Origin of the sequence: Vogesella mureinivorans, assembly GCF_007644035.1 — a bacterium.
GTDB classification, from domain to species: Bacteria; Pseudomonadota; Gammaproteobacteria; order Burkholderiales; family Chromobacteriaceae; genus Vogesella; species Vogesella mureinivorans.
In genome coordinates, this window is sequence record NZ_VMTV02000577.1 from 169,509 (window position 1) to 351,427 (window position 181,919).

The 181,919-nt window shown below is 60.6% G+C and carries 183 protein-coding genes and 7 tRNA genes (1 of these 190 only partly in view); 142 read left to right on the forward strand and 48 right to left on the reverse strand.

Annotated features, from left to right (window positions below; all coding sequences use genetic code 11):
* The 7 genes from murG to lpxC form a co-directional block, all read left to right on the forward strand.
* Positions 1-430: the 3' end of an undecaprenyldiphospho-muramoylpentapeptide beta-N-acetylglucosaminyltransferase gene (murG, locus tag FLQ44_RS15405; RefSeq protein WP_147695123.1), read on the forward strand. It extends 665 nt beyond the left edge of the window; 430 of the gene's 1,095 nt are visible here — the last part of the coding sequence; its start codon lies off the left edge, out of view; its stop codon occupies positions 428-430.
* 40 nt (positions 431-470) lie between these two features.
* Positions 471-1,865 carry a UDP-N-acetylmuramate--L-alanine ligase gene (gene murC, locus FLQ44_RS15410; RefSeq protein WP_147695124.1) on the forward strand — a complete coding sequence of 465 codons (1,395 nt, stop codon included), beginning with the start codon at positions 471-473 and terminating at the stop codon, positions 1,863-1,865.
* Between the two features lie 43 nt (positions 1,866-1,908).
* A complete protein-coding gene (locus FLQ44_RS15415) occupies positions 1,909-2,820 on the forward strand; it encodes a D-alanine--D-alanine ligase (RefSeq protein ID WP_147695125.1) in 912 nt (303 codons plus the stop codon).
* The gene (locus FLQ44_RS15420) at positions 2,810-3,538 is read left to right on the forward strand and encodes a cell division protein FtsQ/DivIB (protein ID WP_147695126.1); all 729 of its coding nucleotides are present in this window, start codon (positions 2,810-2,812) and stop codon (positions 3,536-3,538) included. The genes FLQ44_RS15415 and FLQ44_RS15420 overlap by 11 nt, the downstream gene beginning before the upstream one ends.
* 15 nt (positions 3,539-3,553) lie before the next feature.
* The gene (gene ftsA / locus FLQ44_RS15425) at positions 3,554-4,789 is read left to right on the forward strand and encodes a cell division protein FtsA (protein WP_147688128.1); all 1,236 of its coding nucleotides are present in this window, start codon (positions 3,554-3,556) and stop codon (positions 4,787-4,789) included.
* A 51-nt stretch (positions 4,790-4,840) separates the two neighbouring features.
* Positions 4,841-6,025 carry a cell division protein FtsZ gene (gene ftsZ / locus FLQ44_RS15430; RefSeq protein WP_147695127.1) on the forward strand — a complete coding sequence of 395 codons (1,185 nt, stop codon included), beginning with the start codon at positions 4,841-4,843 and terminating at the stop codon, positions 6,023-6,025.
* Between the two features lie 97 nt (positions 6,026-6,122).
* Complete coding sequence (gene lpxC / locus FLQ44_RS15435) at positions 6,123-7,034, forward strand: UDP-3-O-acyl-N-acetylglucosamine deacetylase (RefSeq protein ID WP_170253003.1); 912 nt, start codon at positions 6,123-6,125, stop codon at positions 7,032-7,034.
* A gap of 50 nt (positions 7,035-7,084) precedes the next feature.
* Here the strand turns inward: lpxC and FLQ44_RS15440 are convergent, their stop codons facing one another.
* The gene (locus FLQ44_RS15440) at positions 7,085-7,627 is read right to left on the reverse strand and encodes a CNP1-like family protein (RefSeq protein ID WP_147695129.1); all 543 of its coding nucleotides are present in this window, start codon (positions 7,625-7,627) and stop codon (positions 7,085-7,087) included.
* On the reverse strand, positions 7,624-8,397 hold the full coding sequence (locus FLQ44_RS15445) for an NRDE family protein (protein ID WP_147695130.1): 774 nt from the start codon (positions 8,395-8,397) through the stop codon (positions 7,624-7,626). Before FLQ44_RS15445 ends, FLQ44_RS15440 begins: the two co-directional genes overlap by 4 nt.
* A gap of 80 nt (positions 8,398-8,477) precedes the next feature.
* Here FLQ44_RS15445 and FLQ44_RS15450 point away from each other — a divergent pair, with 80 nt between their 5' ends.
* From FLQ44_RS15450 to oppF, 7 genes are all read left to right on the forward strand, one after another.
* Positions 8,478-8,708 (forward strand): sulfurtransferase TusA family protein, encoded by a 231-nt coding sequence (locus FLQ44_RS15450; protein WP_147695131.1) that lies wholly within the window; start codon positions 8,478-8,480, stop codon positions 8,706-8,708.
* Between the two features lie 59 nt (positions 8,709-8,767).
* Positions 8,768-9,799, forward strand: coding sequence for a dihydroorotase (pyrC, locus tag FLQ44_RS15455; protein ID WP_147695132.1), 1,032 nt, complete (start codon positions 8,768-8,770; stop codon positions 9,797-9,799).
* A 226-nt stretch (positions 9,800-10,025) separates the two neighbouring features.
* Positions 10,026-11,642, forward strand: coding sequence for a peptide ABC transporter substrate-binding protein (locus FLQ44_RS15460; protein ID WP_240801301.1), 1,617 nt, complete (start codon positions 10,026-10,028; stop codon positions 11,640-11,642).
* A gap of 171 nt (positions 11,643-11,813) precedes the next feature.
* Positions 11,814-12,734 carry an oligopeptide ABC transporter permease OppB gene (oppB, locus tag FLQ44_RS15465; protein ID WP_147695133.1) on the forward strand — a complete coding sequence of 307 codons (921 nt, stop codon included), beginning with the start codon at positions 11,814-11,816 and terminating at the stop codon, positions 12,732-12,734.
* A 40-nt stretch (positions 12,735-12,774) separates the two neighbouring features.
* Positions 12,775-13,692: an ABC transporter permease subunit gene (locus FLQ44_RS15470; protein WP_147695134.1), complete on the forward strand. Its 918-nt coding sequence runs from the start codon at positions 12,775-12,777 to the stop codon at positions 13,690-13,692.
* Between the two features lie 10 nt (positions 13,693-13,702).
* Positions 13,703-14,695, forward strand: coding sequence for an oligopeptide/dipeptide ABC transporter ATP-binding protein (locus tag FLQ44_RS15475; RefSeq protein WP_147695135.1), 993 nt, complete (start codon positions 13,703-13,705; stop codon positions 14,693-14,695).
* Entirely contained in the window at positions 14,688-15,674 is a 987-nt protein-coding gene (gene oppF, locus FLQ44_RS15480) for a murein tripeptide/oligopeptide ABC transporter ATP binding protein OppF (protein ID WP_147695136.1), read from the forward strand. Before FLQ44_RS15475 ends, oppF begins: the two co-directional genes overlap by 8 nt.
* A 265-nt stretch (positions 15,675-15,939) precedes the next feature.
* Here the strand turns inward: oppF and secA are convergent, their stop codons facing one another.
* On the reverse strand, positions 15,940-18,642 hold the full coding sequence (secA, locus tag FLQ44_RS15485) for a preprotein translocase subunit SecA (protein ID WP_147695137.1): 2,703 nt from the start codon (positions 18,640-18,642) through the stop codon (positions 15,940-15,942).
* Positions 18,643-18,899: 257 nt separating this feature from the next.
* On the opposite strand from secA, the gene FLQ44_RS15490 reads away from it, so the two are divergent.
* The 4 genes from FLQ44_RS15490 to FLQ44_RS15505 all read left to right on the forward strand — a co-directional run bounded on the left by FLQ44_RS15490 (position 18,900) and on the right by FLQ44_RS15505 (position 24,810).
* Positions 18,900-20,915 (forward strand): alkaline phosphatase D family protein, encoded by a 2,016-nt coding sequence (locus FLQ44_RS15490; RefSeq protein WP_147695138.1) that lies wholly within the window; start codon positions 18,900-18,902, stop codon positions 20,913-20,915.
* Positions 20,916-21,030: 115 nt separating this feature from the next.
* A complete protein-coding gene (locus tag FLQ44_RS15495; RefSeq protein ID WP_147695139.1) occupies positions 21,031-21,471 on the forward strand; it encodes a DciA family protein in 441 nt (146 codons plus the stop codon).
* Between the two features lie 172 nt (positions 21,472-21,643).
* The gene (locus FLQ44_RS15500; RefSeq protein ID WP_147695140.1) at positions 21,644-22,930 is read left to right on the forward strand and encodes a DUF3422 family protein; all 1,287 of its coding nucleotides are present in this window, start codon (positions 21,644-21,646) and stop codon (positions 22,928-22,930) included.
* Between the two features lie 251 nt (positions 22,931-23,181).
* On the forward strand, positions 23,182-24,810 hold the full coding sequence (locus tag FLQ44_RS15505) for a methyl-accepting chemotaxis protein (protein WP_206208912.1): 1,629 nt from the start codon (positions 23,182-23,184) through the stop codon (positions 24,808-24,810).
* 133 nt (positions 24,811-24,943) lie between these two features.
* Here the strand turns inward: FLQ44_RS15505 and FLQ44_RS15510 are convergent, their stop codons facing one another.
* Positions 24,944-26,842 (reverse strand): propionate--CoA ligase, encoded by a 1,899-nt coding sequence (locus tag FLQ44_RS15510; protein WP_147695141.1) that lies wholly within the window; start codon positions 26,840-26,842, stop codon positions 24,944-24,946.
* Positions 26,843-27,107: 265 nt separating this feature from the next.
* Here FLQ44_RS15510 and FLQ44_RS15515 point away from each other — a divergent pair, with 265 nt between their 5' ends.
* The 3 genes from FLQ44_RS15515 to FLQ44_RS15525 all read left to right on the forward strand — a co-directional run bounded on the left by FLQ44_RS15515 (position 27,108) and on the right by FLQ44_RS15525 (position 31,286).
* On the forward strand, positions 27,108-28,367 hold the full coding sequence (locus tag FLQ44_RS15515) for a glutamate-5-semialdehyde dehydrogenase (RefSeq protein WP_147695142.1): 1,260 nt from the start codon (positions 27,108-27,110) through the stop codon (positions 28,365-28,367).
* 166 nt (positions 28,368-28,533) lie between these two features.
* Positions 28,534-29,751 (forward strand): GGDEF domain-containing protein, encoded by a 1,218-nt coding sequence (locus FLQ44_RS15520; RefSeq protein ID WP_147695143.1) that lies wholly within the window; start codon positions 28,534-28,536, stop codon positions 29,749-29,751.
* Positions 29,752-29,930: 179 nt separating this feature from the next.
* Positions 29,931-31,286 (forward strand): glutamine synthetase family protein, encoded by a 1,356-nt coding sequence (locus FLQ44_RS15525; RefSeq protein WP_147695144.1) that lies wholly within the window; start codon positions 29,931-29,933, stop codon positions 31,284-31,286.
* 59 nt (positions 31,287-31,345) lie between these two features.
* On the opposite strand, the gene FLQ44_RS15530 is transcribed toward FLQ44_RS15525, so the two are convergent.
* A complete protein-coding gene (locus FLQ44_RS15530) occupies positions 31,346-31,642 on the reverse strand; it encodes a hypothetical protein (protein WP_147695145.1) in 297 nt (98 codons plus the stop codon).
* 186 nt (positions 31,643-31,828) lie between these two features.
* Here FLQ44_RS15530 and FLQ44_RS15535 point away from each other — a divergent pair, with 186 nt between their 5' ends.
* Positions 31,829-32,311: a universal stress protein gene (locus tag FLQ44_RS15535; protein ID WP_147695146.1), complete on the forward strand. Its 483-nt coding sequence runs from the start codon at positions 31,829-31,831 to the stop codon at positions 32,309-32,311.
* 46 nt (positions 32,312-32,357) lie between these two features.
* Here the strand turns inward: FLQ44_RS15535 and FLQ44_RS15540 are convergent, their stop codons facing one another.
* On the reverse strand, positions 32,358-33,119 hold the full coding sequence (locus tag FLQ44_RS15540) for a TlyA family RNA methyltransferase (RefSeq protein WP_147695147.1): 762 nt from the start codon (positions 33,117-33,119) through the stop codon (positions 32,358-32,360).
* A 152-nt stretch (positions 33,120-33,271) separates the two neighbouring features.
* Here FLQ44_RS15540 and FLQ44_RS15545 point away from each other — a divergent pair, with 152 nt between their 5' ends.
* From FLQ44_RS15545 to FLQ44_RS15555, 3 genes are all read left to right on the forward strand, one after another.
* Positions 33,272-33,907, forward strand: a complete 636-nt coding sequence (locus tag FLQ44_RS15545) for a YceH family protein (RefSeq protein WP_147695148.1) — start codon at positions 33,272-33,274, stop codon at positions 33,905-33,907.
* A gap of 36 nt (positions 33,908-33,943) precedes the next feature.
* On the forward strand, positions 33,944-34,492 hold the full coding sequence (locus FLQ44_RS15550; RefSeq protein WP_147695149.1) for a YfaZ family outer membrane protein: 549 nt from the start codon (positions 33,944-33,946) through the stop codon (positions 34,490-34,492).
* A 145-nt stretch (positions 34,493-34,637) separates the two neighbouring features.
* A complete protein-coding gene (locus tag FLQ44_RS15555) occupies positions 34,638-35,375 on the forward strand; it encodes a pseudouridine synthase (RefSeq protein WP_147695150.1) in 738 nt (245 codons plus the stop codon).
* A 62-nt stretch (positions 35,376-35,437) separates the two neighbouring features.
* On the opposite strand, the gene FLQ44_RS15560 is transcribed toward FLQ44_RS15555, so the two are convergent.
* Together FLQ44_RS15560 and FLQ44_RS15565 are read right to left on the reverse strand one after the other, a co-directional pair.
* Positions 35,438-35,818 carry a cupin domain-containing protein gene (locus FLQ44_RS15560; protein WP_147695151.1) on the reverse strand — a complete coding sequence of 127 codons (381 nt, stop codon included), beginning with the start codon at positions 35,816-35,818 and terminating at the stop codon, positions 35,438-35,440.
* 128 nt (positions 35,819-35,946) lie between these two features.
* Positions 35,947-37,827 (reverse strand): MFS transporter, encoded by a 1,881-nt coding sequence (locus FLQ44_RS15565; RefSeq protein ID WP_147695152.1) that lies wholly within the window; start codon positions 37,825-37,827, stop codon positions 35,947-35,949.
* Between the two features lie 140 nt (positions 37,828-37,967).
* On the opposite strand from FLQ44_RS15565, the gene FLQ44_RS15570 reads away from it, so the two are divergent.
* On the forward strand, positions 37,968-39,356 hold the full coding sequence (locus FLQ44_RS15570; RefSeq protein WP_147695153.1) for a nicotinate phosphoribosyltransferase: 1,389 nt from the start codon (positions 37,968-37,970) through the stop codon (positions 39,354-39,356).
* Positions 39,353-39,706, forward strand: coding sequence for a nuclear transport factor 2 family protein (locus FLQ44_RS15575; RefSeq protein ID WP_147688100.1), 354 nt, complete (start codon positions 39,353-39,355; stop codon positions 39,704-39,706). The genes FLQ44_RS15570 and FLQ44_RS15575 overlap by 4 nt, the downstream gene beginning before the upstream one ends.
* 57 nt (positions 39,707-39,763) lie before the next feature.
* Here FLQ44_RS15575 and FLQ44_RS15580 read toward each other — a convergent pair whose 3' ends face one another.
* The 4 genes from FLQ44_RS15580 to FLQ44_RS25355 all read right to left on the reverse strand — a co-directional run bounded on the left by FLQ44_RS15580 (position 39,764) and on the right by FLQ44_RS25355 (position 41,736).
* Positions 39,764-40,378 carry a VC0807 family protein gene (locus FLQ44_RS15580; protein ID WP_147695154.1) on the reverse strand — a complete coding sequence of 205 codons (615 nt, stop codon included), beginning with the start codon at positions 40,376-40,378 and terminating at the stop codon, positions 39,764-39,766.
* Entirely contained in the window at positions 40,368-40,907 is a 540-nt protein-coding gene (locus FLQ44_RS15585; protein ID WP_170252994.1) for a cysteine hydrolase family protein, read from the reverse strand. The genes FLQ44_RS15580 and FLQ44_RS15585 overlap by 11 nt, the downstream gene beginning before the upstream one ends.
* Positions 40,908-40,956: 49 nt before the next feature.
* Positions 40,957-41,256, reverse strand: a complete 300-nt coding sequence (locus FLQ44_RS25350) for a transporter substrate-binding domain-containing protein (RefSeq protein ID WP_206208913.1) — start codon at positions 41,254-41,256, stop codon at positions 40,957-40,959.
* Positions 41,257-41,328: 72 nt separating this feature from the next.
* On the reverse strand, positions 41,329-41,736 hold the full coding sequence (locus FLQ44_RS25355; RefSeq protein WP_147695157.1) for a substrate-binding periplasmic protein: 408 nt from the start codon (positions 41,734-41,736) through the stop codon (positions 41,329-41,331).
* Positions 41,737-42,090: 354 nt separating this feature from the next.
* On the opposite strand from FLQ44_RS25355, the gene FLQ44_RS15600 reads away from it, so the two are divergent.
* Positions 42,091-42,873, forward strand: a complete 783-nt coding sequence (locus FLQ44_RS15600; protein WP_147695158.1) for an EAL domain-containing protein — start codon at positions 42,091-42,093, stop codon at positions 42,871-42,873.
* A gap of 67 nt (positions 42,874-42,940) precedes the next feature.
* Here FLQ44_RS15600 and FLQ44_RS15605 read toward each other — a convergent pair whose 3' ends face one another.
* The 5 genes from FLQ44_RS15605 to FLQ44_RS15625 all read right to left on the reverse strand — a co-directional run bounded on the left by FLQ44_RS15605 (position 42,941) and on the right by FLQ44_RS15625 (position 52,581).
* Positions 42,941-43,414, reverse strand: coding sequence for a GyrI-like domain-containing protein (locus tag FLQ44_RS15605; RefSeq protein ID WP_147695159.1), 474 nt, complete (start codon positions 43,412-43,414; stop codon positions 42,941-42,943).
* 560 nt (positions 43,415-43,974) lie between these two features.
* Complete coding sequence (locus FLQ44_RS15610; protein ID WP_147695160.1) at positions 43,975-47,820, reverse strand: DUF3683 domain-containing protein; 3,846 nt, start codon at positions 47,818-47,820, stop codon at positions 43,975-43,977.
* A gap of 249 nt (positions 47,821-48,069) precedes the next feature.
* Complete coding sequence (gene pdxA, locus FLQ44_RS15615; protein ID WP_147695161.1) at positions 48,070-49,056, reverse strand: 4-hydroxythreonine-4-phosphate dehydrogenase PdxA; 987 nt, start codon at positions 49,054-49,056, stop codon at positions 48,070-48,072.
* Between the two features lie 61 nt (positions 49,057-49,117).
* Positions 49,118-50,395, reverse strand: coding sequence for a peptidylprolyl isomerase (locus tag FLQ44_RS15620; protein WP_147695162.1), 1,278 nt, complete (start codon positions 50,393-50,395; stop codon positions 49,118-49,120).
* Positions 50,395-52,581 (reverse strand): LPS-assembly protein LptD, encoded by a 2,187-nt coding sequence (locus tag FLQ44_RS15625; RefSeq protein ID WP_147695163.1) that lies wholly within the window; start codon positions 52,579-52,581, stop codon positions 50,395-50,397. Before FLQ44_RS15625 ends, FLQ44_RS15620 begins: the two co-directional genes overlap by 1 nt.
* 86 nt (positions 52,582-52,667) lie before the next feature.
* Between FLQ44_RS15625 and amgK the strand changes: the two genes are divergently transcribed.
* The 13 genes from amgK to FLQ44_RS15690 all read left to right on the forward strand — a co-directional run bounded on the left by amgK (position 52,668) and on the right by FLQ44_RS15690 (position 64,166).
* On the forward strand, positions 52,668-53,714 hold the full coding sequence (gene amgK / locus FLQ44_RS15630) for an N-acetylmuramate/N-acetylglucosamine kinase AmgK (protein WP_147695164.1): 1,047 nt from the start codon (positions 52,668-52,670) through the stop codon (positions 53,712-53,714).
* Positions 53,715-53,717: 3 nt separating this feature from the next.
* Positions 53,718-54,419 (forward strand): N-acetylmuramate alpha-1-phosphate uridylyltransferase MurU, encoded by a 702-nt coding sequence (gene murU / locus FLQ44_RS15635; protein WP_147695165.1) that lies wholly within the window; start codon positions 53,718-53,720, stop codon positions 54,417-54,419.
* Positions 54,416-54,946, forward strand: a complete 531-nt coding sequence (ruvC, locus tag FLQ44_RS15640; protein WP_147695166.1) for a crossover junction endodeoxyribonuclease RuvC — start codon at positions 54,416-54,418, stop codon at positions 54,944-54,946. Before murU ends, ruvC begins: the two co-directional genes overlap by 4 nt.
* Before the next feature lie 209 nt (positions 54,947-55,155).
* Positions 55,156-55,584, forward strand: coding sequence for a DUF4395 family protein (locus tag FLQ44_RS15645; RefSeq protein ID WP_170252995.1), 429 nt, complete (start codon positions 55,156-55,158; stop codon positions 55,582-55,584).
* A 156-nt stretch (positions 55,585-55,740) separates the two neighbouring features.
* Positions 55,741-56,661 carry a prenyltransferase gene (locus FLQ44_RS15650; protein WP_147695168.1) on the forward strand — a complete coding sequence of 307 codons (921 nt, stop codon included), beginning with the start codon at positions 55,741-55,743 and terminating at the stop codon, positions 56,659-56,661.
* 10 nt (positions 56,662-56,671) lie between these two features.
* Positions 56,672-57,265 carry a Holliday junction branch migration protein RuvA gene (gene ruvA, locus FLQ44_RS15655; RefSeq protein WP_147695169.1) on the forward strand — a complete coding sequence of 198 codons (594 nt, stop codon included), beginning with the start codon at positions 56,672-56,674 and terminating at the stop codon, positions 57,263-57,265.
* Positions 57,266-57,541: 276 nt separating this feature from the next.
* Positions 57,542-58,288, forward strand: coding sequence for an SDR family oxidoreductase (locus FLQ44_RS15660; RefSeq protein WP_147695170.1), 747 nt, complete (start codon positions 57,542-57,544; stop codon positions 58,286-58,288).
* Positions 58,289-58,318: 30 nt separating this feature from the next.
* A complete protein-coding gene (locus FLQ44_RS15665) occupies positions 58,319-59,098 on the forward strand; it encodes an NYN domain-containing protein (RefSeq protein WP_147695171.1) in 780 nt (259 codons plus the stop codon).
* Positions 59,099-59,174: 76 nt separating this feature from the next.
* On the forward strand, positions 59,175-60,233 hold the full coding sequence (locus FLQ44_RS15670; RefSeq protein WP_170252996.1) for a tetratricopeptide repeat protein: 1,059 nt from the start codon (positions 59,175-59,177) through the stop codon (positions 60,231-60,233).
* 127 nt (positions 60,234-60,360) lie between these two features.
* The gene (gene ruvB, locus FLQ44_RS15675) at positions 60,361-61,395 is read left to right on the forward strand and encodes a Holliday junction branch migration DNA helicase RuvB (protein ID WP_147695173.1); all 1,035 of its coding nucleotides are present in this window, start codon (positions 60,361-60,363) and stop codon (positions 61,393-61,395) included.
* Positions 61,396-61,397: 2 nt separating this feature from the next.
* Positions 61,398-62,120, forward strand: a complete 723-nt coding sequence (locus FLQ44_RS15680; protein ID WP_147695174.1) for a glutamine amidotransferase — start codon at positions 61,398-61,400, stop codon at positions 62,118-62,120.
* Between the two features lie 43 nt (positions 62,121-62,163).
* Entirely contained in the window at positions 62,164-62,580 is a 417-nt protein-coding gene (locus FLQ44_RS15685; protein WP_147688080.1) for a hypothetical protein, read from the forward strand.
* Between the two features lie 62 nt (positions 62,581-62,642).
* Positions 62,643-64,166 (forward strand): cryptochrome/photolyase family protein, encoded by a 1,524-nt coding sequence (locus FLQ44_RS15690; RefSeq protein WP_147695175.1) that lies wholly within the window; start codon positions 62,643-62,645, stop codon positions 64,164-64,166.
* Positions 64,167-64,242: 76 nt separating this feature from the next.
* Here the strand turns inward: FLQ44_RS15690 and proB are convergent, their stop codons facing one another.
* The 3 genes from proB to bioA all read right to left on the reverse strand — a co-directional run bounded on the left by proB (position 64,243) and on the right by bioA (position 68,469).
* Positions 64,243-65,361: a glutamate 5-kinase gene (gene proB / locus FLQ44_RS15695; RefSeq protein WP_147695176.1), complete on the reverse strand. Its 1,119-nt coding sequence runs from the start codon at positions 65,359-65,361 to the stop codon at positions 64,243-64,245.
* Positions 65,362-65,431: 70 nt separating this feature from the next.
* Positions 65,432-66,994 carry a cyclic-di-GMP receptor FimW-related protein gene (locus FLQ44_RS15700; protein ID WP_147695177.1) on the reverse strand — a complete coding sequence of 521 codons (1,563 nt, stop codon included), beginning with the start codon at positions 66,992-66,994 and terminating at the stop codon, positions 65,432-65,434.
* Between the two features lie 119 nt (positions 66,995-67,113).
* Complete coding sequence (gene bioA, locus FLQ44_RS15705) at positions 67,114-68,469, reverse strand: adenosylmethionine--8-amino-7-oxononanoate transaminase (RefSeq protein WP_147695178.1); 1,356 nt, start codon at positions 68,467-68,469, stop codon at positions 67,114-67,116.
* A 245-nt stretch (positions 68,470-68,714) separates the two neighbouring features.
* Here bioA and FLQ44_RS24630 point away from each other — a divergent pair, with 245 nt between their 5' ends.
* From FLQ44_RS24630 to FLQ44_RS15725, 3 genes are read left to right on the forward strand one after another with little or no spacing between them, the layout of a single operon-like run.
* Entirely contained in the window at positions 68,715-69,149 is a 435-nt protein-coding gene (locus FLQ44_RS24630) for a pilin (protein WP_147695179.1), read from the forward strand.
* A gap of 53 nt (positions 69,150-69,202) precedes the next feature.
* Entirely contained in the window at positions 69,203-69,625 is a 423-nt protein-coding gene (locus tag FLQ44_RS15715; protein WP_147695180.1) for a pilin, read from the forward strand.
* A gap of 56 nt (positions 69,626-69,681) precedes the next feature.
* On the forward strand, positions 69,682-71,493 hold the full coding sequence (locus tag FLQ44_RS15725) for a PglL family O-oligosaccharyltransferase (RefSeq protein WP_170252997.1): 1,812 nt from the start codon (positions 69,682-69,684) through the stop codon (positions 71,491-71,493).
* A gap of 45 nt (positions 71,494-71,538) precedes the next feature.
* On the opposite strand, the gene FLQ44_RS24435 is transcribed toward FLQ44_RS15725, so the two are convergent.
* Positions 71,539-71,778 carry a hypothetical protein gene (locus FLQ44_RS24435; protein ID WP_240801302.1) on the reverse strand — a complete coding sequence of 80 codons (240 nt, stop codon included), beginning with the start codon at positions 71,776-71,778 and terminating at the stop codon, positions 71,539-71,541.
* Between FLQ44_RS24435 and FLQ44_RS15730 the strand changes: the two genes are divergently transcribed.
* Entirely contained in the window at positions 71,777-73,324 is a 1,548-nt protein-coding gene (locus FLQ44_RS15730; protein WP_240801303.1) for a PglL family O-oligosaccharyltransferase, read from the forward strand. The genes FLQ44_RS24435 and FLQ44_RS15730 overlap by 2 nt on opposite strands.
* A gap of 93 nt (positions 73,325-73,417) precedes the next feature.
* On the opposite strand, the gene rpoH is transcribed toward FLQ44_RS15730, so the two are convergent.
* From rpoH to ftsY, 4 genes are all read right to left on the reverse strand, one after another.
* A complete protein-coding gene (rpoH, locus tag FLQ44_RS15735; protein WP_147695184.1) occupies positions 73,418-74,278 on the reverse strand; it encodes an RNA polymerase sigma factor RpoH in 861 nt (286 codons plus the stop codon).
* A 112-nt stretch (positions 74,279-74,390) separates the two neighbouring features.
* Positions 74,391-75,302, reverse strand: a complete 912-nt coding sequence (ftsX, locus tag FLQ44_RS15740) for a permease-like cell division protein FtsX (RefSeq protein ID WP_147695185.1) — start codon at positions 75,300-75,302, stop codon at positions 74,391-74,393.
* A complete protein-coding gene (ftsE, locus tag FLQ44_RS15745; protein ID WP_017507393.1) occupies positions 75,299-75,952 on the reverse strand; it encodes a cell division ATP-binding protein FtsE in 654 nt (217 codons plus the stop codon). The genes ftsX and ftsE overlap by 4 nt, the downstream gene beginning before the upstream one ends.
* 44 nt (positions 75,953-75,996) lie before the next feature.
* Positions 75,997-77,070 (reverse strand): signal recognition particle-docking protein FtsY, encoded by a 1,074-nt coding sequence (gene ftsY / locus FLQ44_RS15750; RefSeq protein ID WP_147695186.1) that lies wholly within the window; start codon positions 77,068-77,070, stop codon positions 75,997-75,999.
* A 197-nt stretch (positions 77,071-77,267) separates the two neighbouring features.
* On the opposite strand from ftsY, the gene rsmD reads away from it, so the two are divergent.
* The 50 genes from rsmD (at position 77,268) to rplQ (ending at position 110,319) form a co-directional block, all read left to right on the forward strand.
* On the forward strand, positions 77,268-77,819 hold the full coding sequence (gene rsmD / locus FLQ44_RS15755) for a 16S rRNA (guanine(966)-N(2))-methyltransferase RsmD (RefSeq protein WP_147695187.1): 552 nt from the start codon (positions 77,268-77,270) through the stop codon (positions 77,817-77,819).
* Positions 77,820-77,896: 77 nt separating this feature from the next.
* Positions 77,897-78,148: a YfhL family 4Fe-4S dicluster ferredoxin gene (locus FLQ44_RS15760; RefSeq protein ID WP_017507390.1), complete on the forward strand. Its 252-nt coding sequence runs from the start codon at positions 77,897-77,899 to the stop codon at positions 78,146-78,148.
* A gap of 125 nt (positions 78,149-78,273) precedes the next feature.
* Positions 78,274-78,358, forward strand: a tRNA-Tyr gene (locus tag FLQ44_RS15765).
* 48 nt (positions 78,359-78,406) lie between these two features.
* Positions 78,407-78,480: transfer RNA gene (locus FLQ44_RS15770), tRNA-Gly, on the forward strand.
* 25 nt (positions 78,481-78,505) lie between these two features.
* Positions 78,506-78,580, forward strand: a tRNA-Thr gene (locus FLQ44_RS15775).
* A 41-nt stretch (positions 78,581-78,621) separates the two neighbouring features.
* Positions 78,622-79,812 (forward strand): elongation factor Tu, encoded by a 1,191-nt coding sequence (gene tuf / locus FLQ44_RS15780; protein ID WP_147695188.1) that lies wholly within the window; start codon positions 78,622-78,624, stop codon positions 79,810-79,812.
* A 10-nt stretch (positions 79,813-79,822) separates the two neighbouring features.
* Positions 79,823-79,898: transfer RNA gene (locus tag FLQ44_RS15785), tRNA-Trp, on the forward strand.
* A gap of 63 nt (positions 79,899-79,961) precedes the next feature.
* Complete coding sequence (gene secE, locus FLQ44_RS15790; RefSeq protein ID WP_206208914.1) at positions 79,962-80,315, forward strand: preprotein translocase subunit SecE; 354 nt, start codon at positions 79,962-79,964, stop codon at positions 80,313-80,315.
* A gap of 2 nt (positions 80,316-80,317) precedes the next feature.
* On the forward strand, positions 80,318-80,851 hold the full coding sequence (gene nusG / locus FLQ44_RS15795; RefSeq protein WP_026107682.1) for a transcription termination/antitermination protein NusG: 534 nt from the start codon (positions 80,318-80,320) through the stop codon (positions 80,849-80,851).
* Between the two features lie 96 nt (positions 80,852-80,947).
* Positions 80,948-81,379 (forward strand): 50S ribosomal protein L11, encoded by a 432-nt coding sequence (gene rplK, locus FLQ44_RS15800; RefSeq protein WP_017507387.1) that lies wholly within the window; start codon positions 80,948-80,950, stop codon positions 81,377-81,379.
* Positions 81,380-82,075 (forward strand): 50S ribosomal protein L1, encoded by a 696-nt coding sequence (gene rplA, locus FLQ44_RS15805; RefSeq protein WP_147695189.1) that lies wholly within the window; start codon positions 81,380-81,382, stop codon positions 82,073-82,075.
* 20 nt (positions 82,076-82,095) lie between these two features.
* A tRNA-Thr gene (locus tag FLQ44_RS15810) sits at positions 82,096-82,170 on the forward strand.
* 121 nt (positions 82,171-82,291) lie between these two features.
* Positions 82,292-82,366, forward strand: a tRNA-Thr gene (locus FLQ44_RS15815).
* Between the two features lie 83 nt (positions 82,367-82,449).
* A complete protein-coding gene (gene rplJ / locus FLQ44_RS15820; protein ID WP_147695190.1) occupies positions 82,450-82,947 on the forward strand; it encodes a 50S ribosomal protein L10 in 498 nt (165 codons plus the stop codon).
* Positions 82,948-82,983: 36 nt separating this feature from the next.
* The gene (gene rplL, locus FLQ44_RS15825; protein ID WP_147695191.1) at positions 82,984-83,352 is read left to right on the forward strand and encodes a 50S ribosomal protein L7/L12; all 369 of its coding nucleotides are present in this window, start codon (positions 82,984-82,986) and stop codon (positions 83,350-83,352) included.
* Between the two features lie 152 nt (positions 83,353-83,504).
* Entirely contained in the window at positions 83,505-87,680 is a 4,176-nt protein-coding gene (gene rpoB / locus FLQ44_RS15830; protein ID WP_147695192.1) for a DNA-directed RNA polymerase subunit beta, read from the forward strand.
* Between the two features lie 59 nt (positions 87,681-87,739).
* Positions 87,740-91,933 (forward strand): DNA-directed RNA polymerase subunit beta', encoded by a 4,194-nt coding sequence (gene rpoC, locus FLQ44_RS15835; protein WP_147695193.1) that lies wholly within the window; start codon positions 87,740-87,742, stop codon positions 91,931-91,933.
* Between the two features lie 152 nt (positions 91,934-92,085).
* Positions 92,086-92,457 (forward strand): 30S ribosomal protein S12, encoded by a 372-nt coding sequence (rpsL, locus tag FLQ44_RS15840; protein ID WP_017507381.1) that lies wholly within the window; start codon positions 92,086-92,088, stop codon positions 92,455-92,457.
* Between the two features lie 100 nt (positions 92,458-92,557).
* A complete protein-coding gene (gene rpsG / locus FLQ44_RS15845; protein WP_147695194.1) occupies positions 92,558-93,028 on the forward strand; it encodes a 30S ribosomal protein S7 in 471 nt (156 codons plus the stop codon).
* 27 nt (positions 93,029-93,055) lie between these two features.
* Positions 93,056-95,155: an elongation factor G gene (fusA, locus tag FLQ44_RS15850; RefSeq protein ID WP_147695195.1), complete on the forward strand. Its 2,100-nt coding sequence runs from the start codon at positions 93,056-93,058 to the stop codon at positions 95,153-95,155.
* Between the two features lie 74 nt (positions 95,156-95,229).
* Positions 95,230-96,420, forward strand: a complete 1,191-nt coding sequence (gene tuf / locus FLQ44_RS15855; protein ID WP_147695188.1) for an elongation factor Tu — start codon at positions 95,230-95,232, stop codon at positions 96,418-96,420.
* Positions 96,421-96,440: 20 nt separating this feature from the next.
* Positions 96,441-96,752, forward strand: coding sequence for a 30S ribosomal protein S10 (gene rpsJ, locus FLQ44_RS15860; protein ID WP_017507377.1), 312 nt, complete (start codon positions 96,441-96,443; stop codon positions 96,750-96,752).
* Positions 96,753-96,895: 143 nt separating this feature from the next.
* The gene (gene rplC / locus FLQ44_RS15865) at positions 96,896-97,540 is read left to right on the forward strand and encodes a 50S ribosomal protein L3 (protein ID WP_020480219.1); all 645 of its coding nucleotides are present in this window, start codon (positions 96,896-96,898) and stop codon (positions 97,538-97,540) included.
* Positions 97,540-98,160 (forward strand): 50S ribosomal protein L4, encoded by a 621-nt coding sequence (gene rplD, locus FLQ44_RS15870; protein ID WP_017507375.1) that lies wholly within the window; start codon positions 97,540-97,542, stop codon positions 98,158-98,160. The genes rplC and rplD overlap by 1 nt, the downstream gene beginning before the upstream one ends.
* The gene (gene rplW, locus FLQ44_RS15875) at positions 98,157-98,465 is read left to right on the forward strand and encodes a 50S ribosomal protein L23 (protein ID WP_017507374.1); all 309 of its coding nucleotides are present in this window, start codon (positions 98,157-98,159) and stop codon (positions 98,463-98,465) included. The genes rplD and rplW overlap by 4 nt, the downstream gene beginning before the upstream one ends.
* An 11-nt stretch (positions 98,466-98,476) precedes the next feature.
* Entirely contained in the window at positions 98,477-99,304 is an 828-nt protein-coding gene (gene rplB / locus FLQ44_RS15880; RefSeq protein WP_017507373.1) for a 50S ribosomal protein L2, read from the forward strand.
* Positions 99,305-99,318: 14 nt separating this feature from the next.
* Positions 99,319-99,597 (forward strand): 30S ribosomal protein S19, encoded by a 279-nt coding sequence (rpsS, locus tag FLQ44_RS15885; RefSeq protein ID WP_017507372.1) that lies wholly within the window; start codon positions 99,319-99,321, stop codon positions 99,595-99,597.
* 9 nt (positions 99,598-99,606) lie between these two features.
* Positions 99,607-99,936, forward strand: a complete 330-nt coding sequence (rplV, locus tag FLQ44_RS15890; protein ID WP_017507371.1) for a 50S ribosomal protein L22 — start codon at positions 99,607-99,609, stop codon at positions 99,934-99,936.
* Positions 99,937-99,946: 10 nt separating this feature from the next.
* The gene (rpsC, locus tag FLQ44_RS15895; protein WP_017507370.1) at positions 99,947-100,651 is read left to right on the forward strand and encodes a 30S ribosomal protein S3; all 705 of its coding nucleotides are present in this window, start codon (positions 99,947-99,949) and stop codon (positions 100,649-100,651) included.
* The gene (gene rplP, locus FLQ44_RS15900; protein WP_017507369.1) at positions 100,635-101,051 is read left to right on the forward strand and encodes a 50S ribosomal protein L16; all 417 of its coding nucleotides are present in this window, start codon (positions 100,635-100,637) and stop codon (positions 101,049-101,051) included. The genes rpsC and rplP overlap by 17 nt, the downstream gene beginning before the upstream one ends.
* Entirely contained in the window at positions 101,051-101,239 is a 189-nt protein-coding gene (rpmC, locus tag FLQ44_RS15905; protein WP_017507368.1) for a 50S ribosomal protein L29, read from the forward strand. Before rplP ends, rpmC begins: the two co-directional genes overlap by 1 nt.
* 1 nt (position 101,240) lies before the next feature.
* Positions 101,241-101,504 carry a 30S ribosomal protein S17 gene (gene rpsQ / locus FLQ44_RS15910; protein WP_017507367.1) on the forward strand — a complete coding sequence of 88 codons (264 nt, stop codon included), beginning with the start codon at positions 101,241-101,243 and terminating at the stop codon, positions 101,502-101,504.
* Between the two features lie 170 nt (positions 101,505-101,674).
* Positions 101,675-102,043, forward strand: coding sequence for a 50S ribosomal protein L14 (rplN, locus tag FLQ44_RS15915; RefSeq protein WP_017507366.1), 369 nt, complete (start codon positions 101,675-101,677; stop codon positions 102,041-102,043).
* An 11-nt stretch (positions 102,044-102,054) separates the two neighbouring features.
* A complete protein-coding gene (gene rplX / locus FLQ44_RS15920; protein WP_017507365.1) occupies positions 102,055-102,369 on the forward strand; it encodes a 50S ribosomal protein L24 in 315 nt (104 codons plus the stop codon).
* 9 nt (positions 102,370-102,378) lie between these two features.
* Positions 102,379-102,918, forward strand: a complete 540-nt coding sequence (rplE, locus tag FLQ44_RS15925; RefSeq protein WP_017507364.1) for a 50S ribosomal protein L5 — start codon at positions 102,379-102,381, stop codon at positions 102,916-102,918.
* Between the two features lie 4 nt (positions 102,919-102,922).
* Positions 102,923-103,228: a 30S ribosomal protein S14 gene (gene rpsN, locus FLQ44_RS15930; protein ID WP_026107680.1), complete on the forward strand. Its 306-nt coding sequence runs from the start codon at positions 102,923-102,925 to the stop codon at positions 103,226-103,228.
* Positions 103,229-103,241: 13 nt separating this feature from the next.
* Positions 103,242-103,637: a 30S ribosomal protein S8 gene (gene rpsH / locus FLQ44_RS15935; protein WP_026107679.1), complete on the forward strand. Its 396-nt coding sequence runs from the start codon at positions 103,242-103,244 to the stop codon at positions 103,635-103,637.
* Between the two features lie 12 nt (positions 103,638-103,649).
* Positions 103,650-104,183 (forward strand): 50S ribosomal protein L6, encoded by a 534-nt coding sequence (gene rplF, locus FLQ44_RS15940; protein WP_017507361.1) that lies wholly within the window; start codon positions 103,650-103,652, stop codon positions 104,181-104,183.
* Between the two features lie 13 nt (positions 104,184-104,196).
* Positions 104,197-104,550 (forward strand): 50S ribosomal protein L18, encoded by a 354-nt coding sequence (rplR, locus tag FLQ44_RS15945; protein ID WP_017507360.1) that lies wholly within the window; start codon positions 104,197-104,199, stop codon positions 104,548-104,550.
* Between the two features lie 12 nt (positions 104,551-104,562).
* Complete coding sequence (rpsE, locus tag FLQ44_RS15950; RefSeq protein ID WP_147686569.1) at positions 104,563-105,081, forward strand: 30S ribosomal protein S5; 519 nt, start codon at positions 104,563-104,565, stop codon at positions 105,079-105,081.
* A complete protein-coding gene (rpmD, locus tag FLQ44_RS15955; RefSeq protein WP_017507358.1) occupies positions 105,074-105,259 on the forward strand; it encodes a 50S ribosomal protein L30 in 186 nt (61 codons plus the stop codon). The genes rpsE and rpmD overlap by 8 nt, the downstream gene beginning before the upstream one ends.
* 3 nt (positions 105,260-105,262) lie before the next feature.
* Positions 105,263-105,697, forward strand: a complete 435-nt coding sequence (gene rplO / locus FLQ44_RS15960) for a 50S ribosomal protein L15 (RefSeq protein ID WP_147686571.1) — start codon at positions 105,263-105,265, stop codon at positions 105,695-105,697.
* A 10-nt stretch (positions 105,698-105,707) separates the two neighbouring features.
* Positions 105,708-107,024 (forward strand): preprotein translocase subunit SecY, encoded by a 1,317-nt coding sequence (gene secY, locus FLQ44_RS15965; RefSeq protein WP_147695196.1) that lies wholly within the window; start codon positions 105,708-105,710, stop codon positions 107,022-107,024.
* Positions 107,025-107,044: 20 nt separating this feature from the next.
* Positions 107,045-107,263, forward strand: a complete 219-nt coding sequence (gene infA / locus FLQ44_RS15970) for a translation initiation factor IF-1 (protein ID WP_017507355.1) — start codon at positions 107,045-107,047, stop codon at positions 107,261-107,263.
* 35 nt (positions 107,264-107,298) lie between these two features.
* Positions 107,299-107,412: a 50S ribosomal protein L36 gene (gene rpmJ, locus FLQ44_RS15975; RefSeq protein WP_011137711.1), complete on the forward strand. Its 114-nt coding sequence runs from the start codon at positions 107,299-107,301 to the stop codon at positions 107,410-107,412.
* A gap of 68 nt (positions 107,413-107,480) precedes the next feature.
* Positions 107,481-107,843 carry a 30S ribosomal protein S13 gene (gene rpsM / locus FLQ44_RS15980; protein ID WP_017507354.1) on the forward strand — a complete coding sequence of 121 codons (363 nt, stop codon included), beginning with the start codon at positions 107,481-107,483 and terminating at the stop codon, positions 107,841-107,843.
* Positions 107,844-107,861: 18 nt separating this feature from the next.
* Positions 107,862-108,257: a 30S ribosomal protein S11 gene (gene rpsK, locus FLQ44_RS15985; protein WP_017507353.1), complete on the forward strand. Its 396-nt coding sequence runs from the start codon at positions 107,862-107,864 to the stop codon at positions 108,255-108,257.
* 18 nt (positions 108,258-108,275) lie between these two features.
* Positions 108,276-108,896 carry a 30S ribosomal protein S4 gene (gene rpsD / locus FLQ44_RS15990; protein ID WP_147686575.1) on the forward strand — a complete coding sequence of 207 codons (621 nt, stop codon included), beginning with the start codon at positions 108,276-108,278 and terminating at the stop codon, positions 108,894-108,896.
* 23 nt (positions 108,897-108,919) lie between these two features.
* Positions 108,920-109,903, forward strand: a complete 984-nt coding sequence (locus FLQ44_RS15995) for a DNA-directed RNA polymerase subunit alpha (protein WP_026107678.1) — start codon at positions 108,920-108,922, stop codon at positions 109,901-109,903.
* 23 nt (positions 109,904-109,926) lie between these two features.
* Positions 109,927-110,319, forward strand: coding sequence for a 50S ribosomal protein L17 (rplQ, locus tag FLQ44_RS16000; protein ID WP_147695197.1), 393 nt, complete (start codon positions 109,927-109,929; stop codon positions 110,317-110,319).
* Between the two features lie 44 nt (positions 110,320-110,363).
* On the opposite strand, the gene FLQ44_RS16005 is transcribed toward rplQ, so the two are convergent.
* The gene (locus FLQ44_RS16005) at positions 110,364-111,758 is read right to left on the reverse strand and encodes an aminotransferase-like domain-containing protein (protein WP_147695198.1); all 1,395 of its coding nucleotides are present in this window, start codon (positions 111,756-111,758) and stop codon (positions 110,364-110,366) included.
* 125 nt (positions 111,759-111,883) lie between these two features.
* Here FLQ44_RS16005 and aptA point away from each other — a divergent pair, with 125 nt between their 5' ends.
* The 3 genes from aptA to FLQ44_RS16020 all read left to right on the forward strand — a co-directional run bounded on the left by aptA (position 111,884) and on the right by FLQ44_RS16020 (position 116,568).
* On the forward strand, positions 111,884-113,200 hold the full coding sequence (aptA, locus tag FLQ44_RS16010; protein ID WP_026107675.1) for an omega-aminotransferase AptA: 1,317 nt from the start codon (positions 111,884-111,886) through the stop codon (positions 113,198-113,200).
* 66 nt (positions 113,201-113,266) lie between these two features.
* Positions 113,267-114,754, forward strand: coding sequence for a CoA-acylating methylmalonate-semialdehyde dehydrogenase (locus FLQ44_RS16015; protein ID WP_147695199.1), 1,488 nt, complete (start codon positions 113,267-113,269; stop codon positions 114,752-114,754).
* A gap of 173 nt (positions 114,755-114,927) precedes the next feature.
* Positions 114,928-116,568 (forward strand): methyl-accepting chemotaxis protein, encoded by a 1,641-nt coding sequence (locus tag FLQ44_RS16020; RefSeq protein ID WP_147695200.1) that lies wholly within the window; start codon positions 114,928-114,930, stop codon positions 116,566-116,568.
* Positions 116,569-116,764: 196 nt separating this feature from the next.
* Here the strand turns inward: FLQ44_RS16020 and FLQ44_RS16025 are convergent, their stop codons facing one another.
* The 8 genes from FLQ44_RS16025 to FLQ44_RS16060 form a co-directional block, all read right to left on the reverse strand.
* A complete protein-coding gene (locus FLQ44_RS16025; RefSeq protein ID WP_147695201.1) occupies positions 116,765-117,061 on the reverse strand; it encodes a putative quinol monooxygenase in 297 nt (98 codons plus the stop codon).
* A gap of 180 nt (positions 117,062-117,241) precedes the next feature.
* Positions 117,242-118,768 (reverse strand): apolipoprotein N-acyltransferase, encoded by a 1,527-nt coding sequence (lnt, locus tag FLQ44_RS16030; protein WP_147695202.1) that lies wholly within the window; start codon positions 118,766-118,768, stop codon positions 117,242-117,244.
* Between the two features lies 1 nt (position 118,769).
* Complete coding sequence (locus tag FLQ44_RS16035; RefSeq protein ID WP_147695203.1) at positions 118,770-119,606, reverse strand: CorC family transporter; 837 nt, start codon at positions 119,604-119,606, stop codon at positions 118,770-118,772.
* 8 nt (positions 119,607-119,614) lie between these two features.
* Entirely contained in the window at positions 119,615-120,124 is a 510-nt protein-coding gene (gene ybeY / locus FLQ44_RS16040; RefSeq protein WP_147686585.1) for an rRNA maturation RNase YbeY, read from the reverse strand.
* Positions 120,105-121,073 (reverse strand): PhoH family protein, encoded by a 969-nt coding sequence (locus tag FLQ44_RS16045; protein WP_147695204.1) that lies wholly within the window; start codon positions 121,071-121,073, stop codon positions 120,105-120,107. The genes ybeY and FLQ44_RS16045 overlap by 20 nt, the downstream gene beginning before the upstream one ends.
* The gene (locus FLQ44_RS16050; protein WP_147695205.1) at positions 121,070-121,417 is read right to left on the reverse strand and encodes a hypothetical protein; all 348 of its coding nucleotides are present in this window, start codon (positions 121,415-121,417) and stop codon (positions 121,070-121,072) included. The genes FLQ44_RS16045 and FLQ44_RS16050 overlap by 4 nt, the downstream gene beginning before the upstream one ends.
* Before the next feature lie 47 nt (positions 121,418-121,464).
* Positions 121,465-122,799 carry a tRNA (N6-isopentenyl adenosine(37)-C2)-methylthiotransferase MiaB gene (gene miaB, locus FLQ44_RS16055; RefSeq protein ID WP_147695206.1) on the reverse strand — a complete coding sequence of 445 codons (1,335 nt, stop codon included), beginning with the start codon at positions 122,797-122,799 and terminating at the stop codon, positions 121,465-121,467.
* A gap of 94 nt (positions 122,800-122,893) precedes the next feature.
* Positions 122,894-124,087, reverse strand: a complete 1,194-nt coding sequence (locus tag FLQ44_RS16060) for a cation:proton antiporter domain-containing protein (RefSeq protein WP_147695207.1) — start codon at positions 124,085-124,087, stop codon at positions 122,894-122,896.
* 264 nt (positions 124,088-124,351) lie between these two features.
* Between FLQ44_RS16060 and FLQ44_RS16065 the strand changes: the two genes are divergently transcribed.
* The 25 genes from FLQ44_RS16065 (at position 124,352) to FLQ44_RS16185 (ending at position 149,317) form a co-directional block, all read left to right on the forward strand.
* Complete coding sequence (locus FLQ44_RS16065) at positions 124,352-124,582, forward strand: DUF2061 domain-containing protein (protein WP_147695208.1); 231 nt, start codon at positions 124,352-124,354, stop codon at positions 124,580-124,582.
* Between the two features lie 116 nt (positions 124,583-124,698).
* The gene (locus tag FLQ44_RS16070) at positions 124,699-126,771 is read left to right on the forward strand and encodes an acyltransferase family protein (RefSeq protein ID WP_170252998.1); all 2,073 of its coding nucleotides are present in this window, start codon (positions 124,699-124,701) and stop codon (positions 126,769-126,771) included.
* Between the two features lie 424 nt (positions 126,772-127,195).
* Positions 127,196-128,086: a ribokinase gene (locus FLQ44_RS16075; RefSeq protein ID WP_147695210.1), complete on the forward strand. Its 891-nt coding sequence runs from the start codon at positions 127,196-127,198 to the stop codon at positions 128,084-128,086.
* Positions 128,083-128,481, forward strand: coding sequence for a D-ribose pyranase (gene rbsD / locus FLQ44_RS16080; protein WP_147695211.1), 399 nt, complete (start codon positions 128,083-128,085; stop codon positions 128,479-128,481). The genes FLQ44_RS16075 and rbsD overlap by 4 nt, the downstream gene beginning before the upstream one ends.
* Before the next feature lie 9 nt (positions 128,482-128,490).
* Positions 128,491-129,999 (forward strand): sugar ABC transporter ATP-binding protein, encoded by a 1,509-nt coding sequence (locus FLQ44_RS16085; RefSeq protein ID WP_147695212.1) that lies wholly within the window; start codon positions 128,491-128,493, stop codon positions 129,997-129,999.
* A 4-nt stretch (positions 130,000-130,003) separates the two neighbouring features.
* Positions 130,004-130,942 (forward strand): ABC transporter permease, encoded by a 939-nt coding sequence (locus FLQ44_RS16090; RefSeq protein WP_147695213.1) that lies wholly within the window; start codon positions 130,004-130,006, stop codon positions 130,940-130,942.
* Between the two features lie 65 nt (positions 130,943-131,007).
* Entirely contained in the window at positions 131,008-131,940 is a 933-nt protein-coding gene (gene rbsB, locus FLQ44_RS16095) for a ribose ABC transporter substrate-binding protein RbsB (RefSeq protein ID WP_147686607.1), read from the forward strand.
* Between the two features lie 114 nt (positions 131,941-132,054).
* The gene (locus tag FLQ44_RS16100) at positions 132,055-133,065 is read left to right on the forward strand and encodes a LacI family DNA-binding transcriptional regulator (RefSeq protein WP_147695214.1); all 1,011 of its coding nucleotides are present in this window, start codon (positions 132,055-132,057) and stop codon (positions 133,063-133,065) included.
* 50 nt (positions 133,066-133,115) lie between these two features.
* Positions 133,116-135,269, forward strand: coding sequence for a UvrD-helicase domain-containing protein (locus FLQ44_RS16105; protein WP_147695215.1), 2,154 nt, complete (start codon positions 133,116-133,118; stop codon positions 135,267-135,269).
* 30 nt (positions 135,270-135,299) lie between these two features.
* Positions 135,300-137,006, forward strand: coding sequence for a tetratricopeptide repeat protein (locus FLQ44_RS16110; protein WP_147695216.1), 1,707 nt, complete (start codon positions 135,300-135,302; stop codon positions 137,004-137,006).
* Positions 137,007-137,026: 20 nt separating this feature from the next.
* Positions 137,027-138,310 (forward strand): hypothetical protein, encoded by a 1,284-nt coding sequence (locus FLQ44_RS16115; RefSeq protein ID WP_147695217.1) that lies wholly within the window; start codon positions 137,027-137,029, stop codon positions 138,308-138,310.
* A gap of 57 nt (positions 138,311-138,367) precedes the next feature.
* Positions 138,368-138,547, forward strand: a complete 180-nt coding sequence (locus tag FLQ44_RS16120) for a DUF3460 family protein (protein ID WP_147695218.1) — start codon at positions 138,368-138,370, stop codon at positions 138,545-138,547.
* A 214-nt stretch (positions 138,548-138,761) separates the two neighbouring features.
* Positions 138,762-139,427 (forward strand): class I SAM-dependent methyltransferase, encoded by a 666-nt coding sequence (locus FLQ44_RS16125; RefSeq protein ID WP_147695219.1) that lies wholly within the window; start codon positions 138,762-138,764, stop codon positions 139,425-139,427.
* A gap of 105 nt (positions 139,428-139,532) precedes the next feature.
* Entirely contained in the window at positions 139,533-139,940 is a 408-nt protein-coding gene (locus FLQ44_RS16130) for a biopolymer transporter ExbD (RefSeq protein WP_147686619.1), read from the forward strand.
* Positions 139,940-140,800 carry a cell envelope integrity protein TolA gene (tolA, locus tag FLQ44_RS23750; RefSeq protein WP_170252999.1) on the forward strand — a complete coding sequence of 287 codons (861 nt, stop codon included), beginning with the start codon at positions 139,940-139,942 and terminating at the stop codon, positions 140,798-140,800. The genes FLQ44_RS16130 and tolA overlap by 1 nt, the downstream gene beginning before the upstream one ends.
* 4 nt (positions 140,801-140,804) lie before the next feature.
* Positions 140,805-142,094 carry a Tol-Pal system beta propeller repeat protein TolB gene (gene tolB / locus FLQ44_RS16140; protein ID WP_240801304.1) on the forward strand — a complete coding sequence of 430 codons (1,290 nt, stop codon included), beginning with the start codon at positions 140,805-140,807 and terminating at the stop codon, positions 142,092-142,094.
* A 100-nt stretch (positions 142,095-142,194) separates the two neighbouring features.
* Positions 142,195-142,740 (forward strand): OmpA family protein, encoded by a 546-nt coding sequence (locus tag FLQ44_RS16145; protein WP_147695220.1) that lies wholly within the window; start codon positions 142,195-142,197, stop codon positions 142,738-142,740.
* A gap of 85 nt (positions 142,741-142,825) precedes the next feature.
* A complete protein-coding gene (locus tag FLQ44_RS16150) occupies positions 142,826-143,596 on the forward strand; it encodes a YbgF trimerization domain-containing protein (RefSeq protein ID WP_147695221.1) in 771 nt (256 codons plus the stop codon).
* 165 nt (positions 143,597-143,761) lie between these two features.
* On the forward strand, positions 143,762-144,250 hold the full coding sequence (purE, locus tag FLQ44_RS16155; RefSeq protein ID WP_147695222.1) for a 5-(carboxyamino)imidazole ribonucleotide mutase: 489 nt from the start codon (positions 143,762-143,764) through the stop codon (positions 144,248-144,250).
* Positions 144,250-145,380 carry a 5-(carboxyamino)imidazole ribonucleotide synthase gene (locus FLQ44_RS16160; protein WP_147695223.1) on the forward strand — a complete coding sequence of 377 codons (1,131 nt, stop codon included), beginning with the start codon at positions 144,250-144,252 and terminating at the stop codon, positions 145,378-145,380. The genes purE and FLQ44_RS16160 overlap by 1 nt, the downstream gene beginning before the upstream one ends.
* A 54-nt stretch (positions 145,381-145,434) precedes the next feature.
* Positions 145,435-146,301 (forward strand): phosphoribosylaminoimidazolesuccinocarboxamide synthase, encoded by an 867-nt coding sequence (locus tag FLQ44_RS16165; RefSeq protein ID WP_147695224.1) that lies wholly within the window; start codon positions 145,435-145,437, stop codon positions 146,299-146,301.
* A 116-nt stretch (positions 146,302-146,417) separates the two neighbouring features.
* Complete coding sequence (locus tag FLQ44_RS16170) at positions 146,418-146,999, forward strand: GNAT family N-acetyltransferase (RefSeq protein WP_147695225.1); 582 nt, start codon at positions 146,418-146,420, stop codon at positions 146,997-146,999.
* Positions 147,000-147,126: 127 nt separating this feature from the next.
* The gene (locus tag FLQ44_RS16175; RefSeq protein ID WP_147695226.1) at positions 147,127-148,059 is read left to right on the forward strand and encodes a sodium-dependent bicarbonate transport family permease; all 933 of its coding nucleotides are present in this window, start codon (positions 147,127-147,129) and stop codon (positions 148,057-148,059) included.
* An 11-nt stretch (positions 148,060-148,070) separates the two neighbouring features.
* Positions 148,071-148,373 carry a P-II family nitrogen regulator gene (locus FLQ44_RS16180; protein WP_147695227.1) on the forward strand — a complete coding sequence of 101 codons (303 nt, stop codon included), beginning with the start codon at positions 148,071-148,073 and terminating at the stop codon, positions 148,371-148,373.
* Between the two features lie 29 nt (positions 148,374-148,402).
* The gene (locus tag FLQ44_RS16185) at positions 148,403-149,317 is read left to right on the forward strand and encodes an alpha/beta fold hydrolase (RefSeq protein ID WP_147695228.1); all 915 of its coding nucleotides are present in this window, start codon (positions 148,403-148,405) and stop codon (positions 149,315-149,317) included.
* A gap of 67 nt (positions 149,318-149,384) precedes the next feature.
* On the opposite strand, the gene FLQ44_RS16190 is transcribed toward FLQ44_RS16185, so the two are convergent.
* On the reverse strand, positions 149,385-149,942 hold the full coding sequence (locus FLQ44_RS16190; RefSeq protein ID WP_147695229.1) for a carbonic anhydrase: 558 nt from the start codon (positions 149,940-149,942) through the stop codon (positions 149,385-149,387).
* Between the two features lie 207 nt (positions 149,943-150,149).
* On the opposite strand from FLQ44_RS16190, the gene FLQ44_RS16195 reads away from it, so the two are divergent.
* From FLQ44_RS16195 to FLQ44_RS16205, 3 genes are all read left to right on the forward strand, one after another.
* The gene (locus FLQ44_RS16195) at positions 150,150-152,171 is read left to right on the forward strand and encodes an NADPH-dependent 2,4-dienoyl-CoA reductase (RefSeq protein ID WP_147695230.1); all 2,022 of its coding nucleotides are present in this window, start codon (positions 150,150-150,152) and stop codon (positions 152,169-152,171) included.
* Positions 152,172-152,513: 342 nt separating this feature from the next.
* Complete coding sequence (locus tag FLQ44_RS16200) at positions 152,514-153,338, forward strand: phosphate/phosphite/phosphonate ABC transporter substrate-binding protein (RefSeq protein ID WP_147695231.1); 825 nt, start codon at positions 152,514-152,516, stop codon at positions 153,336-153,338.
* Positions 153,338-156,469: an EAL domain-containing protein gene (locus tag FLQ44_RS16205; RefSeq protein WP_147695232.1), complete on the forward strand. Its 3,132-nt coding sequence runs from the start codon at positions 153,338-153,340 to the stop codon at positions 156,467-156,469. Before FLQ44_RS16200 ends, FLQ44_RS16205 begins: the two co-directional genes overlap by 1 nt.
* Here FLQ44_RS16205 and FLQ44_RS16210 read toward each other — a convergent pair.
* Positions 156,464-156,952, reverse strand: a complete 489-nt coding sequence (locus FLQ44_RS16210; protein WP_147695233.1) for a TlpA family protein disulfide reductase — start codon at positions 156,950-156,952, stop codon at positions 156,464-156,466. The genes FLQ44_RS16205 and FLQ44_RS16210 overlap by 6 nt on opposite strands.
* 122 nt (positions 156,953-157,074) lie before the next feature.
* On the opposite strand from FLQ44_RS16210, the gene FLQ44_RS16215 reads away from it, so the two are divergent.
* The 5 genes from FLQ44_RS16215 to FLQ44_RS16235 all read left to right on the forward strand — a co-directional run bounded on the left by FLQ44_RS16215 (position 157,075) and on the right by FLQ44_RS16235 (position 162,017).
* Positions 157,075-158,019 carry a carbohydrate kinase family protein gene (locus FLQ44_RS16215; RefSeq protein ID WP_147686651.1) on the forward strand — a complete coding sequence of 315 codons (945 nt, stop codon included), beginning with the start codon at positions 157,075-157,077 and terminating at the stop codon, positions 158,017-158,019.
* Between the two features lie 283 nt (positions 158,020-158,302).
* On the forward strand, positions 158,303-159,586 hold the full coding sequence (gshA, locus tag FLQ44_RS16220; RefSeq protein ID WP_147695234.1) for a glutamate--cysteine ligase: 1,284 nt from the start codon (positions 158,303-158,305) through the stop codon (positions 159,584-159,586).
* A 33-nt stretch (positions 159,587-159,619) separates the two neighbouring features.
* Positions 159,620-160,573, forward strand: a complete 954-nt coding sequence (gene gshB, locus FLQ44_RS16225) for a glutathione synthase (protein WP_147695235.1) — start codon at positions 159,620-159,622, stop codon at positions 160,571-160,573.
* On the forward strand, positions 160,573-161,631 hold the full coding sequence (locus FLQ44_RS16230; protein ID WP_147695236.1) for an FAD:protein FMN transferase: 1,059 nt from the start codon (positions 160,573-160,575) through the stop codon (positions 161,629-161,631). The genes gshB and FLQ44_RS16230 overlap by 1 nt, the downstream gene beginning before the upstream one ends.
* A 2-nt stretch (positions 161,632-161,633) precedes the next feature.
* Entirely contained in the window at positions 161,634-162,017 is a 384-nt protein-coding gene (locus FLQ44_RS16235) for a diacylglycerol kinase (RefSeq protein ID WP_147695237.1), read from the forward strand.
* 66 nt (positions 162,018-162,083) lie between these two features.
* Here FLQ44_RS16235 and FLQ44_RS24635 read toward each other — a convergent pair whose 3' ends face one another.
* The 6 genes from FLQ44_RS24635 to FLQ44_RS16265 all read right to left on the reverse strand — a co-directional run bounded on the left by FLQ44_RS24635 (position 162,084) and on the right by FLQ44_RS16265 (position 169,232).
* On the reverse strand, positions 162,084-163,430 hold the full coding sequence (locus tag FLQ44_RS24635; protein WP_147695238.1) for a methyl-accepting chemotaxis protein: 1,347 nt from the start codon (positions 163,428-163,430) through the stop codon (positions 162,084-162,086).
* A 128-nt stretch (positions 163,431-163,558) separates the two neighbouring features.
* On the reverse strand, positions 163,559-163,933 hold the full coding sequence (locus tag FLQ44_RS16245) for a hypothetical protein (protein WP_147695239.1): 375 nt from the start codon (positions 163,931-163,933) through the stop codon (positions 163,559-163,561).
* Between the two features lie 279 nt (positions 163,934-164,212).
* Positions 164,213-166,507 carry a type I DNA topoisomerase gene (topA, locus tag FLQ44_RS16250; RefSeq protein WP_147695240.1) on the reverse strand — a complete coding sequence of 765 codons (2,295 nt, stop codon included), beginning with the start codon at positions 166,505-166,507 and terminating at the stop codon, positions 164,213-164,215.
* A gap of 134 nt (positions 166,508-166,641) precedes the next feature.
* Positions 166,642-167,100 (reverse strand): Smg family protein, encoded by a 459-nt coding sequence (locus FLQ44_RS16255; protein ID WP_147686669.1) that lies wholly within the window; start codon positions 167,098-167,100, stop codon positions 166,642-166,644.
* A gap of 30 nt (positions 167,101-167,130) precedes the next feature.
* Positions 167,131-168,222, reverse strand: coding sequence for a DNA-processing protein DprA (gene dprA, locus FLQ44_RS16260; RefSeq protein ID WP_147695241.1), 1,092 nt, complete (start codon positions 168,220-168,222; stop codon positions 167,131-167,133).
* A complete protein-coding gene (locus FLQ44_RS16265) occupies positions 168,219-169,232 on the reverse strand; it encodes a LysM peptidoglycan-binding domain-containing protein (protein WP_147695242.1) in 1,014 nt (337 codons plus the stop codon). The genes dprA and FLQ44_RS16265 overlap by 4 nt, the downstream gene beginning before the upstream one ends.
* Before the next feature lie 107 nt (positions 169,233-169,339).
* On the opposite strand from FLQ44_RS16265, the gene def reads away from it, so the two are divergent.
* The 8 genes from def to FLQ44_RS16305 all read left to right on the forward strand — a co-directional run bounded on the left by def (position 169,340) and on the right by FLQ44_RS16305 (position 177,882).
* The gene (gene def / locus FLQ44_RS16270; protein ID WP_147695243.1) at positions 169,340-169,843 is read left to right on the forward strand and encodes a peptide deformylase; all 504 of its coding nucleotides are present in this window, start codon (positions 169,340-169,342) and stop codon (positions 169,841-169,843) included.
* Between the two features lie 100 nt (positions 169,844-169,943).
* The gene (gene fmt / locus FLQ44_RS16275) at positions 169,944-170,864 is read left to right on the forward strand and encodes a methionyl-tRNA formyltransferase (protein ID WP_147695244.1); all 921 of its coding nucleotides are present in this window, start codon (positions 169,944-169,946) and stop codon (positions 170,862-170,864) included.
* 54 nt (positions 170,865-170,918) lie between these two features.
* Positions 170,919-171,776 carry a zinc metalloprotease HtpX gene (gene htpX / locus FLQ44_RS16280; RefSeq protein WP_147695245.1) on the forward strand — a complete coding sequence of 286 codons (858 nt, stop codon included), beginning with the start codon at positions 170,919-170,921 and terminating at the stop codon, positions 171,774-171,776.
* A gap of 85 nt (positions 171,777-171,861) precedes the next feature.
* Positions 171,862-173,112 carry a 16S rRNA (cytosine(967)-C(5))-methyltransferase RsmB gene (gene rsmB / locus FLQ44_RS16285; RefSeq protein ID WP_147695246.1) on the forward strand — a complete coding sequence of 417 codons (1,251 nt, stop codon included), beginning with the start codon at positions 171,862-171,864 and terminating at the stop codon, positions 173,110-173,112.
* Between the two features lie 22 nt (positions 173,113-173,134).
* Positions 173,135-173,680, forward strand: a complete 546-nt coding sequence (locus FLQ44_RS16290) for a DUF4390 domain-containing protein (protein ID WP_240801305.1) — start codon at positions 173,135-173,137, stop codon at positions 173,678-173,680.
* Entirely contained in the window at positions 173,680-175,791 is a 2,112-nt protein-coding gene (locus tag FLQ44_RS16295) for a sensor histidine kinase (protein WP_147695248.1), read from the forward strand. The genes FLQ44_RS16290 and FLQ44_RS16295 overlap by 1 nt, the downstream gene beginning before the upstream one ends.
* Complete coding sequence (locus FLQ44_RS16300) at positions 175,791-177,059, forward strand: sigma-54-dependent transcriptional regulator (RefSeq protein WP_017507290.1); 1,269 nt, start codon at positions 175,791-175,793, stop codon at positions 177,057-177,059. Before FLQ44_RS16295 ends, FLQ44_RS16300 begins: the two co-directional genes overlap by 1 nt.
* A 61-nt stretch (positions 177,060-177,120) precedes the next feature.
* Complete coding sequence (locus FLQ44_RS16305; RefSeq protein ID WP_147695249.1) at positions 177,121-177,882, forward strand: HesA/MoeB/ThiF family protein; 762 nt, start codon at positions 177,121-177,123, stop codon at positions 177,880-177,882.
* 59 nt (positions 177,883-177,941) lie between these two features.
* On the opposite strand, the gene FLQ44_RS16310 is transcribed toward FLQ44_RS16305, so the two are convergent.
* From FLQ44_RS16310 to FLQ44_RS16330, 5 genes are read right to left on the reverse strand one after another with little or no spacing between them, the layout of a single operon-like run.
* Complete coding sequence (locus FLQ44_RS16310; protein ID WP_147695250.1) at positions 177,942-178,430, reverse strand: TlpA family protein disulfide reductase; 489 nt, start codon at positions 178,428-178,430, stop codon at positions 177,942-177,944.
* Between the two features lie 46 nt (positions 178,431-178,476).
* Positions 178,477-178,887, reverse strand: a complete 411-nt coding sequence (locus FLQ44_RS16315) for an acyl-CoA thioesterase (RefSeq protein WP_147695251.1) — start codon at positions 178,885-178,887, stop codon at positions 178,477-178,479.
* A gap of 60 nt (positions 178,888-178,947) precedes the next feature.
* Positions 178,948-179,316, reverse strand: a complete 369-nt coding sequence (locus FLQ44_RS16320; protein ID WP_147686694.1) for a VacJ — start codon at positions 179,314-179,316, stop codon at positions 178,948-178,950.
* 28 nt (positions 179,317-179,344) lie between these two features.
* Positions 179,345-180,070, reverse strand: a complete 726-nt coding sequence (locus FLQ44_RS16325) for an energy transducer TonB (protein ID WP_170253000.1) — start codon at positions 180,068-180,070, stop codon at positions 179,345-179,347.
* Between the two features lie 40 nt (positions 180,071-180,110).
* On the reverse strand, positions 180,111-180,575 hold the full coding sequence (locus tag FLQ44_RS16330; RefSeq protein WP_017507284.1) for a Dps family protein: 465 nt from the start codon (positions 180,573-180,575) through the stop codon (positions 180,111-180,113).
* A gap of 65 nt (positions 180,576-180,640) precedes the next feature.
* Here FLQ44_RS16330 and FLQ44_RS16335 point away from each other — a divergent pair, with 65 nt between their 5' ends.
* Positions 180,641-180,937: a DUF167 domain-containing protein gene (locus tag FLQ44_RS16335; protein ID WP_147695253.1), complete on the forward strand. Its 297-nt coding sequence runs from the start codon at positions 180,641-180,643 to the stop codon at positions 180,935-180,937.
* Here the strand turns inward: FLQ44_RS16335 and FLQ44_RS16340 are convergent.
* Positions 180,934-181,395, reverse strand: coding sequence for an FxsA family protein (locus FLQ44_RS16340; protein ID WP_147686703.1), 462 nt, complete (start codon positions 181,393-181,395; stop codon positions 180,934-180,936). The genes FLQ44_RS16335 and FLQ44_RS16340 overlap by 4 nt on opposite strands.
* Before the next feature lie 15 nt (positions 181,396-181,410).
* On the opposite strand from FLQ44_RS16340, the gene cutA reads away from it, so the two are divergent.
* Together cutA and FLQ44_RS16350 are read left to right on the forward strand one after the other, a co-directional pair.
* Positions 181,411-181,731, forward strand: coding sequence for a divalent-cation tolerance protein CutA (gene cutA / locus FLQ44_RS16345; RefSeq protein WP_147695254.1), 321 nt, complete (start codon positions 181,411-181,413; stop codon positions 181,729-181,731).
* A 112-nt stretch (positions 181,732-181,843) separates the two neighbouring features.
* Positions 181,844-181,919 (forward strand) — tRNA-Lys (locus tag FLQ44_RS16350).

Here is a 181,919-nt window from a genome sequence, read left to right on the forward strand (position 1 = left end):
CGGTGACAAGAATTTTGCCGCAGTGCAGGCAGCGTATGAAGCGGCCGGGCTGCAAGTTGGCCGCGATGTGACGCTGCTGCCGTTTATCGATGACATGCCGGCGCGCCTGGCGGCTTGCGACGTGATTGTGTGCCGGGCTGGCGCCATTACCATCAGCGAGCTGTGCGCAGCGGGTGTGGCCAGCGTACTGGTGCCACTGGTGGTGAGCACTACCTCGCACCAGCGTGATAACGCGGCCTGGATGGCGGCAGCACAGGCAGCCATCCATGTACCGCAACAAGACATGAGCCCGCCACAGCTGGCAGCACTGCTGGGCGGTTTGCAGCGCAGCCAGCTACAACAGCTGGCCGAGCGTGCCAAGGGGCTGGCCAAGCCCGGTGCGGCCCGTGCCGTCGCCGATTTGTGCCAGGCACTGGCTGATCAGGATTAAGTAACTGCCGCCGTGTGGCGGGCAGTGGGTGAGAAGAACGATGAAACATAGAGTCAAACACATTCATTTTGTCGGTATCGGCGGCGTCGGCATGTGCGGCATTGCCGAGGTGTTGCTGAACCTGGGCTACACCGTGTCCGGCTCCGACATGGCCGACAACACGGCGACCAAACGCCTGGCCGAGCAAGGCGCGCATATCTACTTTGGCCACGACGCTACCTATATCAAGGGCGCCGATGTGGTGGTGACGTCTACGGCGGTAAAAGCCGATAACCCGGAAGTACGCGAAGCACAGGCGCACCATATTCCGGTGATCCCGCGCGCCATGATGCTGGCCGAGCTGATGCGCTTCAAACAGGGCATCGCCATTGCCGGCACCCACGGCAAAACCACCACCACCAGCCTGACCGCTTCGGTGCTGGGTGCCGCGGGCCTGGACCCTACCTTCGTGATTGGCGGCAAGCTGACCGCTGCCGGCACCAACGCCCGCCTGGGTAGCGGTGAGTATCTGGTGGCCGAAGCCGACGAATCGGACGCGTCTTTCCTGTACCTGCAGCCGGTGATGTCGGTGGTGACCAATATCGACGCCGACCACATGGACACCTACGACCACAGCTTCGACAAGCTCAAGCAGGCCTTTGTGGATTTCATCCACCACCTGCCGTTTTATGGCCGTGCGGTGCTGTGCGTAGACGACGAACACGTGCGCAGCATTGTGCCGCAGCTGAAAAAGCCGGTAACCACCTACGGCCTGGACGACAGCGCCGACGTGTATGCGGCCAACCTGGTAGCCGATGCTGGCCAGATGCACTTTGACGTGGTGGTGAAGGCAGAAGGCCTGCGCTTCCCGGTCACCCTGAATATGCCTGGCCGCCATAACGTACTGAACGCACTGGCCGCGACCGTGATCGGCCTGGAGTGCGGTGCCGAGATCGACGCCATCCAGAAAGGCCTGGCCGAGTTTGCCGGTGTGGGCCGCCGCTTCCAGCGTTACGGCGAGCTGCCGGCCAAGGATGGTGGCAGCTACACCCTGATCGACGACTACGGCCACCACCCGGTGGAAATGGCCGCCACGTTGGCCGCAGTGCGGGGTGCCTTCCCCGAGAAGCGCCTGGTGCTGGCCTTCCAGCCGCACCGCTACAGCCGCACCCGCGACCTGTTTGAAGACTTTGTGAAAGTGCTGGGCCGCGTGGATGCCCTGCTGCTGGCCGAAGTGTACGCCGCCGGCGAAGCACCGATTGTGGCCGCCGATGGCCGCGCCCTGGCGCGTGCCGTGCGCGTAGGCGGCAAGGTAGAGCCGCTGTTCGTGGAACAGATTACCGATATGCAGCAAGCCATTACCGATATGGCGCGTGATGGCGACGTGGTGATCACCATGGGTGCCGGGTCGATTGGTGGTATCCCCGCCAAACTGGTAGCGGCCGCCAAGGCCTGACAGATAGCATTCCGCGCCCACGCGGTGCGGTAGTGAGGACAGCATGAAGCAGTTTGGCAAAGTAGCAGTCATGATGGGCGGTACCTCCGCCGAGCGCGAGGTCTCGCTGATGAGTGGCAACGGTGTGTTGGCCGCCCTGCAAAGCAAGGGTGTGGATGCGCATGCGTTCGACCCGGCAGAGAAACCGCTGTCGGCGCTGAAAGAAGAGGGCTTCGCCCGCGTATTCAACATCCTGCACGGCCCGTTTGGCGAAGACGGCACCCTGCAGGGCGCGCTGGAAGCGCTGGGCATGCCGTACACCGGCTGCGGCGTGATGGCATCGGCCATCTGCATGGACAAATGGCGTACCAAACTGCTGTGGAAAGGCGCGGGCCTGCCGATTCCGGCGTTTGAACTGCTGAACGACGATAGCGATTTCGACGCCATCGAACAGCAGCTGGGCCTGCCGATCTTTGTGAAGCCGTCTACCGAAGGCTCCAGCATCGGCGTGACCAAGGTGAAAACCCACGGTGGCTTGAAAGCCGCCTACGAAGAAGCACGCCAGTACGACAGCATCGTGATTGCCGAGCAGTTTATCGGTGGTGGCGAGTACACCTGTGCCGTGATCGACGGCCAGGCCTACCCCACCATCAAGATCGAGCCGGCTACCGAGTACTACGACTACCAGGCCAAGTATTTCCGTGACGACACGGTATACCGCTGCCCTAGCGGCCTGCCGGCCGACGTGGAAGCGCGCGCGCGCGAGCTGGCGCTGCAGGCGTTCAAGGTGCTGGGTTGCCAGGGCTGGGCGCGGATTGATTTCCTGATGGACGAACAGGATGGCATCTATCTGCTGGAAGCCAATACCAACCCCGGCATGACCAGCCACAGCCTGGTACCAATGGCGGCGCGGGCCGAAGGCCTGAGCTACGAGGACCTGTGCGTCAAGGTGCTGGCAGCCGCTCATGTGGGATAACCATGCGGTATTGCGGGCAGTGGCCAACCTGCTGCTGACCGCCTCGTTATTGATGTTGTTGTATGCCGGGGGCTACTGGCTGACACACTCGCCCTTGTTCCCGGTAAAGCGGATTCACATTGCTGGCCAGGTGGCCAAGGTGACGCCGGTGCAGTTGAAGTACATCGCGCAAAACGAACTGACCGGCACGTTTTTTACGCTGGACATCAACAAAACGCGCCATGCCTTTGAAAAGCTGCCCTGGGTAAACCAGGTGCAGGTAAGGCGTGCCTGGCCAGACCGGCTGGATATTACGGTCAGCGAGCATGTTGCGCTGGCGCGCTGGGGGGACCAGGGGCTGATCAGTACCACCGGGCGCTGGTTTGATGCTGCCAGTGACCAGCCGCTGCCGGTGATGTACGGCCCGGCAGCGAGTGAAAAAGAAATGATGCAGGCACTGCAGGAGTTCCGGCAGCGTTTGCAGCCCGCCCGCTTGCAGCCAGTGCGTTTATGGCTGTCCGAGCGCAGGGCGTGGCGAATGGAACTGGACAACGGTGTAACGCTGGAACTGGGGCGTGGCCCGGTGGCTGAGCGGTTGACGCGTTTTGTCGACCACTGGTCACACAGCCTGGCCACGCTGCCATACCGCATTACGTATGTGGATTTGCGTTATCCCAATGGATTCGCTGTGCGGATGCCCGATTACAAGGCACCGCCTACGGCAACAAACAAGCTTTAAGCGTTGGAGCGACAGGTGAGCAAACCTAAGGAAAGCAAAAACATGCTGGTGGGCCTGGATATCGGCACCTCGAAGATCGTCGCGATCGTCGCCGAAGTGCTGGAAGAAGGCCAGATCAACATCGTGGGCATGGGTCAAGTGCCCTCGCGCGGTCTGAAGCGCGGCATGGTGGTGAATATCGAATCCACGGTGCAGGCCATCCAGCGGGCGCTGGAAGAGGCCGAGCTGATGGCCGACTGCAAGATCAACGAGGTGTTTACCGGCATCGCCGGTAGCCACATCAAGGGTGTGAACTCGCACGGCATGGTGGCCATCAAGGACCGTGAAGTGACGCAGATGGATATCGACCGCGTGATCGAAACCGCGCGTGCGGTGTCGATCCCGCCCGATCACCAGGTGCTGCACATCCTTACCCAGGAATACAGCATCGACGGCCAGGAAGGCGTGCGCGAGCCGCTGGGCATGAGCGGTGTACGCCTGGAAGCCAAGGTACACATTGTGACCGGTGCCATTTCTGCGGCGCAAAACGTCGCCAAGTGCGTACGCCGCTGCGGCCTGGAAGTGTCTGACCTGGTGCTGCAGCCGATGGCCAGCGCCAGTGCCGTGCTGAGCGAAGACGAAAAAGAACTGGGCGTGTGCCTGATCGATATTGGTGGTGGTACCACGGATATCGCCGTGTACATCAACGGCGCTATCCGCCATACCGCGGTGATCCCCATTGCCGGCGACCAGATCACCAACGATATCGCCATGGCGCTGCGTACCCCGACCAAAGAAGCCGAGGACATCAAGATCCAGCACGGTGTGGCACTGGTCGGGTTGGCCGACGCCGCCCAGATGATCGAGGTGCCGGGCGTAGGTGAGCGCGGCCCGCGCCAGATGTCGCGCGCGACGCTGGCCGAGGTGATCGAGCCGCGTGTGGAAGAGCTGTTCCAGCTGGTGCAGCAAGAGCTGCGCCGCAGTGGTTTTGAAGAAATGTCTACCGGTATCGTCATTACCGGTGGCGCCAGCCTGATGCCCGGCATGGTGGAGTTGGCCGAAGAGGTCTTCCACCTGCCCGTGCGCATCGGTGTACCCAAGTATGTAGGTGGCTTGTCCGAGGTAGTCAAAAACCCGCGCTTCTCTACAGGTGTCGGTTTGCTGCTGTACGGCAAGGACCAGATGCATCCTCGCGTTGGCCAGAAAAGCGAAAGCGCCGGTGTGGGGCAAGTGTTCCAGCGTATGAAGGCTTGGTTTGCCGGTAACTTTTAAGGCAAAACGGAATATTCCGACAATAGCTCATCTTTTTACAGGAGAGGAAAAATGAGCGGCATGGTATTCGAAGTAATGCAGGAGACTGCTACCGAGGCAGTCATCAAGGTGATCGGTGTGGGCGGTGGCGGCTGCAACGCCATCGACAACATGATCAGTAACCAGGTGCAAGGCGTGGAATTCATCTGCGCCAACACGGATGCCCAAGCGCTGAAACGCAACAAGGCACCGCAGAAACTGCAGCTGGGCAACAATCTGACCAAAGGCCTGGGCGCCGGTGCCAACCCTGATACCGGCCGCAATGCCGCCCTGGAAGACCGCGAACGCATCGCCGAGATGCTGCGCGGTGCCAACATGGTCTTTGTGACTGCCGGCATGGGTGGCGGTACCGGTACCGGCGCGGCGCCAGTGGTGGCCGAGGTGGCCAAAGAACTGGGCATCCTGACCGTAGGTGTGGTGACCCGCCCGTTCGAACACGAAGGCAAGCGCCTGCGTGTGGCCAACGACGGTATCGACTTGCTGAAAAAGCACGTGGATTCGCTGATCGTGATCCCGAACGAAAAACTGATGGCCGTACTGGGCGAAGACGTCACCATGCGTGAAGCCTTCCGTGCTGCCGACGATGTGCTCAAAGGCGCGGTAGCCGGTATTTCCGAAGTGATTACCTGCCCGGGTCTGATCAACGTCGACTTTGCCGACGTGCGTGCGGTCATGAGCGAAATGGGCCTGGCCATGATGGGTTCGGCCTTTGCCTCGGGTATCGACCGCGCCCGCGTGGCCGCCGAGCAAGCTGTTGCCAGCCCGCTGCTGGACAACATCACGCTGGAAGGCGCACGTGGCGTGCTGGTGAACATTTCTACCGCGCCAGGCTGCCTGAAAATGAGCGAATACCGCGAGATCATGGGCATCATCCGTCAGTACGCAGACGAAGACGCACAGGTCAAATTCGGTACAGCCGAAGTGGAAGACATGCCGGAAGACACCATCCGCGTGACCTTGATCGCAACTGGCCTGGGTCAAAAACCAGTCAGCAACCGCGACGAGCGCCCGGACTACATCAAGATCGTGAAAACCGGTACCGATAATGTCGCCATGGAAATGGATTTCAACGGCCTGGATACGCCTGCGGTAATACGCAATCGTGGCCGTCGTGCGCCGATTTCCACCGATTTTTCGGACCCGGAAGTAAGCGAGTCTTACGATATTCCGGCGTTTTTGCGCAAGCAGGCTGACTGATAGCGTAGGGCAATTAATTGCTGGTTGGTAATCAATTAGCCGCATGGCGCGGCTATGCTAAACTGTCAGCAATCGATATGTCCGAAAGCCCGTCATGATCTTGCAACGCACGCTGAAACAGGCTATCAGCGCCACTGGCGTTGGGCTGCATTCCGGCGAGCGGGTCAAACTGACCCTGCACCCGGCTGCACCTGATACCGGTATTGTGTTCCGCCGCACCGACCTGCCCACGCAGGACGAGGTGGCGGTACGGCCTGCGCTCGTGAACGACACGCGCCTCTCCTCGACACTGGTCACCGAGACCGGTGTGCGTGTCGGCACGATCGAACACCTGATGTCCGCTTTTGCAGGGCTGGGCATCGATAATGTGATTGTGGATGTGACCGGTGCCGAAATGCCCATCATGGATGGCTCGTCGGCACCGTTCATTTTCCTGCTGCAAACGGCGGGGATTGAGGAGCAATCTGCGGCCAAAAAATTTATCCGCGTGAAGCAAACGGTAGAGGTGGTAGAGGGCGACAAGTGGGTAAAGCTGGCGCCGTACGACGGTTTTAGCGTGCAGCTATCTATCGAGTTCAACCACCCGGCGTTCAACCGTGCCCCGCAGACGGTGAGCGTGGACTTTGCCAGCCATTCCTATATCGAAGAGATCAGCCGGGCACGGACTTTCGGCTTCATGCACGAAGTAGAGTACATGCGTAGCCACGGCCTGGGCCGGGGTGGCAACCTGAACAACGCCATCGTGATCGATGACGAATATGTGCTGAACCCGGAGGGCCTGCGCTTTCCGGACGAGTTTGTCCGCCACAAGATTCTCGATGCCATCGGTGACCTGTACATCGTTGGGCACCCGCTTATCGCGGCATTCAGTGGCCATAAATCCGGCCATGCCATGAACAATAAACTGTTACGCGTGATGCTGGCGAACCCCGACGCGTGGGAATTCGTCACCTTTGATAATCCGGAAGACGCGCCGGGCAGCTTTCACCGGCTGCCAGAGTTGGCCTGATGTCGTAACATGAAAAAACCGTGCCGAAGCACGGTTTTTTTGTTTGGCACTTACTTGCGGATAGGTTCTATTTTGGTGGGCCCGGCCATGGTGCTGGCCTTTGCCAGGTTGCCGCTCAATTCTGCGGCATTGAGCGGTGGCGTGTTGTCCGGGCAAAGTGCCTGCACGACGGTTTTCATGGCCAGATTGTTGCGGTCCAGCTTGCGCCACTCCTTGCGCATGGATTCAATCCAGCGTTTATTGACGCTGTCACCATAGGCATAGCTGCGCTGGGTGCGCTCGCCGCAATGCACGCCTTCGTGGCTGATGTTCTCGATGCCACCACTACTTAGCTGTAGCAGGGTAAAGCGTACGGTACGGTCTTCGGCCAACAGCAGGGTTTTGCTATCGATGAACAATTGCCCCTTTAGCGTAGCTGGCTTCTCCAGTTCTACCCAGTCCATTCCCCCGTAAGCGGGCAATGGTAGCAATTGTTCTTGCCATGGGCCTTCATCGATGTAGTTATGCTTGCGCTCGCGGCCCTTGCCGGAAAGATCAGCGTGAGCCAGGTTGGCCGCACATAGCAGGCCTAGCATGATAAGACGGGTTTTCACGGTATTTTCCTGATTTGTCCAATACGAAGCTGGTGGCGGCGGCGTCCGCTTTCGCGCCCGCCCATGCCGTAGCTTACCTCGGTAAAACTGACATCGCCGCGCGCCGAAACGTTCATGATGCTGCTGCAGCGTGTGCCATAGTCGCGGCCAACGATAAAGACCGGCGACAGCATTTTTTCCAGCGCCGAACCGACGCCGGTATTGGGTAGCTGTTCCGGTGGTGCCTGCTCCGGGTTCATCAGCCACGGCAGCACGTCGGCATCGGCAGGCGGGCGTTTCAGCGTAGCCAGCTGGCTGCGCAGCTGCTCGCTCTTATACCAGCGCGTGTCCATGTCTGCGTTAGACAAGACGTGGATGCCTGGTGCTACGCGGTTCAGAACCTTGGTGCGACTGTTGAAGTGCAGCAGGTCGCCTACCTGGCCAAACATCAGGTTGAACGCCCCGAATTCGCTGCCGTGCTGTTTCAGCCATTGCCCGAAATCCAGCGCACTGTCGTCCCCGCTAATAAAACGCTGCACCAGCTCGCCACGCGAGCGCGCCGCCTTGGCTGGCCGCCCGTCGCGGATATGGGTCACTGCGGCAAAGCGGCCGCGGGTGTCGATGGCCATCCAGCTGCCGCCGGCTTGTACATCGCGGCCACCCAGTATTTGCGGGTAGTCCGGCCAGAAATCCAGCGGCAGGGCGGGGCGGGCGTAGTATTCGTCACGGTTGGCCAGCAGGCACAATGGCCCCAGTGCGGGGGTCTTGTAGGCAAAAGCAATAATGCACATGTGCTGTTCTTGGGCATTTGGCCCAAGGCCCTTAAAATAACGTTTTGATTGTAACCGCTATACGCCTGGAGGATGAGTGTATGCAGCCAGATATCGCGCTGGATCTGTCCGGTTTGAATTGCCCCCTGCCTATCCTGCGCGCCAAGAAAGCCCTGGCGACCATGGACAGCGGCAAAGTGCTGTCGGTGCTGGCCACCGACCCCGGCGCCCCGAAGGATTTTGAAGCTTTCTGCCGCCAGACCGGCAATGTGCTGCTGGAATCGCTGGTGCAGCCAGACGGCCGTTTTGCGCTATTGATTCGCCGTAAATGACAAACAGGCGCCCTGGGTGGCGCCTTTTCTTTATCTTGCTGATTGCATAAGGTCAAACAATGAAACTCACCATTACCCGCCCCGATGACTGGCACCTGCATGTACGCGATGGCGAAGCGCTGGCTGCCGTGCTGCCGGATACCTGCCGCCAGATGGGCCGCGCCATCATCATGCCCAACCTGAAACCGCCGGTGACCACGGTAGCGTTGGCCGCAGCCTACCGCGACCGCATTCTGGCGGCGCGCCCGGCCGGCAGTACTTTCGAGCCGCTGATGACGATGTACCTGACCGAGACCACCACGGCCGAAGAAGTGCGCCTGGCCAAGGCTAGCGGTTTTGTACACGGCATCAAGCTGTACCCGGCAGGCGCCACTACCAACTCGGATGCGGGGGTGCGCGATGTGAACAATGCCATGGCCGCGCTGGAAGCCATGGCCGAGGTAGGCATGCCGCTGCTGGTGCACGGTGAAGTCACCGACCCGGCCATCGACGTGTTCGACCGCGAAGCGGTGTTCATCGATACCGTGTTCGAGCCGCTGCTCAAGCGCCTGCCCACGCTGCGCGTGGTGTTCGAGCACATCACCACCCGCCAGGCTGCCGAGTACGTGGCAGCCGCCGGTGACAATATCGCCGCCACCATTACCGCCCACCACCTGCTGATGAACCGTAATGCGCTGTTTACCGGCGGTATTCGCCCGCACCATTACTGTCTGCCAGTGTTAAAGCGTGAAACGCACCGCCAGGCCCTGGTAGCGGCCGCCACCAGTGGCAGCAAAAAGTTTTTCCTGGGTACCGATAGTGCCCCGCACGCCCGCCACACCAAGGAAAGCGACTGTGGCTGCGCGGGCATGTACACCGCCAACGCCGCTATCGAGCTGTACGCCGAGGCCTTTGATGCGGCCGGCGCACTGGACAAGCTGGAAGCCTTCGCCAGTTTCAACGGACCTGATTTTTATCAACTGCCGCGCAACACCGACACCCTAAGCTTGGTACGCGAAGCATGGCAGGTACCGGCTACCTTGTCTTATGGAAATGACGTGCTTGTCCCCCTGCGCGCAGGGGAGTATGTGCAATGGCGATGCGTACCATGAGTAATGCTCATGTAACTAGTCCAAAATTGCTTAGCTCAAAGGAATAAGTGCAAGAAATGCTACGCATTGCAAGCAATGTGACGCTGAAGTGACGATTCGGGGCTTGTAGTAGCCATGTGTGCTGTGCATAATTGCCTCGCCTTTGCGTACTGTATACACACAGTTTGTTTTTCTCGGGTGGCCCGCATCAAGACGGGCCACCTCTGTTCAAGGAGAGCAGGAGAATATGAAAAAGAATATGTCTTTCAGCGTGTTGGCCGCATCTGTCGTGCTGGCCATGGGTGCTAATGCTGCCTTTGCTGCTAAAGTGCCAGCCGGTGTACAACTGGCTGCCAAACAAGAGCTGACTCGTAACAACGGCTCCGAGCCGGAGTCCCTGGACCCGGCCCTGGCCGAGTCGGTAGGTGCCAACAATATTGCCCGTGATCTGTTCGAAGCGCTGACCGCTGCCGACAACGATGGCCGTATCGTGCCGGGCCTGGCCGAATCCTGGAAACAGACCGACCCGACTACCTGGGTATTCACGCTGCGCAAGAACGCCAAGTGGTCTGATGGCGTGCAAGTGACTGCCGACGACGTGGTATATGGCATTCGCCGTTTCCTGGACCCGAAAACTGCCTCCCCGTACGCTTCCACTTACGGCGCCTTCCTGCTGAACGGTGTTGAAGCCGCCGAAGGTAAAAAAGCGCTGACCGACATTGGCATCAAAGCCATCAACAAGCTCACCGTAGAAGTGAAGACCCCTTACCCGGTAGCGTTCCTGCCGGAAGTCATGTCCAACAACCAGCTGGGCCCCGCGCCGCGTCATGCTATCGAAAAGCACGGCAAAGACTGGACCAAGCCGGGCAAACTGGTGGGCAACGGTGCGTTTGTGCTGAAAGACTGGGCAGTTAACAGCAAGATCGTTATCGAGAAAAACCCGCAGTACTGGGACGCCAAGGCCGTGGTGCTGAGCAAAGTCACCTACCTGCCGATCGAAGATGGTTTTGCTGACGTAAAACTGTACCAATCCGGCGAGAACGACTGGGTGTACCAGCTGCCCCCAGGCACCTACGAAAAATACAAGGCCGAGCTGCCTAAGGATGTACGCAACTCGCCTATGCTGGGCCTGCGTTACTACAGCCTGAACGCCAAAGACCCGGTGATGAAAGACAAGCGCGTTCGTCAGGCGCTGTCCATGGTGATCGACCGTGACATCCTGGCCGCCAAGATCACTGCCGACGGCCAGCTGCCAGCCTACAGCGTGGTGGTGAAGGGTACTGCCGGTGCCGATGCCACCACCTACGACTGGGCCAAATGGCCGATGGCACAGCGCGTGGCCGAAGCCAAGAAACTGTTGGCCGCCGCAGGCCTGCAGGCTGGCAGCAAGATCAAGTTCACCTACAACACCAGTGAATACCACAAGAAAATGGCGATTTTTGCCGCTTCCGAGTGGAAAACCAAGCTGGGCCTGAACACCGAGCTGGAAAACATGGAGTTCAAGGTACTGCTGAAAAAGCGTCACGATGGTGAATACCAGATCGCCCGTAACGGCTGGGTAGCTGACTACAACGACGCCACTACCTTCCTGACCCTGGTGCAGTGTGGTTCCGACCAGAACGACAACGGCAACTGCAACCCGAAAGCAGAAGAGTTGATCAAGCAGGGTAACCAGGCGAAAGACGCAGCCAAGCGCAAGCAGCTGCTGACCCAGGCGACCAAGATGATCATGGACGACTACCCGATCATCCCGCTGCTGTCCTACACCACGCCACGACTGGTGAAACCTTATGTGGGCGGCTATACCGGCAAGAACTCGCTGGACCGCTACCGCAACAAGGACCTGTACATCATCAAGCACTAAGTTGATGTCGCCAGCCTGAAGGATTTTCCTTCGTAACGAAGACCGGGTGCATCCTCTACAGGGTCACCCGGTCTGATTTGGAAGTGGTAGTTGCCGCATGCCTCGAGCAATAGCACAGGGGGCGACCCTGCCTGTGCGTGCCGTATGCTGCTACCGACCTGGAGTACTCCCATGTGGTCTTACGCTTTTCGACGCGTATTGATGACGATCCCCACCCTGTTGCTCGTCATCACTGTCTGTTATCTGATGTTGCACGCCACCCCGGGTGGCCCGTTTGATTCCGAACGCAAAATTTCTGCTGCTGTCATGGCCAACCTGCAGGCCAAATATCATCTGGACCTGCCGCTGTGGCAGCAATACCTGTACTACCTCAAGAGCCTGCTGCAAGGCGATCTTGGCGCCTCTTTCCGTTACGCGGACTGGAGCGTGAACGATCTGGTGGCCAATGCGCTGCCGATTTCCGCCCTGATCGGCGGTACCGCGCTGCTGCTGTCGGTGGTGATCGGTATCGTGCTGGGTACCATTGCCGCGCTGCGCCAGAACAGCCTGGTTGATTACTTCGTGATGCTGATCGGTAACCTGGGTAGTGCCTTCCCCTCGTTTGTGATCGGCCCGGTACTGATTCTGGTGTTTGCCATCTGGCTGGCCTGGCTGCCGGCGGGCGGCTGGAACGACTACAAGATCCATTACATGGTGCTGCCTATCGCGCTGCTGACCTTCATCAACGTGTCCACCATTGGCCGTGTGATGCGTGGCAGCCTGATTGAAGTGATGAACTCCAACTTCATCCGTACGGCCAAGGCCAAAGGCCTGCCAATGCGAACCATCGTGATGCGTCATGCGCTGAAACCTGCCCTGATGCCCGTGATTTCCGTGGTAGGCCCGATTGCCATTTCCACCATTACCGGTGCCGTGGTAACCGAGTCGGTATTTTCGCTGCCGGGGCTGGGCAAGCTGATTATCAACGGTGCGTCCAACCGCGATTACACCCTGGTACTGGGCCTGGTGGTACTGGTAACCGTGGTGGCGGTGCTGATCAACCTGCTGGTTGACCTGTGTTATGCATTGCTTGACCCGAAGATCCGCTACTAAGCGCGGTCTTGGATACGTCTACCAGCGAGGATAGTCATACATGTTTTCCCGAAGCAAACAAAGCGATCTGGCCGGGGCCATCGAGGCCAACATCAATGCGGCCGCTATTGAAGGTCGCAGCCCGTGGCGCGATGCCCGCGAGCGTTTTTTCCGTAACAAGGCTGCGGTTGTCAGCCTTGTCATCCTCACCATCATTGCATTCGCCTGTATTTTTGGCCCCATGGTGCTGCCGTACTCGTACGAAGACACCGACTGGAACGCCATGAGCCTGCCGCCCGGCATGGAAGGTGCGCACTATTTCGGTACCGACGAACTGGGGCGTGACTTGCTGGTGCGCTGCCTGATCGGTGGCCGCATCTCCTTGATGGTGGGCCTGCTGGCGACCATCGCCTCGGTGACCATCGGCATCGTATGGGGCGCCACCGCCGGCTTCATGGGCGGTAAGGTCGATACCATCATGATGCGTATCGTGGACATGATGTACGCCGTGCCTTACCTGCTGATCGCCATCCTGATGGTGACCCTGCTGGGCCGCGAGTTCTACCTGGTGGTGCTGACCATTACCGTGTTCTCGTGGATGGACATGGCGCGCGTGGTACGCGGCCAGACGCTGTCTATCAAGTCCAAGGAATTTGTCGAAGCCGCGCACGCTATCGGTGTGTCCACCCCCAACATCATCTTCCGTCACATTGTGCCCAACCTGCTGGGTATCGTGGTGATCTACACCACCGTTACCGTGCCAGGCGTGATTCTGACCGAGTCGGTGTTGTCCTTCCTGGGTCTGGGCGTACAAGAGCCGATGACCAGCTGGGGTGTGCTGATCGAAGACGGTACCGGCGTGATGGAAACCACGCCGTGGATCCTGCTGTTCCCGGCTGCCATGCTGTCCATCACCCTGTACTGTGCCAACTATATCGGTGACGGCCTGCGCGACGCGCTGGACCCGAAAGACCGCTAAGGAATACGCCATGAGCCTTTTGAAAGTTAATAATCTTGGCGTGCAGTTCCAGACACCGGACGGCATGGTCAATGCAGTAAACGGTGTCAGTTTCGAGCTGGATGCCGGCCAGACGCTGGGTATTGTCGGCGAGTCCGGCTCTGGCAAGAGCCAGTCGGTACTGGCCATGATGGGCCTGCTGGCCAAGAACGGCCGCCCCACTGGCGAAGCCTTGTACAAAGGCCAGAACCTGCTGACCATGAGCCCGAAACAGCTCAACGGTATTCGCGGCGACCGTATCTCCATGATCTTCCAGGATCCGATGACCTCGCTGAACCCCTACCTGACGGTAGAGCGCCAGATGACCGAGGTGCTGGAGCTGCACAAGGGCATGACCCGCAAGCAGGCCAAGAAGCGCGCCATCGAGCTGCTGGAAGCGGTACGCATCCCCGAGGCCGCCCGCCGTATCGATATGTACCCGCACGAGTTCTCCGGCGGTATGCGCCAGCGTGTGATGATCGCCATGGCCCTGCTGTGCGAGCCGGAAGTGCTGATCGCCGACGAACCCACCACCGCGCTGGACGTGACCGTGCAGGCGCAGATTCTTACCCTGCTGAAAGAGCTGCAGCGTGACTTTGGCACCGCCATCGTGATGATTACCCACGATCTGGGCGTGGTCGCCGGCCTGTGCGAAAAAGTGATGGTGATGTACGGTGGCCGCGTCATGGAATACGGCACCGCCAACGACATTTTCTATCAGCCGTCCCACCCTTACACCATCGGCCTGCTGGGCGCGCTGCCGCGCCTGGATCACGACGGCGATGCGCTGGTCAGCATTCCGGGCAACCCGCCAAACATGGCGAACATGCCTAAAGGCTGTCCGTTTACCGAGCGTTGTGCCCATGCCTCGGCACAGTGCGCAGACGTACTGCCTGGCCTGCTGCCATCTGCGGCCAACCCGGCCGTATTGCGTGCTTGCCACAAGCCAGTGGCTGAACTGAAACTGGAGCTGAGCCATGGCTGAGAAGAAACTGCTGCTATCGGTGCGCGATGTCAAAGTGCACTTCAAGGTAAAAGGGAATAACGACTGGCCGTGGACAGCAAAACGGACGCTCAAAGCGGTAGACGGTGTCAGCTTCGACCTGTACGAAGGTGAAACCCTGGGCGTGGTGGGCGAGTCCGGTTGCGGCAAGTCCACGCTGAGCCGCGCCATTCTCAACCTGATTCCCGCCACCGACGGCGAAATCCTGTGGATGGGCAAAGACCTGCGCAAGGGCAGCGATAAAGACTGGCTGCATGTCCGCAAGGATATCCAGATGATCTTCCAGGACCCGCTGGCCTCGCTGAACCCGCGCATGACCATTGCCCAGATCATTGGCGAGCCGCTGCGCGTACACCGCCCGGAGCTGTCGCCGGATGACATCATGAAGCGCGTACGCGCCATGATGGTGAAGGTGGGCCTGCGCGAGCAGATGATCAACCGCTACCCGCACGAGTTCTCCGGCGGCCAGTGCCAGCGTATCGGTATTGCCCGCGCGCTGATTCTGGAGCCCAAGCTGATTATCTGCGACGAGCCGGTATCGGCGCTGGACGTGTCCATTCAGGCGCAGATCATCAATCTGCTGAAAGAACTACAGCGCGAGATGGGCCTGTCGCTGATCTTCATCGCGCACGATCTGGCGGTAGTGAAGCATATCTCCGACCGCATCCTGGTGATGTACCTGGGCCGCGAGATGGAGCTGGCCGAGAAGTACGCGCTGTACGACAAGCCGGCCCACCCGTATACCCAGGCCTTGCTGTCGGCCATTCCTATCCCCGACCCGAAGCTGGAGCGTAACAAGACGATCCAGATCCTGCAGGGCGATTTGCCTAGCCCGATCAACCCGCCATCCGGCTGCGTGTTCCGTACCCGCTGCCCGAAAGCGGTAGATCGCTGCGCGAAAGAAGAGATCAAGCTGCACGCGGTTACCGCCGCCACGCAGACCTCCTGCTTGCTGGTATAAGCGCCCAAGTTGGCCGCATGCGGCCAACCCAGGTGCCAAGAAAGCCCGGACATGTCCGGGCTTTTTCTTATTCAATAACCAGGTTGCCGCTTCACGTGTTTGTGTGGTCTGGTTTTGTTGGTGCCCGCTAGCCCGGTGCGTTGTCTGTGGCCTGAAGCACGGTCTTGGGCAGGGCTTCCTTACGTTTATTGCTGTGCTGGCTGCGGCGGGCCGGCATAAAAAAACCGGCGCACGGGGCGCCGGTTTTTGCAGGGCAGGGTAGCGATCAGGCCAGCTTGCCGTGGCACTGCTTGTAACGTTGGCCGCTGCCGCATGGGCAAGGGTCGTTGCGGCCAACGCGCAGGCCTTGCGAGGCCAGGGCTTCCGGCGAGAACGGGTTGCCTTCGGTGGCGCTTGGCGCGTCGTCGTGGTGCATTTCCATGCCTGCCACTTCGTGCGGGGCCACGGCTTCCATGTCCTCTTCACTGCGTACCTGTACGGTCATCAGCACGCTGACCACACCACGCTTCACACGCTCCAGCATGTCGGAGAACAGCTCGAACGCCTCGCGTTTGTACTCCTGCTTCGGGTTCTTCTGTGCGTAGCCGCGCAGATGGATACCCTGGCGCAGGTGGTCCATGGCTGCCAGGTGTTCACGCCAGTTGTTGTCCAGCATCTGCAGTACCAGGCCGTGCTCGAACTGGCGCATGGATTCTTCGTTGGCCAGGGCCACTTTTTCGGCGTAGCTGGCCGCGGCCAGGTCCAGAATGCGCTGCTTGATATCGGGGATATCCAGCGACTGCTCGGCCTGCATCCACTGGGCTACCGGGGCGTGCAGCTGGAATTCGCTTTCCAGTGTGCGCTCCAGGCCCGGCAGGTCCCACTGTTCTTCCATGGAGTCCGGCGGCATGTGCAGGTCTACCACGTCGCTCAGTACGCCTTCGCGCATGTGGGTGATGATGGCGGCCACGTCCTGGTCTTCCAGGATTTCGTTACGCTGCTGGTAGATCACTTTACGCTGGTCGTTGGCCACATCATCGTATTCCAGCAGCTGTTTGCGGATGTCGAAGTTACGGCCTTCTACCTTGCGCTGGGCGTTTTCGATGGAACGCGATACCCATGGGTGCTCGATGGCTTCGCCATCCGGCATTTTCAGCTTGTCCATGATCATGGCCACGCGGTCGCCGGCAAAAATGCGCAGCAGCGGGTCTTCCAGGCTCAGGTAGAAGCGGCTGGCGCCGGCGTCACCCTGGCGGCCGGAGCGGCCACGCAGCTGGTTGTCGATACGGCGCGATTCGTGGCGCTCGGTACCAATGATGTACAGGCCGCCGGCGGCCAGTACGGCGTCGTGGCGGATCTGCCATTCGGCACGGATGGTGGCGATGCGGCTGTCTTTTTCGGCGTCGCTCAGGCTGTCGTCGGTCTGGATGGCCTTGATTTCCGGCTCCGGGTTACCACCCAGCACGATATCGGTACCCCGGCCGGCCATGTTGGTGGCTACGGTCACGATGCCGGGGCGGCCGGCTTGTACCACGATCTCGGCTTCACGCGCGTGTTCCTTGGCGTTCAGCACATTGTGGGCGATGTTGGCCTGGGTCAGCAGCTGCGATACCAGCTCGGAGTTTTCGATGCTGGTGGTACCCACCAGCACAGGTTGGCCGCGGCTGACGCAGTCATGGATATCGCTGATGATGGCGTTGTATTTCTCGCGCGCCGAGCGGTAGATCTTGTCCTGATGGTCCTGACGGATCATCGGGCGGTTGGTCGGGATGACCACGGTTTCCAGCGCGTAGATGTTCTGGAACTCGTAGGCCTCGGTATCGGCGGTACCGGTCATGCCGGCCAGCTTGCCGTACAGGCGGAAGTAGTTCTGGAAGGTAATGGACGCCAGGGTCTGGTTTTCGCGGTTGACCTGTACGCCTTCTTTGGCTTCCACGGCCTGGTGCAGGCCGTCGGACCAGCGGCGGCCGGCCATCAGGCGGCCGGTGAATTCGTCCACGATCACCACTTCGCCTTCCTGTACCACGTAGTGCTGGTCCAGGTGGAACAGGGCGTGGGCTTTCAGCGCGGCGTTCAGGTGGTGCATCAGGGTAATGTTGGCCGCAGAGTACAGGCTATCGCCTTCGCCCAGCAGGCCCATCTGGGTGAGGATGGCTTCGGCGTGCTCGTGGCCGGCTTCGGACAGCAGCACGCTGTGGGCTTTTTCATCTACCCAGTAATCGCCTTCGCTGTCTTCGGCTTCCTGCTTTTTCAGCAGTGGTGGTACGGCGTTCATGGCGCGGTACATGTCCACGTTGTCTTCGGCCGGGCCGGAGATGATCAGCGGGGTACGCGCTTCGTCGATCAGGATGGAGTCCACCTCGTCCACTACGGCAAAGTTCAGCTCGCGCTGCACTTTCTCGTGCAGGCTGAACACCATGTTGTCGCGCAGGTAGTCGAAGCCGAATTCGTTGTTGGTGCCGTAGGTGATGTCGCAGCCGTAGGCCATTTTTTTATGGTCGTGCTGCATTTGCGACAGGTTCACGCCAACGGTCAGGCCCAGGAAGTTGTACAGCTTTTGCATGATGCCGGCGTCGCGGCTGGCCAGGTAGTCGTTCACGGTAATCACGTGCACGCCCTTGCCGGCGATGGCGTTCAGGTACACCGGCAGGGTGCCCACCAGGGTTTTGCCCTCGCCGGTACGCATTTCGGCAATCTTGCCGTGGTGCAGCACCATGCCGCCAATCAGCTGTACGTCGAAGTGGCGCATGTTCAGCACACGGCGCGAGGCTTCGCGGCACACAGCAAACGCTTCGGGCAGCAGGGCATCCAGGCTTTCGCCTTTGGCGTGACGCTCTTTGAATTCGGTGGTTTTGGCCGCCAGCTGCTCGTCCGACAGTGCCTTCATGGCGTCTTCCATACCGTTAATACGGTTGGCGACCTGGCGATATTGCTTGAGCAGTCGTTCATTGCGGCTGCCGAATACTTTCTTGAGAAGCGTCGAAATCATCGTGTGGACATCCAGCGGCCAGCGGGCCGATAAAAATGGCTAAAAGTGTAGCACAGGCAAACCTTCTTTTAATGGGGGCATTGCTGACCGGTATCAAGTGCCTGTGCATTGGAACAGTGTTGAAGCCTGATTTGCCTTGTTAGGCTATTTGCTCTAAACAAACGTATGAGCGTAAACGCCGTGTCATGCAGCAAGGTTAGCCTGTTTGGCATTGCCCTGTTGTAACGACAGATAACAAGACTCACGAGGAGAAACACATGGATCGCAGACAATTCCTGAAAGCGGGCAGTTTCCTGACTGCCTCTGCCGCTACGCTGGGGCTAACGGGCTGTTTTGGTAGTGGTGGCGGGGGCAGCGAGCCTGAGCGCAGCTATACCTTCCCGCAGGGCGTGGCCTCGGGCGACCCGCAGCCGGCTAGCCTGGTGCTGTGGACACGCCTGGGCGATGCGGTAGCCGACACCCCGGTTACCATCGAAATCGCCACCAGCCAAAGCTTTGCCAGCATTCTGCACAGTGTCACCGTGACCGCCCAGGCGCAGTGGGACTACACCGTGCGCCATAAAGTGACCGCACTGCAGCCGGGCACCACGTATTACTACCGCTTCCGCGCGGGCAGCAGCGTGAGCCAGGTTGGCCGCAGCAAGACGGCACCGGCTGCCGGTACGCCGGTGTCGCAGCTGAAATTTGCCTTTATCTCGTGCCAGGACTGGAGCGTGAACCATTGGGCGGCGTTTGACGAGCTGCTGCAGCAGGACCTGGATTTTGTCGTGCACCTGGGTGACTACATTTACGAAACCGTGGGCGCGGCCTTCCAGACCGGCAAGGTGGAAAGCCGCCACAGCCAGATCAAGCTGCCGGACGGCATCAAGCGCAGCGATGGCGCCACCTACGCCAACACGCTGGCCGATTACCGCACCCTGTACAAAACCTACCGCAGCGACAGCCGCCTGCAGGCGCTGCACGCGGCGTTTCCCATTATTGCGGTATGGGACGACCACGAATTCAGCGACGACGCCTGGCAAGACCGCCAGAACTACGCTACCGGCGAAGACGCTGCCAAAGTGACCAGCCGCCGCCGCGATGCCAACCAGGCCTGGTTTGAGTACATGCCGGCCGATGTGAGCCTGGATGCGGCCAACCCGTCGTTCCAGAACATCCAGATCTACCGCCAGTTCAGCTTTGGCAACCTGGCCACGCTGGTGATGACCGACCAGCGCCTGTACCGCGCCGACCACGTTATCCCCGAGCTGGGTGCCGGCAGCGAGATCGGCAGCCGCTACTTTGTGCCCAAATCCACGCTGGCCGCGGTAGAAGGGCAGAAGATGAGCGCGGCCAGTGGCAGCCTGGACCCAGTGTCCATTCTGGGCAGCACCCAGCGCCAGTGGTGGAAAGACCAGATGAGCGCGGCCAACACCACCTGGAAGCTATGGGGTAACGAAGTGTCGCTGCTGCGCATGCAGGTAGACGGTACCCAGGCCGTGGCTGGCCTGATGGTGCAAGGGCTGATTGCGGCTAACGCTGGCCTGGCCGCGCTGCAAAACCAGCTGATGAACGCCCTGGTGGCCGACCTCACCACCGCTGCCGCTGCGGTACCCAGTGCCAGCAAGGCCACGCAGGCACCCGCGCCCAGCTACGCCGGTACCAAAGCGCTGTTTGCCAATCTGGGCATCAGCAACGCCGCATTCGACGCCGGTATCAAACCGCAGCTAGACGCCGCACTGCCTGCCGCACAGTTCTTTGATGTGTTCCTGCTGAATGCCGACCAATGGGATGGCTACAACGCCGAGCGCAAGGCGCTGATGAAGCATCTGAAAGACAATGCCATCGGCAATGTGGTGGCGCTCACGGGTGACATCCACGCCTTCTTTGCCGGTAGCGTGATGGACGACTACGACGCCGCCAGCCCGTTACCGGTGATGGTGGACCTGGTCACCGCCGGTATCTCCAGTAACTCTTTCTATAGCTATTTCGAGAGCGTGGTAGACAGCAGCGCCAGCTTCGGCAAAACCAAGCCGCTGATCTACACCGAGCAAAACGGCGTGCGCACCAATACCTTCAATAGCACACTGACTACCTTTAACCCGTGGCTGAAAGTGGCCAACACCGACGCCCAAGGCTATGCGCTGGTCACGCTCACGCCCGCCAAGCTCAGCTGCGCTTTTCATACCCTGAAAACCCTCAGCGCAGGCGTGGCCCCGGCGCAGCCCGCCACACGCAGTACCACCCAGCTGGAGGTGGTGGCCGGTAGCCCGTCGGTAACGGTCCTGCCTTAAGCGATCAGCTACGCGCCTGGCCGCCACCCCGCCTGGGCTGGCGGTCTTTTTTCGGCCATCACCGCCGGGCAGATGGGCTACACTCTGCATCCATGCTTTTATTTGCCCTTTTGCCATGAGCAGCCAGCCACTTAGCCAGTTCAGCAAACGCGACGCCCGCCTGGCCGACCTGACCGCCGCCGCCCACGCCATCTTGCAGCTGGACCGCGCCTTCAAGCGCCTGCTGCCCGGCATGCTGGGCCAGCACTGCCAGGTAGCCTGCTTTCGTGATGGCGAGCTGGTGGTGTACGCGCACAACAGCACGGTCGCCGCCCGCCTGCGCATGCTGGGCAATAGCGTAGTGGCACCGCTGACCCGCCAGGGCTACCCGGTGCAGACCCTGCGCGTGAAGGTGCTGCCCACCCCGCCCAAACCCGTACGCAGCAAATCATTCCAGCTGTCCGATGCCGGGCTGGACGCCTTTGCCCGCGCGGCCGGCGAGATCCGCAACCCGGTAGTGAAAGAAGCGCTGGGCAAGCTGCTGCGCCATCATCGCGGTAGCGAGAACGAACGCTAGCCGCGCCTGCGGCCAACCCTCGCGTAGCCAGCCTGTCATGCTGGCGTGATCCTTGCATGGTAAAGCCTTGGGCAGCGCCGCATTGTGTGGCCTGGCTAGCCCGCCAGCGTGGCAGCAGGTAAGCTGCCTTGCAGAAGCCGCAGAGCTTCGCAATCAGGGATTCCACAAACAGATGATCACGCTCAATACGCACCCTCTTCGCCGCAGCCTGAACGACGAGGCGCACGCGCGCCCGCCGATCGCCATACCGTCACCGGCGCGGCTGACCACACTCACCCTCTTTTTCGACGAAGCCGAAGCGCCGCAGCGCAGCGCCTTGCAGGATTTGCTGCAGCGCATGGGCCTGCCGCAGCTGGACGACGGCCAGATGCACTACACCGGCGTGGCCGGTGACCTCACCATCCGCTGGGCCTTGCATACCGAATTTGCCCGCTACACCTTTGTGCTGGGTGGCGATTTTGTCGAGCCATTCGAGCGCACCGCGCTGGACCGCCTGCCGGCAGACTGGCTGGGCAGCCTGCCGGGCGCGGTGATGGTGGCCATGCATGCCGTGCTGCTGCCGGCCTCGCAAGAAGCCCCCGCGCCGGAGATTGCCCAGCGCTGGTTTGGCGGCCAGGAGCTGATTGGCGCCGAAATCGGCGATGGCAACGGTGTGGCCTATACCGACCTGCGCCTGCACCCCGACCCGCGGCTGGCAGAAGGCTTTAGCCGCTACGTGGTGATCGACCGTGCCATGGGCCCCTCGCAGTCTGGCCGCATGATGCAGCGCCTGTTCGAAATGGAAACCTACCGCCTGCTGGCGCTGCTGGCGCTGCCCGAGGCCAAACGGCAGATGCGCGAGCTGGACCGCCTGGGTACCCGGCTGCGCAGCGTCACCCTGCACATGGCGCAGCAAAGCGCGCACGACGCCGCCATGCTGGAGGAGCTCACCGACCTGTCCGCGCAGGGCGAGCAGCTGATTGCGCAAAGCCAGTACCGCTTTGCCGCTGCCCGTGCCTACTACAAGCTGGTGGCACGGCGTATTGCCGAGCTGCGCGAAACGCGGCTATCCGGCCTGCAGCCGTTTTATGAATTCATGGAACGCCGCCTGGCCCCCGCCATGGAAACCTGTGAAACCGCTGCGCAGCGGCAAGAACGGCTGATGGCGCGCCTGCAGCGCAGCACAGCGCTGCTGCGTACGCGGGTAGAGGTGGTGCACGAGGCGCAAAACCGTGCCCTGCTCGCCAGTATGGACCGGCGTGCCGAGCTGCAACTGAGGCTGCAGGAAACGGTAGAAGGCCTGTCTGTTGGTGTACTTACCTATTACGCCGTGGGGCTGCTGGGCTATCTGTTCAAAGCGGGCAAGGCCGCAGGCCTGCACCTGAACACCGAGCTGCTGACCGGTCTGGCTATTCCCGCCGTGGCCATGCTGGTGTGGCTGGGCATGCGTCGCGTAAAAAAGACATTGCAACACGGCTAGGCAAATACTGGCACCAAGGGGCGGGCATGGCGTAGTTAGCGTGTGCCGGCCCCTTTGTTTTTGGCATGGCACGCTCAGCCCAGCGCAATAGCGGGTGCAATCTGCCCGTGGCGCCCACCTACCGGCTGACGCAGGCGGCGACAGGCCGTTTATAGAAGTTGGCCGCAGATCAAACACCGGCCTGATAGCACAAGCGCTGCCAGGCAAAAACCCTCACAATAGCCGCGTTAATCTTCTTGCAAGCCTCGCCGATGTCTATTTCTTCCTCACGCAAATTGCGCCCGCTGCTGATCAGCTTTGTTGTGGTCACTGTCCTGCTGGCCATTGCCCAGACCGTCATGGTGACGATTGGCCTGAACAAGATCATGGCCAACAGCCGCTACGAGCACCAGATAGCCGATGGCCTGGCTGACCGCATGGCCGACCTGCGTTTCCATGTGGTGCAGATTCAGCAGTTTCTCACCGACTCCAGTGCTACCGGTGAGCGCGACGGTTTTGGCGATGCGAAGGAACACTACCAGGTAGCCGTCAGCAAGCTGGACGAGATCAAGCAGCTGGATGCAGCTTACGCGGAGGATGCCCAGGCTACCCGGCAGCTGCTGGATACCTTTTATCAGGTAGGCCAGCAGATGGCAGAGACTTACATCACCCAGGGGCGTGAGGCGGGTAATGTCATGATGAAAGCCCCCGGTACCGGCTTTGACGAGCGAGCCGAGGCACTGACTAAAAAACTGGACGGCTTGCATGGCCGGGTAGAGCAGAACCTGCAGCAGGTCGTGAGCGATAGCGAAGCACAGATCGCCTCGGCGCAAACCAGTTTGCTGCTCAGTAGTGCCTTGCTGATTCTGCTGGTCACCGCGGGCGGGGTGCTGCAGTACCGCCGCGTGTTCCGCAGCCTGGGTGGCGAGCCGGTAGAGGCCATGCGCCAGACACGCTATATCGCCGCGGGTGACCTGAGCCATGCGCTGCAGGTGCCGGCCGGGCGCGAAAACAGCCTGATGGGTGCGTTGTCGGATATGCAGGACAAGCTGCGTGACATCACCGGCCGTATTCGCGACCTGGCCAGCCAGATACACGGCAATGCGGGCGATCTGTCGCGTTCGGCACACAATGTACAGCATGCCTCGCATGCCCAAAGTGAAGCCTCGCGCGCGATAGCCGTATCGGTAGAAGAGGTCTTGCAGAGCATCAGCCAGCTGGCCGACCAGATTCGCCACGTAGAGCAAGAGGCGCACCACGCCGATGCGGCTGTGAACCAGTGTGCCGGCCTGATACGCCAGTCGGCAGACGATATCCGCGGCATTGCCGGCCATATTTCCGGTGCTGCGGGAGCACTGGATGGCCTGAGTACGCAAACCCGTACCATCGCCAGTATTACCCAGACGATTCACGATATTGCCGACCAAACCAATTTGCTGGCACTGAATGCGGCGATCGAAGCCGCCCGTGCCGGCGAAAGCGGCCGCGGTTTTGCCGTGGTGGCAGACGAGGTACGCAAGCTGGCCGAACGAACCAGCCAGGCCACGGTGGATATCAGCCGCCAGATCGACAACCTCAGCCATGGCATGCACGAAGTGGTGGGTACCATGCAGGACAGCGTCAGGGCCACGCAAGGCGGTGTGGAGCAAAGCCGGCTGGCGAGCGAGGCGATTGAAGGGATTCGTGATAATGCGGCCAACATCAGCCGCCATATCGAATCGGTCGCGCTGGCGCTGGGCGAACAGCAGCTGGCGGTACGCGATATTGCCCAGCGTGCCGAAGTGATCTCGTCCATGACTGAAACCAACCAGGGCACGGTAGACCAGACCGCTGCAGCAGCGGGCCAGCTTAGCGTACACGCGCAGGACCTGAGTGCCGTGGTAGCAACCTTCAAGATGTAAACCGGCGGGCTATGCCACCCATGCAAAACCCCGGCTGCGGCCGGGGTTTTGCATGGGTGGCCGCAAAAAAAACTCCCCCTGCCTCGATACAGGGGGAGCCAAGGGGAGCCGGCGGCCTGGGCCGCCCTTGCTATTACTGCTGGATGATCTGGCGGATTTGTTCGATACCTGCCGGGTCGTCCAGGGTAGTGAGGTCGCCCGGGTCGCGGCTTTCGGCCAGCGCCTGGATGGCGCGGCGCAGCACCTTGCCGGAGCGGGTTTTCGGCAGCTGGTTCACAAAGTACACCCGCGCCGGGTTGGCAATGGCACCCAGCTGGGCGGCCACCCGGGTGATGACTTCTTTTTCCAGCGCGGCCCGGCTGGCCGGGTCGTCCAGGATGGCCGGGTTTTTCACCACGGCAAAGGCCTTGGGCACCTGGCCTTTCAGGCTGTCTTCCACGCCCACCACGGCTACTTCGGCAATGGCACTGTGGCTGCTGACCGCTTCCTCGATTTCGCGCGTGCCCAGGCGGTGGCCGGCGACGTTGATCACGTCGTCGGTGCGGCCAAGGATAGTGTAGTAGCCGTCTTCATCCTGGATGCCCCAGTCGAAGCTGGAGTACACCAGTTTGTCCTTGAACAGGCTGAAGTAGGTGTCTACAAAGCGCTGGTCCTGCCCCCATACCGTGCTCATGCAGCCTGGCGGTAGCGGCGGTATCACGCCGATCACGCCTTTCTCGCCGGGGCCAACCTCTGCGCCGGTGCTTTCGTTGAACAGCTTCACGTTGAAGCCGTACACCGGCAGGCCGGGGCTGCCGAATTTCACCTCTTTTTTCTCTACGCCGTTGCACAGGGTCAGCATGGGCCAGCCGGTTTCGGTTTGCCAGTAGTTGTCCAGCACCGGGATGCCCAGCTCGCCGGCAATCCAGCTGGCGGTCGGCTCGTCCAGTGGCTCGCCGGCCAGAAACAGCGCGCGCAGGCTGGACAGGTCGTGTTTGTGCAGCCACGCCGGGTCTTGTTTTTTCAGCACACGGATGGCAGTGGGGGCAGAAAACATCACGCTGACGCGGTATTTCTCCACCAGCTGCCACCAGATACCGGCGTCGGGGCGGATAGGCAGGCCCTCGTATACCAGCGTTGTCATGCCGTTGATCAGCGGGCCGTACACGATGTAGGAGTGGCCTACCACCCAGCCGATGTCGGAGGTAGAAAAGTAGCACTCGCCCGGCTTGCCGCCATAGATGTATTCCATGCTGGCGGCCAGCGCCACGGCGTAGCCACCGGTGTCACGCTGCACGCCCTTGGGTTTGCCGGTGGTGCCGGAGGTATACAGGATGTAGCTGGGGTGGCTGGATTCCACCCACGTCACCTCGGCACGGTCGTGCAGGTGCGCTTCGCGCAGGCTGGCATAGTCCAGGTCGCGGCCCGGTTTCATCATGGGGGCCTCGGCCAGGCCGCGGTTCACCACAATCACCTTACCGGGCGCGCTGGCGCCGGCATAGCCCAGCGCCTCGTCCACCAGCGGTTTGTAGGGAATCACCTTGCCGCCGCGCATGCCAGCGTCGGCCGTCACCAGCACGGTGGGGCTGGCGTCTTCGATACGGGTGGCCAGGCTGGCCGGGGCAAAGCCGCCGAATACCACCGAGTGCACCGCACCCAGCCGCACGGTGGCCAGCATGGCAAAGATGGCTTCGGGGATCATGGGCATGTAGATCAGTACGCGGTCGCCTTTCGCCACGCCCTGCGCCTGCAGGATGGCGGCAAAGCGGGCCACTTCTTCATGCAGCTCGCGGAAGGTGTAGCCGGTTTCGATGCCGGTTTCGCTGGACACATAGGCCAGCGCGGTTTGCTCGGCGCGCTCTGCCAGGTGGCGGTCTACCGCGTTGTAACAGAGGTTGGTCAGGCCACCGACAAACCATTCGCGAAACGGTGGCTTATCGTACGCCAGTACTTTATCGAATGGCTGGTGCCAGTGGATGCGGCTGGCTTCCCTTCCCCAGAACGTTTCGGGCTCGTTGATGGACTGCTGATAAAACGCCTGGTACGGGGTCATGCCGGTCTCCTGAAGGTCTTGTGCATCTGTCAAGCGGTTGCTTGTCGGACAAAATAAGGAGTAAGCACGATAGTGGTCAATCGTGCGGTGCGGTATCTGCCGGGTGTTTGCTTAACAGCGTTGTATAAATACCGATAAAACCAAGGCTTGCCATAAAGTGGAACCGTCGTAGTACCGGTAGGGTTTGATATGAACACTGGCCGAATCCCCCTGCTTTGGATTACTCTGAAAGCTAGGGACACCACATGTATTTCAGGACAAGACCATGGACGTTAAGCACTATATGAATGTCGTCGGCCAGGCCGCCCGCAAGGCAAGCCGAGCCATCGCCCGCGCCGATACCAACCAGAAGAATAAAGCACTGCACGCGATGGCCGATGCCATCGAGCGCGACCTGGAGCGCCTGGTAACGGCTAATATGCTGGACCTGGAGGCTGCGCGCAAAAACGGCCTGGAAGAGGCCATGATCGACCGCCTGACCCTGTCGGAAAAAACCGTGCACGGCATGGCAGAAGGCCTGCGCCAGATTGCCACGCTACCCGACCCGGTAGGCGAAATGGGCGAATTCAGCTACCGCCCGTCCGGTATCCAGCTGGGCAAGATGCGGGTACCACTGGGCGTGATCGGCATCATCTACGAAGCGCGCCCTAACGTGACTGCCGACGCCGCCGGCCTGTGCCTGAAGTCGGGTAATGCGGTGATTCTGCGTGGCGGCTCGGAAGCGTTCCACAGCAACCAGGCCATTGCCGCCTGCGTGCACGAGGGCCTGCGTGTGGCCGGCCTGCCGCAGCACGTAGTACAGGTGCTGGAAACCACCGACCGCGCCGCCGTGGGCGAGCTGATTACCCAAACCGAGTTTGTGGATGTGATTGTGCCACGTGGTGGCAAGGGCCTGATCGAGCGCATCACCCGCGATGCCCGCGTGCCGGTGATCAAACACCTGGACGGTAACTGCCACGTGTATATCGATGACACGGCCAACCCGGAAAAGGCTTTCAATATTGCGCTGAATGCCAAAACCCACCGCTACGGTACCTGTAACACCATGGAAACCCTGCTGGTGCACACCGCCTTTGCCGAGTTCATCCTGCCAAGGTTGGCCGCAGCGTACTGGGAAAAGGGTGTAGAGCTGCGTGGTTGCGAACGCACACGCGGCATTCTGGGTGACAAGGTCGTACCGGCTACCGCCAATGACTGGGGCACCGAATACCTGGCACCGATTCTGGCCATCAAGGTGGTGGGCGGTATCGACGATGCCATCGAGCACATCAACCATTACGGTAGCCATCATACCGACGCTATCGTGACCGATGACTATGCCCGTTCGCGCCAGTTCCTGCGCGAGGTGGATTCGGCCAGCGTGATGGTGAATGCCAGCACCCGCTTTGCAGATGGTTTCGAGTACGGTCTGGGCGCCGAAATCGGCATCTCTACCGACAAGATCCATGCCCGTGGCCCGGTAGGGCTGCACGGCCTGACCAGCCAGAAGTGGATCGTGCTGGGCGACGGCCAGGTACGTGGCTAGCCACGTCGCGCCATGATGCAGGCAAGGGGCGGCCAGCGCAGCCGCCCTGGCACGACAAAGTACCCGCGCCTAGCGTAAGCGCAGGCCCGCCCGCCATGGCCGGGCCCTGGCTGTGCCGCGTATCGTGGCTGGCGGATGCCGGCCCGTTTTGCACAAGGGGGTCAGCATGTCTGCGAAAGTCCAGGTGGACGACCACCTGCTTGCCGATGCGGTGCTTGGCGAGCGCATCCGGCTGGTTGCCAGGCGTAGCTTTGTGGCCAGCCTGTCTACACCGGTGGCTGCGGCGCTCTTGCTGTATCTGAGCCATGCCGAGCACCTGGCAGATGTACAGCCGCTGTACGTCTGGAGCGTGCTGATTACCCTGATCGTCATCGTCAATCTGGCCTGCTGTCTGCCCCAGGCACTGGCCGAGGCGCAGCCAGCCAACAAGCAGCGCTGGGTGCACCTTCACCTGGGTTCCAAATGCCTGCTGGGGCTGGGCTGGGGGGCGAGCGTCTGGTTCCTGATGCCCATTGCCACGCCGGTATTCGGCATGATGCTGTACATCATCCTCAGCGGTATCTGCGCCATGGTGGTACTGGTGCACTCGATGTTCTGGACATCGGTCGTGACCTTTCTGCTGGGCATCTACTTGCCCGTCTTGTTGTACGCCGTATTTCACCCGCAACCACTGGACGTGTATGTCGCCATTGCCGGTGCCCTGTACGCCTTGCTGTTGATTGTCTACAGCGGCGTGGTGAACCGCCAGCTGGTGCGGGGTGTCCGTGCAGCCTTGCAGGCTCGGATGCTTACCGACGCGCTGCTGGATGCCAATACGCGGGCAGAGCAGTCGCTCATTGCCCTGCAAGCAGAGCACACCCGCTTACAGGCTGCCCTGGGCACCATTCGCAGCATGGCTCACCAGGATGAGCTGACCCAGCTGCCCAACCGGCGGGCCGCGATTGCCGCACTGAACGACTATCTGGCGAAATGGGAAAGCGGGCAAGAGATCTGCAGCCTGATCATGCTGGATATCGACTACTTCAAAATGATCAATGACTCTTATGGCCACGATACCGGTGACGAAGTATTGGTCGCCATGGCGCGCCGGCTGGAAGCACAGCTGCGGCCAAACGACCTGCTGGCACGCTTTGGTGGCGAAGAGTTCATCATCCTGTTGCCCGGTACACGGCTGCAAGAGGCGGCGGTGCTGGCAAGGCGGCTGTGTGCGGTGCTGGCGGCCAGCCCGCTGCTACCCGACCCCTTTTCCCTGGCTGTCACCGCTTCATTTGGCGTGACCCAGCTCAAAGAAGGCGACACCCTGCACGACTGGCTATGCCGCGCCGACCAGGCTATGTATGAGTCCAAACGCCTGGGCCGCAATCAGTGCTCGGCTTTGCAGTAAAGCCGGGCAGGGCATCACTGTGGCGTGGATACCCGGTCAGGCTGTACTTTGGGCTTAATTTTTTAAACAGTTCTGCTGGGCGGAACAATGTGCTTGATTGCGGAATAGCTGCGTGCATACTGCCTGCATAGCGCGCCTGCCAGCCACCCTGGCCAGGTCCATAACAGGAGAGATGCCGTATGTCCCACCCCGTACCGCACGCCGAGCAGGCGCAATGGCTAAGCCAGCTGGGTATTCGTGATGTCGAGCTGGCTTTTGCCGACGTTACCGGCTTTGCCCGCGGCAAAACCTTGCCACGACAGGCTTTCATCGATGGCCAACAGCTGCGCATTGCGCGTGCCGTTGCGATACAGAGCTGCATAGGCGAGTTCCCCGATTACCGTTTCTATGGCGAACAAGACCCCGATGTCACCCTGCTGCCCGACATGGCCACCCTGCGCCAGCTGCCCTGGGCCAGCACGCCGCGGGCGCTGGTGCTGTGTGACTGTGTCGATCACGACGGCAGCCTGTCGCCGCTTGCGCCGCGCACGGTGTTGAAACAAGTGCTACAGCGCTACGCCGCCCATGGCTGGGCGCCGGTGGTGGCGCCCGAGCTGGAGTTTTATCTGTTTGCGGCCAACCCTGATAGCGATGCGCCGTTTCAGCCACCGGCCTTGCGCAGTGGCCGGCGCGAGCGCGGCTTCGACTCGTTCAGCTTCAGCACCCTGAACGACCTGGAAGCGTTTTTTGACGATGTCTACCGTGGCTGCGAGATGCTGGGTATCGCCACCGATACCTGGGTGCATGAGATGGGCCCCAGCCAGTTCGAGATCAACCTCAAGCACGGCGATGCGCTGGCGCTGGCCGACCAGACCTTTCTGTTCAAGACCCTGCTGAAAGAAACCGGCAACAAGCACGGCCTGAATGTGGTGTGCATGGCCAAGCCGCTGGCGGGTGAGCCGGGTAGCTCCATGCACCTGCACCAAAGCGTGGTGGGCCGCGACGGCCGCAATATTTTCAGCCTGCCCGATGGCAGCGAAAGCCCGCTGTTTTATGGCTTCATTGCCGGCATGCAGCGCTATCTGGCCGAGCTGATGCCCTTGTATTGCCCCAGCCCCAATTCCTACCGCCGCTTTGTCAAAAACCTGGCGGCGCCAGTGAACCTGAGCTGGGGGGTGGATAACCGCTCGGTAGGTTTGCGCGTACCGTTGTCGGCGCCGCAGGCACGCCGTGTGGAAAACCGTTTGCCCGGTTGCGACGCCAACCCCTACCTGTCGCTGGCCGCCAGCCTGGGCGCAGGTCTGCTGGGGATGGAGCAAAACCTGCAGCCCGCCCCGGCGGTAAGCGGTAATGTGTTTTTGCAGCCGGACAGCGGCGATACGCTGCCACGTACGCTCGATGCCGCACTGGATCGCATGCAGCAAGGCGAGGCGGCCAGGCAGCTGTTTGGCACGGCATTCAGCCAGGCTTATGTGGCGGTGAAAGAGGTAGAGCTGGCCAGCTTCCACAATGAAATCACCGCCTGGGAACGCCGCTATCTGGGCGTGCTGGCTTGATGGCAGCCATGCAAAATGCCCCGCGATGCGGGGCATTTTCATGCGGGGTGGGTGGCAGGCTAGCGTTCTTTGGCCAGCAGCTCGATGATCTCGCTGCGCGTGTAGCCGGTCAGGTTGCACTGCGCTTCCACAATCCACAGCTCTACCTGCTGGCGGTCGCCCTGGGCGGCGCGCAGCAGCTTGCCGTAGGCCTCGCCAGTCATGTGGCTGGTGGGCGTCAGTACACGGCACTGGGTGTGGGCGGCGTACAGGGTGCGGCTGGGGGGATTGTTTTTCTGTTTTTTGCCCTGGCGGTAAAAATACCAGACCAGCCCGGCAAAAAGAAAACAGACGACAAGAATGAAGAGTCCCAGCACATCAGCCTCCGTTAGATAAACTGCCTGCCATGATAATTGAATTGCTCCAGGTTGATTATTAGTAGAAGTACTAAATCGAAAGCATTTGCACCAGATCAAGCAAGGTCGAAGCAGTCATAGGGTGCTGCCGCGCCGGTGTAGCACAATCTGGATAAACATCAGACACCCACTGCTAAGGAGAGTTTCATGTACAAACACCTCGCAATTGCACTGGATGGCAGCCATAACGCCCGCCCTGCACTGGTCGAAGCCGTACGTATTGCCGCGGCGGCCAATAGCCATCTTTCGCTGGTGCATGTGATCTGCCTGCACGATTTTGCCGTAGAAAGTGCGGGCTTGCTGGATACGCAAGCATTGTACGACGAGGCCAGAAAGCAAGGACAGTGTGTGCTGGACGAGGCGGCGACTTATGCACGCCAGCATGGCGTAAAAGACATCAGCCAGCAGCTGCTGGAAGCGCCGCAGGGTAGCGAGGCGGCCACCGGGCAGCTGGTAGACTTTGCGGCAGAAGCGGGGGCCGACCTGCTGGTGATCGGTACCCACGGCCATCGTGGCTGGCGCCACCTGCTGCTGGGCAGTTTTGCCGAGTCGGTACTGCGCAAGAGCACCTTGCCCCTGCTGGTGGTGCGTAACCCGGAAGACGACAGCGCAGCGCCAAGCGCAGGCTAAGGTTGGCCGCAGCGTGTGCCTGCGGCGGCTACGGCATAAGGTAAAGCTAGCGGCGGCGCGCCAGGATGAAAAACTCGTGGTTGCCGTCGCCCCCCTTGATGGGGCTATCAAACCAGCCCAGCTTGTCAAAGCCCAGCTCGGCCACGCAGCGGCTGATCTTGTCTTCCACGCCGGCATACAGCGAGGCATCGCGCACGATACCGCCGTGGCCCAGGCCCTCGCGCCCCACCTCGAACTGCGGTTTTACCAGGCTGAGCAAATAGCCGCCCGGGCGGATCAGCGGCAGCGCGGAAGGGTAGATCAGCGCCACCGAAATAAACGATACGTCGCACACCATCAGGTCGAAGGCTTCGCCATCGTTGGCCGCCAGCAGGGCGGCGTGGTCCAGCGCACGGGCATTCACCCCTTCAAAGTAGCGCACGCGCGCGTCGCTGCGCAGCCGTGCGGCCAACTGGTCGTGCCCGACATCCACCCCCACCACACGGCATACGCCAGCCTGCAGCAGGCAGTCGCTAAAGCCGCCAGTGGATTGCCCCACGTCCAGCGCACGCCAGCCCTGGATATCGTGCAGGCCGGCCGCCGCCAGCGCGCCGGCCATTTTCAGCCCGCCACGCGATACATAGCGGTCGGCTTCGTCCGGCACGATATGGAATACGGCATCGTCCGGCAGCTTCTGGCTGGCCTTGCCGATCACGCGCGTGCCTGCGGCCTCTGCCACGCTCACGCGGCCAGCTTCGATCAACTGCTGTGCTGCCGTACGCGACGGGGCCAGGCCCTGTTCTACCAAGAGAAGATCCACGCGCTTCATTGCTGCCCCCTGCTGCCAGTACAAAACCGCGCAAGGGTGCGCAATCTGCCCTGTACTGTCAAGGCAGGCTTGGCCGTACGCGGTAGCAGTGCGATGATGCATTCATTTATTGCTATTTCAACCCCCGCATTTCACCCCTGACAGGTGCCGGCATGGACAATCTGATTTTGCATCCGCACACCGTGCGCGTATTGGGCGCACTGATCGAAAAACAGGCGCTCACCCCCGACAGCTACCCGCTCACCCTGAATGCCCTGCAGTCTGCCTGCAACCAGCTCACCAGCCGCGACCCGGTACTGAGCCTGAGCGAGGCGGATATCAGCAGCGCGCTGGACGAGCTGATGGCGCAAAAGCTGGTGGCCGAGCGCATACCGGCAGGCAGCCGCGTGGCCAAGTACGAACACCGGCTGAGCTACGCCTGGAATATCGAGGGGGCCAGGTTGGCCGCACTGGGCCTGCTGCTGCTGCGTGGCGCCCAGACCAGCGCCGAGCTGCGCACCCGTGCTGGCCGTGTTTACAGTTTTTCCAGCGTGGACGAAGTGGAAACCGCGCTGGCGGCGCTGGCAGACAAGTACCCGCCACTGGTAGAAAAACTGCCGCGCCAGCCTGGCGAGCGCGAAGCCCGCTGGGTTCACTTGCTACACCCGCCAGCGCAGGCGCAGTCCAACCCGGCAAGCGCTGTGTCTGACGAGCCCGCCTTGCAGGAAAGGGTGGCCCAGCTGGAAGCGCAGCTGGCCACCATGTTGCAGCGCATCGAAGCGCTGGAGGCACAGCAGCCGAGCGCGTAATATGGCGGCGCTCTTCATGATTAACGGATAACGATAATGACACGTTACACCCTGTTGGCCGCCTTGCTGGCCATGCCCTTTGCCGCCCACGCTGGCGACACCACCCTTGCTGCCGGTAGCGAATACCGCTTTGTGACCCGCATGCCTACCGGCCTGGGCCCTGGCCTGGCGCTGGACTATGTCAAATCGGATAACAAGGACAAACTGGGCGACAAGCCCAGCTTTGGCGCTGCAGGCATCATGGTAGGCCTGCCGGTACCGATGCTGCTGCGCGTCGATGTGGGCGGCAAGCTGGTGTACCTGGAAGCCAATGGCCAGGCTACCGCCGCCATGGCCGGCGGCCGACTCACCGTGGACTTGCCCATGAGTACCGAGGCCTTTGTGCATGGCTTCTACGCTGGCGCCGGTGCCAGCAGCGGCACGGTAAAAGAAGTGATCGACACCATGGCAGGCGTGCGCTGGAGCCCGTTGAAAATGGTGGGTATCGAGGTAGGCTACCGCATGGTAGAAGTAAAGCGTGAAGATGGCCGCCGCAACATCAAGCTGGCTGACGGCGCGTATGCCGGTGTGTCGGCAGCGTTCTGATCAGCCAGCATGACCAGGCTGACAACCCCCCCGGGTATACCGAGGGGGTTTTTTGCGGCTGCTTTGGCTGCGGGTACGGTATTGCCCACCGCGCCAGCGGCAAAAGCAGCGATAATCCCCGCTTGAATGTTTAGAGGTATGCGCCATGAGCGACGACAACACCATCCGCCTGTCCAAACGCATGACCGAGCTGGGTTTATGCTCCCGCCGCGAAGCGGACGAATTCATCGAGCAGGGGCTAGTAAAAGTAGATGGCGTGGTAGTCAACGTGCTGGGTAGCCGCGTGCGCCCCGAGCAGACCGTGACGCTGGAAAGCGGCGCGCTGAACGTGCAGGCCGAGCGCGTGACCATTTTGCTGTACAAGCCGGTAGGCTTTGTCAGTGGCCCGGCCGAGATGCAGGGCGAGCGCCCGGCCTGGCTGCTGGTGAAGCCGGAAACCCGTGCCGAGCAAGACCGCTCCGGCGTGATGTTCCTGAAAAAGCACCAGCACAAGTTGGCCGCAGCGGGCAAGCTGGACGTAGACGCCTCCGGCCTGCTGGTGCTGACGCAAGATGGCCGCGTGGCGCGCAAGCTGCTAGCCGGCGAGTGCGAACAGGAATACCTGGTGTGGCTGAAAACCCCCGCCACGGCCGAGCAGCTGGCCACGCTGGGTAAAGGCGTGCAGGTAGACGGCGACACCCTGGACGCAGCCCGTGTCAGCCGCCAGAGCGACCGCCAGCTGTGCTTTGTACTGCGCCAGCAGCAGCGCCGCCATATCCAGCGCATGTGCGCCGCAGTAGGGCTGGAGATCGAGCGCCTGCACCGCATCCGCATTGGCCGTGTGCGCCTGGGCGACTTGCAGCAGGGGCAGTGGCGCTACTTGCTGGAGAGCGAGAAGTTCTAGGCTAGAAAAGCAAAAGCCCCGGTCGTGTGACCGGGGCTTTTGCTTGTGGTGATGGTAGCAGCTTATTCCTTGTGCGCCAGGCGGTCTTCTTCGAACACCGCAAAGGTTTTCTTGGCGGGCTCCAGTACTTCCCATACCCCTTCAAAACCGGCGGGGATCACAAAATGCTGGCCGGCGCGGATGTCGGCCACGCTGCCGTCGTCGCCCAGCAGGCGCACATGGCCTTCCAGCAGGGTGCAGAATTCGCATTCGGTATATTTTACGCGCCAGGCACCGACACCGCCCGACCACAGGCCGGCATGAAACTGGCCGGTGGGGTCGCTGTAGTGCAGCTCCACGCTTTGTTCGCATTCGCCACTGAGGCGGCGCTCTTGCGGGGCGGCAAAGGTATCCGGGGTAATGTCCTGGTGGTGAAATAACACAATCTCATTGGCGCTCGACACGGCCCTACTCCTCTGTACTGGTATCTTTGTACAAGCTGTTGATTATGTTTGACACTGTGGCACAGCCCAAGGTTGGCCGCAAGCCTTGGGCGGCGCCACCGGGTACCTGGCGCGGCGCCACCGCGTGCCTAGCGCCAGTCGCCGCGCAGCTGGCTAACGGCTTGTTGTAGCCCGGCGGCGGTGACCTGGGCTGCCGGTACCGGTGCAGCAGCTTTCAGCGCGATCTGCGACCAGGCGCGGCGTGGCCAGCTCAGCATGGCCGGCCCGTAGCGGCGCGAGAAAAAGCTGCCCCACATGCCGCACAGCGCCATGGGTACCACCGGTACTGGCGTGCGCGCCACGATTTCTTCGATGCCGCTCTTGAACGGATTGATCTGGCCATCGTACGTAATCTTGCCCTCGGGGAAGATGCACACCACTTCGCCCTCGGCCAGCGCGGCGGCTACCGCATCAAACGCCCGCGCCTTGGCTTGCGGGTCTTCCTTGGCCGGGGCAATGGGGATGGCCCGTGCGGTGCGGAACACGAAGTTCAGCAGCGGTACCTTGAAGATGTGGTGATCCATCACAAAGCGCACCGGGCGGCGCACGGCACCAGCCAGAATCAGCGCGTCCATGAAGCTGACGTGGTTGCAGACCAGCACGCAGGGGCCTTCTTCCGGGATGTGCTCCAGCCCCTCGTGGCGGATGCGGTACAGCGTGTGGGTGGCGATCCACACCAGGAAGCGCATCATGAACTCGGGCAGCAGGCTGTAGATGTACGCGGCGACCAGCAGGTTCAGCAGGGCGGCAATCAGCAGCACGGTAGGGATGCTGACCCCCATGCCTGCCAGGATGGCGGCAAAGGCGGCGCTGGCCACCATGAACAGCGAGTTCAGGATATTGTTGGCCGCAATGGCGCGCGAGCGGAAGGCCGGGGCGGAGCGGCTCTGGATCAGCGCATACAGCGGCACGATATAGAAGCCGCCAAAGATGCCGATCAGGGTGAAGTCTGCCATCAGGCGCCAGTGGCCGATGTCGCGCACAAAAGCCAGCCAGTCCAGCGTCTGTGCGGCAGCAGCCGGGGTGGCAAAGTACAGGTCGATACCAAACAGGCACAGCCCCAGTGAGCCAAAGGGCACCAGGCCCAGCTCTACCTTGCTGCCGGATAGCTTCTCGCACAGCATCGAGCCCAGCCCCACACCCAGCGAAAACAGTGTCATCAGCAGGGTGTACACACTGGCGTCACCGCCCAGCACGTCGCTGGCGTAGGTAGGTAGCTTGGACAGGTAAATGGCGCCCAGAAACCAGAACCACGAGATACCCAGCAGCGAGAGCCACACGGCACGGTTCTGTTTGGCTTCGCAAAGAATGGCCCAGGTCTGGCGGCCGATGTGCCAGTCTATCGGCAGGTTGGCCGCAGTCGGTGGCGCCGGCGGCATGGCGCGGGCCGAGGCATAGCCGGCCAGCGCGCAGGCCAGCAGGGCGGCGATCAGGGTCATGCGGCTGGGGTCGGCGTTCACCAGCACGGTGCCGGCTACCTGCCCCAGGATGATGGACACGAAGGTGCCCATTTCGATCAGGCCGTTGCCGCCCACCAGCTCTTGCGGCTTCAGGTATTGCGGCAGCACGCTGAATTTCAGCGGGCCAAACAGGGTGGAGTGGATGCCCATCAGCAGGATGGTGCTCATCAGTATCACGCCGTTATGCAGCCAGAAGCCCAGTGCGGCTACCAGCATGATGGCGATTTCCATCTGCTTGACCACCCGTGCGATGGTGGCCTTGTCGTACTTTTCGCACAGCTGGCCGGCGGTGGCGGAAAACAGGAAAAACGGCAGGATGAACAGCGCGGCGGCCAGCTGGATCATCAGCTCGGGGGCCAGCCCCAGCATTTGCATGCCGTGAAAGTTGATCAGCACCACCACGGCGTTTTTCAGCAGGTTGTCGTTGAAAGCACCAAAAAACTGGGTGATGAACAGCGGCACAAAGCGCCGCGTGCGTAGCAGGTCAAACTGGTTCGGGTGGTGCGCCATGGGGGCGAGTCTTTCGCGAGTCCAAAGGGACGATGGGCTGATGGTATGCCATCCCGACAGTTGCTTACAAACCACGCACTATGACATTACCGTTTCGGCAGCGTATGCTAGGGGTCGTTTACCCATGCTGTGCCCATACCATGATCATTAATCCCATCCTCAATAGCGACTCCTACAAACTCAGCCACTGGGCGCAGTACCCCCCCGGTACGCAGGGTATGTACTCCTACGTGGCGGCACGGGGTGGCACGGCGTCGCATGTGTTGTTTTTTGGCCTGCAGGGCTTGCTGAAGGATTATCTGAGCCAGCGCATTACCCGCGAGCATATCGATGAGGCAGAGGCGGTGGTGACGCTGCACGGCCTGTCGTTCAACCGCGCCGGTTTCGAACGCATCGTGCAGCAGCACGATGGCTACTGGCCGGTACGCATCCGCGCGGTGCCGGAAGGCGAGCTGGTGCCCACCGGCATCCCGATGGTCACCATCGAATCCACCGACCCCGAGCTGTTCTGGGTGGTGTCTTTCTTGGAAACCGCGCTGTTGCGCGTGTGGTACCCCATTAGCGTGGCCACGCGCAGCTTCCGTGCCAAGGAAATCATTCGCCGTTACCTGCAGCAAACCGCCGACGACTTATCCGGCCTGCCGTTCAAGCTGCATGATTTTGGCGCGCGCGGTGTATCCAGCTACGAAAGCTCGGAAATCGGCGGCCTGGCGCACCTGGTGAACTTTCAGGGTAGCGACACACTGGCCGCGCTGGTGGCGGCGCGCCGCCACTACCACGAGCCGTGCGCGGCGTTTTCCATCCCGGCGGCCGAGCATTCCACCATTACCGCCTGGGGCCGCGCGCACGAAGGCGAAGCGTTTGCCAATATGCTCAGCCGTTTTGCCAAGCCCGGCGCGCTGCTGGCCGTGGTGAGCGACAGCTACGACGTGTTCCACGCCGTGAGCGAGCTATGGGGCGAGCGCCTGCGCCAGCAGGTTATCGACAGCGGCGCTACGGTGGTGATCCGCCCGGACTCCGGCGAGCCGGTGCAAGTGGTGGCGGAGGTAGTGGAAAGGTTGGCCGCATCGTTTGGTACCACGGTCAACAGCAAAGGCTACCGCGTGCTGAACCATGTACGGGTGATACAAGGCGACGGCGTAAACCTGGCCAGTATCGACGCCATCCTGTCGCGGCTGGCCAAGCTGGGCTACAGCGCCGACAACGTGGCTTTTGGCATGGGTGCCGAGCTGCTGCAAAAGCTGGACCGCGACACGCACAAGATGGCCCTGAAGTGCTCGGCCATCTGCATTAACGGCGAGTGGCGTGATGTGTTCAAAGACCCGGTTACCGACCCCGGCAAGCGCTCCTTGGGGGGCCGTGTGGTAGCGGCGCGCGATAGTCGTGCCGCCTGGGGGGTGAATACGCTGGAGCGCGTATCCGATATTGACCTGCAAATGCGTGTGGTATGGGAAAACGGGCGTCTGCTGGTAGACGAAACCTTGGCCGATATCCGCGCACGCGCAGCCCTGCACCTGGAGGAACGATGAGCCCTGAACAAGTGATACAGGCACAGCTGGATGCCTACAACGCCAAGAATCTGGACGCCCTGCTAGCGTGCTACGCGCCGGATGCTTGTATGTACCAGTACCCGGCCACGCTGGTGGCGCAGGGGCAGGACGAGATCCGCCAGCGCATGAAACTGCGCTTTGCCGAGCCAGACCTGCATGCCCGGCTGCTGCGCCGCGTGATTGTGGGCGAGGTGGTGATCGATGAAGAAATCGTTACGCGCAATTTCCCGTCCGGGCGCGGCAAGGTGGCGATGACCATGATCTACCGTGTCAAGAACGGTCGCATCGTGGACGCCTCCACCATCATGGGCGAGCCCCAGCTGGATTAGGCCAGGCAAGCTGCAGCCCAGCCGTCGGCCATGGCTGGCGGGCTTTTTTGCGCTTGCCTAGTCCGGCACGGGCTGGCGTGCCAGGCGGCGGCCCCACAGCAGGGCGGCCAGCATCAGCAAGGCCATCACGCCGTAGCTTAGCCACGGGCCCAGCGCCACATTGCGCGCTATCGGCCAGTGAAAGGCCAGCCAGCTGCGCAGCCCGCATTCACCTACCAGGCCGCCACCCCACAGCAGCGTGAGGTCGCGCCACAGCCGCGCGAACCCGGGTGCCGGGCTGGCCAGCATGGCCGCGGCCGGGCTATCGGGCTGACGTTGTGCGGCTGCTGCCATCAGCACCGCCAGTAGCGGCTTGCCACACAGCACACTGGCCAGCATCACCAGCCCGGTCGCGCCGGTAACCAGTGATTCGCGCACCAGCAGCCAGCGCGTGTCACCATCGCCCCAGGCGGCCAGCAGTGACAGGCCGATGCCACCCAGTACCAGCAGGCTAAGCGCGTCCAGCCGGCGATAGCGGTACAGCTCCCACAAGCTCCACAGCAAAGGCGGCAGGGCAGACCACAGCAGCGCGCCACGCTCGCCCCAGGCGGGCAGGCAGGCGTCGTACACCCACCACGGCAGCAACAGGTTGGCCGCCAGGTCCGGCAGTAGCGTGCGCCACTCAGCCCGCATCGGCGATCAGCTCGTCCAGCGGCAGCACGCGAATGCTGTTGCCCGGTACATCCATATGGCCCCACAGCCAGTTGAGGTGGTCCACCAAGGCCTCGCCGCTGACATAGGGGCGGTCTTTGCAGGTATGGGCGTCGGCCACTACGGTCACGGCGTAGCCCATGGAGGCCGCACGGCGCACCGTGGTATCCACGCAGAAGTCGCTGGCGTAGCCGCCTACCCACAGGTTTTCGATACCGCGGCTATCCAGGTACTGGCGCAGGCTGGTATCCAGAAAGCTGTCGCAGGCGGTTTTTTCGATTACCACATCGCTGTCCAGCCGTGCCAGGCCCGGGTGCAGCTGCCAGTCTTCGCTACCGCGTGGCAGGTCGTCGGCGTAGTGCTGGATAAAAATCACCTCGTGCCCCGCGCTGCGGGCATGGGCGATCAGCCGGTTCAGCGTGGCCAGTGTTTCCGGGCCGCGCGTGGCCAGGGGCGGCATGGCGATCAGGCCGTACTGAAAGTCGATAACAAGCAAGGCTGTGGCAGACATCAGAAGGGTTCCATGTAAGGTTGGCCGCAGGGCGGTATGCCAGCGCAGTTTACGGCAGCTCGCGCAGATAGTCTGGCCAGTGGGTGTGTTTACCAGGGTAGACCAGGCCATGGTTCAGGCTAAGCCTGGCCAGCTCGCCGCTTTCGGCCAGGCGCGCCAGTGCCTGGTCAAAGCGCTGCAGCGCCGGTTTGTTGATGGCATGCAGCGCGTAGCCCATGTAGCCACCGTGCAAGCTGATGGCCGGCAGGATGGGCACGATATGGCTGTTGCCTAGCTGTGCCAGCGTATGGCGCGCATTGCGGTCGTTGCTGGCGACCAGGTCCAGCCGTTGTCTTTGCAGCTTCAGCATGCTTTGCATCAGCGTGTCGGCAGTGTCTATTTCCAGGCGCAGCTTGGCGTCTTCAAAGCGCTGCCCTAGCGTTCAGCCGCGCGTTACCCCCAAACGTAGCCCGGCCAGGCTTTCAAAACGGCCATCCCACTGCACGTTTTGCCCGGACCGGCGGTACCAGTACAGGGTGTCGACATAAAGCGGATAGCGCGAAAAGCGCATGTTGGCCGCGCGCTCTGCGGTGCGGTAGGGGCCGATCAGCACATCGGCCTGGCCATTTGGCAGCATGGCCTGCGCACGGGGCCAGGGCAGTAGCTGGATGCTGCATGCCAGCTGTTCGCGCTGGCACAAGGTGCGGATAACGTCTGCGGCCAAGCCGCTTGGTTGTGGCGAGCCTGGTTGCACAATGCCGGGGAAGTCGCTGCCGACAAAACGTAGCGGGCTGGCCTGCAGCAGCGGGCCAAGCAGCATGAGCGGTAGTGCCCGGTATAGCCATCTCATCTAGCGCTTCCTGATGAAGGCTCGGGTGTGGGCTGCCAGGTATATGGCGGATGGTATGTCACGGCGGCTGCCGGGCTATGGCCATGTGTCGCCATATCAGGCTGGCGCAGTGTACGGGGGGCGCTACGGCAGCACGGCGGGTGGGGGGGATACGCTGGAATGTCTCGCTGAAAAGGCATGGCATGCTCCTGGCAAGTCTATGGGTATTCTGTCACAAAACCCTTCTGTTTTTATAGTTACATGTATGCAATAAGTAGATTTGATGTCATGGTTTGGCAATAAATCCAAGCATTTATTTCAGTAGACCCGCTGTGCTTGCTATGCTGAAAAACCAAGCTTATGGCAGGACACAAGATGGTGCAGTTAACTACCCAGCAAGCGTTTGAGCGCTTGCTGTTCCGCGATGGTGACGGCCGCTATTACGCCCGCTTTGCCGACTATCGCTTGCAAAGCGTGTTCCAGCCATTGTTTTACCGCAGTGGCGGGGTGTTCGGCTATGAGGCCCTGCTGCGGGTGTACGACACGCAAGGTCGTGCCTTGCGGCCGGATTTGTTTTTCCAGAGCCTGGATACCGACGACCAGATCGACGCCGACCGGCTGGCGCGGGCCTTGCACTTTCGCAACTTTGCCCAGGCCCGTGTGCCGGGCTGCCTGAGCCTGAACCTGATCCCCAGTACGGTGCTGCACGATAATGGCTACCGCAATAATTTCGACCTGATGATCCGGCGCTGCGCCGAGCTGGGGCTGGAAACCTCGCAAGTGATTCTGGAAGTACTGGAATACGAAATCGAGCAAAGCCCGCTGCAGTTGGCCGCCAGCCTGCGTGCTGCCAAAGAGGCCGGTTTTGGGGTGGCGGTGGATGATTTCGGTGCCGTGGCATCGGGCCATGGCCGTGTGAAAGCGCTGTGCCCGGATATCATCAAGATTGACCGTAGCCTGTTGCTGGACTACATGCACGGTGATGCCGGCCGGCTGCAGCGCGTACTGGAGCTGGGCTGGCAAATTGGCAGCCGCATGCTGATAGAAGGGGTGGAAACGGCCGAGCAGCTAGAGGCCATGCGCGGCTTGGGGCTGGAGCTGTATCAGGGCTTTCATCTGGCCCTCCCCAGCGAGCTGGGGGTGGCCGAGCTGGTGTAGTGCTGTGCTGAACGCAATAAAAAACGCCTGGGGCTGTTGGCCGCCAGGCGTTTTTTATTGGTCATGCTCAGGCGGCTTCGCCATCGTCATCCGCACTAACCGGAATATACAGCTCGACCACGCTGTCGGCGTGCTCCGGCCCCAGAAAGCGGCTATCCATGTATTCGAACTCGATGCCAGCCACGGCGGCTAGCCCGGCTTCGGGCAGCCACTCGGTATAGGCGGTGCGAAAGGTATCCGGCAGGCCGCGTACCGGACCACGGTGCTCGACAATGGCGTAATCCTGCTCCGGGATGTCCAGCGCCACCATGCCGTCCGGTACCGCGGTGTCGGCGGCTACCGCCACGGCGGCAATGTAGCGGAACTGGCCATCGGCCTGCGCCTGGCAGATGCCGTAGCTGGCGTCGCTTAGCGGTTTGGCCTCGGCAATGCGCGGTATAAAACGCTGCCACAGCTCGGGGAGGGTGCCGTCAGCCGGGCTGGTCCAGGCCATGCCGATAACGCGAAAGGCAGGGTGGGTCACAAGGGTAGGGGTTTGCATGGCAGGCTCCGCAGGCGGGTAAGGTTGGCCGCAGCATAGCAAAAAACCGGCGTGCCGGCCTAATGCCACGCGCTAGTAGTTTTCTGATGTCTTGTCGTCGCCTGTATCAGGCAGCAGTGTCCGCTGTGCGGACGATATTCAAGATGCCGGTTCCGCCCGTGACCGAGCGAGGCAAGCGCAGCGTCGCGCGGGAATAAGACGGGCAAAGGGGGCGAATCGTCGCCCCCTTTGCAATCCCCGCCGACCCGGGGCTGCTCGAAACCCCGTGCAAAAAGGCACGCCCCAGGCGCCGCCGAACTCGTATCGCTGAGCAAATCAAAGATTTGCACGCAGATCGCTAACGGCTCAGGGCTCAAACAAATCGGCGTCTTGCGCGTGCGAATCTTCGATTCGCTCAGCACAACCCTGGGACGCACCATTTTGCCCGGCTCGCGCCAACGGGATAGGGTGCTTCGTCTACGCTCTATTTTGCAGAGAAATGTGCTGGCTGTTTAACTGACAGTATTGGCGTACCGGCCTGAAAAGCACCGGTACGCCGCCTTGCGGCCAACGTGGCTGGTTTACAGCAGCACGCGTTCCACGCCGCCGTTACGGGCGTTGTCCACGTACTCTTTCATCCAGTTGTCGCCCAGGATGTGCTTGGCCATCTCCACCACGATGTAGTCGGCCTGGGTGCCGGTATCATCGCTGTAGCGGCTCAGGCCCTGTAGGCACGACGGGCAGGAGGTCAGGATCTTCACCGGCTTGTCGCTGGCGCCCACCTTGGCCAGGTCTTTGTTGATCTCTTCTTCCTTGCGGAAGCGTACCTGGGTGGCGATGTCGGGGCGGCTGGCGGCAAAGGTGCCGGATTCGCCGCAGCAACGGTCGTTGAGTACTACGCCGCCGCCCATCAGCTCGTTCACCACCTTGATCGGCTGGTAGGCCTTCATCGGGGTGTGGCACGGGTCGTGGTACATATACTTCTGACCGTTGAGGCCATCCAGTTTCAGGCCTTTTTCCATCAGGTATTCGTGGATGTCGATAATGCGGCAGCCAGGGAAGATTTCTTCAAAGCGGTAGTTGGCCAGCTGGTCGTAGCAGGTGCCACAGCTCACTACCACGGTCTTGATGTCCAGGTAGTTCAGTGTGTTGGCCATGCGGTGGAACAGCACGCGGTTCTCGGTGGTGATCTCGTCGCCCTTGTCCTGGTAGCCGGCGCTGGTCTGCGGGTAGCCGCAGCACAGGTAGCCCGGTGGCAGCACGGTTTGCGTGCCCACGTGCCACAGCATGGCCTGGGTGGCCAGGCCTACCTGGCTGAACAGGCGCTCGGAGCCGCAGCCAGGGAAGTAGAACACCGCCTCGGCATCTTCGCTGACTTTCGGGTTGCGGATCACCGGAATCACGTTGGCGTCTTCCACGTCCAGCAGCGCGCGTGCGGTTTTCTTGGGCAGGCCGCCAGGCATGGGTTTGTTGATGAAGTGAATCACCTGCGCCTTGATTTCCGGCTTGCCTACCGTGCCGGGTGGCTGCGCCGTCTGGCTGCCGGTGAGGCCCAGCTTTTTGCCGATGCTGTTGCCCAGGCGTTGCAGCTTGTAGGCACCGCCTACCAGGCCGGCTCGAATGCCCTTGATGGTGGCCGGGTCCTTGGCGGTCAGGAAAGCCATGCCCAGCGCGGTGCCGGGGTTGAATTTCTTGTTGCCGGTCTTGCGCAGGAAATTGCGCATGGCGACCGAGACATCGCCAAAGTCGATCTTCACCGGGCACGGCTTCACGCAGCGGTGGCATACGGTGCAGTGGTCGGCCACGTCGGACAGCTCTTCAAAGTGCTTGAGGCTGACACCGCGGCGGGTTTGCTCTTCGTACAGGAAGGCCTCGGTCAGCAGGCCCACGCCCAGGATCTTGTTACGTGGGCTGTACAGCAGGTTGGCACGCGGTACGTGGGTGGAGCACACCGGTTTGCACTTGCCGCAGCGCAGGCAGTCTTTGATCGAGTCGCTGATGGCGCCCAGGTCGGACTGCTCCAGAATCAGCGATTCGGCACCCAGCAGCGAGAACGACGGCGTGTAGGCCATGCTCAGGTCGGCGCCCGGCAGCAGCTTGCCCTTGTTGAAGTGGCCGTTCGGGTCCACGCGCGCCTTGTAGTCGCGGAAGGGCTGGATTTCTTCTTCGGTCAGGAACTCCAGCTTGGTAATGCCGATGCCGTGTTCGCCGGAAATCACGCCGTTCAGGCTGCGCGCCAGCTTCATGATGCGCTCTACCGCGCGGTGGGCGGTTTGCAGCATCTCGTAGTCGTCCGAGTTCACGGGCAGGTTGGTGTGCACGTTGCCATCGCCGGCGTGCATGTGCAGTGCCACGAAGGCACGGCTGCGCAGCACTTTCTGCTGGATCAGGCCGATGGCTTCGGTGATGGTGCTGTCGGCCTTGCCGTTAAACAGCCCCAGCAGGTCGCTTTGCAGCTCGCGCTTCCAGCTCACGCGCAGCTTGAAGTCGCGCATGGCGATAAACACGCTGGCAGCCGGGTTGGCCGCACCGTCTTCCAGCGGGGCTTGCGGCCAACGTGCGTTGTACTCGGCCAGCGGCGTGTCCAGGTTGTCCAGCAGCCACTGCCAGCGGCTACGTACGGCGGTAATCAGCTCCAGCGCGCTTTCGCGGCGGTCGCCGATCAGCTCGTCGGCCGACAGCGTGCCGCCCTCGGTATCTACCGGCAGGCGGCCGTGGAAGAACTCGGCCAGCTGGTCCAGCAGCTTGATTTTGCTGGCCACGGACAGCTCGATGTTGATGCGCTCGATGCCGTCGCTGTAGTCGCCCAGGCGGTCCAGTGGAATCACCACGTCTTCGTTGATCTTGAAGGCGTTGGTATGGCGGGCAATGGCGGCGGTACGGCTGCGGTCCAGCCAGAAGGTTTTGCGTGCCTCGGGGGTGACGGCGATGAAGCCTTCGCCGTGGCGGGCGTTGGCGTAGCGCACCACCTGGCTGGCGGCCTCGGCTACCGCGTTTTCGGTATCCGAGACGATGTCGGCAATCAGCACCATTTTCGGGCGGCCACGGCCTTTGGCCTTGGTGGCGTAGCCCACGGCGCGTACATAGCGCCAGTCCAGGTGCTCCAGGCCGGCCAGCTGTACGCCAGCGGCCAGGCCGGCGCCGTTGGGCTTGAAGTAATCGGTGATTTCCACAATCGCCGGGGTGGCTTCGGCTACGGTGCCGAAGAACTCCAGACAGACGGTGCGGATGTGCGCCGGCATGCGGTGCAGCACAAAGCGTGCACTGGTGATGATGCCGTCGGTGCCTTCTTTCTGCACGCCGGGCAGGCCGGCCAGGAACTTGTCGGTGACGTCCTTGCCCAGGCCTACTTTGCGGAAGGCGCTGCCAGGGATCACCAGCTCTTCGCTGCTGATCACGGTTTTGCCGTCGTCCTGCAGGCGGGTGACGCGGAAGGTGGCGGTGGCGACATCGTGGATCTTGCCGTAGTTGTGGCCGATGCGTTCCACGAACATCCAGTTGCCGTCCGGGTCGACCATTTTCCAGCTGGCCAGGTTGTCCAGCGTGGTGCCCCATAGCACGGCTTTTTTACCGCCAGCATTCATGGCGATATTGCCGCCAATACAGGACGCTTCGGCCGAGGTGGGGTCTACGGCAAACACCAGGCCAGCAGCACCGGCGGCTTCGGCTACGCGGGCAGTGACCACACCGGCACCGCACTGGATGGTGGCGCGCTTGCCGTCCAGGCCGGGCAGCTCGACGAATTCCACGCCCAGGTGACGGTCCATTTTTTCGGTATTGATCACCGCGCTGCGGCGGTCCAGCGGCACGGCGCCGCCGGTGTAGCCGGTACCACCGCCACGCGGGATGATGGTGAGCTTCAGCTCGATACAGGCTTTCACCAGCGGGGCGATTTCGGCTTCGGTGTCCGGGCACAGCACCACGAAGGGGTACTCTACGCGCCAGTCGGTGGCGTCGGTCACGTGCGATACGCGGGCCAGGCCGTCGAACAGGATGTTGTCGCGGCGGGTGATCTTGCCCAGGCGCTTGAGGATAGCGGCGCGCAGCGCGCGGGTTTCGCCAAACTGCTGCTCGAAGGTATCCACCGCGGCGTAGGCGGCGGCAATCATGCGGCCAACCTTGTCGTTGCCGTCGCGGCGTTTTTCTACTTCACCCAGGCGGTGGCGCAGCGCCTCTACCAGCGCGCTAAGGCGCTGCGGGTTGTCCAGCAGGTCGTCTACCAGGTAGGGGTTGCGGTCTACCACCCAGATATCACCCAGTACCTCGAAAAGCATACGGGCAGAGCGGCCTGTTTTCCGCTCTGCCCGCAGTTCTTCAAGCAGTTGCCACATGGGTGCGCCCAATAGGCGGATGATGATCTCGCGATCCGAATACGAGGTGTAGTTGTACGGAATTTCCCGTACACGCTGCTGGGTGGTGTTGCTCATATGTCCCTGAACTTCGGCAAGTTTTGGATAATTCCTGAAATAGTAGCCGAAATGTTGCGCCGCGAAAAATGCCGCTAACGTCAGGGTTATAGGGATAATGTAGTTTGGATACGAAATAATGGCCTGCTATTGCACGAATGTAGCGCATAAACTACAAAATCGGGTGCATTGTGCCGCACGGCTGTCATATGGGGTGGCATCGTGCCGGGGCATTTGTTTTGCCGCAGGCCAATGCCACCACACATTGCTTTAGCCAGCATGCGTGGCGAGCTGGTAAGCCAGCTGGCAGGCTTCAAACAGGCTACCGGGGTCGGCGCGGCCGCTGCCGGCCAGGTCCAGCGCGGTGCCGTGGTCTACCGAGGTACGGATGATGGGCAGGCCCAGGGTGATATTGATGCCGGCGCCAAAGCTGGCGTGCTTGAGCACCGGCAGGCCCTGGTCGTGGTACATGGCCAGCACGGCATCGCCCTGGGCCAGCTTGTCCGGGTTGAACAGTGTATCGGCTGGCAAGGGGCCGATGAGCTGCATGCCTTCGGCGCGCAATGCGGCCAGTACCGGCTCGATCACGTCGATTTCCTCGCGCCCCATGTGGCCGCCTTCGCCTGCATGCGGGTTCAGCCCGGCCACCAGGATGCGCGGTGCGGCAATGCCGAACTTGCCCACCAGGTCGGCGTGCAGGATGCGCAGCACCTGGGTGAGGCTGTCTGGCGTGATGGCGTCGGCCACGGCGCGCAGCGGCAGGTGGGTGGTGGCCAGTGCCACGCGCATGCCGGCGCCGGCCAGCATCATCACCACGCGTGGCGTAGCGGTGCGCTCGGCCAGGTATTCGGTATGGCCGCTGAAGGCTACGCCGGCGTCGTTGATCACGCCCTTGTGTACCGGCGCGGTGACCATGGCGGCAAATTCGCCGCGCTGGCAGCCGTCTATGGCCACATCCAGCGTGGCCAGCACGTAGCGGCCGTTGGCCGCATCCAGCTGCCCTGCCACGGCCGCTGCGGCCAACGGTACGTGCCATACCTCCAGTGCGCCGGCGGCGGGGGCGGCTTGCCCGGGCTGGTAGTCGTGCAGCGGGGTGGGTAGGCCAAGCTGCGCGGCGCGGCTAGCCAGCAGGTGTTTGTCGGCTATCACCACCAGGCGGGCTGGCAGGCCTAGCTCGGGCAGGCGCAGTACCAGATCGGGGCCGATACCGGCGGGTTCGCCGGCGGTAATGGCCAATACGGGGCGGGAGTGGGGCATGGCAGTTTCCGTAAAAAAAGCCGATTCAGGGATCGGCTTGGCGTGGCGGGCATGGCCCGGTTTATTTTTCGACCAGGCGGTCATCGATAAAGGCGCTGGCGCGTAGCTGTTCCAGCCAGTCGATGTAGCTTTGTTCGATCTTGCGCTGACGAATCTGCTGTTTCACCACCAGTTTTTCGCGGTCGGTAGACACATCCTGGCTACGTACGTCTTCCAGCAGGATCAGGTGCCAGCCAAACGGGGTTTTTACCGGCTCGCTGACTTGCTTGGCCTGTAGCTGGCGGAAGGTGCGCTCGAAATCGGGCACGGTATCGCCTTCGTTTACCCAGCCCAGATCCCCACCCAGCGAGGCGGAGCCGTCTTCGGAAAACTGGCGGGCCATGTCTTCAAACTTGGCACCGCGCTTGATGCGGTCTTGTACCTGCAGGATGCGGGCATAGGCATCGGTGTCCGAGGTGGCTTCGTTGGTTTTCACCAGAATGTGGCGCACCTTGTGCTGTTTCACATATTGCGGGCCGCTGGTGTCGCGCTTGTCTACCAGCTTGAACAGGTACAGGCTGCCGCTGGCGCGTACCAGCTCGGTGACGCCGCCCACCGGCAGGGTGTTCAGTAGCTGGATAAAGTCTTGCGGCAGGGCACTGGCGTTGCGCCAGCCCAGATCACCGCCTTGCAGGGCATTGCTGGCTTCGGAATAGGCCGCTGCCACCTGGCCAAACGATTTGCCGGCTTTGATTTCGGCGGCAGCCTTCAGCAGTTTCTGGCGGCGTTCTTCTATCTGGGCCGGGGTGGCACGTTCGGGAATATTGACCTGGATGGCGGCCAAACGGTACTCGATACGGTTCAGGCCGGTGGTGGTTTGCTGTACCTGGGCGACTTCCTGGTCGGTCACATTCACGCGGCTGTTCACTTCGCGCTCTTTGATGCGTTCCAGCAGCAGGTCACTGCGCAGCTGCTCGCGCAGCTTGGCAATGCTGCTGCCGTCTTTTTCCACCAGGGCGCGCAGGCCGGCCAGGTCGGTTTTGTTCTGCTGGGCGATGCTTTGCAGCGCTTGGTCCAGCTCCAGCTCGCCAATGCGCAGGCCGTTATTGTTGGCGTACTGCAGCTGCAGCTGCTCGTTGATCATCATGTCCAGTACCTGGCGTGACAGCACGTCGGCAGCCGGTGCCTCGATACTCTGCCGCTGCAGGTTCAGCTGTGCCGCACGCACTCGCTGCGCCAGCTCGGACTGGGTAATCACACTGTTGTTTACCACGGCAACGATGCGGTCTACGGTGGAAATGGCCAGCGCAGGGGTGGCCAGGCAAGCAGAAACCAAGGCGGCAAGGAAAAGCTTTTTCATTATTTGTCTGCAGTCTCGTTGATCTTGCTGTAGCCCGGTATGGCCAGGCGCAGCGTTTCCAGTGGGTTATTGCCTATGCTGCTGAGGTCTTTGAGCTCCAGCTGCAGGAAGAAGGCATTCTTGGTCTTGGTCAGGTCGGTGACGTAGCGCTGGGCCACCAGACGGGTGCTCCAGCAGCCTTGCTGATACTCGATACCGGCCAGCTGCTCCAGCGCTTTCCTGTCGCGCAGCGAGTAGTTCTGCCGTGCTACGGCGTACCACTGCCGTGCCAGCGGCCATTGCCCGGCGATATCCAGCTGGCGCAGTACGTCACGCTGGCTGCTGGTACCCACGATTTCGTCACGGCCATAGCGGTAGCGCACGCTCACGGCTTTGCCGGGGGCCGGGTTGTAGCGTAGCTGGGCATTGTAGCGCTCGGTTTTGCCCAGTGTCTGGTTGTACTGGTAGCTGGCGTCCAGGCGCAAGGCGCGGCTGATGTCGCCGCCCAGGGTCAGCAGCAAGTCAGAGCCGCCCTGGCTGCGCTGGGTGGTGGTGCCGGCCAGCGTGGTGTCGCTTCTATCCAGGTAGAAACGTTGACCCACGGCCACGCGCAGTCGTTCCAGTCCGCTATCGTTATCCAGCATGCGGCTGGTCAGTGCTGCGGTGATCTGGTTGGCCGCATTGATACGGTCGTAGCCGGAAAAGCGGTTTTCGCTGAACAGCTGCGCAAAGTTGAAGTCGTTTTCCGAAGTATCAAAGTTAGGCAGATTGCTTTGTTCGGTACTGGGGATATTGACGTAGTACAGCCGCGGCTCCAGCGTCTGGCTAACCATGTTGCCATGCAGGATACTGTCGCGCTCGAACACCAGGCCGCTGTCCAGGCTGGTAATCGGCAGGGTACGGTCCAGGGTATAGCCTGCCTGCCCCTTGTGGCTGTCCAGCTGGTAGCGGGTATGGTGCAGGCCGATTTTGGGGCGAATAAAGCCCCATGGCCGCTCCAGTGCCCAGGTCACGCTAGGGTAGGCCACCGTGCGCCAGCCTTCCAGCTTGCTGCGGTGGTCAAAACGGGTGATTTCGCTTTCCAGCGCCAGGCGGAAGTCACCCAGCTGCTGATTACTGGTGGCCACCAGCTGTGGTACACGGGCGTAGGGCTCTTCTACGCTGCCGGTGCTGTCTTGCAGGGTCTGGTAGCGCTGTGCCTTGAGCGTGATGCTGGCCCAGCCCGGGTTGTACGCCAGCCAGGCTTCACGCAGCAGGTTCACGTTGGCCGCGGCACTGTTGCGGTCGCCAAAATCCTTGAAATAGTCGTTATCCGATACCTTGGTGCCATTCACGCCGGCGCTGAGCTGGCTACCAAAGCTTTGGGTATGGGTGAGCTGCCACAGCGCGCGCTTTTTGTCTGCCTTGGTATCGTCCAGCTGTTCGGTGGTGATCTTGCCGCTGTAGTCCGGCTGTAGGTAACGCCCCTCCGCCCCCAGCATCAGGCCGCGCTGGGCCATATAGGTGGGGGTAATGGTGGCGTCCATATTGGGCGCGATATTCCAGTAATAAGGCACGGCTAGCTGCAGGCCGTCGCTACCGGTTTTTACGGTGGGGAATAGCAGGCCGCTCTTGCGCCCGCCGTCCAGCGGGAAATCGATCCACGGCGTGTACAGGATGGGTACGCCCTGGAACTCGATACGCGCATTGCGCGCCACGCCCACGTTGCGGCCGTAGTCCAGGTCGATGGTGCCCGCCTTCAGATACCAGGAGTCGTCGTTGGGCTCGCAGGTATTGGCGCGGGTGCCTTGTAGTTGGTACAGCCCTTTACCTTGCATGCGCAGGGTGTCGGCGGTGCCGCGCAGGGTACGGCCCTGGTCCTGGAAGGCAAAGTCGGCCTGGCTGGCGCTGCCGGTCTGTGTGTCCAGGTAGCTTTCCAGATTGTCGCCTTCAATCGTACTGCCGGCCTGGCGCAGAGTGGCACGCTGGCCGGCGCGGACGTATTGCTTGTCGACGTAGTATTCCAGCCAGTCGGCTTCAAACTGCTGGCCATCACGCTCGGCGCGCACATTGCCCTCGGCTTTGAGCTGCACGTTCATCTGGCCATCGATACGATCGGCCTCTATGTGCAACACCCCGGTGGACACGGCGTCGGCCAGGGCAGGGGTGCACAGGAACAGCGGGAACATGGCCGCAGCGAGCGGCGATAGGCGAAAGCGTGGCGGCATCGGGCAGTGTCGGCCCGGCGCGTGTTGGGGCCGGGCAAAGCGGTTACAATCGCTGCATTGTACCCAATTTACTGGTATACGCGACTATGCAGCGATTAGAAGCCCTGAAGGCGTGGCTGGCCACGCAGTTTCCCGGCCAGGACGTGGCCGTAGAGTTTGCCGCGGCCGACGCCGATTTCCGCCGTTATTTCCGTGCCACCCTGGCCGATGGCAGTACCCGCATCGTGATGGATGCCCCGCCCGAGCACAAAAACACCGACAGTTTCGTCAGCGTGCGCGCACTGTTTGCGCCGGCGGCCAACGTGCCGGCCATCCATGCCCGCGACGCAGAGCAGGGCTTCATGCTGCTGCAGGACATGGGCAAGGTCACCTACCTGGCCGCCCTGCTGCACGACGAGCGCACCCTGGTGCACAAACACCTGCTGCTGGAGGCGGTAGACACGCTGGTAGCCATCCAGCAGCTGAGCCAGCCGGATGTGCTGCCCGTGTTCGACCGCGCCTTCCAGCTGCGCGAAGTCAACCTGCTACCAGAGTGGTTTGCCACCAAAGAGCTGGGCAAGCCGCTGACCTTTGCCCAGCGCAAGCTGTGGGATGCCGGCATTAACGTGCTGCTGCCTGCCATCGACGCCCAGGCCAAGGTGTACATGCACCGCGACTTTACCGTGCGCAACCTGATGCTCACCTCCGGCCAGCCGGGCGTGCTGGACTTCCAGGACGCGGTATATGGCCCCATCGCCTACGATCTGGTGTCGCTGCTGCGCGACGCCTTTATCGGCTGGGACGAAGAGTTCGTGCTGGATGTGGTGGTGCGCTACTGGGAAAAAGCCCGCGCCGCCGGCCTGCCGGTGCCGGCGCAGATCGACGATTTCTATCGCGACGTGGAGTGGGCCGGTATCCAGCGCCACCTCAAGATTGTGGGCCTGTTTGCCCGCCTGGCGCACCGCGACGGCAAAATCCAGTACCTGGCCGAGATCCCGCGCTTCCTGCGTTACCTCAAGAAAGCCACGCGCCGCTACGGCGAGCTGCTGCCGCTGTTCCAGCTGCTGGCCGACCTGGTGGGCCTGGACGAAGAAGACAACGACGACAGCATCCAGTCGGTGTTCAGCCACACCCGCATTGCCTCGGACGAGTAAACCATGCACGCCATGATCCTGGCCGCCGGGCGCGGCGAACGCATGCGCCCGCTCACCGACCATACCCCCAAGCCGCTGCTGGACGTGGGCGGCCAGCCGCTGATCGTGTGGCATATCCAAAGGTTGGCCGCCGCCGGCTTTACCGATATCGCCATCAACCACGCCTGGCTGGGTAGCCAGATCGAGGCCGCGCTGGGTGACGGCAGCCGCTACGGCGTGCGCCTGGCCTACTCGGCAGAAAGCACCGCGCTGGAAACCGCCGGTGGCATAGCCACTGCCTTGCCGCTGCTGGGTGATGCACCGTTTCTGGTGGTCAATGGCGACGTGCTCACCGATGTGGATTTCGCCACGCTGCGGCCAACCTTGGCCGCACTGGATGGCACAAGCCGTCTAGCGCACCTGCTGCTGGTGACTAACCCGCCGCACAACCCGGCGGGTGATTTCGGCCTGCTGCCCGCTGGCGGCGTCAGCGCCAGCGCCGCCGATGGCGAAGGGCTGACCTTTTCCGGTATCGGCCTGTACCACCCGGCACTGTTCGCAAACACCCCGGCCGGCCAGCCGGCCAAGCTGGCACCGCTGCTGCGCTCCGCCATGGCGCAGCAGCAGGTGAGCGGCCAGGCGCACCGTGGCCTGTGGCTGGACGTGGGCACGCCCGAACGCCTGGCCGAGGCCGACGCCATCGCCCGCCGCTGGGCGCGGCCGTGAAGCGGCGCATCCTCGGCATCGACCCCGGCAGCCGCATCTGCGGCTTCGGCGTGATCGACATCGTGGGCAACCAGCGCCATTACGTGGCGTCCGGCGCCATCCGCACGCCGCAGGGTGCCAGCCTGGCCGAGCGGGTGAAGGTGCTGGTAAACGGCATCCATCAGGTGATCGACACCTACCAGCCCACCGAGGCGGCGCTGGAGCAGGTGTTCGTCAACGTCAACCCCGCCGCCACGCTGATGCTGGGCCAGGCGCGCGGCGCCTGCATGACCGCGCTGGTGATCAAGGACCTGCCAGTGGCCGAGTACACCGCACTGCAGGTCAAGCAATCGGTGGTGGGGCAGGGCAAGGCGCCCAAAGAGCAGGTGCAGTTCATGGTGGTAACCATGCTCAACCTGTCCGGCACGCCGCAGGCCGACGCCGCCGACGCGCTGGCGGTGGCTTTGACGCACGCCAACCACAGCGGCGGTGCCGTGGGCAAGCTGGCCAAGCTGGGCTACAAGATACGCGGCGGGCGGCTGGTGTAGGCACCATGCCGTGTTGCAAGCAGCCTGTGTAAAACATGCCGCCCGTCGTTGACCGGCGGCATGACGTTTTGTGAGGCGGGGATGACGGTGGTTTGTAAAGGAGGCATTGCGTGGCTTGGCTTGCTTTATAATATACTTAAATATATATTGTAGGCATCGGGATGGGCTCGCACTGGGTCTGTCGTGTCATCCGAATAAGGAGTGCTGCTATGCTGCGTTTTGATGTTCCTGCCGTGTGGTCCAACGTCATCCGTCTGGAAGCGTTCATCACCTTTGCGCTCAGCGCGCTGGCGCTGTACACCGCTACCCCGTGGCTGATGTTGCCTTTGCTGGCACAGGGGCTGGTGCGTGGCTTTATCGGCCATCACCGCTGCCCATCGCACGGGCTATGGAAAACCCTGCTGCAAAAGCTGGGCAAAGCCGGCAAAAAGGAAAACGCTGGCGCCAAGATGTTTGCCAACAAACTGCTGTTCATCGCGAGCAGTGTCAGCCTGATGCTGGCTGCCGGCGGCCTGTGGCAGTGGCAGGTTCCGGCCACCGTGCTGGTGGTGTTTGCTACGCTGGAGTGGGCGCTGTCGTTCTGCGCCGCCTGCTGGGCCTACACCCTGTGGTATCGCGTTTTCCCGGTACAGACCTGAGTCGCACATCCCTTCTGAAAATACCAGCCCATGGCTGGTATTTTTCTATAGAAAAGCCGGCTTGACGGGGCCACGGCAGCCGGCTGCCGGGTCAAGCCATTTGCGCTACGGCGCAGCTCACGTATGCTGGACGGGTTGCCCGTTCAAGAGCCCGCCATGCACGCCACCACACCACACGCTTCCGAAACCGACCTGTCCGCGCTGCTGGCGCACCCGGCGCGCTGGCTGCTGGCCACGCGGCCGGCCTTTCTCACGCTCACGCTGGGTGGCGTGCTGCTGGGCCTGGCCATGGCTGGCCCGCAGGCGCTGGCACAGGGTTGGCCGCAGGCGCTGCTGGCAGTGCTACTGGCCTTGCTGTGCCACGCGGCGGTGAATGTGATCAACGACGTGGCCGACCACGACAACGGCAGCGATGAGGCCAACCTGCAGCGCGAATACCCGTTTACCGGCGGTAGCCGTTTCATTCAGGCGGGTGTGCTCACGCGCCGCCAGATGGCGTGGCTGGCGGCCGGCCTCTTCGCCGTGGTGACGGCTGGCGGCCTGTGGCTGGTGTGGCAAGCCGGCGCGGGCCTGTTCTACACCGGCCTGGCGGGGGTGGCGCTGGGCTGGGCTTATTCCGCGCCGCCGCTGCGGCTTAATAGCCGTGGTCTGGGCGAGCTGACGGTGGCGCTGTGTTTTGCCCTGCTGCCAGTAGGCGTGCTGCAAGTATTGCAGGCACCGGTACCCGCCGGGCTCGTGTGGTTGGCCGCAGGCTATGGCGTGGCCGCTGCCTTACTGCTGTTTGCCAACCAGTTTCCCGACCGCCAAGCCGACGCGCTGGCCGGCAAGCGCCACTGGGTAGTGCGCCTCAGCCACGCCGCGGCGGTACGTGGCTACCTGTTGCTGGCTGTGCTGGCCATGGTGTTGCCGCTACTGGCCGGCCAGCCGTGGCTGCTGTGCCTGTTGCCGCTCTACCTGCGCGCCTGGCGTGCCTTGCAGCAACAGCAACTGCGCGCCGCCATCATTCCCACTATCATGGCGGCCAACCTTTACCCTTTGTTGCTGGCTGCCAGCCTGTGGCTGCGGCCAACCTTGTGAAAGACACCCCATGATCGGACGACTCAGCGGTACGCTTATCGAAAAACTGCCGCCGCAAATCACTGTGGACGTGAACGGCGTTGGCTACGACGTCGATGTGACCATGACCACCTTCTACCAGCTGCCGGCGCTGGGCCAGAAAACCACGCTGTTCACCCACCTGGTCGTGCGCGAGGACGCGCACCTGTTGTACGGCTTTGCCACCCGCGACGAGCGCGAAACCTTCCGCCAGCTGATCAAGGTCAGCGGCATTGGTGCCAAGATCGCGCTGGCGATCCTGTCCGGTATGAGCACCGACGAGCTGGCCGTGGCCGTGGCCAGCGAAGACCTGAAGCGCCTGTCCAGCGTGCCCGGCATCGGCAAGAAAACTGCCGAGCGCCTGGTGCTGGAGCTGCGCGGCAAGCTGGCCAGCGGCAGCAACCTGACCGTGCCCGGCGGCCTGCCGTTTGCCGCCACGCCGGACGACAAGAGCGATATCGTCAACGCGCTGCTGGCGCTGGGTTACAACGATAAAGAAGCCGCCGCCGCCACCAAGGGCCTGCCGCTGGACGTGACCGTCAGCGACGGCGTGCGCCTGGCGCTGAAAAACCTGATGAAAGGCTAGGGCCTGTTAACGCTATTTTTGATGCGGCGGCGCCTGTCAGGCGGCGGCAATGCGCGAAAAACCGGGCGCAGCAGGGCGATCCCTGCCAGCACGGTTTGACAAAGCAGTGCCCCGCATGGCGCGCGCCCCGAAGGGCAGGCCCGATAAGCTTCCCACTGCGGCGTTGTCGGACTTGCGCTGGGAACCACCCAGCGCATCGCCCTCCGCCTGGCATTGGAAAACTTCTCGAGCCTGCGCCGCAGCAATAAATAGTGTTAACAGGCCCTAGGACCCACCATGCAGAAAGTGCTGCTGATTACCGGTGCCAGCCGTGGCATTGGCGCGGCTACCGCCAGCTTGGCCGCACGCCGTGGCTGGGCGGTAGCGGTGAACTACCATCGCCAGGCTGACGCCGCGCAGGCGGTGGTGGACACCATCCGCGCCGAGGGCGGCCGCGCCGTGGCACTGGCGGGCGATGTGGCGGATGAGGCGGCAGTGCTGCGCCTGTTTGCCGACACCGAAGCCGCGCTGGGGCCGCTGTCGGCACTGGTGAACAACGCCGGCGTACTGGCCCCGCAAATGCCGCTGGTCGAGATGGACGTGGCGCGCTGGCAGCGCATGCTGGCCACCAATGTGCTGGGGCCGCTGCTGTGCTGCCGCGAGGCGGTGCGGCGTTTGTCCACCCGCCGGGGCGGGCAGGGCGGTGCCATCGTCAATGTGTCGTCGGCGGCCGCGCGGCTGGGTTCGCCCGGCGAGTACGTAGACTACGCCGCCAGCAAGGGCGCGCTGGATACGCTGACGCTGGGCCTGGCCAAAGAAGTGGCGGCCGAGGGCATACGCGTCAACGGTGTGCGCCCCGGTTTTATCTACACCGACATGCACGCCGACGGCGGCGAGCCCGGCCGCGTGGATCGCGTCAAGGCCGGCATACCGCTGCAGCGTGGCGGCCAACCCGAAGAAGTAGCGGCTGCCATCTTGTGGCTGCTGTCCGACGAAGCCTCGTTTACCACCGGCCATATGCTGGACGTGGCCGGCGGCCGCTAGGCATTCATCTTTAACCTGCAAGGACACCCCATGGCCAACGTAGCCGTATTGATCGACGCCGACAATGTGTCGCCCGCCTGGATAGAAGACGTGCTGGAAGAAGCCGGCAAGCTTGGCGTGCTGGCGCTCAAGCGCGTGTACGGTGATTTCAGCCGCCACGACAAAGCCTGGCGCGACCTGTGCGCGCGCTTTGCCATCCACCCGATACAGCAGTTTCCCAATACCAAGGGCAAGAACGCGTCCGACATCACCCTGGTGATCGACGCCATGGACATGCTGCACTCCGGCCGCTACCACAGCTTTTGCCTGGTCTCCAGCGACAGCGATTTTTCGCGCCTGGCCACCCGCCTGCGCGAAGACGGGCTGGAAGTGTGGGGCTTTGGCGAAGAGAAAACCCCCGGCGCCTTTGTGAACGCCTGCAGCAAGTTCGTCTACGTGGAAGTGCTGGCGCTGGACGATGTGGCCGCCAAGGTAGACGACGCCGGCGGCAAAGAAGAAGCCGCCAGCTCGGGCAAAGCAGCCCAGGCCAGCCGCGTGCTGCGCCCGCTGGATAAAAAGCTGCGTGCGCAGTTCCAGAAAGGCATCGAAAGCATGGACGACGACGAAGGCTGGGCCGACCTGGGCGGCGTAGGCAGCTTGCTGGGGCAGTGGATGCCGGACTTCGACCCGCGTAATTACGGCTTTGCCAAGCTGTCCGACCTGGTGGTGAAATCCGGCTGGTTCGACGTGCACAAAGCCAGCAGCGGCCGTGGCGGCGTGTCCATCCGCCTGAAGCCGGGCAACGGCGGCGGCCGCAAGGGCGGGCGCTGATATGCGGCTATGGCGATGGCTGGCCTTGGGGCTGTGCTGGCTGGCCTTGCCCGCTTGGGCAGATTTGGCTGGCGGCATGCAGGCTTACCAGCGGCAAGATTACGCACAAGCACAGCAGTATTTTGAGACGGCAGCAGCGGAAGGCAACGAGATCGCCGCAGATTTCGTGCGTGTGATTATTGACAGAGAGCCGCAACAGCCACGGCTAGCGCGCTGGTTGGCCCTTGAGCGGGTGGACGGTGGTGTGATGTTGAATGGCCGTTTTGGCAATTTGTTCTTTACGCCGAAGGCAAGCCCAGCTGTCCGGCGCGGGCTGCCGGCCCGCGCAGCAGCCGGTGATGCCGTAGCACAGTGGATGCTGGCCATGATGCTGCATTCCGGGCAGGGCGGGCCGGTAGATTTGCCGGAAGCGGTTCGCTGGTATCGGGCTGCTGCCGCGCAGGGTAACGTCCCTGCCATGGACAACCTGGGTGCGATCTACCAGTACGGCCCGGTGTCATTGCGGGACCCGGCCGCCGGGCTTGCGTTGTGGCAACAGGCAGCCCGCGCTGACAGCTTTGTCAGCCAGTACAACCTGGGGGTCAGCTACTTTCTGGGCGACGGGGTGCCGCGCGATGTGGACCAGGCGCTGTACTGGTGGCGTCTGGCAGCCCAAAACGATTGGTTATTTCCAATGCGGGCGCTGGCGGAAACCCATGCCGAGCTGCGTGAGAAAGACCCCTACCACGCCCGCCAGGCGCAGTTGTGGTATCAGCGGGCGGCCCAGCAAGGGAATGCCGCAGCCCAGTACGAGTTGGCGCGCATCTATCGTTACGGTTGGGGGGTAGCACGTGACGAGCGCCAGATGCTGAGCTGGTACCGGCAGGCAGCGTTGAACAAGTACGAAGATGCCATGAAGACCTTGCGCGAGCTGTTCCACGCTGGCGATCACGTGGCGCAAGACCTGCCGATGGCCTACGCCTTGGCCGTGTTGATGTATGCCGACGGGGACTCGATCTTTTACCAGCAAAGGATTGACAGCCAGATGAGCGAGGCGCAGCGCACCGAAGCCAGGGCGCTGGCGGCGCGGGTAGTGGACAAAGCCCAGCTGGCTGCGGCCCTTGCCGAACGCCTGGACAAGCCTGTGCAACCGTAACTGCACCCCGCCAGGCGGCCACACTGGACTACCTGGCGCGGCGACCTTGCCACGGCCAACGTTGGCCGCACGCAGGGCGCTGCCATGCGGTGGTAACATCAGCTTATTGCCTGTTAGCGACTTCGTCATGATCCAGACCGATAACCTGATCGGCGGCGCGCCCGAGCGCCGCATTGTTACCCCGCAGCGTGCTTCCGAGCAGGAAGAGGTGTTGGAGCGCGCGCTGCGCCCCAAGATGCTGGACGAGTACGTGGGCCAGAAAAAGGCGCGCGAGCAGCTGGAAATCTTCATCGAGGCCGCCAAAAAACGCGGCGAGGCGCTGGACCACGTGTTGCTGTTCGGCCCGCCGGGCCTGGGCAAGACTACGCTGGCGCACATTGTGGCGCGCGAGATGGGCGTGAACCTGCGCCAGACCAGCGGCCCCGTGCTGGAGCGCGCCGGCGACCTGGCCGCGCTGCTGACCAATCTGGAACCGCACGACGTGCTGTTCATCGACGAAATCCACCGCCTGAGCCCGGTGGTGGAGGAAATCCTCTACCCGGCGCTGGAGGATTACCAGATCGATATCATGATCGGCGAAGGCCCGGCCGCGCGCTCGGTAAAAATCGACCTGCCGCCGTTCACACTGATCGGCGCCACCACCCGCGCCGGTATGCTCACCAACCCGCTGCGCGACCGCTTCGGCATTGTGGCGCGGCTGGAGTTTTACACCGCTGAAGAGCTGACGCGGATTGTCAGCCGTTCGGCCGGCCTGCTGAACGTGGAGCTGGCCGACGACGGCGCCTTCGAAGTCGCGCGCCGCAGCCGGGGTACGCCGCGTATTGCCAACCGCCTGCTGCGCCGCGTGCGCGATTACGCCGAGGTGCGCGCCAATGGCATTGTGAGCGCGCAGGTGGCAGACGCGGCGCTGGCCATGCTGGACGTGGACCCGGCCGGGCTGGACGTGATGGACCGCAAATTGCTTCAAGCCATACTGGACAAATTCGGTGGCGGGCCGGTAGGCCTGGACAACGTGGGCGCGGCCATTGGCGAATCTACCGACACCATCGAAGACGTGATCGAACCCTATCTGATCCAGCAGGGCTACCTGCAGCGTACCCCGCGTGGCCGTATGGCTACCGCGCTGGCGTACATGCATTTCGGCCTGCCGGTAAAAGAGTAAGCATGAAGCAGAAACTGATCATCAAGACTGGTGAGCCAGGCACCCCGGTGCGCGATAGCCGCGGGCGTTTTGAAGACTGGATCGTGCGCGAAATGGGCGAGCAGCCTGGCAGCTGGCGCGTGGTGTGGGTAGCCGCGGGCGAGACGCTGCCACCGGTAGAGCAGGTGGCCGGGGCGGTGATCACCGGCTCGCTGGCCATGGTCAGCGACCGCCTGCCGTGGAGCGAGGCCACGGCGGCCTGGCTACGCGAGGCGCACGCCGCGCAGCTGCCGTTGCTGGGCATCTGCTTTGGCCACCAGCTGCTGGCGCATGCGCTGGGCGGCGAGGTGGGCTACCACCCGCAGGGGCCGGAGGTGGGCTCGGTGCAAATCCAGCGCCACGAGCACGCCGCGGCCGACCCGCTGCTAGGCGGCCTGCCGCCACGCTTTGCGGCCAACGCGTTTCATTGGCAAACCGTGCTGCGCCTGCCGCCCGGCGCCACGCTATTGGCCAGCAACGAGATGGAGCCGCACCACGCTTTTCGCCTGGGCAATACCTGGGGCCTGCAGTTTCACCCGGAATTCGACGCAGACTCCACCCGCCACTTCATCCAGCTGGCGGCGCCCGCGCTGGAAAAAGCCGGCCTGCAGCCGCCACAGCTGGCGCAGCAGGTTTGCCCCACGCCCGAGGCGGCCAGCCTGCTGCGCCGCTTCGCCGTTTTGCTGGCCGGGCCCGCTACGGCGTAGAATGCAGCCAAGCCAACCATAGGCATACCAAAAGGGAGAAACCATGTTTTACGCCTTGCTCATCGTCACTCTGGGCGTCGCGCTGCTGACGTCTGTGCTGGTGGCGCGCTTTTTCAGCGACGCCGTGCTGAAAATCCTCAAAAGCATCATCGGGCCGGAGCTGGCCGACGCCTGGCGCAAATACATGAGCTTTGCCATTGTGGTGGTAGGTGTGTCCGGCGGTGTCAGCACGTATGAGATCCAGAAATACCTGCAAACCGGCCGCGAGCAGACCATCGAGCTGACCGGCCCGCGCTGGACTATCGAAATCTACCGCACCGTGATCGATACGCTGTCGCAGATTTCGTGGGTGATGTTGCTGTTCTTTCTGTGCGCCATGGTGGCTTACGTGATCGTGCGGGTTGCCGAAAGCACGCGAGACCAGCGCCGCCAGCGCAAGGAAGACGACGACGCGGTGTAAGCCCTGTTATTCGTTACCACACGGCTCGCCACGCAGGCGGGCCGTTTGTTTTGGAGCCTGCCATGCAACTGCGCCTGATTCTGGGCGACCAGCTTAACGCTGCCCACAGCTGGTACCGCGAACGCCGCGACGACGTGGTGTACGTGCTGATGGAAACCCGTAGCGAAGCCGGCTACGTGCGCCACCACGCGCAGAAAGTGCTGGCGCTGTTTGCCGCCATGCGCGGCTTTGCCAACGCGCTGCAGGCCGCCGGCCACCGCGTGCATTACCTGCGCATTGGCGATGCGGCCAACCAGCACGATTTTGCGGCCAACCTGGCGTGGCTGGCTGCACAGTATGGCGCCAGCAGCCTGGCCTGCCAGCAGGCCGACGAGCGCCGGGTGGACGCGCTGCTGGCCGCCCTGCCGCAGCAGCTGGGCCTGCCGCTCGTGCAAGTGGACAGCGAGCACTTCTACACCACGCGTGACGAAGCGGCGCGGCTGTTCGGCAGCAAGGGCTGGCGCATGGAAACCTTCTACCGCCGCATGCGGCAGCAGCACGGCGTGTTGCTGGACTCCGCTGGCAAGCCGGAAGGCGGGCAGTGGAACTACGATGCGGCCAACCGCGAGCCCTACCTCGGCGAGGTGGCGTTGGCCGCCTGGCCGTTTGCCGCACACGACTTGTCGGCATTGTGGCAGGAGATTGTCGATGCCGGTGTGCCGACGTTGGGCGAGCCGCAGGCCGGTGCACTACCGTGGCCGCTGACCCGGCGCGAGGCCCGCGCCTGGCTGGCGGACTTCATCCAGCAGCGGCTGCGCCATTTTGGCCGCTATCAGGACGCGCTGGTGCACGGCGAGGCCTGGCTGTTTCACAGCGGGCTCAGCTTTGCGCTGAATACCAAAATGCTGTCACCGCACGAGGTGGTGCTGGCCGCCGAGGCCGCCTGGCGCAGCGACCCGACGCTACCGCTGGCCAGCGTGGAAGGCTTTATCCGCCAGATTCTGGGCTGGCGCGAATACGTGCGCGGCGTGTACTGGGCACGGTCGGATTTTGGCAGCGTCAACGCGCTGCAGCACCGCCGGCCACTACCGCGCTGGTTCTGGGATGGCGATACCGGCATGGCCTGCGTGGCGCAGGCGGTGCGCGGCAGCCTGCAGCACGCCTATGCCCACCATATCCAGCGCCTGATGGTCACCGGCAATATCGCGCTGCTACTGGGCTGTGACCCGGACGAGGTAGACGCCTGGTATCTGGGTATTTACATCGATGCCTTCGAGTGGGTGGAGCAGCCCAATACCCGCGGCATGAGCCAGTGGGCGGATGGCGGCTTCATGGCCAGCAAGCCGTATGTGTCCGGCGGCGCCTACCTGTCGCGCATGGGCGACCACTGTGCGCATTGCCGTTATGCGGTGAAGCAGAAAACCGGCCCCGCTGCCTGCCCGTTCAACAGCCTGTACTGGCATTTTCTGGCACGGCACGAGGCGGTGCTGGCGGCCAACCCGCGCTTGGCCATGCCCTACGCCAGCTGGCGCAAGATGGACGAGGGTGCGCGCCAGGCACTGCTGGCGCAGGCCGAGGCCTATTTGCAGGATGTGGACAGCTTGTAGCGACGGCCATGAAAAATGCCGTCCACCGGGGCGGGGGACGGCATCAGGGTTGGCCGCAACGGCCCGCCACACGCGTTTACAGCGTGACCATATTGTCTCGGTGTACCAGCTCCGGCTCCACCAGATAGCCCAGCACGCTTTCGATGTCGCGCGTGGCTTTGCGCATGATCAGGCGCGCTTCTTCCGAGCTGTAGTTCACCAGGCCGCGTGATACCTCTTGGCCTTGCTCGTCCACACAGGCCACGGCATCGCCACGCAGGAAGCTGCCTTCTACCGCTACTACCCCCACGGGCAGCAGGCTGGTGCCCTTTTCGCGTACCGCCAGCGCGGCACCGGCATCCAGTACCAGCTTGCCGGACAGCTGCAGGTGGTCGGCCAGCCACTGCTTGCGTGCGGCCAGGCGGGTGGTAGGGGCGTTCAGCTGGGTACCGATGGCTTCGCCATCGGCCAAGCGCGACAGCACGCTGGCTTCGCGGCCGCTGGCAATCACGGTGGCGGCGCCGCTGCGCGCGGCGCGTTTGGCGGCGATGATCTTGGTGTACATGCCGCCGGTGCCCACGCTGGAGCCGGCACCACCGGCCATGGCTTCCAGTGCCGGGTTGCCGGCTTCGGCATCGTGGATGAATTCGGCGTCGGGGTCTTTGCGCGGGTCGGCGCTGTACAGGCCACGCTGGTCGGTAAGAATCACCAGCGCGTCGGCCTCGATCAGGTTGGTCACCAGCGCGCCCAGCGTGTCGTTATCGCCAAAGCGGATCTCGCTGGTCACCACGGTGTCGTTCTCGTTGATGATGGGGACCACGCCCAGCGTGAGCAGGGTGGACAGCGTGGTGCGCGCATTGAGGTAACGCAGGCGGTCGGACAGGTCTTCGTGGGTCAGCAGTACCTGGGCGGTTTGCAGGCCGTATTCGCGGAAGGCGCTTTCATACGCCTGGCACAGGCCCATCTGGCCCACGGCGGCGGCGGCTTGCAGTTCGTGCACGGCCTTGGGGCGCTTGGCCCAGCCCAGGCGCTGGCAGCCTTCGGCGATGGCGCCGCTGGAAACCAGCACCACTTGTTTGCCACGGCGGCGCAGCTCGGCAATTTCGGCGGCCCAGCGCGCCAGTGCGCCGTGGTCCAGGCCTTTGCCGTCGTTGGTTACCAGGCTGGAGCCTACTTTCACCACGATGCGCGTGGCGGTATGAATCACCGATTGCATCCGTACTGCTTCCTGTTCGACAAAAAACGGAGTACCAGTGTAACGCATTCCGTGCGGATGGTGCGCTGCGTCAGAAGTCGCTGCTGGGGCGATATTCCACAAACTGGTAGTAGGCGGTTTGCGAGTCGAGCGTGGTGGTGCGTATCAGCTGCTCGCCCTGCGCGGTCAGCATGCGGAACTCGCGCAGCTTCTGGTATTGACGCCCCGGGATCACCAGCATGGCGGGGCGGCCGCTGCGTGGCAGTGCCGGCAGGTGTAGCGCCATCTGGAAGTGGTCGTTGGGGTGGGTAATCACCGGCATCAGCATGACGGCGTGGGGCAGCGGGCCCAGCTGTTCCAGGCCGCATTCCGCTTCCATGCCTTCGCCGCGCAGGTTGACCCAGCGTATGACCGCCAGGTGCCATAGTTTGCCCGGTAGGCGCAGCATGGCCAGCTCGCCGGTGCGCAGCGGGTGCTGGGGCGATTCGCCGCGCAGCAACATGCCCGAGGCACTCAGGTTTTGCATGGTAATGCTGGCCGGTGCGGCGGGCAGTGGCCGGGCAGGCTTGGCCGCGGGCGGCGCCATGTCGTCCGGGCTATGTATTTCTACACTATCCTGTTTGGCTGCCAGCACCGGCGGCATGTGCTCTGGTGGGGTGGCAAAGTCCCAGCTGGCCTGGTTGGCAATAAACCAGCAGGTGGGTAGCAGGGTAACCAGCTCGACCTGTTGCTGGCTGTCGTGGCGGGTATGGCGGCGCTGCGGTGCGCTTTGCCAGGCTTCCATCAGGCGCAGCACGCGGCGGATTTCCTCGGCCAGCAGGGTGTCTTCGCTGTGGTTTTGCGCCAGGCGCTGCAGGCTGAGCAGCTTTTCCAGCAGCTCGTGCTGTAGCGCCTGGGTATCGATAACCCAGCAGTGTGGTGCGGCCTGGCCGGGGGGCAGCTCGCTGTGAAAGCGCGGCGGGCTGTCTGCTTCTGGCTGGTACAGAAATGCGCCGTGCCGCTCGGGCAGGCGGTCTACCTGCACCAGGTGCAGGCATTTTGCGTACTTGCGTATCAGCAGCAGGGTGTAATCAATCAGCGCTGGCTCCATGCGGTTGCTGGCGGTAAGCCCTAGCAGTAGCAGCTGGCGATACAGCGAGCCCAGGCTGTCTTCCTTATCGTTCAGCGCCTTGCTGTCCCAGCCCTGTTGCAATACGTAAAGAAAGATCTGGTGGCAATCGTGCCAGAAGCCTGCCGGAAGCGGCGTGTAGGTGCGGGCATACAGCAAAGCAAGCTGGCGGGCACTGAGCATGGTGAGGTTCAGTGCTTCGAGCTTGTGCCGGTCTAGCGCAAATAGGCCATGTTCCTGGCTGCGGTCCAGCAGTACACGCTTGAAACCGTTGTGGATCAGGATGGACAGATGTTGCGCCAGCAGCGCCGCCCGGCGTGCCTTGCTGAAGCTTGTGAGGTCACCAGGGCGGGCTTCGGCCTCCAGCACTGGCAGCAGCTTGTCTTGTGCCAGCAGATAAAGCCGCAGTAGCTGCAAGCGGCTGGCAGGGGGCAGCTTGATGCAGTTCAGCTGTGCCAGGGCGTCGCGGATCAGCTGTGCGCAGTCAAAAGGCTGGGCATAAGGCAGGTGGTGAAGCCAGGCCTCTAGCTGGTCGGGGTCACACATGACCATAACCGGGTCGAGGTGTGGCGTGTTGAGCGACAGATTCAGCATCAGAAAACGGTACTACTCCCTCATTAATGACGAAAGTATATTGAAATATGCAGCAGTACCGCTAGTAACATTTATGGCAATGGGCTGTCAGGCCGGCCAGAAGCTGTATTGCCTGCCAATAGTTCGCCCAATACGGCACAGGTGCTGTCTACCAGCTGCAACATGTGTGCCTCCTCGATAATGTAAGGCGGCATGAAGTACACCGTTTTACCGATCGGCCTGACCAGGCAGCCGCGTGCCAGCATGCCGCTGAAAAATGCCACGGCAAAGTCTGGCCGCTCGCAGGCCACATCAAACGCCCAGATCATGCCCTGCTGGCGGAAGTGTCGTACGGCCGGATGGGCTGCCACGGGTGCCAGGTGGCGGGTGAAGTTGGCCGCGGTATCCCGGTTACGTGCCAGCACGGCTTCTTCTTCAAAGATAGCCAAAACAGTGAGCGCTGCACGACAAGCCAGGGCATTGCCGGTGTAGCTGTGCGAGTGCAGAAAGCCACGGGTGACATCGTCGTCGTAAAAGGCGTTATAGACGGTATCGGTCGTGAGTACGCACGACAGCGGCAGGTAGCCGCCGGTAATGCCTTTCGACAGGCACAGGAAATCCGGCGTGATGCCGGCCTGCTGGTAGGCAAACAGCGTGCCGGTACGGCCAAAGCCTACCGCGATTTCATCGGCGATCAGGTGCACCTGGTACTGGTCGCACAGGGCGCGGGCGCGCTGCAGGTAGACCGGGTGGTACATGGCCATCCCCGCTGCGCCTTGTACCAGCGGCTCGACGATCAGGGCGGCGATCTCGTGGTGTTTTTCGTGCAGCAAGGCGGCCAGGGCATCCGCGGCGCGCAGGGCCACGTCTTCTGCGCTTTCACCGTCTGCGGCCAACCTGCTGTCCGGGCAGGGTACGCGGTAGTTTTCTTTCAGCAGCGGGGCGTAGGTGGTAGAGAACAGCGGTACATCGGTTACCGCCAGTGCGCCGGCGGTTTCACCGTGGTAGCTGTTTTCCAGGCTGACAAAACGCTGCTTGCCGCTTTGCCCGACATTGCGCCAGTAGTGAAAGCTCATCTTCAAGGCGATTTCCGTCGCGCTGGCCCCATCCGAGCCATAAAACGCGTGCCCCAGGCCGGAGAGGGCGGCCAGTTTTTCTGACAGCTCCACCACCGGCTGGTGGGTAAAGCCCGCCAGGATCACGTGTTCCAGCGTGTCCAACTGGTCTTTGATGGCCTGCTTGATACGCGGCTGGTTGTGGCCAAACAGGTTCACCCACCAGGAACTGACCGCATCGATATAACGCTTGCCGTCGAAATCCTCCAGCCAGATACCATCCGCCCGCGCGATGGGCACGATAGGCAGGGTTTCGTGGCGTTTCATCTGGGTGCAAGGGTGCCATACAGCGGCGCGGCTGCGGGCCAGCCAGTCCTGGGAGTGTTGCGTCATGATGAGGCCTGAACAGTGAAGTGAGCCAGATGCTAACACGTCTGTATCTGGCCTATCGAACTGACAAAAATTGTCACTTATGACAAAAAAAGGCCCAATGCGGCATCGCAAGCAGGCTGGTGTTGTGGCGGCAAGTGCTTGATAACAGGCTATATCACATCTTTTCAGGCCGTTGGCATGGCGGTTGCTATATTGGCCCGCATCTTGCTGTTACCAGTGCCGACACGGTGCACAGCGAGCAAGTTATGCAAAAATTACAATCCGGCTTTACCTTGATAGAGCTGATGATCGTGGTAGCCATCATCGGTATTCTGGCAGCCATCGCCATCCCGGCCTACCAGGATTACACGCGTCGCGCTTACATCAGCGAAGTGCTGGTCGCCGCCAGCGCAGCGAAAACTGCGGTAGAGGAATACCATGCGGCCAACGGCAGCTGGCCAGCCAGCAACGCCAGTGCCGGTATTGCCGATGCCACTGCCTCGCGTGGCAGCAGTATTGCCCGGCTGGATGTACAGGCTTCTGGCTCGGTAAGTGTGATTAGCGTAGAAGTCAGCAGCAAGATTTTCAGCGGTGCCCACGTGTGGCTGGCACCGCAAACCACCGCCTCCGGCAGTTACCGTTGGGTGTGCAGTGGCGATAATGATTTGACACGGCTGTTGCCATCCAACTGCCGTAATTAAGTAGCTGTAACCCACCAAGGCCAAGCCTTGCATACAACCATGGAGTGTTCATTATGAAACGCGTACAACAGGGCTTTACCCTGATCGAACTGATGATTGTTGTGGCCATCATCGGTATTCTGGCTGCCATCGCTATCCCGGCTTACCAGGATTACACCAAGCGTGCCCACGTGTCGGAAGGTTTGAGCCTGGCGGCAGGTGCTAAGACTGCTGTCTCTGAGTACTTCTCGACTAACAATGCGTGGCCTACGACTAATGCATCTGCAGGTTTAGCTTCTTCGACTGCTATCACAGGTAATGCAGTAACTGGAGTTGCGGTAAACGCATCGCAAATCACTGTGACCTACAACAGCAAAGTAGATTCGACTAATAACACCTTGATTCTGCAAGGTACTGCTAGTGGTGGCGCTATCGTCTGGAGCTGCTCGGCTGGTACTGTTGATGCTAAGTACCGTCCGTCTAATTGCCGTCAGTAATCTAGAGTAACTTCAAAAAGGAGTGTGCAAACACTCCTTTTTTCATTGTGTAAGCCATGGCCCCCACCTTTGTACTGTTTCCCTTATTGCTGGTCTACATCCTGCCGCTGCTGAATTTTGCCCGCTATAGCCCGGTGCAGGATTGGTGGACGAACGCGCTGACGCTGGCGCTGGTAGCGGTTCCCTTGCTACTGGCCAGCTGGCAGGCGCGGCGTGATCAAGCCCGCTTTACCACGGTACCCTGGTTCTTGCCGGGTTTTGCCCTGTGGTGGTTGCTGTTATGGCTAGGCAGCTTGTGGCGCTACCAGCAGCACAGCGCAGGCATGCTGCCGTTCGAACTGTTTGCGGTACTGTTGGCCGCATTGGGTGCCTGCCTGCTGGCGGCGCTGCAACAGCACCTGGGGCGGGAGCGCCTGGTGGGTTGGCTGGCTTTTGCGGTGCTGGCGGGGGCCGTGCTGCAAGCGTTGATTGGCGTAGCACAAATTGCTGGCTGGGCGCCTTTGGCCAATGGCTGGCTAGTATTTAGCGAGCGGATCGTGATGGGGAATACTGGCCAGCGCAACCAGTTTGCCCATGTGTTGAGCTGGGGTGTGGTGGCGGCTGCCTACCTGTGGAGCCGGCAGCGCTTGCCAGCGATGCTGGCGGCGCTTGCTGTCGTTTTTCTGGCCTTGCTCGCGGCCTGGTCTGGCGGGCGCTTGCCGTTGGCTTATGCCGGGGCAATGGCTTTGGCCGGCGTGCTGTGGCAGCGCCGTGCACCGCAGTTGCATATGGGTAAAGCCTTGCTGTGGGCCGCCGCCGTTGTGGTGTTTTTTCAGTTTGCTGGCAAGCCGGTGGCGCAGTGGCTGTTTGGTCTGGATATCGGCTCTGGTCTGGATCGTATCGGGGAGGCCGGTTTCGGCGCGCGCCGCCGCGTGGAGTGGGCCAAATGCTGGGAGATCGTGCAGGCTTACCCTTGGCTGGGCACCGGCTATGGCGGCTACGGCTACCAGTCGGTGTGGCTGGAGACCTTTGGCGGTTTGACCAAAGTGCCGGAAAGCAGCCTGTTTACCCATAGCCATAATCTGATCACGCAGTTGGCCGCAGAAACCGGCGTGCCGGCAACATTGTTGGCCGCAGCGGTGGTAGCGGGGGCGCTGTGGCCTTATCTGCAGCGCCAGCACGCCACGGCTGAGAATGCTTTCCTGCTGTTGATGGGTGCCATTACGCTGGGGCATTCCATGTTTGAATACCCGCTGTGGTACTTGCCGTTTACCTTTGCTTTCTTTGTGGTGCTGGCTTTGTCGCCGAAAGCGGGTGTGGAGCTGGCTTTGCGTGCCAGCATGCGCAGGGTAGGGGTGATGATTCTGGGCGTAGCCACGTTGTTGTATGTGGTGAAGGGTGCGATGGTGTTCCCGCTGCTGGTGGGTAGCCAGAACCCGACGCGTGATATCAAACAGAACCAGCAGCAGATCGAACAGCTGATCAGCCTGTCGGCTAACCCGTTCTGGCGCTTCGAGTCCGAACTGATGCTGAGCAACTTCCTGGTGCCGTCGCCCAGCCAGCTGGCGATCAAGCTGCGCCATCACGAGGAACTGGTCGCCTACCGGCCTTACCCCATGTTGCTGTGCAAGCTGGCCATGTTGCGCCAGTGGTCTGGCCAGCCGGGTGGGGCGCAAGATAGCCTGCGTATGCTGCAGGCGGCTTACCCGTCAGATGCGCCGCGCTGTGCCATGGTCATTGCCAGTAGCGGCGATACCCGTTTGCAGTCGCTGCTGGATAAAGCGGCCATGGGTGCTGTAACACAACAGCGCCAGGGCGATGCAGCCCTGGTACGCCAGGTGACGGCGGGTCTGCCAGTGCGCCCGCCGCTGTTGCCGCACTTTAACTAGCTGTTTTTGCTCGCCAGCCTGGCATCGGCTATGCTTCGGCCTTTGCTAGCGCCGGTGAGCGTGATTCATGTCTGCTTTTCTGATGGCTGACACCAAGCGTGTCCGTATCGCCGCCTTATTGTTGGCCGCGATCACTATTTTTCCTTTTCTGTCGCGTTTCCACTTTCTGCCCTTGCCGCAGTGGTGGGGTGAAATCACGGTAGTCTGCTGCGCTGCTTTGGTGAGTTTGCTGTTACCGGCAACGCCTGTGCCCTGGCCCCGTGCCAGCATCTGGATGATGATCATGGCGCTGGTGTGGGCGCTGCAGCCATGGTTTGTGCCGGTGCTCTTTCCAGGCTTGAACCAAGCGACGGCGCTGGCTTTCGTGGCGCTGTCGGTCTTGGCGCTAGCCGTGGTGCGCTTGCGCGTGCGCTGGGGAGCTGCGGCACTGATTACCTTTTTGTGCCAGGCCATCCTGATTGGTACGCTGTTGCAGTCGCTGATTGGCTTGGCACAAGTCACCGGCTTGGCGCAGGCTATGGGTGGCGTGCTGTTTTACGACAGCAGCCACCCCACGACCAATGTGTTCGGCCATATCGGCCAGCGTAACCAGTACGCGCATTACCTGACCTGGGGCGTGGTAGCAGCGGCCTGGTTACTGGCGAGTGGCCAGCTGGCGCAGCGCCGGCTGTGGCTGGCGATTGCCTGGCTATCGCTGTCGATTGCCTTTGCCAGTTCACGCACGGTGTTGTTGTATGCTTTTGCTCTGGCGGTGATGGCGGGCTGGTGGCACTGGCGTTTGCGGGTGCCGCAGTCGGCAAAGATGATGCGTGTGATGTGGCTGGCGGTGGCGCTGATGGTAGCGATGCAGTTTGCGCTGCCACTGGGCGAGAAGCTGTTGGCACCACTGTTGCACGGCCCAGTGGCGGCCAGTGGCTTGGAAAGGTTGGCCGCAAACAGCGATGGCATGGGCGCGCGGCGTCTGGCCGAGTGGGGCAAGGCCTGGATTGTGTTTATCGAACACCCGGCTTATGGCTTTGGCTGGTATCAGTACGCCTCCGAGAGCGTGCGTTTGCAGATGCTGCCGCAGTTTGCCAATGCCGGCATCAATAGCGGCCTGTTTGCCAATGCCCATAATCTGGTGTTTCAGCTGTTGGCCGAAATGGGCCTGGCTGGCACCTTGTGTGCGCTGCTGGGCTTTGCCTGGGCGGCTTGGCCTTACTTTAGTCGCCGGGTCGAGCCTGTGCATCTGGTACCGCTGGCCATCATGGCCGTCACCCTGATCCACAGCATGCTGGAGTACCCGCTGTGGTACCTGTACTTTCCTGCTGTGCTGGTGATGATGCTGGCGTTGGCACCGGATGCAGATGAGGCACCGGTGGGCTGGGTTGCACCGGTGTACGCCGTCTTGGCTGTAGCCTTGCTGCTGCTGGCGGCCTACGGTAGCTGGCGTTATCGCGAGATGCAGGGCTTGTATTACCCCACCACCCAGCGCCAGCAGCAGCGACTGGAAGAGATCATCCGCCATGAGCCTATGTTTGCCTCGCACGCGCTGGGCTTGCTGGATGACGTGATTACGCCCACGCCGCAGGCCTTGAAAACGCAGCGTCATTGGCTGGAGCGGATGGCAGCATTCCGGCCGTACCCGGACGTATTGCGTCGCAAGGCGCAGATGGAAGCGCTGGCGGGCGAGCAGGACAAGGCGGCGCATACCTTTAGCCTGGCCTTGGCGTCTTTTCCGACCTATGCGCCCGATTTTCTGGCCGAGCTGGATGAAAACGAGCCAGCGTGGGCGCGTCTGCGCGCGATGGCGCAGGCTGCGACAGATAAATTACCGCCGCAGTATCGTTAGCCCAAAAGCAAAGCCACCGTCAGGTGGCCTGCTGCACATGAAAAAGCCCGCTTGTGATGCAAGCGGGCTTTGTTTCGCTGGGCTCTCTGGAGATCAGGCGTCGATTACCACACCGTGGCTGAGCGCAGCCTTCATCTTGCCCAGTGCTTTGGCTTCGATCTGGCGGATACGCTCGGCAGACACGCCAAACTCGGCGGCCAGGTCGTGCAGCGTGGCACCGCTGTCGTCGGCCAGCCAGCGTGCCTCGATAATGCGGCGGCTGCGCGGGTCCAGTGTGGCCAGTGCCTGCTCGATACCCTCACCTTGCAGGGTGTCCAGCGCGTGGCGTTCCATGGCGCGGGTAGGCTCGTGATGGCTGTCGGCCAGCCAATCGATCGGGGCAAAACCTTCGTCGTCGCCATCGTCTGCCATCAGGGCCATATCCTGGCCGCTCATGCGCGTTTCCATTTCGCGTACTTCTTCGGGCTTCACGCCCAGCTGTTCGGCGATAGACTGCGCTTCTTTTTCGGACAGCGCCGAAAAACCCTGCTTCATGCTGCGCAGGTTAAAGAACAGCTTGCGCTGTGGCTTGGTGGTGGCAATGCGCACCAGGCGCCAGTTGCGCAGGATGAATTCGTGAATTTCGGCCTTGATCCAGTGCACGGCAAACGAGAACAAGCGCACGCCGCGGGTAGGCTCGAAGCGCTTTACGGCTTTCATCAGGCCGATATTGCCTTCCTGAATCAGGTCGGCTTGCGGCAGACCATAGCCGGAGTAGCCGCGGGCAATGGATACCACGACGCGCAGGTGCGACAGCACCAGCCGTTTGGCTGCTTCCAGGTCGCCTTGTTCCTGCTGGCGCGTGGCAAGCTCGAACTCTTCTTCCGGCGTGAGCATGGGAATGCTGTTGACGGTCTGGATGTACTGTTCCAGGCTGCCGTTGGCAGAGAGTACGGGCAAAGCAATCGTGGTCATACGCTGATTATCCTTGTGGAAACCTGAGCTTGATCTTAGCACTCCCGGTATGAGAGTGCCAGAAGAGCTCAGGTTCCCGGCGATGGCATTTATTTATGATGTTGATAGCAGCTTAGCGGGCGCGCAGTCGGCGCAGATAGTGGCCTGCTGCCAGGCGGGCGCCCACAATGCCCAGCGCAATACTGCTGGCGGCCAACAGTGCCAGTTCGCCTGGCAGCAGGCTGCGCAGGGTAATGCTTTCACTGTATAGCTGTGCAAAGCCATTCAAGGCGGGCGCGGCTTGCGCCACAAACACACTGCACAGAGCCCAGCAGAACAGGGTGCTGAGCAGGCCTTGCCACACCGCGTAGTACATGAAAGGGCGGCGGATAAAGCTGTCGGTCGCGCCAATCAGTTTGGCCACTTCGATCTCTTCCTGCCGGGCCAGTATCTGCATGCGGATGCTGTTGTGGGTTATCAGCACCAGCGCCAAGCCAAAGCTGATACCCAGGAACCACGCCAGCTGCATGGCCAGCTCTAGCAGGCCGTGCAGGCGTTTGGCCCAGGCTGCGTCAAACTGCGCCTGTTCTACCATCGGCAAGCCGGAAAGCTCGCGTTGCAGCATTTCCAGTGCTTCTGGCGTGGCGTCGGCTTTGGGCTGCACCACAAAAGCGTGGGGCAGGGGGTTGCTGCCCAGGCCTTCGCCAATGCCGCTCATGCCGCTGCGCTGTTCCAGCTGCTGCAGTGCGGCTTCTTTCGAGATGAAACTGAAGCTGGCCACCCGCGGGTGGGTCTGCAGGCTGGCTTGCACGGCGGCCAGGTCGGCTTGCTCGGTTGATAACTCCATGAACAGCGTAATTTGCGGGGTGGCAGTCAGCTTGCCCACCCAGGCTTGCACGCTGGTGGCGGCCAGATACAGCGACACCGGCAGCGACAGGGCAATCGCCAGCATCAGCAGATTCAGCAGGCTGCCAATGGGTTGGCGCAACATTTTCAGCAGGGCCAGGCGGGCGTCCTGCCAGTGCAGGTAGAAATAATGTTTCATGAGGCAAACTGGCCCTCGCGCAGGCGGATAATGCGGCGACCATAGTCTTCCATCAGCGTTTCGTCGTGCGCCGAGACGATGACAGTGACGCCTACCTGATGGAAGGATTTGAACAATTCCATGATGTCCAGCGCGTAGGCGCGGTCCAGGTTGGCCGAAGGCTCGTCGGCCAGCAGAATGCTAGGGCGGTGCACCACCGCCCTGGCGATGCACAGCCGCTGCTGCTCACCGCCGGACAGCCGTACCGGCATCACTTTTTCTTTGCCCAGCAAGCCTACTTTGTCCAGTGCGGCCCGCACACGGCGTGCCGCATCGCGCCGGTCAAAGCCGATGATGTCCAGCGGCAGCATGACATTATCGAACACGCTGCGGTCGAACAGAATCTTGTGGTCCTGGAATACGATGCCGATATGCTGGCGCACGTAGGGCAGCTGGCTGGGGCGCAGGCGGCTCAGGTTCTGGTCGTTCACCAGTACATTGCCGCTGGTGGCGCGCTCTATGCCGGAAATCAGCTTTAATAGCGTGCTTTTACCGGCGCCAGAGTGGCCGGCCAGAAACAGCATTTCGCCGCTATCTATCGTGAACGACAGGTTCTTGAGCGCATCGTGCCCGCCCGGGTAGCGTTTGCTCACCTGTTCAAACTGGATCATTGCGCCTCCTCATCAGGGGCAAAGGTTGGCCGCAGCAGCGGGGTCTAGTCAAACAACGCGTCGATATACGGGCCAGCCTGGAAGGGGCGCAGATCATCAATGCTTTCACCCACGCCGATAAAGCGCAGTGGCACCGGGCGCTGTTTGGCGATGGCGGCAATCACGCCACCTTTGGCCGTGCCATCCAGCTTGGTCAGCACCAGGCCGGTTAGCCCCAGGGCATCGTCAAACGCGATAACCTGATTGATGGCGTTCTGGCCGATATTGGCATCCAGCACCAGCATGACTTCGTGCGGGCCATCCGGAATGGCTTTCTGTATCACGCGCTTCACCTTCTTGATTTCTTCCATCAGGTGCAGCTGCGTTGGCAGGCGGCCTGCGGTATCAGCCAGCACGATATCGATACCGCGTGCCGTTGCTGCTTGGATAGCGTCGTAACAGACGGCGGCTGCATCACCGCTTTGCTGGGCAATCACGGTAACGTTATTGCGCTCGCCCCATGCCATCAGCTGCTCGCGGGCGGCGGCGCGGAAGGTGTCGCCGGCCGCCAGCAACACGCTCTTGCCCTGGCTCTGAAAGTATTTCGCCAGCTTGCCGATAGAGGTCGTTTTGCCCGCGCCGTTCACGCCCACCATCATGATCACGAAAGGCTTCTTGCCCGCGGTATCCAGCGGCACCTCCAGTGGGCCGATCAGCTCACCCAGAGACGACTTCAGGGCGCCCTTCAGCTCGCTGGCGTCTTTCAGCCCATTCAGGCTAACGCGGTCGCGCACGTCTTTCAGTAGGTGGTTGGTGGCATCCACCCCCATGTCTGCGGTCAGCAGAACGGTTTCCAGCTCTTCGTACAGGTCTTCATCGATCTTGCCGCCGCCAAACAGCGTGGCGAGCTGCTTACCCAGTTTGTCTCGTGTTTTGGACAGGCCGGCTTTCAGGCGCTCGGTCCAGCTGGCTTTGCGCGGGGCTTCTGCGGGGGCGGGTGCGGCCTCCGGTGTCACTGCCGGTAACTCAGGTGCGGGTACCGTAGCTGGGGCTGTGGGTTCTATAGATACGGGCTCCGCAACCTGTTCGGCGGTGGCGGTATCGGCTGGCGGGATCTTTTTCTTGAAGAAGCTGAACATGCTTGTGGAATCTGCGCACAAAATAAAGCCAGATTGTAGCCTTAAAACTGCTATGTACGGGGGAATGAAGTAGTAACAAATAGCAAAACGCCAGAATCTATATATAAGGAATAAGCCGGCTACGAACGGCTGTGTCAACAGTTGGGACGGCGCGGCGTTGACGATGTAGAATTCTGCCCTTGAATTCAGGAGGATGCATGACGCAGCAGCGCAACAAGGTTCGTATCATTGGTGGCAAATACCGTAGACGCTTACTGGATGTGCCAGAAGCAGAGGGCTTGCGGCCAACCCCGGATCGCGTGCGTGAAACCCTGTTCAACTGGCTGGGGCAGGAGCTGTACGGCAAGCGTTGCCTGGATCTGTTTGCCGGCAGTGGTGCGCTGGGTTTCGAGGCAGCATCGCGCGAGGCACCACGTGTGGTGCTGGTAGAAAAGATGCGCCCGGTGGCGGCTGTGCTGCAAAAGAACAAGCAGCTGTTGGCCGCCGCAGAAATCGAGATCCTGGTGCAAGATGCGCTGGCGTATCTAAAAAACTGTCGCGAGCAGTTTGACGTGATCTTTGTTGATCCGCCGTACCAGAGCGCCTTGCTTGAGCAGGTCTTGCCGCAGTTGGCCGCCATTCTGGCGCCAGGTGGCAAGCTCTATATCGAAACGCCGCAGCAATACGACTTTCCGGGATGGCAAGTTGAACGCAGTTTACGGGCGGGCAAAGTGCACTCGTGGCTGTTGCGTGCGGAATCGCACGAATAAAGATATAACCCCGCGAACTTGCTTGTGCGAGGGGTGAGTGACAGAATTCACAATGTGGAATACTTGAGGAAATTACTATGGCTTTGATTATTACCGACGAGTGCATCAACTGCGATGTTTGCGAGCCGGAATGCCCGAATAACGCGATTTCGCAGGGCGAGGAGATCTATCAGATCGACCCGAACCTGTGCACACAGTGCGTTGGCCACTATGACGAGCCGCAGTGCCAGCAAGTCTGTCCGGTAGATTGCATCCCGCTGGACCCGGATCGCCCGGAAACCCAGGAAGAGCTGCACAAAAAATACCTGATCATCACTGGCAAGGCCTGAGGCTAAGTGACTGATTCGCAACAAAGCCCCGCCGAGTGCGGGGCTTTTGCTTGGAAATTTAGAAAAATTCTCGAAAAAGCTATTGACGCACTATCAAGGTGTCTATACTATTCGGGCTTCTTCACGGGGGGATTCCCGAGCGGTCAAAGGGATCAGACTGTAAATCTGACGGCTCAGCCTTCGAAGGTTCGAATCCTTCTCCCCCCACCAGTTGCTATGCATCTTGGCGGCAAGATTGTGAAGTCGTCCGGATCGTAGGCGGGTGTAGCTCAATGGTAGAGCAGAAGCCTTCCAAGCTTACGACGAGGGTTCGATTCCCTTCACCCGCTCCAGGTTGTTGAATGGTTTGTATGTGAAGCTCATGTAGCTCAGGGGTAGAGCACTCCCTTGGTAAGGGAGAGGTCGGCGGTTCAATTCCGCCCATGAGCACCATCATTTAAATGTAGACTTTATTCGTTATCAGGGAATTTGCCATGGCAAAAGAAAAGTTTGCGCGGACCAAGCCGCACGTAAACGTTGGCACCATCGGTCACGTGGACCATGGTAAGACCACTCTGACTGCAGCTATCACCACCATTCTGTCCAAGAAATTCGGCGGCGAAGCTAAAGACTACTCCCAGATCGACAGCGCGCCAGAAGAAAAAGCTCGCGGTATTACCATTAACACCGCTCACGTAGAATACGAAACCGAAGCACGTCACTACGCTCACGTAGACTGCCCAGGTCACGCCGACTACGTTAAAAACATGATTACCGGTGCTGCCCAGATGGACGGCGCTATCCTGGTTTGCTCCGCAGCTGACGGCCCAATGCCACAGACTCGCGAGCACATCCTGCTGTCGCGTCAGGTTGGCGTTCCTTACATCATCGTCTTCCTGAACAAGGCTGACCTGGTGGATGACGCTGAGCTGCTGGAACTGGTTGAAATGGAAGTGCGCGATCTGCTGTCTTCCTACGACTTCCCGGGCGATGACACCCCGATCGTTACCGGTTCCGCTCGTCTGGCACTGGAAGGCGACCAGTCCGAATACGGCGAACCAGCTATCTTCCGTCTGGCAGATGCACTGGATTCCTACATTCCGACGCCTGAGCGTGCTATCGACAAGCCGTTCCTGCTGCCAATCGAAGACGTGTTCTCCATCTCCGGCCGTGGTACTGTTGTGACCGGTCGTGTAGAGCGCGGTATCGTTAAAGTTGGTGAAGAGCTGGAAATCGTTGGCCTGAAAGCCACCGTAAAAACCACCTGCACCGGCGTGGAAATGTTCCGCAAGCTGCTGGATCAAGGTCAGGCTGGCGACAACGTAGGCGTGCTGCTGCGTGGTACCAAGCGTGAAGACGTTGAGCGTGGTCAGGTTCTGTCCAAGCCGGGTTCGATCACTCCGCACACCAAGTTCTCTGCTTCCGTATACGTACTGAGCAAAGACGAAGGCGGTCGTCACACCCCGTTCTTCGCTAACTACCGTCCACAGTTCTACTTCCGTACTACTGACGTGACTGGTGCTGTTAGCCTGTCCGAAGGTGTGGAAATGGTTATGCCAGGCGATAACGTAGAAATCACCGTAGAACTGATCGCTCCGATCGCTATGGAAGAAGGTCTGCGTTTCGCGATCCGCGAAGGTGGCCGTACTGTTGGCGCCGGCGTGGTAGCAAAAATTATCGCTTGATGAAGGTTTTAGGCCAGTAGCTCAATTGGTAGAGTATCGGTCTCCAAAACCGAGGGTTGGGGGTTCGAGACCCTCCTGGCCTGCCAAATAAGACTAACCGGCGTTTACGCCGGTTAGTCTTTTCACGTATAAGCAACGCGAGAATTCATATGGAAATGCAAGATAAGCTTAAGCTTGGCTTGGTTGCTCTGCTAGTTACTGCAGGTGTTGTGGGCTTCTACCTGCTGCCGGAAACCCAGGGCGTGCTGCGCGTGCTGGTTTTTGTTGCTGCTGTTCTGGCTGCTGCTGGGGTATTCTGGTTTTCTGCACCGGGGCGCGAGTTTGTGTCTTACGCGCAAGAGTCGATTGTAGAGGCTCGCAAAGTAGTTTGGCCTACGCGCAAAGAAACAAGCCAAATGACCTTGATGGTCTTTGTCTTTGTTTTCGTGCTTGCCTTGTTTATGTGGCTGGTTGACTCGTCGTTGTCCTGGCTCTTCTATGATGTATTGCTTCGTCGAGGTTGATAATGGCTAAGCGTTGGTATGTAGTGCATGCCTACTCGGGTTTCGAGAAGAGTGTGCAGAAAGCATTGAAAGAGCGTATCGAGCGCGAAAGCATGCAAGATCTTTTTGGCCAGGTGCTCGTGCCGGTTGAAGAGGTTGTGGATATCAAGAATGGCAAGCGCTCTATTTCCGAGCGCAAGTTCTTCCCGGGTTATGTATTGGTCGAAATGGAAATGACCGACGATACCTGGCACTTGGTGAAGAGCACGCCTAAAGTTACCGGTTTTGTGGGTGGTACGGCCAACCGTCCGGCACCTATCTCCGCCAAAGAGGTGGAGTCCATCATGCAGCAGATGCAGGATGGCGTAGAAAAGCCGAAGCCGAAAGTGCTGTTTGAAGTGGGTGAACGTGTGCGTGTTAACGAAGGCCCGTTTACCGATTTCAATGGTTCTGTGGATGAGGTGAATTACGAGCGCAACAAGCTGCGTGTTTCTGTGCAGATTTTTGGTCGTGATACACCTGTCGAGCTGGATTTTTCCCAGGTCGAGAAGCTGTAACTATTGTTTTTAAAGAAGGTTTTGCGTATACTTACGCCCTTCGTGTGGGAAGCGCTGCATGTGCGGTGCGTTATACCCAAATTTAGGAGCTAAATCGTGGCAAAGAAAATTGTCGGCTATATCAAGCTGCAAGTGCCCGCTGGTAAAGCCAACCCGTCGCCGCCAATCGGCCCGGCCCTTGGTCAGCGCGGTCTGAACATCATGGAATTCTGCAAGGCGTTCAACGCCCAGACTCAAGGCGTTGAGCCAGGTCTGCCGATTCCGGTTGTGATCACTGCTTACGCGGACAAGTCCTTCACTTTCGTGATGAAGACCCCGCCAGCAACCATCCTGCTGAAAAAAGCCGCTGGCATCAAGTCCGGTAGCGCCAAGGCTCACGTGGACAAAGTTGGTAAAGTGACCCGTGCCCAGCTGGAAGAAATCGCTAAAACCAAAGCTCCTGACCTGACTGCTGCCGATCTGGATGCAGCCGTGCGTACTATCGCCGGTTCCGCCCGTTCCATGGGTCTTGAAGTGGAGGGTGTGTAAATGCCTAAGCTGTCCAAACGCGTTCAGGCGCTGAAAGCCCAAGTAGACCGCAACAAACTGTACGCAGTTGAAGAAGCGATCTCCATGGTTAAAGGTGCTGCTACTGCCAAGTTCGACGAGTCGATCGACATCGCCGTGAACCTGGGTGTAGACCCACGTAAATCCGACCAGGTTGTTCGTGGCTCCGTTGTGCTGCCGCGTGGTACTGGTAAGTCGGTACGTGTTGCTGTATTTGCTCAAGGCGCTAACGCCGAAGCCGCTAAAGCTGCTGGTGCTGAAGTTGTCGGTTTCGACGACCTGGCCGAGCAAGTTAAAGCTGGCAACCTGAACTTCGACGTAGTGATTGCTTCCCCGGATGCAATGCGCGTTGTTGGTCAACTGGGTCAGATCCTGGGTCCGCGTGGCCTGATGCCTAACCCGAAAGTTGGTACCGTTACCCCTAACGTCGCTGAAGCCGTGAAGAACGCTAAAGCTGGTCAGGTTCAGTACCGTACCGACAAGGCAGGTATCATTCACGCTACCATCGGCCGCGCTTCTTTCGACGTTGAAGCCCTGCGTGAAAACTTTGCTGCTCTGGTAGATGCCCTGGTGAAAGCCAAGCCGGCCGCTGCCAAAGGTCAGTATCTGAAGAAAATCGCCGTATCCAGTACCATGGGTGTTGGTGTACGCGTAGATGTGGCTGCTGCCCAGGCTTAATTGCCCGCAGTAGTGCACACGCTCATGTAGCTCAGGGGTAGAGCACTCCCTTGGTAAGGGAGAGGTCGGCGGTTCAATTCCGCCCATGAGCACCAAGCTTTGGGCTGGCGGGCTTCGGCTCGCCAGATTATCAAAGACCGTAGGTGTGCATAACTTAATGCTCGTAAGAGTAGCCTACGCAGATGGTGTACCCTTAGAAGGCTTTTCAACGTTTACGCTCATGTAGCTCAGGGGTAGAGCACTCCCTTGGTAAGGGAGAGGTCGGCGGTTCAATTCCGCCCATGAGCACCATCCGTTTGTTATGTCTCCTGATTAGGTCGCCGCTGCAAAGAGGGGCAGGATTTCCTGCTTCATTTCAGTCTAGGAGGTGGACCTTGAGTCTCAATATCGAAGATAAAAAGGCGGTCGTAGCTGAAGTATCTGCTCAACTGGCAGATGCACAGACTCTCGTTATCGCTGAATATCGGGGCATCGAGGTTAGCAGCATGACCAAACTCCGCGCCAAGGCGCGTGAGAATGGCGTGTACCTGCGCGTTCTGAAGAACACGCTGGTACGCCGTGCGGTTGCTGGTACCCAGTTCGAAGCGCTGGCTGACCAAATGGTTGGCCCGCTGGTATACGGTGTATCTGTTGACCCGGTAGCTGCTGCCAAGGTGTTGCACCAGTTTGCCAAAGAAGACAACAAGATTGTTGTCAAGGCAGGTTCCTACAACGGCAAGCTGCTTGATGCTGCCGAAGTAGCCGAACTGGCATCTATCCCGAGCCGCGAAGAGCTGCTGTCCAAGCTGCTGTTCGTTATGCAGGCTCCGGTATCCGGTTTTGCCCGCGCTCTGGCCGCTCTGGCCGAGCAAAAGCAATCCGAAGCCGCTTAATTCATTCGAAATCAATAGTATTCAGGAGTTATACAAATGGCTATCACTAAAGAAGATATCCTCGAAGCAGTTGCTGGTCTGACTGTTATGGAACTGAACGACCTGGTAAAGGCGTTTGAAGAGAAGTTCGGCGTATCCGCTGCTGCTGTTGCCGTTGCTGGCCCGGCTGCTGGTGCTGCTGCTGCTGAAGAGAAAACCGAATTCGACGTTATCCTGTCCGCTGCTGGCGACAACAAAGTTAACGTGATCAAGGTTGTTCGTGCTATCACTGGCCTGGGCCTGAAAGAAGCCAAAGATCTGGTAGACGGCGCTCCTAAAGCAGTTAAAGAAGGCGTTTCCAAAGCTGAAGCTGACGACGTTCTGAAGCAACTGACCGACGCCGGTGCTAAGGCTGAAGTAAAATAATCTTCCTTAGGGAAGATTAGTCAGGCTGGCGGAGTAATCCGCCAGCCTTGTTGCGCTTGTGATGCTTTGCAAGATGGCAAAGGTCAGCATTCAAGTTGTGCGTGGTTGCTGACGTTTGGTTTCTTGCGCCACCCCCCCATGATGGAGACTCTATGAGTTATTCGTTTACTGAGAAGAAGCGTATTCGTAAAAGTTTTGCGAAGCGTAATACTGTTCTCGACGTCCCATTCCTGTTGGCGACCCAGATCGATTCGTACACCGAGTTTCTCCAGCTGGGTGTGCCGTTTGATCAGCGCAAGGATGTAGGCCTGCAGGCTGCATTCAAGTCGATCTTCCCGATCAACAGTCACAATGGTTTTGCACGTCTGGACTTTGTGCATTACGTACTGGGCGACCCGCCGTTCGATGTTCAGGAATGCCAGCTGCGCGGCATTACCTTTGCATCGCCACTGCGTGCACGTATCCGCCTGACCATTCTGGACAAAGAATCGTCCAAGCCTGTTGTAAAAGAAGTGCGCGAAAACGAAGTGTACATGGGTGAAATCCCCCTGATGACTTCGAACGGGTCGTTCATTATCAACGGGACCGAGCGTGTCATCGTTTCCCAGCTGCACCGTTCGCCTGGCGTGTTCTTCGAGCACGACCGTGGCAAAACGCATTCTTCCGGTAAACTGCTGTTCTCCGCTCGCGTGATTCCTTACCGCGGCTCCTGGCTGGACTTCGAGTTCGATGCCAAGGATCAGCTGTTCTTCCGTATCGACCGTCGTCGCAAAATGCCGGTGTCCATCCTGCTGAAGGCACTGGGCTATACCAACGAACGCATTCTGTCCGAATTCTACAATACCGACACTTTCTACCTCACCGGCAACGGCGTGTTCATGAAAGTGGTGGCCGAGCGCCTGAAGGGCGAAGTCGCCAAGTTCGATATCGTAGGCGAAGACGGCAAGCTGATCGTTGCCAAAGACAAGCGCATTACCGCCAAGCACATTCGCGATATCGTTGCGGCCAACCTGGACCGCATCGAAGTACCGTTTGACGTGCTGGTAGGCAAAGTGCTGGCCAACAACGTGGTGAACCCGGAAACCGGCGAGATCATCGCCCGTGCCAACGAGGAAATCACCGACGACCTGCTGGCCAAGATGGACATCCAGGACGTTACCGAAGTGGACGTGCTGTATACCAACGACCTGGACCACGGTGCTTACATCTCGCAAACCCTGCGTGGTGACGACACCGCCGACCAGCTGTCTGCACGTGTGGCCATCTACCGCATGATGCGCCCAGGCGAGCCGCCAACAGAAGACGCCGTAGAGCAGCTGTTCCAGCGCCTGTTCTTCAACGAAGACAGCTACGACCTGTCCCGCGTTGGCCGCATGAAGTTCAACACCCGTACTTTCCAGTACAAATTCGACGAGAAGTCGCCAGAGTGGTTCAAGACCCTGGTGGGTGAGAAGTTCGGCCACCGTCGTGACGTGACCGACGGCGTGCTGGCGACCGAAGACATCGTTTCCGTGATTGCCATCCTGTGCGAACTGCGCAACGGCCGTGGCGAAGTGGACGATATCGATCACTTGGGCAACCGTCGTGTGCGTTCGGTAGGCGAGCTGGCCGAGAACCAGTTCCGCGCTGGCTTGGTACGTGTTGAACGTGCCGTGAAAGAGCGTCTGAACCAGGCTGAATCCGACAACCTGATGCCGCATGACCTGATCAACGCCAAACCGGTTTCGGCAGCGATCAAGGAATTCTTCGGCTCCAGCCAGCTGTCGCAGTTCATGGACCAGACCAACCCGCTGTCCGAAGTGACCCACAAGCGCCGTGTATCGGCACTGGGCCCGGGCGGTCTGACGCGCGAACGTGCCGGCTTCGAAGTACGTGACGTACACCCGACCCACTACGGCCGTGTGTGCCCGATCGAAACACCGGAAGGTCCGAACATCGGCCTGATCAACTCGCTGTCCGTGTACGCACGTACCAACGAGTTCGGTTTCCTGGAAACGCCGTACCGCAAGGTAATCGACAGCAAGGTAACCAACGAGATTGATTACCTGTCTGCCATCGAAGAAGGCCGCTACGTCATTGCCCAGGCTAACGCCGAGCTGGACGAAGCCGGTAACCTGATCGACGAGCTGGTGACCTGCCGTGAAAAAGGCGAAACCATTCTGGCTACCCCAGACCGCGTACAGTACATGGACGTGGCCACTGGCCAGGTGGTATCCGTTGCGGCCTCGCTGATTCCGTTCCTGGAGCATGACGATGCAAACCGTGCCTTGATGGGCGCCAACATGCAACGTCAGGCTGTGCCTTGCCTGCGTCCGGAAAAACCGTTCGTCGGTACCGGTATCGAGCGCGATGTGGCTGTCGATTCGGGTACTACCGTGATCGCCCGTCGTGGCGGTGTGGTGGACTATGTTGATGCGAACCGCGTTGTGGTACGTGTGAACGACGAAGAAGCCATGGCCGGTGAAGTCGGTGTAGACATCTACAACCTGACCAAATTTACCCGTTCCAACCAGAACACCAACATCAACCAGCGCCCTATCGTGAAGGTAGGTGACCTGATTGCCCGTGGTGATGTGGTAGCCGACGGCGCCTCTACCGATATCGGCGAGCTGGCACTGGGTCAGAACATGACCATCGCCTTCATGCCATGGAACGGCTACAACTTCGAAGATTCGATTTTGATCTCCGAAAAAGTCGTTGCCGATGACCGCTACACCTCGATTCACATCGAAGAGCTGTCGGTAGTCGCACGTGACACCAAACTGGGGCCGGAAGAAATCTCCCGCGATATCCCGAACCTGTCCGAGCGCATGGCTGGCCGTCTGGACGACGCCGGTATCGTGTACATCGGTGCAGAAGTCACTGCTGGCGATGTGCTGGTGGGCAAGGTAACACCGAAGGGTGAAACCCAGCTGACACCAGAAGAAAAACTGCTGCGCGCCATCTTTGGTGAAAAAGCCTCTGACGTAAAAGACACCTCGCTGCGCGTGCCTACCGGCATGACCGGCACCGTGATCGACGTACAGGTGTTCACCCGCGAAGGTATCGAGCGCGACAAGCGTGCCCAGTCCATCATTGATGCTGAACTGAAGCGCTATCGCCTGGACCTGAACGACCAGCTGCGTATTTTCGATAACGATGCATTCAGCCGTATCGAGCGCCTGATCGTTGGCAAGGACGCCAATGGTGGTCCGAAGCGTCTGGCCAAAGGCACCAAGATCGACACCGAGTACCTGGCCGGCCTGCCGACCAAGCACGACTGGTTCGATATCCGCATGGCTGATGAAGACATCGCCAAGCAGCTGGAGCTGATCAAGGAAAGCTTGTCGCAGAAACGCGAAGAGTTTGACCTGAAGTTCGACGACAAGAAGCGCAAGTTGACCCAGGGCGATGAACTGCCACCGGGCGTGCAGAAGATGGTCAAGGTGTACATCGCCGTGAAACGTCGCCTGCAAGCGGGTGACAAGATGGCCGGTCGTCACGGTAACAAAGGTGTGGTATCGCGCATCCTGCCAGTGGAAGACATGCCGTACATGGCAGACGGTCGCCCGGTAGACATCGTGCTGAACCCGCTGGGCGTTCCGTCGCGTATGAACATCGGTCAGATTCTGGAAGTGCATCTGGGCTGGGCTGCCAAAGGTATCGGCGAGCGTATCGACCGCATGCTGAAGCAACAGCAAGGCATGGAAGCGCTGCGCGGCTATCTGGAACGCATCTACAACGACACCGGCAAGAAAGTCGGCTTGGTAGACATGTCTGATGCCGAAGTGAAGATGCTGGCCGAAAACCTGCGTAAGGGCATGACCTTTGCTACCCCGGTATTCGACGGTGCCAAAGAGTCGGAAATCATGCACATGCTGAATCTGGCTTACCCGAGCGACGATGAGCATACCGAGCAGCTGGGCTTCAACGGCAGCAAAACCCAGATGACCCTGTACGATGGCCGCTCCGGCGAAGCCTTCGACCGCAAGGTAACCGTGGGTGTGATGCACTACCTGAAGCTGCATCACCTGGTAGACGACAAGATGCACGCCCGTTCCACCGGCCCGTACTCGCTGGTGACCCAGCAGCCGCTGGGTGGTAAGGCACAGTTCGGTGGCCAGCGTTTCGGTGAGATGGAAGTGTGGGCACTGGAAGCTTACGGTGCCGCCTACACCCTGCAGGAAATGCTGACTGTGAAGTCGGACGATGTAACCGGTCGTACCAAGATCTACGAGAACATCGTCAAGGGCGAACACAAGATCGATGCCGGCATGCCGGAATCCTTCAACGTGCTGGTGAAGGAAATCCGTTCGCTGGGCCTGGATATCGACCTGGAACGTTATTAATTAGGTAAGGCAGTCTGCGGCCAACGTTGGCCGCAGGCTTCCTCCTGAATGGAGACGCAATGAAAGCTCTGCTCGATCTCTTTAAGCAAGTTACGCAAGAAGAAGAGTTTGATGCGATTAAGATCGGCATCGCCTCCCCGGACAAGATCCGTTCCTGGTCGTTCGGTGAAGTTAAAAAGCCAGAAACCATCAACTACCGGACATTCAAGCCGGAGCGTGATGGCCTGTTCTGCGCACGTATTTTTGGCCCGGTAAAGGACTACGAATGCCTGTGCGGTAAGTACAAACGCCTGAAGCATCGCGGTGTGATCTGCGAGAAGTGCGGCGTGGAAGTTACCCTGTCCAAAGTGCGCCGCGAGCGCATGGGTCACATCGAACTGGCGTCGCCTGTAGCGCACATCTGGTTCCTGAAGTCCCTGCCATCCCGTTTGGGCATGGTGCTGGACATGACCCTGCGTGATATCGAACGCGTGCTGTACTTCGAAGCATTCGTGGTGACCGAGCCTGGCCTGACCAGCCTGCAACCACGTCAGCTGCTGACCGAAGAAGACTACCTGGACAAGCTGGACGAGTACGGTGAAGAGTTCATTGCCCTGATGGGCGCGGAAGCCGTACGCGAACTGCTGAAGAAACTGGACCTGACTTCCGAAATCGAGACCCTGCGTCGCGAACTGGAAGCCACCAGCTCTGATACCAAGATCAAGAAGATCGCCAAGCGCCTCAAAGTGCTGGAGGCCTTCCAGCGTTCCGGCATGAAGCCGGAATGGATGATCATGGAAGTGCTGCCAGTGCTGCCGCCCGAGCTGCGCCCGCTGGTGCCGCTGGACGGTGGTCGCTTCGCCACGTCCGACCTGAACGACCTGTATCGCCGTGTCATCAACCGTAACAACCGTCTGAAGCGCCTGCTCGAGCTGCGTGCCCCGGACATCATCGTGCGTAACGAAAAGCGCATGCTGCAAGAATCGGTTGACTCGCTGCTGGATAACGGTCGTCGCGGTAAAGCCATGACTGGCGCCAACAAGCGCCCGCTGAAGTCGCTGGCTGACATGATCAAGGGTAAGGGCGGTCGCTTCCGTCAGAACTTGCTGGGTAAACGCGTGGACTACTCCGGTCGTTCCGTGATTACCGTGGGCCCGACCCTGCGCCTGCACCAGTGCGGTCTGCCGAAGAAAATGGCGCTGGAGCTGTTCAAGCCTTTCATCTTCCACAAGCTGGAAGTACTGGGCCTGGCCTCCACCATCAAGGCTGCCAAGAAGCTGGTAGAGCAGGAAGTGCCGGAAGTATGGGACATCCTGGAAGACGTGATCCGCGAGCATCCGGTACTGCTGAACCGTGCACCTACGCTGCACCGTCTGGGTATCCAGGCTTTCGAACCCCTGCTGATCGAAGGCAAGGCCATCCAGCTGCATCCGCTGGTCTGCGCGGCATTCAACGCCGACTTTGACGGTGACCAGATGGCCGTTCACGTGCCGCTGTCGCTGGAAGCGCAGATGGAAGCCCGCACCCTGATGCTGGCGACCAACAACGTGCTGTCCCCAGCCAACGGCGAGCCGATCATCGTTCCTTCCCAGGATATCGTATTGGGTCTGTACTACATGACCCGCGACAAGATCAACGGCCGCAACGAAGGCATGGCTTTCGCTGATACCGCTGAAGTACATCGCGCTTACGAAACCCGCCAGGTGGAACTGGGCACGCGTATTACCGTGCGCCTGAAAGAGTGGGAAAAAGACGATCAAGGCGAATTCGTGGCAGTAACCAAGCGTTACAACACCACTGTTGGCCGCGCGATCCTGTCCGAGATCCTGCCGAAGGGCCTGCCGTTCGAGTTCATCAACCGTGCGTTGAAGAAGAAAGAAATTTCCCGTCTGATCAACGGCTCTTTCCGTCGTTGCGGTATCCGCGACACGGTGATCTTTGCTGACCAGCTGATGTACACCGGTTTTGCCTACTCTACCCGTGGTGGTATTTCCATCTGCGTAGACGACATGCAAATCCCGGCGAAGAAATTCGACCTGCTGGGCGAAGCACAGAAAGAAGTTAAAGAGATCGAAGAGCAATACCGTCAAGGTCTGGTTACCCAAGGCGAACGCTACAACAAGGTAGTGGATATCTGGGGCCGTACAGGTGACAAGATCGCCAAGGCCATGATGGACGAGCTGTCCAAGCAGAAGGTTATCGACCGCGAAGGCAACGAAGTAGATCAAGAGTCGTTCAACTCCATTTACATGATGGCCGACTCGGGCGCACGGGGTTCCGCAGCGCAGATCAAACAGCTGGCCGGTATGCGTGGTCTGATGGCGAAGCCGGATGGCTCCATTATCGAAACACCAATTACCGCCAACTTCCGCGAAGGTCTGACGGTTCTGCAGTACTTTATCTCCACCCACGGTGCACGTAAGGGTCTGGCGGATACGGCACTGAAGACTGCCAACTCCGGTTACCTGACACGCCGTCTGGTGGACGTTACGCAGGATCTGGTGGTGATCGAGGACGATTGCGGTACCTCTAACGGCTTCGTGATGAAAGCCGTAGTACAGGGTGGTGACGTGATTGAAGCCCTGCGCGACCGTATTCTGGGCCGTGTAACGGCTAGCGACGTTGTGGATCCGTCCACCAGCGAAACCGTGATCGAAGCCGGCACCCTGCTGGATGAAGCCCTGGTTGACCTGATCGACGAGCGTGGCATCGACGAAGTCAAGGTACGTACCGCGATCACTTGCGACACCCGCTACGGCTTGTGCGCACAGTGCTACGGCCGCGACCTGGCACGTGGTAAGCGTGTTAACGCTGGTGAAGCTGTCGGCGTGATTGCTGCACAGTCGATTGGTGAGCCGGGTACCCAGCTGACCATGCGTACCTTCCACATTGGTGGTGCAGCATCGCGAAATGCCGCTGCCAGCCAGGTAGAAGGTAAGTCCAACGGTACCGTACGCTTCTCCAGCCAGATGCGTTATGTGAAGAACAACAAGGAAGAGCTGATCGTGATCAGCCGTTCCGGTGAAGTTGTGATTCACGACGACGTTGGCCGCGAGCGCGAACGCCATAAAGTGCCGTACGGCGCGACCCTGATGGTGACCGACGGTCTGACCATCAAGGCGGGTGCAGTGCTGGCAACATGGGATCCGCACACCCGTCCGATCATCACCGAGTACTCTGGCCGCGTGAAGTTCGAAAACGTGGAAGAGGGCGCAACTGTTGCCAAGCAGACCGACGAAGTAACCGGCCTGTCCACCCTGGTGGTAATCGACAACAAACGCCGCGCCAGCGCACAGTCCAAAATGCTGCGCCCACTGGTGAAGCTGCTGGACGAAAACGGCAACGAAGTGAAACTGGCAGGTTCCGATGCTTCCGTATCGATTACCTTCCAGGTAGGCGCGATCATTACCGTGCGTGATGGCCAGGAAGTCGGTAAGGGTGAAGTGCTGGCACGTATTCCACAAGAATCGTCCAAGACTCGCGATATTACCGGTGGTCTGCCACGTGTAGCCGAGCTGTTCGAAGCCCGTTCGCCGAAAGATGCCGGCATGCTGGCTGAAGTGACTGGTACTGTCTCCTTCGGTAAGGACACCAAGGGTAAGCAACGTCTGATCATTACCGATCTGGACGGCAATGCCCACGAGAGCCTGATTCCGAAAGACAAACACGTACTGGTGCACGATGGCCAGGTCGTGAACCGCGGCGAATTGATCGTCGACGGAGCTGTTGATCCGCACGACATCCTGCGTCTGCAGGGTATCGAAGCGCTGGCTCGCTACATCGGCCAGGAAGTACAGGAAGTGTACCGTCTGCAGGGCGTGAAGATTAACGACAAGCACATCGAGGTGATTGTTCGCCAGATGCTGCGTCGTGTGGTGATCACCGATTCCGGCGATACCGATTTCATCACCGGCGAACAGGTAGAGCGCGCAGAAGTGCTGGAGACCAACGACCAGATGGCCGCCGAAGGCAAGATCCCTGCACAGTACGACAATGTACTGCTGGGTATTACCAAGGCATCGCTGTCTACCGACTCCTTCATCTCGGCGGCTTCCTTCCAGGAAACCACCCGCGTGCTGACCGAAGCGGCGATCATGGGCAAGAAAGACGATCTGCGTGGTCTGAAAGAAAACGTGATCGTTGGCCGTCTGATCCCGGCAGGTACCGGCCTGGCTTACCACCGCAACCGTCGCCGTCAGAACGCTACTGGCGATCTGAATGTGGAGTTTGCACCGCTGGAAGAACAGATCGACGCTGGCACTAGTACACACTAAGTTGTACTAAACCCAAAAAACGCTGTCCTATCAACGTCTAACGTTGGCAGGGCAGCGTTATTTCATTGACGCTAAGTGGTTGACTAAAATATAATCCACGTCTTTCTTGGTGGTATGGTGCCGCTAAGAGAATCAACTAGGAACGGATAGTAATGCCAACTATTAACCAACTCGTTCGTAAAGGCCGTACTGCGGTTCTGTCGAAGAGCAAGGTGCCTGCACTGGAGGCCTGCCCGCAGAAGCGTGGCGTGTGCACCCGTGTATACACCACTACCCCGAAGAAACCGAACTCCGCACTGCGTAAAGTGTGCAAGGTTCGCCTGACCAACGGCTTCGAAGTGATCTCCTACATCGGTGGTGAAGGCCACAACCTGCAGGAACACTCCGTAGTGCTGATCCGTGGCGGTCGTGTAAAAGACTTGCCAGGTGTGCGTTACCACACTGTTCGCGGCTCGCTGGATACTGCTGGCGTTAAAGACCGTAAGCAAGCTCGCTCCAAGTACGGCGCGAAGCGTCCTAAGTAATTTTAGGGCATTAAGCGGCGGATACGTCCGTCGAGTAAGTGGCTGCTTTGTTGAGTAGTCGCGAGCATCAAGCTCAACTGAATATAGTGAAGGAATTGAAATGCCAAGACGCAGAGAAGTGCCTAAGCGCGACATCCTGCCGGATCCGAAGTTTGGTAGCCAGGATCTGACCAAATTCATGAACGTTGTAATGATCGACGGCAAGAAGTCTGTTGCTGAACGCATCATTTACGGCGCCCTCGCTCAAATCGAGAAAAAAACCGGCAAAAACGCGGTAGAAGTGTTCAACACTGCTATCTCCAACGCCAAGCCGGTTGTTGAAGTAAAAAGCCGCCGTGTAGGTGGTGCAAACTATCAAGTTCCTGTTGAAGTACGTCCTTCCCGTCGCCTGGCGCTGGCAATGCGCTGGCTGCGCGATGCTGCGCGTAAGCGTGGCGAAAAATCCATGGACCTGCGTCTGGCTGGCGAGCTGATCGATGCAGCCGAAGGTCGTGGCGGCGCGATGAAGAAGCGTGATGAAGTTCACCGTATGGCTGAAGCCAACAAGGCGTTCTCGCACTTCCGCTTCTAATATTCATCCTGCGAAAGGATTCTGGCCATGGCTAGGAAAACCCCCATTGAGCGCTACCGTAACATTGGTATCTCTGCTCACATTGATGCTGGTAAGACCACTACCACCGAACGTATCCTGTTCTACACCGGTGTAAACCACAAAATCGGTGAAGTGCATGATGGCGCAGCCACCATGGACTGGATGGAACAAGAGCAAGAGCGCGGTATTACCATTACTTCCGCTGCGACCACTACCTTCTGGAAAGGTATGGGCCTGCAGTTCCCGGAACACCGCTTCAACATCATTGACACCCCGGGCCACGTTGACTTCACTATCGAAGTAGAACGTTCGATGCGTGTTCTGGATGGCGCGGTAATGGTTTACTGCGCAGTAGGTGGCGTACAGCCTCAGTCTGAAACCGTATGGCGTCAGGCTAACAAGTACAAAGTGCCGCGTATTGCCTTCGTGAACAAGATGGACCGTCAAGGTGCCAACTTCTTCCGTGCCGTAGAACAGGTGAAAACCCGTCTGCGTGGTAACCCGGTGCCTATCGTTGTGCCTATCGGTGCTGAAGACGGCTTCGAAGGCGTGGTAGATCTGCTGAAAATGAAGGCCATTATCTGGGATGAAGCTTCCCAGGGTATGAAATTCGAATACGGCGAGATCCCGGCCGAGCTGGTAGCAGTTGCTGAAGAATGGCGCGAGAAAATGGTTGAAGCGGCGGCGGAAGTCGACGAAGACACCATGAACAAGTACCTGGAAGGCGAAACCCTGAGCGAAGAAGAAATCGTTCACGGTCTGCGTCAGCGTACTCTGCGTTGCGAAATCCAGCCGATGCTGTGCGGTTCCGCGTTCAAGAACAAAGGCGTTCAGCGCATGCTGGATGCTGTGATTGAGCTGCTGCCTAGCCCGCTGGACGTGCCTCCAGTACCGGGTGAGAACGAAGATGGTACTGCTACCATCCGCGAAGCTTCCGACGAAGCACCGTTCTCCGCGCTGGCATTCAAGCTGATGAACGACCCGTACGTAGGTCAGCTGACCTTCTTCCGCGTTTACTCTGGTGTGGTTAACTCTGGCGACACCCTGCTGAACTCGGTTAAAGGCAAGAAAGAGCGTATGGGCCGTATCGTGCAGATGCACGCTAACGACCGTCAGGAAATCACCGAAGTACGTGCAGGCGATATCGCCGCAGGTATCGGCCTGAAAGAAGTGACCACTGGTGAAACCCTGTGTGCTGTTGATTCCCCGATCATCCTGGAACGCATGGTGTTCCCGGAGCCGGTGATTCACGTAGCCGTAGAGCCGAAAACCAAGGCCGACCAGGAGAAGATGGGTGTTGCCCTGAACCGCCTGGCCAAGGAAGATCCTTCCTTCCGTGTACGTACCGATGAAGAATCGGCACAAACCATTATTTCCGGTATGGGTGAACTGCACCTGGAGATTCTGGTTGACCGTATGCGTCGCGAATTCGGTGTTGAAGCCAACGTGGGCGCCCCGCAAGTGGCATACCGCGAAACCATCACCAAAACTGTTGCTGACGTGCAAGGTAAACACGCCAAGCAGTCTGGCGGTAAAGGTCAGTACGGTGATTGTACAATCACCCTGGAACCGTCCGGTGAAGGCAATGGCTACAAGTTCATCGACGAAATCAAAGGTGGTGTGATTCCTCGCGAATTCATTCCTTCCGTTGATAAGGGTATTCGTAACTCGCTGAACAACGGTATTCTGGCTGGCTACCCGGTGGTGGACGTTACCGTTCGCCTGACCTTCGGTTCCTACCACGATGTTGACTCGTCGCAGATCGCCTTCGAACTGGCCGGCTCGCTGGCATTCAAAGAAGCGATGCGTCGTGCAGGTCCTTGCATCCTCGAGCCGATGATGGCTGTGGAAGTAGAGACTCCGGAAGAATACATGGGTGACGTGATGGGTGACCTGAACCGTCGTCGCGGTATTGTTCAAGGTATGGACGATGATGGTCTGGGTGGCAAGAAGATCAAGGCAGAGGTTCCTCTGTCCGAGATGTTCGGCTACTCCACCGATCTGCGTTCGGCAACTCAGGGCCGTGCTACCTACTCCATGGAGTTCAAGCACTACTCTGAAGCACCGAAGCACATCGCCGAAGCAGTGATGACTGCTCGTAAATAATTTGCGCGTTGAGGTTGGCCGCAGGCGCGGCCAACCTTTGAACTGTTTGTTCTTTAATTAAGGAAGTTTGCAAAATGGCAAAAGAAAAGTTTGCGCGGACCAAGCCGCACGTAAACGTTGGTACCATCGGTCACGTGGATCACGGTAAAACTACCCTGACCGCTGCTATCACCACCATTCTGTCCAAGAAATTCGGCGGCGAAGCTAAAGACTACTCCCAGATCGACAGCGCGCCAGAAGAAAAAGCTCGCGGTATTACCATTAACACCGCTCACGTAGAATACGAAACCGAAGCACGTCACTACGCTCACGTAGACTGCCCAGGTCACGCCGACTACGTTAAAAACATGATTACCGGTGCTGCCCAGATGGACGGCGCTATCCTGGTTTGCTCCGCAGCTGACGGCCCAATGCCACAGACTCGCGAGCACATCCTGCTGTCCCGTCAGGTTGGCGTGCCTTACATCATCGTCTTCCTGAACAAGGCTGACCTGGTGGATGACGCTGAGCTGCTGGAACTGGTTGAAATGGAAGTGCGCGATCTGCTGTCTTCCTACGACTTCCCAGGCGACGACACCCCGATCGTTACCGGTTCCGCTCGTCTGGCACTGGAAGGCGACCAATCCGAATACGGCGAACCAGCTATCTTCCGTCTGGCAGATGCACTGGATTCCTACATTCCGACGCCTGAGCGTGCTATCGACAAGCCATTCCTGCTGCCAATCGAAGACGTATTCTCCATCTCCGGCCGTGGTACTGTTGTGACCGGTCGTGTAGAGCGCGGTATCGTTAAAGTTGGTGAAGAGCTGGAAATCGTTGGCCTGAAAGCCACCGTAAAAACCACCTGCACCGGCGTGGAAATGTTCCGCAAGCTGCTGGACCAAGGTCAGGCTGGCGACAACGTAGGCGTGCTGCTGCGTGGTACCAAGCGTGAAGACGTTGAGCGTGGTCAGGTTCTGTCCAAGCCAGGTTCGATCACTCCGCACACCAAGTTCTCTGCTTCCGTATACGTACTGAGCAAAGACGAAGGCGGTCGTCACACCCCGTTCTTCGCTAACTACCGCCCACAGTTCTACTTCCGTACTACTGACGTGACTGGTGCTGTTAGCCTGTCCGAAGGCGTGGAAATGGTTATGCCAGGCGATAACGTAGAAATCACCGTAGAACTGATCGCTCCGATCGCTATGGAAGAAGGTCTGCGTTTCGCGATCCGTGAAGGTGGCCGCACTGTTGGCGCCGGCGTTGTTGCTAAGATCATCGCCTAATCGGACGCGGAGTTAATACCATGCAAAGCCAGAAAATCCGTATCCGTCTGAAAGCCTTTGATTACAATCTGATCGATCGCTCCGCTCAGGAAATCGTTGAAACCGCTAAGCGCACTGGTGCCGTTGTTAAGGGCCCGGTTCCGCTGCCGACCAAAATCGAGCGTTTCAACGTACTGCGTTCCCCGCACGTGAACAAGACTTCCCGCGATCAGCTGGAAATCCGTACTCACCTGCGCCTGATGGACATCGTTGATCCGACTGATAAAACCGTTGATGCGCTGATGAAGCTGGACCTGCCAGCAGGCGTAGATGTGGAAATCAAGCTTCAGTAATTACGGATTTACAATGTTTGTTTGCTAAGTGCTTGCAAGCATTGATTTTTCTGTGATAAAGTCGCGGACTCATCATTTTGATGAGTCCGCTTTTCTTTGAGCAAGCCGGTCAATCGTAATCGGCGCCTGTAAAGGAAATAACCATGACTTTAGGTCTAGTCGGTCGCAAAGTCGGCATGACCCGCATTTTTGCTGAAGACGGTGCTACCGTCCCAGTAACTGTGCTGGATATGTCCGCAAACCGCGTATCGCAAATTAAAAACGCAGAAACAGATGGCTACGTAGCTGTCCAAGTTGCTGCAGGTGCCCGCAAGGCCAATCGCGTGACCAAGGCAGAAGCCGGTCACTTCGCTAAGGCCGGCATTGAAGCCGCCCGTACTATGCGTGAGTTCACCCTCACAGCAGAAGCACTGGCGTCGCTGAATGTTGGTGATGCGCTGTCCGTTGAAATCTTCACCGTTGGCCAACTGGTAGATGTTACCGGTACCTCCAAAGGTAAAGGCTTCTCTGGTGCCATCAAGCGTCACAACTTCTCGTCCAACCGTGCATCCCACGGTAACTCGGTTTCCCACAACTCCCCTGGCTCTATCGGTCAGGCGCAAGATCCGGGCCGTGTATTCCCGGGTAAGCGCATGGCAGGTCAGTACGGTAATGTGAAGAGCACCGTTCAGTGCTTGGAAGTCGTTCGTATCGACGTAGAGCGTCAGCTGATTCTGGTAAAAGGCGCAGTGCCTGGTGCCAAGAACGGCGACGTAGTGGTGCGTCCTAGCGTGAAGGCAGGTGCATAATGGAATTGAAAGTGATCAATGCCCAGGGTCAGCAAGTAGACGCCCTGCAAGCTTCTGAAGCACTGTTTGCACGTGACTACAACGAAGCACTGGTACATCAGGTTGTTACTGCCTTCCTGGCTAACGCCCGTAGCGGTAACCGTGCCCAGTTGACTCGTGCCGAGGTTAAACACTCGACCAAGAAGCCTTTCCGCCAGAAAGGTACAGGCCGTGCTCGTGCCGGTATGACTTCTTCCCCGCTGTGGCGTGGTGGTGGTCGCACCTTCCCGAACAAGCCGGACGAAAACTTCACTCACAAAGTGAACCGTAAGCAATACCGCGCAGGTATGGCTACCATTCTGTCCCAGCTGGTTCGTGACGAACGCCTGATCATTGTTGATGAACTGAATGTTGCCACCCCGAAAACCAAAGAATTCGCCGCCAAGGTGAAAGCTCTGGGTCTGGATCGTGCACTGATCATCACCAAAGAGCTGGATGAGAATCTGTATCTATCTTCCCGTAACCTGCCTAACGTGCTGGTAATTGAAGCTCAGCAAGCTGACCCGTTCAGCCTGGTACGCTTCAAGAAAGTGGTAATCACCCGTGATGCCGTGAAGCAACTCGAGGAGCAGTGGGTATGAACCAGGAACGTTTGCTGCAAGTAATCCTGGCGCCGATCGTGTCTGAAAAGAGCACACTGGTTGCCGAGAAAAACCAGCAGGTTGCTTTCCGCGTTGCTACCGATGCAACTAAGCCGGAAATCAAGGCTGCCGTTGAACTGCTGTTCAATGTCAAGGTTGAAGGTGTTTCCACTGTCAACGTTAAGGGCAAAACCAAGCGTTTTGGTCGCTTCGTTGGCCGCCGCAAGGACTGGAAAAAGGCGTATGTAAGCCTGGTTCCGGGTCAAGAACTTGACCTGACCGCCACCCCGGCCGTTGCGGAGTAAGGAGATAGAGCATGCCTCTCGTAAAAGTTAAACCGACTTCCGCAGGTCGTCGTGCCGTTGTTAAGGTCGTACATCCTGACCTGCACAAAGGTGCTCCGTTCGCTGCGCTGGTTGAAAAGAAAACTTCGACTGCTGGCCGTAACAACAACGGTCACATCACTACCCGTCACAAGGGTGGTGGCCACAAGAAGCACTACCGTATCGTAGACTTCCGTCGCAACAAAGATGCGATCCCGGCCAAAGTCGAGCGTATTGAATACGATCCGAACCGTACCGCCCACATCGCACTGCTGTGCTATGCAGACGGTGAGCGTCGCTACATCATCGCTCCGCGTGGCGTTAAGCCAGGTGCCGAGCTGATGTCCGGTGCTGAAGCCCCGATCAAAGCTGGTAATGCCCTGCCTATCCGCAACATTCCAGTTGGTACCACCATCCACTGCATCGAACTGCAGCCGGGTAAAGGTGCTCAGATCGCTCGTTCCGCTGGTTCTTCCGCCATGCTGCTGGCCCGCGAAGGCGTTTACGCCCAGCTGCGTCTGCGCTCCGGCGAGATCCGCAAGGTACACGTTGACTGCCGCGCCACCGTTGGCGAAGTAGGCAACGAAGAGCATAGCCTGCGTAAGATTGGTAAAGCCGGTGCAAACCGCTGGCGCGGTATTCGTCCGACCGTTCGTGGTACTGCCATGAACCCGGTGGATCACCCGCACGGTGGTGGTGAAGGCCGTACCGGTGAAGGTCGCGTGCCAGTAAGCCCGTGGGGTACCCCAACTAAGGGCTTCCGTACCCGTCGCAACAAGCGTACCGACAATATGATCGTACGCCGTCGCTTTTCGAAATAAGGGGTAATTGACTTATGGCACGTTCGCTTAAAAAAGGCCCGTTCGTTGATCTCCACCTGCTGAAAAAAGTGGATGCGGTGCGTGCGACGAATGACAAGCGCCCGATCAAGACCTGGTCCCGTCGCTCGACCATTCTGCCGGACTTCATCGGTCTGACTATCGCCGTACACAACGGCCGCACTCACGTGCCGGTTTATGTGTCCGAGAACATGGTTGGTCACAAGCTTGGTGAATTCTCGCTGACTCGTACCTTCAAAGGCCATGCGGCTGATAAGAAGGCCAAGAAGAAATAAGGTGATGCGATGAAAGTTTCTGCACAACTGAATAATGCACGCCTTTCGGCACAGAAGTGCCGCTTGGTAGCAGATCTGATCCGCGGTCAATCCGTTGGTCAGGCACTGAACATTCTGACTTTCAGCCCGAAAAAGGGTGCTGCACTGATCAAGAAAGTACTGGAATCCGCAATTGCTAACGCTGAGCACAACGAAGGCGCGGATATCGATACTCTGAAAGTGACGAGCATCTATGTTGACAAGGGTCCTAGCCTCAAGCGCTTTACCGCACGTGCCAAAGGCCGTGGTAACCGCATCGAGAAGCAGACCTGCCACATCACGCTAAGTGTTGGCAACTAAGGGGTAAGCTATGGGTCAGAAGATTCATCCGACGGGTTTCCGTCTCGCAGTAACAAAAAACTGGGCTTCCAAGTGGTTTGCAAACTCGCACGATTTTGCAGGTCAGCTGAAGCAGGATATCGAAGTTCGTGAATTCCTGAAGAAGAAGCTCGCTCATGCTGCAGTTGGCCGTATCGTTATCGAGCGCCCAGCCAAGTCCGCCCGTATTACCATTCACAGCGCCCGTCCAGGTGTTGTAATCGGTAAAAAAGGTGAAGACATTGAAGTTCTGAAAAAAGAACTGCAGCGTCGCATGGGTGTTCCTGTGCATGTGAACATCGAAGAAGTTCGCAAGCCGGAAATCGATGCACAGATCATTGCCGATGGTATCGCTTCCCAGCTGGAAAAGCGCGTGATGTTCCGTCGTGCCATGAAGCGTTCCATGCAAAATGCAATGCGCATGGGTGCTCAGGGCATCAAGATCATGAGCTCCGGCCGTCTGAACGGTATCGACATTGCTCGTAGCGAGTGGTATCGCGAAGGCCGTGTTCCGCTGCACACTCTGCGTGCAGATGTGGACTACGCTACTTCCGAAGCCCACACCACCTACGGTGTTATCGGTATCAAGGTATGGGTCTACAAGGGTGACATGAAGCCAGGTCAGGTTCAGGCAGCCCCGGTAGCACCTGAGAAGAAATCCAGAAAGGCAGGAGCTCGTAATGCTGCAGCCAACTAGACTCAAATACCGTAAACAGCACAAAGGTCGCAATACTGGTATTGCTACCCGTGGCAACAAGGTGAGCTTTGGTGACTTCGGTCTGAAAGCTCTGGGCCGTGGTCGTCTGACCGCTCGCCAGATTGAAGCCGCACGTCGTGCTATGACTCGTCACATCAAACGTGGCGGTCGTATCTGGATCCGTGTATTCCCGGACAAGCCAATCACTTCCAAACCAGCCGAAGTTCGTATGGGTGGGGGTAAAGGTTCTCCTGAATACTACGTGGCAGAAATTCAGCCAGGTAAGATGCTGTACGAAATGGACGGCGTTGCTGAAGAACTGGCTCGTGAAGCGTTCCGTCTGGCTGCTGCCAAGCTGCCAATCCCGACGGTGTTTGTGACTAAACAGGTGGGCCAGTAATGAAAGCGACTGAACTGAGAGCCAAGAACGTTGATGAGCTCAAAGCCGAACTGCTCGGTCTTTTGAAAGCTCAGTTCGCACTGCGCATGCAACACGCAACCCAGCAGCTGGCTAAAAACAGCGAGCTGAAAAAAGTGCGTCGTGACATCGCGCGTGTCCGCACCGTTCTGAAAGAGAAGGCTGCATAATATGAGCGACACTAAAGTGGTTCGTACGCTGACTGGTAAAGTAGTCAGCGATAAAATGGATAAGACAGTAACTGTCCTGGTTGAGCGCAAAGTAAAGCACCCGATCTACGGCAAAGTTATTCGTCGTTCCAAGAAGTTTCACGCCCATGATGAGAACAACGAGTTCCGCGCCGGTGACATCGTAGTCATCAGCGAGACTCGTCCGCTCTCGAAAACAAAAACTTGGGCTGTCACTGCACTGGTCGAGAAAGCTCGCCAAGTGTAATGCTTGCAGAGGGGGCAACCCCTCTGTATAATGGCTGTTTTCGGGGGTTCCTCCGAAATCATCCCTGACGGGGTCCAAGACTGGCCGCTAGACACGCCGCATTTTGCGGCGTTTCCTTCATGTTCAGAAGGAAAGAGGCGGAATTAAGTTGGATAGAAAGGTAATCAAACATGATTCAAATGCAGTCCATTTTGGATGTTGCAGACAACACTGGTGCGCGCTCTGTTATGTGCATCAAGGTGTTGGGCGGCTCCAAACGTCGCTATGCCGGCGTGGGTGACATTATCAAGGTGAGCATCAAGGATGCTGCTCCTCGTGGTCGTGTCAAGAAGGGCGATGTTTACAACGCTGTAGTGGTTCGCACTGCTAAAGGCGTTCGTCGTCCTGATGGCTCTCTGATTAAATTTGACAGCAATGCGGCTGTTCTGCTCAACAACAAGCTTGAGCCGATCGGTACTCGTATCTTCGGGCCTGTTACGCGTGAACTGCGTACCGAGCGCTTCATGAAGATCGTGTCGCTGGCTCCTGAAGTGTTGTAAGGAGAGAACCCATGCGTAAGATTCGTAAAGGCGACGAAGTCGTCGTAATCACCGGCAAAGACAAAGGCAAACGTGGTGCTGTACTGCGCGTGCTCGAAGGCAAGGTATTGGTAGAAGGCATCAACCTGGTGAAAAAACACCAGAAGCCTAACCCGATCCGCGGTGTGGCTGGCGGTATTGTTGAAAAAACAATGCCTCTGGATGTTTCCAATGTCGCTATTTTCAACGCGGCTACCCAGAAAGCTGACCGTGTTGGCTTTAAGGTTCTTGATGACGGCAAAAAAGTACGTGTCTTCAAGTCCACTGGCGAAATCGTGGGCGCGTAAGGAGCAAAAATGGCACGTTTGTATGATTTCTACAAAAGCACCGTTGTTCCAGAGCTGATCAAACAATTCGGCTACAAGTCCGTTATGGAAGTGCCGCGCATTGAGAAGATCACCCTGAACATGGGTGTTGGCGAAGCGGTTGCTGACAAAAAAGTTATGGACCACGCGGTTGGCGATCTGGAAAAGATTGCTGGTCAGAAGCCAGTTGTTACTGCTGCTCGCAAGTCCATCGCCGGCTTTAAGATCCGCGATAACTACCCGGTAGGTTGCAAGGTAACTCTGCGTCGCGAACGCATGTACGAGTTCCTGGATCGCCTGGTAACTATCTCGCTGCCGCGCGTTCGTGACTTCCGTGGTGTTTCCGCCAAGTCTTTTGACGGCCGCGGTAACTACAACATGGGCGTTAAAGAACAGATCATTTTCCCGGAAATCGAGTACGACAAGATCGATGCTCTGCGTGGTATGAACATTACCATCACCACTTCCGCGAAAACTGACGAAGAAGCCCGCGCACTGCTGGCTGCGTTCAAATTCCCGTTTAAGGGCTAAGCACATGGCAACTCTTGCTCTGATTAATCGCGAAGAGAAGCGCGCGAAGCTCGTGGCTAAGTACGCCGGCAAGCGTGAACAACTTCTCGCCATCATCAATAACCCGAATTTGTCTGAAGAAGAGCGCTTTGCTGCTCGTCTGAAGCTGCAGCAGCTGCCGCGTAATGCCAGCCCGGTACGTCAGCGTCGTCGCTGCGCACTGACTGGTCGTCCGCGTGGCGTTTTCCGCAAATTCGGTCTGGCTCGTAACAAACTCCGCGAAATCGCCATGAAAGGCGAAATCCCGGGTGTTGTTAAAGCCAGCTGGTAATAGGAGATACAGAATGAGCATGCAAGATCCTATTTCCGATATGCTGACTCGCATCCGTAACGGCCAGCGCGCTGCTAAAACCAATGTTTCGATGCCATCGTCGAAGCTGAAGGTAGCAATCGCTCAGGTTCTGAAGGATGAAGGCTACATCGAAAACTTCGCAGTAACCGAGGCTGACAAGAAGCCGGTTCTGGAAGTTGAGCTGAAGTACTACGTTGGCCGCCCGGTAATTGAGCGTATCGAACGCGTATCCCGTCCTGGCCTGCGTGTTTACAAAGGTTCCACCGAGATTCCGAAGGTACTGAACGGTTTGGGCGTTACCATCGTTTCGACTTCGCGTGGCGTAATGACTGATCGTAAAGCACGTGCTGCCGGTATCGGCGGTGAGTTGCTGTGCGTCGTGGCTTAATCGGAGGGTGTAATGTCTCGCGTAGCTAAAAACCCCGTGGTTATTCCTGCAGGCGTGGAAGTTAAGTTCGGCGCTGCTGAAGTAACCGTAAAGGGCGCGCTGGGCTCTTTGAGCACCCCGCTGTGTGCCGACGTTGACGTAAAACTGGTTGATAACCAACTGGTTTTTGCGGCCAACAATGACACCAAATTTGCCCGTTCGATGTCCGGCACCCTGCGTGCCCTGCTGAACAACATGGTACTTGGTGTTAGCAAAGGCTTCGAGAAGAAACTGCAACTGGTAGGTGTAGGTTACCGTGCGCAAGCTCAAGGTGACGCTCTTAACCTGTCTCTCGGTTTCTCCCACCCGGTAGTTCACCAGATGCCTGCTGGCATCAAGTGCGAAACACCGACTCAGACCGAAATCCTGATCAAAGGTGCTGATAAACAGCGCGTTGGCCAGGTTGCTGCCGAAATCCGCGCATATCGTTCCCCAGAGCCATACAAAGGCAAAGGTGTTCGTTACGTTGATGAGGTTGTGGTTCTGAAAGAGACCAAGAAGAAGTAATTGAGGCACTGAAATGGACAAGAAACAGACTCGACTCCGCCGCGCACGCAAAACCCGTGCACGTATTGCGGAGCTCAAGATGGCTCGTCTGTGCGTATACCGCACTAATAGCCACATTTACGCTCAGGTCATTGACGAAACTGGTAGCCGTGTTCTGGCTAGTGCTTCCAGTCTTGAAGCTGATGTGCGCGCTAATCTTGCAAACGGTGGCAACGTTGCTGCAGCTGTTGTGGTTGGCAAAGCAATTGCCGAAAAAGCCAAAGCTGCTGGCGTAAGCCAGGTTGCATTCGATCGTTCCGGCTTCAAATACCATGGTCGCATCAAGGCCTTGGCAGACGCTGCCCGTGAAAACGGTCTTGTATTCTAATCGGAGTTAAGAATGGCTAAGCACGAGATCGAAGATCGTGGCGATGGTCTGATCGAGAAAATGATCGGCGTAAACCGTGTCACCAAAGTGGTGAAGGGTGGTCGTATCATGGCCTTCTCGGCTCTGACTGTCGTAGGTGATGGCGACGGTGGTATCGGCATGGGTAAGGGCCGTTCCAAAGAGGTTCCTGCTGCTGTACAAAAAGGCATGGAACAAGCACGTCGCAACATGATTAAAGTACCGCTGAAAAACGGTACGCTGCATCACGCAGTCGTAGGCAAGCACGGTGCTACCACCGTGTTCATGCAGCCGGCTAAAGACGGTGCCGGTGTAAAAGCTGGTGGCCCGATGCGTGCTGTGTTTGAAGCCCTGGGCGTGCACAACGTTTCGGCTAAAATCCATGGTTCCACCAACCCGTACAACGTGGTTCGTGCAACGCTGGACGGCCTGAGCAAGATCCACACTCCGGCTCAGATTGCAGCCAAGCGTGGTCTGACCGTGGAGCAGATTCTGGGGGCAGATCATGAGTGATATCAAAACCATCAAAGTGACTCTGGTTAAGAGCCTGATTGGTCGTATTGAATCGCACAAGGCTTGCGCACGTGGTCTCGGTCTGAAGAAAATCAATCAGACCGTTGAAGTTATCGACACTGCAGCTAACCGTGGCATGATCAACAAGATCAGCTACCTGGTTAAGAGCGAGGGCTGATAAATGTTGCTGAATACCATTAAGCCTGCCGCTGGCGCAAAACACGCCAAGCGTCGTGTAGGTCGTGGCATTGGTAGCGGCCTGGGTAAAACCGCTGGTCGTGGCCATAAAGGTCAGAAGAGCCGTGCAGGTGGCTTCCACAAAGTAGGCTTCGAAGGTGGTCAAATGCCACTGCAACGTCGCCTGCCTAAGCGTGGCTTCAAGTCCCTGACTGCTGGTGATGTGGCTGAAGTTCGCCTGTCCGAGCTGGCACTGCTGCCAGTTGCCGAGGTGGATCTGCTGTCGCTGAAACAGGCTGGTCTGGTTCCCGTGCAAGCACTGGGTGCCAAGCTGATTCTGTCCGGCTCCGTTGATCGTGCTTTCACTCTGCGTGGCGTTGCTGCTACTGCTGGTGCTAAAGCTGCGATCGAAGCTGCTGGTGGCAGTTTCGTAGAATAAGGCGTAATCCGTGGCGAATACTTCTCTAGTTGGAAACGCCAACAAGTTTGGTGATCTACAGCGCCGTATCTTGTTTTTGGTCGGAGCTTTGATTGTTTACCGTATTGGTGCGCACGTACCCGTACCAGGTATCAATCCTACAGAACTAGCGAAGTTGTTCCAGTCGTCGCAAACGGGCCTCCTGGACATGTTTAACATGTTCTCGGGAGGCGCCTTGGAGAGATTTACGGTATTTGCCTTGGGTATTATGCCGTATATCTCTGCCTCTATCGTTCTGCAATTGGCGTCGGAGATAGTGCCGACACTTAAGCAGATGAAGAAAGAGGGCGATGCGGGACGTCGCAAAATAACTCAGTACACACGTTATGCAACCTTGGCTCTGGCTAGCTTCCAGAGTTTTGGTATCGCGGTAATGCTGTTTAAACAACCTGGTCTGGTAGTAGCGCCGCAGCTGGAGTTCTATGTAACGACAGTTGTTTCGCTGGTAACCGGTACCATGTTCCTGATGTGGCTCGGCGAGCAAATCACGGAGCGCGGGTTGGGTAACGGTATTTCCCTGATCATCTGCGCAGGTATTGCTGCCGGTGTGCCTGCTGCGATTGGTAAGACCCTGACGCTGACTAGCCAAGGTTCCCTGCCTATCCTGCTGGTCATCGCGCTGTTTGTTGCAGTGATTGCGGTAACTTATCTGGTTGTATTCGTGGAACGGGGGCAGCGGAAAGTTCTGGTTAATTACGCCAAGCGACAAGTAGGTAACCGCGTTGTGCAGGGTCAAAGCACCCACATGCCGCTGAAGCTGAACATGGCCGGTGTCATTCCACCAATTTTCGCATCGAGCATCATCCTGTTCCCGGCAACGGTGTTGGGTTGGTTCGGTAATACCGAAGGCCTTGGCGTGCTGAAGTCTATTGCAGACAAGCTTCATCCTGGCCAGCCGGTATACGTGTTGCTGTACGCTGCGGCAATCATTTTCTTCTGTTACTTCTATACCGCCTTGGTATTCAATCCCAAGGAAACGGCAGATAACCTGAAGAAGAGTGGGGCATTTATTCCCGGAATCCGCCCAGGCGAGCAGACTTCGCGGTATATCGAGAAGATCATTCTCCGCCTCACATTGATTGGTGCGATCTACATCACACTTGTTTGCTTGATGCCTGAGTTCCTTATCCTTAGCTGGAACGTTCCTTTCTACTTTGGCGGCACTTCTCTGCTGATCATGGTAGTAGTGACGATGGATTTCATGGCGCAAGTACAGTCGTATGTTCTTTCCCATCAGTACGAAGGCCTGCTCAAGAAAGCAAACTTCAAGAGTGGCGGTAATCGTTAAGGTAGACGGTAACTGGTTTTATGGCGAAAGAAGATACTATCCAGATGCAGGGTGAAGTCCTGGAAACGTTGCCTAACGCAACTTTCCGGGTCAAGCTCGAAAATGGACACGTAGTTCTGGGTTACATCTCTGGCAAGATGCGTATGCACTACATTCGTATTCTGCCTGGTGACAAGGTAACGGTGGAGATGACACCGTATGACCTGTCTCGTGCCCGTATCGTGTTCCGTGCGAAGTAATCGCACTTGCTCTTTTCAGATAGAAAGGAACTGAAATGCGTGTACAACCTTCGGTAAAGAAAATTTGCCGTAACTGCAAAATCATTCGTCGCAACCGTGTTGTTCGAGTGATCTGCACTGATCCGCGTCACAAACAAAAACAAGGCTAACATTTGTTAGCTTGCTTTTGTCGTGTTACAATCGCAACCTTTTCAAGCTTAAGGCTTAAGGAAAGAGAATGGCCCGTATTGCAGGGGTAAACATCCCCAATCATGCGCATGCCGTTATCGGCCTGCAGGCTATCTATGGCATTGGTGCTACCCGCGCTAAGCACATTTGTGCTTCCGCTGGTATCAATCCTTCTTCGAAAGTGAAGGATCTGACCGAAGCCGAGATGGAGTCTCTGCGTGTAGAAGTCGCCAAGTTCACCGTTGAAGGTGACCTTCGTCGTGAAATCACCATGAGCATCAAGCGTTTGATGGACATGGGTTCCTATCGTGGCTTCCGTCATCGTCGTGGTCTGCCGTGCCGTGGTCAGCGCACTCGTACCAATGCTCGTACCCGCAAAGGTCCGCGCAAGGCTATCGCCGGTAAGAAGTAATTTTAAGGAACACAGATAATGGCTAAAGCAAACACAGCTGTCCGTGTACGCAAAAAAGTACGCAAGTCTGTTAGCGACGGTATCGTGCACGTGCACGCTTCCTTCAATAACACCATCATTACCATCACCGATCGTCAAGGAAATGCTTTGTCTTGGGCTACCTCCGGCGGTGCTGGCTTTAAAGGCTCGCGTAAAAGTACACCCTTTGCCGCTCAGGTAGCAGCAGAGCACGCTGGTAAAGTTGCCCAAGAATACGGCGTAAAAAACCTGGAAGTTCGCATCAAGGGTCCCGGTCCAGGCCGTGAATCCTCCGTGCGCGCACTGAATGCTCTGGGTTTCAAAGTGACCAGCATCTCTGACGTGACGCCAGTCCCGCACAACGGCTGCCGTCCTCCCAAGAAACGTCGTATCTAATTTCGGAGAGTCTGAGAAATGGCACGTTATACCGGCCCTAAATGTAAGCTCGCTCGTCGCGAAGGGACTGATCTCTTCCTGAAGAGCGCCCGTCGTGCTCTGGACACCAAGTGCAAGCTGGATACTGCACCTGGCCAGCATGGCGCCAAGAACACCCGTCTGTCCGACTTCGGTGTTCAACTGCGTGAAAAACAAAAAGTACGTCGCATCTATGGCATTATGGAACGTCAGTTCCGTAAATACTTCGCCGAAGCTGCACGTCGCCAAGGCTCCACTGGTGAAAACCTGCTGAAGATCCTGGAAGCTCGTCTGGATAACGTTGTTTATCGCATGGGCTTCGGTTCCACTCGTGCAGAAGCTCGCCAACTGGTAAGCCACAAAGCGATCACCGTGAATGGTGCTCTAGTGAACATCCCTTCTTACCAGGTTAAAGCTGGTGATGTGGTTGCTGTTCGTGAAAAGTCCAAGAAACAGGTTCGTATTCAAGAAGGTCTGGCTTTGGCTGAGCAGATTGGCTTCCCGGCATGGGTAGCTGTTGACACCAAAAAGATGGAAGGTGTCTTCAAAACTGCTCCTGAGCGTTCCGAGTTGTCTAGCGATATCAACGAACAACTCGTTGTGGAATTCTACTCCAAGTAATCGCTAGCTCTTAAGGAATGACTATGCAAAACAGCGCTTCGGAATTTCTGAAACCGCGACTGATCGATGTGCAGCCGGTTTCGGCTACACATGCTCGTGTGTCGATGGAGCCGTTCGAACGCGGCTACGCCCATACTCTGGGTAATGCACTGCGTCGTATTCTGCTCTCTTCCATGCCGGGCTATGCTCCGACCGAGGTAACAATCGCTGGCGTTTTGCATGAGTATTCCGCTCTTGACGGTGTTCGGGAAGATGTCGTTGACATCCTCCTGAACCTGAAGGGCGTAGTGCTTAAGCTGCATGGTCGTGACAGCCTGATTCTTTCCTTGAAAAAGGAAGGTGAAGGTCCTGTCCTGGCTGGTGACATCGAACTGCCGCACGATGTAGAAGTGATCAACCCTGATCACGTAATCTGCTATCTGTCTGCTGGCGGTAAAATCGATATGGAAATCAAGGTTGAAAAAGGCCGCGGCTACCAGCCGGTAGCTGCCCGTATCAACCACGATGACAATCGTGCGATTGGCACCATCCAGCTTGATGCTTCCTTCTCCCCGGTGCGCCGCGTCAGCTTCAATGTTGAAAGCGCCCGTGTAGAACAACGTACCGACCTTGACCGTCTGGTACTGGACATCGAGACCAACGGTGTGATCGAACCGGAAGAAGCGGTACGCCTGGCGGCCCGTATTCTGGTAGATCAGCTGTCGATCTTTGCAGACTTGCAAGGTACAGCAGTTGAGGAAGTCGTTGAGAAGGCGCCACCGATCGATCCGATCTTGTTGCGCCCGGTCGATGATCTCGAACTTACTGTTCGTTCCGCCAATTGTCTGAAGGCCGAGAACATTTACTACATCGGTGATCTGATTCAGCGTACGGAAACCGAGCTGCTGAAGACCCCGAACCTTGGTCGTAAGTCGCTGAACGAGATCAAGGAAGTTCTCGCTTCTAAAGGCCTGACACTCGGCATGAAGCTCGAAAACTGGCCCCCGGCTGGCCTCGAGAAGCCGTAAGTTTGGGATAAAAGGACACTACAATGCGTCATCGTAATAGCAATCGTAAACTGAACCGCACGAGCAGCCATCGCCTGGCGATGCTTCGCAACATGGCGAACTCGTTGCTCCGTCACGAAGTAATCGTGACTACCCTGCCGAAAGCAAAAGAACTGCGTCGCGTAGCCGAGCCGCTGATTACCCTGGGTAAGAAGCCTTCTCTGGCCAACCGTCGTCTGGCTTTCGACCGTACTCGTGACCGCGAAATGGTTGTAAAACTGTTTGACGTTCTGGGCCCGCGCTACGCTGCCCGTAACGGTGGTTATGTACGTATCCTGAAGTACGGTTTCCGTCAGGGCGACAACGCTCCGATGGCACTGGTAGAACTGCTAGACCGTCCGGAAGGTGAAGTGGTAGTAGAAGAAGCCGCCGAGTAATCGACAGCCTCTGTAGAAAAAGCCAGCGCTTGCGCTGGCTTTTTCTATTGTTGCGCGGCCAACCAGTGCCAGAACTGCGTATGGTCCAGGTAGGCCGCATTAAAACGGTAGTAAGGCGTGCTGCTGCCGTCGCTACTAAACAGCTCGCCCGGTGCCAGAAAGATTTGCTGTTGCCGTGCACTTTCCTGATCGATCACCACACCCTGTGGTGGCCTGGCCCAGATGAACATGCTTTTGCTATTGGGCTGAAACACCTGCCAGCCTAGCTGTTCAAAGCGTGCTACCGCCTTGCTGGTGCTTTGTGCGATGCGCTCTATCAGCCGGCTGTTTTGTCGTTTGTACTTGCTGTCGCTGGCCAGCTCGTAGGCTAGCCGCTCGGTGTGGCTGGAGGAGGTCAGTGCGGCCAACATCTTGGCGCGAGTCAGGGCGGCTTGCCAGCGCGCCGGCGCCAGCAGGTAACCTACGCGCAGCGCCGGGCTCAGCGCCTTGCTGAAGCTGCCGATGTGCAAGACCTGTCGCAGGCCATCCATGGCTGCCAGGCTGGGCCCGCCTTGGGCCAGCAGGTCGGCCGAGACATTATCTTCTACCAGCAATACGTCGTACTGCTGCGCCAGCCGCAGCACGCCGTGGGCAATATGCGGCGCATAGCTGGCCCCGGTGGGGTTGTGTAGCCAGGGGTTGGTAAAAAACACCCGCGGGCGGTGTTGCTGCATCAGTTGTTCCAGCTGCTGCAGGTCCGGCCCCTGTGGTGTCCAGTTCACTGGTAGTAGCTGACATTCCCTGAAGCGCAGCGCCGACAACAGGTTACAGTAGCCCGGGTTATCAATCAGTACCGCGGTGCCATCCAGCCGCAGGGTAGTGCACACGATGTCCAGTGCGTGGGTGGCGCCCTGGGTCAGCAGGATCTCCTCTGCATGGCAGCTCATGCCTTGCTGGCTGAGTTTATCGGCCAGAAACTCGCGTAGTAGCAACAGGCCCTGTGGGTGGCCGTAGGTCATTTCTGTTATTTGCTCGCGGGCGATCTTGCGCAGCGCACGTACCTGGGCCTGATCGTCGTACCAGCTGGCTGGCAGCCAGCCGCAGCCCGCCAGAATGCCTTGCTGTTCTCCCTGATAAATACCGCTGAGCAGCCAGTCACCATCCAGCGGCAGATCGCTTAGCTGCTTGCGCACCGCCTGGCCGCTGCTCTGCTGTTGTTTACGCTGCGCATAAAAGCCGGAGCCTGCTCTGGCGGCCAGCCAGCCTTCCTGTACCAGTCTGTCGTAGGCCTCGCTTACCGTGAACGGGCTGGCACCAATCTCTTTGGCAAATGCGCGGATCGATGGCAGCTTGCTGCCCGGTGTCAGGCGGCCCTCGCGAATAGCCTGCTGGATGCCGCGCACCAGCTGTTCTACCTTGGTGCGTTGGCTGGGGTCCAGGTAGCTTTGATAGCGGTTCATGACTGTACCTATTTTTTTACCAGTACGGTTTGGTGTGTTTGTGACCTAACTGTACCTGTAACTGTACTGGTTTGGCACCTACATTTATGCCATCAGTGCTGCAATAAGGCAGAGGAGACACCGCAATGAACCCCCAAGCAATGGACGCTTTCTGGATGCCGTTTACGGCAAACCGCCACTTTAAGGCCAACCCGCGCATGCTGGTCAGCGCCGACGGTATGTACTACCAGGACGATGCTGGCCGCAGCATCCTGGATGGCTGCGCCGGGCTGTGGTGCGTGAACGCCGGCCACAATCGCAAGCCGATTGTGGAAGCCATTCAGCGCCAGGCTGCCACCCTGGACTACGCACCGCCTTTCCAGATGGGCCACCCCAAGGCATTCGAGGCGGCAGAGAAGCTGGCCGAGATGGCACCTGCCGGGCTGGATAAAGTGTTCTTTGTGAACTCGGGTTCCGAGGCGGCCGATACCGCCTTGAAAATGGCCATTGCCTACCACCGTGTGCGTGGCGACGCTGGCCGCGTGAAGCTGGTGGGCCGCGAGCGCGGCTACCACGGTGTGAACTTTGGCGGTATTTCGGTAGGCGGCATTGCCGGCAACCGCAAGCTGTTCCCGGTGGCGCTGCCGGCTACCGACCACATTCGCTCCACGCACGACCTGGCGCGTAATGCCTTTACCCGCGGCGAGCCGGAGTTCGGCGCCGAGTTTGCCGACGAGCTGGAAGCGCGCATCACCACGCTGCACGACCCGTCCACTATTGCGGCCGTTATCGTGGAGCCGATGGCCGGCTCTACCGGCGTGCTGATTCCGCCTAAAGGCTACCTGAAGCGCCTGCGCGAGATTTGCGACAAATACGGCATCTTGCTGATTTTCGATGAAGTCATCACCGGCTTTGGCCGCCTGGGCGCCGACTGGGCGGCCAACAAGTTCGACGTGCTGCCGGATATCATCACCTGCGCCAAAGGCCTGTCCAACGGCGTGGTGCCGATGGGCGCGCTGATCGTCAAGCCAGCCATCCACGATGCCTTTATGGCGGCTGCGGCCGACCGTGCCATCGAGTTCCCGCATGGCTACACTTATTCCGCCCACCCGCTGGCCTGCGCCGCCTCGGTGGCCACGCTGGACCTGTACCGCGACGAAGGCCTGTTCCAGCGTGCGGCCAACCTGGCCCCGCGCTTTGAAGAAAAAGCCCACGCACTGCGCGGCACCCGCCATATCAAGGACATTCGCAACCTGGGCCTGGTGGCCGGTATCGAGCTGGACAGCCGCCCAGGTGCACCTGGTGCGCGTGGCATGGATGTGTTCCTGAAATGCTGGGAAAAAGGCGTACTGGTGCGCTTTACCGGCGACATCATCGCCGTGTCGCCACCGCTGATCATCAGCGAAGCCGAGATCGACCGCCTGTTTGCCACCATTGGCGAAGCCATTCACGAAGCCGACTGACCCTACTGGCGCTGCGGCCAACGTTGGCCGCAGCGGCCTGTTACTGACATTGATAAAGCTGACACCATGAAAACCATTCCACACCTGATTGCTGGCGAACTGCATGCAGGCCAGGGCAGCCGCTTTGCCGACGTGTACAACCCGGCGCTGGGCGAAGTCATTGCCCGCGTACCGCTGGCTAACGATGACGACATCCAGGCTGCCGTAGCCGCTGCCCGCCGCGCTTTCCCGGCCTGGGCCGAGACCTCGCCGCTGAAACGCGCCCGCGTCATGTTCAAGTTTAAAGCCCTGCTGGAAGACAATGCGCAAAAGCTGGCCGAGATCATTTCGCAAGAACACGGCAAGGTGGTATCAGACGCCTTGGGCGAAGTGACCCGTGGTCTGGAAGTGGTGGAGTTCGCCTGCGGTATTCCGCAGCTGCTGAAGGGCGAGTTTACCGAGCAGGTCGGTAGCGGCATCGATAGCCACAGCCTGCGCCAGCCGCTGGGCGTGGTGGCCGGTATCACCCCGTTCAACTTTCCGGCCATGGTGCCGCTGTGGATGATTCCGGTAGCGCTGGCCTGCGGTAACACCTTTATCCTGAAACCGTCCGAGCGCGACCCGTCCGCCGCCATGTTCCTGGCCGAGCTGCTCAAACAAGCCGGCCTGCCGGATGGCGTGTTCAACGTACTGCACGGCGACAAACAGGCGGTAGACGGCCTGCTGACCCACCCGGATGTACAAGCCATCAGCTTTGTCGGCTCCACGCCGATCGCCCAGTACATCTACGAAACCGGTGCCCGCCACGGCAAGCGCGTACAGGCACTGGGCGGCGCCAAAAACCATATGGTGGTGATGCCGGATGCCGACCTGGACGGCACGGTAGAAGCGCTGATCGGCGCCGCCTACGGTTCGGCCGGCGAGCGCTGCATGGCGATTTCGGTGGCGCTGGCGGTAGGCGACATTGCCGACGCGCTGGTAGAGAAGTTGGCCGCACGTGCCCGCCAGCTGAAAATTGGCGTGGGTAACGACGCCGCGGCCGAGATGGGCCCGCTGGTGACCCGCGTGCACCAGCAGAAGGTCGCCGGCTATATCGATCAGGGCGTGGACGAAGGCGCCAAGCTGGTCGTGGATGGCCGTGGTTACAGCCACCCCGGTTACGAAAGCGGCTTCTTCCTGGGCCCCAGCCTGTTCGATAACGTGACGCCGGAGATGACCATCTACCGCGAAGAAATCTTCGGCCCGGTGCTGTCCATCGTGCGCGTGCCGGATTTCGAGACCGCCGTACAGCTGATCAACAGCCATCAGTACGCCAACGGCACCAGCATCTTTACCCGCTCCGGTGCCGCCGCCCGCGAGTTTGGCCACCGCATCCAGGTAGGCATGGTCGGCGTGAACGTGCCGATCCCGGTGCCCATGGCCTTCCACAGTTTTGGCGGCTGGAAAGCGTCGCTGTTTGGCGACCATCACATGCATGGCCCGGAAGGCGTGCGCTTCTACACCCGCATGAAAACCATCACCACGCGCTGGCCAGACAAACTCACCGCCGAGTTTGTGATGCCCACCATGAAGTAATGCTCTGTCCACGATAGGGGGATAACCCTTGTATCGCAGCTTCAACCCGGCCCAGGCCGGGTTTTTTTTGTTTAAGGCAATGACAAACTGTCTGATGCAGCTTAAATTACTCGATACAAATATGTCGCTCTATACGACATAATTTAATAAAAATGCTTCACAGGAGTGATGGAATGCAAAAAAACGCAGGTTTGTCGCTGAAGCGCAGGTTGCAGCTTCAGGTAGTGCTGGTGGCCGTCATTCTCTGTGTGCTGGGTGTGCTATCGCTCATGCACGAGCGCGCCACCATGCTGGAAGACCGCCAGATAAAGGTACGTAACCTGGTGGAATCGGCCATGACCGTGGTGAAGGCCTACGAAGACAAGGCCAGCAGCGGTGCGCTGAGCGAAACCGAGGCCAAAAAGCAGGCCGCGTCGGTACTGAACGCCATGCGCTACGACGAACGTGAATACTTTTTTGCCTTTGATCGCGAGTGGAACTGGGTAGCGCATGGCGCCAAGGCTGCCATGATAGGCAAGAACCTCAATAGCATTAAGGACGCTGCAGGTGTGCCGCTGAAACCCCTGTTCGAGCAAACCCTGCAAAGTGGCGGCAGCAAAGGTCTGGCTGCGTATGTGTGGGACAAACCCGGCTTTGATACCCCGCAGGACAAGATTTCCTATATTGCCACCACTGCCGGCTGGGGCTGGGTGGTGGGTACCGGCATTTACCTGGACGACGTACAAGCCGGCTTCATGGCACAGGCTTATGTGCTGATCGTCGAAGTGCTGCTGGCTGTGGCGCTGGTGGTGATTGTGGGCTACCTGATTCGCCGCAGCGTGATGCAGCAGCTGGGCGGCGACCCGGCGCTGACGCGGGACGTGGTACACCGCATCGCCCAGGGCGACCTGAACGTGCAGGTACCGTTGGCCGCAGGCGATAAAGACAGCCTGCTGGCGGCGGTAGCCGATATGCAAAAGCACCTGCGCGAGCTGGTAGGCGGCATTGCCGGCAGCAGCAGCACCCTGTCCGGCATGGCTGGCAATATTGCCGGTAGCGCCGCCGCCGTGGCCAGCAGCTCGGACCAGCAAAGCCACGCGGCGACCGAAATGGCCGCGTCCATCGAGCAGCTTACCGCCAGCATCAAGCAGATTGCCGAGCTGGCCGAGCATGCCCGCGCCGTGTCGGCCAGCTCTGGCCAGCTGTCCAACCAGGGCGGCGAAGTGATTGCCAGTGCCGTTAGCGAAATGCAGCGCATCAACAGCGCGGTAGACCAGGCCGCCGGCACGATTGGCAACCTGGTGAGCAAGACGCAGACCATCTCTACCATCATGCAGGTGATCAAGGACATTGCCGACCAGACCAACCTGCTGGCGCTGAACGCTGCCATCGAGGCCGCGCGGGCCGGCGAAATGGGCCGCGGCTTTGCCGTGGTGGCCGACGAGGTGCGCAAGCTGTCCGAGCGTACTGCCGCGGCCACGCAGGAAATTGCCGGTATGATCAACGAGATTCAGGCAGGCTCCGAAGCCTCGCGCAGCAATATGGAAGAAGCCGTTAACCGCGTGAAAGCCGGCCTGGCGCTGGCCGAGCAAGGCGGCGAGGCCATCCATCAGATACGAGACAGTGCCAACGGCGTGGTGGGCGTGGTGAAAGACATCTCGCAAGCGCTGGGCGAGCAAGGCCACGCTAGCGAGGAGATCACCCGCAATGTGGAGCAGATCGCCCAGGCTGCGGCCAACAACGCTGCCGCCTCTGGACAGTCGTCCCAGGCGATTGGCGAGCTGAACGAGCTGACCCAGCGCCTGCGCAGCATGGTGTCGCGTTTTCAGGTGTAAGTTTTAGCCTGCATTGATCACTGGCGTGTGCAGGTACGTGTCCTGCCCGCCACGTCAGATAAAAAGGTTGGCCGCATTCCTGTCACAGGGTATGCGGCCAACCTTTTTCTTGATTTGCATGTTTTCGGACTGTTTGGCGCTAGGGTTAGCCTGGCTATCGCTGCAGACTGCGCTGTGGCGTCTGACTAATGCATGCTTAGGCTGTGATTGCGGTCATTTTGATCACCCGTGCAGGACCTGTCCGGAAAGTAGGGCTAAGGGCATCGGCGGCAATCATATGCTCGGTGACATCGTGTGCATCCAGTGCACTTTGAGTTGCCCATTTTTCAAGCAGCACAAATCTATTTTCGTCAGCAGCATCCGAGAATAGCGTGTACTGCAAACACCCTGGCTCGGCGTCAACTAATGGCTTAAGTTTTCTGTACAGATCAAGCTGGGTATCGCGTTGCCCAGGGATCACTTCAATCATAACGACTAGGCTCACTGCTTCCATGGTTCATCCTTGGGCTGTCGGTTTGTCTCCAGCTAGCAATGCAACACATGTAGCTGATGGATCCTTATGGAAGCATGATGTGGCTTGATTATGCAAAATTAATACCAACTGGGCTTGGAAATAATGCACTAGTCGTGAGTAAAGTGGGCAAAGGCCTTATGGCCTTGCCCACCCTATCTTTCACACCGCTGCCTGGCTGTTGCTTTGGGACGAACGGCGGTGCCACAGCCCCCAGCCGCCAGCGATGGCCAGCAGCACAGCGCACAGCAGCAGTACCGGCACGTTGCCGTGGCGCATATACGGTGTCAGGCCGCTGTGGCCTTGTACCGTCGCCAGCAGCGTCTGGCGCGTGTCCGGCGCGGCTGCGGCGATCAGCTCGCCGCGGTGGTCGATGGCGGCGGTCATGCCGGTATTGGTGGCGCGCAGCATGGGGCGGCCGGTTTCCAGCGCCCGTGCTTGCGATAGCTGCAGGTGCTGGCTCATGGCGTTGCTTTTGCCGAACCAGGCCAGGTTGCTGACGTTGGCCAGAATGGTGGCGTTGGCCGCCGGGCCGATCAGCTCTTCACCAAAGCCGTCTTCGTAGCAGATGTTGAACGCGATCTTTTGCTGGCCGATGGTCAGCGGCAGCTGGTCCGCGCCGCCGGGGGTAAAGCCGGACAGCGGCATACGCAGGAACTGGTAGATCCAGCTGGTGACGGCGGGCAGCGGGATGAATTCGCCAAACGGTACCAGGTGGTTTTTGGCGTAGTAGTCTTGCGCGGGCTGGTTCAGCGCAATGACGGCGTTCAGGTAGCCACGGCCATCCGGCGTGCGGCGTGGCAGGCCGGCGACCAGTGCGGTCTTTTTACGGTCGGCTACGCCGTTGATCATGGTGAGGTAGCCGGAGGGCAGGTCGTCCAGGAACACCGGCAGCGCGGTTTCCGGCAGCAGGGTCAGCTCGGCCGGTGGCGCCTGCACCACCATGCGGTAGTAGGTAGCCAGGGTGAAGTCGAAGGTGGCCGGGTCCCATTTCAGTGCCTGCGGGATATTGCCCTGCAGCAGCGCCACGCGCAGGGGGGCGCCGGCTGGGGTGGTCCATGTTTGTTGTTGCAGCCAGCCGCTGCCACCCCATAGCACCAGCAGCAAGCCGCCAAGGGCAGCGCGCTTGGCTAGATGCAGACCGGCTTGCGGTAGTAATGCCAGCACGCCGGCGCTGAGCGCCACCGCCAGGGTAACGGCATGGATGCCGCCCACGGGGGCCAGGCCGGCGAGCGGGCTTTCGGTAATCTGGCTATAGCCGATGGCGCCCCAGGGGAAGCCGGTAAACACCCAGCTGCGCAGCCATTCGCCCAGTGTCCAGGCGGCGGGGAACACCACCAGCCAGCGCACAGCGGGCAGGTGGTGCATGCGGGCGGCCAGCCAGGCGGCCAGGCCGGGGTAGAGCGCCAGGTACATGGGCAGCAGCAGGGTCATGCCGCCGGCCAGCAGCGGGGGCATGCCGCCAATATCGTGCAGGCTGATGTAGATCCAGTAGAACTGGCTGGTGTAGGCGGCCACGCCCCACACCCAGGCCAGGCCAAAGGCGCGCTGCGGCCAACGTTGTACCAGCAGGATCAGCGCCGCCAGCGCCAGCAGCGCGACCCAGTACAGGCGGTAGGGGGCAAAGGCCAGTACGGTGCTGGCACCGGCCAGCGCGGCCAGCAGCAGGGTGAGGGCGTGGCGCAGCATGTCAGCTAGGCTTGGCGGCACGCCGCTCTACCAGCAGGGCGTGCAGGCGGCGGCTGTCGGCACGGATCACGGTGAAGTGCCAGTCGTCCAGCTGCAGGCCTTCGCCACGGGTGGGTACGTAGCCCAGGTTGGCCATCACCAGGCCGCCGACGGTGTCGACTTCGTCGTCGGGCAGGGTGCTGTCGAAGAAGGTGTTGAAGTCGTCGATGGCGGTGGTGGCGCGTACGCGGTAGCGCCCGCCGCGTACCGGCACGATATCGTCTTCTTGCTCTTCCAGATCGTGCTCGTCGTCGATTTCGCCCACGATTTCTTCCAGCACGTCTTCGATGGTCACCAGGCCGGACACGCCGCCGTATTCATCCACCACGATGGCCATATGCGTTTTGCTGGCGCGAAAATCGCGCAGCAGGGCATTGAGCGGCTTGCTTTCCGGCACGAATACCACCGGGCGCAGCACTTTTTTCACGTCGAAGGCGTCGGGCTGGTGAAAGTAGTGCAGCAGGTCTTTGGCCAGCAGGATGCCTTTGATGTCGTCTTTGTCGTCGCCGATCACCGGGAAGCGCGAATGGCCGGTTTCGATGAGCTGCGGCAGCCATTTTTCGATGCTGTCTTCCAGCTTCAGCACGGTGATCTGGCTGCGCTGCACCATCACGTCGCGTACGCTTTGCTCGGAAAACGACAGCACGCCCTCGATCATGGACAGCGCCTCGGCGTCCATCAGGTTGCGCTCGAAGGCGGCGTGCAGCTGCGAGCGCAGCTCCTCGCGGTCTTCCGGTTCGTGGGTGAAGCGGTTTAGCAGGCGGTCAAACCAACTGGCGGGTTTACTGGGGTCGTCCATAGGTGGGGTCAGGTTTTCTCTGCGGCGTAAGGGTCGTCATAGCCTAACTTGGCGAGGATGGCGGTTTCAAGCGCTTCCATGATGTTGGCCTCGTCGTCCTGCTCGTGGTCAAAGCCTTGCAGGTGCAGCATGCCATGCACGGTGAGGTGGGCGTAGTGCGCGTCCAGCGTCTTGCCTTGCTCGGCGGCCTCGCGCGCCACCACGGGGGCGCAGAATACCAGGTCGCCAAACAGTGGCATGCCTGCCACGGTGTCGCCTTCGTTCAGCGCGAAAGACAGCACATTGGTGGCGTAGTCCTTGCCGCGGTAGTCGTGGTTCAGCTGGCGGCCTTCGGCCTCGTCCACCACCAGCAGCGAGACCTGCGCCTGGCGGTGCTGGCGCTGCAGGGCGGCCTGGCACCAGCGGCGCCATTGCTTGCCGTCCGGCAGCGGCTGTTCGCTTTCCAGGCGGTCTTCCAGGGTCAGGTCCAGCCGTGCGGCCAACCTTTGCAGGAAGGGGTTACGTTTCGCTTTTTTCATCTTGTCTTGCCTGATAGTGGTCGTAAGCGTCGACGATCTTCTGCACCAGCGGGTGGCGCACCACGTCGTCGCTCTGGAAATGATGGAAGTGGATGCCGCGCACCTTACCCAAGATGCGTTCTACCTCGACCAGGCCGCTTTTCTGGTGGCGTGCCAGGTCGATCTGGGTCACGTCGCCGGTAATGACGGCGCGCGAGCCAAAGCCGATACGTGTGAGGAACATCTTCATTTGTTCGGGCGTGGTGTTCTGCGCCTCGTCCAGGATGATGAAGGCGTTGTTCAGCGTGCGGCCACGCATATAGGCCAGCGGGGCGATTTCGATCAGGTTCTTCTCGAACAGGCGCGCTACTTTGTCAAAGCCCATCAGGTCGTACAGCGCGTCGTACAGCGGGCGCAGGTAGGGGTCTACTTTTTGTGCCAGGTCGCCGGGCAGGAAGCCCAGCTTCTCGCCGGCTTCTACCGCCGGGCGCACCAGCACGATGCGCTTCACCGCGTCGCGCTCCATGGCATCCACGGCGCAGGCTACCGCCAGGTAGGTTTTGCCGGTGCCGGCCGGGCCAATGCCAAAGGTGATGTCGTGGCCGAAGATCGCCTTGATGTAGGCGCCCTGGCGCGGGGTGCGGCCTTTGAGGTCGCGGCGGCGGGTGGCCAGCTGCGGGGTGTCGTCGTCCGCGCCCTGCGGGTTGTGCTGGCGCGCTTCGACCAGGCTTAGCTGGATGTCGCGTATGCCCAGGTCGCGCTTTTCAGCCATATCGTAAAAGCGCAGCAGCAGGGCCAGCGCGGTGTCGGCGTGTTGGCCGCGCACAGTGAACTGCTCGCTGCGGCGCTGGATCACCACATCCAGCCCGGTTTCAATCTGCTTGAGGTTTTCGTCCAGCGCACCGCACAGGCGGGCGAGGCGGTCGTTATCGACAGGGGTAAAGCTGTGGGTGCAGGTAGATTCGCTCATGGACGCTTTGCTGTAGTTGGCGGGCATTGGCGCTGGCGCTGCAGGCTTTGCAGGTGGGCCAGCCTTTCTTCCAGGGCCTGGATGCGGTCGTCGTCGGCGCGCGGGGTGCCCACCGGCAAGCCAAAACCGACGCCGATACTACCGTGGCTGCCTACCGCACCGCCCAGGCCGATGTTCAGTGTAACCGGCGCGCGCAGGTTTGTGCGCTCGCGGCCCAGCACCAGGCTGGTGTCGGCCACGGCTTGTGCCAGGCCGGCGCAGTCCAGTGTGGCGGGGTCGGGCTGCCTCAGGCTGGCACAGGCGGCCAGCAGCAGGCAGGCAATCAGGGGCAGGGTGCGTGGCATGGTGGCTCCGGTAGGGGCCGGGCAGCGGGCTGCCCGGCTGGCCTGGCTCAGGCGGTTTCCAGGGTGAGGATTTCGCCGCCCAGCGAGTGCGGGTTGGCTTCGGTAATCACCACGTCTACCAGCTGGTTGATCAGCCGTGGCTGGCCGACAAAGTTCACCACGCGGTTGTTGGCGGTACGGCCTGCCAGCATGCCGGGGTCTTTTTTGGATATGTTCTGCACCAGCACGCGCTGTACGGTGCCCAGCATGCTCTGGTTGATCTCGAAACCACGCGCTTCGATGACTTCGTTCAGCGCTTCCAGGCGGCGCACTTTTTCCTTGTGCGGGGTGTCGTCCGTGAGGTTGGCCGCAGGGGTGCCCGGGCGCGGGCTGTAGATGAACACGTAGCTGAAATCGAAGGCCAGGTCTTTCACCAGCTTCAGTGTCTGTTCGAACTCGGCCTCGGTTTCGCCGGGGAAGCCCACGATAAAGTCGGACGACAGGCACAGGTCCGGGCGGATGGCGCGCAGCTTGCGGATGATGGATTTGTATTCCAGCGCGGTATAGCCGCGTTTCATGGCGCTGAGCACGCGGTCGGAGCCGCTTTGTACCGGCAGGTGCAGGTGCGATACCAGCTTGGGCAGGCGCGCATAGCAGTCGATGATGCGCTGGCTGAATTCACGCGGGTGGCTGGTGGTAAAGCGCATGCGCTCGATGCCGGGGATCTCGTGCACGTATTCCAGCAAGGTGGCAAAGTCGGCCATCTCGCCGTCGGCCATGGCACCGCGGTAGGCGTTGACGTTCTGGCCCAGCAGGGTGATTTCTTTTACGCCTTGCAGTGCCAGGTTGGCGATTTCGGTGAGTACGTCGTCAAACGGGCGCGATACTTCTTCGCCGCGGGTGTAGGGCACCACGCAGAACGAGCAGTATTTGGAACAGCCTTCCATCACCGACACCATGGCGGCGGCACCGTCTACTTTGGCTGGCGGGATGTGGTCGAATTTTTCGATTTCGGGGAAGGAAATATCCACCTGCGAGGTGCCGCTTTGCTGGCGGCTCTTGATCAGTTCGGGCAGGCGGTGCAGGGTTTGCGGGCCGAACACCACATCTACATACGGCGCACGCTTCACGATGGTGTCGCCTTCCTGGCTGGCCACGCAGCCGCCCACGCCGATAATCAGGTTGGGGTTGGCTTCTTTCAGCGGGCGGATACGGCCCAGGTCGGAAAACACCTTTTCTTGCGCTTTTTCGCGCACGCTACAGGTATTGAACAGGATCACGTCGGCCTCTTCCGGGTTTTCCGTCTTGATCATGCCCTCGGTACTGCCCAGTACGTCTACCATTTTGTCCGAGTCGTACTCGTTCATCTGGCAGCCGAATGTCTTGATGTAAACCTTTTTCATGCTGGTATCTGCAAAAAAGAGAAGGCCAGCTCACACCGGCCACCTGTGCGGCGGGGGTGTTTTTGCTGGCGAATGAATAGCTTGCGCGAGTTTATCACATCGCGCCGGTGGCGGCAGCGGGCGGGCCGGCGCGGCGCAGTGCCAAGCGGAACAGCAGCGGGTTCAGCAGGATGGACAATATCGCCCCGGCCATGATCAGCGCATGGCCACGCTCGGGCAGCAGCTGCAGGCTCAGGCCCAGGTTGGCCAGAATGAAGGAGAACTCGCCTATCTGCGCCAGGCTGGCCGCCAGCAGCCAGCGCTCGCCACGCGGCTGGCGCAGCAGGGCCATCAGCAGCCAGGCGGCCAGACCCTTGCCCACGATGATGATGGCCAGCGTGGCCAGCACAGCCGCGGTATCGGTCATCAGCACGCGCGGGTCGAACAGCATGCCGGCGGCCACGAAAAACAGCACCGAAAACGCATCGCGCAGCGGCATGGCTTCTTCGGCGGCGCGGTGGCTGAACGGCGAGCCGGCCAGCACGGTGCCGGCAAAGAACGCGCCCAGCGCAAACGACACCTCAAACAGCGCGGTGGCACCGTAGGCCACGCCCAGCGCGGTGGCCAGCACGCCCAGGCGGAACATTTCGCGGCTGCCGGTGTGCACGATTTTTTCCAGCATCCACGGGATGACTTTTTGCCCCACCAGCATCATTACCGCCACAAAGGCGGCCACTTTGCCCAGCGTGAGCAGAATCGCCTGCAGCGAGTCCCCCAGGTTGGCTGCAGCGCTACCCGCCAGCGCCGGAATCAGCACCAGCGCCAGAATGGTGGCCAGGTCTTCGCTGACCAGCCAGCCTACCGCCACCTTGCCGGCCGGGGTTTCCAGCTTGTTGTGTTCTTCCAGCGCCTTGAGCAGCACCACGGTACTGGCTACCGATAGCGCCATGCCAAACAGCAGGCCCTGCGGCACGCTCCAGCCCAGCAGCACGCTCAGGCCACAGCCCAGGGCGATGGCCACTGTAATCTGGGCAAAAGCACCGGGTAGTGCAATGCGCCGTACCGCCCACAGGTCTTGTATGGAAAAGTGCAGCCCGACGCCGAACATCAGCAGGATGACGCCCAGCTCGGCCAGCTCGGCCGCCAGGTGGCCATCTGCCACAAAACCCGGGGTAAACGGGCCGATCAGAATACCGGCCGCCAGATAGCCCAGCAGCGGTGGCAGGCGCAGCTTGAGCGCCACGGCGCCCAGCAGAAAGGCGGTGACCAGTGCGCCGACCAGCGTGGTAATCAGTGGGGTTGCATGCATGTGTTCTCCCTGTCCATTGTCATTTTGTGGTCGCCAGCCTGGCCGCGTGCTGCGGGCGGGGCGGCAGGGCGCGGCTGGCCTGTCTGCGCTAGGCCTGGCTGGCGGCTATTTAAAGATAGAAAGTCTGGCGGCGGCAGAGTTCACCGTTTGGGCATAATCCATCGAATTTGTTTTACTTAATGATGCTGCTAAAAACATTCAATTTTAGCTATTGAGTGATTGTGGCTATCATCACCTTAAGTTCAATAGCTTCTGGAGTGCATCATGATCAAGACCATCACCTTCGCCATCTGTCATTTCACCGTGGCGTTCTGCGTGGCTTATCTGCTCACCGGCAGCTTTGGCATCGCCAGCCTGCTGGCACTGGTAGAACCGCTGGTGAATACCGTGGCGTACTACTTTCATGAAAAAGTGTGGGACCGTATCCGAGCCAACAAGGCGGCAGAGCCGGATACCGCCACCGCCGGGCACCGTGGGCTGCTGCATCGCCATTAGCAGCTCCCGCCGTATGTAAAAGGCTGGTGTAGAATTGCATCATTTTTGTAGGGTTTTGTTGTGCGTTAGCGAGTGTGCTAGCGATGCAGAGCCCGCCTCCTACACTGGTTTCCCGCATGCTGGCCTTCCCCCGTCCTGCTTCTTCTGCGTTTTATCGCCCGGATATCGATGGCTTGCGCGCCATTGCGGTACTGAGCGTGATTGCCTATCACATTGGTGTGCCCGGCTTGCCGGGTGGCTTTGTGGGCGTGGATATCTTTTTTGTACTCAGCGGGTTTCTGATTAGCGGCTTGCTGCGCCAGGAGCTGCTGGCTACCGGTAGCCTGGGTTTTGCCGCCTTCTTTGCGCGGCGTATCCGCCGCCTGGGCCCGGCACTGATGCTGGTGACGCTGGTGACGCTGCTGGCAGGCTATATGGTGCTGCTGCCGGATGCCGCCAATACGCTGGGGCGCGAGGCGCGCGCGGTGGTGACCTTATCGGCCAACCATCATTTCATGAAGCACGCTTTTGATTACTTCAATACCGCTACCGACCTGAAGCCTTTGCTGCATACCTGGTCGCTGGCGGTAGAGGAGCAGTATTACCTGTTATGGCCGCTGCTCATGCTGGGGGCTTACCGTGCGGGGGGCGGGGAAAAGGCTTTACGGCCAACCTTGCTGGCCGTGCTGTTGCTGTCTTTTGCTGCTTGTCTGTCTCTGTCCTACAGCGATATGCCCAAAGCGTTTTACCTGATGCCGGCACGGGCCTGGGAGTTTGCGGCGGGGGGCTTGCTGGCCTGGCTACCGCTGCGCCATAGCCGTAGTGCATGGCATGCCAACGCCTTGGCGGGTGGCGGGCTGGCTATCTTGCTATGTAGCATCGTGCTGCTGGACGAGCACAGCATGGTGTTCCCCGGCTGGGTAGTGTTGCTGCCAGTATGCGGCACACTGCTGGTGTTGGCCGCCGGCGGGCTGGACCCGCATCACGCGCCTGGGCGTTTGCTGGGTAGCCGCTGGTTTACGGCGCTGGGCTTGTTGTCCTACAGCTGGTATTTGTGGCACCAGCCTTTGCTGGCGTTGGGGCGTTATTACGATGTAGGCCAGCGCGATCTACTACGGGATTTCCTGCTGGGTGGGGTACTGGCACTGTTCTTGGCCTGGCTAACCTACTGCCTGGTAGAGCAGCCGGTACGGCAACGCCGCTGGCGCTGCTTTGCAACCGACAAGTCTACTCTGTGGGCCGGGCTGGCCATGTCGGTACTGGTATGGCTGGTCGCCAGCGCCGCCATGTATATGCCCAAAAAATACCCCTGGCCAGGCTATCAGGCTATTTTGCAGGTCAAGCAAGACCAGGCGCAGCTACCGCCCGGTTGCGACATGCCGGAACGTGGCGTGCCGCTCTCGCCGCAAGCCAGCTGCCGTATCGGCCCTGCGCACGCCCCCCTGCAGCTGCTGGCCTGGGGCGATTCCCATACAGACCACGCCATGCCCATGTACCAGCTACTGGCACAGGCACAAGGGGTAGGTATCTTGCGCCGCGCTTACCACGGCTGCCCGCCGCTGGTGGACGCCGTGCCTGTGGGGGAGGGCAAGGTGCGCAGCTGGTGCCTGAACCATTCGCGCGCGGTGATGGCCGAGCTGGCATCGCTATCGCGTAGCGGGCTGCACGGCGTGCTGATGAATGTGCGCTGGAACGGCTATACCGCGCTGCCGGTGGCTGGCAGTGCCAGCATTACTGGCCTGGCGCAGGCGGATGCCCAGGGTAATGTGGCGGTGGCCGGTGCCATGCTGGCGGGCGTTGGCCAGCTCGACCGTGCGCATTCGCTGCAGGTGATGGCGGCCTCGCTGGATCGCGTCGCCAGCCAGCTGGCGGCGCTCAGGCTCAAACTGGTGCTGCTGGCGCCCGAGCCGGAAATGCCGCTGTCCGTGCCGGAGTGCCTGGCCCGCCGTGGTGCGGCCGCCTGCCATGCCAGCCGTGCGGATGTAGACCGCCAGCGCGCCGCTATCCTGCCCATTCTGCAGCAAGTTGCCAGCCGCCACGCCAATGTGCGCGTCTGGGACCCGATCGCCCGCTTTTGCGATGCCCAGACTTGTTATGCCGCTGCCGCAGGCGTGGTGCGCTATCAGGACCAGAACCACCTGACCGCCAGTATGTCGCGTACGCTGCAGGCGGATTTTGCCCCCTTGTTCAGCTGGGCACGCCAACCCTGACACAGTGTATCGCTCGCCTGGACACACCCTCTGCTGACATCCGTCGCCAGAGGGTGTTGTTTTTTGCGGCACACCGGGTGGGAACCGCTGCCGTTGTGCTGCTTTGCCGTGCTGCACTGCGGTACCCGCTACGGGGCAGGCTTGCTGCGGTGGCCTGCCAGAATTTGTGCACTGCAACTACAGCCCTGCGCCTGTTGGCGCTGCTGAGCATGCTAACGCTGCATTTGGCGGTGTTTTATTGATAACCAATGGCATATGCGGCGCTTTTCTGTAGTGCATGCCTTACATTTTTTGCGTTTTTCTCTTTCCTGCCGCTGGCCCTGTGCGCTAGCATTCGCGCTGGCTGATGACGTTTTAGCTAAACGTTAGCTAACAGATAACGCGGTTTGCCACCCAGGTTGGCCGCAGGCAGGAGACAAGCGCGATGACGCGTGTGCTGGTAATAGGCAGTATCAATATGGACATGGTGGTAAATAGCCCCACCATGCCACGGCTGGGCGAAACGCTCAGCGGTAGCGGCTTTGCCACCTATCCGGGCGGCAAAGGGGCCAATCAGGCAGTGGCCGCCGCCCGCCTGGGCGCGCAGGTAAGCATGATCGGCTGTGTGGGGCGCGATGACTTCGGTACCGCGCTAAAAGCCGTGCTGGCGCACGAAGGCGTAGACACGCGCTGGGTCAGCGAAGTGGATGTGGCCACCGGCGTGGCCAGCATTACCCTGTGTGGCAGCGACAACGCCATCATCGTGGTGCCGGGTGCCAACCATGCGCTGCAGCCGGCGCAGCTGGACGCCGCCGAGCAGGCCTTTGCCGACGCCGACGTGGTACTGGCGCAGCTGGAGGTGCCGCTGGCTACCGTCGAGCACGCCGCCATGTTGGCCGCACGCCACGGCAAGCCCTTCATGCTGAACCCGGCGCCAGCCGTGCCGCTGCCGGCCACCCTGCTGGCCCGCGTCAGCGTACTGACCCCCAATGAATTCGAGCTGGCCACCACGCTGGCCAGCCAGCAGCCATGGCGCGAGCTGGTGGCCGCTGCAGGCGGCCGCATCGTGATGACGCACGGTGCCGAAGGCGCTTTCTTTGCCGATGCCGACGGCCAGCTACAGCAGCAGCCCGGTTTTGCGGTGACCCCGGTAGACACCACCGGTGCCGGTGACACCTTCAATGGCGCGCTGGCGACCTTCCTGCACCTGGGCCTGGCCGAAGCCGTGCGCCGCGCCGCCGCCGCTGGTGCGCTGTCGGTGACGCAGCCGGGCGCGCAGGGCGGCATGCCCACCCTAGCCGCGCTGGACACCTTTTTGCAGGAGCGCGCCGCATGAAAAAGCTGGGCCATCTGAACCGTGATATCGCTCGCGTGCTGGCCTGCCTGGGCCACACCGACAGTATTGTCATTGCCGATTGCGGCCTGCCGGTACCCGCGGGCGTGGAGTGCATCGACGTATCGCTGGCGCTGGGCGAGCCCGGCTTTGCCCGCGTGCTGGACACCATACTGGCCGACATGGCCTGCGAGCGCGCGCTGTTTGCCAGCGAGTGCCACAGCCATAACCCGGCGGTGTCGGCGCTGGCCGCAGCCCTGCCGGAGCAGGGCATTGCCACCGAATTTGTCAGCCACGAAGCGTTCAAGCAGCACTGCCGCCAGGCGCGGGCCGTGATCCGCACCGGCGACGCCACGCCGTACGCCAATGTGATCCTGTACGCCGGCGTGATTTTCTAGGAGGCGGCGATGAAGGTAAGCATGCGTGGCATCTGCAAGGCCTTTGGCCCGGTGCGGGTGCTGGAAAACGTTGACTTCACCCTGCACGGTGGCGAAATCCACGCGCTGATGGGCGAAAACGGCGCGGGCAAGTCCACGCTGATGAAGATCCTTAGCGGCGTGTACCAGCCGGATAGCGGTAGCGTGGAGGTAGACGGCAAGGCAGTCGCCATCCGTACCACCCGCGATGCGGAGGCGGCGGGCATTGCCATCATCCACCAGGAATTGAACCTGATTCCGCAGCTGTCGGTGATGGAAAACCTGTTTCTGGGCCGCGAGCCGTCGCGCTTTGGCGTGATCCAGCGGGCCGCCATGCGCCAGCAGGCGCGCGCGCAGCTGGACGCGCTGGGCGCCAGCCAGATCGATGTGGAAGCCGAAGCCGGCAGCCTGTCCATCGGCCAGCAGCAGATGGTGGAAATCGCCAAGGCGCTGGCCATGGACGCCCGCGTGCTGATCATGGACGAGCCCACCGCGGCGCTGTCGGCGCGCGAGATCGACACCCTGTTTGCACTGATGCGCGGCCTACAGGCGCGTGGCGTGGCCATTGTGTATGTGTCGCACCGCATGGAAGAGATCTTCCACATCTGCGACAAGATCAGCGTGCTGCGCGATGGCTGTTTTGTGGGCGAGCGTGTTATCGCCGACACCGGCTTCGACGAAGTGGTGAAGCTGATGGTTGGCCGCGAAATCGGCGACCGCTTCCCCGGGCGCGACGTGGTGCCGGGCGCGGTGCGGCTGGCGGTGCGCGGCTTGTCTGATGGCCGCCATATCGACGGCATCAGCTTCGAGGCCCGCGCCGGCGAGGTGCTGGGCATTGCCGGCCTGATGGGCGCCGGCCGTAGCGAAATCCTCAAGACACTGTTTGGCGTGAACCGCCGCACTGCTGGCGAAGTGTGGCTGGACGGCGCGCCGCTGGACCTGCGCAGCCCGGCCGCTGCCATTGCCGCCGGCCTGGCGTTTGTGACAGAAGACCGCAAAAGCCAGGGCCTGGTGCTGGGCATGTCGGTGCGCGAAAACGCCACGCTGGTGCACCTGGACAGCTACGCCCGCCTGGGCGTGGTCAACGGCGCGGCCGAGCAGGCCGCAGTGGCGCAGCAGATCAGCCAGCTGCGCATCCGCACCCGCGACGCCGAGCTGGACGTGAAATCCCTGTCCGGCGGCAACCAGCAAAAAGTGGTGTTTGCCAAATGGCTGGCCAAACCGCCCAAGGTGCTGCTGCTGGACGAACCCACGCGCGGCGTGGACGTAGGCGGCAAGGCCGAGATTTACCACATCATCAACCAGCTGGCCGCCGCCGGCGTGGCCATCGTGATGGTGTCGTCCGAGCTGCCCGAGGTGATGGCAATGAGCAACCGCATTCTGGTGCTGCACGAAGGCCGCCAGACGGCGCTGTTCGATGCGGCCAACCTCAGCCAGGAAGACATCATGGCCGCTGCCACCGGCACCGCCGGCCACGACACCCGCACTACACAGGATTAAAAGCATGACTGCACAACAAAAAGCCACGCTGCAAAAGCTGGGCCCCTTTATCGCGCTGCTGGTGGTTTCCGGCGCGCTGGCCATCATGAGCCCGGATTTCCTGACCGTGGGCAACCTGATGAACGTGATGCGCCAGGTATCGATCAACGCGCTGATTGCCTTCGGCATGACGCTGGTCATCCTGCTGGGCGGCATTGATTTGTCGGTGGGCTCCATCCTGGCGCTGTCGTCGGTGTGCATTGCGCTGATGATCCAGAGCGGGCTGGACCCGGTGCTGGCCACGCTGCTGGGCATTGCTGCCGGTGCCGGCATGGGCTTTGCCAACGGCTGGATCATCAGCAAGGGCAAGGTGGCACCATTTATCGCCACGCTGGCCTCCATGACCATCTTGCGCGGCCTGTCGCTGGTGTTTTCCGGCGGCAGCCCCATTACCGGCCTGGACAGCGATTTCTTCCAGATGCTGGGCGGCGGCTACGTGGCCGGCCTGGTGCCGGTACCGGTGGTATGGATGCTGCTGATGTTTGCCGGCTTCTGGTTCCTGCTGAAGCAGACCGTTTTCGGCCGCCACGTGTACGCCACCGGCGGTAACGAAGAAGCCTCGCGCCTGTCCGGCGTGAAGGTGGACCGCATCAAGATCTGGGTTTACACCGTGTCCGGCGCCATGTCGGCCATGGCAGGCGTGGTGCTGACCTCGCGCCTGAACTCGGCGCAGCCCACCGCCGGTACCGGCTACGAGCTGGACGCCATCGCAGCCGTGGTGCTGGGCGGCACCAGCCTGACTGGCGGGCGCGGCTGGATCTTTGGCACCCTGATGGGGGCGCTGCTGATTGGCGTACTGAACAATGGCCTGAACCTGCTGGGCGTATCGTCGTTCTACCAGCAGGTGATCAAGGGCGCTGTCATTCTGCTGGCGGTACTACTGGACCGCGCAGGCAAAAAGTAAACCGGCTGCCGGCCGGTGGCCGGTGGCGGCAACACGTGTCGTTCAATAAAACAGGGAGTCGCACCATGAATCGCATCATCACCCCGCTGCTGGCCAGCCTGCTGGCTTTTGGTATTGCTGCTTGCTCCAAGCAGGGCCCGGATAGCGCACCGGCCGCTGCCAGCGAGCCGGCTGCTGCCACCAGCACCGCCACCGTTGGCCTGGCGGTGTCCACACTGAACAACCCGTTCTTTGTGTCGCTGCGTGACGGCGCCGAGGCGGAGGCCAAGAAAGAAGGCATCAACCTGATTACCGTGGATGCTCAGGACGACCCGGCCAAGCAACAGGCCAGCGTGGAAGACCTGATCCAGAAAAAGGTAAACGTGATCCTGATTAACCCGACCGACTCCGCCGCCGTGGCCAATGTGGTGAAAGAAGCCACCAGCAAGGGCATCAAGGTGGTATCGCTGGACCGTAGCGTGACCGGTGCCGACGTCAGCGCGCACATTGCGTCCGACAACGTGGCCGGTGGCAAGATGGCCGGCGAGTTCCTGCTGGAAAAACTGGGCGGCAAGGGCAATATCGTAGAGCTGGAAGGCATTGCCGGTTCGTCTGCTGCGCGCGAGCGTGGCCAGGGCTTCCATCAGGTAGTGGATGGTAAGGCCGACGTGAAACTGCTGGCCAAACAGCCGGCGGACTTTGACCGTGCCAAAGGCCTGTCGGTGATGGAAAACATCATCCAGGGCAATAAAGGCATTCAGGGTGTGTTTGCCCACAACGACGAAATGGCGCTGGGCGCGGTGAAAGCCATCCAGGCTGCCGGCCTGAAAAACGTGGTAGTGGTGGGCTTTGATGCGACTGCCGACGCTGTGGCTGCGGTAAAAGGTGGCACCCTGGCCGCGACCGTACAGCAGCAGCCCGAGCTGATTGGCCAGTACGGCGTGCAAACCGCTAAAAAGCTGATCGCCGGCCAGCCTGTGGATAAATTTATCCCGGTACCGCTGAACCTGGTGAAGTAAGCCAGCTTGCGGCCAACCCGCTATGGCGGGTAGCCGCTGTAATACAATCGAGGTCCCTGCCAGCATAGGGCTGGCAGGGATTTTCTTTGCCCGGCTACGCCGCAGGAGTTTTTCATGACGTTTCAGCGCCTGACCATTGACGATGTTGCCCGTATTGCCGGGGTGTCGCGCACCACGGCCAGCATGGTGCTCAATGGCCACGCCGAACGCTACCGCATTGCCCAGGCCACGGTGGCGCGGGTAGAGCAGGTGGCGCGCGAGCTGAACTTCAGCCCGTCGCACTCGGCACGTTCGCTGCGCAACCGCCGCAGCCAGGCGATTGGCTTGGTGATTCCCGACCTGACCAACGCCAGCCACGCTGCGCTGGCGCAGGCGCTGGAAAACCTGTGCCGCGCCCGCGACCTGCAGCTGTTGATGGTGACCAGCGACGAAGACCCCGAGCGCGAAAGCGCCGGCATGACACAGCTGGTAGCACGTCAGGTAGACGGCATGCTGGTGGTGCCGTGCAGTAGCGATGCCCGCCATTACCAGAAATGGACACGTCGCCTGCCGCTGGTGTTTGTCGACCGCCGGCTGGACGACAGCGGCATCCCCTCGGTGGTGACCGACGCCACCGACAGCGTGGTACAGCTCCTGGCGCCCAAGTTGGCCGCAGGCATCAGCGAGCTGGTGTATTTTGGCGGCCAGGCCGCCTTATCCCCCAGCCGCGACCGCCTGGCAGGCTACCGTCAGGCACTGGCCAGTGCCGGCCTGGCCGAGCAGCCGGGCTGGGTATGCGAGCGCGACTTCCTGCGCGAATCCGGCTACGCCATGATGCAAGCCTGGCATGCGGCCAACGGCCGCTACCCGCAGGCGCTGTTTACCGCATCCATTACCCTGCTGGAAGGCGTGTTGGCGTACCTGCGCCAGCACGGCCTGCAGGATGCGCCGCGCAGCATGATGACCTTTGACCATCACGCGCTGCTGGACTGCCTGCCGCTGGCCATCGATGCCGTACAGCAGGATTCGGAAAGCCTGGCCGCCGCCAGCCTGGCTAAAGTGCTGGCTTTGCTGGAAGGCCAGCCGCTGCCGGCCACCGACACCCGCATTGCCGCTACCCTGTTGCGCAGCCCGCACGGCGGCTAGGGCAGGCGGCTGGTAGAATGAACGCTTTCGTACCCGCCTGACCCCGCCCCATGAACAATGACCTGCTTGCTGGCCTGAACGCCGAACAACTTTCCGCCGTCACCTGGCCCGCCAAAAGCGCGCTGGTGCTGGCTGGCGCCGGTAGTGGCAAAACACGGGTGCTGACCACGCGCATTGCCTGGCTGCTGCAAACCGGCCAGGCCAACCCTGCCAGCATTCTGGCGGTAACGTTTACCAATAAAGCCGCCCGCGAAATGCAGACACGCTTGGCCGCCATGATGCCGGTGAACGTGAAAACCATGTGGATAGGCACCTTCCACGGCCTGTGCAACCGCCTGCTGCGCATGCACTACCGTGATGCTGGCCTGCCGCAAACCTTTCAGATTCTGGACAGCGGCGAGCAGCAAAGCGCCATCAAACGCCTGCTCAAGAGCCTGGATATTTCCGACGAGAAATTCCCGCCCAAGCAGGTACAGCAGTTCATCAACGGCCAGAAAGAAGCCGGCGTACGCGCCGGCGAGCTCAGCGCCTACGACCCGTATACCAAAAAGCTCATCGAGCTGTACGCCGCCTACGACGCGCAGTGCAACCGTGAAGGCGTGGTGGATTTTGCCGAGCTGCTGCTGCGCAGCTACGAGCTGCTGTCGCGCAATGCCGCGCTGTGCGAGCACTACCGCGCGCGTTTCCGCTTTGTGCTGGTAGACGAGTTTCAGGATACCAACCGCCTGCAATACGCCTGGCTCAAGCTGCTGGCCGGCCCCGATAACGCGCTGTTTGCCGTAGGCGACGACGACCAGTCCATCTACGCCTTCCGTGGCGCCGAAGTGGGCAATATGCGCGCGCTGCTGGCCGATTACGGCGTAGCCGGCCCGGTGCGGCTGGAGCAGAACTACCGCTCGGCCGGCACCATTCTGGATGCGGCCAACGCGCTGATCGAACGCAACGACGGGCGCCTGGGCAAAAAGCTGTGGACCGCCGCCGGCCCCGGCGACAAGATCCGCCTATTCGATGCCTACTCCGATGGCGAAGAAGCGCAGTTCATCGTGGACGAGGTCAAGGCGCTGAAACGCGACGGCTGGAACCTGTCCGACATGGCGGTGCTGTACCGCAGCAACGCGCAGTCGCGCATTCTGGAACAAGTGCTGGTGCAAGCCGGCGTGGCCTACCGTATTTATGGTGGCCTGCGCTTTTTCGAGCGTCAGGAAATCAAGCACGCACTGGCCTACCTGCGCCTGGCCATCAACCCGGATGACGACAACGCCCTGCTGCGCGTGATCAACGTGCCGGCGCGCGGCATTGGTGCCCGTACGGTGGAAAACCTGCAAACCGCCAGCCGCGAGCAGGGCGTCAGCCTGTGGCAGGCCGCCTGCGGGGCAGGGGGCGGGCGTACCGCCGGCAAGCTGGCCGAGTTTGTGTTGCTGGTAGAAAAACTGCGCCAGCGCTGCGAGCCTCTGAACCTGGCCGAGCAGGTGAGCCTGGTGATCGACGATTCCGGTTTGCGTAGCATGTACGAGGCCGACAAGAAAGACGGCGAAGAACGCCTGTCTAACCTGGACGAGCTGATCAATGCCGCCACCGGCTTCATGCCGCAAGAGCCACAGCTGGCGGTGGTGGAGTTTCTCACCCAGGCCAGCCTGGAAGCGGGCGACCACCAGGCCGACGCAGGCCAGGATGCCCTGCAGCTGATGACCGTGCACGCGGCCAAAGGGCTGGAATTCAACGCTGTGTTTGTGGGTGGCCTGGAGGAAGGGCTGTTCCCGCACGAAAACAGCTTTAATGATGCCAAGGGTCTGGAAGAAGAGCGGCGGCTGATGTACGTGGCTATCACCCGTGCCAGACAGCGGCTTTACCTCACCAATGCGCAAAGCCGCATGCTGCACGGGCAGAGCCGTTACCCGATCCGTTCGCGCTTTGTAGATGAAATTCCGGCCGAGCTGTTGCAGGTTTTATCTGCTACGGTAAAAGCTGCACCCGTTGCCAGCCGTAGCAGCTGGACAGAGCCGGCTTTTGTGCAGCAAAAGGCGGCGGCCAGGCAGGGTGGCTGGCGCGTGGGCCAGTCGCTTAGCCATACCAAGTTTGGTGCCGGGGTGGTGATCAATGCCGAAGGCGCAGGTGACGACGTGCGCTTGCAGATCAATTTTGCCGAGCACGGCATCAAGTGGCTGGATTTGCGTTACGCTGCAGACAAACTGACGTCTCTATAAGCCACCAACATAACAAAAGCGGGGCAATACATGAGTTCGCTGTCCAATCAATCGACTACTTTCAACGCCATTACCAGTGCCAAAGAAAGCACTGGCCGCCGGGATTATTCCAACCCGTTTGCCAAAAAGCAGTTTCTGGTGGTGGATTGCGTGCCGGAAATGCAGCGCGCCATGTCCATGACGCTGCAGTCTTTTGGTGCCGAAAAAGTGGAATACGCCGGCAAGGCCAGCGACGCGCTGGTGAAGCTGATGCGCTACGACTTTGACGTGGTGCTGTGCGATTACGACCTGGGCGGCGGTAGCGATGGCCTGTATCTGTACGAGGAGGCCAAAGAACGCAACCTGCTGAAGCAGTCTTGCGTGTTCATGATTGTCAGCGGCGAGCGCCGTGCGGCCAAGGTATTGTCCGCCGCCGAGCTGGCACCCGATGGCTACCTGCTCAAACCGTTTACCGGCGAAGAGCTGGCCAAACGGCTAGAGGTCGCCATGCGCCGCCGCGATGCTTTTAAAGTGGTAGACGAGGCGCTAATGAGCCACGACTACATGGCGGCTATTGAGGCGTGTGGCAAGAAAATCAGCGAGCGCAACGAGTTCAGCCTGGATTTCATGAAGCTCAAGGGCAGCCTGAGCATGAAGATAGGCGATTACGACTCGGCGCATAACCTGTACCAGCAGGTGCTGAAAATCAAGGAAATCCCGTGGGCCAAGGTGGGCATGGCCAAATCCATGGCCGGGCTCAAAAAAGTCGAGCCGGCCATTGCGCTATTCCAGCAAGTCATTGTGGAAAACGACCGCGTGATGGAAGCCTACGACTGGCTGGCCAAGCTGTACCAGGATAACCACGACCTGGGCAAAGCACAGCAAACCCTGAAGCGGGCCACCGAGCTATCGCCTGCTACTATTCGCCGCCACCAGGCGCTAGGCCAGGTGGCAGAGGAAAACGGTGACCTGGAGCAAGCCAAAAAGGCGTACACCACCACGCTGGAGCTCTCCAAGGCCAGCTGGCACCGCAGCCCGGCACACTACGCCACGCTGGCGCGCACGCAGCTTGCCAGCCAGGACAAGGCCGAGGCCATGAAAACCCTGGCCTCGCTACGCCGCGATTACAAGCACAACCCGGAAGGCGAGTGGATGGCAGATGTGGTCGATAGCACCATCCAGAACCACAGTGGTAACAAGGCCGCGGCCGAGAAGTTGTTGCGTTCGGCAGAAGAGCGCATGTCGCAGCTCTCCAAACTGAAAGACAGCGACCGGCTGGAGTTTGCCCGCGCCTGCTATGGGCAGGGCCAGCACGACATGGGCGACAAGGTCGCCAGTGGCCTGGTACGCAATAACCACGATAACGAAGAGCTGCTGCAAAAACTCTCCACCATGTTTGACCAGGTTGGCCGCGGTGATGCCGGCCGCGAGCTGATCGCCAGCAATGTGCAGGGCATTGTGGACCTGAACAACCAGGCCGTGCGCGAGGCCCAGTCTGGCGACCACGACAAGGCCATCGCCCTGTTCCAGAAGGCCTTGCAGGAAATGCCGGAAAACGTGCAGCTGATGCTCAACCTGGTGAACGCCATCATTGCCCAGTGCCACCGCCAGGGCTGGCACGAAAGCAATATCAAGCACGCCCACGAGCTGCTGCAGCGTGTGCGCGAAATGGCACCCACCAACAATAAATTCCAGAAGTTGTTGCAGGCCTGGCGTAGCCTGATCGACCAGCACCAGAAGCGGGAATTCCTGTTGTGATACCGCCAAAGCACCACGGTATGCAGCCCCTGTTGTTTACGGGGCTGTTTTCTTGTTGGCTGTTGTTTGCGGCAATGGGCTGGGTATGGCTGGAAACCGGTGAGCGTCACGCGACACAGCAGGTGCTGGATGACCAGGCCGAGCAGCAACTGGTGCAGCTACGCACCCAGCTGGATGGCATGCAGCAAGAAGCACGGCAGCTATTGCGCACCCTGGAGCTGACCCGTGCGCAAGGCAGCGAGCAGTACGCACCCTACCTCGCCAGCTTGCGCCAGCATTACCCCCAGCTGGGGCAGGTGGCCCTGCTGGCGGCCAACCCGGCGCAGGGCAAACAGCTGGAAGTGCTGGCGTTTGTGCCCTTTCAGTTGGGTGGGGTCTTGCTACCCACCCAGGACCTGGCACGGCAAGCACTTGTCACGCCGGTACTGCCCGCGCTGCAGCGTGGCCAGGCGCAGCTGTTGGTCTGGCAGCCGCGTGCGCCAGAGCAGCTCTTGCTGATCTTGCCGGGCAAGCAGGGCATGGCACTGGCGTTGTGGCTGCCAGCTCAAGCCTTGCTGCCAGACAGCATGCCTGATGGCAGCGGTGCCGTGCTGTCGGCACAGCCTGCCGCCCCGGCGGTGGCCAGCGCAGCGGGCAACTTGTTGAGCCAGCAAGTATTGCGCAGTGGGGCTTTCGAGCTGAACCTTACCCTGTGGCGTGCCTGGCAGCCCTTGACGCAGCTATCATGGCGCAGCGTAGTGCTCGTGGCTTTCATGCTCTTGCTCTGGTTGTTGGGGTGGCAATCGTGGCGCCAGAGCCGTGGCCTGTTGCGGCAGACGCGCCAAGCCCGCCGCTTGCAAGAACAATGGCTGGCACGGGCCATGCAGCAGGCCCCCGTTTCGCCGCAGCGAGCCCTGGCTACGCTGGAGCGGCAGCTGCACACGCTGCCCCCCGCGTGCCTGATGCGTGTCTGGTGGGTGCATGGTAAAGCTGTGCGCCGCCGTAGTTTTCATCTGCCCAAAGCCATGTTGCAGCTGGACAGCCAGCTGGCCAATGCGCCATTTGACGGTTTGGCCGTGGTACGGTTACGTCATGGCCAGCTTCTGCTGGTGCTGTTGCAGGATGAAGCCGGTATGGTGGTCAATGCGCCCAGGCTGTCGCATTGGCTGACCGCCGCCATGGGCGGGCGGCCGGACGAGGCGAGCCTGCTATGGCACTGTTTCGAGATGGAAAGTGGTGTGGGCGAGCTGGAGGGGGCGCTGGCGGGCGCTTCTCTGTTACCACCACAGCACGTTTCGCCTGTGCAGCCAGCGCCCGGGCGCTGATGCCGGCCTGCTTGTTTTGCAGTACAATTGCCGCCATCGCCAACCGGGGGAATACACATGTATCAATCCGAATTTACCGCTTTCATGAACGGCTTTCTGGAAAAAAACCCGCAAGTCGATACCGAACGTCGCGAACTGCGCCTGACCTGGTGGGAACGCACGCTGGACCTGGATGACCTGCGCCGCTGGAAAACCTCCCGCGTACCGCAGAAACCCTACGTGTACCAGCCCGAGTAAGCCTGCCGTACCCGCACGGCGCCTGGCCGGGCAGCCAGCTTGGGGCCTGAACGATGTGCCGCATTGATCAAACCCTGCTTGCCACGCACGCAGGGTTTGTCTTGTCAGCAGCAGGGCTAGCCCGGGTGTCAGTCATACGGCCCGGTCAAACCAGACGGATAGCTTTGCCAGCAGTTTTCACGCCCGCCAGGGCGTTTGTTTTTTGAGCATCAGCATGACCAGACAAACCATGACCATGAGCGACGATGTCGCGAGCTACTTGCTGCAAATCGGCGTGACCGAGCACCCGGTGCAGCGCGCCCTGCGCGAATTTACCGCCGGCCACCGCATGGCCAAGATGCAGATCGCCCCGGAGCAGGGCCAGTTCCTGCGCTGGCTGGTCGGCCTGACCGGCGCCCGCCGCTATCTGGAAATCGGCACCTTCACTGGCTACAGCGCGCTCACCGTCGCGCTGGCCATGGGCGAGCAGGGCCGCACGGTATGCTGCGACATGAGCGTGGAGTTCACCACCATCGCCCGCGATTATTGGCAGCAAGCCGGTGTGGCCGAACGCATAGACCTGTACGTGCAGCCTGCCGTACAGACGCTGGCCATGCTGCTGGAGCAGGGCGCGGCGGGCAGCTTTGACCTGGCCTTCATCGATGCCGATAAACAGAATTATCCGGCTTACTATGAAACCTGCTTGCAGCTGGTACGCCCGGGCGGGATTATTGCCATCGACAATATCCTGCTCAATGGCCGGGTGGTGGCCCCGCAGCCCGATCACCCGCGCAGCGTGCATGTCATGCACGAATTCAACGGAAAGCTGCTGGCCGACCCGCGTGTCAGCCTGTGCATCCTGCCCATGGGTGATGGCATGACCCTGCTGCGCCGTTTGTAAGCGGTCACATCAAGGAACCCGCTGTGCCCGGGCTGGTCTGTTAATCACGCCTTTTAGCCCGCTGCCGGTGTTAACATCGGTATGTTATTGAAACAGGATAAACCCATGTTGCAACGCCGCCCGCGCCGCATGATGAACCAGATGAATGTGGTGCCCTACATCGACGTGATGCTGGTGCTGCTGGTGATTTTCATGGTCACTGCGCCCATGTTTACCCCAGGGGTAATCGATGTGCCCAGTGTCAGCCGCGCCGCCCAGGTAGACACCACGCCGCTGGAAATCAGCATTGAAGCCAGTGGTGCCTACTTTGTCGGCGAAGGGGGCAAGCGTGACCCTGCGGCCAACCTGGACGAGCTGATTGCCATGGTGCAGGCGCGCCTGAAAGATGGCCGCCCTGTGGTGGTTACCGCGCACCAGGACCTGAAATACAGCGAAGTCGTCAAAGTGGCCGACAAGCTGCACGCGGCCGGTATCCAGCGTGTGGCGCTGACGGTGCGCCAGCAGGGTAGCTGATGGTAGCCACCCGCCAACCCGGTGCCGCTTCCTGGCTGCTGTCCGCCTGCTTGCATGCGCTGGTATTGCTCTGCCTGTGGTGGTCTGCCGCCCCGGAGCAGTTGAAAACCCCGCCACCGCTGGCGGTAGAGCTGTGGGCTGGTCATGCCGGCCAGGCCGCTGCGCCGGTCGCCACGCCGGCTCCCGCCCCTAAGCCAGCCCCCGCACCGGCCCCCGCGCCGGTAGTCAGCGCGAAAGCGCCGCCACCAGCCCCGGTGGTGGACAACCCGGCGGCCGATGTCAAATTACAGGCCGACAAGCCCGCCAGGAAGCCGCCGCAAGCGGAAGCCAAACCTGCCGTGAAAGAACAGCCGGTGGCCAAGGCCAAGCCCGAGGCCCCTGCGCCAGAGCGTAGCCCGCCGCCCAAGCCTGCCAGTAATACGGCCGCCAAGCCTGCGGCCAACCCCAAGCCCGCCGCCGTGAAAACCGACGACCTGCTGGCCGAGCTGGACGCACTGCCACCCGGCCCCGGGCAGGGCAAGCTGAGCCAGGCCGGGGCCAAAACCGGTGCGAAAACCGGCGCCGCCACCGGCCAGCCAGACCTGAAACAGCAGTACGGCGAGGCCATCAAGAACCGTGTGCGCCCGTATATCGTGCTGCCGGACGGCATCAAGGGTAACCCCGAGGCGTCGGTGGAGGTGATCATCCTGCCGACGCTGGAAATCCGTAGTACGCGTATCCTGCGCAGTAGCGGCTCGCCGGCGTGGGACCAAGCCGTGCTGGCGGCCCTGGCCGAAGTACGGCGCTTCCCGCCGCTACCCAAAGGGGCCGATTTTACCGACTACCGCCGTATCACCCTTCATTTCCGCCCCAAGGAGTAATGCCTTGCACCGACTGATTGCTTACTGCTGGCGCGTGCTGCTGCTGGCCATGATGTTGGCCGCACCGCTGGCGCGCGCCGACCTGACCGTGGATATCGTGGGCGGTGGCAGCAGCCGCTACCCGCTGACCATTCTGCCCATGCAAAACGAAGAATGGCTGCCCGAGGCGGTAACGCAAACGGTCAAAAGCGATCTGGCCATGACCGGCTTGTTTGGCCTGCTGGAGCCGCCGGGCGGCACCGTGCTGCCCGCCTCGCCGCAGGCATTCGACCCCGCGCCATGGCAGCAAAACGGCAGCCGTGCCGTGCTGTACGGCAAAGTGACCAAACTGGAAGGCGGCCTGCTGCGCCTGACTTTCTGGGCAGAAACCGTGAACCCGCGCGAGCAAAAGCTGGCCGCCGAGTTTGATGTCCACAGCTCGCAGCTGCGCGATGTGGCACACCGCATTGCCGACATGGTTTACGAGGCGCTGCTGGGCAGCAAGAGCCTGTTCGCCAGCCGTATTGCCTTTGTCGTGCAAAAAGGCAAAGAGTCGCGCCTGCAGGTAGCCGATGTGGATGGCCGCCGCGCACAAACCGTGCTGCGCTCGGCCGAGCCCATTATTTCGCCCGCCTGGAGCCCGGACGGCAGCCGCCTGGCCTATGTGTCGTTCGAGAACAAAAAGCCGGTGATCTACGTGCAAGACCTGGCCACCGGCCAGCGCCGCCTGCTGGCCAACTTTAAAGGTAGCAACTCGGCGCCGACCTGGAGCCCGGACGGCCGCAAGCTGGCTATCGTGCTGACATTAAGCGGTAATTCGCAGGTGTATATTATCAATGCCGATGGTACAGGCTTAAGCCGTTTCTCTTATAGTGACGCTATCGATACCGAGCCGGTATTCAGCCCGGATGGCCGCCAGATTGCGTTTGTGTCCGACCGCAGCGGTGGGCCGCAGATTTACATCCAGGCGCTGGATGGCAGCAAAACCGTACGCCGCGTGACATTCCAGGGCGTGTACAACGTGTCGCCGGCCTTTTCGCCAGATGGCCGCCAGCTAGCCTATGTGCGCCGCGAGGGTGGGCGCTTCAAGGTGATGCTGCAAGACCTGGCCACCGGCGACGCGCGCATGATCAGCAACAGCGCGTTTGACGAATCGCCCAGCTTTGCCCCCAACGGCAAGATGGTGCTGTACGCCAGCGATGAAGGCGGCCGTAGCGTGTTGTACGCCGCCTCTACCCAGCACCCTGGCCGCGTCAAGCTAGGCGTACTGGAAGGCCAGGTACAAGACGCCGCCTGGGGCCCGTTTAACCCCTGACGGGCACGGCGGTGGAACTTTGGTTTTGTTCAAAAGTCTTTATGGTTTACCCGAGTCATTTCACTGGCTACCCCAGGCCAGCCAGAACAAGGAGCGTCGCATGAAAGTTTTACCCTTCGTCGTAGCCGCAGCGGCGGTATTGCTCAGTGCTTGCGCCAGTACCAGCAACCCGGCAGATACAGCCAACGCCGGCAATACCGCCATCGTGTCCGGTAACAGTGGCAGCACCACCGGGAGCGCAGGCAGCAGCAGCCTGAACCCGGCGCAGCCACTGCCGCAGGTGGACGCAGCGGGTGCCGAGGCCGCTGCGTACGCCGGTGTGAACGGCAAAAGCGTGTTTTTTGACTTTGACCAGTTCGCCATCAAGGACGAATACAAGAGTGTGGTCGAAGCGCATGCCGCCTATCTGGGCAAGTACAAAGGCCACGTGCTGGTACAAGGCAATACCGACGTACGCGGTAGCCGCGAATACAACCTGGCGCTGGGCCAGCGCCGCGCCGAAAGCGTGAAACAGTCGCTGGAAGTGCTGGGCGTGAAGCCGGAGCAAGTAGAAGCCGTGAGCTTTGGCATGGAAAAACCCCGTGCTACCGGTACCGCCGATAGCGACCACGCACAAAACCGCCGCGCCGATTTCGCTTACCAGTAAACCCCGGCCGGCCCCGCCGGCTTGACCTGCATCCGGGAAGGCGTCAACCTGCCCGGATTGCCCATTCTGCAAAGCCCGAAACACCATGCGTAACCGACTGCTCCCCCTGTTGTTGCCCATCGTACTGGGTGCGTGTGCCACCACGACCGACCTGGAACAAGCACGTCTGGACCTGGAAACCAAGCTGGCCAGCTCCAGCCAGCAGGCCAGCGCACGCTTGTCCGACGTAGAAGCCAAGCTGGCCAACCAGCGCCTGCTGGACCTGGTGAACCAGGTGACCCTTCTGAAAGGCGAAATGGCCACGCTGCGCGGGCAGAACGAGGTACTGCAACACCAGGTAGCCGAAACGCAAAAGCGCCAGAACGACCTGTACAACGACATCGACCTGCGCCTGGGCAAAATGGAAAAGCAGCTGCGCGAAGCCAGCCAGCCACAAGCCGAGGCACCCGCTGCCGAGGCACCCGCTGCCGAGCCCGCTGCGGCCAACCCTGCCGATGCTGCTCTGGCCCGTGCACTGGAAGTACTGCGCGCCCGCGACTTTGCCAAATCGCTGCCCCAGCTCAAAGCCGTGGTCGATGGCTACCCCGGTAGCGAGCAGAGCCTGGAGGCCATCTACTGGATGGGCGTGGCGCACACCGCGCTGAAGCAGTACAGCGCCGCCATTGATATCCAGCGCCGTTTTGCCGAGCAATACCCCAAACACCCGAAAGCCCCTGAAACCCTGCGCCTGATGGCAGGCAACCAGCTGCAGCTGGAGCAGAAAGACCAGGCCCGCCTGACCCTGCGCAAAATCATCAAACAATACCCCGGCACCCCGGCGGCGCAGCGCGCACAGCAACAGCTGGCCACGCTATAGTCTGGCCACGGCGCACCCGCCGCTATCGAAAAGCCGGCTTTCCCACGGGAATGCCGGCTTTGTCTTGCCGGGAAGATGCTTCCGTGGAAGGTAAATCCCGGCGGCAAGCCCTTGCCAAATCAGGTAAAATTCCGTTTTTTCCCCTTCTTGACGGAATCAGCCTCCATGATCGAAGTTGGCATCGTGATGGGTAGTAATAGCGACTGGGAAGTCATGCAAAACGCCGCGCGCGTTCTGAAAGACTTCGGCATCGCTTTCGAAACCCGCGTCGTCTCCGCCCACCGTACCCCCGACCTTCTGTTCCAGTACGCCGAAACCGCCGAAGCGCGTGGCCTGAAAGCCATCATCGCCGGTGCCGGTGGCGCCGCCCACCTGCCGGGCATGCTGGCCGCCAAGACCCACATCCCGGTACTGGGCGTGCCTGTGCCGTCCAAATACCTGCGTGGTGAAGACTCGCTGCTGTCCATCGTGCAAATGCCCAAAGGCATTCCCGTGGCCACCTTCGCCATTGGCGAAGCCGGTGCGGCCAACGCTGGCCTGTTTGCCATCGCCATGCTGGCCACTGGCAACCCCGAGCTGGCGGCCAAGCTGAAGGCCTTCCGCAAGCAACAAGAAGACACCGTGCTGGCGATGAGCCTGCCGGAGGTACAGTAATGGCCGCCATTTTGCCGCCAGCCATGCTGGGCATTCTTGGCGGTGGCCAGCTGGGCCGCATGTTTGTTACCGCCGCCAAGCGCATGGGCTACCGAGTGACCGTGCTGGACCCGGACGCCAGCGCCCCGGCAGCCGAGTTTGCCGATGTACACCTGTGCGCCGCGTTTGACGACGCCGACGCCCTGGCCACGCTGGCGCGTACCTGTGCTGCGGTGACTACCGAGTTTGAAAACGTCAACGCCGACGCCATGCGCCTCTTGGCCAAGACCACCCGCGTGTCGCCATCTGGCGACTGCGTGGCCATTGCCCAGGACCGCATTGCCGAAAAGAGCTGGGTAGGCAAAGCCGGCCTGCCTACCGCGCCGTATCTGGCGATTGAAAGCGTGGAAGACATCCAGGTCGAGCTGTCGCCCTACCTGCCGGGCATTCTCAAGACCGCCCGCCTGGGCTACGACGGCAAAGGCCAGGTGCGCGTCAAAACCGCCGACGAAGCCCGCGCTGCCTACGCCAACCTGGGCGGCCAGGCCTGCGTGCTGGAAAAAATGCTGGACCTGAAGCTGGAAGTCTCGGCCATTGTGACCCGCACCAGTGCGGCGCAAGTGGCGGTGTTCCCGGTATCGGAAAACATCCACAAAAACGGCATTCTGGACGAATCCATCGTGCCGGCGCGCATTGCGCCCGAGTTGGCCGCACGGGCACAGCAGTACGCCGTGCAGCTGGCCGAAGCGCTGGGCTACGTGGGCGTATTGGCGGTGGAGTTCTTCGTGCTGGGCGACGATAGCCTGGTGGTCAACGAAATGGCGCCGCGCCCGCATAACTCCGGCCACTACACCATCGATGCCTGCGTCACCGACCAGTACCAGCAGCAAGTGCGCGCCATGTGCGGCCTGCTGCCAGGCAAGACAGACCTGCTGTCGCCGGTGGTCATGGTGAACCTGCTGGGCGATGTGTGGGGCGAGGACGGCAGCGAGCCGAACTGGGCGGTGCTGATGGAAGCACCCAACGCCCACCTGCACAGCTACGGCAAGAAACACGCCCGGCTAGGCCGCAAGATGGCGCACTACTGTGTGCTGGCGGCCAACGTAGACGACGCGCTGGAACAGGCGCGCGCGCTGAAAGACACCTTGTAATGAAAACAGGCGACGCCCACAAGGCGTCGCTTTTTGCTTTGTGAAGGAAGTTTCATGACCCAACTGACCAGCCTGAAAAAAATCTACTCGGGTAAAGTACGCGACCTGTACGAGATCGACGATCAGCGCATGCTGATGGTGGCCAGCGATCGCCTGTCCGCTTTCGACGTGATCCTGGACGACCCTATCCCAGGCAAGGGCCAGATCCTCACCGCCATTTCCAATTTCTGGTTCGACACCCTGAAAGACGTGGTGCCCAACCACCTGACCGGTGACCAGGTAGAAGACGTGGTTGCCGCTGCCGAGCTGTCGCTGGTCGCCGGCCGTGCCGTGGTGGCCAAACGCCTGAAGCCGGTGATGATCGAAGCCGTGGTGCGCGGCTACCTGGCCGGCTCCGGCTGGAAGGAATACCAGAAGTCCGGCACCGTGTGCGGCATTGCCCTGCCGGCCGGCCTGCAGGAATCCAGCAAGCTGCCCGAGCCTATCTTTACCCCGTCCACCAAGGCGGCAGTAGGCGACCACGACGAAAACATTACCTTTGCCCAGTGCGAAGCCATCGTGGGTGCCGAGCTGGCGGCCAAGGTGCGTGACACTGCCATCATGCTGTACCAGACCGCCGCGGCTTTTGCGGCCAAGCGTGGCATTATCATTTGCGATACCAAGTTCGAGTTCGGCCTGGATGCCGACGGCACCCTGGTGCTGATGGACGAAGCGCTGACGCCGGATTCCAGCCGTTTCTGGCCGGCCGACAGCTACGCTGAAGGCACCACGCCACCGTCGTTCGACAAGCAGTTTGTACGCGACTGGCTGGAAGCTTCCGGCTGGAACAAGGCACCGCCAGCCCCGGCTGTACCGCTGGACGTACGCGAGAAAACCGCAGCCAAATACCGTGAGGCGCTGGAGCGCCTGACCGCACAGTAAGCCCTGGCCCACGCCAGACGCTTGCCCGGCCCGCCTTGTGCGGGCTTTTTCATCCCCGTCTGCCGCACTGGTGGCATACTTGCGTTTTTATCGAACTTGCCAAGGGAGTAGCTCATATGGCCCGTAGCCAGCCCGCGCTCAGCACCGCCCGTTTACAGCTTTTGCCGCCAGAAGCGGCCTGGGCCCGCGCCGTTCGCGACTACCAGCTGCGCAACCGCGAGCACCTGGCCCCGTGGGACCCGACCCACGGCGATATGTACTTTACCGAGCTGTTCTGGGGCATGCGCCTGCGCGAACGTATCGAGGATTTCAAGCTGGGCCGTGGTGCCATGTTTCTGGTGATGCACGATAAACAGCCAGGGCAGGTGATCGGCACCCTTACCCTGAGCAATATCGTGCGCGGCGTGTTTCAGGCCTGCCACCTGGGCTACAACATCGACCATGCCTACCAGGGGCAGGGGATGATGAGCGAGGCTGTCGAGGCGGTGGTGCAGTTTGCCTTCCGCGACCTGGGCCTGCACCGCGTGCAGGCCAACTATCAGCCGGAAAACCAGCGCAGTGCGCGCCTGCTCGCCAAGCTGGGTTTTACGATTGAGGGCGAGGCCAAGGATTATCTGTTTCTGAACGGTGCCTGGCGCGACCATGTGCTGACCTCGCGCCGTAACCCGGATTTCGACAGCACGCCGCTGCGCGCCTGAGCCTTCTCGTGCACGATCTACTATGCCCCATGGTTGGCCGCATGGCGGAAAAGGCCTATTTCTCATGGGGTTGGCGTATTTTTTGTATGCGTTATGATGTGGCCTCTTCATCATGCAAGGTGTTCCGATGACCCTAGACCCTGTTGTGCTTTTCTTTGTGCTGGGCTTGCTTGCAGCCCTGGCCAAGTCCGACCTCAAACTCCCGCCTGCGCTCTACGAGACCCTGTCGGTATTTCTGCTGATTGCTATTGGCCTGAAGGGTGGCGTGGCCTTGTCCAAGCTCTCTGGCAGCGCGGTATTGTGGCAGGTGGTGGCGGTGATTGTGCTGGGGGCGGCACTCACGCTGCTGGCGTTTGCCGTGTTGCGCTGGCGCTTGGGCCGGGCGGATGCGGCGGCTACCGCAGCGCATTATGGCTCGGTGAGTGTGGTGACCTTTGCCGTAGCCAGTGCCTATCTGTCACGCCAGGGGGTGGAGGCAGAGCCGCAGCTCACCGTGTTTCTGGCGGTAATGGAAATGCCGGCGCTGGTGGTGGGCGTGCTGCTGGCGCGCATGGGTGGCGACAAACGCGTGAACTGGGGCCGTCTGGCACACGAGGTATTCCTGGGTAAGAGCATGGTGCTGCTGATGGGCGGCTTGCTGATAGGCTGGATAGCCGGGGCGGAGGGCATCAAGAGCCTGTCACCGCTTTATATCGATATGTTCAAGCCGGTGTTGTCGCTGTTTCTGCTGGAGATGGGTTTGCTCACGGCTGGCAAGCTGGCCGGCCTGCGTACCCAGGGGCTGTTTGTGGTGGCGGTGGCCACGCTGATGCCGCTGCTGTTTGCCGGCATTGGCATGGCGGCGGCGGTGGCCATGGGGCTGTCGGTGGGGGGCGCCATGCTGCTGGCTACCCTGTGCGCTTCGTCTTCCTATATTGCGGCCCCGGCGGCCATGCGTATTGCCGTGCCGGAGGCCAACCCGGCCATTTCTCTGGCCGCCAGCCTGGGCGTGACCTTCCCGTTTAACCTGTTGCTCGGTATACCGCTGTACCTGTGGCTGGCACAGCAGGTGTATGCCTGAAAGGAAATACCATGCCATTTCATAGCAAAAAACTGCTGACCATTGTGACCGAGTCGGTACTGGAAGCACGGCTGGTAAAAGACATCCAGCGTCTGGGGGCGCACGGCTATACCGTGGTGGATGCACGTGGTGGCGGGGCGCATGGCGTGCAGGGCGGGGCGTGGAGTTTTGACCGCAATATCCGTATCGATGTGGTATGCGATACACAGGTGGCCGAGGCCATTGCGCTACGCTGCGAGCAAAGCTATCTGCCGGATTATGGTTTGATCCTGTATGTTTCGGATGTAGGGGTGCTACGCGCAGACAAGTTCTAGTGTGAGCTTGCCCGACATCAGGGGGAAACATGACGCAAACCTTTCGTTTGACCGCCAGTGATGGTGCCGATATCCACGGTTGCTATTGGCTGCCCGCTGGCGACCCACGCGCGGTAGTGGTGATCAGCCATGGCATGAGTGAGCACGGCGCGCGCTATCAGGTGCTGGCACAAAAGCTGGTTCTGGCAGGCTACGCGGTGTATGCACACGATCACCGCGGCCACGGCGACCATGCGCCGGTGCCTGGCTGGTTTGCCGGGCAAGGCGGCTGGCAGCGGGTGGTGGATGATGTGCGCGAGGTGGTGGACTACGCCCGGCAGCAGCACGAGCGGCCGGTGGTGCTATACGGCCACAGCATGGGTAGCTTTATTGCACGGGCTTTCATGCTGCGCTACGGCCAACGTTTGTCCGGGCTGGTGCTGTCTGCCACGGGCTACCGCCAGCGCTACCTGTCGCGGGTGATGCGCGGCGTAGCCAGGCTGGCCGCCCGGCTGGGCGGCGCAAATGAGCCCAGCACCTTCATGACGGCGCTGGTGTTTGGCAGTTTCAACTTGGGGTTTTTACCCGCGCGCACCCGGCTGGACTGGCTAAGCCGCGACCCGGCGCAGGTGGATGCCTATATTGCCGACCCGCTGTGCGGCCAACACCCTACGCCGCAGCTGTGGATCGACCTGTTTGGCGGCATTATCGAGCTGGAGCTGGGCGAGGCCGATGGCCGTGCGCTGCCCAAGGCCTGCCCGGTGTGGCTACAGGCCGGCAGCCGCGACCCGGTAAGCCTGGGCAAGTTTGGCCTGGGCCAGCTGGCCAGCCGCTACCGTGCAGCAGGCATGCAGGATGTGAGCGTTACCGTGTACCCGGGCGGGCGCCACGAAATGCACAATGAAACCAACCGTGCCCAGCTGGAGGCCGATTTGCTGGCCTGGCTGAACCGCATTACGGCCTGAGCCGCACCGCCAATAAAAAAAGCACCGTCGCGTTAGACGGTGCTTTTTTCATGTTGTTGTGGCGCGTTCAGCTTTTGGCCACGATTTGCTGCACGCTGCCATCCAGCGCCATCAGGTAGGTTTCTACCGCCAGCTGCGGGTATTTAGCCAGAATCTGCTTGCGTAGCGTCATCAGGGTTTCGGCATGGGTCTGCGTTTCTTTTTCCGGCATTTTGCCAAAGTCTTCGCCCAGCACCACTTTGTAGGCGCCACAGTCGCGGTGGTCTAGCACGATCACCTTGTGGATATGGTGCAGGCTGATGGCCACGTCCAGATGCTCCCAGAATGCCTGGTTCCAGGCGGGGAACTTGCTGGTGATCGCCCCCAGTGCCGCCCCGGCCAGCACGATATGGTCGTACTTGTTCTTCATGCCTTGGCTGGCCATGAAGGCTTCAGTTTCATCTACCAGCCGGTAGTCCATGCACGACAGCAGCAGCGCATCGGTGCCGCCGGCCGCGTAGGCAGCTTGCGGCAGGAAGCTGCCCAGCAGGGCTGCACCGCTGCCCAGGGCTGCAAGCTGCACAAACTGGCGGCGGCCAGGGTTGGCCGCAGCGCCATGCTGCGCGTGGGTGGGGCATTGGCACATGATTTTCTCCCTGAATTTATGAATAACCTGGCTACATTCTAGGTGATTTACGGTGCAATGTCGTATGTCTACGGTATGCCTGCGGTGCCGAATTGACAGCTTACTAACTAGTAAGTATCTTCGCTTTCATGCTGCACCCCCTATAACGAAGACAGCGCTGTGGTGGCCAACCGAGCTGCCGCACCAACCAACACGAGGATGAACATCATGACGGCTTACCCGCACCTGCTGGCACCGCTGGACCTGGGCTTTACCACGCTGAAAAACCGCGTGCTGATGGGGTCCATGCACACCGGCCTGGAAGAGGCCCCGCAAGGCTTCGAGAAAATGGCGGCTTTCTACGCCGAGCGCGCGCGCGGCGGGGTAGGCCTGATCGTCACCGGCGGGGTCGGCCCCAATGAAGAAGGCCGTGTGGCCGAGGGCGCTTCCATGCTGGCAGACGCCGCCGAGGTGCCGCACCACCGCATCGTGACCGACGCCGTGCACGCCGCAGGCGGCAAGATCGCCATGCAGATCCTGCACACCGGCCGTTACAGCTTCCAGGAAAACCTGGTGTCGGCCTCGCCGATTTGCGCGCCGATCAACTTCTACCGCCCGCGTGAAATGTCCGAGGACGACATCCAGCGCACCATTGCCGACTTTGCCCGCTGCGCCAAGCTGGCGCAGGACGCGGGCTACGACGGGGTAGAGGTCATGGGTTCCGAAGGCTATCTGCTGAACCAGTTCATCGCCCTGCATACCAACAAGCGTACCGACGGCTGGGGCGGCAGCTTCGAGAACCGCATCCGCTTCCCGCTAGCGGTGCTGCGCGCCGTGCGCGAGGCCGTAGGCCGCGAATTCATCATCATTTACCGCCTGTCCATGCTGGACCTGGTGAATAACGGCAGCACCTGGGACGAGGTAGAACAGTTGGCCGCAGAGGTGGAAAAAGCCGGCGCCAACATCATCAATACCGGTATCGGCTGGCACGAAGCCCGCGTGCCTACTATTGCCACCAGCGTACCGCGCGGCGGTTTTGCCTGGGTCACCAAGCGCCTGATGGGCAAGGTAGGTATTCCGCTGATCACCACCAACCGTATCAATACGCCGGAAGTGGCCGAAGATATCTTGTCCAGTGGCTGCGCCGATATGGTGTCCATGGCGCGCCCTTTCCTGGCCGACCCGGAATTCGTCATCAAAGCCGAGCAAGGCCGTGCCGACGAAATCAACACCTGTATCGGCTGTAACCAGGCCTGCCTGGACCATATCTTCCAGGGCAAGCTCACCAGCTGTCTGGTGAACCCGCGTGCCTGCCGCGAAACCGAGCTGAACTACGTGAAGACCGACGCGCCGAAGAAATTGGCCGTGGTGGGCGCCGGCCCGGCGGGCCTGGCATTTGCCACCATCGCTGCCGAACGCGGCCACGACGTGACGCTGTTCGATGCCGGTAGCGAGATCGGCGGCCAGTTCAACGTGGCCAAGAAAGTACCGGGCAAAGAAGAGTTCTACGAAACGCTGCGCTACTTTGCCCGCCGTATCGAGCTGACCGGCGTAACGCTGCAACTGAACACCCGCGTGGCGGCAGCAGACCTGGCAGCGTTTGACGAGGTGGTACTGGCTACCGGTATCGCGCCGCGCAAGCCACCTATCGAGGGGATCGACCACCCGAAAGTGCTCAGCTACCTGGACGTGCTCAAGTTTGGCAAACAGGTTGGCCGCAGCGTGGCGGTCATCGGTGCGGGTGGTATCGGCTTTGATGTGTCCGAATACCTGACACACGAAGGCAAGTCGCCCTCGCTGGATACCGCCGCCTTCATGAAAGAGTGGGGGGTAGACATGGCGGTAACGACGGCAGGCGGCCTGGCGGCCAGCGGCCCGCAGCCGCATCCTAGCCCGCGCCAGGTGTACCTGCTGCAACGCAAGAGCAGCAAGGTGGGCGAAGGCCTGGGCAAGACCACCGGCTGGATCCATCGCGCCAGCCTGCAGATGAAAAACGTCACCATGATCCCGGGTGTCACCTACGACAAGATCGACGATGCCGGCCTGCACGTTACCATCAAGGGCGAGCCACAAGTGCTGGCGGTGGATAATGTGGTGATCTGCGCCGGGCAAGACCCGCTGCGCGAGCTGCAGCAGCCGTTGCTGGATGCCGGCAAGCCGGTACACCTGATTGGCGGTGCCGATGTCGCTGCCGAGCTGGATGCCAAGCGTGCCATCGACCAGGGCGCCAGGCTGGCTGCCAGCATCTGATTTACTGAACAAGCGTATGGCTGGCTGCCATACGCGGGTTGGGTGAACAACATTTTATGAAGTGCTAAAGACTGCCAGCGTGCCTGGCAGTCTTTTTTTATTGCATTGTTATATTCTTTTGGCATTTTAAAATGTCGGGTTGCGGCATTTTTGCCATAAAAGAAGCAATTACCGATAGAATTTAGCCAAATCAAAAATTCATATTTATTGAAATGCTAGATTGCTCGCGTGTGTTGACGGTACATTGTTAAGCATCAGGCGCTTGACTTTAAAGTCGGGTCTGAGGTGTTTACTGTCCGCGCGACGAGTGAATTGCCAAAATAACGATAAAGGAATGCCAGGATGGCCAAAAAATTCCTGCTGCTATGCCTGACTGCTTGCTGCCTGACCCCCTTGGCGCAAGCGGCGGATATGCTGGTGCTAGGTGTGGTGCCGTACTTGTCGGCACGCAAGCTGGCCGAACTGTACGAGCCCATGCGCACACAGCTACAAGGTGCTTTGGGTGTGCCGGTGGTGATCGAGTCGGCACCAGACTACCAAAGCTATCTCGAACGTACTGCCCAGGGCCGCTACGACGTCATTGCCACGTCGCCATACTTCGGCCGCCTGGCGCAGCTAGAGCAAGGCTACGAGCCGCTGGCCCGCCCGCAAACCAATCTCGAGCCCCTGCTGGTGACCCGCAAGGATGGCGTAAATTCGCTGGAAGCCCTGCGTGGCAAGGTAGTTTCCACCAGCGACAAGCTGGCCAACCTGACCTTGGCCGCACAGCGTTACCTTATCCAGAACGGCCTGACCCCCGGCAAAGATATCACCATCCGCCCGGCCGGCAGCCATGCCAACTCGGTGCAGGCGCTGCTCAACGGCGAATCCGCCGCTGCCATTATTTCTGTTACCGCCTTGCGCCAGCTGCACCCCGGTACCACGGTACGGGTGCGCATCATGAAGCGGCTGCCGCAGACCACGCCATTGCTGTATCTGGCCAACAAGCGGCTAGGTAGCAGCCGTATCGACAGCCTGCGTCGCCAGCTTCTCCAGTTTGCCAACCACACGGCAGAAGGCCAGGCTTTCAGCAAAGAACTGGGGCATGGCGGCCTGAAAGAGATCTCCGCTGCAGATATGAAGGCGCTGGACCCGTATGTCCAGGATTTGAAGGTGATGCTGAAATAATGGCCATTGACCTGCGGCCGCGTTCGCTAACCTGGATCATCATTCCGGCCTTGTTTGTGGTGCAGCTGCTGCTGTTTGGCATTATTGCCTGGCAGAGTGTGCACATGATGCGCGAAATGGCGGTGGAGCAAACGCGTGTGCGCCTGGGCAGCCTGCAGGTAGAGCTGCGCGCCGCACTGGTGGCGCCCATGCTGGAGCGTGACTACAGCACGCTGCAGGAAATCACCGACGAGCTGACCCGCTCCAGCGACCTGGCCTACCTGGTGGTGCGTGATGGTGCCGGCAAGGTCATGGCCCGCAGCGGCATACAGATACAGCGCTTTACGCCCGACAGCGATATTGCCGGCAGCAACGACCCCTTGTTTGATACCCGCTTCCCGCTGACGCAAGGCGATGTACAGCTAGGTCTGCGCGTGGCAGAGGCGCGGCAGATTTTCCTGAACTTCATCCAGCGTACTGCGCCGATGGTGGTGGTAGCGGGCCTGCTGGCCACCGTGTGGATGGTATTGGTAACGTTGTGGATTGTGCGGCGGCTAAAGCGTCTGACCCAGGCAGCCGAGTCGCTTGGCCATGGCACTTTGTCGGTACGGGCGCCGGAAGATGGGGTAGACGAAGTTGGCCGCCTGGGCTTGGCCTTTAACCGTATGGCCGCGGCGGTACAGTCGGCTGACGAAAAGTGGGCCAAGAGCCAGCGCTTCACCGACATGCTGCTGCTAGCCATGCCGATGCCCGTGTTTTACAAAGATGCGCAAGGCCGCTACATGGGCTGTAACGATGCCTTTGCCCGTGTTACCGGCCTGAGCCGGCGTGATATCCGTGGCAAGGTGGCGGCCGAGCTATGGCCTGCCGAGTTGGCCGCATTGCACATGCGGCACGATGAGGCGCTCAACGCGGGCCTGGGGCATCAAGAGTATGCCGGCTTGCTGACCGACCAGCACGGCCTGCAGCGCCATGTGATTTTTTCCAAGGATGTGTTCTACGACGATCTGGGCCAGATCGCCGGCATTATCGGCGCCTGGAACGATATTTCCGACCTGCGCCGGGTCGAAGGCAGATTGCAGTTACTGGCGGGGGTATTCAAGCACTCGCGTGAAGGCATTGTGATTGCCGATGCCAGCGGCAGGGTGGTGGATGTGAACCGTGCGCTGTGCGAGATCAGTGGTTTCGAGCGGGACGAAGTGGTCGGGCAAATGCCCAGCCACTTTTATTCTGGCCGGCATGACGACGATTTTTACCAGTCCATCCGTATCACCCTCAGCCAGAAAGGCCATTGGCAGGGCGAGGTGTGGAACCGGCGCAAGGACGGCAGCCTCTACCCCGTGCTGCTATCGATTTCCATCATTTACGACCAGCAGGGCCTGGTACGCCACTACATTGCCGTGTTTGCCGATATCACGGTGATGAAAGAGCAGGAAGCCCGGCTGGACCGCATGGCCCACCACGACCCGCTTACCCAGCTACCCAACCGCGTGTTGCTAGGCGACCGTATGCGGGTGGCCATTGCCCAGGCCAGCCGTAGTGGCCAATGGCTGGCGATCTGCTTTATGGACCTGGACGGTTTCAAACGCGTTAACGACCGCTACGGCCATGATGTGGGTGATCAGCTGCTGATCAAGATTGCCGACCGTCTGCAGCAGACCATGCACGGTGGCGACACGGTGGCACGGCTGGGCGGCGATGAATTCGCCCTGCTGTTATCCGGCCTGCCCGATATCGCCGCCTGCCATCAGACCCTGCACCAGATACTGGACACCGTCGCTCAGCCCTGCGATATCGGCGATATCCAGATACAAGTTTCCGCCAGTATCGGCGTTACCTTGTACCCGCAAGACGAGCAGGACGCCGATACCCTGCTGCGCCATGCCGACCAGGCCATGTACAAAGCCAAGGACCTGGGGCGCAATGGCTACCAGATTTTTGATGCCGAGCACGACCGCCTGAGCCGTAGCCGCCTGCAAAGCCTGCAGCGGCTGGAGCAGGCACTGGTACAGGGCGAGCTGCAGCTGTATTACCAGCCCAAGGTCAATATGCGCGACGGCCAGATCGTGGGCATGGAAGCCTTGATGCGCTGGCACCACCCGCAGCGCGGTGTCCTGGCCCCCGGCGCGTTTCTGCCCGAGGCGGAAGACAGCCACCTGGATATCCGCCTGGGCGAGTGGGTGATCGCCACCGCACTACAACAGATGGCGCAGTGGCGTGGCGAAGGGCGGGTACTGTCGGTCAGTGTGAATATTTCCGCCCACCACCTGCAGCAGTCTGATTTTGCCGCCCGCCTGGCCGGCTTGCTGGATGCCCACCCGGATGTGCCACGTGGCATGCTGGAAATCGAGGTACTGGAAAGCACCGCGCTGTCTGATGTAGAACACGTTGGCCGCCTGATGCAAACCTGTCAGGGGCTGGGGGTGCGTTTCTCGCTGGATGACTTCGGTACCGGCTACTCGTCTCTGCTGTATCTGAAACGCCTGCCGGCGGACAAACTCAAGATTGACCAGTCGTTTATTCGTGGCATGCACGAAAGCAGCGACGACCTGGCCATTGTGCAGGGCATTATCGGCCTGTCCGAAGCCTTCAACCGCGAGCTGGTCGCCGAAGGGGTAGAAACCGTCGAGCATGGCAGCCTGCTACTGCACCTGGGGTGTGATGTGGCACAGGGCTATGGCATAGCCAAACCCATGCCGGCTGGCGAGGTGGTGGCCTGGTGCCGTAGCTGGCATAGCCCGCAAGAATGGCTGGCGGCGCGCAAGCGCTGGTCGCAGGAAGACATCTTCCTGTTTGGCCTGGAGCTGAACCTGCGCAGCGCTTTGTCGCGCCTGCTGTCCTTGGCGCAGGAGCCGGGCGTGGCGGGCAGCTGGGTGGACGATGTTAGCGAGCGCTTCTTGCGCTGGTACGGTACCGACGGCCAGATGCGCTACGGTGGCCACGCCAGCTTTGCCCAGCTGGGCCAGCTGCAGTCTGCGCTGATGCTGCATTGCCAGCAGCTCTGGCAGGCCTGCCAGCTGGGCGACGATGAAGCGATCCAGCAGCATATTCCCGTGCTTCTTACCCTGCGCCAGCAGCACGAGCAGGCGGTGCATACCCTGCTATCGGGCATGCCCCAGCTGCGTGAAGACAAGTACAGCCTGCCCTTATAGGCCGGCTAGTGTCTTGCTGAGTGTTTTCTCGTCGATAATGCCCAGCAGCTGCTTAACCGGCTTGCCCTGGGCATTCAGGATCACCGTATAAGGCAGGCCGCCACTCTTGTTGCCCAGCTCGCGCATGAGGCCAATACCGTCACCATCGCTCATCAGGATGGGGTAGCTCACCGGGGTCTGTTTCAGAAAAGCCTGCACCTGCTCCGGCTGGTCCAGCGCAATGCCTACCGTCTTGATGCCCTTGGGCGCCAGCTTGACCGACAGTGCCGACAGCATGGGCATTTCATGGCGGCACGGCGCGCACCAGGTCGCCCAGAAGTTCACCACGGTCACCCGCCCCTGAAAAGGGGCAAACGCGGCAGCCTGGCCACTCACCAGCGTTAGCTTGGCCTTGTCCAGTGGCCCGGCAGCCTGCGCAGGCAGGCTAAAACCCAGTGCAATCAGCAGCAGGCCGTGGCGTAGCAGCGTGGTGATGTTGTGCATTTTTATTCCATTTTGATAGTGAAAAGTTGTTAGATATCTGCAAGTTGGCCGCAGTTCGGCGCTGCCTTTAAACAAACGTTCATGATAAACTCGCCGATTACTTTTTTGTTTGCGCGCGAGTCATGTCTATTCTCGTTTGCGGGGCGCTGGCCTACGACACCCTGTTCAATTTCGAAGATCGCTTCGATAACCATATCCTGCCCGATCAGCTGCACAAGATCTCCACCACGTTCAAGGTGCCCACCATGCGCCGCGAGTTTGGCGGCCCGGCAGGCAATATTGCCTACAGCCTGTGCCTGCTGGGCGAGAAGCCGCTGGTGATGGGTGCCGTGGGTGAGGACTTCGAGCCTTATCGCCAGCATCTCAAGCGCGCAGGCGTGGATGACCGCTTTATCCGCACCATTCGCGGGCAGTATACGTCGCAATGCTTTGGTATTGCCGACAAGGATGGCAACCAGCTGATGGCCTTTCACCCCGGCTCCATGGACCACGCTACCGTGAACCATATCGCGGACGTACCCGAGCCGGTACAGGTGGCCATCGTGTCGCCAGGTGGGCACGCCGCCTTTTTGCAGCACACCCGCGAGCTGCACGCCGCCGGTATTCCGTTCATTTTCGACCCGGGCCAGGAGCTGCCGCTGCTGTCGCGTGACGAGCTGAATGAAATCGTGGAGCTGGCAACCTATGTAGCCATTAACGACTACGAAAGCGAGCTGATGCGCGAGCGCGCCGGCTTGCCGGTAGAGGTGCTGAAAGACAAGGTCAAAGCCTTGATCGTGACCCGCGGCTCCAAAGGTGCCGAAATCTACGTGGACGACACCATCCACCTGATTCCGCGCGTACAGATGCCCATCAAGCCGGTCGACCCGATGGGCTGTGGCGATGCCTTCCGCGCCGGCCTGCTATACGGTATCAAGCACGGCTACGACTGGAAGATCACCGGCCGCCTGGCCAATGTGCTGGGCGCCATCAAAGTCACCAGCCATGGCCCGCAGAACCATTTCTTTGACTGGGACAAGCTGAAGTCGCTGTACCAGCAGGCCTACGGCGACCCTTGGCCGCTGTAAGAAATATCGTAGGTGTTGTACACACTGTTCAATAAGGCACGCTTTGGCGTGCCTTATGCATTGTGACGCCTGCGCTCGCGTTGTCATCGGCTTTGTTGTCTTTAAAAATCAATAGTTTGGGTGGCTGTTGGCTGAGTCGGCACCGCTTGCCTGAAAAAATCCAGCATGATGCATGGCCATTTTCTTTTTGTGGCAAAGCGTCACAAAGTGATAACGGGGTTGAATAAGCCGCGCGGCGGCCCCACCATGCACCCATTACCGCTTTCCCCGCAGAAAGGGCACCATGACCGTACCGCATTTGACCACCGCTTTGACCGGCCCTTTACTAGAGCTGGAAAGCCGCATTCTGCTAGCCCAGCCACATATCGAACACTGGTTCCGTAGCCAGTGGCACAACCACGCTGCCCCGTTTTATGGCTCGGTAGACTTGCGCAACAGCGGTTTCAAACTGGCACCGGTGGACATGAACCTGTACCCGGGTGGCCATAACAACCTGAACCCCGAATTTCTGCCCTTGGCCGTGCAGGCAGCACAAAGCGCGGTAGACCGCGTCTGCCCCAAAGCCAAGAGCATTCTGCTGATCCCGGAAAACCATACCCGTAACACCTTCTACCTGCAGAACGTGGCGGCGCTGGTGCATATCTTCGAACAAGCCGGGCTGAAAGTGCGCCTGGGTACGCTGAACCCGGAGATTACAGAGCCTACCGCCCTGACGGCGGCCAACGGTGCCGTGGTCACCGTAGAGCCGCTGCAGCGCCGCGGTAGCCGCGTGGTGCTGGCCGACGGCTTCAGCCCGTGTATCGTCCTGCTCAACAACGACCTGTCTGCCGGCCTGCCTGACGTGCTGGCTGGTATCGAGCAAAACCTGATGCCGCCGCTGCACGCCGGCTGGGCCGTGCGCCGCAAGACCAACCACTTTGCTGCTTACGACAAGGTAGCCACCGACTTTTCGCAGCTGATCTCCATCGACCCCTGGCTGATCAACCCCTATTTCAGCGCCGCCGGCGGCCTGGACTTTCACACCCGCCAGGGGGAAGACGCGCTGGCCGAGCACGTGGCGCAGATGCTGGACAAGATCCGCATCAAGTATCGCGAATACGGCATTACCCACGACCCGTACGTGATTGTGAAAGCCGATGCCGGTACCTACGGCATGGGCGTGATGAGCGTGAAGTCGCCGGAAGAGGTGATTGGCCTGAACCGCAAAGCGCGCAACAAGATGTCGGTGGTAAAAGAAGGCCTGGAAGTGAGCGAGGTGATCGTGCAGGAAGGCGTGCACACCTTCGAATCCATCAACGATGCCGTGGCCGAGCCTGTGGTGTACATGATGGACCGCTATGTGATCGGCGGCTTCTACCGCGTACATACCGGCCGTGGTGTAGACGAAAACCTGAACGCCCCGGGCATGCACTTTGTCCCGCTGTCGTTCGAGACGGCCTGCCTGCCAGACCATAAAGTCGGCCCCGATGCCCCGCCAAACCGCTTCTACGCCTACGGTGTGGTCGCGCGCCTGGCGCTGCTGGCCGCCTCACGCGAGCTGGAAGCCACCGACCCGGACGCCGAATAAGCGCCCGCTGCGGCCAACCTTGAGAGCAAAGCTATGCAGATACTGTTTATTGCCGACCCGCTGGAAAGCTTCAAGATCCACAAGGACACCACCTACGCCATGATGGAAGAGGCGCATGCGCGCAATCACGCCATCTGGTTTTGCGAGGCAGGCGAGCTGTATGTCGAGGGCGGCCGCATTCTGACCGAAGCCCGCCCGGTAACGTTTACCGGCCTGGGTGGCAAGGAGTGGTTCAAGAAAGGCAACAGCCAGCGCATGCCATTGCAGGGGTTTACGGCGGTGGTGATGCGTAAAGACCCGCCGTTTGACCTGGAATACCTGTACGCCACCCAGCTCTTGACGCTGGCCGAGGCAGAAGGCGCCCGCGTCTTCAATAAGGGCCAGGCGCTGCGTGACTTTAACGAAAAACTGGCAATCCTGAATTTCCCCGAGCAAACCGCGCCCACCATGGTGACCTCGCGCCCGGACCGGCTGAAACGCTTTGTGCGCCAGCATCAGGACGCCATTCTCAAACCGTTGGACGGCATGGGTGGCAGCGGTATTTTCCGCGTGACGCCAGACGACCCGAACCTGAACGTGATCATTGAAACCGTAAGCCAGCACGGTACACAAACCGTGATGGCGCAGCGTTACATTCCGGAAATCCGCGAAGGCGACAAGCGCGTACTGGTGATTGACGGCGTACCGGTGGACTACTGCCTGGCGCGTATTCCGCAGGGGGGCGAAACCCGTGGCAACCTGGCAGCCGGTGGCCGTGGCGAAGCCCGCCCACTGACCGAGCGCGACCGGGAAATCGTCGCAGCGCTGGCACCCGAGCTCAAGCGGCGCGGTATTTTGCTGGCGGGCCTGGACGTGATTGGCAACTATCTTACCGAGGTAAATGTCACCAGCCCGACATGCTTCCGCGAGATCATGGATCAGGCGGGCATTAACGTGGCAGCGTTGTTTATCGATGCGCTGGAGCGTGCCTCCGGCCACGTGGCCTGATGCGCCACGGGTGTTGGCGATGGGCGGCTACGGCCGCCTTTGTCGTTTCTGCGCTGGCTGGCTGCAGCCCGCAGCCGGAAGCCTGGCAGCAGGAAAGCTTTGTGTTTGGCACCCGCGTGGTGCTGACTGTTTACGATGCCGACCACACCAAGGCACAAGCGGCCATGGCGCAGGTGCTAGGCGATCTGGACCAGCTGCACCAGCGCCTGCACGCCTGGCAGGCGGCGGGGGAGGTGCATGCGGCCAACCAGGCCATCGCCGCCGGCGAGCCGTTCAAGGCATCGCCCGAGCTAGACGAGCTGATTACGCTAGGCCAGCAGCTGGAACAACAAAGCGGGCAGCTGTTCTCGCCCGCCATTGGCGCCATGGTGGCTGCCTGGGGCTTTCATGCCGACCAGTACGCTGCCCGTCTGCCAGCGGCGCAGGTGTTGTCTGATCTGGCTAGCGCACGGCCACGCATGGCAGACCTGCTGCGCCAGCCGGATGGCCGCTGGCTCAGCCGTAACCCGGCAGTACAGCTGGACTTTGGCGGCATGGCCAAAGGCTGGGCGCTGGACCGTAGCCGGGCCATGCTGCTTAAGGCTGGCATCAGCTCGGCATTGTTAAATATCGGCGGTAACATCATTGCGCTGGGGAGCAAGCCCGGTGGCGAGCCGTGGCGGGTAGGCTTGCGCCACCCGCGCCAGGCAGATGCCATGGCCACGCTGGCACTGGCCGACGGCGAGGCGGTGGGTACCTCGGGCGACTACCAGCGCTTTTTCCAGCTGCAGGGCAGGCGCTATTGCCACCTGATCGACCCGCGCGATGCGCAAAGCCGCTGCCAAGTACAATCCGTGTCCGTATTAAGCCGCGCGGGGCCGCATGCTGGTTTGCTGTCCGATGTGGCCTCCAAACCGCTGTATTTTGCAGGCCCGGCGGCTGCGGCAGGCTACGCCAGCCGTTTTGGTCTGGCAGGCTGGCTGTTAATCGATTCACGCGGCGAAGCCTGGCTGCCGCAGGCTTTTGATAAGCGGCTGCAGTGGCCGCTGCAACCTACCCGTATTCATCACACAGGATGATCATGAGTCCGCACCAGGAAAGCCCGTTCAAGGGAAAAACCGGCGTAAAACGCCTGATCAATGCTTTTGGCTACTCGCTGGACGGTTTGCGTGCCGCCTACCGGCACGAAGATGCTTTCCGGCAGCTGACCTTGCTGGCCATCGTGCTGATTCCACTGGCCTTGTTTGTGGTGCCGGCCACGCCGCTGGCGCGCGCACTGCTGGTGGCCAGCTCGCTGGCAACGCTGATTATCGAGCTATTCAATTCGGCAATTGAAGCGGCGGTGGATCACACCTCGCTGGAGCGCCACCCGCTAGCCAAGCGCGCCAAGGATATGGGCAGCGCTGCCCAGCTGCTGGGCCTGGTGAACCTGGCGCTGGTTTGGGGCCTGGTGCTGTTTGGCTAGCCACAATACCTCTCGCTGCGGAGCGAGCTTGTGCCTTCAGGCTGCATGACCGGGCTGGGCAAATGCTTAGACCGTGTTGGTGGCGGGCACCTCGCTGGTCAGTGTGCCGATGGATAGCTCGGCAATATGGCTGGTGGCTTGCTGGGTACGCTCGGCCAGTTTGCGTACCTCGTCTGCTACTACGGCAAAGCCGCGCCCGGCTTCGCCCACGCGGGCGGCCTCGATGGCAGCGTTCAGTGCCAGCAGGTTGGTTTGCTCGGATATCTCGCGGATGATGCCGACCAGGCTGGCGACTTTCTGGTAGTTCTCGGTCATGCGCCGCTGGTGTGTCAGCTCGCGTTGCCTGAGCTGTTCCTGGGTTTTGCTGGCGTCGATATCGGTCAGTGCGCCCACCACGCGCAGCGGCGTGCCGTCTGCCGCGCGCCTGGTCTGGCCTTTGGCGCGAAACCAGCGGTATTCCCCGCTTTTCAGCATCAGCCGATAGGTGATGTCATAAGGTGTGTGGCCGCTGCGGTCGATCAGATGGGCCTTGAACGCGGTGACGACGCGGTCGCGGTCTTCCGGGTGCAGGCGGGAGGCCCAGCTGTCCAGCACATTGGGGAAGTCGTTTTCATCCTGGTAGCCCAGCAGGTAGCGAAACTGGTTTGACCACCAGAAAGGGTTGGCCGCATTGACCGGGTCGCCGGCAATGACTTCCATGTCCCACAGCCCGTCAGACAGCATTTCGGTTGCCAGCTCAAACCGTGTGAGCGTGGTGTGCAGCGCCTGTTGCTGATCGCGCATGGCCTGAATGTCGGTGAGCGCGCCTGCTACGCGTAGTGGTTTGCCTTGCGCATCGCGCTTGGTTTCACCGCGGGCGCGAAACCAGCGATAGTTGCCGTTTTTCAGCTTCAGTCGGTAGGTTATGTCGTAGGGGGTAGCACCACTGTGGTCGTTCAGATGGCGGCTGAAGGCGCCCAGGGTACGCTCTTTGTCCTCCGGGTGCAGGCGTGAGGACCAGCTACCCAGCGTATTGGGGAATTCGTTTTCCGAGTCAAAGCCCAGCAAATGCCGGAAGGCCGGTGACCACCAGAACGGGTAGTGCTCGTGAATGGGCTGCGCGGGGTTGATTTCCATATCCCACAGCCCATCTGCCGTAGCGCGTTGCATCAGCTCCAGCCGGTCGGCCAGGTTTTGCCGGTCGGTCAGGCTGCGGGCTTTTTCTGCGGCGGCGTCTTGTTGTGCTTCGCTCAGGGCCTGCTCAAGCTGCTGCAAGGCTTCCATTTTGGCTTGCAGCATGGACAGTACGCTGATGATGCGCTCTTTGCTGTCGGCCAGGCCTGTTGGCGGCGGGTGGCCCACGGTGCTTTCTACCGCAGAGATAAAGGCATCCAGCCGCTGCCGGCTGCCCTTGCTGAATTCCAGTCCGAACATGGCGCTCTCCTGTGTAATGTGGCACTGCTGCCGTGTGGGCATGCAGGCTTCATTATGAGAAGACACTATGCATATCTTTAAAACGCTGACTAATGGTGCTGCTGAATGTGGCCGCTGGCCACCGAGGTTCAGCTATCGGGGCGTTGCCGGTATAGCAGCCCGGGCACCACCCGGATCATGCCATTTTCGAAAGGCACCTCGCCCTCGCTACCGACCAGCTCCCACGTGGTGTCGTGTGCTCGCAGTACGCGGTAAACCGGGGTGCCGGCCTGGTACCACAGCAGCTGCTGGCCCTGAAAGTAATCCAGCGGCAGCAGCGGGCGCTCGTCCTGCACAAACATGGCCAGCGTCTCTGGCGCCTGTGCGGTGATCTGCTCGCGGTCGGCCAGCCAGATGCCGATCATCATGACCAGAAACGACAGCGCCAGCAGTGGCCAGGCGCCCCCCATGGCAAATACTGCGGTCAGCACGCTGCTGCCGCTAAGGAAAAATTGGCTGTTCATGCTGAGTGTCCGCGTAGCACCCTGCTAGAGGGGGATGGTTGCCATGTCATGCAGCGCAGTGGGGCGATGCATGGCCCGGTGGGGCTGTCCGTCTGGCAAACGCGGGGGGTGTTTGCGTGGCCATGCTGGCCACAGGCGGGCGGCTAAGGTTGAAGCTTAGTGGCTTTTTTGCATGATTTTTGCGTGAAATCAGCCAGCACATGATGAGTTTTGCGTGAACTGTGGGTGAACCAGACATAAAAAAGCCAGCCCGCAGGCTGGCTTGGGTGTAGCGGTGGATCAGGCTTCGGCCTTGCCTTCCGGCGGGGCGATCTGCTCGGCGTAGCCGCATTCTTTTTGCGGGCACACTTTTTCGGTACCACGACGCTTGGTGGTTTTCAGCGTCAGGATGGGCCAGTTGCATTTAGGGCAAGGCTCGGCAATCGGCGGGTTCCAGGTGGCGTACTTGCACTTGGGGTAGGTATTGCAGCTGTAGAACAGCTTGCCGTAGCGGCTCTTGCGCTCGATCAGGCTACCGGTCTTGCATTCCGGGCACTGTACGCCGGTGTCGCGTGGCTTTTCCAGTGGCTCGATATGCTTGCACTTGGGGTAGTTGGCGCAGCCGATGAACTTGCCGAAGCGGCCTTTCTTGATGTGCAGCTCGCCGCCGCAATCCGGGCAGGTACGGTCTTCGATCACGGTCGGGGCTTCGGCTTCTGCGGCTGCTTGCTCGGCGGTTTCACCCACGTTGCGGGTGTAGTCGCAGTCCGGGTAGCCGGTGCAGGCAATGAAGCGGCCGCGTTTGCCAAACTTGATCGACAGCGGTTTGCTGCATTTCGGGCAGGCTTCGTCCAGGCTTTCGGTGGTGACTTCTGCGCGCGAAATGCCTTCTTTTTCGGTGATCTGCTTGGAAAAACCCTTCCAGAAGCTATCCATCACCGGCACCCACTGGCGGCTGCCACTGGCGATTTCATCCAGCTGGTTTTCCAGCTTGGCGGTAAAGTTGTAGTCCACATACTGAGCAAAGTGCTCGGTCAGGAACTTGTTAACGATGTCGCCGGTATCGGTAGGGAAGAAGCGCTTTTTGTCGATGATGACGTATTCGCGGTCTTTCAGCGTGGAGATGATGCTGGCGTAGGTGGACGGGCGGCCGATGCCGAATTCTTCCAGCGCTTTAACCAGGCTGGCTTCCGAGAAGCGCGGTGGCGGCTGGGTAAAGTGCTGGTCGCCGTACAGTTTGTCTACCGGCAGGGTTTCGCCTTCGGTCAGTAGCGGCAGCTTGGCATTTTCTTCGTCTTCGGCGTCGTCGACGTCTTCTTCGTACACCGACAGGAAGCCGGCAAATACCTGTACCTGGCCGCTGGCGCGGAACACGCCATCACCTACGGCGATATCGATACTGGTGGTGTCAAAGCGTGCCGGTGCCATCTGGCAGGCCAGGGTGCGCTTCCATACCATGTCGTACAGCTTGAACTGGTCGGTGGTCAGGAACGGTTTCACCGATTCCGGCGTGCGCAGGATGGACGTCGGGCGGATGGCCTCGTGCGCTTCCTGGGCATTCTTGGACTTGTTCTTGTAGCTGACGGCGTTCTTGGGCAGGTGCTCGGCGTCGAAACGCTCGGCAATGTAGCCGCGGATTTCTTCTACCGCTTCATTGGCCAGTGCCACCGAGTCGGTACGCATATAGGTAATCAGGCCCACGGTGCCCTGGCCGATGTCGATACCTTCGTACAGCTGCTGCGCGGTACGCATGGTGCGGTCGGTGGTCATGCCCAGCTTGCGCACGCCTTCCTGCTGCAGGGTGGACGTGGTGAACGGCGCGGCGGGGCTGCGCGATTTCTTTTTCTTTTCGATGCTGGTGACGTTGGCCGCATGGCCAGCCAGCAGGCCCAGGATGCGGCTTTGTTCCGCTTCGTTGGGCACGTCGAATTGTTCCAGCTTTTTGCCGGCAAACTGGGTGAGCTTGGCGCTGAACTTGGTACGGCTCTTGTGGCTGTCCAGGTGGACGGTCCAGTACTCCTGCTCCACAAAGGCCTTGATCTCGTTCTCGCGTTCGCAGATCAGGCGCAGCGCCGGGCTTTGTACACGGCCGGCAGACAGGCCGCGGCGGATTTTCTTCCACAGCAGCGGCGACAGGTTGAAACCTACCAGGTAGTCCAGCGCGCGGCGTGCTTGCTGGGCGTCTACCAGGTCCTGCGCGATGGGGCGCGGGTTGGCGATGGCTTCCAGTACCGCGTTCTTGGTGATTTCGTGGAACACCACGCGCTGGGCGGTTTTGTCCTTCAACAGTTTTTTCTTGTTGAGGATTTCTACCAGGTGCCAGGAAATGGCTTCGCCTTCGCGGTCCGGATCCGTTGCTAGATAGACATGGTCTACCTTGCCCACGGCTTCGATGATGGCGTCCACGTGTTTGCTGTTGCGCGCAATCAGCTGGTACTTCATGGCGAAGTCTTTTTCCGGGTCCACAGCACCGTTTTTCGGTACCAGGTCGCGCACGTGGCCGTAGGAAGCCAGGACTTCAAAGTCCGGGCCCAGGTATTTTTTCAGCGTTTTCGCCTTGGAGGGCGATTCGACGATCAGGAGACTGGAGGGCATGTCTGCTTTGTTTTCAGTAGCACGCCATGGGGCGCGACATATTGTGTATTCATCAAACAAAACAAGAGCGCAAGGTTTTGCGCTCTTGTCGAATCCTGACACTGCGGCCAACCTTGATGGCGCGCAGTGTGTGCTTATTGCATGGTGGGTTCGCCGTGCAGGGCGCTGAGCAGGTCTTCACCTACCAGCACCGGCAGTTCTGCGCGTTGTGCCCACAGTACCATCAGTGCGGCCAGTTTGGCGGTTGGCAGGGTAATTTCGTCGTCCGGCATCACCAGCAGGCGGTCGATCAGCATTTCTCGCTGGGCCGGTGACAGGGCGCCGTTGTGTTCCAGAAACACGATCAGGCCGCGTACGTCGCTTGGCAGGCGCGAGATTTCGTATTCGTGAAAAACACGCATGCCACTGCCTTCATTGGCGCCCAGATAGGCACCTTCATTCAGCTCGTTCAGGCCGTCAAGCCAGTCCAGCGCGTCGCTGATTTCTTCATTTTCGAAACCTGCTGCGGCGAGCTGGCGCCCCAGATCATCACGGGCGGGGCAATGATCGGGGTCATTGAATTCTTCTAGCAAAAAGGCGAGAACGTCAAACATCTATAGGAATCAGTCACTTGTATGGGTTGGCTAGTGGGCGTCGGCACGGCGCTGGTAGCGCCCGCCTTGCATGCTGTCGACATGGCCCAGTAGTTCGAGCTCAAGAAGCATCGCGTAAACGTCCCCCGCCGTCAACCCGAGCCGGCTGGCAAGGGTGTCGGCGTCTACCGGGTCGTAGCCCATGGCCTGCAGAATATCGGGGCCTTGGGTGAGCTCTTGTTCTGCCGGTGCAGCGGTGTCGGGTAGCAGGGCTGACGGCTTGCCAATTTCGTCCAGTACGTCGTCTACCGTTTCCACCAGCCGCGCGCCGTCCTTGATCAGGCGGTGGCAGCCGCGGGCCTGCGGGTTCAGGATGGATCCGGGTATGGCCATGACTTCGCGCCCGGCTTCCAGCGACAGGCGGGCGGTGATCAGCGAGCCGCTTTGCAGGGTAGCCTCCACCACCAGGCAACCACGGCACAGGCCGGCAATGATGCGGTTGCGGCGCGGGAAATGTTGCGCCAGCGGGCCCATGCCCAGTGCAAATTCGGACAGGATCAGGCCCTGCTCGGCGATCTGGTGCGCCAGCTTGCGGTTACTGGCCGGGTACACGCGGTCTATGCCGGTGCCGATGATGGCAATGGTGCCGCCGCCCGCTGCCAGGGCGCCTTCGTGGGCGGCGGCGTCGATGCCGCCGGCCAGGCCGCTAACGATGGTGTAGCCCTGTGCGGCCAACCTTTTGGCAAAGGTACGCGCGTTATCTTCGCCCTGCGGGGTGGCGTTGCGGCTGCCCACGATAGCCAGCATGGGGGTGGCGAGCAGGGCACGTTGGCCGCGGGCAAACAGCAGCGGCGGGGCAGCGCCGGCTTCGGCCAGCTGGCAGGGGTAGTCCGGGTCGTTCAGGGTGAGCAGGCTACAGCCGGGCTGCTGTGCCCAGGCCAGGGCATCGGCGGCGCTCTGGCGGGCGATATCGCCGCCCAGCGCATCCAGCGCCTCGCCTTCCAGTACGCCGGCGAGCTGGCTACGGTTGGCCGCCAGTACGGCCGTGGCGCTGCCAAAGCGCTGCAGTAGCTGCAAAAAGCGCTGCGGGCCGATGCCGGGCGACAGCGCTAGGGTGGCCCAGTCTTGCAGGCTATCGCTCATTCGGGCAGGGCGACGCGGTCGCCCACGATGACTGGCTGGGTCGCATCGACTACCAGGGCGTAGGAGGCCTTGTTGAAGACGCGATAAACGATGAGTCGGCCAACTTGCTGGGTAGGCAGCATGGCGTGCTGCTTGGGGGCAATCTGCACACTACGCGGTGCGCGGTAGATGCCGAAGACGTGGCCGATTTCTACCCCGTCGCGCAGGCCGCGGTTGATCATGACATTATAATTCTGGCCGATTTCGTTCACGCCGTTGTAGGCGCTGACCACGCGGCCTTCCAGCGCCGCGGGTGCTTCGTGCGGGGCGTATTGCATCACGGTGAACTGGCTGGCCTTCATCAGGCGGTCGCCTACCAGCACTTCTTCGGCCACCTTGCCCACCTTCAGCGTGCTGATGGTGTCCAGCTTGCTTACGGTCAGCTCGCCGCCATAGGTAACTTCATGGCCCAGCACTTCTTTGGTATCCGGGTCGGTAATGGTACGGCCCAGGCGGTAGGCTTGCCAGGTGCCGCCGGCATCCAGGCCCTGGCCATAGGCCACGTCGGTGGTAGACAGGATCACCCGGTTGTCCTGGCCGGCAATGATGCGCGGCGCGCTATCGTAGCTGGACAGGTCGTCCAGCAGCAGCGGGCGTTTCAGGAAGGGCTCGATCATGCGGGCCGGGATGGTGCTGATGGCGGCATCCAGCTGCTGGCTGCGAATCTGTGGTGACAGCTTTACCACACGGCTACCCTCGCGGCGCAGAACCGGTTCGCCGTTTATCATGTCCAATACCAGTGTTTCACCGGGGTAGATCAGGTGCGGGTTTTTCACCTCGTCGCGGTTCAGGCGCCACAGCTGTGGCCACTTCCAGGGAGACTTCAGGTAGCGGGCCGAAATATCCCACAGGGTATCGCCCTTTTTGACCACGTAGCGTTGCGGTGCGCCCTCGCGTAACGCCAGTGTGTCGGCGTAAGCCGGCGCAGACAGGCCAAGGGCGAGGAGTAGCGATATAATAGGTTTAAACATCAGAAAGTGACCCCATTTGACCGGCACTTGAGAAAAAGGCTAACCGGATGCTGGCAACATTATCGTTCTGGCTGCCGCCATCCCACAACTGGAAATCTGTTTGAATCATGGCACTGCTTAACATCCTGCACTACCCGGACCCGCGCCTGCACAAGGTAGCCGCCCCGGTCACCCTCTTCGACGCGGCGCTGCAAAAGCAGGTCGACGATATGTTTGAAACCATGCACGAGGCCAAAGGCATTGGCCTGGCTGCCACGCAGGTGAACTACCACTACCGCCTGCTGGTGATCGATGTGTCGGAAGACAAAACCGAGCCACTGGTGGTGATCAACCCCGAATTTTTGCAAAAAGACGGCGAAACCGTGTACGAAGAAGGCTGCCTGTCGGTGCCTGGCGTGTACGACAAAGTGACCCGTGCCGAGCGTGTAAAGCTGCGCGCCCAAAACGCCAAGGGCGAGTTTTTCGAGCTGGAGGCCGACGGCCTGCTGGCCATCTGCCTGCAGCACGAGGTCGATCATCTGGACGGCAAGGTATTTGTGGAATACCTGTCCGAGATGAAGCAAAGCCGCATCAAGACCAAGATGAAAAAGCGCGAAAAACAAAACATGTAAGCTGCCGCAGCCTGCTGCTGCTGTAGTTAACCGGGGCACGCAAGCGTGCCCTTTGGCTTTTTAGCGATGGCCCAGGCCACGCAGCCAGGAAAGACACCCGATGAAACTGATATTTGCCGGTACGCCGGTCTTTGCTGCCCAGGCGCTACAGGCGCTGATTGACGCTGGCCACGAGATTCCTCTGGTGCTTACCCAGCCAGACCGCCCGGCCGGGCGCGGCATGAAACTCAAGCCCAGCCCGGTAAAAGAGCTGTCCTTGCAGCACGGCCTGCGCGTGGAGCAGCCGCTGACGCTGAAAACCCCCGAGGCGCAGGCACTGGTGGCCGACGTGAGCGCCGAGGTGATGGTGGTGGCAGCCTATGGCCTGCTGCTGCCCAAAGCCGTGCTGGACATGCCCGCCCGTGGCTGCCTGAATATCCACGCCTCGCTGCTGCCGCGCTGGCGCGGTGCGGCGCCTATCCAGCGCGCCATTCTGGCGGGCGACGCGGAAACCGGCATCACCATCATGCAGATGGATGTGGGCCTGGATACCGGCGACATGCTGTCGGTTCACCCGCTGCCGATCGCAGCAGACGACAGCGCCGCCAGCCTGCACGATAAGTTGGCCGCATTGGGGGCCGAGGCTATTGTGAGCACGCTGGCGGCACTGGGTGCCTGCCCAGCCGTTAAACAGCCGGAGGCCGGGGTCACCTACGCCGCCAAGCTCACCAAAGAAGAAGCCCGCGTAGACTGGCAGCTGCCCGCCGCCGACATCGCCTGCGCCATTCGCGCCTACAACCCGGCACCCGGCGCGCACACCCTGTTGGCTGGCGAGGCACTCAAGCTGTGGCACGCCCACGCCATCGATGGCCAGGCACCGGCAGGGCAGGTGGTGCGCGCCGATGCAGACGGCGTGGTCGTGGGCAGCGGCCACGGGCTTGTTGTATTAACGCAACTGCAGGCAGCCGGTGGCAAAAGGTTGGCCGCACGCGACTTTATTGCCGGCCGCCCGGCACTGGCAGGCGCTGTACTGGGTGCTTGAGTTGCCGGCCTGCCGCCCTCATAGTCAGTAAAGAACGCCTCAAAGGAGCAAGACATGGGCTTTAACTGGTTCAAGACCACGCTGTTGATGGCGGCCATCCTGGCGCTGTTCGTGGTGATAGGCGGCATGATGGGCGGCAAGACCGGCATGCTGATTGCCCTGCTGCTGGGTGGGGGCATGAACGTGTACGCCTACTGGAACTCCGACCAGATGGTGTTGCGTATGTACAACGCCCAGCAGGTGGATGCGCAATCCGCCCCCGAGCTGTACGGCATGGTGGCCGAGCTGGCGCAGCGCGCCAATATGCCCATGCCGCGTGTGTACGTGATTCACGAAGAGCAGCCCAACGCCTTTGCTACCGGGCGCAACCCCGAGCACGCCGCCGTGGCGGCCACCACCGGCATCATGCGCATGCTCGATTACCGCGAGCTGCGCGGCGTGATGGCGCACGAGCTGGCCCACGTGAAGCACCGCGACACGCTGATCTCTACCGTCAGCGCCACCATGGCCGGTGCCATTTCCGCGCTGGCCAACTTTGCCATGTTCTTTGGCGGCCGCGACGAGAGTGGCCGCCCGGTCAACCCCATCGCCGGCATCGCCGTGGCGCTGCTGGCGCCCCTGGCCGCCAGCCTGATCCAGATGGCCATTTCCCGGGCGCGCGAGTTTGAAGCAGACCGTGGCGGCGCCGAAATCAGTGGCGACCCGCTAGCGTTGGCCGCCGCCTTGCAGAAGATCGAGTACTACGCGCAGTACCGCACCATGCCCGCCGCCGAGGCGCACCCGGAAACCGCGCAGATGATGATCATCAACCCGCTATCCGGTGGCGGTGGCATCAGCAGCTTGTTCCGCACCCACCCGCACACCGAAGAACGCATCGCCCGCCTGCAGGAGATTGCCCGCGGCGGCGTGTGAAACGGTATCATTCGGCCTTAAATTTGATTTGCGGCCACCGCCCTAGCCGGGCGGTGGCCGGTTTTATTGGAAAGACCCAAACAGCATGCATCGTATTCAGGAACTGGCCGCGGGTTTGATCGCGCGTGTCGAAGAAGGCCGTACCCTCACCGAAGCACTGGCGGCCGCCCAGCGCAGTACCGAGCTCACCGCTGGCGAGCGCGGCGCGCTGCAGGACATCGGCTACGGCACCCTGCGCCACCTGGGCCAGCTGCGCTTTATCCTGCGCGAGCTGGTGCCCAAGCGCCTGCCTTCCGACGACATCGAACGCCTGCTGCTGGTAGCCCTCTACCAGCTGGCACATACCCGTGCCGCGCCTTACGCCGTGGTAGACCAGGCGGTGCGCTGCGCAGAAGACATCGCCATGGGCCGCCTGAAAGGCCTGGTCAACGGCACGCTGCGCAACTTCCTGCGCAATAAAGACAACCTGCTGGCCGACGCCGGCCGCGATAACGAAGCGCGCTACAACCACCCGCGCTGGTGGGTACAGCGCCTGCGTGCCGCCTACCCCACGCAGTGGGCCTCGGTGCTGGAAATGTCCAACCGCCGCCCGCCCATGACGCTGCGTGTGAATGCCGGCAAGCTCAGCGCCGAAGACTACGTGGCGCAGTTGGCCGCAAAAGACATCAAGGCCCGCATCATCAAAGGCCAGGCCGTGCTGCTGGACGTGCCGTGCAATGTGCGTGATCTGCCGGGCTTTGCCGAAGGCGTGGTGTCGGTGCAGGACTTTGGTGCGCAAAAGGCCGCCTTGCTGCTGGACGTCGCCGACGGCATGCGTGTGCTGGACGCCTGCGCGGCACCGGGTGGCAAGACCGGTCACATCCTGGAACTGGCCCAGGCCAAGCTGGTGGCGCTGGATGTGGACGCCGAGCGCCTGCAACGCGTGGAAGACAACCTGCAGCGCCTTGGGCTTTCCGCCACATTGAAAGCCGCCGATGCCGCCAAGCCGGAAACCTGGTGGGATGGCCAGCCGTTCGACCGCATCCTCGCTGACGTGCCGTGCTCAGCCAGCGGTGTGGTGCGCCGTCACCCGGATATCAAGTGGCTGCGCCGCCCGGACGACTTTGCCGCGCTGGGCAAACAACAGGCCGCCATGGTGGATGCACTGTGGCCAACGTTGGCCGCAGGCGGCAAGCTGCTGTACGCCACCTGCTCCATCATGCCGGAGGAAAACCGCCAGCAAGTCGACGCTTTCCTCAAGCGTCATGGCGATGCGAAACTGTTGAAAGACGAACAATTGCTGCCCACCTCGGAACATGACGGCTTCTACTACGCCCTGCTGGTTAAAAAGGTTTAGCCTAGCGCTAGGCATTTTTATTGTGTGCCTGCTGTCTGCGCTGCCTGCGCAGGCGGCAGAGGGCATTGTGGTACGCCGCCTGGCGGCCAATATCGAAGATGGCGCCCTCGAAATCTCCACCCGCTACCAGACCACGCTGCCGCCACCGCTGCAAGACGCATTGCAGCAGGGCGTGCCGCTGACTTTCCAGCTTACCTTCGAGCTTACCCGGCCACGAACCTCGGCCTGGTGGCTGCAAGTCAAGACCTTGTTCGAGCCCACCGCCACACTCAGTTTCAAGCTGGTCTACTACCGTTTGACTAACCGTTACCGGGTGGCCATTGGCGGTTTGGCAACGAACTACGGCTCCTTGAACGAGGCCTTGTCTGCCGTGGGCAGCATTGCCGGCTGGCGTGTGATGGATCTATCCAGCTGGAGCCGTGACAACCAGCGTGACCTGCGTGGCCGGGTACGGCTGGAGCTGGATATCGGCCAGCTGCCACGGCCATTTCAGCTCAATGCCCTGGGCTCGCGTGACTGGGCGCTTGAATCCGAATGGGTAACCGTTGCGCCCGAGGTAATGAACTGATGCGCTATCCGGTGATTGCGGCGGCACTGGGTGTCGTCATGCTCTACCTGCTGGCTATTTCTACCGGCAATACCTCCAAGCTGGCCGAGTACTACTGGTGGGTTTTCGGCCTGAATGTGCTGGGCCTGCTGGGCCTGCTCGGTGTGGTGCTACGCCAGCTGTTGCGGCTGCGCCGCCGGGTGAAAAGCCGCGAGTTCGGCGCCAAACTCACGCAAAAAATGGTGGTGATGTTTGCCGTGGTGGCCCTGCTGCCGGGCATGCTGGTGTTTACCGTCTCGGCGCAGTTCCTGACGCGTAGTATCGAAAGCTGGTTCAACGTACAAGTAGAAAGCGCGCTGGACCGCGGGCTGGAGCTGGGCAAAAACGCGCTGGGCTACGTGCTGACCGACGTGTCGCGCAAGGCGCGCGTGATTGCGCTGGACGTGGCCGACCAGAGCGAGCGCGAGCTCAACAGCCGGCTATCCCGCCTGCGCGAGCAGCTGGGCGTGGAAGAAGTGGCGGTGTACACCCGTCAGGGCCAGCTGGTGAGCTTTGCCGGCCCGGACGATACCCGCTACCTGCCACGCGCGCCTGATTACGAGCTGCTGCGCTCGCTGCAGGGGCGCAAGACGCACGAGAGCATCGACAACGACGCTCGCAGCGGCCTGCTGCTGAAAGTGCTGATGCCCTACCGCAGCTTCATCACAGGCGAGCAGCTGATCCTGCAGGTGATCCAGCCAGCGCCGGCCGATATCGCCCGCGACGCCGAGCTGATCGAGGAAGCTCGCACCGATTACCGCCAGCTGGTGCTGGCGCGGGATGGCCTAAAAACGTTTTACATGCTGACCCTGGCCCTGGTCTTTCTGCTGGCGCTGACCGCGGCGCTGGCCTTTGCGCTGTTTATTTCCGAGCGCCTGTCGGCACCGCTATCCGAGTTGGCCGCAGGCACCCGTGCTGTGGCGCAGGGCGATTATTCCAAGCGCCACCCGGTGTACCGCAAGGACGAGCTGGGCATTCTCACCACCATGTTCAACCGCATGACCCAGCAGCTGGACGAGGCACGGCATACTGCCGATGAAAGCCGCCGCCTGCTGGAATCCAGCAAACTTTATCTGGAAAGCATTCTGGCTAACCTGTCTGCCGGTGTGATGGCGTTTGACAGCAGCTGGAACCTGCGTGCGGCCAACACCAGTGCCGGGCGCATCCTGGGGGTGGATTTTGCCGAGCTGGCCGCGCACGAGATTCAGGTATGGCCGGCACTGCGCCCGGAGCTGTTGCCGCTGGTCGATACCATCCTGCGCGAAGCGGCCAACGTGAGCCCGCACGACTGGCAGCAGCAGGTGGATTACCTGGGGTCGCAGGGCAGCCGCCAGCTGGTTGCGCGGGGTGCGGTATTGCCAGAGCAGTCCGCTACCGGCTATGTTGTGGTGTTTGACGATATTACCGAGCTGGCGCGCGCCCAACGTGACGCCGCCTGGGGCGAGGTGGCCAAGCGGCTGGCGCATGAAATCCGCAACCCGCTCACACCGATACAGCTCTCTGCCGAACGTCTGGCCATGAAGCTGGCCGACAAGCTCGAAGGCAGCGACGCCGACATGCTGCGGCGTGCCACCGATACCATCGTCAAACAGGTAACGGCCTTGAAAGGCATGGTGGATGCATTCCGGGATTATGCCCGCGCCCCCAGGACAAAACTGGTGCCGCTGGACCTGAATGAGCTGGTGCGAGAGGTATTGATTCTCTACGAAAGCAACCCTGCCCTGAGAGTGGATTTGAGTCTGGAACCCTTGCCGTTTATGGGTGATGCGGCACTTTTGCGCCAGGTTTTGCATAACCTGCTGCAGAACGCGCAAGATGCAGTCCTTGACGCTAGCATCCCGATGATTCAAATTAGCAGCCGACTAGAAGGAAGGAACGCGCTCGTCTGTGTACAAGACAACGGCGCCGGGTTCAGTGCAGACATACTGCCACGTGCCTTTGAGCCTTACGTAACCAGTAAAGCAAAAGGGACCGGCCTGGGCCTTGCGGTGGTGAAAAAAATAGTGGAGGAACACCACGGCCAGATTTATCTGGCCAATGCAGACAGTGGCGGTGCGCGGATCCATCTCACCCTGCCATTGCTGGAGGCTTAATGCGAAGCAGCGATATTCTGATTGTTGATGACGAGATCGGTATCCGGGAGTTGCTCTCGGAAATCTTGCAGGACGAAGGCTTTACCGTCGCCCTGGCAGAAAATGCCGAAGTTGCCCGCCAATTGCGGAACCAGACACGCCCGGCCCTAGTGCTGCTGGATATCTGGATGCCCGATTGCGATGGCGTTACCTTGCTGAAGGAGTGGGCCAAATCCGGGCAGCTCAACATGCCGGTAGTCATGATGTCTGGCCATGCCAGCATCGACACCGCCGTTGAAGCCACCCGTATCGGTGCTTTCGATTTTCTCGAAAAGCCGATTGCATTACAGAAGCTGCTCACTACAGTGCAGCGCGCGCTGAAGTATGGCGACATGCAAGCCAATACCTCGCTGAACCTGGACAAACTGGGCAAGAGCGCACCTATCCACGAGCTGAAGCGCCAACTGGAGCGCGTTTCCAAGGTGAAGTCGCCGGTATTGCTCACCGGTGAAGCAGGGGTCGGTTTCGAGCTGGTAGCTAGGTTCTTCCACCACGGCAATACGCCGTGGGTGACGCCTGCCAAGCTGGAACAGCTGGCCGACGCGCCACTGGAGCTACTGCAAAAAGCCAATAACGGCGTGCTGTTCCTGCCGGAAATCGGCCAGTACAACCGTCGTACGCAGCAAGGCTTGCTGTTTTTGCTGTCCAAGCTGGACCGCTTCAATGTGCGCCTGGTCTGTTCCTGCAGCCGGCCATTGCAAGAGCTGCTGGTAGACCCGGAATGCGATAACCGCATGCTGACCGCGCTGTCCAGCGTGATTGTGCCGATTCCGCCGCTGCGCGAGCACGCAGAAGACATCACTTTCATTGCCGAGCAGATCCTGCACGAGCTGATCGAGTCCAAGCAGATGCCCACGCGCCGCCTGACCACGGCGGCACTGAATGCCATGCGCCAGTATGAGTGGCCGGGCAACCTGGAGCAGCTGCGCAGCATCATCAAGAGCCTGGGCCTGACCGCCGAGTCGGATGATATCGACGCAGCCGAAGTGAACAAGGTGCTGGCGCAGTTCCGCCACGAGAAACCGGTGGAAGAAACCGGCTTCGATTTCAGCCTGCCGCTGCGCGAGCTGCGCGAACAGCTGGAACGCCGCTACTTCGAGTACCACATCGTGCTGGAAAACGGCAATATGAGCCGCGTGGCGCAGAAGGTAGGCCTGGAGCGTACCCACCTGTACCGCAAGCTCAAACAGCTGGGCGTGAAATTCAGCCGTAAAGTGGCCGAAGAGTAAGCCTGCTTTCTTACTGCTCCTGCGGGAGCTACCCAGACGGCCGCGCAAGCGGCCGTTTTACATGATGACAAAAGAACTGAACGACAGCGCTTTGCTGCGCTACAGCCGCCATATCCTGCTGCCCGAAATCGATATAGAAGGCCAGCAGCGCCTGTTGGCCGCACGCGTGCTGGTGGTGGGGGCGGGGGGGCTGGGCGCGCCCGCGCTGCTGTACCTGGCCAGTGCCGGGGTGGGCCAGCTCACGCTGGTGGACGACGACAAGGTAGAGCTGACCAACCTGCAGCGCCAGGTCATTCACGACATGCACACGCTGGGGCAGCCCAAGGTGGCGTCGGCGGCGGCGCGGCTGGCGGCCATCAACCCCGACGTGCAGCTACGCTTGCTGAACGAGCGCCTGGCCGGCGAAAGGTTGGCCGCAGAGGTGGCCGCACACGACCTGGTGCTGGACTGCAGCGACAACTTTGCCACCCGCCACGCCATCAACCGCGCCTGTGTCGCCGCCCGCGTGCCCCTGGTGTCGGGTGCTGCCGTGCGCTTTAGCGGGCAGCTGGCGGTATACGATGTACGCGACGATGCCTCGCCGTGCTACCACTGCCTGTTTCCGGACGAGGGCGAAGCCAGCGACGGGCCGTGTGCTACTTTCGGCGTACTGGCGCCACTGGTAGGGGTGATTGGCAGCCTGCAGGCGGTAGAGGCGGTCAAGCTGCTGGCCGGCCGCCGCCCGGCGCTGGGGCAGCTCACGCTGTACGAGGCGCTGGAGGGGAGCTTTCGCCAGCTGAAAGTGCCGCGCGACCCGGATTGCCCGGTATGCGGCCAACGTTAGGCCGTAGATGAAAAAAGCCGCTTCGTCTGAAGCGGCTTTTTATTGGCTGTGGGCCGGTATCAGGCCTTCAGCTGCTGTTCGATCAGCTGGTGCAGCTCGGTGAAGTCCGGCTCGCCCACGTAGCGTTTCACGATATTGCCCTGCTTGTCGATGAGGATGCTGGTGGGGGTCAGCTGGATCTCGCCATACGCTTTGGCAATGCTGCCGTCCTTGTCCAGTGTGACAAAGAAAGGCAGTTTTTTATCGTTTACGTAGGCCTGCACGTAGTTCAGCGGGTCGTAGCTCATGGCTACAGCCACCATCTCGTAGCCTTGCTTGGCGTACTTCTGGTGGGTTTCCACCATTTTGGGCATTTCTGCCATGCAGCCGCTGCAGCTGGTGGCCCAGAAATTGACCAACACCACTTTGCCTTTCAGGCTATCGGTACTGGCCTGCTGGCCGGACAGGCTGGTATAGCTTACCGCGGGCGCAGCGTCGGTAAACGCGCAGCCGCTTAGCGTGGTGGTGGCGGCCAGCGCCAGGATCATCAGGGTGTGCTTGAGCTTCATGGTGCTAAATCCATCAGGTAAGGCCGCCTTGTGGCGGCCTGGCAGGTCAGGCTTGGTGTTGCAGGCCTTCCAGAAGTTCCCGCATTTTGCCTTCTATCGGCACGGCTTTGTTTTGCCGGCCATCAAAGGCCACAAAGGTCACGTCGGCTTCGGCCACCACGCGGTCGCTACCCTCCAGGCTCACGCGCTGGTGGATTACTGCGCTGCGGTTGCCTACCGACTTGACCGAGGTGGCAATGGCCAGCTCGTCGTTCATGGTGGCGGGGTGACGGTAATCGATATTGATGTTCACCACAATCAGGGCAATACCGGAGGCCAGGAAAGCTGGCAGGTCGGCGCGCTCTTCGAAATACGTCCAGCGAGCTTCTTCCAGAAACTCCAGATAGCGCGCGTTGTTCACGTGCTGGTACAGGTCCAGATGGTAGCCGCGAACCTTGATCTTGGTAATGTGCTGCATGTTTCCCCTCGTGTGGAAAGGTTGGCCGCAGCGCGGGCTGCGGCAGGGTGCCAGCCTGTTTTAGTTATGGTCCAGGTCTAGCGGGATAAACGCTTCGCGCTCTAGCGGGTTGTCTACCAGGTCGGTGAGCACGGAGTGGATTTCTACATCGAACCATTCGGTAAACAACGCCGGGGTGAGCTCGGGCCAGAAGGCATCATCATCGCACCAGTCAGCCAGCTCGGCGCCAAACAAGGTGCGGTAGTGCTGGCGGACAAAGTCTTCTGCACTCTCGTAATCGTCGGCGGCGGGAATCAGCAGGGCATTGCAGTCGGCGCGCAGCTGCGCCAGCTGCAGCTGGCCATCCAGGCTGCCGGGCAGGTTTTGCAGCCAGTCCAGAAACGGCTGACGTGGTTTGAGGATGGCGACGCTGCGGTTGACTTCGTACATGGTGTGTCCTTATTACAGTGGCGGGCGGCTAGCTGCCGTCCAGCCGGTGCGCGGTAGTAAACGACCATTTTCGCACGACTTCCAGCGATGAGTATTCTTGTGCAAGCCGGGCAGGGAAGGGCGGGTAGGGTGCGCCCAGGCGCACGATGTTGATGGCGGCCTGGTCCAGCAGCGGGCTGCCGGAGCTGCGGGCGATACGTACATTCATCAGCTCGCCGGTATCGCGCAGGGTCACTACCAGCTCCAGGCTGCCATACAGGCCGCGTGCACGCGCCTCGGCCGGGTAGTGGCGGTTGCCGATACGCTCTACGCGCCGGCGCCAGTCTTCCACATAGGCGGCCCAGCTTACGCCAACGGCGGCAGCGCCCAGGCGGGCTTGCTGGCGGTTATCGCGCACCGGTGTGGCGCGGTCTTGCTGGCTATCGGGCGCCGTGTTGGCCGCACGCAGGGTAGCTTGTGGTGTGGTGCGTGCCGGGTCGGCGGGGGGATGGTTGTCATTGGCCGGGTTGGTACCGCCCTGGCTGTCGTGCTGGGCCAGCAGGTCGGCGTGTGCCGGTTTAGCTGAAGGCGGGGTTTTCAGCACGGTCACCTGTAGGGTGCTGTGCGGCCAGACGGGGGGCGTTATCGGGGGAATCAGCCCGCCGGCACTGGCGAGCAAAAGCAGATGCAAGGCGAGCGATATCAGTATCGCTACCTTGAACAGCGACCTGTCTACCGCAGCGGGGACAGGGGTAAAAAGGCGAGGTGCGGGCATGGCGGACTCCTGCACGGAGTGTAGCATGCCCGCCCTGTGCTTAGCCCTCGAGCAGGCTGCGCAGCATCCAGGCTGTTTTCTCGTGTACCTGCAGGCGCTGGGTCAGCAGGTCGGCAGTGGGCTCATCCGCCGCGGCATCGGCCAGCGGGAACAGCGAACGTGCGGTGCGACAGACGGTTTCGTGGGCCTGGACCAGCTCGCGAATCATGTCTTGTGCCTTGGGCACGCCCTGGCTTTCGCTGATCGATGTCAGGCGGGCGTAATCACCATAGCTACCTGGTGCCACGTGGCCCAGGGCGCGGATGCGCTCGGCTACCTGGTCTACCGCCAGTGCCAGCTCGTTGTACTGGGTTTCAAACATCAGGTGCAGGGTCTGGAACATGGGGCCGGTAACGTTCCAGTGGAAGAAGTGGGTCTTCAGGTACAGCGTGTAGCTGTCGGCCAGCAGGCGTGACAGGCCTTCTGCGATGCGTGCGCGGTCTTGTTCGGAAATGCCGATATCCATGGTGATACTCCCGTGAAACGTGATGACAATACGTTTTACAATGCTTCTTTTTGTAAAGACGCCCAATGAAACCCTGGTTAACCGTTCAGCCCGAAGGCGTGCGCCTTACCTTGCACGTACAGCCTGGCGCACGCAAGAGCGAGATTGCCGGCGAGCATGGCGAGGCGCTGAAGATCAGGTTGGCCGCACCGCCGATAGAAGGCAAGGCCAATGCCGAGCTGGTGCGCTGGCTGGCCAGCTATCTGGGCCTGCCGCGCAAGTCGGTAGTGCTGCTGACTGGCGAGCGCAACCGGCACAAGATTGTGGCCATTGCCGGGCTGGATGCCGCTAGCGCGCTGGCGCGATTACTGCCGGATGCCTAGTGCAGGCGGCGATCGTTGGGTGTGCTGCGGTCTACGTGCTCGTATTCGCCTTCGATAATGTCACCGTTGGCCGCATTATCCGGCCCAGGCTGCTGGGCGCCGGGTTGGCGGAAGGCCTGGCTCATATCGATATCCGCCAGTTTCGGGCCTTTCCACGGCAGCATCAGCAGTAGTGCCAGCACGTCGCTTACCAGGCCGGGAATGGCCAGCAACAGGCCTGCCAGCATCACGCGCAGCGGCCACAGCAGCGAAAACAGCGACACCTTGCCTTCGCGCAGGGTGCCGGCCAGGGTGAGCAGCCCGCCCAGCTTGCTGTTGCGCATCAGGGCGCTACCCAGCAGGAAGGTGACAATGACCCAGGCTAGCGTCCAGCCGCCGCCGATATGGTCGGCCAGGCTGAAGAGCGAGTACATTTCCAGAAACGGGTACAACAGTAAAAGTATCAGTAATCCACGCATGAAACGGATATCCGCATGAAGGTGTTAATCGTAGTGTGCAATGTGCCGGGCGAGGCGCTGGCACAGCAAATGGCGGCGGTGCTGGTGGGCGAGGGCTTGGCCGCGTGTGTCAATATCCTGCCGGCCTGCCAGTCTGTCTACCGCTGGGAGGGGCGTATTGAAACCGCCAGTGAAGTCCCTTTGCTGATCAAGACCACTGCTAGCCAATATGAGGGGCTGCAGGCCAGAATCCAAGCACTTCACCCCTATGATGTACCAGAAATTGTAGCTGTGGCAGCAGAATGCGGTTTGCCGGCCTATCTGGGCTGGGTGCAGGCCAGTGTTTTGGGGGCATGATTTCGGCATTCCTGGTGGATAAAGGTTCCGGATTCAGCGGTTTTCAGGCTTTTTTACTGAAACTGCTTGACGTATGGGGCTTCGATAGGTATAGTCGCTTTCTCTCAAGGACGGGTCGTTAGCTCAGCTGGTAGAGCAGCGGACTTTTAATCCGTTGGTCGCAGGTTCGAATCCCGCACGGCCTACCA

Coding starts and splice junctions, on each gene's coding strand:
- murC (WP_147695124.1), top strand. CDS start 471: ATGAAACATAGAGTCAAACACATTCATTTTGTCGGTATCGGCGGCGTC.
- FLQ44_RS15415 (WP_147695125.1), top strand. CDS start 1,909: ATGAAGCAGTTTGGCAAAGTAGCAGTCATGATGGGCGGTACCTCCGCC.
- FLQ44_RS15420 (WP_147695126.1), top strand. CDS start 2,810: ATGTGGGATAACCATGCGGTATTGCGGGCAGTGGCCAACCTGCTGCTG.
- ftsZ (WP_147695127.1), top strand. CDS start 4,841: ATGAGCGGCATGGTATTCGAAGTAATGCAGGAGACTGCTACCGAGGCA.
- FLQ44_RS15445 (WP_147695130.1), bottom strand. CDS start 8,397: ATGTGCATTATTGCTTTTGCCTACAAGACCCCCGCACTGGGGCCATTG.
- FLQ44_RS15450 (WP_147695131.1), top strand. CDS start 8,478: ATGCAGCCAGATATCGCGCTGGATCTGTCCGGTTTGAATTGCCCCCTG.
- pyrC (WP_147695132.1), top strand. CDS start 8,768: ATGAAACTCACCATTACCCGCCCCGATGACTGGCACCTGCATGTACGC.
- FLQ44_RS15460 (WP_240801301.1), top strand. CDS start 10,026: ATGAAAAAGAATATGTCTTTCAGCGTGTTGGCCGCATCTGTCGTGCTG.
- oppB (WP_147695133.1), top strand. CDS start 11,814: ATGTGGTCTTACGCTTTTCGACGCGTATTGATGACGATCCCCACCCTG.
- FLQ44_RS15470 (WP_147695134.1), top strand. CDS start 12,775: ATGTTTTCCCGAAGCAAACAAAGCGATCTGGCCGGGGCCATCGAGGCC.
- FLQ44_RS15475 (WP_147695135.1), top strand. CDS start 13,703: ATGAGCCTTTTGAAAGTTAATAATCTTGGCGTGCAGTTCCAGACACCG.
- oppF (WP_147695136.1), top strand. CDS start 14,688: ATGGCTGAGAAGAAACTGCTGCTATCGGTGCGCGATGTCAAAGTGCAC.
- secA (WP_147695137.1), bottom strand. CDS start 18,642: ATGATTTCGACGCTTCTCAAGAAAGTATTCGGCAGCCGCAATGAACGA.
- FLQ44_RS15490 (WP_147695138.1), top strand. CDS start 18,900: ATGGATCGCAGACAATTCCTGAAAGCGGGCAGTTTCCTGACTGCCTCT.
- FLQ44_RS15495 (WP_147695139.1), top strand. CDS start 21,031: ATGAGCAGCCAGCCACTTAGCCAGTTCAGCAAACGCGACGCCCGCCTG.
- FLQ44_RS15500 (WP_147695140.1), top strand. CDS start 21,644: ATGATCACGCTCAATACGCACCCTCTTCGCCGCAGCCTGAACGACGAG.
- FLQ44_RS15505 (WP_206208912.1), top strand. CDS start 23,182: ATGTCTATTTCTTCCTCACGCAAATTGCGCCCGCTGCTGATCAGCTTT.
- FLQ44_RS15510 (WP_147695141.1), bottom strand. CDS start 26,842: ATGACCCCGTACCAGGCGTTTTATCAGCAGTCCATCAACGAGCCCGAA.
- FLQ44_RS15515 (WP_147695142.1), top strand. CDS start 27,108: ATGGACGTTAAGCACTATATGAATGTCGTCGGCCAGGCCGCCCGCAAG.
- FLQ44_RS15520 (WP_147695143.1), top strand. CDS start 28,534: ATGTCTGCGAAAGTCCAGGTGGACGACCACCTGCTTGCCGATGCGGTG.
- FLQ44_RS15525 (WP_147695144.1), top strand. CDS start 29,931: ATGTCCCACCCCGTACCGCACGCCGAGCAGGCGCAATGGCTAAGCCAG.
- FLQ44_RS15535 (WP_147695146.1), top strand. CDS start 31,829: ATGTACAAACACCTCGCAATTGCACTGGATGGCAGCCATAACGCCCGC.
- FLQ44_RS15540 (WP_147695147.1), bottom strand. CDS start 33,119: ATGAAGCGCGTGGATCTTCTCTTGGTAGAACAGGGCCTGGCCCCGTCG.
- FLQ44_RS15545 (WP_147695148.1), top strand. CDS start 33,272: ATGGACAATCTGATTTTGCATCCGCACACCGTGCGCGTATTGGGCGCA.
- FLQ44_RS15550 (WP_147695149.1), top strand. CDS start 33,944: ATGACACGTTACACCCTGTTGGCCGCCTTGCTGGCCATGCCCTTTGCC.
- FLQ44_RS15555 (WP_147695150.1), top strand. CDS start 34,638: ATGAGCGACGACAACACCATCCGCCTGTCCAAACGCATGACCGAGCTG.
- FLQ44_RS15565 (WP_147695152.1), bottom strand. CDS start 37,827: ATGGCGCACCACCCGAACCAGTTTGACCTGCTACGCACGCGGCGCTTT.
- FLQ44_RS15570 (WP_147695153.1), top strand. CDS start 37,968: ATGATCATTAATCCCATCCTCAATAGCGACTCCTACAAACTCAGCCAC.
- FLQ44_RS15575 (WP_147688100.1), top strand. CDS start 39,353: ATGAGCCCTGAACAAGTGATACAGGCACAGCTGGATGCCTACAACGCC.
- FLQ44_RS15580 (WP_147695154.1), bottom strand. CDS start 40,378: ATGCGGGCTGAGTGGCGCACGCTACTGCCGGACCTGGCGGCCAACCTG.
- FLQ44_RS15585 (WP_170252994.1), bottom strand. CDS start 40,907: ATGTCTGCCACAGCCTTGCTTGTTATCGACTTTCAGTACGGCCTGATC.
- FLQ44_RS25350 (WP_206208913.1), bottom strand. CDS start 41,256: ATGCTGAAGCTGCAAAGACAACGGCTGGACCTGGTCGCCAGCAACGAC.
- FLQ44_RS25355 (WP_147695157.1), bottom strand. CDS start 41,736: ATGAGATGGCTATACCGGGCACTACCGCTCATGCTGCTTGGCCCGCTG.
- FLQ44_RS15600 (WP_147695158.1), top strand. CDS start 42,091: ATGGTGCAGTTAACTACCCAGCAAGCGTTTGAGCGCTTGCTGTTCCGC.
- FLQ44_RS15605 (WP_147695159.1), bottom strand. CDS start 43,414: ATGCAAACCCCTACCCTTGTGACCCACCCTGCCTTTCGCGTTATCGGC.
- FLQ44_RS15610 (WP_147695160.1), bottom strand. CDS start 47,820: ATGAGCAACACCACCCAGCAGCGTGTACGGGAAATTCCGTACAACTAC.
- pdxA (WP_147695161.1), bottom strand. CDS start 49,056: ATGCCCCACTCCCGCCCCGTATTGGCCATTACCGCCGGCGAACCCGCC.
- FLQ44_RS15620 (WP_147695162.1), bottom strand. CDS start 50,395: ATGAAAAAGCTTTTCCTTGCCGCCTTGGTTTCTGCTTGCCTGGCCACC.
- FLQ44_RS15625 (WP_147695163.1), bottom strand. CDS start 52,581: ATGCCGCCACGCTTTCGCCTATCGCCGCTCGCTGCGGCCATGTTCCCG.
- amgK (WP_147695164.1), top strand. CDS start 52,668: ATGCAGCGATTAGAAGCCCTGAAGGCGTGGCTGGCCACGCAGTTTCCC.
- murU (WP_147695165.1), top strand. CDS start 53,718: ATGCACGCCATGATCCTGGCCGCCGGGCGCGGCGAACGCATGCGCCCG.
- FLQ44_RS15645 (WP_170252995.1), top strand. CDS start 55,156: ATGCTGCGTTTTGATGTTCCTGCCGTGTGGTCCAACGTCATCCGTCTG.
- FLQ44_RS15650 (WP_147695168.1), top strand. CDS start 55,741: ATGCACGCCACCACACCACACGCTTCCGAAACCGACCTGTCCGCGCTG.
- ruvA (WP_147695169.1), top strand. CDS start 56,672: ATGATCGGACGACTCAGCGGTACGCTTATCGAAAAACTGCCGCCGCAA.
- FLQ44_RS15660 (WP_147695170.1), top strand. CDS start 57,542: ATGCAGAAAGTGCTGCTGATTACCGGTGCCAGCCGTGGCATTGGCGCG.
- FLQ44_RS15665 (WP_147695171.1), top strand. CDS start 58,319: ATGGCCAACGTAGCCGTATTGATCGACGCCGACAATGTGTCGCCCGCC.
- FLQ44_RS15670 (WP_170252996.1), top strand. CDS start 59,175: ATGCAGGCTTACCAGCGGCAAGATTACGCACAAGCACAGCAGTATTTT.
- ruvB (WP_147695173.1), top strand. CDS start 60,361: ATGATCCAGACCGATAACCTGATCGGCGGCGCGCCCGAGCGCCGCATT.
- FLQ44_RS15680 (WP_147695174.1), top strand. CDS start 61,398: ATGAAGCAGAAACTGATCATCAAGACTGGTGAGCCAGGCACCCCGGTG.
- FLQ44_RS15685 (WP_147688080.1), top strand. CDS start 62,164: ATGTTTTACGCCTTGCTCATCGTCACTCTGGGCGTCGCGCTGCTGACG.
- FLQ44_RS15690 (WP_147695175.1), top strand. CDS start 62,643: ATGCAACTGCGCCTGATTCTGGGCGACCAGCTTAACGCTGCCCACAGC.
- proB (WP_147695176.1), bottom strand. CDS start 65,361: ATGCAATCGGTGATTCATACCGCCACGCGCATCGTGGTGAAAGTAGGC.
- FLQ44_RS15700 (WP_147695177.1), bottom strand. CDS start 66,994: ATGTGTGACCCCGACCAGCTAGAGGCCTGGCTTCACCACCTGCCTTAT.
- bioA (WP_147695178.1), bottom strand. CDS start 68,469: ATGACGCAACACTCCCAGGACTGGCTGGCCCGCAGCCGCGCCGCTGTA.
- FLQ44_RS24630 (WP_147695179.1), top strand. CDS start 68,715: ATGCAAAAATTACAATCCGGCTTTACCTTGATAGAGCTGATGATCGTG.
- FLQ44_RS15715 (WP_147695180.1), top strand. CDS start 69,203: ATGAAACGCGTACAACAGGGCTTTACCCTGATCGAACTGATGATTGTT.
- FLQ44_RS15725 (WP_170252997.1), top strand. CDS start 69,682: ATGGCCCCCACCTTTGTACTGTTTCCCTTATTGCTGGTCTACATCCTG.
- FLQ44_RS15730 (WP_240801303.1), top strand. CDS start 71,777: ATGGCGCTGGTGTGGGCGCTGCAGCCATGGTTTGTGCCGGTGCTCTTT.
- FLQ44_RS24435 (WP_240801302.1), bottom strand. CDS start 71,778: ATGATCATCATCCAGATGCTGGCACGGGGCCAGGGCACAGGCGTTGCC.
- rpoH (WP_147695184.1), bottom strand. CDS start 74,278: ATGACCACGATTGCTTTGCCCGTACTCTCTGCCAACGGCAGCCTGGAA.
- ftsX (WP_147695185.1), bottom strand. CDS start 75,302: ATGAAACATTATTTCTACCTGCACTGGCAGGACGCCCGCCTGGCCCTG.
- ftsE (WP_017507393.1), bottom strand. CDS start 75,952: ATGATCCAGTTTGAACAGGTGAGCAAACGCTACCCGGGCGGGCACGAT.
- ftsY (WP_147695186.1), bottom strand. CDS start 77,070: ATGTTCAGCTTCTTCAAGAAAAAGATCCCGCCAGCCGATACCGCCACC.
- rsmD (WP_147695187.1), top strand. CDS start 77,268: ATGACGCAGCAGCGCAACAAGGTTCGTATCATTGGTGGCAAATACCGT.
- FLQ44_RS15760 (WP_017507390.1), top strand. CDS start 77,897: ATGGCTTTGATTATTACCGACGAGTGCATCAACTGCGATGTTTGCGAG.
- tuf (WP_147695188.1), top strand. CDS start 78,622: ATGGCAAAAGAAAAGTTTGCGCGGACCAAGCCGCACGTAAACGTTGGC.
- secE (WP_206208914.1), top strand. CDS start 79,962: ATGGAAATGCAAGATAAGCTTAAGCTTGGCTTGGTTGCTCTGCTAGTT.
- nusG (WP_026107682.1), top strand. CDS start 80,318: ATGGCTAAGCGTTGGTATGTAGTGCATGCCTACTCGGGTTTCGAGAAG.
- rplA (WP_147695189.1), top strand. CDS start 81,380: ATGCCTAAGCTGTCCAAACGCGTTCAGGCGCTGAAAGCCCAAGTAGAC.
- rplL (WP_147695191.1), top strand. CDS start 82,984: ATGGCTATCACTAAAGAAGATATCCTCGAAGCAGTTGCTGGTCTGACT.
- rpoB (WP_147695192.1), top strand. CDS start 83,505: ATGAGTTATTCGTTTACTGAGAAGAAGCGTATTCGTAAAAGTTTTGCG.
- rpoC (WP_147695193.1), top strand. CDS start 87,740: ATGAAAGCTCTGCTCGATCTCTTTAAGCAAGTTACGCAAGAAGAAGAG.
- rpsL (WP_017507381.1), top strand. CDS start 92,086: ATGCCAACTATTAACCAACTCGTTCGTAAAGGCCGTACTGCGGTTCTG.
- rpsG (WP_147695194.1), top strand. CDS start 92,558: ATGCCAAGACGCAGAGAAGTGCCTAAGCGCGACATCCTGCCGGATCCG.
- fusA (WP_147695195.1), top strand. CDS start 93,056: ATGGCTAGGAAAACCCCCATTGAGCGCTACCGTAACATTGGTATCTCT.
- tuf (WP_147695188.1), top strand. CDS start 95,230: ATGGCAAAAGAAAAGTTTGCGCGGACCAAGCCGCACGTAAACGTTGGT.
- rpsJ (WP_017507377.1), top strand. CDS start 96,441: ATGCAAAGCCAGAAAATCCGTATCCGTCTGAAAGCCTTTGATTACAAT.
- rplC (WP_020480219.1), top strand. CDS start 96,896: ATGACTTTAGGTCTAGTCGGTCGCAAAGTCGGCATGACCCGCATTTTT.
- rplD (WP_017507375.1), top strand. CDS start 97,540: ATGGAATTGAAAGTGATCAATGCCCAGGGTCAGCAAGTAGACGCCCTG.
- rplW (WP_017507374.1), top strand. CDS start 98,157: ATGAACCAGGAACGTTTGCTGCAAGTAATCCTGGCGCCGATCGTGTCT.
- rplB (WP_017507373.1), top strand. CDS start 98,477: ATGCCTCTCGTAAAAGTTAAACCGACTTCCGCAGGTCGTCGTGCCGTT.
- rpsS (WP_017507372.1), top strand. CDS start 99,319: ATGGCACGTTCGCTTAAAAAAGGCCCGTTCGTTGATCTCCACCTGCTG.
- rplV (WP_017507371.1), top strand. CDS start 99,607: ATGAAAGTTTCTGCACAACTGAATAATGCACGCCTTTCGGCACAGAAG.
- rpsC (WP_017507370.1), top strand. CDS start 99,947: ATGGGTCAGAAGATTCATCCGACGGGTTTCCGTCTCGCAGTAACAAAA.
- rplP (WP_017507369.1), top strand. CDS start 100,635: ATGCTGCAGCCAACTAGACTCAAATACCGTAAACAGCACAAAGGTCGC.
- rpmC (WP_017507368.1), top strand. CDS start 101,051: ATGAAAGCGACTGAACTGAGAGCCAAGAACGTTGATGAGCTCAAAGCC.
- rpsQ (WP_017507367.1), top strand. CDS start 101,241: ATGAGCGACACTAAAGTGGTTCGTACGCTGACTGGTAAAGTAGTCAGC.
- rplN (WP_017507366.1), top strand. CDS start 101,675: ATGATTCAAATGCAGTCCATTTTGGATGTTGCAGACAACACTGGTGCG.
- rplX (WP_017507365.1), top strand. CDS start 102,055: ATGCGTAAGATTCGTAAAGGCGACGAAGTCGTCGTAATCACCGGCAAA.
- rplE (WP_017507364.1), top strand. CDS start 102,379: ATGGCACGTTTGTATGATTTCTACAAAAGCACCGTTGTTCCAGAGCTG.
- rpsN (WP_026107680.1), top strand. CDS start 102,923: ATGGCAACTCTTGCTCTGATTAATCGCGAAGAGAAGCGCGCGAAGCTC.
- rpsH (WP_026107679.1), top strand. CDS start 103,242: ATGAGCATGCAAGATCCTATTTCCGATATGCTGACTCGCATCCGTAAC.
- rplF (WP_017507361.1), top strand. CDS start 103,650: ATGTCTCGCGTAGCTAAAAACCCCGTGGTTATTCCTGCAGGCGTGGAA.
- rplR (WP_017507360.1), top strand. CDS start 104,197: ATGGACAAGAAACAGACTCGACTCCGCCGCGCACGCAAAACCCGTGCA.
- rpsE (WP_147686569.1), top strand. CDS start 104,563: ATGGCTAAGCACGAGATCGAAGATCGTGGCGATGGTCTGATCGAGAAA.
- rpmD (WP_017507358.1), top strand. CDS start 105,074: ATGAGTGATATCAAAACCATCAAAGTGACTCTGGTTAAGAGCCTGATT.
- rplO (WP_147686571.1), top strand. CDS start 105,263: ATGTTGCTGAATACCATTAAGCCTGCCGCTGGCGCAAAACACGCCAAG.
- infA (WP_017507355.1), top strand. CDS start 107,045: ATGGCGAAAGAAGATACTATCCAGATGCAGGGTGAAGTCCTGGAAACG.
- rpmJ (WP_011137711.1), top strand. CDS start 107,299: ATGCGTGTACAACCTTCGGTAAAGAAAATTTGCCGTAACTGCAAAATC.
- rpsM (WP_017507354.1), top strand. CDS start 107,481: ATGGCCCGTATTGCAGGGGTAAACATCCCCAATCATGCGCATGCCGTT.
- rpsK (WP_017507353.1), top strand. CDS start 107,862: ATGGCTAAAGCAAACACAGCTGTCCGTGTACGCAAAAAAGTACGCAAG.
- rpsD (WP_147686575.1), top strand. CDS start 108,276: ATGGCACGTTATACCGGCCCTAAATGTAAGCTCGCTCGTCGCGAAGGG.
- FLQ44_RS15995 (WP_026107678.1), top strand. CDS start 108,920: ATGCAAAACAGCGCTTCGGAATTTCTGAAACCGCGACTGATCGATGTG.
- rplQ (WP_147695197.1), top strand. CDS start 109,927: ATGCGTCATCGTAATAGCAATCGTAAACTGAACCGCACGAGCAGCCAT.
- FLQ44_RS16005 (WP_147695198.1), bottom strand. CDS start 111,758: ATGAACCGCTATCAAAGCTACCTGGACCCCAGCCAACGCACCAAGGTA.
- aptA (WP_026107675.1), top strand. CDS start 111,884: ATGAACCCCCAAGCAATGGACGCTTTCTGGATGCCGTTTACGGCAAAC.
- FLQ44_RS16015 (WP_147695199.1), top strand. CDS start 113,267: ATGAAAACCATTCCACACCTGATTGCTGGCGAACTGCATGCAGGCCAG.
- FLQ44_RS16020 (WP_147695200.1), top strand. CDS start 114,928: ATGCAAAAAAACGCAGGTTTGTCGCTGAAGCGCAGGTTGCAGCTTCAG.
- FLQ44_RS16025 (WP_147695201.1), bottom strand. CDS start 117,061: ATGGAAGCAGTGAGCCTAGTCGTTATGATTGAAGTGATCCCTGGGCAA.
- lnt (WP_147695202.1), bottom strand. CDS start 118,768: ATGCTGCGCCACGCCCTCACCCTGCTGCTGGCCGCGCTGGCCGGTGCC.
- FLQ44_RS16035 (WP_147695203.1), bottom strand. CDS start 119,606: ATGGACGACCCCAGTAAACCCGCCAGTTGGTTTGACCGCCTGCTAAAC.
- ybeY (WP_147686585.1), bottom strand. CDS start 120,124: ATGAAAAAAGCGAAACGTAACCCCTTCCTGCAAAGGTTGGCCGCACGG.
- FLQ44_RS16045 (WP_147695204.1), bottom strand. CDS start 121,073: ATGAGCGAATCTACCTGCACCCACAGCTTTACCCCTGTCGATAACGAC.
- FLQ44_RS16050 (WP_147695205.1), bottom strand. CDS start 121,417: ATGCCACGCACCCTGCCCCTGATTGCCTGCCTGCTGCTGGCCGCCTGT.
- miaB (WP_147695206.1), bottom strand. CDS start 122,799: ATGAAAAAGGTTTACATCAAGACATTCGGCTGCCAGATGAACGAGTAC.
- FLQ44_RS16060 (WP_147695207.1), bottom strand. CDS start 124,087: ATGCATGCAACCCCACTGATTACCACGCTGGTCGGCGCACTGGTCACC.
- FLQ44_RS16065 (WP_147695208.1), top strand. CDS start 124,352: ATGATCAAGACCATCACCTTCGCCATCTGTCATTTCACCGTGGCGTTC.
- FLQ44_RS16070 (WP_170252998.1), top strand. CDS start 124,699: ATGCTGGCCTTCCCCCGTCCTGCTTCTTCTGCGTTTTATCGCCCGGAT.
- FLQ44_RS16075 (WP_147695210.1), top strand. CDS start 127,196: ATGACGCGTGTGCTGGTAATAGGCAGTATCAATATGGACATGGTGGTA.
- rbsD (WP_147695211.1), top strand. CDS start 128,083: ATGAAAAAGCTGGGCCATCTGAACCGTGATATCGCTCGCGTGCTGGCC.
- FLQ44_RS16085 (WP_147695212.1), top strand. CDS start 128,491: ATGAAGGTAAGCATGCGTGGCATCTGCAAGGCCTTTGGCCCGGTGCGG.
- FLQ44_RS16090 (WP_147695213.1), top strand. CDS start 130,004: ATGACTGCACAACAAAAAGCCACGCTGCAAAAGCTGGGCCCCTTTATC.
- rbsB (WP_147686607.1), top strand. CDS start 131,008: ATGAATCGCATCATCACCCCGCTGCTGGCCAGCCTGCTGGCTTTTGGT.
- FLQ44_RS16100 (WP_147695214.1), top strand. CDS start 132,055: ATGACGTTTCAGCGCCTGACCATTGACGATGTTGCCCGTATTGCCGGG.
- FLQ44_RS16105 (WP_147695215.1), top strand. CDS start 133,116: ATGAACAATGACCTGCTTGCTGGCCTGAACGCCGAACAACTTTCCGCC.
- FLQ44_RS16110 (WP_147695216.1), top strand. CDS start 135,300: ATGAGTTCGCTGTCCAATCAATCGACTACTTTCAACGCCATTACCAGT.
- FLQ44_RS16115 (WP_147695217.1), top strand. CDS start 137,027: ATGCAGCCCCTGTTGTTTACGGGGCTGTTTTCTTGTTGGCTGTTGTTT.
- FLQ44_RS16120 (WP_147695218.1), top strand. CDS start 138,368: ATGTATCAATCCGAATTTACCGCTTTCATGAACGGCTTTCTGGAAAAA.
- FLQ44_RS16125 (WP_147695219.1), top strand. CDS start 138,762: ATGACCAGACAAACCATGACCATGAGCGACGATGTCGCGAGCTACTTG.
- FLQ44_RS16130 (WP_147686619.1), top strand. CDS start 139,533: ATGTTGCAACGCCGCCCGCGCCGCATGATGAACCAGATGAATGTGGTG.
- tolA (WP_170252999.1), top strand. CDS start 139,940: ATGGTAGCCACCCGCCAACCCGGTGCCGCTTCCTGGCTGCTGTCCGCC.
- FLQ44_RS16145 (WP_147695220.1), top strand. CDS start 142,195: ATGAAAGTTTTACCCTTCGTCGTAGCCGCAGCGGCGGTATTGCTCAGT.
- FLQ44_RS16150 (WP_147695221.1), top strand. CDS start 142,826: ATGCGTAACCGACTGCTCCCCCTGTTGTTGCCCATCGTACTGGGTGCG.
- purE (WP_147695222.1), top strand. CDS start 143,762: ATGATCGAAGTTGGCATCGTGATGGGTAGTAATAGCGACTGGGAAGTC.
- FLQ44_RS16160 (WP_147695223.1), top strand. CDS start 144,250: ATGGCCGCCATTTTGCCGCCAGCCATGCTGGGCATTCTTGGCGGTGGC.
- FLQ44_RS16165 (WP_147695224.1), top strand. CDS start 145,435: ATGACCCAACTGACCAGCCTGAAAAAAATCTACTCGGGTAAAGTACGC.
- FLQ44_RS16170 (WP_147695225.1), top strand. CDS start 146,418: ATGGCCCGTAGCCAGCCCGCGCTCAGCACCGCCCGTTTACAGCTTTTG.
- FLQ44_RS16175 (WP_147695226.1), top strand. CDS start 147,127: ATGACCCTAGACCCTGTTGTGCTTTTCTTTGTGCTGGGCTTGCTTGCA.
- FLQ44_RS16180 (WP_147695227.1), top strand. CDS start 148,071: ATGCCATTTCATAGCAAAAAACTGCTGACCATTGTGACCGAGTCGGTA.
- FLQ44_RS16185 (WP_147695228.1), top strand. CDS start 148,403: ATGACGCAAACCTTTCGTTTGACCGCCAGTGATGGTGCCGATATCCAC.
- FLQ44_RS16190 (WP_147695229.1), bottom strand. CDS start 149,942: ATGTGCCAATGCCCCACCCACGCGCAGCATGGCGCTGCGGCCAACCCT.
- FLQ44_RS16195 (WP_147695230.1), top strand. CDS start 150,150: ATGACGGCTTACCCGCACCTGCTGGCACCGCTGGACCTGGGCTTTACC.
- FLQ44_RS16200 (WP_147695231.1), top strand. CDS start 152,514: ATGGCCAAAAAATTCCTGCTGCTATGCCTGACTGCTTGCTGCCTGACC.
- FLQ44_RS16205 (WP_147695232.1), top strand. CDS start 153,338: ATGGCCATTGACCTGCGGCCGCGTTCGCTAACCTGGATCATCATTCCG.
- FLQ44_RS16210 (WP_147695233.1), bottom strand. CDS start 156,952: ATGCACAACATCACCACGCTGCTACGCCACGGCCTGCTGCTGATTGCA.
- FLQ44_RS16215 (WP_147686651.1), top strand. CDS start 157,075: ATGTCTATTCTCGTTTGCGGGGCGCTGGCCTACGACACCCTGTTCAAT.
- gshA (WP_147695234.1), top strand. CDS start 158,303: ATGACCGTACCGCATTTGACCACCGCTTTGACCGGCCCTTTACTAGAG.
- gshB (WP_147695235.1), top strand. CDS start 159,620: ATGCAGATACTGTTTATTGCCGACCCGCTGGAAAGCTTCAAGATCCAC.
- FLQ44_RS16230 (WP_147695236.1), top strand. CDS start 160,573: ATGCGCCACGGGTGTTGGCGATGGGCGGCTACGGCCGCCTTTGTCGTT.
- FLQ44_RS16235 (WP_147695237.1), top strand. CDS start 161,634: ATGAGTCCGCACCAGGAAAGCCCGTTCAAGGGAAAAACCGGCGTAAAA.
- FLQ44_RS24635 (WP_147695238.1), bottom strand. CDS start 163,430: ATGTTCGGACTGGAATTCAGCAAGGGCAGCCGGCAGCGGCTGGATGCC.
- FLQ44_RS16245 (WP_147695239.1), bottom strand. CDS start 163,933: ATGAACAGCCAATTTTTCCTTAGCGGCAGCAGCGTGCTGACCGCAGTA.
- topA (WP_147695240.1), bottom strand. CDS start 166,507: ATGCCCTCCAGTCTCCTGATCGTCGAATCGCCCTCCAAGGCGAAAACG.
- FLQ44_RS16255 (WP_147686669.1), bottom strand. CDS start 167,100: ATGTTTGACGTTCTCGCCTTTTTGCTAGAAGAATTCAATGACCCCGAT.
- dprA (WP_147695241.1), bottom strand. CDS start 168,222: ATGAGCGATAGCCTGCAAGACTGGGCCACCCTAGCGCTGTCGCCCGGC.
- FLQ44_RS16265 (WP_147695242.1), bottom strand. CDS start 169,232: ATGTTTAAACCTATTATATCGCTACTCCTCGCCCTTGGCCTGTCTGCG.
- def (WP_147695243.1), top strand. CDS start 169,340: ATGGCACTGCTTAACATCCTGCACTACCCGGACCCGCGCCTGCACAAG.
- fmt (WP_147695244.1), top strand. CDS start 169,944: ATGAAACTGATATTTGCCGGTACGCCGGTCTTTGCTGCCCAGGCGCTA.
- htpX (WP_147695245.1), top strand. CDS start 170,919: ATGGGCTTTAACTGGTTCAAGACCACGCTGTTGATGGCGGCCATCCTG.
- rsmB (WP_147695246.1), top strand. CDS start 171,862: ATGCATCGTATTCAGGAACTGGCCGCGGGTTTGATCGCGCGTGTCGAA.
- FLQ44_RS16295 (WP_147695248.1), top strand. CDS start 173,680: ATGCGCTATCCGGTGATTGCGGCGGCACTGGGTGTCGTCATGCTCTAC.
- FLQ44_RS16300 (WP_017507290.1), top strand. CDS start 175,791: ATGCGAAGCAGCGATATTCTGATTGTTGATGACGAGATCGGTATCCGG.
- FLQ44_RS16305 (WP_147695249.1), top strand. CDS start 177,121: ATGATGACAAAAGAACTGAACGACAGCGCTTTGCTGCGCTACAGCCGC.
- FLQ44_RS16310 (WP_147695250.1), bottom strand. CDS start 178,430: ATGAAGCTCAAGCACACCCTGATGATCCTGGCGCTGGCCGCCACCACC.
- FLQ44_RS16315 (WP_147695251.1), bottom strand. CDS start 178,887: ATGCAGCACATTACCAAGATCAAGGTTCGCGGCTACCATCTGGACCTG.
- FLQ44_RS16320 (WP_147686694.1), bottom strand. CDS start 179,316: ATGTACGAAGTCAACCGCAGCGTCGCCATCCTCAAACCACGTCAGCCG.
- FLQ44_RS16325 (WP_170253000.1), bottom strand. CDS start 180,070: ATGCCCGCACCTCGCCTTTTTACCCCTGTCCCCGCTGCGGTAGACAGG.
- FLQ44_RS16330 (WP_017507284.1), bottom strand. CDS start 180,575: ATGGATATCGGCATTTCCGAACAAGACCGCGCACGCATCGCAGAAGGC.
- FLQ44_RS16335 (WP_147695253.1), top strand. CDS start 180,641: ATGAAACCCTGGTTAACCGTTCAGCCCGAAGGCGTGCGCCTTACCTTG.
- FLQ44_RS16340 (WP_147686703.1), bottom strand. CDS start 181,395: ATGCGTGGATTACTGATACTTTTACTGTTGTACCCGTTTCTGGAAATG.
- cutA (WP_147695254.1), top strand. CDS start 181,411: ATGAAGGTGTTAATCGTAGTGTGCAATGTGCCGGGCGAGGCGCTGGCA.